This is a genomic window from Planomonospora sp. ID67723 (genome assembly GCF_015711605.1).
Taxonomy (GTDB): Bacteria; Actinomycetota; Actinomycetes; order Streptosporangiales; family Streptosporangiaceae; genus Planomonospora_A.
In genome coordinates this window covers 914,836-1,103,041 of the sequence record NZ_JABTEZ010000003.1, presented here as the reverse complement: position 1 = coordinate 1,103,041, position 188,206 = coordinate 914,836, and the positions used below count along the sequence as shown (strand labels likewise).

At 71.8% G+C, this 188,206-nt stretch carries 162 protein-coding genes, 6 tRNA genes, 3 rRNA genes and 1 pseudogene (1 of these 172 cut by a window edge); 71 read left to right on the top strand and 101 right to left on the bottom strand.

Annotated features, from left to right (window positions below; all coding sequences use genetic code 11):
• Positions 1 to 929: 929 nt before the first annotated feature.
• The 13 genes from rrf to argC form a co-directional block, all read right to left on the bottom strand.
• Positions 930 to 1,046 (bottom strand): 5S ribosomal RNA (rrf, locus tag HS041_RS26515).
• A 151-nt stretch (positions 1,047 to 1,197) separates the two neighbouring features.
• A 23S ribosomal RNA gene (locus HS041_RS26510) occupies positions 1,198 to 4,331 on the bottom strand.
• 423 nt (positions 4,332 to 4,754) lie between these two features.
• Positions 4,755 to 6,275 (bottom strand): 16S ribosomal RNA (locus tag HS041_RS26505).
• The 16S, 23S and 5S rRNA genes sit together here, the layout of an rRNA operon.
• Before the next feature lie 649 nt (positions 6,276 to 6,924).
• The gene (gene tyrS, locus HS041_RS26500) at positions 6,925 to 8,184 is read right to left on the bottom strand and encodes a tyrosine--tRNA ligase (protein WP_196443488.1); all 1,260 of its coding nucleotides are present in this window, start codon (positions 8,182 to 8,184) and stop codon (positions 6,925 to 6,927) included.
• 121 nt (positions 8,185 to 8,305) lie between these two features.
• Complete coding sequence (locus HS041_RS26495) at positions 8,306 to 9,043, bottom strand: DNA-3-methyladenine glycosylase (protein WP_196443487.1); 738 nt, start codon at positions 9,041 to 9,043, stop codon at positions 8,306 to 8,308.
• A complete protein-coding gene (argH, locus tag HS041_RS26490; protein ID WP_196443486.1) occupies positions 9,025 to 10,443 on the bottom strand; it encodes an argininosuccinate lyase in 1,419 nt (472 codons plus the stop codon). Before argH ends, HS041_RS26495 begins: the two co-directional genes overlap by 19 nt.
• Positions 10,444 to 10,539: 96 nt before the next feature.
• Complete coding sequence (locus tag HS041_RS26485; protein ID WP_196443485.1) at positions 10,540 to 11,739, bottom strand: argininosuccinate synthase; 1,200 nt, start codon at positions 11,737 to 11,739, stop codon at positions 10,540 to 10,542.
• 65 nt (positions 11,740 to 11,804) lie between these two features.
• Entirely contained in the window at positions 11,805 to 12,308 is a 504-nt protein-coding gene (locus HS041_RS26480; RefSeq protein ID WP_196443484.1) for an arginine repressor, read from the bottom strand.
• Positions 12,305 to 13,231: an ornithine carbamoyltransferase gene (argF, locus tag HS041_RS26475; protein WP_196443483.1), complete on the bottom strand. Its 927-nt coding sequence runs from the start codon at positions 13,229 to 13,231 to the stop codon at positions 12,305 to 12,307. The genes HS041_RS26480 and argF overlap by 4 nt, the downstream gene beginning before the upstream one ends.
• Positions 13,224 to 14,372, bottom strand: coding sequence for an acetylornithine transaminase (locus HS041_RS26470; RefSeq protein WP_230879803.1), 1,149 nt, complete (start codon positions 14,370 to 14,372; stop codon positions 13,224 to 13,226). Before HS041_RS26470 ends, argF begins: the two co-directional genes overlap by 8 nt.
• A gap of 29 nt (positions 14,373 to 14,401) precedes the next feature.
• On the bottom strand, positions 14,402 to 15,355 hold the full coding sequence (gene argB, locus HS041_RS26465) for an acetylglutamate kinase (protein WP_196443481.1): 954 nt from the start codon (positions 15,353 to 15,355) through the stop codon (positions 14,402 to 14,404).
• A complete protein-coding gene (gene argJ, locus HS041_RS26460) occupies positions 15,352 to 16,506 on the bottom strand; it encodes a bifunctional glutamate N-acetyltransferase/amino-acid acetyltransferase ArgJ (RefSeq protein WP_196443480.1) in 1,155 nt (384 codons plus the stop codon). The genes argB and argJ overlap by 4 nt, the downstream gene beginning before the upstream one ends.
• Complete coding sequence (gene argC, locus HS041_RS26455; protein WP_196443479.1) at positions 16,503 to 17,525, bottom strand: N-acetyl-gamma-glutamyl-phosphate reductase; 1,023 nt, start codon at positions 17,523 to 17,525, stop codon at positions 16,503 to 16,505. Before argC ends, argJ begins: the two co-directional genes overlap by 4 nt.
• Positions 17,526 to 17,792: 267 nt before the next feature.
• Here argC and HS041_RS26450 point away from each other — a divergent pair, with 267 nt between their 5' ends.
• Positions 17,793 to 19,454: a class I adenylate-forming enzyme family protein gene (locus HS041_RS26450; protein ID WP_196443478.1), complete on the top strand. Its 1,662-nt coding sequence runs from the start codon at positions 17,793 to 17,795 to the stop codon at positions 19,452 to 19,454.
• Positions 19,455 to 19,616: 162 nt separating this feature from the next.
• Positions 19,617 to 20,930, top strand: a complete 1,314-nt coding sequence (locus HS041_RS26445) for an MFS transporter (RefSeq protein WP_307845479.1) — start codon at positions 19,617 to 19,619, stop codon at positions 20,928 to 20,930.
• A gap of 18 nt (positions 20,931 to 20,948) precedes the next feature.
• Here the strand turns inward: HS041_RS26445 and HS041_RS26440 are convergent, their stop codons facing one another.
• Positions 20,949 to 21,194, bottom strand: a complete 246-nt coding sequence (locus HS041_RS26440) for a hypothetical protein (RefSeq protein ID WP_196443477.1) — start codon at positions 21,192 to 21,194, stop codon at positions 20,949 to 20,951.
• Between the two features lie 450 nt (positions 21,195 to 21,644).
• Here HS041_RS26440 and HS041_RS26435 point away from each other — a divergent pair, with 450 nt between their 5' ends.
• Entirely contained in the window at positions 21,645 to 22,262 is a 618-nt protein-coding gene (locus tag HS041_RS26435; RefSeq protein WP_196443476.1) for a type 1 glutamine amidotransferase family protein, read from the top strand.
• Positions 22,259 to 22,702 (top strand): MarR family winged helix-turn-helix transcriptional regulator, encoded by a 444-nt coding sequence (locus tag HS041_RS26430; protein WP_196443475.1) that lies wholly within the window; start codon positions 22,259 to 22,261, stop codon positions 22,700 to 22,702. The genes HS041_RS26435 and HS041_RS26430 overlap by 4 nt, the downstream gene beginning before the upstream one ends.
• Before the next feature lie 159 nt (positions 22,703 to 22,861).
• On the opposite strand, the gene pheT is transcribed toward HS041_RS26430, so the two are convergent.
• From pheT to infC, 7 genes are all read right to left on the bottom strand, one after another.
• A complete protein-coding gene (gene pheT / locus HS041_RS26425; protein WP_196443474.1) occupies positions 22,862 to 25,378 on the bottom strand; it encodes a phenylalanine--tRNA ligase subunit beta in 2,517 nt (838 codons plus the stop codon).
• Positions 25,378 to 26,427 carry a phenylalanine--tRNA ligase subunit alpha gene (pheS, locus tag HS041_RS26420; RefSeq protein ID WP_196443573.1) on the bottom strand — a complete coding sequence of 350 codons (1,050 nt, stop codon included), beginning with the start codon at positions 26,425 to 26,427 and terminating at the stop codon, positions 25,378 to 25,380. The genes pheT and pheS overlap by 1 nt, the downstream gene beginning before the upstream one ends.
• Before the next feature lie 227 nt (positions 26,428 to 26,654).
• Positions 26,655 to 27,692 carry a sensor histidine kinase gene (locus tag HS041_RS26415; RefSeq protein WP_196443572.1) on the bottom strand — a complete coding sequence of 346 codons (1,038 nt, stop codon included), beginning with the start codon at positions 27,690 to 27,692 and terminating at the stop codon, positions 26,655 to 26,657.
• A gap of 96 nt (positions 27,693 to 27,788) precedes the next feature.
• A complete protein-coding gene (locus HS041_RS26410) occupies positions 27,789 to 28,619 on the bottom strand; it encodes a TrmH family RNA methyltransferase (protein WP_196443473.1) in 831 nt (276 codons plus the stop codon).
• Positions 28,620 to 28,767: 148 nt separating this feature from the next.
• Entirely contained in the window at positions 28,768 to 29,151 is a 384-nt protein-coding gene (gene rplT, locus HS041_RS26405; protein WP_184946813.1) for a 50S ribosomal protein L20, read from the bottom strand.
• 24 nt (positions 29,152 to 29,175) lie between these two features.
• Positions 29,176 to 29,370: a 50S ribosomal protein L35 gene (gene rpmI, locus HS041_RS26400; protein WP_196443472.1), complete on the bottom strand. Its 195-nt coding sequence runs from the start codon at positions 29,368 to 29,370 to the stop codon at positions 29,176 to 29,178.
• Between the two features lie 130 nt (positions 29,371 to 29,500).
• Positions 29,501 to 30,226 (bottom strand): translation initiation factor IF-3, encoded by a 726-nt coding sequence (gene infC / locus HS041_RS26395; protein WP_307845478.1) that lies wholly within the window; start codon positions 30,224 to 30,226, stop codon positions 29,501 to 29,503.
• Between the two features lie 291 nt (positions 30,227 to 30,517).
• Between infC and HS041_RS26390 the strand changes: the two genes are divergently transcribed.
• Together HS041_RS26390 and HS041_RS26385 are read left to right on the top strand one after the other, a co-directional pair.
• Positions 30,518 to 30,946, top strand: coding sequence for a PadR family transcriptional regulator (locus HS041_RS26390; RefSeq protein WP_230879611.1), 429 nt, complete (start codon positions 30,518 to 30,520; stop codon positions 30,944 to 30,946).
• Positions 30,943 to 31,926 (top strand): hypothetical protein, encoded by a 984-nt coding sequence (locus tag HS041_RS26385; RefSeq protein WP_196443471.1) that lies wholly within the window; start codon positions 30,943 to 30,945, stop codon positions 31,924 to 31,926. The genes HS041_RS26390 and HS041_RS26385 overlap by 4 nt, the downstream gene beginning before the upstream one ends.
• On the opposite strand, the gene HS041_RS26380 is transcribed toward HS041_RS26385, so the two are convergent.
• The 8 genes from HS041_RS26380 to HS041_RS26345 all read right to left on the bottom strand — a co-directional run bounded on the left by HS041_RS26380 (position 31,901) and on the right by HS041_RS26345 (position 40,206).
• Positions 31,901 to 32,731 carry a shikimate dehydrogenase gene (locus HS041_RS26380; protein ID WP_196443470.1) on the bottom strand — a complete coding sequence of 277 codons (831 nt, stop codon included), beginning with the start codon at positions 32,729 to 32,731 and terminating at the stop codon, positions 31,901 to 31,903. The genes HS041_RS26385 and HS041_RS26380 overlap by 26 nt on opposite strands.
• A complete protein-coding gene (mltG, locus tag HS041_RS26375; protein ID WP_196443469.1) occupies positions 32,728 to 33,897 on the bottom strand; it encodes an endolytic transglycosylase MltG in 1,170 nt (389 codons plus the stop codon). Before mltG ends, HS041_RS26380 begins: the two co-directional genes overlap by 4 nt.
• 495 nt (positions 33,898 to 34,392) lie before the next feature.
• Positions 34,393 to 34,878, bottom strand: coding sequence for a Holliday junction resolvase RuvX (ruvX, locus tag HS041_RS26370; RefSeq protein ID WP_196443468.1), 486 nt, complete (start codon positions 34,876 to 34,878; stop codon positions 34,393 to 34,395).
• 90 nt (positions 34,879 to 34,968) lie between these two features.
• A complete protein-coding gene (gene alaS / locus HS041_RS26365; RefSeq protein WP_196443467.1) occupies positions 34,969 to 37,641 on the bottom strand; it encodes an alanine--tRNA ligase in 2,673 nt (890 codons plus the stop codon).
• A 1-nt stretch (position 37,642) separates the two neighbouring features.
• On the bottom strand, positions 37,643 to 37,897 hold the full coding sequence (locus HS041_RS26360) for a hypothetical protein (RefSeq protein ID WP_196443466.1): 255 nt from the start codon (positions 37,895 to 37,897) through the stop codon (positions 37,643 to 37,645).
• On the bottom strand, positions 37,894 to 38,280 hold the full coding sequence (locus tag HS041_RS26355; protein WP_196443465.1) for a DUF948 domain-containing protein: 387 nt from the start codon (positions 38,278 to 38,280) through the stop codon (positions 37,894 to 37,896). Before HS041_RS26355 ends, HS041_RS26360 begins: the two co-directional genes overlap by 4 nt.
• 37 nt (positions 38,281 to 38,317) lie before the next feature.
• Positions 38,318 to 39,652 carry a replication-associated recombination protein A gene (locus HS041_RS26350; RefSeq protein WP_307845477.1) on the bottom strand — a complete coding sequence of 445 codons (1,335 nt, stop codon included), beginning with the start codon at positions 39,650 to 39,652 and terminating at the stop codon, positions 38,318 to 38,320.
• 92 nt (positions 39,653 to 39,744) lie between these two features.
• Positions 39,745 to 40,206 (bottom strand): DUF2231 domain-containing protein, encoded by a 462-nt coding sequence (locus HS041_RS26345; protein WP_196443464.1) that lies wholly within the window; start codon positions 40,204 to 40,206, stop codon positions 39,745 to 39,747.
• A gap of 201 nt (positions 40,207 to 40,407) precedes the next feature.
• Between HS041_RS26345 and HS041_RS26340 the strand changes: the two genes are divergently transcribed.
• Entirely contained in the window at positions 40,408 to 41,298 is an 891-nt protein-coding gene (locus HS041_RS26340) for a peptidylprolyl isomerase (RefSeq protein ID WP_196443463.1), read from the top strand.
• Between the two features lie 133 nt (positions 41,299 to 41,431).
• Positions 41,432 to 42,700, top strand: coding sequence for a cytochrome P450 family protein (locus HS041_RS26335; protein ID WP_196443462.1), 1,269 nt, complete (start codon positions 41,432 to 41,434; stop codon positions 42,698 to 42,700).
• Positions 42,701 to 42,769: 69 nt separating this feature from the next.
• Here the strand turns inward: HS041_RS26335 and aspS are convergent, their stop codons facing one another.
• The 3 genes from aspS to HS041_RS26320 are packed head-to-tail and all read right to left on the bottom strand — an operon-like array spanning position 42,770 to position 46,496.
• A complete protein-coding gene (gene aspS, locus HS041_RS26330; RefSeq protein WP_196443461.1) occupies positions 42,770 to 44,536 on the bottom strand; it encodes an aspartate--tRNA ligase in 1,767 nt (588 codons plus the stop codon).
• The gene (gene hisS / locus HS041_RS26325) at positions 44,533 to 45,795 is read right to left on the bottom strand and encodes a histidine--tRNA ligase (protein ID WP_196443460.1); all 1,263 of its coding nucleotides are present in this window, start codon (positions 45,793 to 45,795) and stop codon (positions 44,533 to 44,535) included. Before hisS ends, aspS begins: the two co-directional genes overlap by 4 nt.
• Before the next feature lie 5 nt (positions 45,796 to 45,800).
• A complete protein-coding gene (locus tag HS041_RS26320; RefSeq protein WP_196443459.1) occupies positions 45,801 to 46,496 on the bottom strand; it encodes an MBL fold metallo-hydrolase in 696 nt (231 codons plus the stop codon).
• Between the two features lie 147 nt (positions 46,497 to 46,643).
• Between HS041_RS26320 and HS041_RS26315 the strand changes: the two genes are divergently transcribed.
• Entirely contained in the window at positions 46,644 to 47,483 is an 840-nt protein-coding gene (locus tag HS041_RS26315; RefSeq protein WP_196443458.1) for a peptidylprolyl isomerase, read from the top strand.
• Between the two features lie 52 nt (positions 47,484 to 47,535).
• Positions 47,536 to 48,786: a DUF349 domain-containing protein gene (locus HS041_RS26310; protein ID WP_196443457.1), complete on the top strand. Its 1,251-nt coding sequence runs from the start codon at positions 47,536 to 47,538 to the stop codon at positions 48,784 to 48,786.
• 96 nt (positions 48,787 to 48,882) lie between these two features.
• Here HS041_RS26310 and HS041_RS26305 read toward each other — a convergent pair whose 3' ends face one another.
• From HS041_RS26305 to pgsA, 17 genes are all read right to left on the bottom strand, one after another.
• Positions 48,883 to 51,078, bottom strand: coding sequence for a RelA/SpoT family protein (locus HS041_RS26305; RefSeq protein WP_196443456.1), 2,196 nt, complete (start codon positions 51,076 to 51,078; stop codon positions 48,883 to 48,885).
• Between the two features lie 237 nt (positions 51,079 to 51,315).
• Entirely contained in the window at positions 51,316 to 51,834 is a 519-nt protein-coding gene (locus tag HS041_RS26300) for an adenine phosphoribosyltransferase (protein ID WP_196443455.1), read from the bottom strand.
• Positions 51,835 to 51,970: 136 nt separating this feature from the next.
• Positions 51,971 to 53,008: a protein translocase subunit SecF gene (gene secF / locus HS041_RS26295; protein ID WP_307845476.1), complete on the bottom strand. Its 1,038-nt coding sequence runs from the start codon at positions 53,006 to 53,008 to the stop codon at positions 51,971 to 51,973.
• Entirely contained in the window at positions 53,005 to 54,738 is a 1,734-nt protein-coding gene (gene secD / locus HS041_RS26290) for a protein translocase subunit SecD (RefSeq protein ID WP_307845475.1), read from the bottom strand. The genes secF and secD overlap by 4 nt, the downstream gene beginning before the upstream one ends.
• A gap of 84 nt (positions 54,739 to 54,822) precedes the next feature.
• On the bottom strand, positions 54,823 to 55,182 hold the full coding sequence (gene yajC / locus HS041_RS26285; protein ID WP_196443454.1) for a preprotein translocase subunit YajC: 360 nt from the start codon (positions 55,180 to 55,182) through the stop codon (positions 54,823 to 54,825).
• Between the two features lie 224 nt (positions 55,183 to 55,406).
• A complete protein-coding gene (ruvB, locus tag HS041_RS26280; RefSeq protein WP_196443453.1) occupies positions 55,407 to 56,465 on the bottom strand; it encodes a Holliday junction branch migration DNA helicase RuvB in 1,059 nt (352 codons plus the stop codon).
• Positions 56,466 to 56,576: 111 nt separating this feature from the next.
• Positions 56,577 to 57,197, bottom strand: coding sequence for a Holliday junction branch migration protein RuvA (gene ruvA, locus HS041_RS26275; protein WP_196443452.1), 621 nt, complete (start codon positions 57,195 to 57,197; stop codon positions 56,577 to 56,579).
• Positions 57,194 to 57,781: a crossover junction endodeoxyribonuclease RuvC gene (gene ruvC, locus HS041_RS26270; RefSeq protein ID WP_230879796.1), complete on the bottom strand. Its 588-nt coding sequence runs from the start codon at positions 57,779 to 57,781 to the stop codon at positions 57,194 to 57,196. Before ruvC ends, ruvA begins: the two co-directional genes overlap by 4 nt.
• A gap of 129 nt (positions 57,782 to 57,910) precedes the next feature.
• Entirely contained in the window at positions 57,911 to 59,188 is a 1,278-nt protein-coding gene (locus HS041_RS26265; protein ID WP_196443451.1) for a cation:proton antiporter, read from the bottom strand.
• 190 nt (positions 59,189 to 59,378) lie between these two features.
• Complete coding sequence (locus HS041_RS26260; protein WP_196443450.1) at positions 59,379 to 60,131, bottom strand: YebC/PmpR family DNA-binding transcriptional regulator; 753 nt, start codon at positions 60,129 to 60,131, stop codon at positions 59,379 to 59,381.
• A 3-nt stretch (positions 60,132 to 60,134) separates the two neighbouring features.
• Positions 60,135 to 60,716 carry a pyridoxal 5'-phosphate synthase glutaminase subunit PdxT gene (pdxT, locus tag HS041_RS26255; protein WP_196443449.1) on the bottom strand — a complete coding sequence of 194 codons (582 nt, stop codon included), beginning with the start codon at positions 60,714 to 60,716 and terminating at the stop codon, positions 60,135 to 60,137.
• A 167-nt stretch (positions 60,717 to 60,883) separates the two neighbouring features.
• Positions 60,884 to 61,798 (bottom strand): pyridoxal 5'-phosphate synthase lyase subunit PdxS, encoded by a 915-nt coding sequence (pdxS, locus tag HS041_RS26250; RefSeq protein ID WP_196443448.1) that lies wholly within the window; start codon positions 61,796 to 61,798, stop codon positions 60,884 to 60,886.
• Between the two features lie 155 nt (positions 61,799 to 61,953).
• Positions 61,954 to 62,964, bottom strand: a complete 1,011-nt coding sequence (locus tag HS041_RS26245) for a DUF3048 domain-containing protein (protein WP_307845474.1) — start codon at positions 62,962 to 62,964, stop codon at positions 61,954 to 61,956.
• Between the two features lie 105 nt (positions 62,965 to 63,069).
• Positions 63,070 to 63,612: a hypothetical protein gene (locus tag HS041_RS26240; protein WP_196443447.1), complete on the bottom strand. Its 543-nt coding sequence runs from the start codon at positions 63,610 to 63,612 to the stop codon at positions 63,070 to 63,072.
• Positions 63,609 to 64,736 (bottom strand): glycosyltransferase family 4 protein, encoded by a 1,128-nt coding sequence (locus tag HS041_RS26235; RefSeq protein WP_196443446.1) that lies wholly within the window; start codon positions 64,734 to 64,736, stop codon positions 63,609 to 63,611. The genes HS041_RS26240 and HS041_RS26235 overlap by 4 nt, the downstream gene beginning before the upstream one ends.
• 40 nt (positions 64,737 to 64,776) lie before the next feature.
• The gene (locus tag HS041_RS26230) at positions 64,777 to 65,691 is read right to left on the bottom strand and encodes a phosphatidylinositol mannoside acyltransferase (protein WP_196443445.1); all 915 of its coding nucleotides are present in this window, start codon (positions 65,689 to 65,691) and stop codon (positions 64,777 to 64,779) included.
• An 11-nt stretch (positions 65,692 to 65,702) separates the two neighbouring features.
• The gene (gene pgsA, locus HS041_RS26225) at positions 65,703 to 66,320 is read right to left on the bottom strand and encodes a phosphatidylinositol phosphate synthase (protein ID WP_196443444.1); all 618 of its coding nucleotides are present in this window, start codon (positions 66,318 to 66,320) and stop codon (positions 65,703 to 65,705) included.
• Positions 66,321 to 66,516: 196 nt separating this feature from the next.
• Between pgsA and HS041_RS26220 the strand changes: the two genes are divergently transcribed.
• The 3 genes from HS041_RS26220 to HS041_RS26210 all read left to right on the top strand — a co-directional run bounded on the left by HS041_RS26220 (position 66,517) and on the right by HS041_RS26210 (position 72,705).
• A complete protein-coding gene (locus HS041_RS26220) occupies positions 66,517 to 68,646 on the top strand; it encodes an elongation factor G-like protein EF-G2 (protein WP_196443443.1) in 2,130 nt (709 codons plus the stop codon).
• 142 nt (positions 68,647 to 68,788) lie between these two features.
• Positions 68,789 to 70,366 carry a glycoside hydrolase family 10-like protein gene (locus HS041_RS26215; protein WP_196443442.1) on the top strand — a complete coding sequence of 526 codons (1,578 nt, stop codon included), beginning with the start codon at positions 68,789 to 68,791 and terminating at the stop codon, positions 70,364 to 70,366.
• Between the two features lie 89 nt (positions 70,367 to 70,455).
• Positions 70,456 to 72,705: a hypothetical protein gene (locus HS041_RS26210; protein ID WP_196443441.1), complete on the top strand. Its 2,250-nt coding sequence runs from the start codon at positions 70,456 to 70,458 to the stop codon at positions 72,703 to 72,705.
• Here HS041_RS26210 and HS041_RS26205 read toward each other — a convergent pair.
• Positions 72,648 to 73,217, bottom strand: coding sequence for an HIT family protein (locus HS041_RS26205; RefSeq protein WP_230879610.1), 570 nt, complete (start codon positions 73,215 to 73,217; stop codon positions 72,648 to 72,650). The genes HS041_RS26210 and HS041_RS26205 overlap by 58 nt on opposite strands.
• Positions 73,218 to 73,360: 143 nt before the next feature.
• On the opposite strand from HS041_RS26205, the gene HS041_RS26200 reads away from it, so the two are divergent.
• Complete coding sequence (locus HS041_RS26200; RefSeq protein WP_196443439.1) at positions 73,361 to 73,915, top strand: Asp23/Gls24 family envelope stress response protein; 555 nt, start codon at positions 73,361 to 73,363, stop codon at positions 73,913 to 73,915.
• Positions 73,916 to 74,033: 118 nt separating this feature from the next.
• Here the strand turns inward: HS041_RS26200 and HS041_RS26195 are convergent, their stop codons facing one another.
• From HS041_RS26195 to thrS, 4 genes are all read right to left on the bottom strand, one after another.
• On the bottom strand, positions 74,034 to 74,942 hold the full coding sequence (locus HS041_RS26195; protein ID WP_196443438.1) for an NAD(P)-dependent oxidoreductase: 909 nt from the start codon (positions 74,940 to 74,942) through the stop codon (positions 74,034 to 74,036).
• Complete coding sequence (locus HS041_RS26190; RefSeq protein ID WP_196443437.1) at positions 74,939 to 75,541, bottom strand: TetR/AcrR family transcriptional regulator; 603 nt, start codon at positions 75,539 to 75,541, stop codon at positions 74,939 to 74,941. Before HS041_RS26190 ends, HS041_RS26195 begins: the two co-directional genes overlap by 4 nt.
• Positions 75,542 to 75,672: 131 nt before the next feature.
• The gene (locus HS041_RS26185; protein WP_196443436.1) at positions 75,673 to 76,509 is read right to left on the bottom strand and encodes a hypothetical protein; all 837 of its coding nucleotides are present in this window, start codon (positions 76,507 to 76,509) and stop codon (positions 75,673 to 75,675) included.
• 344 nt (positions 76,510 to 76,853) lie between these two features.
• Positions 76,854 to 78,821, bottom strand: a complete 1,968-nt coding sequence (gene thrS, locus HS041_RS26180; protein WP_196443435.1) for a threonine--tRNA ligase — start codon at positions 78,819 to 78,821, stop codon at positions 76,854 to 76,856.
• A gap of 192 nt (positions 78,822 to 79,013) precedes the next feature.
• Here thrS and dapD point away from each other — a divergent pair, with 192 nt between their 5' ends.
• Positions 79,014 to 79,991 carry a 2,3,4,5-tetrahydropyridine-2,6-dicarboxylate N-succinyltransferase gene (dapD, locus tag HS041_RS26175; RefSeq protein ID WP_196443434.1) on the top strand — a complete coding sequence of 326 codons (978 nt, stop codon included), beginning with the start codon at positions 79,014 to 79,016 and terminating at the stop codon, positions 79,989 to 79,991.
• A gap of 25 nt (positions 79,992 to 80,016) precedes the next feature.
• Positions 80,017 to 80,613: a phosphatase PAP2 family protein gene (locus HS041_RS26170; protein WP_196443433.1), complete on the top strand. Its 597-nt coding sequence runs from the start codon at positions 80,017 to 80,019 to the stop codon at positions 80,611 to 80,613.
• Between the two features lie 23 nt (positions 80,614 to 80,636).
• Here HS041_RS26170 and HS041_RS26165 read toward each other — a convergent pair whose 3' ends face one another.
• Positions 80,637 to 81,272, bottom strand: coding sequence for a response regulator transcription factor (locus HS041_RS26165; protein WP_196443432.1), 636 nt, complete (start codon positions 81,270 to 81,272; stop codon positions 80,637 to 80,639).
• A 43-nt stretch (positions 81,273 to 81,315) separates the two neighbouring features.
• Positions 81,316 to 82,659, bottom strand: coding sequence for a sensor histidine kinase (locus HS041_RS26160; protein WP_307845473.1), 1,344 nt, complete (start codon positions 82,657 to 82,659; stop codon positions 81,316 to 81,318).
• A 179-nt stretch (positions 82,660 to 82,838) separates the two neighbouring features.
• Here HS041_RS26160 and HS041_RS26155 point away from each other — a divergent pair, with 179 nt between their 5' ends.
• The gene (locus tag HS041_RS26155) at positions 82,839 to 83,675 is read left to right on the top strand and encodes an ABC transporter ATP-binding protein (protein WP_196443431.1); all 837 of its coding nucleotides are present in this window, start codon (positions 82,839 to 82,841) and stop codon (positions 83,673 to 83,675) included.
• Entirely contained in the window at positions 83,669 to 86,089 is a 2,421-nt protein-coding gene (locus tag HS041_RS26150) for an ABC transporter permease (protein ID WP_196443430.1), read from the top strand. Before HS041_RS26155 ends, HS041_RS26150 begins: the two co-directional genes overlap by 7 nt.
• 32 nt (positions 86,090 to 86,121) lie before the next feature.
• Here HS041_RS26150 and HS041_RS26145 read toward each other — a convergent pair whose 3' ends face one another.
• From HS041_RS26145 to HS041_RS26125, 5 genes are all read right to left on the bottom strand, one after another.
• Positions 86,122 to 86,997 carry a bile acid:sodium symporter family protein gene (locus HS041_RS26145; protein ID WP_196443429.1) on the bottom strand — a complete coding sequence of 292 codons (876 nt, stop codon included), beginning with the start codon at positions 86,995 to 86,997 and terminating at the stop codon, positions 86,122 to 86,124.
• A gap of 166 nt (positions 86,998 to 87,163) precedes the next feature.
• The gene (locus tag HS041_RS26140; RefSeq protein ID WP_196443428.1) at positions 87,164 to 90,043 is read right to left on the bottom strand and encodes a PAS domain-containing sensor histidine kinase; all 2,880 of its coding nucleotides are present in this window, start codon (positions 90,041 to 90,043) and stop codon (positions 87,164 to 87,166) included.
• 254 nt (positions 90,044 to 90,297) lie between these two features.
• Positions 90,298 to 90,477, bottom strand: a complete 180-nt coding sequence (locus tag HS041_RS26135) for a YegP family protein (RefSeq protein ID WP_196443427.1) — start codon at positions 90,475 to 90,477, stop codon at positions 90,298 to 90,300.
• A 233-nt stretch (positions 90,478 to 90,710) separates the two neighbouring features.
• A complete protein-coding gene (locus HS041_RS26130) occupies positions 90,711 to 91,490 on the bottom strand; it encodes an ABC transporter permease (protein ID WP_196443426.1) in 780 nt (259 codons plus the stop codon).
• Positions 91,483 to 92,127 carry an ATP-binding cassette domain-containing protein gene (locus HS041_RS26125; protein WP_196443425.1) on the bottom strand — a complete coding sequence of 215 codons (645 nt, stop codon included), beginning with the start codon at positions 92,125 to 92,127 and terminating at the stop codon, positions 91,483 to 91,485. The genes HS041_RS26130 and HS041_RS26125 overlap by 8 nt, the downstream gene beginning before the upstream one ends.
• Here HS041_RS26125 and HS041_RS26120 point away from each other — a divergent pair.
• The gene (locus HS041_RS26120) at positions 92,110 to 92,346 is read left to right on the top strand and encodes a CBS domain-containing protein (RefSeq protein ID WP_196443424.1); all 237 of its coding nucleotides are present in this window, start codon (positions 92,110 to 92,112) and stop codon (positions 92,344 to 92,346) included. The genes HS041_RS26125 and HS041_RS26120 overlap by 18 nt on opposite strands.
• A gap of 102 nt (positions 92,347 to 92,448) precedes the next feature.
• Entirely contained in the window at positions 92,449 to 93,615 is a 1,167-nt protein-coding gene (locus HS041_RS26115) for an ArsB/NhaD family transporter (RefSeq protein ID WP_307845472.1), read from the top strand.
• Positions 93,616 to 93,907: 292 nt separating this feature from the next.
• Here the strand turns inward: HS041_RS26115 and HS041_RS39470 are convergent, their stop codons facing one another.
• From HS041_RS39470 to HS041_RS26105, 3 genes are read right to left on the bottom strand one after another with little or no spacing between them, the layout of a single operon-like run.
• Positions 93,908 to 94,039: a hypothetical protein gene (locus HS041_RS39470; RefSeq protein ID WP_255530056.1), complete on the bottom strand. Its 132-nt coding sequence runs from the start codon at positions 94,037 to 94,039 to the stop codon at positions 93,908 to 93,910.
• Between the two features lie 39 nt (positions 94,040 to 94,078).
• Entirely contained in the window at positions 94,079 to 94,285 is a 207-nt protein-coding gene (locus HS041_RS26110) for a hypothetical protein (protein ID WP_196443423.1), read from the bottom strand.
• 12 nt (positions 94,286 to 94,297) lie between these two features.
• Positions 94,298 to 94,750: an SDR family NAD(P)-dependent oxidoreductase gene (locus HS041_RS26105; protein ID WP_230879784.1), complete on the bottom strand. Its 453-nt coding sequence runs from the start codon at positions 94,748 to 94,750 to the stop codon at positions 94,298 to 94,300.
• Positions 94,751 to 94,874: 124 nt separating this feature from the next.
• Here HS041_RS26105 and HS041_RS26100 point away from each other — a divergent pair, with 124 nt between their 5' ends.
• Complete coding sequence (locus HS041_RS26100) at positions 94,875 to 95,384, top strand: GbsR/MarR family transcriptional regulator (RefSeq protein WP_196443422.1); 510 nt, start codon at positions 94,875 to 94,877, stop codon at positions 95,382 to 95,384.
• A gap of 27 nt (positions 95,385 to 95,411) precedes the next feature.
• Here HS041_RS26100 and HS041_RS26095 read toward each other — a convergent pair whose 3' ends face one another.
• Both HS041_RS26095 and HS041_RS38670 read right to left on the bottom strand, forming a co-directional pair.
• Positions 95,412 to 96,728, bottom strand: coding sequence for an ATP-grasp domain-containing protein (locus HS041_RS26095; protein WP_196443421.1), 1,317 nt, complete (start codon positions 96,726 to 96,728; stop codon positions 95,412 to 95,414).
• A gap of 166 nt (positions 96,729 to 96,894) precedes the next feature.
• Entirely contained in the window at positions 96,895 to 97,047 is a 153-nt protein-coding gene (locus HS041_RS38670; protein ID WP_230879608.1) for a hypothetical protein, read from the bottom strand.
• Here HS041_RS38670 and HS041_RS40485 point away from each other — a divergent pair.
• Both HS041_RS40485 and HS041_RS26085 read left to right on the top strand, forming a co-directional pair.
• On the top strand, positions 96,986 to 97,150 hold the full coding sequence (locus HS041_RS40485; RefSeq protein ID WP_196443563.1) for a cold-shock protein: 165 nt from the start codon (positions 96,986 to 96,988) through the stop codon (positions 97,148 to 97,150). The genes HS041_RS38670 and HS041_RS40485 overlap by 62 nt on opposite strands.
• A gap of 54 nt (positions 97,151 to 97,204) precedes the next feature.
• Positions 97,205 to 97,621, top strand: coding sequence for a DUF4259 domain-containing protein (locus HS041_RS26085; protein ID WP_196443420.1), 417 nt, complete (start codon positions 97,205 to 97,207; stop codon positions 97,619 to 97,621).
• A 162-nt stretch (positions 97,622 to 97,783) separates the two neighbouring features.
• On the opposite strand, the gene HS041_RS26080 is transcribed toward HS041_RS26085, so the two are convergent.
• Entirely contained in the window at positions 97,784 to 98,020 is a 237-nt protein-coding gene (locus HS041_RS26080; RefSeq protein ID WP_196443419.1) for a hypothetical protein, read from the bottom strand.
• Positions 98,021 to 98,130: 110 nt separating this feature from the next.
• On the opposite strand from HS041_RS26080, the gene HS041_RS26075 reads away from it, so the two are divergent.
• Together HS041_RS26075 and HS041_RS26070 are read left to right on the top strand one after the other, a co-directional pair.
• Positions 98,131 to 98,376, top strand: coding sequence for a hypothetical protein (locus tag HS041_RS26075; RefSeq protein ID WP_196443418.1), 246 nt, complete (start codon positions 98,131 to 98,133; stop codon positions 98,374 to 98,376).
• Positions 98,361 to 98,510, top strand: a complete 150-nt coding sequence (locus HS041_RS26070) for a hypothetical protein (RefSeq protein WP_196443417.1) — start codon at positions 98,361 to 98,363, stop codon at positions 98,508 to 98,510. Before HS041_RS26075 ends, HS041_RS26070 begins: the two co-directional genes overlap by 16 nt.
• Here the strand turns inward: HS041_RS26070 and HS041_RS26065 are convergent.
• Positions 98,500 to 100,251, bottom strand: a complete 1,752-nt coding sequence (locus HS041_RS26065) for an acyl-CoA dehydrogenase family protein (protein WP_196443416.1) — start codon at positions 100,249 to 100,251, stop codon at positions 98,500 to 98,502. The genes HS041_RS26070 and HS041_RS26065 overlap by 11 nt on opposite strands.
• Before the next feature lie 113 nt (positions 100,252 to 100,364).
• Here HS041_RS26065 and HS041_RS26060 point away from each other — a divergent pair, with 113 nt between their 5' ends.
• The 8 genes from HS041_RS26060 to HS041_RS26025 all read left to right on the top strand — a co-directional run bounded on the left by HS041_RS26060 (position 100,365) and on the right by HS041_RS26025 (position 114,241).
• Positions 100,365 to 101,159: a PaaX domain-containing protein, C- domain protein gene (locus HS041_RS26060; protein ID WP_196443415.1), complete on the top strand. Its 795-nt coding sequence runs from the start codon at positions 100,365 to 100,367 to the stop codon at positions 101,157 to 101,159.
• A gap of 168 nt (positions 101,160 to 101,327) precedes the next feature.
• Positions 101,328 to 104,639, top strand: a complete 3,312-nt coding sequence (locus tag HS041_RS26055) for an ATP-binding protein (protein WP_196443414.1) — start codon at positions 101,328 to 101,330, stop codon at positions 104,637 to 104,639.
• 183 nt (positions 104,640 to 104,822) lie between these two features.
• Complete coding sequence (locus HS041_RS26050; RefSeq protein WP_196443413.1) at positions 104,823 to 105,065, top strand: hypothetical protein; 243 nt, start codon at positions 104,823 to 104,825, stop codon at positions 105,063 to 105,065.
• A gap of 370 nt (positions 105,066 to 105,435) precedes the next feature.
• On the top strand, positions 105,436 to 108,321 hold the full coding sequence (gene lanL / locus HS041_RS26045) for a class IV lanthionine synthetase LanL (protein ID WP_196443412.1): 2,886 nt from the start codon (positions 105,436 to 105,438) through the stop codon (positions 108,319 to 108,321).
• Positions 108,321 to 110,147, top strand: a complete 1,827-nt coding sequence (locus HS041_RS26040) for a prolyl oligopeptidase family serine peptidase (protein WP_196443411.1) — start codon at positions 108,321 to 108,323, stop codon at positions 110,145 to 110,147. Before lanL ends, HS041_RS26040 begins: the two co-directional genes overlap by 1 nt.
• A 132-nt stretch (positions 110,148 to 110,279) precedes the next feature.
• Entirely contained in the window at positions 110,280 to 110,414 is a 135-nt protein-coding gene (locus HS041_RS26035) for an ALQxL family class IV lanthipeptide (RefSeq protein WP_196443410.1), read from the top strand.
• A gap of 162 nt (positions 110,415 to 110,576) precedes the next feature.
• A complete protein-coding gene (locus HS041_RS26030; RefSeq protein ID WP_196443409.1) occupies positions 110,577 to 112,346 on the top strand; it encodes an ABC transporter ATP-binding protein in 1,770 nt (589 codons plus the stop codon).
• Positions 112,328 to 114,241: an ATP-binding cassette domain-containing protein gene (locus tag HS041_RS26025; protein ID WP_196443408.1), complete on the top strand. Its 1,914-nt coding sequence runs from the start codon at positions 112,328 to 112,330 to the stop codon at positions 114,239 to 114,241. Before HS041_RS26030 ends, HS041_RS26025 begins: the two co-directional genes overlap by 19 nt.
• Here HS041_RS26025 and HS041_RS26020 read toward each other — a convergent pair.
• Positions 114,225 to 115,121, bottom strand: a complete 897-nt coding sequence (locus HS041_RS26020; RefSeq protein WP_196443407.1) for a TIGR03564 family F420-dependent LLM class oxidoreductase — start codon at positions 115,119 to 115,121, stop codon at positions 114,225 to 114,227. The genes HS041_RS26025 and HS041_RS26020 overlap by 17 nt on opposite strands.
• A gap of 323 nt (positions 115,122 to 115,444) precedes the next feature.
• Here HS041_RS26020 and HS041_RS26015 point away from each other — a divergent pair, with 323 nt between their 5' ends.
• From HS041_RS26015 to HS041_RS25995, 5 genes are all read left to right on the top strand, one after another.
• Positions 115,445 to 116,749, top strand: a complete 1,305-nt coding sequence (locus tag HS041_RS26015) for an alpha-amylase family protein (RefSeq protein WP_196443406.1) — start codon at positions 115,445 to 115,447, stop codon at positions 116,747 to 116,749.
• Positions 116,750 to 116,873: 124 nt separating this feature from the next.
• Positions 116,874 to 117,101: a DUF5999 family protein gene (locus HS041_RS26010; protein WP_196443405.1), complete on the top strand. Its 228-nt coding sequence runs from the start codon at positions 116,874 to 116,876 to the stop codon at positions 117,099 to 117,101.
• Between the two features lie 292 nt (positions 117,102 to 117,393).
• Complete coding sequence (locus HS041_RS26005; RefSeq protein WP_196443404.1) at positions 117,394 to 117,813, top strand: hypothetical protein; 420 nt, start codon at positions 117,394 to 117,396, stop codon at positions 117,811 to 117,813.
• Between the two features lie 21 nt (positions 117,814 to 117,834).
• Positions 117,835 to 118,173, top strand: coding sequence for a polyhydroxyalkanoate synthesis regulator DNA-binding domain-containing protein (locus tag HS041_RS26000; RefSeq protein WP_196443403.1), 339 nt, complete (start codon positions 117,835 to 117,837; stop codon positions 118,171 to 118,173).
• Positions 118,170 to 119,690: an ABC1 kinase family protein gene (locus tag HS041_RS25995; protein WP_196443402.1), complete on the top strand. Its 1,521-nt coding sequence runs from the start codon at positions 118,170 to 118,172 to the stop codon at positions 119,688 to 119,690. The genes HS041_RS26000 and HS041_RS25995 overlap by 4 nt, the downstream gene beginning before the upstream one ends.
• A gap of 42 nt (positions 119,691 to 119,732) precedes the next feature.
• Here HS041_RS25995 and HS041_RS25990 read toward each other — a convergent pair whose 3' ends face one another.
• From HS041_RS25990 to HS041_RS25975, 4 genes are all read right to left on the bottom strand, one after another.
• On the bottom strand, positions 119,733 to 120,842 hold the full coding sequence (locus HS041_RS25990; protein WP_196443401.1) for a terpene synthase family protein: 1,110 nt from the start codon (positions 120,840 to 120,842) through the stop codon (positions 119,733 to 119,735).
• Positions 120,843 to 120,967: 125 nt separating this feature from the next.
• Positions 120,968 to 122,074 carry a polyprenyl synthetase family protein gene (locus HS041_RS25985; protein ID WP_196443400.1) on the bottom strand — a complete coding sequence of 369 codons (1,107 nt, stop codon included), beginning with the start codon at positions 122,072 to 122,074 and terminating at the stop codon, positions 120,968 to 120,970.
• Between the two features lie 401 nt (positions 122,075 to 122,475).
• On the bottom strand, positions 122,476 to 124,032 hold the full coding sequence (locus tag HS041_RS25980; RefSeq protein ID WP_196443399.1) for an FG-GAP repeat protein: 1,557 nt from the start codon (positions 124,030 to 124,032) through the stop codon (positions 122,476 to 122,478).
• A 206-nt stretch (positions 124,033 to 124,238) separates the two neighbouring features.
• Positions 124,239 to 124,688, bottom strand: a complete 450-nt coding sequence (locus HS041_RS25975) for a MarR family winged helix-turn-helix transcriptional regulator (protein WP_196443398.1) — start codon at positions 124,686 to 124,688, stop codon at positions 124,239 to 124,241.
• Positions 124,689 to 124,776: 88 nt separating this feature from the next.
• Here HS041_RS25975 and HS041_RS25970 point away from each other — a divergent pair, with 88 nt between their 5' ends.
• Together HS041_RS25970 and HS041_RS25965 are read left to right on the top strand one after the other, a co-directional pair.
• A complete protein-coding gene (locus HS041_RS25970; RefSeq protein ID WP_196443397.1) occupies positions 124,777 to 125,424 on the top strand; it encodes a maleylpyruvate isomerase family mycothiol-dependent enzyme in 648 nt (215 codons plus the stop codon).
• A 210-nt stretch (positions 125,425 to 125,634) separates the two neighbouring features.
• Positions 125,635 to 126,639 carry an NAD(P)-dependent alcohol dehydrogenase gene (locus tag HS041_RS25965; RefSeq protein ID WP_196443396.1) on the top strand — a complete coding sequence of 335 codons (1,005 nt, stop codon included), beginning with the start codon at positions 125,635 to 125,637 and terminating at the stop codon, positions 126,637 to 126,639.
• Between the two features lie 91 nt (positions 126,640 to 126,730).
• Here HS041_RS25965 and HS041_RS25960 read toward each other — a convergent pair whose 3' ends face one another.
• The 3 genes from HS041_RS25960 to HS041_RS25950 all read right to left on the bottom strand — a co-directional run bounded on the left by HS041_RS25960 (position 126,731) and on the right by HS041_RS25950 (position 128,989).
• Positions 126,731 to 128,017: an RNA polymerase sigma factor gene (locus HS041_RS25960; RefSeq protein WP_196443395.1), complete on the bottom strand. Its 1,287-nt coding sequence runs from the start codon at positions 128,015 to 128,017 to the stop codon at positions 126,731 to 126,733.
• A 25-nt stretch (positions 128,018 to 128,042) separates the two neighbouring features.
• On the bottom strand, positions 128,043 to 128,462 hold the full coding sequence (locus HS041_RS25955; RefSeq protein WP_196443394.1) for a YciI family protein: 420 nt from the start codon (positions 128,460 to 128,462) through the stop codon (positions 128,043 to 128,045).
• Positions 128,463 to 128,917: 455 nt separating this feature from the next.
• Positions 128,918 to 128,989: transfer RNA gene (locus tag HS041_RS25950), tRNA-Val, on the bottom strand.
• 471 nt (positions 128,990 to 129,460) lie between these two features.
• Between HS041_RS25950 and HS041_RS25945 the strand changes: the two genes are divergently transcribed.
• A complete protein-coding gene (locus HS041_RS25945; protein ID WP_184948568.1) occupies positions 129,461 to 129,877 on the top strand; it encodes an SsgA family sporulation/cell division regulator in 417 nt (138 codons plus the stop codon).
• Between the two features lie 12 nt (positions 129,878 to 129,889).
• Here HS041_RS25945 and HS041_RS25940 read toward each other — a convergent pair whose 3' ends face one another.
• The gene (locus HS041_RS25940) at positions 129,890 to 130,486 is read right to left on the bottom strand and encodes a DUF305 domain-containing protein (RefSeq protein WP_230879606.1); all 597 of its coding nucleotides are present in this window, start codon (positions 130,484 to 130,486) and stop codon (positions 129,890 to 129,892) included.
• Positions 130,487 to 130,577: 91 nt separating this feature from the next.
• Between HS041_RS25940 and HS041_RS25935 the strand changes: the two genes are divergently transcribed.
• Positions 130,578 to 131,960: an LVIVD repeat-containing protein gene (locus HS041_RS25935; RefSeq protein ID WP_307845471.1), complete on the top strand. Its 1,383-nt coding sequence runs from the start codon at positions 130,578 to 130,580 to the stop codon at positions 131,958 to 131,960.
• A gap of 74 nt (positions 131,961 to 132,034) precedes the next feature.
• Here HS041_RS25935 and HS041_RS25930 read toward each other — a convergent pair whose 3' ends face one another.
• The 3 genes from HS041_RS25930 to HS041_RS25920 are packed head-to-tail and all read right to left on the bottom strand — an operon-like array spanning position 132,035 to position 134,841.
• On the bottom strand, positions 132,035 to 132,865 hold the full coding sequence (locus HS041_RS25930; RefSeq protein ID WP_196443392.1) for an aminotransferase class IV: 831 nt from the start codon (positions 132,863 to 132,865) through the stop codon (positions 132,035 to 132,037).
• Positions 132,866 to 132,886: 21 nt separating this feature from the next.
• Positions 132,887 to 133,882 carry a chorismate-binding protein gene (locus tag HS041_RS25925; protein ID WP_196443391.1) on the bottom strand — a complete coding sequence of 332 codons (996 nt, stop codon included), beginning with the start codon at positions 133,880 to 133,882 and terminating at the stop codon, positions 132,887 to 132,889.
• A 20-nt stretch (positions 133,883 to 133,902) separates the two neighbouring features.
• Positions 133,903 to 134,841 (bottom strand): LysR family transcriptional regulator, encoded by a 939-nt coding sequence (locus HS041_RS25920; RefSeq protein WP_230879605.1) that lies wholly within the window; start codon positions 134,839 to 134,841, stop codon positions 133,903 to 133,905.
• Positions 134,842 to 134,900: 59 nt separating this feature from the next.
• Here HS041_RS25920 and HS041_RS25915 point away from each other — a divergent pair, with 59 nt between their 5' ends.
• Positions 134,901 to 136,133: an NAD(P)-binding domain-containing protein gene (locus HS041_RS25915; protein WP_196443389.1), complete on the top strand. Its 1,233-nt coding sequence runs from the start codon at positions 134,901 to 134,903 to the stop codon at positions 136,131 to 136,133.
• A 46-nt stretch (positions 136,134 to 136,179) separates the two neighbouring features.
• Here HS041_RS25915 and hutH read toward each other — a convergent pair whose 3' ends face one another.
• Positions 136,180 to 137,727, bottom strand: coding sequence for a histidine ammonia-lyase (gene hutH / locus HS041_RS25910; protein WP_196443388.1), 1,548 nt, complete (start codon positions 137,725 to 137,727; stop codon positions 136,180 to 136,182).
• A gap of 154 nt (positions 137,728 to 137,881) precedes the next feature.
• On the opposite strand from hutH, the gene HS041_RS25905 reads away from it, so the two are divergent.
• The 4 genes from HS041_RS25905 to HS041_RS40170 all read left to right on the top strand — a co-directional run bounded on the left by HS041_RS25905 (position 137,882) and on the right by HS041_RS40170 (position 139,740).
• Positions 137,882 to 137,953 (top strand) — tRNA-Gly (locus HS041_RS25905).
• A gap of 25 nt (positions 137,954 to 137,978) precedes the next feature.
• Positions 137,979 to 138,049: transfer RNA gene (locus HS041_RS25900), tRNA-Cys, on the top strand.
• 13 nt (positions 138,050 to 138,062) lie between these two features.
• A tRNA-Val gene (locus tag HS041_RS25895) sits at positions 138,063 to 138,137 on the top strand.
• A gap of 154 nt (positions 138,138 to 138,291) precedes the next feature.
• Positions 138,292 to 139,740 carry a GGDEF domain-containing protein gene (locus tag HS041_RS40170; RefSeq protein WP_196443387.1) on the top strand — a complete coding sequence of 483 codons (1,449 nt, stop codon included), beginning with the start codon at positions 138,292 to 138,294 and terminating at the stop codon, positions 139,738 to 139,740.
• A gap of 186 nt (positions 139,741 to 139,926) precedes the next feature.
• Here the strand turns inward: HS041_RS40170 and HS041_RS25885 are convergent, their stop codons facing one another.
• Positions 139,927 to 140,517, bottom strand: a complete 591-nt coding sequence (locus HS041_RS25885; RefSeq protein ID WP_196443386.1) for a TetR/AcrR family transcriptional regulator — start codon at positions 140,515 to 140,517, stop codon at positions 139,927 to 139,929.
• Positions 140,518 to 140,727: 210 nt separating this feature from the next.
• Here HS041_RS25885 and ureA point away from each other — a divergent pair, with 210 nt between their 5' ends.
• The 4 genes from ureA (at position 140,728) to HS041_RS25865 (ending at position 146,624) form a co-directional block, all read left to right on the top strand.
• Positions 140,728 to 141,585 carry an urease subunit gamma gene (ureA, locus tag HS041_RS25880; protein ID WP_196443385.1) on the top strand — a complete coding sequence of 286 codons (858 nt, stop codon included), beginning with the start codon at positions 140,728 to 140,730 and terminating at the stop codon, positions 141,583 to 141,585.
• A gap of 115 nt (positions 141,586 to 141,700) precedes the next feature.
• Positions 141,701 to 143,350 (top strand): urease subunit alpha, encoded by a 1,650-nt coding sequence (locus tag HS041_RS25875; protein WP_196443384.1) that lies wholly within the window; start codon positions 141,701 to 141,703, stop codon positions 143,348 to 143,350.
• Positions 143,351 to 143,471: 121 nt separating this feature from the next.
• A complete protein-coding gene (locus tag HS041_RS25870) occupies positions 143,472 to 144,458 on the top strand; it encodes an agmatine deiminase family protein (RefSeq protein WP_230879776.1) in 987 nt (328 codons plus the stop codon).
• A gap of 312 nt (positions 144,459 to 144,770) precedes the next feature.
• Positions 144,771 to 146,624 carry a tetratricopeptide repeat protein gene (locus HS041_RS25865; RefSeq protein WP_196443382.1) on the top strand — a complete coding sequence of 618 codons (1,854 nt, stop codon included), beginning with the start codon at positions 144,771 to 144,773 and terminating at the stop codon, positions 146,622 to 146,624.
• Between the two features lie 29 nt (positions 146,625 to 146,653).
• Here the strand turns inward: HS041_RS25865 and HS041_RS25860 are convergent, their stop codons facing one another.
• The 3 genes from HS041_RS25860 to HS041_RS25850 all read right to left on the bottom strand — a co-directional run bounded on the left by HS041_RS25860 (position 146,654) and on the right by HS041_RS25850 (position 149,658).
• On the bottom strand, positions 146,654 to 147,658 hold the full coding sequence (locus tag HS041_RS25860; RefSeq protein ID WP_196443381.1) for a phosphotransferase enzyme family protein: 1,005 nt from the start codon (positions 147,656 to 147,658) through the stop codon (positions 146,654 to 146,656).
• 90 nt (positions 147,659 to 147,748) lie between these two features.
• Positions 147,749 to 148,420, bottom strand: coding sequence for a response regulator (locus HS041_RS25855; protein ID WP_196443380.1), 672 nt, complete (start codon positions 148,418 to 148,420; stop codon positions 147,749 to 147,751).
• Positions 148,411 to 149,658 (bottom strand): sensor histidine kinase, encoded by a 1,248-nt coding sequence (locus HS041_RS25850; protein WP_196443379.1) that lies wholly within the window; start codon positions 149,656 to 149,658, stop codon positions 148,411 to 148,413. The genes HS041_RS25855 and HS041_RS25850 overlap by 10 nt, the downstream gene beginning before the upstream one ends.
• Positions 149,659 to 149,844: 186 nt before the next feature.
• On the opposite strand from HS041_RS25850, the gene HS041_RS25845 reads away from it, so the two are divergent.
• From HS041_RS25845 to HS041_RS25835, 3 genes are all read left to right on the top strand, one after another.
• The gene (locus tag HS041_RS25845) at positions 149,845 to 151,143 is read left to right on the top strand and encodes an acyltransferase family protein (protein WP_196443378.1); all 1,299 of its coding nucleotides are present in this window, start codon (positions 149,845 to 149,847) and stop codon (positions 151,141 to 151,143) included.
• Positions 151,144 to 151,226: 83 nt separating this feature from the next.
• On the top strand, positions 151,227 to 153,731 hold the full coding sequence (locus HS041_RS25840) for a DEAD/DEAH box helicase (RefSeq protein WP_196443377.1): 2,505 nt from the start codon (positions 151,227 to 151,229) through the stop codon (positions 153,729 to 153,731).
• A gap of 87 nt (positions 153,732 to 153,818) precedes the next feature.
• Entirely contained in the window at positions 153,819 to 154,391 is a 573-nt protein-coding gene (locus tag HS041_RS25835; protein ID WP_196443376.1) for a DUF2087 domain-containing protein, read from the top strand.
• A 38-nt stretch (positions 154,392 to 154,429) separates the two neighbouring features.
• On the opposite strand, the gene HS041_RS25830 is transcribed toward HS041_RS25835, so the two are convergent.
• From HS041_RS25830 to dusB, 3 genes are all read right to left on the bottom strand, one after another.
• Positions 154,430 to 155,395 (bottom strand): TAXI family TRAP transporter solute-binding subunit, encoded by a 966-nt coding sequence (locus tag HS041_RS25830; protein ID WP_196443375.1) that lies wholly within the window; start codon positions 155,393 to 155,395, stop codon positions 154,430 to 154,432.
• Complete coding sequence (locus HS041_RS25825; RefSeq protein WP_196443374.1) at positions 155,392 to 157,386, bottom strand: TRAP transporter permease; 1,995 nt, start codon at positions 157,384 to 157,386, stop codon at positions 155,392 to 155,394. Before HS041_RS25825 ends, HS041_RS25830 begins: the two co-directional genes overlap by 4 nt.
• A gap of 128 nt (positions 157,387 to 157,514) precedes the next feature.
• The gene (gene dusB, locus HS041_RS25820; RefSeq protein WP_196443373.1) at positions 157,515 to 158,636 is read right to left on the bottom strand and encodes a tRNA dihydrouridine synthase DusB; all 1,122 of its coding nucleotides are present in this window, start codon (positions 158,634 to 158,636) and stop codon (positions 157,515 to 157,517) included.
• A 146-nt stretch (positions 158,637 to 158,782) separates the two neighbouring features.
• On the opposite strand from dusB, the gene HS041_RS25815 reads away from it, so the two are divergent.
• The 3 genes from HS041_RS25815 (at position 158,783) to HS041_RS25805 (ending at position 159,776) form a co-directional block, all read left to right on the top strand.
• Positions 158,783 to 158,854, top strand: a tRNA-Gly gene (locus HS041_RS25815).
• 14 nt (positions 158,855 to 158,868) lie between these two features.
• Positions 158,869 to 158,943 (top strand) — tRNA-Val (locus HS041_RS25810).
• Between the two features lie 473 nt (positions 158,944 to 159,416).
• The gene (locus HS041_RS25805) at positions 159,417 to 159,776 is read left to right on the top strand and encodes a nuclear transport factor 2 family protein (RefSeq protein WP_196443372.1); all 360 of its coding nucleotides are present in this window, start codon (positions 159,417 to 159,419) and stop codon (positions 159,774 to 159,776) included.
• An 80-nt stretch (positions 159,777 to 159,856) separates the two neighbouring features.
• Here the strand turns inward: HS041_RS25805 and HS041_RS25800 are convergent, their stop codons facing one another.
• A complete protein-coding gene (locus HS041_RS25800) occupies positions 159,857 to 160,507 on the bottom strand; it encodes a hypothetical protein (RefSeq protein ID WP_196443371.1) in 651 nt (216 codons plus the stop codon).
• A gap of 212 nt (positions 160,508 to 160,719) precedes the next feature.
• Between HS041_RS25800 and HS041_RS25795 the strand changes: the two genes are divergently transcribed.
• Positions 160,720 to 161,514 (top strand): SDR family NAD(P)-dependent oxidoreductase, encoded by a 795-nt coding sequence (locus HS041_RS25795; RefSeq protein ID WP_230879604.1) that lies wholly within the window; start codon positions 160,720 to 160,722, stop codon positions 161,512 to 161,514.
• A 17-nt stretch (positions 161,515 to 161,531) separates the two neighbouring features.
• Here the strand turns inward: HS041_RS25795 and HS041_RS25790 are convergent, their stop codons facing one another.
• Positions 161,532 to 162,077, bottom strand: coding sequence for a DUF6886 family protein (locus HS041_RS25790; RefSeq protein WP_196443370.1), 546 nt, complete (start codon positions 162,075 to 162,077; stop codon positions 161,532 to 161,534).
• 71 nt (positions 162,078 to 162,148) lie between these two features.
• Between HS041_RS25790 and HS041_RS25785 the strand changes: the two genes are divergently transcribed.
• Both HS041_RS25785 and HS041_RS25780 read left to right on the top strand, forming a co-directional pair.
• Complete coding sequence (locus HS041_RS25785; protein WP_196443369.1) at positions 162,149 to 163,381, top strand: cytochrome P450; 1,233 nt, start codon at positions 162,149 to 162,151, stop codon at positions 163,379 to 163,381.
• 52 nt (positions 163,382 to 163,433) lie between these two features.
• Complete coding sequence (locus tag HS041_RS25780; protein ID WP_196443368.1) at positions 163,434 to 164,054, top strand: DUF4291 domain-containing protein; 621 nt, start codon at positions 163,434 to 163,436, stop codon at positions 164,052 to 164,054.
• 90 nt (positions 164,055 to 164,144) lie between these two features.
• Here the strand turns inward: HS041_RS25780 and HS041_RS25775 are convergent, their stop codons facing one another.
• Together HS041_RS25775 and HS041_RS25770 are read right to left on the bottom strand one after the other, a co-directional pair.
• Positions 164,145 to 165,167, bottom strand: coding sequence for an alpha/beta fold hydrolase (locus HS041_RS25775; RefSeq protein ID WP_196443367.1), 1,023 nt, complete (start codon positions 165,165 to 165,167; stop codon positions 164,145 to 164,147).
• On the bottom strand, positions 165,164 to 165,637 hold the full coding sequence (locus HS041_RS25770; protein ID WP_196443366.1) for an anthrone oxygenase family protein: 474 nt from the start codon (positions 165,635 to 165,637) through the stop codon (positions 165,164 to 165,166). Before HS041_RS25770 ends, HS041_RS25775 begins: the two co-directional genes overlap by 4 nt.
• A 299-nt stretch (positions 165,638 to 165,936) precedes the next feature.
• Here HS041_RS25770 and HS041_RS25765 point away from each other — a divergent pair, with 299 nt between their 5' ends.
• Positions 165,937 to 166,785 (top strand): hypothetical protein, encoded by an 849-nt coding sequence (locus tag HS041_RS25765; protein ID WP_196443365.1) that lies wholly within the window; start codon positions 165,937 to 165,939, stop codon positions 166,783 to 166,785.
• Between the two features lie 20 nt (positions 166,786 to 166,805).
• Here HS041_RS25765 and HS041_RS25760 read toward each other — a convergent pair whose 3' ends face one another.
• Complete coding sequence (locus HS041_RS25760) at positions 166,806 to 167,255, bottom strand: STAS domain-containing protein (protein WP_196443364.1); 450 nt, start codon at positions 167,253 to 167,255, stop codon at positions 166,806 to 166,808.
• 276 nt (positions 167,256 to 167,531) lie between these two features.
• On the opposite strand from HS041_RS25760, the gene HS041_RS25755 reads away from it, so the two are divergent.
• The 4 genes from HS041_RS25755 to HS041_RS25740 all read left to right on the top strand — a co-directional run bounded on the left by HS041_RS25755 (position 167,532) and on the right by HS041_RS25740 (position 174,207).
• Positions 167,532 to 171,434 carry a Pls/PosA family non-ribosomal peptide synthetase gene (locus HS041_RS25755; protein ID WP_230879603.1) on the top strand — a complete coding sequence of 1,301 codons (3,903 nt, stop codon included), beginning with the start codon at positions 167,532 to 167,534 and terminating at the stop codon, positions 171,432 to 171,434.
• Positions 171,431 to 172,726: a M1 family metallopeptidase gene (locus HS041_RS25750; protein ID WP_307845470.1), complete on the top strand. Its 1,296-nt coding sequence runs from the start codon at positions 171,431 to 171,433 to the stop codon at positions 172,724 to 172,726. Before HS041_RS25755 ends, HS041_RS25750 begins: the two co-directional genes overlap by 4 nt.
• A 198-nt stretch (positions 172,727 to 172,924) precedes the next feature.
• On the top strand, positions 172,925 to 173,389 hold the full coding sequence (locus HS041_RS25745; RefSeq protein ID WP_196443362.1) for a ribosomal maturation YjgA family protein: 465 nt from the start codon (positions 172,925 to 172,927) through the stop codon (positions 173,387 to 173,389).
• 8 nt (positions 173,390 to 173,397) lie between these two features.
• A complete protein-coding gene (locus tag HS041_RS25740; RefSeq protein WP_196443361.1) occupies positions 173,398 to 174,207 on the top strand; it encodes an Fpg/Nei family DNA glycosylase in 810 nt (269 codons plus the stop codon).
• Positions 174,208 to 174,243: 36 nt separating this feature from the next.
• On the opposite strand, the gene HS041_RS25735 is transcribed toward HS041_RS25740, so the two are convergent.
• A complete protein-coding gene (locus tag HS041_RS25735) occupies positions 174,244 to 175,110 on the bottom strand; it encodes a dihydrodipicolinate synthase family protein (protein ID WP_196443360.1) in 867 nt (288 codons plus the stop codon).
• A gap of 71 nt (positions 175,111 to 175,181) precedes the next feature.
• On the opposite strand from HS041_RS25735, the gene HS041_RS25730 reads away from it, so the two are divergent.
• On the top strand, positions 175,182 to 176,132 hold the full coding sequence (locus HS041_RS25730; protein WP_196443359.1) for a LysR family transcriptional regulator: 951 nt from the start codon (positions 175,182 to 175,184) through the stop codon (positions 176,130 to 176,132).
• A 42-nt stretch (positions 176,133 to 176,174) separates the two neighbouring features.
• Here the strand turns inward: HS041_RS25730 and HS041_RS25725 are convergent, their stop codons facing one another.
• Positions 176,175 to 177,548 (bottom strand): FAD-dependent oxidoreductase, encoded by a 1,374-nt coding sequence (locus tag HS041_RS25725; RefSeq protein ID WP_196443358.1) that lies wholly within the window; start codon positions 177,546 to 177,548, stop codon positions 176,175 to 176,177.
• 58 nt (positions 177,549 to 177,606) lie between these two features.
• Positions 177,607 to 178,461 (bottom strand): tryptophan 2,3-dioxygenase, encoded by an 855-nt coding sequence (locus tag HS041_RS25720; protein ID WP_196443357.1) that lies wholly within the window; start codon positions 178,459 to 178,461, stop codon positions 177,607 to 177,609.
• A 147-nt stretch (positions 178,462 to 178,608) separates the two neighbouring features.
• Between HS041_RS25720 and HS041_RS25715 the strand changes: the two genes are divergently transcribed.
• Complete coding sequence (locus HS041_RS25715) at positions 178,609 to 179,043, top strand: Lrp/AsnC family transcriptional regulator (RefSeq protein ID WP_196443356.1); 435 nt, start codon at positions 178,609 to 178,611, stop codon at positions 179,041 to 179,043.
• A 61-nt stretch (positions 179,044 to 179,104) separates the two neighbouring features.
• Here the strand turns inward: HS041_RS25715 and HS041_RS25710 are convergent, their stop codons facing one another.
• Both HS041_RS25710 and HS041_RS25705 read right to left on the bottom strand, forming a co-directional pair.
• Positions 179,105 to 180,304: an alpha/beta hydrolase family protein gene (locus HS041_RS25710; RefSeq protein ID WP_230879602.1), complete on the bottom strand. Its 1,200-nt coding sequence runs from the start codon at positions 180,302 to 180,304 to the stop codon at positions 179,105 to 179,107.
• Positions 180,305 to 180,381: 77 nt separating this feature from the next.
• Complete coding sequence (locus tag HS041_RS25705; protein WP_196443355.1) at positions 180,382 to 181,068, bottom strand: GntR family transcriptional regulator; 687 nt, start codon at positions 181,066 to 181,068, stop codon at positions 180,382 to 180,384.
• A gap of 91 nt (positions 181,069 to 181,159) precedes the next feature.
• On the opposite strand from HS041_RS25705, the gene HS041_RS25700 reads away from it, so the two are divergent.
• The 3 genes from HS041_RS25700 (at position 181,160) to HS041_RS25690 (ending at position 184,317) form a co-directional block, all read left to right on the top strand.
• Complete coding sequence (locus tag HS041_RS25700) at positions 181,160 to 182,470, top strand: MFS transporter (protein WP_196443354.1); 1,311 nt, start codon at positions 181,160 to 181,162, stop codon at positions 182,468 to 182,470.
• 241 nt (positions 182,471 to 182,711) lie between these two features.
• Entirely contained in the window at positions 182,712 to 183,269 is a 558-nt protein-coding gene (locus tag HS041_RS25695; protein ID WP_196443353.1) for a GNAT family N-acetyltransferase, read from the top strand.
• 232 nt (positions 183,270 to 183,501) lie between these two features.
• Positions 183,502 to 184,317, top strand: coding sequence for a sirohydrochlorin chelatase (locus HS041_RS25690; RefSeq protein ID WP_307845469.1), 816 nt, complete (start codon positions 183,502 to 183,504; stop codon positions 184,315 to 184,317).
• A 74-nt stretch (positions 184,318 to 184,391) separates the two neighbouring features.
• On the opposite strand, the gene glgA is transcribed toward HS041_RS25690, so the two are convergent.
• Positions 184,392 to 185,579, bottom strand: coding sequence for a glycogen synthase (gene glgA, locus HS041_RS25685; protein ID WP_196443351.1), 1,188 nt, complete (start codon positions 185,577 to 185,579; stop codon positions 184,392 to 184,394).
• Positions 185,580 to 185,625: 46 nt separating this feature from the next.
• Here glgA and glgC point away from each other — a divergent pair.
• A pseudogene (gene glgC, locus HS041_RS25680) lies at positions 185,626 to 186,855 on the top strand (glucose-1-phosphate adenylyltransferase); the annotation flags it as partial.
• Positions 186,856 to 187,016: 161 nt separating this feature from the next.
• On the opposite strand, the gene HS041_RS25675 reads toward glgC, so the two are convergent.
• The gene (locus HS041_RS25675) at positions 187,017 to 187,415 is read right to left on the bottom strand and encodes a coiled-coil domain-containing protein (protein ID WP_196443349.1); all 399 of its coding nucleotides are present in this window, start codon (positions 187,413 to 187,415) and stop codon (positions 187,017 to 187,019) included.
• Positions 187,416 to 187,675: 260 nt separating this feature from the next.
• Positions 187,676 to 188,206, bottom strand: partial view of an enoyl-CoA hydratase/isomerase family protein gene (locus HS041_RS25670; RefSeq protein WP_307845468.1) — the 3' portion only. The gene runs 225 nt beyond the window's last position; 531 of the gene's 756 nt are visible here — the last part of the coding sequence; its start codon lies off the right edge, out of view; the stop codon is at positions 187,676 to 187,678.

The following is a 188,206-nucleotide window of genomic DNA, read 5'->3' as shown; positions in this document are numbered from 1 at the left end:
TACCCGCCACCAGGACGGTCATCGCGGTTGAACGGACGACGCTCACCACCGCCACGCGGCCCGTACTGACCACGCGCCTGGTCACGATCCCCGTAGGAACGCTGTCCACCCTCACGGTTGAACGGGCGGTCTCCTCGGTTTCCTGAGCCTGATGACCCCTCAGAACGCCCCTCACGGCGCTCGCCGTATCGGGGACCGTCTCCAGGACGTCCCCTGCCGCCACCCGCCCGGTAGCCTCCCTGGCCGCCTGTTCCGCGGTTCTCGCCCTCTTCGCGGCGGCCTGCGCCGTCACGCCCGTTATCACTGTTCACTTCTGGTCCATTTCATATGCTTACTCTGCGAGCGCGTCCCCGTCTTGTCATTGGGACGATTCGCTGCGTGGGCGGTCTTCGGCCGCGGGATGCGCCCCGTTCGCTCTCGCTGGCCCGCCCTGTCGTGGTGTGGCGCGAGGAAGGCCGCCCGTGGTAGGGGGTGGCCCGGCATCTCCAGCGTAGCAAGCTACTCAAAGTCCCCACGCCCTACATCCCGGCAGATCGCAGGAGCCTGCTCCGCCTTTCAGGGATCTGCTGACTCCCCACCACGACGTGGAGTGATCCAAAGCGCAAGATCGGGCCGGTCAGAGAAGAAGCCCTGTCGCCATGGCCCTGATCTGGGTGGAAGGCGCTCTGGGAGGACATGCCCGAAGGGGCCATGTCCGGGAAGTGATCCCCCCGGCGGAGAACCCCGCCGACAGAAGGATTCCCACCCCCGGAAAGAGCCTCAGCCCCTCCCAGAGCCCGCACCCCCGCCCCGGCAAGAACCCCACACCCCGCCGGAGGAGAGGAGAACACCCCCCGGGAGACAACACCCCCCGGGGAAACACACCCGGAAACATCCCCGGGAAAACACGAAGGCCCCCGCCAAAAGGCGAGGGCCCTCAATGAAAGATTGTCCGGCGGCGACCTACTCTCCCACACCCTCCCGAGTGCAGTACCATCGGCGCTGAAGAGCTTAACTTCCGGGTTCGGAATGTAACCGGGTGTTTCCCCTTCGCCATAACCGCCGTAACCCTATGAAACCATCAAACCCGCACACGAACACACGCGCGGTGTTTGCTGTTTCAGAATCGCATAGTGGACGCGGGCAAGAACCCTGGTTCCGCGCTGCTCCGGACCCGGCGAAGGATACAGAGCGCTGCAGAAACCAAGCATAAACTTTGTGGTCAAGTCCTCGGCCTATTAGTACCGGTCAGCTCCACACATTACTGCGCTTCCACTTCCGGCCTATCAACCCGGTCGTCTACCGGGAGCCTTACCCCCTCACAGGGTGGGAGACCTCATCTCAAGGCGAGCTTCCCGCTTAGATGCTTTCAGCGGTTATCCCTTCCGAACGTAGCCAACCAGCCGTGCTCCTGGCGGAACAACTGGCACACCAGAGGTTCGTCCGTCCCGGTCCTCTCGTACTAGGGACAGCCCCTTTCAAGTCTCCTGCGCGCGCAGCGGATAGGGACCGAACTGTCTCGCGACGTTCTAAACCCAGCTCGCGTACCGCTTTAATGGGCGAACAGCCCAACCCTTGGGACCTACTCCAGCCCCAGGATGCGACGAGCCGACATCGAGGTGCCAAACCATCCCGTCGATATGGACTCTTGGGGAAGATCAGCCTGTTATCCCCGGGGTACCTTTTAGCCGTTGAGCGACGGCGCTTCCACATGCCACCGCCGGATCACTAGTCCCAGCTTTCGCTCCTGCTCGACCCGTCGGTCTCACAGTCAAGCTCCCTTGTGCACTTACACTCGACACCTGATTGCCAACCAGGCTGAGGGAACCTTTGGGCGCCTCCGTTACTCTTTAGGAGGCAACCGCCCCAGTTAAACTACCCACCAGACCCGGTCCCTGATCCGGATCACGGACCGAAGTTAGACGTTCAAAACGACCAGAGTGGTATTTCACCAATGACTCCACCCGAACTAGCGTCCGAGCTTCACCGTCTCCCACCTATCCTACACAAGACGCTCCAAACGCCAATGTCAAGCTGTAGTGAAGGTCCCGGGGTCTTTCCGTCCTGCTGCGCGTAACGAGCATCTTTACTCGTAGTGCAATTTCGCCGGGTCTGCGGTTGAGACAGCGGGGAAGTCGTTACGCCATTCGTGCAGGTCGGAACTTACCCGACAAGGAATTTCGCTACCTTAGGATGGTTATAGTTACCACCGCCGTTTACTGGCGCTTAAGTTCTCAGCGTCGCAGGATCCGAAGATCCCGCTAACCGGTCCCCTTAACGTTCCAGCACCGGGCAGGCGTCAGTCCGTATACATCGTCTTACGACTTCGCACGGACCTGTGTTTTTAGTAAACAGTCGCTTCCCCCTGGCCTCTGCGACCCCCACCAGCTCAGAACGCAAAGGTTCGTCACCAGCGAAGGCCCCCCTTCTCCCGAAGTTACGGGGGCAATTTGCCGAGTTCCTTAACCACAGTTCACCCGATCGCCTTGGTATTCTCTACCTGACCACCTGAGTCGGTTTCGGGTACGGGCCGCCATGACACTCACTAGAGGCTTTTCTCGGCAGCATAGGATCACCCACTTCGCCACAATCGGCTCGGCATCACATCTCAGGAACACGAGAGGCGGATTTGCCTACCTCTCTCCCTACATGCTTACCCCAGGACAACCACCGCCTGGGATGGGCTACCTTCCTGCGTCACCCCATCGCTTACCTACTACCAGATCAGGCCGGGCGTTCAGCCTCACCCACACCCCGAAGGGCGTCAGGGGCTTAAGGACCCTTAGTATCACTGGATTCGATATGGGCGCATCACAGCGGGTACGGGAATATCAACCCGTTGTCCATCGACTACGCCTGTCGGCCTCGCCTTAGGTCCCGACTTACCCTGGGCGGATTAGCCTGGCCCAGGAACCCTTGGTCATCCGGCGCAGAAGTTTCTCACTTCTGATTCGCTACTCATGCCTGCATTCTCACTCGCACGGCCTCCACAACTCGATCACTCGGCTGCTTCGCCGGCCGCACGACGCTCCCCTACCCATCCACACACCCAGACAGGAAACCCTGCCAGGCTTAAATGTGTGAATGCCACGACTTCGGCGGTGTACTTGAGCCCCGCTACATTGTCGGCGCGGAATCACTTGACCAGTGAGCTATTACGCACTCTTTCAAGGGTGGCTGCTTCTAAGCCAACCTCCTGGTTGTCACTGCGACTCCACATCCTTTCCCACTTAGCACACGCTTAGGGGCCTTAGTCGGTGGTCTGGGCTGTTTCCCTCTCGACTACGGAGCTTATCCCCCGCAGTCTCACTGCCACGCTCTCACTTACCGGCATTCGGAGTTTGGCTGACGTCAGTAACCTTGTCGGGCCCATCGGCCATCCAGTGCTCTACCTCCGGCAAGAAACACGTGACGCTGCAGCTAAATGCATTTCGGGGAGAACCAGCTATCACGGAGTTGGATTGGCCTTTCACCCCGAAACACAGGTCATCCCCCAGGTTTTCAACCCTGGTGGGTTCGGTCCTCCACGCAGGCTTACCCACGCTTCAACCTGCCCATGCCTAGATCACTCCGCTTCGGGTCTACAGCATGCGACTCAAACGCCCTATTCAGACTCGGTTTCCCTACGGCTCCCCCACACGGGTTAACCTCGCCACACACCATAACTCGCAGGCTCATTCTTCAAAAGGCACGCAGTCACATCACAACCACCCGAAGATGGTTACGCTCCTACGGCTTGTAGGCACACGGTTTCAGGTACTATTTCACGACCCCTCACCGGGGCGCTTTTCACCTTTCCCTCACGGTACTAGTTCACTATCGGTCATCAGGGAGTATTTAGGCTTACCAGGTGGTCCTGGCAGATTCACACAGGATTTCTCGGGCCCCGTGCTACTTGGGATCCCCTCCAACAGTCCAACAGGTTTCGCCTACCCGGCTCTCACGGTCTACGGCAGCCCTTCCCAGAGCTTTCGACTACCCACTGGATTTATCACTGTTCACGGTCTCGGCAGAAACCGTAAGAGGGTCCCGCAACCCCGCACACGCAACGCCTGCCGGCTATCACACGCATACGGTTTAGCCTCATCCGCTTTCGCTCACCACTACTCACGGAATCACATGTTGTTTTCTCTTCCTACGGGTACTGAGATGTTTCACTTCCCCGCGTTACCACCAACCGCCCTATACATTCAGGCGGAGGCAACACCCCATGACGGGTGCTGGGTTTCCCCATTCGGACATCCCCGGATCAACGTCTGGTTGGCGACTCCCCGAGGCTTAACGCAGCCTCCCACGTCCTTCATCGGCTCCTGATGCCAAGGCATCCACCGTGTGCCCTAAAAAACTTGGCCACAAAGATGCTCGCGTCCACTATGCAAATCTCAAACAACAAACAGCAACCAGATCAGACCCGCCACCAGACCCCACCCTCACAGGCAAGCGGTATGACAGAAGACCGGTCCCGTCCAGAGGCCCAACAGACCACGAAGCCCACCACACGCAGCGGTGGACTCCGCATCCGGTCCGTTCCCTCAGGACCCAACAGTGTGTCCAACCAGCCCAGCCCCCGAAACCGGCGTTCCCACTCCCCGACCCTCCCGTGAAGGAGAGACGAGGCGGTACTAGCGGCCCGGATGATCCGGCCTGGTTGAGTAGCCAGTGCTCCACTAATGAGCGCGCCGCGCACCAGACGTTCGCTGGTGACCGCGACATGGACCCGTGACCGCGTCAGAGGCGAACCCCTGACGGAGTGATCGTGGGTCGGTGCTCCTTAGAAAGGAGGTGATCCAGCCGCACCTTCCGGTACGGCTACCTTGTTACGACTTCGTCCCAATCGCCAGCCCCACCTTCGACCGCTCCCCCCCTTGCGGGTTGGGCCACGGGCTTCGGGTGTTGCCGACTTTCGTGACGTGACGGGCGGTGTGTACAAGGCCCGGGAACGTATTCACCGCAGCGTTGCTGATCTGCGATTACTAGCGACTCCGACTTCATGGGGTCGAGTTGCAGACCCCAATCCGAACTGAGACCGGCTTTTAGGGATTCGCTCCACCTCACGGTATCGCAACCCTCTGTACCGGCCATTGTAGCATGTTTGCAGCCCAAGACATAAGGGGCATGATGACTTGACGTCATCCCCACCTTCCTCCGAGTTGACCCCGGCAGTCTCCCATGAGTCCCCAGCCACCCCGAAGGATGCTGCTGGCAACATGGAACAAGGGTTGCGCTCGTTGCGGGACTTAACCCAACATCTCACGACACGAGCTGACGACAGCCATGCACCACCTGTCACCCGGTCCGAAGAGGCACCCATCTCTGGGTGTTTCCGGGCGATGTCAAGCCTTGGTAAGGTTCTTCGCGTTGCGTCGAATTAAGCAACATGCTCCGCCGCTTGTGCGGGCCCCCGTCAATTCCTTTGAGTTTTAGCCTTGCGGCCGTACTCCCCAGGCGGGGCGCTTAATGCGTTAGCTACGGCACGGAAACCGTGGAAGGTCCCCACACCTAGCGCCCAACGTTTACAGCGTGGACTACCAGGGTATCTAATCCTGTTCGCTCCCCACGCTTTCGCTCCTCAGCGTCAGGTAAGGCCCAGCAAGCCGCCTTCGCCACCGGTGTTCCTCCTGATATCTGCGCATTTCACCGCTACACCAGGAATTCCGCTTGCCCCTACCTACCTCTAGCCGGCCCGTATCGAATGCAGACCCGGGGTTAAGCCCCGAGCTTTCACATCCGACGCGACCAGCCACCTACGAGCTCTTTACGCCCAATAATTCCGGACAACGCTTGCGCCCTACGTATTACCGCGGCTGCTGGCACGTAGTTAGCCGGCGCTTCTTCTGCAGGTACACGTCAACTTCGTCCCTGCTGAAAGAGGTTTACAACCCGAAGGCCGTCATCCCCCACGCGGCGTCGCTGCGTCAGGCTTTCGCCCATTGCGCAATATTCCCCACTGCTGCCTCCCGTAGGAGTCTGGGCCGTGTCTCAGTCCCAGTGTGGCCGGTCGCCCTCTCAGGCCGGCTACCCGTCGTCGCCTTGGTGAGCCACTACCTCACCAACAAGCTGATAGGCCGCGAGTCCATCCCTGACCGAAAAACTTTCCACCACCAGGCGATGCCGCCGGTGGTCGTATCCGGTATTAGACCCGGTTTCCCAGGCTTATCCCAGAGTCAGGGGCAGGTTACTCACGTGTTACTCACCCGTTCGCCGCTCGAGTACCCCGAAGGGCCTTTCCGCTCGACTTGCATGTGTTAAGCACGCCGCCAGCGTTCGTCCTGAGCCAGGATCAAACTCTCCAAACAATGTTTTCGAGTTGTTCCCGGCTGAAAGCACACCGCCACCGCAGCCGTCATGGCCGCGCGGCGGGTGTATCAACCAAAGGAATTCCGTCCTCCCACGCGTGGTGGGTGGGACGGGGTTGTGCTTCATGCACTGGCTTTTAACACACTGTTGAGTTCTCAAGAAACGGACGCGTACACCGTCGGCGCGGGACCCGAACTCCTTCGGTCCCGACCTGCGGGGCGTTCCATTCCGTGTCACCATCCTAGCAGATCCGCCCGTTTCGTGTCAAACTGACCCGTTTCGGGCGATCCATCCGGATCGCGACCACTCCGTCTCCGGAGCAACCCTTCTAACTTACCTTGCCATTCGCGCCTTGTCCAATGAGCCGATTTTCCGGCGACATGCACAAAGATCGAACACCGAGGTTCGTTCAGAAGGGGATCTGTCCCGAGGCCCGTCCGCCGTCTCAGGCGTCCGGCTCGCTCCCGGGCACCTGGAAACCATAGGCGGCGCGCGAACCCCCGTCAAATCAGCCACTCTTGACGAACCCGCAGGTCATCCCGGCTCTGGGACGAGCCGGCCGTCCTTCGCCACCAGAACGTTACCGTTTGGTACGGCAAACGCCCCGACCGGAGCCGGGGCGTTTGCCGTACCGAGTGACGGGCCGGGTCAGATGACCTCGACCGCGCCGAACGTCTTGCCGCGGCGCAGGACCAGGTAACGGCCGTGCAGCAGGTCCTCGGGCACCGGCACGTAGGCCTCGTCGGTGACCTTGGCGTTGTTGAGGTAGGCCCCGCCCTCCTTGACGGCTCGGCGGGCCTCGGACTTCGACTTCACCAGGCCGCTCTCGGCGAGCAGGTCGACGAACGGAGCGCCCAGCGCCGACACCTCCGCGCGCGGCACCTCCGCCAGCGCCGCCCCGAGCGTGTGCGCGGGCAGCTCGTCCAGCGCTCCCCTGCCGAACAGCGCCGCCGAGGCCGCGATCACCGCGGCGCACTCGTCCGCGCCGTGCAGCAGAGTGGTGAACTCCTCCGCCAGCGCGCGCTGCGCCTCGCGAGCCGCGGGACGCTCGGTCGCGGCCTTCTCCAACTCCTCGATCTCCTCACGGGACCGGAAGCTGAAGATCTTGAGGAACTTCACCACGTCGCGGTCGTCGGCGTTCAACCAGAACTGGTAGAACGCGTACGCCGAGGTCATCTCGGGGTTGAGCCAGACCGCGCCGCCGGCGGTCTTGCCGAACTTGGTGCCGTCCGCCTTGGTGATCAGCGGCACGGTCAGCGCGTGCACGTGCTCGCCGGTCACCCGGCGGATGAGATCGGTGCCCGCGGTGATGTTGCCCCACTGGTCGCTGCCGCCGATCTGCAGCGAGCACCCGTGCCGCCGGTGCAGCTCGAGGTAGTCGTTGGCCTGCAGGATCTGGTAGCTGAACTCCGTGTAGCTGAGCCCGTCCCCGCCCAGCCGGGCCGAGACCGACTCGCGGGCGAGCATGCGGTTGACCGGGAAGTGCTTGCCCACGTCGCGCAGGAAGGCGATCGCGGACATGCCTTCGGTCCAGTCGAGGTTGCTCACCATGAACCCGCGGGACTCGTCGGAGAGGTCCAGGAACTTCTCCACCTGGACCCGGATGCGCGCGACCCACTCGGCCACGACCTCGGAGGAGTTGAGCGAGCGCTCCGTGCTGCGGCCGCTCGGGTCGCCGATCAGACCCGTCGCGCCACCCACCAGGCCGATGGCGCGGTGACCGGCCTTCTGCAGCCGGGCCAGGGTCAGCAGCGGGACCAGGTTGCCGACGTGCAGGGAGGGCGCGGTCGGGTCGAAACCGCAATAGACCGTGATCGGACCCTCAGCCATCGCCGCCCGCAGGGCGTCGATGTCGGTGGACTGCGCGATCAGGCCGCGCCAGGCGAGGTCATCCAGAATGTCGGTCACGATCCTTGCTTTCCAATGCTCGGAGGGTCTTGTACGGCTTGCCTACAGCCTGCCCGATCGCGCCACCCTTGCGCCACTCGAAACCCTCCCCGCCAGGCGCGCGACCCGCTGCCGGCGGTGTTCAGGACGACCTGCGGCGCGGGACGTGCGGACGGTACGGCGAGACCGTGGGATCGCCGTCGATCCAGAACCGCCAGGGGGTCTCCTTCCCCGACGAGACTCCGGTGCGCGGCCCCGATCTGATCAGGTCCGCGCCGGGCGGCTCTCCCGGGAGTACGGCCAGCGGCTCCGGCAGATCCGTCCCCGCGCCCGCTCCGGCGGACGAGCCCTTCCCGATCGCGTCCGCTCCACCGGGCGGGCAGGCGTCGAGCCCGTTGTGTTCGCGGGTGAAGCCGAGCGCCACGGCCAGCCGTGCCGGTCCGCGTGCCAGCTCCCGCGCCGGTACGGCACGGCTCGTACCCGCGCTCCGCCGCGCCGTGGCGGTCTCGATCCCGGCTGTCACCTCTCCGGCCCGCAGCAGGACGCCCGAGCCGATCCCCTCGGGGAGGCAGACCAGGTTGGCGCAGAAATGCATGCCGTAGGTGAAGTAGACGTACAGGTGCCCCGGTGGTCCGAACATCACCGCGTTGCGCGGCGTCAGTCCCCGGTAGGTGTGGGCCGCGGGGTCCTCCCCCGGCAGGCCGTACGCCTCGACCTCGGTCAGCCTCAGCGCCACCGGACCGTGCACGAGCACCCGTCCCAGCAGGTCCGGGGCGACCTCGTGCGCGGGACGGTCGAAGAAGGCGCGATCCAGCGGCGCGGACCCGGTGAGCCGGTGCTCGCCGGGTCCGCCCGGGGACGTCAGCTTCCGCTCGCCCATGCGGCCTGGGCGTCGACGACCTCGCGCAGGGCCACGAGCTGGTCCCGGACCCGGTCGGGGGCCGTGCCGCCGTGCGCCTTGCGAGCCGCCAGCGCGCCGGGCACCGACAGGACCTCACGCGAGTCGGGCGTGAAGTGCGGCGAGACCTTGGCGAGCTCCTCGTCGGTGAGCTCGCCGAAGTCCTTGTCGTTGACCTGGCACCACACCACCAGGTGGCCGACCGCCTCGTGCGCGTCGCGGAACGCCACCCCCCTGCGGACCAGCAGCTCGGCCAGGTCGGTGGCCAGGGCGAACCCGTCGGGGGCCGAGGCCTCGAGCTTGGCGGTGTTGACCCGCATGGTGGCGACCAGCCCCGCCACAGCCGGGAGGACGAGCAGCAGGGTGTCGACGGAGTCGAACACCGGCTCCTTGTCCTCCTGCAGGTCGCGGTTGTAGGTCAGCGGCAGGCCCTTGAGCGTCGTCAGCAGCGACATGAGGTTGCCGATGAGGCGGCCGCTCTTGCCGCGGGCGAGCTCGGCGACGTCCGGGTTCTTCTTCTGCGGCATGATCGACGAGCCGGTGGAGTAGGCGTCGTCCATCTCGATCCAGCGGAACTCCTGCGAGGCCCACAGGACGATCTCCTCGCCCAGCCGCGACAGGTGCGTGCCGATCATCGCCGCGCAGAACAGGAACTCGGCGGCGAAGTCCCGGTCGGCGACCGCGTCCATCGAGTTGGGGGCCGCGGAGTCGAAGCCGAGCTCGGCGGCGACGGCCTGCGGGTCCAGCGGGAGCGAGGAGCCCGCCAGCGCGCCGGAGCCGAGCGGGGAGACCGCCGCGCGCCGGTCCCAGTCGCGCAGCCGGTCGATGTCGCGGGCGAAGGCGTGGACGTGCGCCAGGAGCTGGTGCCCGAAGGAGACCGGCTGCGCGTGCTGCAGGTGGGTCATGCCGGGGGCGGCCGTCTCCGCGTGCTCCTCGGCCTGGCTCATCAGCGCGGTCTCCAGCTCGACCAGGCGGGACACGATGGTCCTGACGTGGTCGCGCAGGTACAGCCGCAGGTCGGTGGCGATCTGGTCGTTGCGGGACCGGCCGGCGCGGAGCTTGCCGCCGAGTGTGCCCAGACGCTCCAGCAGGCCGCGCTCCAGAGCGGTGTGCACGTCCTCGTCGGCCACGGTCGGCCGGAACTCGCCCGACTTGCAGGCCTGCTCCAGGTCGTCCAGGGCGCCGATCATGCGTCCCAGCTCGTCCTCGGTGAGCAGCCCGGCGCGGTGCAGCACCCGGGCGTGCGCGCGCGAGGCCAGCAGGTCGTACGGCACCAGCCGCCAGTCGAAGTGCACGCTCACCGAGAGCCTGGTCAGCGCGTCGGCCGGTCCTCCCTCGAACCTGCCGCCCCACAACCGCATCGGCTTGCCACCATCAGTCACCGTCTTCTCCCTCCGAGTTCAATCCGCGACCCTAAAGGATGTCCGGCGGGTCCCGCGCCCAGGTTGGACGGGATCCGCCGGACATCCGTCATCCGATCAGCCCAGCCGGGCGTCCCGGGCCGCGGCGATCTTGGAGGGCAGGCTCCACAGCTCGACGAAGCCCTTGGCCAGGGACTGGTCGAAAGTGTCGCCGGTGTCGTAGGTGGCGAGGTTGAAGTCGTACAGCGACGCCTCGGAGCGCCGGCCGGTGACGGTGGCCCGGCCGCCGTGCAGGGTCATCCGGATCTCGCCGGTGACGTGCTCCTGGGCCTCGGCGATGAAGACGTCGAGCGCCTTCTTCAGCGGCGAGAACCACAGGCCGTCGTAGACGAGCTCGCCCCAGCGCTGGTCCACCGAGCGCTTGAACCGGGCCAGGTCGCGCTCGACGGTGACGTTCTCCAGTTCCATGTGCGCGGTGATCAGCGCGATGGCGCCGGGCGCCTCGTAGACCTCGCGGGACTTGATGCCGACGAGCCGGTCCTCGACCATGTCGAGCCGGCCGACGCCCTGGGCGCCGGCGCGCCGGTTCAGCTCGGAGATGATCTCGAACGGGGTCAGGTGCCGCCCGTCCAGCGCCACCGGGACTCCCTTGACGAAGCTGATGATGACCTCGTCGGCCTCCCGCGGCTCGGCCGGGTCGGCGGTGTAGGAGTAGACGTCCTCGACGGGGCCGTTCCAGATGTCCTCCAGGAAGCCGGTCTCGACGGCGCGGCCCCAGATGTTCTGGTCGATCGAGTAGGGGTTCTTCTTGGTGGTCTCGATCGGGAGGTTCTTCTCCTCGGCGTAGGCGATGGCCTTGTCCCGGGTCCACGCGTAGTCGCGGGCCGGGGCGATGACCTTCAGCTCGGGGAAGAGCGCGGCCAGGCCGGCCTCGAACCGGACCTGGTCGTTGCCCTTGCCGGTGCAGCCGTGCGAGACGTGCGTGCCGCCGAACTCCTTGGCCGCGGCGGCCAGGTGCTTGACGATCAGCGGCCGGGAGAGCGCGGAGACCAGCGGGTAGCGGTCCATGTAGAGGGCGTTGGCCTGCAGGGCGGGCACGCAGAAGTCGGTGGCGAACTCCTCCCGGGCGTCGACGACGACGGACTCGACGGCGCCGCAGTCGATGGCCCGCTTCCGGATGACCTCCATGTCCTCGCCGCCCTGGCCGACGTCCACGGCCACGGCGATGACCTCGGCGCCGGTCTTCTCGGCGAGGAACGGGATGGCCACGGAGGTGTCGAGGCCGCCGGAGAAGGCGAGTACGACCCGGTCAGTCATGATGTGTCACTCCAAAGTCTTTTCGTCAGGTCAGGTACGGCTGGGGCGGGCCCGCTGGACGCGGGCTAGGTACGTCGGTCGGCGTGGCGCAGGAGGGCCTCGGCGACCGCCGGCCCGCCTGCCGGGTCGCGGGTGACGACGAGGATCGTGTCGTCTCCGGCCACGGTGCCGAGGATCGACTCCCAGTCCGCGTGGTCGATCGCGGACGACAGGAACTGCGCGGCGCCCGGCGGGGTGCGGACGATCACCAGGTTGGCCGACGCATCGGCGGAGACCAGCAGTTCCTCGGCCAGCCGGCCGAGCCGGGCGGCCGGGGACTCCCCGGTGCCGAGCCTGGCCAGCGGGATGCGCCCGCCGCCCTCGCCCGGCAGGGCGTAGACCAGGGAACCGTCCTCGGCGCGGAGCTTGAGCGCGCCGAGCTCGTCCAGGTCCCGGGAGAGGGTGGCCTGGGTGACCTCGACCCCGCTCTCCAGCAGGAGCTTGGCCAGCTCGGGCTGGGATCTCACGGGCTGGCGCTCCAGCAGTTCGGCGATCCGCGCCTGGCGGGCGGCCTTGGTCATCGGGATCATCGCGAGGCCTCGGTGACCAGCCAGTGCAGCAGCGCCTTCTGGGCGTGCAGGCGGTTCTCGGCCTCATCCCACACGAGGCTGCGCGGGCCGTCGATGACGTCGGCGGTGATCTCCAGTCCGCGGTAGGCGGGCAGGCAGTGCAGCACGACCGCGTCGTCCGCGGCGGCGTCCAGCACGGCGGCGTTCACCTGGTACGGCATGAGCGCGGCGATCCGCTCGTCCTTGCCGTCCTGCCCCATGGAGACCCAGGTGTCGGTGGCGATCACCTGGGCGCCCTCGGCGGCCGCGAGCGGGTCGGTGAGCACGGACACGCTGCCGCCGGTGCGTCCGGCGATCTCGGCGGCCCGCGCCAGGATCGCCGGGTCGGGGTGGTAGTCCTCGGGGGCGCCGATCCGCACGTGCATCCCGGCGGTGGCCCCGCCGACCAGGTAGGAGTGGGCCATGTTGTTGGCGCCGTCGCCGTAGTAGGCCAGTGTCAGCCCGGCGGTCCTGCCGAAGTGCTCGCGGACGGTCTGCAGGTCGGCGAGGATCTGGCAGGGGTGGTAGGAGTCGGTGAGGGCGTTGACCACGGGGACGGCGGAGACGGAGGCCATGGCCTCGATCCTCTCCTGTCCGGCGGTCCGCCACACGATGGCCGCGACCTGGCGCTCCAGCACCCGCGCGGTGTCCTCGATGCTCTCGCCCCGGCCCATCTGCGACGAGCCGGCGTCGAGCACCAGCGGGAGGCCGCCCAGCTCGCCGATGCCGACGGCGAAGGAGACGCGGGTCCGGGTGGAGTTCTTGTCGAACAGGACGGCGACGGTCTGCGGCCCTTCGAAGGGCCGGTAGGCGAACCGGTCCTTCTTCATCGCGTCGGCCAGGTCGAGCACCCGGGACTGCTCGACGGGCGTCAGGTCGTCGTCTTTGAGGAAGTGTCTAGTCACGGGAGGCCTCGTCGAGGATCGCGGGGAGCGCGGCCACGAACGTCGCGGCCTGCTCGGAGGTGATGACCAGCGGCGGCGCGAGCCGTACCGCGTCGGGCTGGAGGGCGTTGACCAGAAACCCGGCCCGCTGCGCGGCGGCCTGGACCGGTGCGGACCGCCGGCCGGTGAGCACGAGCGCGAGCCACAGGCCCCGGCCGCGCACCCCGCCGAGCAGCGGGTGGTCCACCATGGCGATGCCGCCTGCGAGTTCGGCGCCGACCGTGCGGACGTGCTCCAGCAGGCCGTCGCCCTCGATGGTGTCGAGCACGGCGAGCGCGGCGGCCGCCGCGACGGGGTTGCCGCCGAAGGTGGAGCCGTGGTCTCCCTTGGCGAAGATCGTGCCGGCCGAGCCGAAGCCGACGCAGGCGCCGATCGGCAGGCCGCCGCCCAGGCCCTTGGCCAGGGTCAGGATGTCGGGCAGCACGCCTTCGTGCTGGTGGGCGAACCAGTGGCCGGTCCTGCCGATGGCGGACTGGATCTCGTCGGCGACCAGCAGGGCCCCGGCCGCGGTGCAGATCTCCCTGGCGGCCCGGAAGTAGCCGTCGGGCGGGGGAACGACCCCGGCCTCGCCCTGGGTGGGCTCCAGGAAGACGGCGGCGCACTCGTCGGTGACGGCGTTCTTGAGCGCGTCGGCGTCTCCGTACGGGACGAAGCGGACATCGACCGGGAAGGGACCGAACGGGTCGCGGATCGAGGGCTTGCCGGTCAGCGAGAGCGCGCCCATGGTCCGGCCGTGGAAGGCGTTCTCCGCGGCGACGAAGTAGGTCCTTCCGGTGGTCTTGCCGTACTTCAGCGCCATCTTGAAGGCGCACTCGTTGGCCTCGGTGCCGGAGTTGGCGAGGAAGACCCGGCCCTGGCCGCCGAGCAGGCCGATCAGCCGCTCGGCCAGCAGCACCTCGGGCTCGTGCAGGAACAGGTTGCTGGTGTGCGCGATGGCGGCGACCTGGCGGGAGACGGCCTCGACGAGCGCGGGGTGGCCGTGGCCGAGGGAGGTGACCGCGATGCCGCCGATCAGGTCGAGGTACTCGGCGCCGTCGACGTCCCACACCGTGCAGCCCTCGCCGCGGGCCAGCGCCAGCGGGGGCACCCCGTAGTTGGGCATGAAGGCGGCCTCGAACCGGTCACGCAGGCTCACGTGTCGCTCCCGTTCAGCTTGATGGTGGCGGTCAGCCTGCGCTTGACCAGGTTCGGTACGGCGACCGCCGGGGCGGCGTCGGGCAGCACCATCGTCCCGATGCCCTCGTCGGTGAAGATCTCCAGCAGCACGGAGTGGGGCACCCGGCCGTCGAGCACGTGGGCTTGGGGCACGCCGCCCTGGACGGCGGTCAGGCACGCCTCCATCTTGGGCACCATGCCGCTGGACAGACTCGGCAGGAGCTCCTCCAGCTCTCCGGCGGTGAGCTGGCCGATCACCTCGTCGCTCTCCGGCCAGTTGCGGTAGAGGCCCTCGACGTCGGTCAGGACGACCAGCTTGGAGGCCTGGAGCGCCACGGCGAGCGCGGCGGCGGCGGTGTCGGCGTTGACGTTGTAGACGGTGCCCTCCTCGCCGCGGGCGACGGAGGAGACGACCGGGATGCGCCCGTCGTCGAGCAGCGCCTGCACGGCCCCGGCCTCGACCCTGACGATCTCGCCGACCTGCCCGATGTCGACCCGCTCGCCGTCCACGACGGCGTGCTTGCGCTCGGCGGTGAGCAGGTGGGCGTCCTCGCCGGACATGCCGATGGCAAGCGGGCCGTGCCGGTTGATCAGGCCGACCACGTCGCGGTTGACCTGGCCGACCAGGACCATCCTGACGACCTGCATGGCCTCGGGGGTGGTGACCCGCAGGCCGGCGGTGAAGGTGGACTCGATGCCGAGCCGGTCAAGGTGGGCGTTGATCTGCGGGCCGCCGCCGTGCACGATGACCGGCTTGAGGCCGGCGTACCGCAGGAAGACGACGTCGTCGGCGAACTTCTCCCGCAGGTGTTCCTCGGTCATCGCGTTGCCGCCGTACTTGATGACGACGGTCGCGCCCTGGAAGCGGGCCAGCCAGGGCAGCGCCTCGATCAGCGTGGTGGCCTTGGAGAGGGCCCCGTTGATCCTCATGAGGAGTACGCCGAGTTCTCGTGGACGTAGGCCGCGGTGAGGTCGGTGGTGTGGACCGTCGCCGAGTGCGGTCCGGCCGACAGGTCGATGGTGATCGTCACGTCGCGGGGGCGCAGGTCGACCTTGGCGCGGTCGTCCCCGGCGGCGCCGCCCCGGCAGATCCAGACGCCGTTGATGGCGACGTTGAGCCGGTCGGGCTCGAAGACCGCGTCGGTGGTGCCGACCGCCGAGAGCACCCGGCCCCAGTTGGGGTCCTCGCCGTGGATGGCGCACTTGAGGAGGTTCGAGCGGGAGACCGTACGGGCGACGGTCAGCGCGTCCTGCTCCGACGCCGCGCCGACGACCTCGATGGCGATCGCCTTGGTCGCGCCCTCGGCGTCCACGAGGAGCTGGCGGGCCAGGTCGGCGCAGACTTCGGTGATCTTCTTCTCGAACTCCGCGAGGTCGGGGACGACCCCGGAGGCACCGCTGGCGAGCAGGAGCACGGTGTCGTTGGTGGACATGCAGCCGTCGGCGTCGAGCCGGTCGAAGGTGGCCCGCGTCGCCCTGCGGAGCACCACGTCGAGCTGCTCGGTGGTCACGTCGGCATCGGTGGTGATCACGCAGAGCATGGTGGCCAGGGCCGGGGCGAGCATGCCTGCGCCCTTGGCCATGCCGCCGACCATGTAACCGCCCTCGCCCCGCTTGAAGGAGATCTTGGAAACGGTGTCGGTGGTGCGGATGGCGTCCGCGGCGGCCAGGCCGCCGTCCCGGCTGAGCTGGGCGGCCACGACGTCCACCCCGTCGAGCAGGGCGTCGATCGGCAGCCGCTCACCGATCAGGCCGGTGGAGCAGACCGCGATCTCGCCGGCCGAGTCGTCCAGCGTGGCGGCGACCTTCTCCGCGGTGGCGTGGGTGTCCTGGAAGCCGAGCGGGCCGGTGCAGGCGTTGGCGCCGCCGGAGTTGAGGACGACCGCGCGGACCTGTCCCCCGGCCAGCACCTGCTGGGACCAGAGCACGGGGGCGGCCTTCACGCGGTTGGCGGTGAAGACGCCGGCCGCCGCGCGGGACGGGCCGTCGTTGACGACGAGGGCCAGGTCGCGGGCACCACCGGGTTTGATCCCGGCGGCGATGCCCGCGGCCCGGAAGCCGAGGGGTGCGGTCACGCTCATGGGGCGACTCCATTGAGGGGAAGGCCGAGCTCTTCGGGCAGGCCCAGCGCGAGGTTGGCGCTCTGGACCGCGCCTCCCGCCGTGCCCTTGGTCAGGTTGTCGATGGCGATGACGGCGACGACGCGCCCGGCCCGCTCGTCCAGGGCGACCTGGAGGGCGGCGGTGTTGGCGCCGAGGGTCATCGAGGTGGCGGGCCACTGCCCCTCGGGCAGCAGCCGCAGGAACGGCTCGTCCTTGACCGCGTTCTCGTATGCCTCGCGCAGCGCCGCGGCCGTCACGCCGGGCCGGGCCGGGGCGGTGCAGGTGGCCAGGATGCCCCGGCTCATCGGAGCCAGCATCGGGGTGAAGGAGACGGTCACCGGCTCGCCCGCGACGGCCGCCAGGTTCTGCTCCATCTCCGGGGTGTGGCGGTGCACGCCTCCGACGCCGTAGGCGCTGACGGAGCCCATGACCTCGCTGCCCAGCAGGTTCGGCTTGAGGGACTTGCCCGCCCCGCTGGTGCCGGTGGCGGCGACCACGACGACGTCGGGCGCGGCGAGACCGGCGGCGAGGGCAGGGAACACGGCCAGGGTGACGGCGGTGGGGTAGCAGCCGGGGACGGCGATCCTGCGGGCCCCCCGGAGCCGGTCACGCTGGCCGGGCAGCTCGGGCAGGCCGTACGGCCAGGTGCCGGCGTGCGTGCCGCCGTAGAAGTGCGTCCAGGCGGCGGGGTCGGCCAGGCGGAAGTCGGCGCCGCAGTCGACGACCAGTGCGTCGCCGCCGAGCTGCTCGGCGATGGCGGCGGACTGGCCGTGCGGGAGGGCGAGGAAGACGACGTCGTGACCGCCGAGGGTGTCGGCGGTGGTGTCCAGCAGGGTCCGGCCGGCCAGGGGGGCCAGGTGGGGCTGGTGCGCGCCGAGCGCGGTGCCCGCGTTGGACCCTGCGGTCAGCGCGCCGATCTCGATTTCGGGGTGGGAGAGCAGCAGGCGGAGCAGCTCGCCTCCGGCATAGCCACTGGCACCGGCGATCGCCGCTCTCATCCGTCCCCCACTCTCTGCATGTTCATGCATGACCCCTCATAGACTTGCTAGAGAGAGTATGCATCGTATGGGATTTTCATGCAAGGCGCCGCCCACGTGGTGAGACGGCTTCGCCACCGTGGACAGCCGCGGGCCAAGGGGAAGGCGACTGTCACTCGTGCATGGGCATACGGGCTGAATGTTTCGTGATATTTCAGATCTGTTGCCCGTACCTACTGGTCGGTATCGTGACGGTTCCGGTCCCTCCACACCCGGGGAGTACAACGTATGACTGTCACCCATGACCAGGTCCTGGCCCAGCTCACCGGTCCCGGACAGCTCTTCGAGATGGACGACGTCCCCGGCCAGGCCGGCACCGTCAAGACCTGGAAGCACGCCCCCGGCCATTTCAGGACCCTCCTCGAGACGAGCCGGTTCCACGGTGACAAGGTCTTCCTGGCCTACGAAGACGAGCACATCACCTACGAGGAGCACTTCCGGCGCGCGGCCACCCTGGCCCGGCGCTTGGTGGAGGAGTACGGCGTGGCCAAGGGCGACCGGGTCGCCATCGCCATGCGCAACTACCCCGAGTGGGTGGTCTCCTTCTCCGCCGTGCTCGCCGCCGGGGCGATCGCCGTACCGCTCAACGCCTGGTGGACCCAGCCGGAGCTGGAGTTCGGGCTCTCGGACTCCGGGGCCAAGGTGCTCATCGCCGACGGCGAGCGCGCCGCCAAGCTGGCCGGGACCGGCCCGGCGCTGATCGTGACGCGCGGGGAGGTCCCCGAGGGCGCCCGCTCGTTCGAGGACGTGCTGGGCGAGGTCGCGGCGGACGTGACCCTGCCGGAGGTCGAGCTCTCCCCCGACGACCCGGCCACGATCTTCTACACCTCCGGCACCACCGGCGTGCCCAAGGGCGCGCTCGGCAGCCACCGCAACCTCGGCCAGGCCCCCATGACCGTGGCCTACAGCCTGCTGCGCGCCGTGGTCCGGGCCGGCAAGGACCCGGCGGAGTCCGCCGGGCAGCGCCGCGTCACCCTGCTCACCGTGCCGCTGTTCCACGTCACCGGCTGCTTCGCGGTGATGACCACCACGATGTTCACCGGCGGCGGCCTGGTGCTGATGTACAAGTGGGACGCCGGGCGGGCACTGGAGCTGATCGAGCGCGAGAAGGTCACCGTCTTCAGCGGCGTGCCCACCAACGTCTGGCAGCTGCTGTCCCACCCGGACCTGGAGAAGTACGACATCTCCAGCCTCAACTCCCTCGGGTACGGCGGCGCCCCCGCCCCGCCCAAGCTGCTGGAGCGCATCACCGAGCAGCTGCCGAGCCGGGCCCCGTCCAACGGCTACGGCATGACCGAGACCACCGCGCTGGCGATCAACAACAGCGGCCCCGACTACCTGGCCAAGCCCGACAGCATCGGCCTGCCGATGCCCGTGATCGACGTCAAGATCTCCGACCCGCTCGGCGAGGAACTGCCCGTGGGCGAGGTCGGCGAGCTGTGCATGCGGGGCCCCAACGTGATCCTCGGCTACTGGAACCGGCCCGAGGCCACCGCGGAGACCTTCGTCAACGGCTGGCTGCACACCGGCGACCTGGCCAGGATCGACGAGGAGGGCTTCGTCTACATCGTGGACCGGGCCAAGGACATGGTCATCCGCGGCGGCGAGAACGTCTACTGCGCCGAGGTGGAGGCCGCCCTCTTCGAGCACCCGGCGGTCGACGACGCCGCGGTGATCGGCATTCCCCACGACGAGCTGGGCGAGGAGGTCGGCGCGGTGGTCCGGCTGAAGTCCCCGGCCACCCCCGAGGAGCTCCAGGCCTTCCTGCGCGAGCGGATCGCCCCCTTCAAGGTCCCGGTCAGGTTCTGGATCCGCGAGGCCGAGCTGCCCCGCAACCCCGGAGGGAAGATCCTCAAGACCCATCTCCGCAAGGAGGTCCTCGGGTCCTGAGCGGGCACGGCCCCTGCAAGCTCCCGGATGTCCCGGCCCGGGAGCCTCCAGGGGCCGTGCCCGCCGCGGCCCCTGGAAGCTCCCGGGCCGGGGCGGCCACCGCCCGCGTCCGCCCGATGACCATTTGCCCCCGGGGCGGGTCGGCGTCGAAACTAGCTGTTCGTGCCCGAAAATCCTGATCGCTCACTCAGAGGCCTGCTCCGCCGCCTGCGGATGGACCTGAGCCCGCTGCGCGACTCCCGCGACTTCCGGCTGCTGTTCGGCTCCGGAGTGATTGGGATGTTCGGCACGTTCCTCACCCTGGTCGCGGTCCCGCTGCAGATGAAGCAGCTGACCGGCTCCTACCTGGCGGTCGGGCTGGTCAGCGTGGCCGAGTTCGTGCCCATGGTGGTCTGCGGCCTGTGGGGCGGGGCCATCGCGGACGCGATGGCCCGCCGGAAGATCATTCTCCTCACCGAGGTGGGGCTCTGCCTCACGATCACGATCCTGCTGGTCAACGCCCTGCTCCCGGACCCCCAGGTCTGGATCCTCTACGTGGTCGGCGCGCTGGCGGCCGGTTTCGGCAGCCTGCAGCGCCCCAGCCTCGAATCGCTGATGCCGCGCGTGGTCCGCCACGACCAGCTCACCGCCGCCGCGGCGCTCGCCGGCTTCCGATGGAACCTCGGCGCCATCGTCGCCCCCGGGCTCAGCGGTCTGATCGCCGCCTCGTACGGCGTCGCCACCGCCTACGCGATCAACGTGGTCACCTTCCTGGCCTCGCTGGTCCTGCTCTGGCTGGTGAAGGCCCCGCCGCAGGACCGGGACGCTCCCCCGGCCTCCATCAGCTCGCTGGTCGACGGCGTCCGCTACGCCGTGCGCCGCCCCGACCTGATGGGCACCTACCTGGTGGACATCGCCGCGATGGTCTTCGCGTTCGCCACCGCGCTCTTCCCCTTCCTCGCCGACGAGTTCGGCGTCCCCGGCGCGCTGGGACTGTTCTACTCCGCCTCCGCCGTCGGCTCGCTGGTCGCCTCGGTCACCTCCGGCTGGACCGCCCACGTCCACCGCCACGGCATGGGGGTCATCGCCGCCGCGGTCGTGTGGGGCGCCGCGGTGACGCTGGCCGGTGCGATGCCGAGCGTGTGGGGCGTCTTCATCTGCCTGGCCCTGGCCGGGGCCGCCGACATGATCAGCGGTGTCTTCCGCGCCACCATCTGGAACCAGACCATCCCCGACTCCTACCGTGGCCGCCTGGCCGGGATCGAGCTGCTCTCCTACACCAGCGGCCCGATGATGGGCAACGCCCGCGCGAGCCTGATGGCCGACCTCGGCGGCACCCGCTTCTCCCTGAGCGCGGGCGGCCTGCTCTGCGTCGGCGCGGTCGCCGCGATGGCGGCGCTCCTGCCGAAGTTCCGCGACTACGACGCCCGCACCGACGAGCACGCCGTCCGCGAGCGCACCCGCCGCGAGGAACTCGCCAAGGCCGTCGTCTCCTAGCCCCGGCCTCCACCGCTCTCAGCCCGCCTCGCGCCAGCCTTCGTACTGCTCGGCCAGCCCGTCCATCCAGCTCTGCCCCTCCGGCGTCAGGACGTCATCGGGATCCTCGACCACCACGACCCACTGGGCGTCCTCGGCGTCGTCCTCCCCCGCCAGGGTCTCCCGCACCACGGCGGGCGTCTCCAGCGCGGGGAACTCCTCGGCCACCGTCTCCGCGGCCTCCTCGGCCGCGTCGCGGTCGGCGAACACCAGCAGGTGTCTCATCTCTCCCTCTCCGATGTTTCCCTGAAGGGGACGCGCGGCGGCGGGACATCCGTCGCCGGAGCGCTTGGCCGTGGACGTGGTCGCCGGGGCCCGAGGCGATCTTCGTCCACCCTCGCCTCGCGCGCGTCCATGACGCCTTCGACGGGGACCGCGACGACCCGACAGCCTATCTCGACATCGCCGACGAGCCGGGCGCGGACCGCGTGCCCGACGTCGGCTGCGGGACGGGGCATCCGGCCGCCCACGGCTGCCGAGCGCCGGCCGCGCGGGAAGCCCCCGATCATCCGGGCGCGAGTCCGCGTTCGCCCCCGAGCCGCAGGCCTGAGCCGACGCGGAGGCCTTCCTCGCGCCGGCGAGGCCGGAGCGGCCCCGCACGGGAGCCGACGATCCGGGTGGGGCTCTTCCCGCAGCTTCATTGACAACATATTGTCCTAATGACAACATATTGTCATGAACAAGATCTACCACGCGGTATACGAGACCATGGCCGACTGGGAGACCGGACACGCCACCGCCCACATCAGGAACGGCCACCACCACAGGGAGCCCGGCCGCTACGAGCTCGTCACCGTCGGGCTCACGACCGAACCGGTCACCACCATGGGCGGCCTGCGCGTCACCCCCGACGTCCCCATCGGCTCGGTCGAGGACGCGGCGATGCTCATCCTGCCCGGCGCCGCCCTCTGGGACGAAGGCGACGAGCTCGCCCCCTTCGCCCGCAAGGCTCGCGAGCTGCTGGAAGCGGGTGTGCCGGTCGCGGCCATCTGCGGCGCGACGGCCGGGCTGGCCCGCGAGGGGGTCTTCGACACCCGCGGCCACACGAGCGCCGCGCCGGCGTACCTGCAGATGCAGCAGGGGTACGGCGGCGCGGAGCACTACGTCGAAGCGCTCGCCGTGACCGACGGGGACCTCATCACGGGCACGCCCACCGCACCGGTCGACTTCGCCCGCGAGATCTTCGCCAAGCTGGACCTGTACACCCCGGAGGTGCTGGAGGCCTGGTACCAGCTGTTCGCGCACAGCGACGCCTCGGCCTTCGAAACGCTGATGGCATCATCGGACGCATGAGCGACACGGGAGATCTGCTCTCGGAGGCCGCGCTCACCGTCTACCGCCTCAACGGGCAGTTCCTCGGCGTCGGCGACATGCTCGCCAGGCCGGTGGGGATGACCGTCGCGTGGTGGCAGGTGCTGAGCGCGGTCCTCGACGAGCCCATGCCCGTGGCCGGCATCGCCCGGCTACGCGGGCTGACCAGGCAGGCCGTGCAGCGGGTCGCCGACCTGCTGGTAGAGCAGGGCCTGGCCGATTACGAACCGAATCCCGCCCATCGCAGAGCCAAGCTGCTGCGGCCCACCGCCAAGGGCGTGGCTGCGATAGAGCGGATCGGCCCCGACCTGGAGGCACTGGCGAACCGGGTGGTGGACGAGCTCGGCCCGGACGGCCTGAAGCAGGTGATCGACGCGCTCAAGCGGCTCTCCGCCGCCCTCGACCACGTCGCTCATCCGTGAGCGCACAGGCCCCGGCCGATCGTCTCGTGAACCACGCGCGTCTCCGGGTGGCCGGGGAAGCTCTCGTGCGGGCACCGGGACGGCTCGGACGGGGACACCGGCGACAGTGATCGCAGGTGTCCCCGTCGTCACGCCGGGGACCGAGCGGAGAACGCGCGATCAGGCGCCGCGGAGCCGGGCCCCGGTGCGCTCGCCGGCCAGGGCCACCGCCGCGTCGCGGGCCGCGGTGGTCTCCTCGACGGTCAGCGTGCGGTCCGCGGCCCGGAAGCGCAGCGTGTAGGCCAGCGACTTCCTGCCCTCACCGGCCTGCGCGCCGGTGTAGACGTCGAACAGCCGGATCGACTCCAGCAGTCCGCCGGCGCCCTCGCGCAGCGCCGTCTCGACCTCGGCGACCGGGACGGCCGCGTCGACGATCAGTGCGACGTCCTGAGTGGCGACCGGGTAGGCGGAGACCGGAGGGGTCTCCGCCGGGCCGGGCAGCACGGCCTCCAGCCGGGTCAGCTCCAGCTCCATCGCGCAGGTGCGCGGCGGCAGGCCGTACGCCTCGATGACGCGGGGGTGCAGCTCTCCGGCGTGGCCGACGAGCGTCTCCCCGGCGTACAGCGCGGCGCAGCGGCCCGGGTGCCAGGGCTCGTGCCGGTCGGCGCGGACCTGAAGGTCCACCCCCGCCTCGCGCGCCACCGTGCGGGCCGCCTCGACGGCGTCCGCCCAGGTGGCCGCCCGGCCCTTGCCCCACCAGCCGGAGCGCTGCAGCTCCCCGGCCAGCACGACCGCGACCCGCCTGGGCTGGGCGGGCAGGGCGCCCTCGATCGAGGCCAGCTCCTCCTCGGTGGGCCGCCGCTCCACGCCGAGCACCGGCGCCCGCTCGGGCGCGCCCGCGGCAGGCCGGTAGACCAGCCCGGTCTCGAACAGGGCCACGTCGCCGAAGCCGCGGCCCACGTTGCGGACCAGGGTCTTCAGCAGGCCCGGCAGCAGCGTGGTCCGCATGAGCGGCTCGTCCTCGCTGAGCGGGTTGGCCAGCCGTACGGCGCGGCGGCGCGCGTCGTCCTCGGGCAGCTGCAGGTTGTCGAAGTCACGCTCCCCGACGAACGGGTAGGCGAGGATCTCGACGTAGCCGGCGGCGGCCAGCGCCCGGCCGACCCGGCGGCGCAGCCGCTGGCCCTCGGTCAGACCGGCCCCGGCCGGGGCGGCCGGGAGGATCGAGGGCAGGTTCTCGTAGCCCTCGAGCCGGATGACCTCCTCGGCGAGATCGTTGGGGTCGGTCAGGTCGGGCCGCCACGACGGCGGGGTGACCGTCAGCATGTCGTCGCCGGTAACGGCGAGCTTGGCCGCCAGCTCACCGGCCGGGGCGGCGGAGCCCTCCTCGACCGTGCAGCCGACCTGCTCCAGGCGGCGGATCACGGTCCCACGGTCGTAGTGTGTCCCGGCGACCGTGCCGGGGTGGCCGCTCGGCATGGAGACGCGGACCGGCTCGACCTCGATCGCGGCGTGGGTCGCCCCCGGCTGGATCGTGCCGCCGCCCAGCTCGGCGAGGAGCCGGACCGCGCGCCAGGACGCGTACAGCGGCAACTCTCGGTCCACGCCCCGCTCGAAGCGCTTGGACGCCTCGCTGACCAGGTTGTGGCGGCGGGACATGCGCGCGATGCCGCTGGCGGAGAAGTGCGCGGCCTCGATGACGATGTCGGTGGAGTCGTCGGAGATCTCGGTGTGCAGCCCGCCCATGGTCCCGGCCATCGAGATCACGCCGGACCCGTCGGTGATCAGGACGTCCTCGGGATGGAGCGCGCGCACGACGTGGTCGAGCGTCTCCAGCTTCTCCCCCGGCTGGGCCCGGCGCACCACGATCTCACCGGTCAGCCTGGTCGCGTCGAAGGCGTGCAGGGGCTGACCGAGCTCGAGCATCACGTAGTTGGTGACGTCGACGGCCAGTGAGACCGGGCGCATGCCGGCCCGCGTCAACCTGGCACGCAGCCAGAACGGGCTGGGCGCGTGCGGGTCGAAGCCATGGATCTCGCGTAGCACGAAGCGGTCGCACGCGGTCGGGTCAGCGATCGAGGCCGGGTAGGAGGGGCCGGACTCGATCGGCGGGGAGACGTCGGCCGGGTCGCGGAAGGCGACGCCGAAGGCGGTGGCGGCCTCGCGGGCCACGCCCCGGATGGACAGGGCGTAACCGATGTCCGGGGTGATCTCCAGCTCGATGACGTCCTCGCGCAGGCCGAGCAGCTCGACCACGTCGACGCCGATCGGCGTGCCCTCGGGCAGCACCATGATGCCGGAGTGGTCGTCGCCGAGACCCAGCTCGCGCTCGGAGCAGATCATGCCCTCGGACATGCGCCCGTAGGTCTTGCGCGCGCCGACCTCGAACCCGCCGGGCAGCACGCCGCCGGGCAGCACGACCGGCACCCGGTCCCCGGCGGCGAAGTTGGTCGCGCCGCAGACGATCTGCCGCGGAGCGGCCTCGCCGACCTCGACCTGACAGTGCCGGATGGGCTTCTTGAAGCCCTCCAGCTCCTCGACGGAGAGCACCTCGCCGACCACGACGTTCTTCACGTCGTGGCCGTAGGAGGTGACGGCCTCCAGCTTGAGCCCGGCCGCGGTGAGCTTCTCGGCCACCTCGTGGGCGGTGACGGCGGGGAGATCGACATACTCCCGCAACCAGGAAAGCGGGACCTTCATCAGACCTCCATCCCGAACGGGAGCGTGAAGCGCACGTCTCCCTCGACCATGTCGCGCATGTCCTCGGCGTTGTGGCGGAACATCAGCGTGCGCTCGATGCCCATGCCGAAGGCGAACCCGGAGTATCGGGCCGGGTCGACGCCGCAGGCGACGAGCACCCGCGGGTTGACCATGCCGCAGCCCCCCCACTCGATCCAGCCCTCGGACTTGCACGTACGGCACGGCGGGTTGCCGGGCACCGCCGAGGCGCCGCGGCAGACAAAGCACTTGAGGTCCATCTCGGCCGAGGGCTCGGTGAACGGGAAGTAGTTCGGCCGGAACCGGGTGGTGATGCCCTCGCCGAACATGACCTCGGCGAAGCGGTCCAGGGTGCCCTTGAGGTGGGCCATCGTCAGGCCCTCGTCGATCGCCAGTCCCTCGACCTGGTGGAAGACCGGGGTGTGGGTGGCGTCGAGCTCGTCGGTGCGGAACACCTTGCCCGGCGAGATGACGTAGACCGGGAGCTCGCGGCTGAGCAGGGCCCGGATCTGCACCGGCGAGGTCTGGGTGCGCAGCACCTTGCCCGAGTCGACGGACTCCACGAAGAAGGTGTCGTGCTCGGAGCGGGCAGGGTGGTCGGGCGCGATGTTCAGCGCGTCGAAGTTGAACCACTCGCCTTCGAGCTCGGGCCCCTCGGCCACCTCGTATCCCATCGCGACGAACGCGTCGGCGATGCGCTCCTGCAGCGTGGTCAGCGGGTGCCGGGCGCCGCGCGGGGCGTGGTCCCACGGGAGGGTGACGTCGACGGTCTCCTCGACGAGCACCCGCTCGTCCCGCTCGGCCTCCAGCTGGGACTGGCGCTCGGCGAGGGCGTCGGCGACCGCCTTGCGGGCGGCGCCGATGCGCTTGCCCGCCTCGGCGCGGGCCGCCGGAGGCAGCGCGCCGATCTCGCGGTTGGCCAGCGCGATCGGCGAGCGGTCACCGGCGTGCGCGAGCCGCGCCTGCTTGAGTTCGTCGAGGTCACGCGCGGCTTTGATGGCGTCGAGGGCGTCGGCCTGCATGCGCGCCATCTCGTCGGCGTGCAGCGGTGTCACCTCGACCGGGTCGTAGTTAGACAAGAGAGAGCTCCGAATCCAGGGCCTAAGCGGCCATGAGTCTATCGCTGAGCCGTGCCGGGCATGGCGGACCGCGGGCACAGCGGGTGGAAAATGATCATCGCGGCACTGATCGTCGTGACGCCGGTTTCTGTGACATCGGTCGTCGCGACGCTGAAGAGCCCACCGGGCCGGCGTCCGCCTCAGGCGAAGTCGGGGGTGCCGGTGGGCACCATAAATCGGAACTCGGCCCCGCCCTCGGGGCCCGGCTGCACCGAGATGCTGCCGCCGTGGGCCTCGATCAGGCCCTTGACGATGAACAGGCCGAGCCCGGTGCCGCCGCGGCGGCGGGCGTTGCCCCGCCAGAACTGCCGGAACACGCGCGTGACCAGCTCGGGCGGGATGCCCTCTCCCTGGTCGCGGACGGACACGGCCACTCCCCACTCGTTCGGTTCGACGACTATTGTCACCGTACCCCGTCCGTGCCGCACCGCGTTTTCCATCAGGTTGGCCAGAACCTGATCGATCTTGTCCTGGTCGAGCCAGGTCTCGGGCAGCTCGCCGCGCACCTGGAGGCGGAAGCGGTCCTCCGGCTCGCCCGCGGCGATCCGTCCATCGATGATCTTGCGGACCCGGGCCGGGATGTCGACGACCTGACGGTGGATCTCCAGCCGTCCGGACTCGATGCGCGAGACGTCGAGCAGCTCGGTGATCAGCCGGGTCACCCGGTCGGCGTCGGCGTTGACCGTCTCCAGCATGACGAGCTTCTGGTCGTCGGTGAAGCGGGTCCATTTCGCCAGGAGCGTGGCGGTGAACCCCTTGACGCTGGTCAGCGGGGAACGCAGCTCGTGGGCGACGGTGGAGACCAGGTCGGCGCGGCTGCGCTCCAGGCGGGCGCGGACGCGGGCGTCACGCAAGGTGATGACCACGCGGACGACCTCTCCGCCCCGCTCGGGGGTTCGCACCAGCCGGGCCGCGACGAGCATCTCCTGCCCGCTCGGAGTGCGCAGCGGGAGCTCGGGCTGGCGGGTGCGGGAGGGCAGCCCGCCGTAGGGGTCGAGCCATTTCCACCAGTCGCGGCCGTCCTGGTCGCGGAAGGAGAACACATCGCGCACGTGGCGGCCGGCGGCCTCCTCGTGGGTGACCCCGGTCAGGCGGGCGGCGGCCCGGTTGACGGTCAGGACGTGGCCGTCGCGGTCGGTCACCACGAGCCCGTCCGGAAGGTCGTCCACATCGATCATGCGTGCGGAGTCAGCGCTCCGCCCGCCGGTGTGTCCGTCGTGCACGACCCCGCCTCCTCGACGCTACAAGGCCGACAATAGCGGGTTTCCCGTGTTCTACGGCAGCGGCGGAGCGGGGGCGCGGGAACCGGCCCGCTGAGATCGGGCAGATGCGTACAGACACACCGCGGCGGCGGTGGCGAGGTTCAGGCTCTCGGCCCGCCCGTAGATCGGCACCCGGACGACGTCGTCGGCGAGCCCGAGGATCTCCTCCGGCAGCCCCCACGCCTCGTTGCCGAAGATCCACGCGGTCGGCCCGGACAGGTCCACGTCGTCCAGCGTGCGGGTGCCCGCGCCGTCGGCGGCGAGAACGCGCAGCCCGGACTCCTTCAGCTCTCGTACGGCCTGCGCCACCGGGGCTCCGATGGCGATCGGGAGGTGGAACAGGCTGCCGGCGCTGGCGCGCACGCACTTGCCGTTGTACGGGTCCACCGAGGCGTCGGTGAAGAGCACCGCGTCGGCGCCGGCCGCGTCGGCCGCGCGGAGCACCGTCCCGGCGTTGCCCGGGTCGCGGACGTGCGCGAGGACGGCCACCAGGCGGGCGTCGGCGGTGACGGCGCGCTCCAGCGGCACGTGCACGAACCGGCACACAGCCAGCAGGCCCTGCGGGGTGACCGTCTGGGCGAGCTCGGCCATGACCTCGCCGCTGGCCCGGTGAACGGGGACCCCCGCCGACCGCGCCGCGGCGACGATCTCGGGGTGCCGGACCTCGGCCTCGGCCGTGGTGAACAGCTCTGTGACGACGTCGTCCAGGGCCAGCGCCTCGCGGACCGCCTGCGGCCCCTCGGCCAGGAAGGAGCGGTCGCGGTCCCGGAAGGCCCGCTTGGTCAGCCGCCGGGCGGCCTTGACCCGCGGCGACTTGATGTTGGTCAGTTCAGAGCCCGCCATACCTGTCCTTCGAGAAGCCCGAGAATGCGAACGCGGCCCACAGCGTGATCGCTGTGGGCCGCGTGCCGTACGGAACCGGCGTCCGGCGCGACGCGGTCGCGACCGGAGCGTCCGCGGTGGGACGCCGTCCGGTGTGCCCGGTGCGACCTTAGTGCGCGACCGGGGCGTTCACGTTGGCCGGCAGCGCCTTCTTGGCGGCCTCGACCAGCGTCGCGAACGTGGCGGCGTCGTTGACCGCGAGGTCGGCGAGGATCTTGCGGTCGACGTGGATCTCCGCGAGGCGCAGACCCTGGATGAGCCGGTTGTAGGTGATGCCGTTCTGGCGGGCAGCGGCGTTGATGCGCTGGATCCAGAGACGGCGGAAGGTGCCCTTGCGGTCCTTGCGGTCGCGGTAGGCGTAGGTCATCGAGTGGAGCATCTGCTCCTTGGCCTTGCGGTACAGACGCGACCGCTGACCCCGGTAGCCGCTCGCCCGCTCGAGAACGACCCTGCGCTTCTTCTTGGCGTTGATCGCCCGCTTCACGCGTGCCATGTGTATCTATCTCCCCGGGGGTCGTTACTTAGCGAGCAGCTTCTTGATCTTCTTCGAGTCGGCGTCGGAGAGCACGACCTCGGACTTGAGACGGCGCGTCAGGGTGGAGGACTTCCACTCGTTGTAGTGCGCGCGGTTGGCGCGGCGGCGCTTGATCTTGCCGGAGCCGGTGATCCGGAACCGCTTCTTCGCACCACTGTGCGTCTTCATCTTCGGCATCTCAGCCGTCTCTCCCTCGATCGTGCCGATGTCCCGGGCCGGTAACCCGAGTCAAGGGCATGCCTGACTGCGAGACCGGACCCGGTCTCGGATTCCTCTCGCGACTGCCTGAGCGTTCAGGCTATGCGAGTCACTCCTGCGGAGCGGACGCCTCGTCGGGCGCGGGCGCCTCAGCCGGGGCGGGCGTCCCGTCGGCGGACGTCTCGGTCCCCGAGGCTTCCTCGCTTCGCTGCGCCTTGGCCGCCGCCTTCTCGGCCTTGGCCTCAGCCTTCTTCTTGTGCGGGCCGATCACCATGATCATGTTTCGGCCGTCCTGCTTGGGCTGGGACTCCACGAAACCGAGGTCCGTGACATCCTCCGCCAGCCGCTGCAGGAGCCGGAATCCCAGCTCGGGCCGGGACTGCTCCCGCCCGCGGAACATGATCGTGACCTTGACCTTGTCTCCCGCCTTGAGGAACCGCACCACGTGACCCTTCTTGGTCTCGTAGTCGTGCGGGTCGATCTTCGGCCGGAGCTTGATCTCCTTGATGATCGTGTAAGCCTGGTTGCGACGCGCCTCGCGTGCCTTCATGGCGGACTCGTACTTGAACTTGCCGTAGTCCATGAGCTTGCACACGGGCGGGCGAGCCGTGGCCGCGACCTCCACGAGGTCGAGGTCGGACTCCTGAGCCAGCTTCAGAGCATCACCGATGGAGACGATGCCCACCTGTTCCCCGTTCGGGCCGACGAGGCGCACCTCGGGCACACGAATACGGTCGTTGATGCGGGGCTCGGCGCTGATGGGGCCTCCTAGGTTGCGATCCGCTGCCGTCCATGGGGGACGACTGCCACGTGCTCGATCGTGCCGGGAGGTCACGCCGGTCGCGCCTCTCGACCAGGACTGGCCGGGACGCGGAACGCAAAATGCCCCGCACGTCGCGCATGCGGGGCCACATGGGCTCACAAGCCTCGAAGCCGTAAGCCCGCCGGTTTCACCCGGCGTGATCCTTTACCTGCCGACCTCGCGGCCGACCAGGTGGGAGGCGAGCCTCCGCTTGCGCGTCCGGCAGGCATGCCGGACCGATCGAGTACCCACGTTACCACAACCGTGCGTGAGCCCACGAATCACCTCTTGCCCATATGAAGATGATCGATATATAAAGATCGTATGAGCGAACGATCGATGCAGGAGCCGACGTTCCTGATCCTCACCGCCCTCGCCGCGGGTCCCCAGCACGGGTACGGAGTCATCACCGACGTCCGGGAGATCTCCGGCGACCGGGTACGGCTCCGCGCCGGCACCCTCTACGCCGCTCTGGACCGGCTCCAGGCCGAGGGCCTCATCGCGACCGACCGCGAGGAGGTGGTGGACGGCCGCGTCCGCCGCTACTACCGGCTGACCGACGAGGGGGGCGCCCGCCTGGCCGCCGAGGCCGAGCGTCTGCGGCGGCACGCCGAGGCCGCCACCGCCCGCCTGCGCGCCCGCCTCGCCGGAGGCTCCCTGTTCCGCCGCGCTCTCGCGGCAGGCGCCGCGGCGCGGCCCGTCCCGCCGGGAGGCGGCCTGTTCCACCACGGCCTTGCGGGAGGCGCGGCGTGAACACGCTTGAGGCCCTCTACCGCAGGCTGCTGTCCTGGTATCCCGAGGACCACCGGGCCCGCCACGGAGAGGAGATGATCGGGGTGCTTCTCGCCGGGGCCGAACCGGGCCGCAGGCTCCCGGATCCGCGCGATGCCTTCGACCTCGTCCGGGGCGGGATCCTCGTCCGCGCCCAGCGGCTCCTCGGTCCCGAGTCCGCTCCGCGCTGGCGGGATGCGCTGAACGTGGCCGCGATCGTCGCGCCGCTCTACTTCCTCGTCGCCGCCACCGGCAACGTGGTCATCCTGGCCGTCACCGGCCTGGACTCCGCCGGGCAGGTCGTCCCCGCCGGACCGCACCTCGTCCGGCAGGCCGCCCTCGTCTGCCTGGCCCTCCTGCCGAACGCCCTCATCCTCCTGCTGGCGCTGCGGGGACCGCGCCGGGCGGCGGTGGCCTGGGCATGGGCGTGGGGACTGGCCGGCTTCGCGCTCAACCACCTCGCGGCCGCGGCCCTGCTGGGGGAAGGCTCCCTCGCCGAGGACTGGACCAGCCCCTCCGCGGTCCTGTCCCAGTCGCTGCCCGGCGTCCTCGTCGCCCTGCTGCTGACCTTCGCTCCGCGTCCCGCCGAGGGCGCGACCCTGATGGGACGAGGAACCCTGCTCCGCTGGACGGCCGTGTCGGTTCTGGCCCTGGGGGTGACCACCCTCGCCTGGCACGCGTTCATGGTGGACTTCTTCATCGAGCAGCTGGCCGTCCCGGCGCTGACCGCCATGGCCTGCGGCGCCGGCAGCCGCACCCCGGTGGGCCGCCGCGCCGTCCTGCTCGTGCTCCCGATCATCGTGGTGGTCTACGCCCAGCAGGTGCCCCGGCATTTCGAGATGCGGGGTTGGCTCCCGCTCCTGCTGGAGGTGCTCCTCGTCGGCGTGCTGTTCACCACGGCCCGGCGGGGCTTCAGGCCGTACGGCTCCGGGACGGTCAGCTCGCCCGACCCGCTCGCCTGAGGATCTCGGCCTCCCCGGCGGCGCGCATCGCCTCCACCGGGACGTCGGTCCGGCCGGTCATCAGCTCGACCTGCCGGACCGCCTGATGCAGCAGCATCGGGAAGCCACCGATCACGGCCCCGCCCGCCTGCCGTACGGCTTCCGCCAGCGGGGTCGGCCAGGGGGCGTAGACCACGTCGAAGACCGCAGGCACCCGGACGGCCACCTCCCCGGCGAGGCCGTCGGCCGCGCCGGAGGGCAGGGTCGAGACGACGAGGTCCACGTCCAGGGCGGCGTCGAGCTTGTCGAAGGTCCGCACCTCCAGCGCGACCTCCAGCCGCTCGGCCACCTCCGCCGTCTCCCCGGCTCTGGCCGGGTCGCGGACCACCAGCGTCACCCCGCCCAGGCCCAGCTCGCGCAGGGCGGCCAGCGCGGAGGCGGCCGTCGCCCCTCCTCCGAGGACCGTCGCGGAGCGCGGCGCGGCCACCCCGGCCTCGGCCAGGGCCCGCACGATGCCGTACACGTCGGTGTTGTCCCCGTGCCGGCCGTCCTCGCGGAAGACCACGGTGTTGGCCCCGCCCACCTCGACGGCGAGGCCGGAGACCGTGTCGAGCAGCGGCAGCACGGCCCGCTTGAGCGGCATGGTCAGCGAGAGCCCGGCCCACTCGGGGCCGAGCCCGCCGAGCAGGGCGGGCAGCCCCGCCTCGTCGCACTCGATCGCCTCGTAGCTCCAGCCGTCCAGGCCCATCGCGCGGTAGGCGGCCCGGTGCAGGTACGGCGAGAGCGAGTGGGCGATGGGCGAGCCGAGGACCGCGGCCCGCGTCACCCGCCGCCTCTGTTCCGCTCGAACTCGGCCTTGATCTTGATGAACTCGGCCTCGGTCGCGACGAACTTGGTGATGCCCCGCTCCAGGTCGGTGGTCACGAACCAGCGCCACTTCCCCTTGGGGGGGTTGAGCGCGGCCCGGATGGCGTGGTCGCCGGGGTTGGAGATCGGGCCGGGCGGCAGTCCCGTCCTCCGGTAGGTGTTGTAGGGCGACCTGCTCTCGACCTCGGCGTTGTTCAGGGCGACGCCGTACTTCTTCAGCCCGTAGAAGGTCGTGCTGTCCATCTCCAGCATCTGACCCACGTCGAGGCGGTTGTAGATGACCCGGGCGATCTTGCCCATGTCCTCGACGTTACCGGCCTCGGCCTGGACGATGCTGGCGACCGTCATGATCTCGTGCGGGGTGTACCCGAGCGCCTTGGCCTCCGCCTCCAGCCGGTCCTTCTCCGCGGTCTGGTTGAAGCGGTCGACCATCGCGGTGAGGATGTCGGCGGCCGACATCTTGGGGGTGATGTCGTAGGTGGCCGGGAAGGCGTAGCCCTCCAGCCTGCCCTTGGCGTAGTCGGGCAGGCCCAGCGCGGACGTGTCCTTCGCCGCCTGCTCGAACTCCTTCAGCGGCTTGCCGGTCGCCTTGGCCAGCGTGGCCAGCGTGTCGGACAGGCGCAGCCCCTCCTTGAGGGTCACCCGCTCCAGCAGCTGCTTGCTCGGGTCGAGCATCTCCACGGCGGCGGCGGCCGACATCTGCTTGCGCAGGGTGTAGACGCCCGGATGGAGGGAGCCGCTCTTGCCCGCGGCGGCGATGGCGTCGACGAACGCGTCGGCGCTCTTCACCACGTCCTGCTTCTCCAGGGTCCGCGCGACGTCGGAGGCGGTCTGCCCCTGCTGGATCTCCACCGAGACCTCGCCGACGCCCTGTCCGCTGTAGTCCTCGACGACCATCGCGTCACGCAACCAGGTGTAGCCGTAGTAACCGCCCCCGCCGATGCCGCCCAGCAGGACGATCAGCGCGAGCATCGGGGCCAGGAAGCCACCCTTGTTACGACGGCGCTTGCGGCGGCGGCCACGCCCACCACCGGAGTCGCGTCCTGCGGACGCGCGGGACCGGCGCTTCGACCGACCATCGTCGTTCTCGGCGCCGACCAGGAAGTCCAGATCGAGATCATTCATAGAGTCGCTGGCCAATCTCCCGGTGCGGGCGGCCCGACGTCAAGCGAACGTGCCAAACCATGAAGGTTCGCCGAGCCAAACATGCCACTGCCCGGGGCGCCGTCCTCCGGCTCCCGGGTGTCTGCCGCCGCACGCGACGGGACGGGGGGTGTTCCGTCGAACATCACCGCACCCAGGCGGCTCTGTTCGGCTTTTCCCGGTATCTCACGAACTCACTCTCTTTGTCAGCGAATTTCGTGATTCTATGCTCCGGATCGGTCGGCGCAAACCGGAGCAGCCGGTTTCCGCATGGCTCCGGGCCTCCACGACGCCCCGGACGAACCGGAGGGGGCAGGACTCCCTCCCGATCCCGTTCACGCAGGAAGAGCACCCCAAGACCGGCGGAACCCCGCGACCGGTGAGGGCCGCGGGGCGGCGGAGACCGCCGTGCCGCGAAGCCTCGGTGCCGCATCTCCTGTGCCGCCACCGCGCCCGGAGCGTCGGACGCGGGCCCGGTCAGCCGCCGGGCTTCCCACCGGAGCGGTCCCGTGGCGGCTCGACCGGCCGCCCCGGGGGCCTGCCGGTGGCGCGCTCGGCGTCCAGGGCCGCCTGGAGCAGCACCACGGCCGCGGCCTGGTCCACCACGTCGCGCTGGTTCTTCGCCTTCACCCCGCTGGCCCGCAGGCCCTGCTGGGCGGTGACGGTCGTCAGCCGCTCGTCGAACAGCCGTACCGGGACCGGTGCCAGCCGGGCCGCGATCCGGGCCGCGAACTCGCGGGCGAGCCCCGCGGCCTGTCCCTCCCGGCCGGACAGCGAGGTCGGCAGGCCGACCACGACCTCGACGGCCTCGTGCTCGCCCGCGAGCTCGGCCAGCCGGTCCAGGTCGCCCCTACCCCGGCGTACGGTCTCCACCGGTGTGGCCAGCAACCCCGAGGGGTCGCTGCGGGCCACCCCGATGCGGACCGAGCCGACGTCGACCCCGAGGCGTGTGCCGTTCCTCATCCTGCTCTCACCGTCTCGGCCTCGCCCGTGGGCCGGGTCCGGCCCACGGGCGTCCTGCATCGTCTGGCCGTCTCAGGCCGTTCGCCGGCCTCAGGCCAGGGCCTGGGCGATCGCCTGCTCGACGGCGCCGAGCGCGTCGCCGATCGCCCCGGGGTCGGCCCCGCCGCCCTGGGCGACGTCGTCCTTGCCGCCACCGCCGCCGCCGAGGGCCTTGGCGGCGACGCCGACCAGCCGGCCCGCCTTCAGGCCGCGCTCGCGGCCGGCGTCGTTGACCGTCGCGACGACGACCGGCCGGTCCGCGGGGACGCCCGCCACGACCACGACCGCGGCGCGGTCGCCGGAGAACCTGCCGCGCACGTCGAGGGCGAGCTTGCGCAGGTCGTCGGCGGAGGTGCCGTCGGGTGCCCGGTGCGTCACGACGGAGACCCCGCCGGTGTCGCGGGCCTTGCCCGCCAGCTCCCCGGCGACGGCGAGCACCTGGGCCGAGCGGAGCCGCTCCAGCTCCTTCTCGGCGGTGCGCAGCCGGGTGACGATGCCCTCGACGCGCTCGGGCAGCTCCTCGCGGCGTGCCTTGAGCTGCTCGGAGAGCTGGGCGACGAGCACGCTCTCGCGGGCCAGGAAGCGGAAGGCGTCCAGACCGACCAGGGCCTCCACACGGCGCACGCCGGCGCCGATCGAGGACTCGCCCAGCACCTTGACCAGGCCGAGCTGGCCGGAGTTGGAGACGTGGGTGCCGCCGCAGAGCTCGCGGGAGTAGTCGCCGACCTCGACGATGCGGACGGTCTCGCCGTACTTCTCGCCGAACAGGGCCAGCGCGCCCATCGCCCGGGCCTCGGCCTGGGAGGTGTGGAAGGCGTTGACCTGAAGGTCGTTGATGAGGACGGCGTTGACCTCGTCCTCGACGTCGCGCAGCACGCTGGGCGGCACGGCCCCGGCGGCGGTGAAGTCGAAGCGGAAGCGGCCGGGGGAGTTCTCCGAACCGGCCTGCGCCGCCGTCTCGCCCAGCGCGTTGCGGAAGCCGCGGTGCACCAGGTGGGTGGCGGTGTGGCTGCGGGAGATGGCCCGGCGGCGCTCGACGTCGATCTCGGCCTCGGCGGAGTCGCCCACCCGGACCTCTCCGGTGCGGACCTTGCCGCGGTGCACGACGACGCCCGCCACCGGGGACTGCACGTCCGTGATCTCGATCTCGGCCCCGGCGGTGCGGATGACGCCCTGGTCGGCGAGCTGGCCGCCGCCCTCGGCGTAGAAGGGCGTACGGCCCAGCACGACCTCGACCGCGCTGCCCGCGCCCGCGGCGGGGACCGTGGCCCCGTCGACGAGCAGGCCGATGACCTCGGACTCGGCGGTCACCTGGTCGTAGCCGAGGAACTCGACTCTGCCGGCCTTTTCCAGGATCTGGCCGAACACCGAGATGTCGGCGTTGCCGGTCTTCTTGGCGGCGGCGTCGGCCTTGGCCCGGTCGCGCTGCTCCTTCATCAACCGGCGGAAGCCCTCCTCGTCGACCTGCAGGCCCTGCTCGGAGGCCATCTCCAGGGTCAGGTCGATCGGGAAGCCGTAGGTGTCGTGGAGCTGGAAGGCCTGGTCGCCGGCCAAGATGCTCTGCCCCTTGCGCTTGGTCTCCTCCACCGCCACGTCGAAGATCGCGGTGCCGGTGCGGAGAGTACCGAGGAAGGACGCCTCCTCGGCGTCGATGACGCCGTGGATCTGCGGGGCGTCGGCCTTGAGCTCGGGGTAGAGCTCACCCATCACGTCGATGGCGACGGCGGTCAGCTCGTGCATGTAGCGCTCCTCGCCGGAGCCGAGCAGGCGCAGGTTGCGGATCGAGCGGCGCAGGATGCGGCGCAGCACGTAGCCGCGGCCCTCGTTGCCGGGCAGCACGCCGTCGGCGACCAGCATGGTGCCGCTGCGGACGTGGTCGGCGACCACGCGCAGGCTGACGTCGGAGCGGGCGTCACGGCCGTAGCGGGTCCGGGTGAGCTCGGCGGCCCGGTCGAGGATCTTGTAGGTGGTGTCGATCTCGTAGATGTTGTCGACGCCCTGCAGGATGGCGGCCATGCGCTCCAGGCCCATGCCGGTGTCCACGCTCTTGGCGGGCAGCTCGCCGGTGACGTCGAAGTCGATCTTGCTGCGGACCGCGCCGAGCTGGAACTGCATGAAGACGTTGTTCCAGACCTCGAGGTAGCGGTTCTCGTCGGCGACGGGCCCGCCCTCGCGTCCGTACTCGGGACCGCGGTCGTAGTAGATCTCGGTGCACGGCCCGCCCGGGCCCGGCACGCCCATGTGCCAGTAGTTGTCGGCCAGCCCGCGGCGCTGGATGCGCTCCAGCGGCACTCCGGCCTGCTTGTGCCAGATCTCCGCGGCCTCGTCGTCGTCGTGGAAGACGGTGACCCAGAGCCGCTCCTCGGGGAAGCCGAACCCGCCGTCGGCCTCGGACCTGGTCAGCAGCTCCCAGGCGAACGGGATCGCCTGCTCCTTGAAGTAGTCGCCGAAGGAGAAGTTGCCGAGCATCTGGAAGAACGTGGCGTGCCGGGTGGTCTTGCCGACCTCGTCGATGTCGGGGGTGCGCACGCACTTCTGGACGCTGGCGGCACGCTTGTAGGGAGGCGTGCGCTGGCCCAGGAAGTAGGGCTTGAAGGGAACCATGCCCGCGGGGACCAGGAGCAGCGTCGGGTCCTCGGCGATCAGGCTGGCCGAGGGCACGACGGTGTGCCCACGCTCCTCGAAGAAGCGCAGGAAGCGGCGGGCGATCTCTGCCGACTCCATGTCAGCGGCCATCCTTTACGTCGTAGTGATAGGTGTCGTCCACAGTGTCGAGCCCGAGCCGGGCACGCAACTCGGTTTCCCGCCTGGCCGCGCCGTCCAGCGCGTCCTCGGCGAAGAGCCGGGCCTGTTCCAGCACGCCGGAGGCGTTGCGTACGGCGCGCCGGGCCACGTGGTCGGGACGGAGCGCCTGGAGTTTGCGCATGACCCACACGGCGCCGAACGCGCCCAGGGACATGTAGAACAGCCGCCGGATCATCGCCTCCGCCTCTCCAGCGAGCGGGGGGCCGACCGCCCGCGGGCGCTCATGGCCCGCCGGATGCCGTGGCCGAGCGCCGCGACCTTGATGATCGGACCGGTGACCAGCGTCTGGGTGGCGTCGCTGACCTTGGCCACGTGCCCGCTGACCTGTTTGACGTCGCGGATGACGGCCTCGACCTCGACGAGCTGGCGGTTGGCCTCGCCCACGGTGGCCGCGACCTCCTCCAGCAGCGGCACCACCCGGCCGTTCAGCTCGGAGACCGCCTTACTGGTCTCGGCGAGCAGTCTGGCCAGCTTGAGCAGGACCATGACCAGAAAGCAGACCAGGACCACACAGGCCACGGCCGCGATCAGTCCGGCGACCTCTCCTGCGGTAAGCATGCGCCGATCTCCCTACGTCACCCGGAATGGCAAGACCCTATCGCGTCCGGCCCTCTTCCCCCGGCACGCCGCGGAGGAACGCCCGGATCCTGGACCATCGGTCGGCGTAGGCCGCCTCGGCGCCGTGCCGGGTGGGCCGGTAGTAGCGGCGGTCGCGGAGCGACTCGGGGATGTAGTCCTGGCGCACCAGGCCGTGCTCGAAATCGTGGGGGTACTTGTAGCCCCTGCCGTGGCCGAGCTTCTCCGCCCCGGCGTAGTGGGCGTCGCGCAGGTGGCCGGGGACCTGGCCGATGTCGCCGCGCCGCACGTCCTCCGAGGCCGCGCCGATGGCGGTGATCACGGCGTTGGACTTGGGGGCCAGCGCGCAGTGGATGACCGCCTGGGCGAGGTTGAGCCGTCCCTCGGGCAGGCCGATGAACTCCACCGCCTGGGCGGCGGCCACCGCGACCTGCAGGCAGGTGGGGTCGGCCATGCCGACGTCCTCGGAGGCGAAGATCACGATCCGGCGGGCGATGAACCGGGGGTCCTCGCCCGCCTCGATCATCCGGGCCAGGTAGTGCAGGGCGGCGTCGGCGTCGGAGCCGCGCATGCTCTTGATGAACCCGCTGATCACGTCGTAGTGCTGGTCGCCCTGGCGGTCGTAGCGCACGGCCGCCTTGTCCACCGCCCGTTCCACCACCTCGACGGTGATCTCGCCGTCGGCGATCAGCGCGGCGGCCTCCAGGTAGGTGAGCGATCGGCGGGCGTCGCCGCCGGCCAGCCGTACGAGGTGGTCGGCGGCCTCGGGCGCCAGCCGCGCCCTCCCGTCCAGGCCGCGCGGGTCGGCGACGGCGCGCTCCAGCACCGCCCGGACGTCGTCGTCGGACAGGGGCTCCAGGGTCAGCAGCAGGGAGCGCGACAGCAGCGGCGAGATGACGGAGAAGAACGGGTTCTCCGTGGTCGCGCCGATGAAGGTGACCCAGCGGTTCTCCACCGCGGGCAGCAGGGCGTCCTGCTGGGCCTTGTTGAAGCGGTGCACCTCGTCCACGAACAGCACGGTCTGGCGCCCGGACATGCCCAGCTCGCGCCGGGCCTGCTCGATGGCCGCGCGCACCTCCTTGACCCCCGCCGAGACCGCGGAGACCTCCACGAAACGGCGCCGGGTCACGCCCGCCACGACGTAGGCCAGGGTGGTCTTCCCGGTGCCGGGCGGTCCCCACAGGAACAGCGACATCGGCGCCTCGGCCTCCACCAGGCGGCGCAGCGGCGTTCCCGGGCCCAGCAGGTGGCGCTGGCCGATCACCTCGTCCAGGCCGCGCGGGCGCATCCGAACCGCCAAGGGCTCCTGGCCGCGGTGCGCCTCCTCCGCCGCCGAATCGAACAGGCTCTCCACAGCCCCGACAGTACCGCCAACGGCGGGGCCCCGGCCTTCCTCGCCGGCGGGTACGGCCCCGCCCGGCCTGGACCGTACCCGCCGGGCGCCCCTCAGCTCCCCCAGACGGCCGCGGCGCCGCTGTGCCCGGCCCGGACCGCGTAGTAGACCACCGCGGCGGCCAGGAGCACGGTGAGCACCGTGAGGACCAGCGTCACCGGGCGGCTGTGGCGCTCTGCCCGCAAGACCTGGACGAGGGCCAGCGAGACCAGGCCTAGGCCGGCCACGGCCAGCGTCAGCGGCGTCCCGAACGCCTCGTGCTCGGCGATGCGCCCGCCGAGCGTCCCCTCGACGGAGGAGAACCGGCCTTCCTTGAGCGCGATCCCGCTCTGCCTGGCCGCCAGTGTGGCGAGGGGGGCGGTCACGGCGAGTCCGAGGACCGCCCATCGCAGTGCGGCGCGCGTACGCGGGGCAAGCGCGTAGACCGTCGCCAGCACCGCGAGCAGCGGCGTCAGGACCACGGTCGCGTGGATGATCAGGGGATGGGCGGGAAGCCCCAGGATTTCTTCGAACATAGTGGTGCTCCGGTCGTGCGCGGCTCGTCATCGCCAGATGCGCATCTCACCACGCGACCCCTCTGGAGCACGTAAAGAGACCCGGTATTTCCCCTCCAACCTCATCCGCACGATTTCGCCACTTACATCCAGCACACTCCAGGGCCGGTACGCTTTCGCCGAGTTGATAGTCAGAGAACGGCAATCCTGGAGGACATAGCGGTGAGCGGCGAAGACCGCCAGAGCCAGCTGGCGCGGGAGCACAAGGAGCGGCAGGCCCAGCGTGCCGCGGAGGCCAGGAAGGCGAAGCGGAACACCTTCATCGGAGCCGGCGCCGCGGTGGCCGTGGTGGCCGGCGGCGTGGTCGCCGCCACCGTCCTGCTCGGCGGAGACGGCGACAGCACGAACGCCGCCGTGTCCCCGGCGCCTTCGCAGAGCGCCAGCGCCAGCGCCACCCCGAAGCCGACCACCAGCGCCGCGCTGACCGATCCGGCCGCCGTCACCTGCGACTACCGCAAGGACACCAGCGGCAGCCCGACCAAGAAGGTGGGCTACCCCCCGAAGAAACCGGACCTGAAGCCGAAGACCATGACGATCGCCACCAACCACGGTGACATCGTGATCGACCTGGCGACCCAGGCGGCCCCCTGCACCGTCAACTCCCTGGCCTTCCTCGCCAAGAAGAACTTCTACGACAACACCAGGTGCCACCGCCTGGCCACCCCGGAGAACTCGGGGCTGGGCCTGCTGCAGTGCGGCGACCCGCAGGCCAAGGCCGACGGCAAGAACCCCACCGACGGCCAGGGCAGCTCGGGCTACGTCTTCAACGACGAGAACCTGGGCGGCATGTCGTACACCAAGGGCACGGTCGCGCTGGCGCAGGCCGGCGATGCCAGCAACCAGAACGGCAGCCAGTTCTGGATCTCCCTGTCGGACGAGACCGCCCAGCTGGAGGCGGCCTACACGCCCTTCGGCACCGTCTCCAAGGGCATGGATATCCTCGAGAAGATCTACGCCGGCGGATGGATCACCAACCCCGACGACATCACCGGTGACGGCGGCTCCACCGCCCCCAAGATCCCGGTCCTCATCAAGGACCTCACCGTCTCCTGACGCGGCTCGCGCGAACGCCCCGGCGGTGCTCCACCGCCGGGGCGTTCCGGCGTTCCTCCCCCGCCCACGCCGGGACCGCGGCGGCCATGCTGGAGGGGAAAGGACGCGTGATCCATCTCATCGAGGGGCGCCCATGTCCGAACCCACAGCGAGTGCGCGGGACGTCGAAACCACGGGGAATGCGGGGACCACGGGAAATGCCGGGAAACTGCCGTTCGAGTTCCTGTTCGACCCGGAGTTCGTCCGCGATCCGTACGCCGAGTACGGCAGGCTGCGGGAAAAGGGGCCGGTCCACCCGATCGACTTCCCGCCGGGTGTGCCGTCGTTCGTGGTCATCGACCACGAGCACGGCCGCGCGGCGCTGAGCGATCCCCGGCTGGCCAAGAACCTGCGGCACGGGCCCGCCCTCTTCCGGGAGCTGACCGGCGGCAATCCCGCGCTCGCCGAGAACATGCTCTCCAGCGACCCGCCGGACCACACCCGGCTGCGGCGCCTGGTCTCCAAGGCCTTCACCGCGCGCCGGGTCGAATGCCTGCGACCCCGGATCCAGGAGATCACCGACCGGCTGATCGACGCGATGGCCGCCCGAGGGCGGGCCGACCTCCTCGACGACTTCGCCTTCCCCCTGCCGGTCACCGTGATCTGCGAGCTGCTGGGCGTGCCCGCCGAGGACCGCGACGACTTCCGCGTCTGGTCGGCCACCCTGGTCGTCCCCTCGCTCGACGAGGAGGCGACCAGCCGCCGCGACGAGGTGAACGCCGCCATCCGCGACTACTTCTCCGATCTCATCGCCGAGCGCCGGGCCGCCCCCAGAGACGACATGGTCAGCGCGCTGGTCACCGCCCGCGACGAGGACGAGCTGCTGAGCGAGCGGGAGCTGATCTCCATGCTCACGCTGCTGCTCATCGCCGGGCACGAGACCACGGTCAATCTCATCGGCAACGGCATGCTGGCCCTGCTGACCCACCCCGACCAGCTCCGCCTCCTGCAGGACGAACCCGGGCTGATCCCGGGAGCGGTCGAGGAGTTCCTGCGCTACGACGGACCGGTGGAGCGCGCCACCCTCCGCTTCGCCACCGAGGACCTCCGGATCGCGGACGTCCCCATCCCCGCGGGGGGCCTGGTCCACGTCTCGCTCGGGGCGGCCGGGCGCGACCCCGGGGCGTTCGACGACCCCGACACGCTGGACGTCACCCGCAGCGGCAGCCACCATCTCGCATTCGGCCACGGCGTGCACTTCTGCCTGGGCGCCCCGCTGGCCCGGCTCGAGGCTCAGATCGCCTTCGGCACGCTGCTGCGCCGGTTGCCGGGCATCGCGCTCGCCTGCACGCCGGAGCGGCTCGAATGGCGCGGGAACGCCTCGATCATCCGCGGCCTGCAGGCCCTGCCGGTCCGCTTCTGAGGAGAGCGCCTCCGGCAACGGGTACGGCGGGCGCCGCACAGGCGCCCGCCGTACCGGAGGAAGGAGAGGTCAGGCCCCGGCGGCCGCCCCGGCTTCCTTCGGCTTGGCGTCCACGCCCGCCTCCTTGCGCTGCTCGCCCGTGATCGGGGTGGGCGCGCCGGTCAGCGGGTCGAAGCCGGAGGCCGTCTTCGGGAAGGCGATGACGTCGCGGATCGAGTCGCCGCCCGCCAGCAGCATGCAGATCCGGTCCCAGCCGTAGGCGATGCCGCCGTGCGGCGGCGGGCCGTACTTGAACGCCTCCAGCAGGAAGCCGAACTTGCTCTCGGCCTCCTCCTTGGAGATGCCGAGCACGTCGAAGACGCGCTGCTGCATCTCGGCGCGGTGGATCCGGATCGAGCCGCCGCCGATCTCCATGCCGTTGCAGACCATGTCGTAGGCGTAGGCCAGGGCCTCGCCCGGCTGGTCCTGGAAGGTGTCGGCCCACTCGGGCTTGGGACCGGTGAACGGGTGGTGGACCGCGGTCCAGCCGGTCTGGCGGCCGACGTCGTCGAGCACCGGCTCGAACATGGGCGCGTCGACGACCCAGAGGAAGTTCCACGCCGACTCGTCGATCAGGCCGCAGCGGCGGCCGATCTCCAGGCGGGCCGCGCCGAGCAGGTCGCGGGAGGCGGAGGCCGTACCGGCCGCGAAGAAGATCGCGTCACCGGGCTTCGCGCCGGCCTTGGCGGCCAGGCCCGCGGTCTCGGTCTCGGAGAGGTTCTTGGCGACCGGGCCGCCGAGCGTGCCGTCCTCGCCGACCAGCACGTAGGCCAGGCCCCGGGCGCCGCGCGACTTGGCCCACTCCTGCCAGCCGTCCAGCTCCTTGCGGGTCTGGGAGGCACCGCCCGGCATGACCACCGCGCCGACGTAGGGCGCCTGGAAGACGCGGAAGGTCGTGCCGGCGAAGAACTCCGTCATCTCGACGAGCTCCTGGCCGAAGCGCAGGTCCGGTTTGTCGGAACCGTAGCGGGACATGGCCTCGGCGTAGGTCATCCGGGGCAGCGGCGTCGGCAGGTCGTAGCCGATCGTCTCCTTCCAGATGCGGCCGATCAGCGCCTCGCCGAGGGCGATGACGTCGTCCTGGTCGACGAAGGACATCTCCACGTCGATCTGGGTGAACTCCGGCTGCCGGTCGGCGCGCAGGTCCTCGTCGCGGTAGCACTTGGCGAGCTGGTAGTAGCGCTCCAGGCCCGCCACCTGCAGCAGCTGCTTGAACAGCTGCGGCGACTGGGGCAGGGCGTACCAGCTGCCGGGCTGGAGGCGGACCGGGACCAGGAAGTCGCGGGCGCCCTCGGGGGTGGAGCGGGTGAGCGTCGGGGTCTCGACGTAGACGAACCCGTGCTCCTTCATCACCTCGTGGGCCAGGTAGGTGGCCGCCGAGCGGATCCGCATGGCCTGGGCGATCTGCTGGCGGCGGATGTCGAGGTAGCGGTACTTCAGCCGGGCTTCTTCGGAGATGCCCGCAGCGCCTTCGATGGGGAACGGCAGCGGGGCCGACTCGCTCAGCACCTCGACCTCGGAGGCGACGACCTCGATCTCGCCGGTGGGCAGGTCGGGGTTCTCGTTGCCCTCGGGACGGACCCGCACCTCCCCGACGACCTTGACGCAGTACTCGGCGCGCAGGCCGTGCGCGTCGTCCTCCTCGCGGAAGACCACCTGGGCCGAGCCGGAGGCGTCGCGCAGGTCGATGAAGACCACGCCACCGTGGTCGCGGCGGCGCGCCACCCAACCGGCCAGCGTTACCTGCTCACCCGCGTGCTCCTTGCGGAGCGAACCGGCGGTGTGCGTGCGGATCACGAAAACTTCCCCTTCAGAATGTCGGCGACCTCGGCCAGCGGCACCTCGGTCTGCTCTGCGGTGGTCAGGTCCTTCAGCTGTACGGCCTGCGCCGCCAGGTCGCGCTCACCCAGGATCAGCGCGTAGCGGGCCCCGGAGCGGTCGGCCCCCTTCATCGCGCCCTTGACGCCCTTGCCGCCGAAGGACATGTCTGCGCCGAGGCCCGCCCGGCGCAGCTCTGTGACGAGCAGGAACATGCGGCGACGCGCCTCTTCTCCCAGCGGCACACCGTACACCTGGACACGTTCCCCCGCGGAGCCCTCCTCGAACAGGCCCTCGGCCTCCATCGCCAGGACCGTCCGGTCGACGCCGAGCGCCCAGCCGACGCTCGGCAGCGCCGGGCCTCCGATCATCTCGCTCAGTCCGTCGTAGCGGCCGCCGCCGCCGACCGCGGACTGCGAGCCCAGGCCGTCGTGGACGAACTCGAACGTGGTGCGCGTGTAGTAGTCGAGGCCGCGGACCAGCCGGGGGTCGTCGGAGAAGGCGACGCCGGAGGCGGTCAGCAGCGAGCGGACCTCCTCGTGGTAGGCCTTGCACGCCTCGCACAGGTGGTCGACGACCAGGGGCGCGCCGGCGAGCTGGGCCTGGACTTCGGGCCGCTTGTCGTCCAGCACGCGCAACGGGTTGATCTCGATCCGGGCCCGGGTGGGCTCGTCGAGATCGAGCGCGCGCAGGAACTCCTGCAGCGCCGCCCGGTAGCCGGGGCGGCACTCCTTGCAGCCCAGCGTGTTGAGCAGCAGCCGGACCCCGGTGAGCCCCAGCCCGGCGTAGCCGTCGGCGGCCAGCAGGATCAGCTCGGCGTCCAGCGCCGGGTCCTCCGCGCCGAGGGCCTCGGCGCCGACCTGCCAGAAGTGGCGGTAGCGGCCCTTCTGCGCCCGCTCGTAGCGGAACTGGCTCCCGGAGTACCACAGCTTGACGGGGAGCTGGCCGTTGTGCAGGCCGTGCTGGAGGACGGCCCGCACGACCGGCGCGGTGCCCTCGGGGCGGAGGGTGATGGAGCGCCCGCCCTTGTCGGTGAAGGTGTACATCTCCTTGGAGACGACGTCGGTCGACTCCCCGACGCCGCGCACGAACAGCGCGGTGTCCTCGAAGGTCGGCGTCTCGACGTAGCCGTAGCCCGCACGGCGGGCCGGGGCGACGAGCGTCTCACGCACGGCGAGGGCCCGTTCGGAGCGCGGCGGAAGCCAGTCAAAGGTGCCCTTGGGCGCCTGGAAGCTCATGTTTCCTAAAGTCCCCTGGTGGGACCGGCGTAGGGGGCGGCCTCCGCGAGATACGGGTTGGTGGCGCGCTCCCGGCCGATCGTGGTCTGTGGTCCGTGGCCGGGCAGGACCGCCGTGTCGTCCGGCAGCGGCAGGCACTTGGCGGCCAGGCTGCGCAGGATCGTCGGGTAGTCACCGCCCGGGAGGTCTGTGCGGCCGATGGAGCCGGCGAACAGCAGGTCGCCCGAGAACATCACGTCCGGAATCTCCTCCGTCCGGGGCAGCCTGAACGTCACCGACCCCCGGGTATGCCCCGGGGTGTGGTCGACCGTGAGTTCCATGCCCGCCAGCTTGAGCACCTCACCGTCGGCGAGCTCGCGCACGTCGTCCGGCTCGGTGAAGGTCAGCCCGCCGAACAGCTGCTGCCGGGTCGTCAGCGACAGGCCCTTGCCCGGATCGGAGAGCAGCTCGCGGTCCTCGGGGTGGATCCAGGCCGGGACCCCGCGCGCTCCGCAGACCGGGGCGACCGACCACATGTGATCGATGTGACCGTGGGTGACCAGCACGGCGACCGGCTTGAGCCGATGCTCGCGCAGCACGTCGTCCAGGTCTGCGACGGCGTTCTGCCCCGGATCGACGATGACGCACTCCTCGCCCGCGGCGGGAGCGACGACGTAGCAGTTGGTTTGGAACGACCCTGCGGGGAAGCCGGCGATGAGCATCTGCCTCAGCTGATCTCGTCAAGAATGCGGATGGGAATGTAACCGAAGGGTACCGGTGCGGGTCGGCGGGCTGCGAACCATTGCCCTCTGGCCGATACGATTCGCCCACTCAATATGTAATACTCCGGCACTCGGGAGGGCGAAGCGGTGAGCGGCAAGGACCGCCAGAAGCAGCTGGCGCGCGAGCACTACGAGCGGCAGTTGCAGCGACGCGCGGAGCGCGAGGCCAAGGCCAAGCGGACCGCGATCATCGGCAGCAGCGTGGGCACCGTGGTGGTGGTGGCCGGCATCATCACCGCGACGGCCCTGCTCGGGGGGTCCGGCGACCCGGCCTCGACGGAGGCGGCGGCGACCCCCTCGGCGAGCACGGCCGAGCCCACGGCCTTCGACGCCGCCACCGGCACCTGCGGCTACGTGCCCGCCGCCGAGAGCGGCCAGGTCAAGGACGTCGGCATGCCCCCGGCCAAGGTCGACACCTCTCCCAAGAGCATGACGCTGAAGACCAGCCAGGGCGACATCGTCATCGAGGTGAACGCCGGGAAGACCCCCTGCACCGTCGGGTCCTTCGCCTTCCTCGCCTCGAAGGACTACTTCGACGGTTCCAAGTGCCACCGCCTGGGCTCCGAGCAGTTCCCGGTCCTGCAGTGCGGCGACCCGCTGGCCAAGGCCGACGGCACGTCCCAGACCGACGGCCAGGGCGGCCCCGGCTACCGCTTCGTCAACGAGAACCTGACCGGCGCGAAGTACACCCGCGGCGTGGTGGCCATGGCCAACAGCGGCCCCGACACCAACGGCAGCCAGTTCTTCATCGTGTACGGCGATGCCGGGCTGCCCGCGAACTACACCCCGTTCGGTACGGTTACCAAGGGCCTGGAGATCGTCGACAAGGTGAACAAGGCCGGCGTCATCACCCCGGGACCCGACGGAACCGGGGCCCCGAAGAAAACCGTCGAGATCAAAGACGTGACAATGTCCGCCACGAGCTGACGTAATACAACCAGGCATACGGACCCGGGACCGGTCGGTCCCGGAAAGGCTGATGAAAGTGCGGGAGGACACGGTGAGCACCGACCCGTGGGGCCGGGTAGACGACGACGGCACCGTCTACGTGCGTACGGCTGAGGGAGAGCGGGCCGTCGGGTCCTGGCAGGCCGGCGAGCCGGAGGAGGCGCTCGCCTACTTCCGCCGCAAATTCGACGAGCTGGCCGGGCAGGTCACGCTGCTGGAGCAGCGGGTCCGCGGCACCGACCTGCCGCCCGCCCAGGCCGAGGCGACCATTGTCAAGCTCCGCGAAGCGATCACCGACGCGCACGCGGTCGGTGACCTCGACTCGCTGCTGAACCGGCTGAGCGCGCTCACGGAGCTGGTCGCCCAGCGCCGTGAGGAGGTCAAGGCCGCCCGTGACGTGGCCCGCGCGGAGGCCAAGGGCATCAAGGAGCGGATCGTCGCCGAGGCCGAGCGCATCGCCGAGGACACCACCCACTGGAAGACCGGCGGCGAGCGCCTGCGTCAGCTGGTGGAGGAGTGGAAAGCCGCCGAGCGGATCGACCGGGTCACCGAGGCGGCGCTGTGGAAGCGCCTGTCGGCCGCCCGCACGTCCTTCGCCAAGCGGCGCAAGGCCTACTTCGCGGGCCTGGACGAGCAGCGCGAGGGCGTGCGCTCCACCAAGGAGCGGATCGTGGCCGAGGCCGAGGCCCTGTCCACCTCCACCGACTGGGGGAACACCGCCTCCGCCTACCGCGAGCTGATGCGGCAGTGGAAGGCGGCCGGCCGCGCCTCCCGCGACGTCGAGGACGAGCTCTGGGGCCGGTTCAAGGAAGCCCAGGACCAGTTCTTCCAGGCCCGCTCCGCGGTCTTCGCCGAGCGGGACGCCTCGCTGGCGGCCAACGCCGAGGTCAAGGAGCAGCTCCTGACCGAGGCGGAGAAGATCCTGCCGATCTCCGACGCCCGCACCGCCAGGGCCGCCCTGCGCGGCATCCTGGAGCGCTGGGAGGAGGCCGGTCCGGTCCCCCGCGAGCAGCGTGACCGCCTGGAGGGCGGGCTGCGCAAGGTGGACGAGGCCGTCCGCAAGGCGGAGGAGGCGGAGTGGAAGCGCTCCAACCCCGAGGCCCGCGCCCGCGCGCAGAACACGGTGGACCAGCTCCGCCGGTCCATCGAGCAGTTGGAGGCCCGCCTGGCCAAGGCCGGCGCCGCGGGCAAGGAGAAGGAGGCCAAGGAGGCCGAGGAGGCTCTGGCCGCGCGCCGTTCCTGGCTTGAGGAGGCCGAGCGCACGCTCGCCGAGTTCTCCTGACCCGCCGCCGACCCGCTGAGCGAAGGGCGTGGGACCACCGGGTGGTCCCACGCCCTTCGCGTCGCCGTGGTGCGCCGTGGTGTGCCGGGGTGCCGCTCAGCTTCCGGCGCCGCTGACCCGGTAGACGTCGTAGACGCCCTGGATGTTGCGGACGGCCTTCAGGACGTGGCCGAGGTGCTTGGGGTCGCCCATCTCGAAGGTGAACTTGCTGATCGCGACCCGGTCGCGGGAGGTCGTCACCGACGCCGACAGGATGTTCACGTGCTGGTCGGACAGGGTCCGGGTGACGTCCGAGAGCAGCCGGGGCCGGTCCAGGGCCTCCACCTGGATGGCCACCAGGAAGACCGAGTCGCCGCCGGGCGACCAGGAGACCTCCACCAGCCGGTCCGGCTCGGCCCTGAGCTGCTCCACGTTGGGGCAGTTGGTGCGGTGGACCGAGACGCCGTGCCCCCGGGTGACGAAGCCGACGATCTCGTCGCCGGGGACGGGGGTGCAGCAGCGCGAGAGCCGTACCCAGACGTCGGAGTCGCCCGCGACCACCACGCCCGCGCCGCCTCCGCCGCGGGGGCGGCCGCGGAGCTTCGTCGGGACCGCGGCCTCGGCGATGTCCTCCTCGGCGCTCTCCACGCCTCCGATGGACTGCACCAGCTTCTGCACGACCGACTGGGCGGCCACGTGGCCCTCTCCGACGGCCGCGTAGAGCGAGGAGACGTCCGGGTAGCGCAGGTCCCTGGCGAGCGCCAGGAGGGACTCTCCGGACATCAGACGCTGCAGCGGAAGGCCCTGCTTGCGCATGGCCCGGCCGATGGCCTCCTTGCCCGCCTCGATCGCGGTCTCGCGGCGCTCCTTGGAGAACCACTGGCGGATCTTGTTTCGGGCGCGGCCGGACTTGACGAACTTCAGCCAGTCGCGGGACGGGCCCGCGTCCGGCGACTTGGAGGTGAAGATCTCGACGGTGTCGCCGTTGCCCAGCCGGGACTCCAGGGGCACCAGGCGGCCGTTGACCCGGGCGCCGATGCAGCGGTGGCCGACCTCGGTGTGCACGGCGTAGGCGAAGTCGACCGGGGTCGCGCCCTCCGGCAGGGCGATCACCTGGCCCCGGGGGGTGAAGACGTAGACCTCGGAGACCGACAGGTCGAACCTGAGCGACTCCAGGAACTCGCCCGGATCGGCGGTCTCCTTCTGCCAGTCCAGGAGCTGGCGGAGCCACGCCATGTCGCTGGCGGGCTTCAGCTTCCCTCCGGCGGGACCGGAGGTGTTCATGTCCTCTTTGTACTTCCAGTGCGCGGCGACGCCGTACTCGGCCCGGTGGTGCATGGAGTGGGTGCGGATCTGCAGCTCCACCGGCTTGCCCTCGGGGCCGATCACCGTGGTGTGCAGCGACTGGTACATGTTGAACTTGGGCATCGCGATGTAGTCCTTGAACCGGCCGGGCACCGGGTTCCATCGCGCGTGGATCGTTCCGAGGGCGGCGTAGCAGTCGCGGACCGTGTCGACCAGCACCCGGATGCCCACCAGGTCGTAGATGTCGTCGAAGGCGACGTCGCGCGCGATCATCTTCTGGTAGACCGAGTAGTAGTGCTTGGGGCGGCCCTTGACCTCGGCGCGGATCTTGGCCTCGCGCAGGTCGGCGGAGACGTTCTCGATGACCTCCTGCAGGAACAGGTCCCTGCGGGGGGCGCGCTTGGACACCATCCGGGCGATCTCGTCGTATCGCTTGGGGTAGAGCATGGCGAACGCGAGGTCCTCCAGCTCCCACTTGATGGTGTTCATGCCCAGCCGGTGGGCGAGCGGGGCGAAGATCTCCAGCGTCTCGCGGGATTTCTGCTGCCGTTTGTGCTCGGGCAGGTAGCGCATGGTGCGCATGTTGTGCAGCCGGTCGGCGAGCTTGATGATCAGCACCCGGATGTCGCGGGACATCGCGACGACCATCTTGCGCACGGTCTCGGCCTGGGCGGCGTCGCCGAACTTGACCTTGTCGAGCTTGGTGACGCCGTCGACCAGCAGCGCGATGTTGTCGCCGAAGTCGGAGCGCAGCTCGTCCAGGCCGTAGGCGGTGTCCTCGACGGTGTCGTGCAGCAGCGCGGCGCAGAGCGTCTCGTCGTCGGTGCCCAGCTCGGCCAGGATGGTCGCGACCGCCAGAGGGTGGGTGATGTAGGGGTCGCCGCTCTTGCGCTTCTGGTCGCGGTGGTGGTAGGCCGCCACATCGTAGGCGCGCTCGATCAGCCGCAGGTCGGCCTTCGGATGGGTCGCGCGGACCGTCCGGAACAGCGGCTCAAGCACCGGGTTCATGGCGCCACCCCATTGCCCCCCAAAGCGGGCGAGCCTTCGCCGCACCGCCGGTTTCTCCTCGGTGGCTCCGGACATGGCGGAACCGGCATCGCCTGCCGGGACGGCCATATCGGGACCGCCACCGCCGGCGGTCACGTCGGGCACGACCACATCACGGGGCACTCAGACTCCTCACGTTCGAGTCCAGATCCCTCAGTGTATCCAGACCGGGTCGCATGCTTGCCTGCGCGGGGTGGATCAGACGATCACAAGGGGGTGCAGTTCGACTCCGGCGAGCCGCTCTCGCCCCTTGAGGAAGTCCAGTTCCATGAGCACGGCGACGGCGACGACCTCGGCGCCCGCCCTGCGGACCAGCTCCACCGCCGCACGCGCCGTACCTCCGGTGGCGAGCACGTCGTCGACGATCAGAACCCGATCGCCGGGGGCGAAGGCGTCCCGATGGACCTCGATGGTGGCGGACCCGTACTCCAGATCGTAGGACTCATCAAGTGTCTCGGAGGGCAGTTTTCCTTTCTTTCGCATCGGAACGAATCCGGCACGGGCCTTGTAGGCCGCGGGCGCGCCCAGGATGAACCCGCGGGCCTCGATCCCGACGATCTTGTCCACCTCGTGGAGCCCGGCGAACTCGTCCGTCACCGCGGAGAACGCCTCGGGGTCGGCGAGCAGCGGGGTGATGTCCTTGAACAGCACCCCCGGCCTCGGATAGTCGGGCACGTCGCGGATCCGGTCCAGGATCAGCCGGCTCAGGTCGCTCATGGTCACATCCCTGCTGGAGAACGCCGGTGGGTCACGGCGCCGCGGGTACGGCCGCGCATCGGGGCGGAACCCGCCGGACGCCTATGAGAACGCCTCCGCTCCCCTTCCCGGAGAGCGGAGGCGTTCTCATTTCGATCTACTTCTTCTTGCGCTTGTCGTCCGTCGTCGTGGCCTTGGCGGCCCCGGCGGCGACCGGCTGGCGGGCGGCCTTGGCCCCCGACCCGCCGCCCGTGGAGGCGAGCCTGCGGGCGATCGCCTGGTAGCGCGGCTCGCGCTCCTTCAGCGTCACCAGCAGCGGGGTCGCCACGCACAGCGAGGAGTAGGTGCCGACGAGCATTCCCACGAACAGGGCCAGCGAGAGGTCCTTCAGCGTGCCCGCGCCGAACAGCGTGGTGCCGATGAACAGGATCGCCGCCACCGGCAGGATCGCCACCAGGGTGGTGTTCAGCGACCGGATCAGCGTGTGGTTCAGCGCGTCGTTGGCGGCCTGGGTGTAGGTGATCTTGGAGGTCGTGCCGAGCTTGGCCGTGACCTCCTTGATCATGTCGAACACCACGACGGCGTCGTAGAGCGAGTATCCGAGGATCGTCAGGAAGCCCAGCAGGGTCGCCGGGGTGACCTCGAAACCGGACCAGGCGTAGACGCCCGCGGTGATGACCAGGTCGTGGATCAGCGCGACGATGGCGGCCAGCGCCATCTTCCACTCGAAGGCCATCGTCAGGTACAGGATGATCGCCAGCATGAAGACGATCAGGCCGATGACGGCCTTGTCCGCGACCTGACCGCCCCACGAGGCGCCGATCACCTGGAGGGTGACGTCGGTCTGCTTGAGGCCGAACTCACCGGCGACCGCCTTCTGGACCGCGGTCACCTGCTCGGCCGGGAGGCTCTCGGTGGTGACCCGCCAGCCGTTGTTGGTCGTCTGCACGATCGTCTCGTGCACGCCCGCCTCGACGAACGTGTCCCGGACATCCTCGATGGCGGCCGAGGAGGCCTTGAAGGAGAAGACGGACCCGCCCTTGAACTCCACGCCCAGGTTCAGTCCGTTGACGACCAGGCCCGCGATGGAGACCACCAGCAGGAAGGCGGACAGGCCGTACCAGAGCTTCTGGCGTCCGACGAAGTCGACGTTGACCTCGCCCCGGTACAGGCGGCTTACGAGGCCGGCCATCATGCCTCCTGCGAAACGGTCTTGGGGCCGGCGGCCGGCTGGGCGCTCATGCGCTCGGCGTCCAGGCCGGAGAGCGGGTGCCCCTTGGCGAAGAACTTCAGGCGGGCCAGCATCGCGACGAACGGCTTGGTGAACATGAACACCACGACGATGTCGATGAGGGTGGTCAGGCCCATCGCGAACGCGAACCCGGCCACGCCGCCGACCGCCAGGAAGTACAGCACCAGCGCGGCGATGAACATGACCGCGTCCGCGATCAGGATCGTGCGCCGGGCCCGGACCCAGGCGACCTCGACGGCCGTGCGCAGCGAGCGGCGGCCTTCCTTCATCTCGTCGCGGATGCGCTCGAAGTAGACGATGAACGAGTCCGCGGTGATGCCGATCGAGACGATGAGGCCGATGATGTGCGGCAGCGAGAGCCGGAAGCCCGCGAAGTGGCCGAGCAGCACCACCGCCTGGTAGGTCAGGATCGAGGCGACCGCGAGGCTGAGCACCGAGACGACGCCCAGACCCCGGTAGTAGAGCATCGAGTAGACGACCACCAGGGCCAGGCCGATCGCGCCGGCGATCAGACCGCCGCGGAGCTGGTCGGCGCCCAGGGTGGAGGAGACCTCCTCGATGGAGCTCTTCTCGAACTTCAGCGGCAGCGCGCCGTACTTGAGCTGGTTGGCCAGCTCGGTGGCGGTCACCTGGTTGAAGCTGCCGGAGATCTCGGTCCTTCCGCCGGGGATGGGACCGTTGGAGACGGGCGCGGTGATCACGACGCCGTCGAGGACCACGCCGAGCTGGTTGCGGGGCGGAGCGGCGCTGTAGGCCTGGCCGGTGAGCTTGGCCCACTCGGCCGCGCCCGCGCTCTTGAAGTCGAGGTTGACGACCCACTCACCGGTCTCGCGGACCCCGGAGCTCGCACTGCTGATCTCGGATCCCTGCACGGCCGCCTTGTCGAGGACGTACTTGGCCAGCCCGTCCTCGGAGCAGGCGACGATCTGCTTGGCGGGGTCGTCCTGCGCGCCCCGGCCCGGGTCCTTCTTCGAGCAGTCGAGCTTCTGGAACTGCTCGAGCACCGCCGGGTCGATCCCGGTGGGGTCGACTCCCGCCATCGGGTCCTCGACCGGCTGCCCGGACGGGGCGGCGCTCCCGCTGGGGGCGGCCGACGGCGTGGCGCTCCCGCTCGGCGCGGCCGAGGGAGCCGGAGTGGCCGTCGGGGCCGTGCTGGGCGCGGCCGAGGGGTTGGTCAGCGCCGAGGACAGGCCGCGTCCCGCGGGGGTGGCGCTGGGGTCGGGCGCCGCGGTCGCGGGCGGCTTCGGCGTGCGGGTGGTCTTCTTCTGCCCAGTGGCCGTGGGCGAGGCGGACGGCGTCGGCGCCTGGGTGGGCAGCTCGCCCGTGGCCGATCCGTCCGTGACCGCCAGCACCTGGCGGAACCTCAGCTCCGCGGTGGTGCCGACCAGCTTGACGACTTCCTCCTGCCCGACTCCCGGGACGGAGATGACGATGTTCGTGCCTGCTTTGACGACCTCGGCGTCGGAGATGCCGCTGCCGTTCACCCGGTCTCGGATGATGTTCACGGCCAGGTCGATGCTCTCCTCTGAGGGGTCGCTCCCGTCCGGCGTGATGGGCTGCAGCGTCACTGTCGTGCCGCCGGCGAGGTCGAGGCCATATTCGGGGGTGAGCGCCTTGTTGAGGAACATCACCCCGCCCATGGCGAGAATGAGCGCCAGAAGCACCAGGAGCACGCGCCCCGGTCTGCTCTGGCCACTGGTCGGTCGGGCCACTGGTCGTCAGTTCTTTCGGCTATAGGGGATTGGTGGTGAGCCTACTCAGGACTTCTTGGTGGTGGAGTCCTGGTCGCCGCCCTGCTGCTCGGAGGTCTCCACCACGTCGTCGGTGGCCGTGAGGTTCTCCTCGGCGTCCTCGACGGGGGTCAGCACACGCCCGATGGCGGCCTTGACCCAGCGGGTCCGGACGCCGTCCGCGATCTCCAGGATCACGTCGTCGGCGTCGATCTCGACCACGGTGGCGAAAAGACCGGTCGTGGTCATGACGCGGGTCCCCGGCATGAGGGAGTTCTGCATCTGGATCTGCTCCTGCTGCCGCTTGCGCTGCGGGCGGATCAGCAGGAAGTAGAAGACCACGACCATCAGAGCGATCATGATGAGGCTTGAGTAGTTGCCGCCCATGGGGCCGCTCCTTCGCTTAAGAATGACCGGCCTGGCGCCGGACGTCGTATACGGCCACGCCGCTCAGCACGTCAGCCTACACAGCCAGCCAAGCCACGGAGTTTAGGCGAGCTGTTCGGAGCGCGGCAACGAGGGCACGATTCAGCACGCGGAGAAGTTCCCGTTTCGAGACCTTGTCATTGACCCGTGACCGGCCTTTCCGGCTCCCATGCGAAAAGACGACGTCAGGATTGTTCCGGCGGCTGCGTCAGATCGACGGCGACCGCGGCGCCGAAGGCGTCGGGCGGCGGCGTCATCCCCAGGTGGATCCAGGCGGCGGCGGTCGCGACCCGGCCGCGGGGCGTGCGGGCCAGCAGTCCCTGCCGGACCAGGAACGGCTCCGCGACCACCTCCACGGTCTCCGGCTCCTCCCCCACCGCGACGGCCAGCGTGGACAGGCCGACGGGGCCGCCGCCGAACCTGCGCAGCAGCGCCCCCAGCACCGCCCGGTCCAGCCGGTCGAGCCCCTGCGCGTCGACCTCGTAGAGGTTCAGCGCGGCCGAGGCGATGTCCTTGGTGATCACTCCTTCGGCGCGGACCTCTGCGAAGTCGCGGACCCGGCGCAGCAGCCGGTTGGCGATCCGGGGGGTGCCCCGGGAACGCCCGGCGATCTCGTGCGCCGCGTCTCCGGGGAGCTCCAGGCCGAGCAGGCGCGCCGAGCGGTTCAGCACCCGCTCCAGCTCGGCGACCTCGTAGAAGTCCATGTGCGCGACGAACCCGAACCGGTCGCGCAGCGGCGCGGGCAGCAGACCCGCCCGGGTGGTGGCGCCGACCAGCGTGAACGGCGCGATCTCCAGAGGGATCGCGGTCGCGCCGGGTCCCTTGCCCACCACGATGTCGACCCGGAAGTCCTCCATCGCGAGGTAGAGCATCTCCTCCGCCGGACGGGCCATGCGGTGGATCTCGTCGATGAACAGGACCTCGCCCTCCGACAGCGTCGAGAGGATCGCCGCGAGGTCGCCGGCCCGCTCCAGGGCGGGGCCGGAGGTGATGCGGAGCGGCACGCCCAGCTCGGTCGCGATGATCATTGAGAGGGTCGTCTTGCCGAGCCCCGGCGAGCCGCTCATCAGCACGTGATCCGGCGGCCGGTTGCGCCGCAGCGCGCTGTGCAGCACCAGCGAGAGCTGCTCGCGAACCCGCGCCTGGCCGATGAACTCCTCCAGCCGCCTGGGCCGCAGCGCCGCCTCGATCAGCCGCTCGTCGCCCTCGGCCTCCGCCGAGACCAGGTCGCGTTCCGAACTCACATCAGCCTGCCTTCACTCGAACGGGAGTCGTCTCCCCGCCGCGGCCCGCCGCCCGCCGGGCCCTGCCGCCGGAGACCTCCGATCCCTGCCACGACCACGGGGAAGCGCCCCTCACCGGACGCTCAGCGTCCGGAGTGCGGCCTTGAGCAGCGCCGCCACCTGCGGGGTCCGGCCCTCCGCCAGCGCGGCGTCGGCCTGCGGGCTCACCGCGGCGACGGCCTCGTCGGCGTCCTTGGCCGAGTAGCCGAGGCCGACCAGGCCGGAGTGGACCTGGTCCCGCCAGGCGGGTGCGAACACGCGGCCGTCGAGCGCGGCGTTGACGGCCTCCTCGGGGGCTCCGAGCTTGTCCTTGAGATCCACGATGATGCGCTGCGCGCCCTTGGGCCCCACTCCGGGAACCCTGGTCAGCGCCTTGACGTCGGCGCCGGCCACGGCCACCCGGAGACTGTTGGGCGTGTGCACGGCCAGCATCGCCAGCGCCACCTTGGGGCCGACCCCGCTGGCGCCCTGCACCAGCTCGAAGATCCGGCGCTCGTCGTCGTCGGCGAAGCCGTACAGGGTGAGGGACTCCTCGCGGACCACCAGCGAGGTGGCCAGCCGGGCCTCCTCCCCCGCGCGCAGCGTGGCGAGCGTGGCCGGCGTGCAGTGCACCAGCACCCCTATCCCGCCGACCTCGACCACCGCCCCGTCGGGCCCGATCGCGGCCACCCGTCCCCGCACCGAGGCGATCACTGCGCGCTCCCTCTCGAATGTCCGGCGCGGCCCCGGCCGCGGAAGTAGGCCGCCGCGGTGGTGCCCGGGCCCGTCGTGGCCCGGGCCAGCGCCTCGGCCAGCCGGTTCTGCGCCCCGCCCCGCCACACGTGGCAGATGGCGAGCGCCAGGGCGTCGGCGGCGTCGGCGGGCTTGGGCATCGCGTCCAGCCGCAGCAGCCGGGTCACCATGGCGCCCACCTGCCGTTTGTCGGCCGTGCCGCTGCCGGTGATGGCGGCCTTCACCTCCGACGGGGTGTGCAGGGCGACGGGGATCCCCCGGCGCGAGGCGCACAGGATCGCGACGGCCGAGGCCTGCGCGGTGCCCATCACGGTTCTGAGGTTGTGCTGGGCGAAGACCCTCTCGACGGCCACGGCGTCGGGCCTGACCTCGTCGAGCCACTGCTCGATCCCGGTCTCGACGGCCACCAGCCGGGCGCCGATCTCGTCGTCGGCCGAGGTGCGCACGACCCCCACCTTGACCAGGGTCAGGGGCGCACCGGGCCGTCCCTCCACCGCGCCGAGCCCGCATCGGGTCAGTCCCGGATCGACCCCCATCACCCGCAGCTCGGGCACCCGCACCGACACGCCTCCCACCCGCCGAACACCTGTTCGGTGCCCGACTCTACCGCTTGGCGGCGACCCGCGCACGGAGGCCGTGGTGAAGAGAGCCGGCCGTTCCCGGCCGGGCGGGGATCAGGGATGCTGGGTGGCGGGCTCGCCCTCGGTGCGCTCGGCCGCCCTGACGCGCATGCGGTCCAGGCGGGCCATCACCGGCGTCGCCGTGATCCCGTGCAGGACCACCGAGGCCAGTACGGTGAACGCCACCACCGCCCAGAGCTCCTCGGCGGGCACGCCGAAGTCGGCCTGGCCGAGGGCGTAGGCGAGGTAGAAGAGCGAGCCGATGCCCCGGATCCCGAAGAACGCGATCACGCCCTGCTCGCGGGGCCCCGCCCGTCCCCCCAGCCCGGCGAGCCAGCCGGTCAGCGGACGGATCACCAGGAGCAGGAGCAGCACGACCGCCGCTCCCCGCCAGGTGAGCGAGGACAGGCCGCCGCCTGCCACGAACCCGCCGAGCAGCAGGATCAGCCAGGCGGTGAGCAGCCGCTCGACCTGCTCGATGAAGCCGTGGAGCACCCCGTTGTAGCCGTGGGTGCGCTCGGCCGCCCTGATCGTGCACGCCGCCACGAACACCGCGATGAACCCGTACCCGTGGGCCAGCTCGGTGAGGCCGTACGCCAGGAAGGTCGCCGCCAGGGCGACGAAACCGTCCCGGTGCTCGGCCAGCCGCAGGTCCCGCACCTGCGCGCGGAAGAACAGCCGGCCCAGCGCCCGGCCGACCGCCAGCCCGCCCAGCACGCCCGCGCCGCACTTGTAGAGCAGGTCGGTGAGGGTCCACTCCGCGACCCACCCGGAGCCCCCGGCGAGCGCCATCGCGATCGCGGCGTAGACGAGCGGGAAGGCCAGCCCGTCGTTGAGCCCCGCCTCCGAGGTGAGGGTGAAACGCACCTCGTCGTCAGCCTTCTCGGAGTCGACCGGCTCGCCGACCTGGACGTCGGAGGCGAGCACCGGGTCGGTCGGGGCCAGCACGGCGCCCAGCAGCAGCGCCGCTGCGGGCGGCCAGCCCAGCAGCCCCCAGGTGGCGCAGGCGACCGCCGCCACGGTCAGCGGCATCGTCCAGGCCAGCAGCCGCCAGGTGGAGGCCCACCGCCGCCACCCGAAGGGCCGGTTGATCGCCAGCCCCGCGCCCATCAGCGAGATGAGCACGCAGATCTCGGTGACACGCTCGACCGCGACCCGGTGCGCCACGGGATCGAGCCGGGGCAGGTCCAGCGGAAGCAGGTAGAGGAGGATCCCGCCGATCAGGCAGGCCATCGGAAGCGAGAAGGGCCGCCGCCTGAGCAGCCTCGGCAGGACCGCCGCGAGCAGGGCACCGGCGCCGGCCACCGCGAAGAGGAGATCCGTGTTCCCCATGATCTCGCGGAAATACCCCCACGGAGGGGTGCAAACCTCTCAGTCGATCCCGGAATCCCTTAAAAGGGCGCAGAATCCCACGGGAGATGCGAGGCAGCCCCGTGTCCGCCCAGCCCGGCGTCCCCGCGCCGCCGCCGGAAACCCCGCGATGCCGCGGACGCCCCCGCACGGGGGCGTCCGCGACCGGAGGTCAGGCGTCGAGCTTCTCCAGGACCTCGTCCGAGACGTCGGCGTTCGACCAGACGTTCTGCACGTCGTCGCTGTCCTCCAGCGCGTCGATCAGGCGGAACACCTTGCGGGCGCCCTCTTCGTCGAGCTGGATGTTCATGGTCGGCATGAAGCTGGACTCGGCGGAGTCGTAGTCGATCCCGGCCTCCTGCAGGGCCTTGCGGACCGGGACCAGGTCGCCGGCCTCGGAGACGACCTCGTAGCTCTCGCCCAGGTCGTTGACCTCCTCGGCGCCGGCGTCGAGGACGGCCGTCAGCACGTCGTCCTCCGACAGCTCCCCCTTGGGCACGATCACGACGCCCTTGCGGTTGAACATGTAGGAGACCGACCCCGGATCGGCCAGGGAGCCGCCGTTGCGGGTCAGCGCGACGCGGACCTCGGAGGCCGCGCGGTTGCGGTTGTCGGTGAGGCACTCGATCAGCACCGCGACGCCGCCGGGAGCGTAGCCTTCGTACATGATGGTCTGCCAGTCGGCGCCGCCGGCCTCCAGGCCGCCGCCGCGCTTGCGGGCACGCTCGATGTTGTCGATCGGCACCGAGCTCTTGCGCGCCTTGGTGATGGCGTCGTACAGGGTCGGGTTGCCGTCCGGGTCAGGCCCCCCGGTCCGGGCCGCGACCTCGATGTTCTTGATGAGCTTGGCGAACAGCTTGCCGCGCTTGGAGTCGAGCGCGGCCTTCTTGTGCTTGGTCGTCGCCCATTTGGAGTGGCCCGACATCGGCTAAAGCTCCCTAACCATCTCAACGAAGTATGGATGCACGCCCGCGTCTGGGGTGAGTTCCGGGTGGAACGACGTGGCGAGCAGCGGTCCCTGGCGGACCGCGACGATCCTATCCCCCGGTTCGGCCAGTGCCAGCACCTCGACCTCCGGCCCGACCGATTCCACCCATGGGGCCCTGATGAACACCGCCCGCACCGAACCGCGGCCGGCGAAGTCGATGTCGGCCTCGAAGGAGTCGATCTGGCGCCCGAAGGCGTTGCGGCGGACCGTCATGTCGATGCCGCCGACGGTCTGCTGCCCCTCGATGCCGCCCTCGATCCGGTCGGCAAGCATGATCATGCCGGCGCAGGAGCCGTAGGCGGGCATGCCGCTCTTGACCCGCATCCGCAGGGGTTCGAGCAGGTCGAAGGTCTCGGCGAGCTTCCACATCGTGGTGGACTCCCCGCCGGGGATGACCAGTCCGTCGACGGCCTCCAGCTCTGCGGGGCGCCGTACGGGCACCGCCCTGGCGCCCGCCTCCTCCAGCGAGCGCACATGCTCGCGAACGTCCCCCTGCAGGGCGAACACACCGATCGTGGGCACGGGCGTCCTTTCATCTGATCTGCCGTAAGAGGGTAGTCCCTGCCGTTCAACGCGCCGGACGTGCCGGTTCATCCGCGCCCGCCCCGCGGGCCCGTCCCCCTCCGGTCATGGGAAAGGCGGCACCCTGTACGGATGCCGCCCGGTGCGGAATCCTCCGCGGGTGTGCGCTACCAGCCGCGCTCGGCCAGGCGGTGCGGGACGGGGATCTCGTCGACGTTGATGCCGACCATGGCCTCGCCCAGGCCGCGGGAGACCTTGGCGACGACGTCGGGGTCGTCGTGGAAGGTCGTGGCCTTGACGATCGCGGCGGCACGCTGGGCGGGGTTGCCGGACTTGAAGATGCCCGAGCCGACGAACACGCCCTCGGCGCCGAGCTGCATCATCATCGCGGCGTCGGCCGGGGTGGCGATGCCGCCCGCGGTGAACAGCACGACGGGCAGCTTGCCGGCCTTGGCGACCTCGGCCACCAGCTCGTACGGCGCCTGCAGCTCCTTGGCCGCGACGTAGAGCTCGTCCTCGGGCAGCGAGGAGAGCCTCCGCAGCTCCCCGCGGATCGTGCGCATGTGGGTGACGGCGTTGGAGACGTCGCCGGTGCCGGCCTCACCCTTGGAGCGGATCATGGCCGCGCCCTCGGTGATGCGGCGCAGCGCCTCGCCCAGGTTGGTCGCACCGCAGACGAAGGGCACGGTGAACTGCCACTTGTCGATGTGGTTGGCGTAGTCGGCCGGGGTGAGGACCTCGGACTCGTCGATGTAGTCGACGCCCAGCGACTGCAGGACCTGCGCCTCGGCGAAGTGGCCGATGCGGGCCTTGGCCATCACCGGGATGGAGACGGCGTTGATGATGCCGTCGATCATGTCGGGGTCGCTCATCCGCGAGACACCGCCCTGGGCGCGGATGTCGGCGGGAACGCGCTCCAGGGCCATGACGGCGACGGCCCCGGCGTCCTCGGCGATCTTGGCCTGCTCGGGGGTGACGACGTCCATGATGACGCCGCCCTTGAGCATCTCGGCCATACCGCGCTTCACCCGGGCGGTTCCGGTGACGGCGGTCTCGGTGACTTCGGGCGTGCTGCTGGACACGGTCTCTACCTCACGACGGCTGGTTGCTGCGGATCACGGGCGGCCCATCGGGGCGGCCGCCACATCTTCATCGTAGGCGGTGGTACACCCATTCCCTTACACGCCACCTTGTCCCGCTTGTTCGCTTATGTTGGACAGGATGTACGGCTTGCGCCTCAGGGGATGACGGGCTTGGGCGCGGCGAGCACGACCCAGACCTGTCCCGGGGCGAAGTTCATCGGCTCCCCGGCCTCGGTGGTGAAGGCGGTGCCGTCCTTCTCCCCCGCCCGCGACCACCTGGCCTTGAACGCCATGCCGTCGCGGAGCACGACCGCCCGGCCCTTGCCGACGGTGTGCACCAGGGGCGTGTAGCTCTGGTTCTTGTCGTGGAACTCCGAGCGCTCGGTCTTGGTGTACTGCACGACGATCGTGGGGGCTCCGAGCTGGCCGCCCTCGGCCGCCATGTCCTTCTCGCCGTCCTGCCAGATCAGCCACTTGCCCGCCTTCTCCGACCAGCCGAAGGTGAAGCGGGCGGCGGGGTACTTCACGTTGAAGGTCTTCCTGGGCACCCCGCCCTCGGCGGGCGCCTCGCCGAAGGTGAAGCCGATGTCCTTGGCCCTGCTCGCCTTGGGCGCCTTGGCCAGCAACTGCCGGGTGTTGGCGAACAGGTTGTAGGGGGCGTAGCGGCCGGGCTGGCGGAAGTAGGCCCCGGGAGCGCGGCTGTCGGAGACGTCGAACAGCGAGGCGGCCGCGATGTGCGGGAGCATCTTGGTCTGCGCGCCCGAGTAGGCGAAGGCGGGCCTGCCGAACTGGGGGGCGATGTGCAGGTCGGAGATGCGGGCGCTGCGGACCGGGCCGATCTTGGCCGGGATCTTCGAGGAGAAGATCGCCATCAACCGGGTCAGGCCCGCCTCGACCTGCTCGACGTAGACGATGTCCGCGCTCTTGAGGCCGAGCTGGGGCTTGCCCGCCGAGGTGTTCTCGATCTTCGCCGCGAGCACCGGCCTGCGGGCCGCGCCGGGCAGCCCGGTGAAGGGGTGGGTCGGCTCGGGGGTGGGTGTCGGAGGTGCGGTGGTGGCCGCCTGCGGAGCCTTGCCCGGGGCGGGGTCGTCGGACGAGCAGGCCGCGGCCGGCGCCAGGACCGCCGCTCCGGCCAGCGTGACGGCGATCATCCGGGGCAGCCGCACGGTACATCTCCTCAAATCGGACCTCAAATCCCCACGAGCTTACCCGTGCCGAACATGTCGGGCAGTCGGCTTGACGCCTGATGGGAGACCTGCCCGCGGGAACCGCTACTCCGCGGCCAGAGCGTACGGAGGATCGTCGTCGATCTCGAAGAAGTCCGGATACTCCGTGTGTCCGGCCAGCCGCAAGGTGCGGGCCAGCCAGCGGCGCTGGGCCGCGCGCGTGACGCCGACCGCGTTGTTGTAGAAGCGGCGGGCGTAGACCACCTTGGCCACCGCGGCGTCGAGCTCCTCCAGCAGTTCGGGGCCGGCCGGGGTCTCGGCCAGCTTCTCCCGGAAGCGGTCCTGGTCCAGCACCGCCCGGAGCGTGCGCGACAGGTCGCTCTCGGCGCGCTCGCGCTCCTCGGGGCCCGCCGCCGTACGGGCCTCGTGGGCGCCGGCGGCCAGCACCAGGCTGGTCGCCGGATCCAGGATCCGGGAGGCGGCCAGCTCAAGGCAGACGGCGGCCCGCCGTACGAGGGCGGCGTCCAGCGCCTCGCGGGCCAGCTCCAGCCGGATGTGCAGCCGGTCCAGCCGGCCCGCCCGCCAGGAGACGTAGACGGCGGTGAGCACCACGAGCGCACCCACCACCAGGATCAGCGTGGTCGTCACGACCGGTCGTCCTCCTCCACCCCGGACGCACTCGCGACCGTCTCGTAGACGCGGACCACGTCGCGGGCGACGGTGGACCAGTCGTACTTCCACACGGCGGTGCGGGCCTCGTCCGAGAGCTTGGCCCGGCGGGCGGGGTCGTCCAGCAGCGCCGCGGCCTCGCGGGCGAGCGAGGCGGCGTCGCCCGTCTCGAACAGCGCCCCGGCCTGGCCCTCGTCGAGAACCCTGCGGAACGCGGGAATGTCGCTGGCCAGGATCGCGGCCCCGGCGGACATCGCCTCGGTGAGCACGATGCCGAAGCTCTCCCCGCCGAGGTTGGGAGCGCAGAAGACGTCGACCGTGTGGTAGGCCCGGACCTTGTCCTCCTCGCTGACCATGCCCAGCAGGCCCACCCGGTCGCGGAACTCGGCCGGGACCTTCTCCAGCACCTCCGCGGCGTCGCCCGGGCCGGCGATGAGCAGGCGCAGCCCGGGCCGCACGGGCGCCAGCAGCGCGAAGGCCTCCAGCAGCACGGGCAGCCCCTTGCGGGGCTCGTCCATCCGTCCCAGGAAGCCGATCACCTCGCCCTCGTCCCAGCCGGGCAGCGGCTCCGCCTCGGCGTAACGGCTCACCGTCACCCCGTTCGGGATGAGCACGGCGTCGCCGCCCATGTGCTCGACGAGGGTCGTGCGCGCGGCGTCCGACACGGCGATCCTGCCGGTGATCTTCTCCACCGCGGTCTGCAGGACCGGAGCCGAGACCGACAACGCCCGCGATCGCTGGTAGGAGGCGTGGAAGGTGGCCACGATCGGCCCCTTCGCCGCCCAGCAGGCCAGGACGCCCAGGCTCGGCACGAACGGCTCGTGCACGTGCAGCACGTCGAACCGGCCCTCGCGGATCCACCGGCGCACCCGGCCGGCGGACAGGAACCCGAACGCCAGCCTCGCCACCGAACCGTTGTAGGGCACGGGCACGGCGCGCCCGGCGGGCGTCACGTAGGAGGGCAGCGGCGCGTCGTCGGCGGCCGGGGCGATCACTTCGACCTGGTGGCCGTCGGCGATGAGCGCCTCGGCGAGGTCGCGGATGTGCGCCTGGACGCCCCCGGGCACATCCCAGGTGTACGGGCAGACGATGCCTATTCTCACTGCTCCGCTCCGCTCGCCGCGTCGGGCCCGGTCGCGGCTCTCACGGTCTGGGCTCCAGGTCGTCGAGCCAGAGGCGCTGGAGCATGTGCCAGTCCTGGGGGTGCTCGGAGATCCCCTTCTCGAAGGCGACCGCCAGGCGCTGCATGACGGCGGCCGTCTTCTCCTGGCGGGTGCCCTCGGCGGGCACCTCGATCTCCTCGGCGATGTCCAGGCCCCAGTCGCGGCCCCTGAAGTACGGCAGCGCCGGCAGCAGCGCGGCCCCGGTGTGCACGGCCAGCAGCCCGGGGCCCGCGGGCATGCGGGTGGCGGCGCCGAAGAACCGGACCTCGACCCCCTTGGCCGTCAGGTCGCGCTCGGCGGGCAGGGCGACCGCCCGGCCGGCGCGCAGCCGCTGGGCCAGCGTGCCGAAGTTGTGGCCGTCGCCGCCGGTCAGCGGGAGCACCTCCATGCCGAGCCCCTCGCGGAAGGCCGTGTAGCGGCGGAACAGCGACTCGGGCTTGAGCCGTTCGGCCACGGTCGTGAACGGGTGGCCGCAGCCGGTGAGCCAGGCGCCCGCCTGGTCCCAGTTGCCCGTGTGCGGCAGGGCGAGCACCACGCCGCGCCCCTTCTCCAGGTTCTCGAAGATCCGCTCCCCGCCGGTGACGTGGGTGCGGGCGACGACCTCCTGGCGCGGGATGGACGGCAGCCGGAAAACCTCGTGGAAGTAACGGAAATAGGAGCGCATGCCCTCGCGGCTCAGCGCCCGCACGTCCGGGTCGTCGGGCGAGGTGCCCCTGACCCTGGCGAGGTTGGCCTCCAGCCGGAGCACCGCCCTCCCCCGGCGCCGCCACAGCCGGTCGGCGGCGGCGTCGAAGGCCCGGGTGGTCAGACGCTCGGGCAGGAGGGGGACGACCGCCCAGCCCGCGCCGAACCCGGCCGCGACGAGACGATCCTGCAGAGACGGCTTGTCGGTCATGCTTCTCCCGGTCAGCGGAGGGTCTGGGGAGGAACGGAGGCGGCCTGGCGGCGGACGTGGACCAGACGCTGCACGACCGTGACCGCGCTGGCGGCCGCGAGCAGCCAGAGACCGGCGGGCAGGATGTACGGCACGCCGAGACCGGACAGGCCCACCGAGACCAGCCCCACCACCAGGCGCTCCGGGCGCTCGGCCAGGCCGACGTCGCAGGTCATGCCCAGCCCTTCGGCCCTGGCCTTGACATAGGAGACCAGCGCGCCGGCGACGAGGCAGAACAGCGCCACCCCGGCCAGCACCCGCTCGCCGCTGACGACGAACCAGAGCACGAGCCCGGAGAAGATCGCGGCGTCGCCGACCCGGTCGAGGGTCGAGTCGAGGAAGGCTCCCCAGACGCTGCCCGGCCCGGTCATGCGGGCCATGACCCCGTCGAGGAGGTCGGCCAGCACGAAGATCGTGATCACCACCGTGCCCGCGAACAGCTGGCCCCGGGGATAGAAGAAAAGGGCGGCGGCGACGGTGCCGAACGTGCCGATCACGGTGATCGCGTCAGGGCCGATCCCCCGGCTGACGAGCACCCTGCCCAGGGGGGTCAGCACTCGGGTGACGGCAGGTCGCAGAAGTTTCAGCATCGCGCTCTGATCGTAGGCCACCCCGCCCGCGGGCGCGCATCCAACGCTCCGCAAGCGGATCCGGCCAGTCCTCTTGTGATATTCGCCACATGGGTATTTGGTGAACACACCGCGTCCTTGCGGTGTCCGGACGCGGCATGCGGACCCGAGGGCGCGGTTGCGCGCGACCGCCCCTCGCGACGACACGGGAGGCGACATGGCGGAGAAGGCAGCCGGCACAGCGGGAGCCGCGGGCAGGGCACTCATGGCCGACCGGCCGGACATGGTGCGCAACGTGGTGCTGGTCGGCCATTCGGGCTCAGGCAAGACGACCCTGGTCGAGTCGCTGCTGGCGGCGACGAAGACCATCCAGCGGACCGGCCGCATCGAGGACGGGACCACCGTCAGCGACTTCGACGAGGTCGAAGTGCGGCAGCAGCGCTCGGTGAACCTCACCGTGGCCCCGGTGCTCCACAACGACATCAAGATCAACCTGCTGGACACGCCCGGGTACGCCGACTTCGTCGGCGACCTGCGCGCGGGCCTGCGCGCCGCCGACGCCGCGCTGTTCGTCGTCTCGGCGGCCGACGGCGTGGACGGCCTGACCAAGATGCTCTGGGAGGAGTGCGCGGCGGTCGGCATGCCGCGCGCGGTCGTGATCACCAAGATCGACCACCAGCGGGCCGACTTCGAAGAGGTGCTCACCACCTGCCAGGACGCCTTCGGCGACGGCGTGGCCCCGCTGTATCTGCCGGTGGTGACCAACGGCAAGGTGAACGGCCTGATCGGGCTGCTGTCGCAGAAGTTCTTCAACTACGCCACCGGCGTCCGGACCGAGAACGCCCCCGGGCCCGACTACCAGAACCAGATCGAGCAGTACCGCGGCGACCTGATAGAGGGGATCATCCAGGAGAGCGAGGACGAGTCCCTGATGGACCGCTACCTCGCGGGCGAGGAGATCGACACCAAGGTCCTCGTCGACGACCTGGAGAAGGCGGTCGCGCGCGGCGGCTTCTATCCGGTGCTGGCCACGGGGACCGGCGTGGGCGCGGCCGAGGTCCTGGAGCTCATCACCCAGGGGTTCCCCTCTCCCGTGGAACACCCCATGCCGGAGATCACCACGATCGACGGCAAGCCCGTGTCCGGCATCGTCTGCGACCCCGAGGGCCCCCTCGTGGCCGAGGTCGTCAAGACCACCAGCGACCCCTACGTGGGCCGCATCAGCCTGGTCCGGGTGTTCTCCGGGACGCTGCGCCCGGACGCCACCGTGCACGTCTCCGGGCACGGCCTGGCCGACCGCGGGCACGAGGACCACGACCTGGACGAGCGCATCGGCTCGCTCTCCTCCCCCCTCGGCAAGCTCCAGCGGCCCGCGGCCAAGTGCGTGGCCGGCGACATCGTGGCGGTGGCCAAGCTGTCGCGCGCGGAGACCGGCGACACCCTTTCCGACAAGGACAACCCGCTGCTGATGACGGCGTGGACCATGCCGGACCCGCTGCTCCCGGTCGCGATCCAGGCCAAGTCCAAGGCCGACGACGACAAGCTCGGCCAGGCTCTGGGCCGCCTCGTGGCCGAGGACCCGACCCTCCGCCTGGAGAACAACCCCGAGACCAAGCAGCTGGTGCTCTGGTGCATGGGGGAGGCCCACGCCGACGTGCTGCTGGACCGGCTGAGCAAGCGGCACGGCGTCGAGGTGGAGAAGATCGCCCTGCGGGTGCCGCTGCGCGAGACCTTCGGCGGCAGGTGCCAGGTGCTGGGGCGCAACGTCAAGCAGACCGGCGGGCACGGCCAGTACGCCATCTGCCACCTGGAGGTCGAGCCGCTGCCGTCGGGCGGGGGCTTCGAGTTCGTGGACAAGATCGTCGGCGGCGTGGTGCCGCGCCAGTTCATCCCCTCGGTGGAGAAGGGCGTGCGGACCCAGATGGCGCGCGGCGTGGTCGCCGGGTACCCGATGGTGGACGTCCGGGTGACGCTCTACGACGGCAAGGCCCACTCGGTCGACTCCTCCGACATGGCCTTCCAGATCGCCGGGGCGCTCGCGCTCAAGGAGGCCGCGGCCAAGGTTCCGACGCTGCTGCTGGAACCGGTCGACGAGGTGGCGGTGCTGGTCTCCGACGATCACGTCGGCTCGGTGATGTCCGACCTGTCCTCGCGCCGGGGCCGCGTCCTGGGCACCGAACCGGTCGGCGTCGGGCGCACCCTGGTCCGGGCCGAGGTGCCGGAGCTGGAGATCACCCGCTACGCCATCGACCTGCGGTCGATGTCCCACGGGACGGGCACCTTCCAGCGCACCTTCCTGCGCTACGAGCCGCTCCCCTCCCACCTGGTCGAGAAGGTCACCGGCTGACCGGTGCGCGGGAGGCGTGCGGCCGGGCGGCTCTGCGGCCCGGTCCCACGCCTCCCGGGGGCCACTCCCGTCACAGGGGGATCACGGAACCATTTCGTTCTTTCGGCCAAAGCATCACGGGCCCGATGCCACACTGAGGTCCATGCGAACCGGACGTCCCCTGCTTGCCGCAGCCGCCCTCTCCGCTCTCACCCTCGGCGCCGCCCACACCTTCGGTCCCGGCGCCGGCGCCGCCGATCCCTCCGGAGCCGCCGCGCCCGCACCCGGCGCGGTGGTCGCCGCGGCGTCGTGCCCGGTCGACGCGAAATACCCCAAGCGGCAACTGCGCGGGGTCTGGATCGCCACCGTGAACAACATCGACTGGCCGACCCGGACCGGCCTGACGGCCGCCCAGCAGCGGGCCGAGTACGTCAAACTCCTCGACAAGGCCGCCAAGCGCCGGTTCAACGCGGTGTTCGTCCAGGTCCGCCCGGCCTCCGACGCGTTCTACCGCTCCGCGCTGGAGCCGTGGTCGAAGTTCCTGACCGGTACGGCGGGCAAGGACCCCGGCTGGGACCCGCTGCCCTTCCTGACCGCCGAGGCGCACAAGCGCGGCATGGAGTTCCACGCCTGGTTCAACCCCTACCGGGCGGCCTACGACACCAACGTGAGCAGGCTGCCGGCCACCCACCCGGCCCGCGTCCACCCCGACTGGGTCGTCAAGCACGAGGGCCGCCTCTACTACAACCCCGGCCTGCCGGCGGTCCGCGACCACGTCACCGCGGTCATCAAGGACGTGGTCGAGCGCTACGACGTCGACGGCGTGCACTTCGACGACTACTTCTACCCCTATCCCGGCGGCGGCAAGAAGTTCGCCGACGGCGACGCCTTCGCCCGGTACGGCGGCGGCGCGAAGCTGGCCGACTGGCGCCGCGCCAACGTCAACAAGCTCATCGCCCAGGTCGACCGGGTCGTTCACGCGACCAGGAAGCCCGTGAAGTTCGGCATCAGCCCGTTCGGCATCTGGCGCAACAAGTCCAACGACCCGACCGGCTCGGCCACCAGCGGCATGTCGGCCTACGACGCCATCTACGCCGACTCCCGCCACTGGATCCGCAGCGGCACGGTCGACTACGTCATGCCGCAGCTCTACTGGCCGCGCGGCTTCCGGATCGCCGACTACGACGTGCTGACGCCCTGGTGGGCCAAGGAGGTCCGGGGCACCGGCGTGCACCTGTACATCGGCCAGGCCCTCTACCGCGTCGGCGCCACCGACACCCCGGCGTGGCGCAAACCCGGCGAGCTCCCCTCGCACCTCACCCGCAACCGTGCATACCCGGAGGTCCTCGGCGACGTCTACTTCAGCGCCAGGCAGGTCGGCGGCAACCCGCTCGGCGTGATGGACCGGATCGCCCGCGACCACTACTCCCGCCCGGCGCTGATGCCCCTGATCAAGGAACGCGGCGGCCGTGCCCCGGCCGGCCCGGACAACGTCAGGATCCAGGGCGCCACGCTCATGTGGAAGGCCTCGGCAGGCGCGCGGGCCTACGCCGTCTACCGGGTCACCTCCGGCGAGGTGGGTCCGTGCGCCGTCGCCGACGCCCGCAACCTGGTCGCGGTCGTCCCCGCCTCCGCCGGCACCCGCCAGACCTTCGCCCTGCCGGGCGGCGGGACATACCTCGTCTCCGCGCTGGACCGCCTGCACAACGAGAGTCCCGCGAGCCGGGCCGTCCTTCCCTGAAACCGGTTCGCTGGACCCGGACCCCGATCTTCCCCTACGGTGCCAGAGCATCCGATGGGGCGCTGGGCCCACGACCAGGGAGGTCACCGGTGAGGCGGACGCTGATCACGGCCGCGCTGCTGCTGAGCGTGCTGTGGCCGGGAGCCGCGCAGGCCGCTGCGGTCAGGGCCGAGGCCCCCTCCGTTCCCGCGGACGGGCGGGTGGTCCTGATCGGGGTTCCCGGGCTGCTGTGGAGCGATCTGAGCCCGGAGGGCACGCCCAACCTGTGGCAGCTGGCCGGCCAGAGCGCCGCGGGTTCTCTCTCGGTCCGCACGGTGGGCAGGGTGACCTGCCCCTATGACGCCTGGCTGACCGTGTCGGCCGGGATCAGATCCGCCGTCGGGTACGGCTGCGGCCTGCCGCCGGTGCCCGAGCCCGTCAAGGGCGGCGCGGTCATTCCCGACTACGACTACCTGCACCGGGTGGCCGGGCAACGCGGCGCCGGCACGCTCGGCGAGGCCGTACGCGCCGCCGGCGACTGCACGCTCGCGATCGGGCCGGGGGCCGCGCTGGCCCTGGCCGACCGGTCCGGGAAGGTCGACCACTACGCCCCCTCCCCCGCGCAGGTCCGGGCCGAGGCGCTCGCCCGGTGCCGGGTGGTCGCGGTCGACGTGGACGACCTCATCCGGCCCTACCTGGCCGAGGACCGCCTCCCCCGCGTCGAGGACGCGCTCACCGCGCAGCAGCGGTCGACCGCGCTGCTGCGGGCCGACGCCAAGGCCGGGGCGGTGCTCAGCGTGCTTCCCGGGGACGCCACCGTGCTGCTGGCGGGCCTGTCCGACCACGGAGCCCAGCCGCACCTGCGGGTCGCCATGATGCGCGCGGGCGCCGGCGGCCAGGACCGCTTCCTCGGCGCGGCCTCCACCCACCGCGAGGACGTCACGATCCTGCCGGACATCACGGCCACGGTGCTGTCGGTGATCGGCGCCCCGGTTCCGCCCTCGGTGGTCGGGACCGCCTGGCGGGCGGGCGAGAGCCGTACCGGCGGGATCGCGAGCGCGCGGGCCGAGCTGATCGCCGCCGACGTCGCGGGTCAGACGATCAGAGAGATCGGCGGGGCCTTCTTCACCACCGTCGCCGTGCTCCAGGTCCTGTTCTATGTCATCGCGTTCCTGCTGCTGCGCCGCGGACGCGGGTTGGGCCGGGTGCGCGTGGCCGCCGTCGTCCTCGCCTCACTGCCGGTCGCGACCTACCTGGTCAACCTCACCGACTGGCGGCACGCCGGGACGCCCGTGCTCTCCCTCGCCGGGGGGATCGCAGGAGCCGCCCTCCTGCTGGCGGCGGTGGCCCTGGTGGTGCCGTTCCTGTGGTCGGCCGCGTTCCGGTTCCTCGTCAGCCGGGGACGACGCGGTTCGGGCCCCCGGAACCTGCGCTCCCGCGCCCGGAACGTTCCCGGCGCGCTGCGGCGCAGCCGCCCGCTCGGGCCACTGGCGATCGTCACGGCGGTCACCGCGGCGGTCCTCGCCGGCGACCTGCTGACCGGGACGACCCTGCAGCTCAACAGCGTGATGGGCTACACCGCCGTGGTCGGCGCGCGGTACTACGGCCTGGGCAACATCCCCTTCGCCCTGTTCGCCACCTCGGTGCTGCTGCTGGGCACGGCACTCGCCCACCTGCTCGCGCGTCTGGGGCACCGGGGCGCGGGGGTCGCCGTCGTGATGACGCTCGGCTGCTCGGCGATGATCCTCGGCGGCTGGCCGGGGGTGGGCAGCGACTTCGGCGGTGTGATCGCGTTCGTGCCCGGCATCGCGGTCACCGCCCTGCTCCTGTCCGGCCGCCGGATCTCGGTCGTCCGGCTGGGCGCGCTCGTGGCGGCGGGCGGCGTCACCGTGATGGCGATCGCCTACCTCGACTACCTGCGCCCGCCCGGTTCCCAGACCCACCTGGGCCGGTTCGTCGGCCAGGTGTTCACCGGCGAGGCGATGGACGTGATCGGCCGCAAGTTCGGCGCGATGATCGGCACGCTGCTCAGCCCGAACCTGATGCCGATCGTGATCGTCGCGGCCGCGTTCCTCGTCTACACGCTGCTGCGGCCCGCGGCCGCCAGCGCCGGAGTGCTGCCGGCCGCCTTCGAGCACTCTCCCGCGCTGAAGGCCGGGCTGATCGGCACCCTGGTCAGCGGGGTCGTCGGCATGCTGGTCAACGACTCGGGCGCGGCCGTGCTCTCCATGGCCCTGGCGCTGGCCGTACCGCTGGCCCTGTCGGCGGGCGTCGCGGTCCTGCGGGAGCGCGAGCAGACGCCCTACGAGCCGCCGGGCCAGCAGTCCGCCAGCAACGACCTGGTGTCGCGCAACAGCTGAGGCAGCACCTTGGTCTGGCCGACCACCGGCATGAAGTTGGTGTCGCCGCCCCATCGGGGCACCACGTGCTGGTGCAGGTGGGCGGCGATGCCCGCGCCCGCCACGACGCCGAGGTTCATCCCCACGTTGAAGCCCTGAGCCCCGCTGGCCTTGCGCAGCGCGGCCAGCCCGCGCTGGGTGAAGGCGGCCAGCTCGGCGGTCTCGGCGCCGTCCAGGTCCGTGTAGTCCGGCACGTGCCGGTAGGGGCACACGAGCAGGTGACCGGAGTTGTAGGGGTAGAGGTTGAGGACGGCGTAGACCTTCTCTCCCCGCGCGACGACCAGCCCGTCCTCGTCGCTCAGCTTCGGGATGTCGCAGAACGGGCAGCCGTCCCCCGGGCCCGCGCCGGTCGGCTTGTTCTCCCCCTTGATGTAGGCCATCCGGTGGGGAGTCCAGAGCCGGGCGAACGCGTCGGGAGTCCCTGCCCCGTGCTGCGTCCCAGGCTCCGTCCCGTGCTGCGGCTCGTCGCTCATGGCGGTCAGCATATTGCCAGGCAGATCCGCGCGTTCTGGCGGCATCCCAGTCGGGCTGCTTTTCCCCATCAGCAGCGGACATATACGGCATACTTCCGGCAGAATCCCAGCGAGCGAGCCAGATGACAGCCGAGGAGCAAGCCATGACCGACGTCTCCGTCGAGGAACCCCTGGAGCGGCCCACCGGGGAGATCACCGAGGAGGCGGAGGCTCCCGAGGCCTCCGGGTCTCCCGCCGAGGCGAGCGCCACCGTTCGCCCGTTCTCCCTGAGCATGTCCGTCGCCTCGGCCCCCGAGCCGACGTCCTCGGCCGTGGTGAAGGGCCGGATCAAGGTGGCCGACGAAGTGGTCGAGAAGGTCGCCGCCCTCGCCACGCTCGAGGTGGCCGGCGTCGCCGACATGGGCGAGGACCCCGCTCATGCGATCGACCCGGCGCGCGAGCGCGCCGGCGCCAGGCGCGGCCCCCGGGGCGTCGTCGCCCACGTCCAGGACCGTACCGTCGCCGTGGACGTGGCGATCGTGGCCGAGTACGGCCACGCGGTCATGGACGTTGCCAACGAGGTCAAGACCAACGTGGCCCGCACGGTCAGCCGGATGCTGGGCATGCGCGTCGTCGAGGTCAACGTCAACGTCGACGACGTCCGGCTGCCCGGCGAACCCGGTTTCGAGCCCGCCGGGGAGGCCGGGGCCGAACTCTGACGCCTCCGCGGCGACCGGCCGTCGCCGGGGACCGCACCGGCGGCGACGCCCCGCGCGGGCACGGCGCCGGCGTCGCTCCGGCCACCACCCGGATCCGGCCGGTCGGGGTCCGCCTCGGTCAGGCCGGAGCGGCGGCTCCCCGTCCGACGGCCCCGTTGTGCTCCCGGCGCGGGGCGCCGGGGAGGAACCCGGCGAAGTAGCTCGCCACCATGTCGTCGTCTCCGTGCCCCTGTGTCCCGGCCCGCCGCAACCGCGCACCGGCGGCCTCGGCCAGGTCCACCGAGACTCCGGCGGCCTCGGCCGCCTCGGCGATGAGCCGGGTGTCCTTCTCGGCGTTGCGCACGGTGAAGCTGGGCGAGTAGTCCTCGTCCAGCACGGCCTTCATCTTGGCCTGGAGATAGGGGCTGTCCATCGGCCCGCCGGTGATCACCTGGCCGAACAGCGCCGGATCCACATCGAGCCCCTTGGCCAGGGCGAGCGCCTCGGCCAGCACGGAGGTCATCGCGATCCCGAAGCCGACCGTGGCGAGCTTGAGCCGGGTGGCGGCGCCCGCCTCCCCGACCCACAGGGTCTTGCTGCCGACGGCGGCGAAGACGGGCTCGAGCCGCTCGTCGGCGGGTCCCGCCGCGAGGATGACCAGGGTGCCGGCCTCGGCGGGCTGCCGGGTCCCCTGCACGGGCGCGTCCACGAACACCAGTCCGTGCGACCGGGCGAAAGCGCCGAGCCGGTCGATGGCGGCCACGCCCACCGTGCTCATCTGCGCCCACGCCTGCCCGGCCCGCAACCCGGGAACGGCGGCGGACATGACGTCATGGACCGTGTCGCCGTCGTTCAGCATCGTGATCACGACGTCTGCGCCGGCCACGGCCTCAGCCGGACCGGTGGAGACGGCGACGCCCTCGGCCCGCAGCGGCAGGGCCTTCTCCTCGGTCCGGTTCCACACCCTGACCTCGTGGCCCGCCTTCGCCAGGTTGCGTGCCATGGCCGCACCCATGATCCCGGTGCCCAACAGCGCGACGGTGGTCATAGCGAACTCCTATCTTGAATGAACAGTACAGATAGCACCAAGTCAACGACCGTGGCCAGCCGCCGGCGGTCGGCGCCGGCCTTGCCCTGGACGCGCAGCCCCTGGATCGTCGTCACGACGAGGTCGGCCATCGCGGTCACATCGGCGTCGGGCGGCAGTTCGCCGCGCTCACGGGCGCGGCGCAACACGGCGGTGACGGCCACGGCGTTGCGGTCGAACGCCCCGCCGACCACCCGGGCCGCGACCCGGTCGTGCGGCAGCCGCTCGGTCGCGGTGTTGGTGATCAGGCAGCCGCGCCGCTCCGGGTCGGTGACGGTCGTGTCGACGATGTAGAGCAACAGGTCACGGAGCACGTCGCGAGCCGGGGCCGCGCCCTCCAGGCGTGCGGCGACGTCGGAGGTGGACTGCTCGGCGTAGCGTGCGAGCGCGGCTTCGTAGAGCCCGTCCTTGCTGCCGAACGCGGCGTACAGCGAGCCGCGGCCGATCCCGGTGGCCTCGACCAGATCCTGGATCGAGGTCGCGGCATAGCCCTTGCGCCAGAAGACGCCGATCGCGGCATCGACCACCGCGTCGGTGTCGAACTCTCTCGTCCTGGCCATGCGCCTCACGTTACCCTATATCTGTAACGATCAGTCAATATCCAAGACGAAGATCGGCATGTTCCGGAGACCGCCGATCAAGGAGCCCCGCCACGAGACCGGGGCCGCCACCCGCGGGATCCGGCGACGGCTCACCTGTCGGCGTGGTACGCCGCCTCAGCCGGGATGCCGCGGTGCGGAAGGACGGCGCGGCGCGGAACGACCCTGGGGCGCGTCACGGCCGGGATCGAGATGAGCAGGGAGGTCCGCTCTTCACGGAGGGCCTCACCCGTCCCGTCCAGGAGCCGTTCCCACGGGGCGGGCCAGTCGACCGGAAACTCCACTCCACCGACCCGCAACGTCGAGCCGGGGCCCAGTTCCGCCAGCACGAACTCCAGCAGCGCCGCGACCTCTTCCCTGCGCTCGGCCACCACCTCGATCCGGTAGCCGAGGTCGTACGGCACGCCCGCCGACCGGACCACGAAGCCGTTCCGGGTGAAGTCGGTTCTGATCTCCTCCCCGGGGACCCGGGTGAGCGCGTGCTCGATCGAGTGATTGACGAGCAGGAGGTAGGGCTTGGCCTGGTCCCGCGCCACCTGCAGGACCGCCCTGACCGGCGTGCCGCCCAGGCTCAGGCGGTCGTCCAGGCGGGCGAGCAGGGCCGCGTCGACGTCGGCCAGCAGCTGGGGCCGCACGGCCGCGGGAGGCGTGAGCCGTACCGACGCGGGAGCGTCGAGGAAGGTGATCCGGATCGCCGAGCAGGCGGTGCGGACCGAGGCGGGCAGGTCGTCCAGGGAGAACAGCACCCGCTGAGGCGAGCCGGGGTCCGCGACCGGGACGTACCGGTGCCAGCGGTTGGCGGCGGAGGCGATCGGGGCCTCCGCCGAGCCCAGCCGCACCTCGCAGAAGAACGGCCGCTCGGCAGTCCCGTCGGCGAGCCGGTCCCCGCCGGCCCACAGCTCGATGTCGTCGAAGCCCCGCAGATCCACCGGGCCTACGGAGCGCTCCAGGAAGTGACCGGCGGCGGACGCCGAGACCACGGCGGTCCGGCTCGGCGGGAGGACCGGGCCGGGCGCGATGGAGATCTCCGCGGACGGGACGCCACCGGGAGCGAAACCCCGCCATCCGGACAGATCGACAAAGTCATCAAGAATGAGGCAAGACACGCATCCACTGTGCGGGCGGCCATCTCCACTGTCAACGCTCCGCGATCGTGTCACAGCGGTGCGTAATCACCCTTGAGGGTCCGCTGAGCGGCCGATGACCGGCCCGCCGTCGCCGGCCGCGACGGGGCACGGCCGGCGACGGGGTGGTGGTGCGGGGTGGGCGCAGGTCAGACCTGGACGCGGCGCTCGATCGCGTCGACGATCTCGTCGATCGCCTGCTCGACCGGGACGCCGTTCTTCTGCTCACCGTTGCGGAAGCGGAAGGAGACCGCGCCGCCTGCGATGTCCTCGTCACCCGCCAGCAGCATGAACGGCACCTTGGCCTTCTGCGCGTTGCGGATCTTCTTCTGCATGCGGTCGTCGGAGGCGTCCACCTCGATCCGGACGCCCCGCTCGCGGGCCTTCTTGGCCACGTCCTGCAGGTAGGGCGCGTGGGCCTCGGCGATCGGGATGCAGACGGCCTGCACCGGGGCGAGCCAGGGCGGGAACACGCCCGCGTAGTGCTCGACCAGGACGCCGAAGAACCGCTCGATCGAGCCGAACAGCGCCCGGTGGATCATGACGGGCCGCTGCCGCGAGCCGTCGGCCGACTGGTACTCCAGCTCGAAGCGCTGCGGCAGATTGAAGTCGAGCTGGATCGTCGACATCTGCCACGAGCGGCCGATCGCGTCGCGCGCCTGCACCGAGATCTTCGGCCCGTAGAACGCCGCGCCGCCCGGATCGAGGACGAGCTCGAGGTTCTCCGACTCGGCGACCTCGCGCAGCGTCTGGGTGGCCTCCTCCCAGTCCTCGTCGGTGCCGACGAACTTGACCGGGTCCTTGGTGGACAGCTCCAGGTAGAAGTCGCTCAGGCCGTAGTCGCGCAGCAGGTCGAGCACGAAGCGCAGCAGCGAGGCCAGCTCGTCGCGCATCTGCTCGCGGGTGCAGTAGATGTGCGCGTCGTCCTGGGTCAGGCCGCGCACCCGGGTCAGGCCGTGCACCACACCGGACTTCTCGTAGCGGTAGACCGTGCCGAACTCGAACATCCGCAGCGGCAGCTCGCGGTAGGACCGCCCGCGCGCCCGGAAGATCAGGTTGTGCATCGGGCAGTTCATCGGCTTGAGGTAGTACTTGGCCCCCTCCAGCTCCATGGGTGGGAACATGCCGTCGGCGTACCAGTCCAGGTGGCCGGAGACCTTGTAGAGGTTGTCCTTGGTGATGTGCGGGGTGTTGACGAAGGAGTATCCCGCCTCCTCGTGCCGGCGCCGGGAGTAGTCCTCCATGATCTTGCGGATCACGCCGCCCTTGGGGTGGAAGACCGGGAGCCCGGAGCCCAGCTCGTCGGGGAAGGAGAACAGGTCGAGCTCGGCGCCCAGCTTGCGGTGGTCGCGCTTCTCGGCCTCCTCCAGCAGGTGGAGGTATTCGTCCTGCTTCTCGCGCGACTCCCAGGCGGTGCCGTAGATCCGCTGGAGCTGCGGGTTCTTCTCGCTGCCCCGCCAGTAGGCGCCGCCGGAGCGCATCAGCTTGAAGGCCGGGATGGACCGGGTGGTCGGCACGTGCGGGCCGCGGCACAGGTCCTTCCAGCACAGCTCGCCGGTCTTGGGGTCGAGGTTGTCGTAGATGGTCAGCTCGCCGCCGCCCACCTCGACGCTCTCCTCGTCGGCCGCGCCGCCCTTGAGCCCGATGAGCTCCAGCTTGTACGGCTCCGCGGCCAGCTCCTCGCGGGCGGCCTCGTCGGAGACGGGCCTGCGGGAGAAGACCTGCCCCTGCTTGACGATCTCGCGCATGCGCTTCTCGATGCGCTTGAGGTCGTCGGGGGTGAACGGGTTCTTCACGTCGAAGTCGTAGTAGAAGCCGTTCTCGACCGGCGGGCCGATGCCGAGCCTCGCCTCGGGGAAGATCTCCTGGACGGCCTGGGCCATGACGTGCGCGGTGGAGTGGCGGACGATCGCCCGGCCGTCGGCGCTGCCGGCCTCGACCGGCTCGATCACGTCGCCGTCGGCCACGGCCGCGGCGAGGTCCTTCAGCTCGCCGCCCGCCCGGGCGGCGACCACGGAGCGCCCGTCGGCGCCGAGGGCTTCGCCGTACGTCGTGCCCTCCGCCACCACACGCTCGGCTCCGGCGAGGGTGATACGCAGTTGCGGCACGGCAGACACGGTTGCTCCTTCATCGAGTGGTCGGAGAACCGATGCTACCGGTGACCGCAGCGCGAAATCTCAGCCACTCCGGCACGCCGGGCGCGTGATCCGTCCCGATGTTCCCGATCCCCGGGCGGACGGGCTCGCGCGCCCGCCCGGCGGGGGAGCCCGCCCCTGTCCGCCCCCGATGTATCACTACGCTTGGTCCCTGTGAACGCAGCACCTCAGACCTCCGGCGCCCACGGCGCCGGCATCGCGACCATCACTCCCGACGGGACCGTGCTCGACACCTGGTTCCCCTCCCCCCGGCTGGGCGAGCCCCCCTCCACGGGCACCCGGCGGCTGACCGGGCAGGAGGCCGCGGCGGCCCTCGGCCCCTCCGTCGCCGCGCTGCTCGGCCCCGACGCCGACCGCGGCGTGGAGGTGGTCGCCGTGGAGACCGGGATCGCCAAGCTGTCGGAGCCGCCCGCCGACGCGCACGACGCCTACCTCCGGCTCCACCTGCTCTCCGCCCGCCTCGTCCAGCCGCACGGGCAGAACCTCGACGGCCTGTTCGGCCTGCTCAGCAACGTCGTGTGGACCAACCACGGCCCGTGCCCGGTCGAGGGTTTCGAGGAGGTACGGCTGCGCCTGCGCGCCCGCGGCCAGGTGACCGTCTACGGCATCGACAAGTTCCCCCGGATGGTCGACTACGTGGTGCCGGCCGGCGTCCGGATCGCCGAGGCCGACCGCGTCCGCCTCGGCGCGCACCTGGCCTCCGGCACGACGGTGATGCACGAGGGCTTCGTCAACTTCAACGCCGGCACCCTCGGCGCCTCCATGGTCGAGGGCCGCATCTCCGCGGGCGTCGTCGTGGGCGACGGCTCCGACGTCGGCGGCGGCGCCTCGATCATGGGCACCCTGTCGGGCGGCGGCAAGCAGGTCATCTCCATCGGGCGGCGCTGCCTGCTGGGCGCCAACAGCGGTGTCGGCATCTCCCTGGGCGACGACGCGGTCGTGGAGGCCGGCCTCTACGTCACCGCCGGCACCAAGGTGACCCTCCCCGACGGGCGGGTCGTCAAGGCCGCCGAGCTCTCCGGCTCCTCCGGGCTGCTGCTGCGCCGCAACTCCACCACCGGCGCCGTCGAGGCCGTCCCCCGCCAGGGCACCGGCGTGGAGCTCAACAGCGCCCTGCACGCCAACGACTGACGCCGTGACCGGGGGGCAGGGGGCGATGCCGGACTCCAGGGTGGGCACGCGGGTCGCGCGGTGGGTGACCGGGCTGTTCGCCCCGCAGGCGCTGGTCATCGTGCTGCCGCCGCTCATCGGGCTGGTGACCGGCGGCTGGCCGGGCGCGGGGTGGGGGCTGGTGGCCTCGGCGCTGTGCGGCGGGGTCCCGGCCGGAGTGATCATGGCCGGGGTCCGCTCCGGACGGCTCGACTCCCACCATCTGGTCGACCGGGAGAGCCGGACCAGGCCGCTGCTGGTGGCGATGGTCGCGGTGGTCGCCGCGCTCGTGCTCCTCGTCCTGCTGGACGCGCCCCGGCTGCTGGTCGCCACGGTCTCGGCGATGCTGGCGGCGCTGGCCCTGACGGTCCCGATCACGCTCAGGTGGAAGATCTCCTTCCACGCCGCCGTGTCGGCGGGCACCGTGGTGCTATTGGCCCACGTGCTGCCGGCCGTACCGACCGTGGCGGTGGGGGCGATGCTGGTGGCGCTGATCTGCTGGGCGCGGGTGCGGCTCGGCCACCACACCCCGGCCCAGGTCGCGGCCGGGGTGGTCAGCGGCGCGGGCTCGGCGTGGGCGACGCTGGCGGCGTTCGGTATCTGAGGTTCCGGGCCGGAGGCCGCCGGTCAGTCCCTGCCCCTGAGGTAGGCCAGGACGGCCAGGACCCGCCGGTGGTCGTCGCCCGCCGGGGGCAGGTCGAGCTTGGCGAGGATGCCGGCGATGTGCTTGGCGACGGCGGCCTCCGTGACGACGAGGGCGCGGGCGACGGCGGCGTTGGAGCGGCCCTCCGCGACGAGCGCCAGGACCTCGCGTTCCCGCGGGGTGAGGCGCTGCAGCGGGTCGCGGCGCCTGGCGAGGAGCTGCCTGACCACCTCGGGGTCGACGACGGTGCCTCCGGCGGCGACCCGTTCCAGTGCGTCGGCGAACTCCTCGACGTGCCCGATCCGGTCCTTGAGCAGGTAACCGATCCCCGGTCCCATCAGCTCGGCGACATAGGCCTGCTGGACGTACTGGCTGAGGACCAGCACGGGCAGGTCCGGACGGGCCCGGCGCAGGGTCAGCGCGGCGCGCAGTCCCTCGTCGGCGAAGCCGGGGGGCATCCGCACGTCGGTGACCACGATCTCCGGCCCGTGCTCCTCGACGGCGGCCAGCAACGCCGGGGCGTCGCCGACGGCGGCGGCCACGGTGTGGCCGAAGCGCTCCAGCAGGCCGGCCAGCCCTTCCCTGAGCAGGACGGAGTCCTCCGCCAGCACCACACGCACGCGCAACTCCTCCGATCGTCACCACAGCCGCCCGGCGCGTCCCTCATCCGGCCGGGCCGTCCCCGCGCGGGATCTCCACCCTCAGCAGGGTCGGTCCTCCCGCCGGGCTGGACAGCGACATCCTGCCGCCGACGGCGGCTACCCGGTCGGCCAGTCCCGCCAGTCCGGTGCCCGCCGCCGGGTCGGCCCCGCCGGCCCCGTCGTCCGCGATCTCCATGACGAACGTCTCCCCGGCCAGGTGCCCCCTGATCCGGCAGCGGCTCGCCCGGCTGTGCCTGGCGACGTTGGCGAGCGCCTCGGTGATCACGAAGTAGGCCGCGGCCTCGGCCGGGCCGGGCAGGCGCACGGGCAGCACGATGTCGACCTCGGCGGGGACGGGCGAGCGTCCGGCCACGTCGAGGGCGGCGTCGGCCAGGCCGAGATCGGTGAGGACCTTCGGGTGCACGCCCCGGATCAGCTCTCTCAGCTCGGCCAGGGCGAGCAGCGCCTGCTCGTGCGCCTCGGCGACCCGTCCGGCCGCGGGAGAGCCCGGCTCCAGGTCGAGCCGGGCCATTCCCAGTGAGAGCGTGAGCGCGACCAGCCGCTGCTGCGCGCCGTCGTGCAGGTCCCGCTCGATCCGGCGGCGTTCCAGCTCGAAGGCGTCGACCAGGCGGGCCCGGGACCGCACGACCTCGATCAGCTCGGCGTCGCGGGGAACCAGGATCACCCGGGTCAGGAGCGCCCGCGCCCCGGCCCAGGCCGCGACCGGGTAGGCGGTGACCGGCAGGAGCACGGCCCCGACGACGGCCAGCAACAGCCCCAGGGGCAGCGGCGAGCCCGGCTGGAGCGGCGCCGTGAGCAGCATCCCCGGGAGCCCGCCGGCCAGGACGAGCACCCCCAGGTCGATCCATCCCAGGGCCAGCAGGGAGGCCAGCGTGTATCCGAACTCCCGCCAGGTGGACTGCTCCCCCAGGCGGACGCGCAGCCAGGCGCGCAGACCCGGCTCCGGGGATCCGCCGTGCGGGTCCGGGACGGGCGCGGTGTCGACCAGTCGCAACCGCCACCGCTCGAACCGCCCGATCACGAGCCCGCCGCCCGCGATGGTGAGCATGCCGAGCGCCACGGCCGCCGGGATGCCGAAGAGGATCGCGATGTCGATCAGGGTGAACGTGACGATCCCGAACAGCGCGCCGGACAGCAGGTACGCCAGGGACCGCCACGGCCACGAGGAGCGCAGGAAACCCAGCGGCCGCCGGGTGAGCGCCTCCAGCGCGGTCCGCGCGACCGGTGGCGTCCCCTTCGGTCCTCCCGGACCGCCCGCGCTCGCAGGACTCACGGGACTCGCGGTGACCTCGGCGCTCGCGGTGACCTCGGCGCTCGCGGAGCTTCCCGGACGCGCAGGGCTCACGGGATCCCGGCCGGCCACCGTGGGCACCGGCCCGCCGCCCGCTCCGGAACGGGGCTGGAAACAGGGTCCATGCCCCGACCGTAACGGTTCCGCACGGTCTGGGCAGTAGTGCCAGATGTAGTCTTCTTCCTCGTCCTGCCGCCAGTGCGCCGCAACCGCCCGCGGCGTTGGCTTGCGCCATGACGACTGCGACTTCCACGACGCCCTCCACGGCGATCGAGACCGTCCGGCTGCGGTCGGTGAGCAAGGTGTACGGCTCCGCGGCCGGGACGGTCACCGCGCTGGATGCGATGACCGTCTCCTTCCTCGCGGGCACCTTCACCGCCGTGATGGGCCCTTCCGGCTCCGGCAAATCCACCCTGCTGCACTGCGCGGCCGGGCTGGACCGGCCCACCGGAGGCGAGGTGACCATCGACGGGACCGAGCTCGGCCCTCTGGACGAGACCGCGCTGACCCTGCTGCGCAGGGAGCGGATCGGGTTCGTCTTCCAGTCCTTCAACCTGGTCTCCGCGCTGACCGCCGAGCAGAACGTGGCCCTGCCGCTGCGGCTGGCCGGGATCCGGCCCCGGGACGCGGAGGTGCGCGCCGCGCTGGCCGAGGTGGGGCTGGCGCAGCGGGCCGGGCACCGGCCGGGCGAGCTGTCCGGCGGTGAGCGGCAGCGGGTGGCGATCGCCCGCGCGCTGATCACCAGGCCCGCGGTGCTCTTCGCCGACGAGCCCACGGGGGCGCTGGACAGCGCGGCCTCGCGGGAGGTGCTCAGGTTGCTGCGCGACCTCACCGACCACCGGGGCCAGACAGTGATCATGGTGACCCACGACCCGGTTGCCGCCTCCCGCGCCGATCGGGTGCTCCTGCTCGCCGACGGCCGGGTGGTGGACGAGTTCACCGCCGGTGCTCCTGCCGGTGAGGACCGGTCCGGCGGCTCCGGCGGCGGGCCGGGCCCCGCGCCGGCGGAGCGGGGGCTGAGCCCCGAGCTGATCGCGGCGCGGATGGCCGTGCTGGAGGCGTCGTGCTGAGGACGGCCCTGATCATGGTGCGGGGCCGGTGGAGCGGCTTCGCCGGGGCGTTCGTCGCCCTCTGCCTGGGCGTGGCCCTCATCTCGATGACGGCCCTGGTGTACGTGTCGGCCGCGCCCCGCGTCCCGGACCGGTACGAGGGCACCGGCGTGCTGGTCCGCGCCCCCGCCGCCGAGCAGGCGGAGGGCTTCTTCCTGGAGGACCGGCCCTGGTCTCCGGAGGCCGTCACGGTTCTCACCGGCCGGTTGCGCGGCGTCCCCGGGGTGACGGCGGCCGTCGCCGACCGGTCCTTCTACGCCCAGGCGGTCGTCGGCGGCCGTCCGGTTCCCGGGTACTCGCGCGGCCACGGCTGGTCGAGCGTGGCGCTGGCGCCGTACGGGCCGGTGGAGGGCAGGCCGCCCGAGCGGGACGGCGAGGTGGTGCTCGACCGGGCGCTGGGCATCTCCCCCGGCTCCCCGGTGACCCTGCTCACCGCCGCCGGACCGGTGCCCTACACCGTGACCGGCACCCTCGACGCGCCGGGTTTCCATGTGACCGACGCCGCGGCGGCCCGGCTCTCCGGCGGGGTGCGGGTGATCGGGCTGGTGACCGCGGCGGACGCGGATCCGGCCCGTGTCGAGCGCATGGCCCGCGAGATCGTCGGCGGTGAGGGCGAGGTGCTCGCCGGGGACGCGCGGGCGGCGCTGGAACCGCGGTCCGACGCGCGGACGCGATGGATCGGCACGCAGGTCCTGGCGGGCATGGCGGCCGTCTCCGGGTTCGTCTCGGTGTTCGTGGTGGCGTCCACGTTCGCGTTCGGCGTGGTCCAGCGGCGGCGGGAGTTCGGGCTGCTGCGGCTGGTGGGCGCCGCACCCCGGCAGGTGCGGCTGATGGTGTACGGCGAGGCGCTCGCGGTCGGCGCCGTCGCAGCCGCGGCCGGAGCGGTGCTGGGGGCGGTTCTGGCCCCCGCGCTCGGCGGGCTGCTGGTCGAGGCCGGCTTCGAACCGCCGGGCTTCTCGGTGCGGGCCGCGCTCTGGCCGCCGGTCGCCTCGTTCGGGATCGGGCTGGGCGTCGCCCTGCTCGCCGTCTGGTCGGCCTCGCGCAGAGCCGGGCGGGTACGCCCGCTGGAGGCGCTGCGCGAGGCCGAGGTGGACCGGCGCCCGATGACCCCGGCGCGGTGGATCGGCGGGGCGGTTCTGACCGCACTCGGAATCGGGCTCGCCGCGGCCACGGCCGGGGCCGCGGCCGACGCGATCGTGAACTACTGCCTGTACGCCGCGATGGCGCTGATCCTGGGCCTGACCCTGCTCGCCCCGGTGGTCGTCCCGCCGGTCGTCCGGGTGCTCTCCTGGCCGCTCTCCCGGACCCGGGGCGCCGCCGGGATGCTGGTGCGCGAGGAGTTGCTGGCCGCGGTGCGCCGTACCGCGGCCACCGCCGCGCCGATCCTGGTCACCGTGGGGTTCACGGTGCTGGTCACCGGCATGACGCAGACGACGGCGGGAGCCTTCGCGCTGGGCCGGACCGCGGCGGTGCGGGCGGAGGCGGTGGTGGTGCCGGACGGCACACCCGGCCTGTCGGACGCCGCCGTCGCCGCGGCGGGCGGGGTCGCGCTGCTGCCGACCACGGTGTACGGCGAGGGAGGGCCGCCGCTGGAGGCCGCCGGGATCACCCCCGAGGCGCTGGCCCGGTCGGCGGACCGGCTGGAGGTCGTCGAGGGTTCTCCGGGCGCGGTCCGGGGCGGCGACGGCGCCGGCGGCACAGAGCTCGGTGCGGTCGTGGCCCGGTGGCTGGCGGACGAGCGCGGCTGGCGGGCGGGCGGCGCGGTCACCCTGGCCTTCGAGGACGGCCGCACCGAGACCCTGGTCGTGACGGCCGTCGTCGCCGACGCCCCGGTCGCCGTCCTGCTTCCCCGGGACACCGTACGGTCCCATGATCCCTCCGCCCTGACCGGGGAGGTCCTCGTCGACGGCGCGGTCCGGGCCGAGATCCCCGGCGGCCGGGTGCTCGGCGCGGACGCCTACGCGAGGAACGCGGGTGACGAGGAGGATCGACTCGTCTGGATCTTCACCCTGATCCTGGTGGGCATGGCGGTGGGCTACACCGGTCTGGCGGTCGCGAACACCATGGTGATGGCCACCGCGGGGCGCGCCGCCGACTTCCGGGTGCTGCGGATGGCGGGGGCCACGCCCCGTCAGGTGCTCGGGGCGGTCGCCGCCGAGTCGGCCGTCGTGACCGCGCTCGGCACCGCGCTCGGCGTGGCGGTCGCGTTCCCGGCGCTGCTGGGCATGCGGTCGGGGCTCAGCGAGAAGATCGGCGCTCCCGTGCCGCTGATCGTCCCGTGGCCGGTCGTGCTCGGCGTGATCGGCGGCTGCCTGGTGCTGGCCGTGGGCGCGGCGGTGGTCCCGGCGCTGGCGGCCGTGCGCCGGGGCCGCTGACAGCCGCCCCGGCGGGACCCGGCGGGACGCGATCAGACAGGCGCTTCGACCTCCTGTGCCGCGCGCCGCCGCAGGAGCACTCCTGCGGCGGCCGCGGTGAAGAACATCAGCACGCCGTAGACAGCCGCCGGGATGGCGGTCTCGGTGCTGCCCAGCAGGCTGATGGCCACGGTGATCGCCAGGGTGCTGTTGTGGATGCCGATCTCCATGCAGGAGGCGATGGCCTGGCGCGCCCCCACCCCGGCCAGGCGGGGCACCCAGTAGCCGACGGTGAGGCTGAGCACGCTGAACAGCAGAGTGATCAGCCCGACCGAGGCGATGTAGCCGCCGAGGTTCCCCGCCTCCTTGACGATCGCCCCGATGATCACGGCCAGCAGGATCACCGCGGACAGGATCTTGACGGGCTTCTCCATCCGGGTGGCGAAGCCCGCGGACCTGGCCCTGACCGCCATGCCGATCGCGACGGGGATCAGGACGATCAGGAAGACCTGCGCGGTCTTGTCGAACTGCAGGCCCACCTGACCGCCCCCGCCCTGGAAGTGGGCGATGGCCAGGTTGGTGACCAGCGGCAGCGTGAAGACGGCGAGGACGGAGTTGATCGCGGTCAGGGTCACGTTGAGCGCGACGTCGCCGCCGAACAGGTGGCTGTAGAGGTTGGCGCTGGTGCCGCCCGGCGAGGCGGCCAACAGCATCATGCCGACGGCGAGGCCGGGTGCCGGTCCGAAGGCGCGCACGAGCCCGAAGCAGATCAGCGGCAGCACGACGATCTGGCAGAGGAGGGCGAGGAAGGCGGCCTTCGGGTAGACGACCACGCGGCGGAAGTCCGCGACGGTCAGCCCCAGTCCGAGGCCGAACATGATGACGGCGAGGGCGGCGGGCAAGAAGACACTGGTCAGAGCGGAGTCCACGGGCGATCCTTACCGCTGGGAGGTTGGCCGACAGAATCCCCTTCCGGAGTCCGCGCTGTCCATAGCCCGCCGGCGCTCTGTTGCCGATCCGATGCACGAGCAGGCCGGTCTCCCTTCGGTCGCCGGGGCCGCCGCTCCCGTCGGCGCGTTCGCCGGGGACCGCGCGTCACCCGGCGTCTTCCTCCGGCGGGGGATTGACCGGCAGGCACATGGTGAAGATCGTGCCGCCGCCGGGTCGCGGGGCTGCGGTGATGGTGCCGCCGTGCGCGGTGACGATCGCCCGGGTGATCGCCAGGCCCAGACCGGTGCCCTTGATCCCGGACTCGTGGGCGGTGGAGGCGCGGAAGAACCGGGAGAACAACTGCGGGTACTGCTCCGGGGGGATGCCGATTCCGGTGTCGGCGACGGTGAGGGTGACCGTGACGTCCCGGTCCGGGCGCTCGTCGTCGCAGTCGGTGTGGCGGGCGGCGACGGTGACGGCGCCACCGGCCGGGGTGTACTTCACGGCGTTCGACAGCAGGTTGTCCAGCACCTGGCGCAGCCGTACCGGATCGGCGTGCACGCGCAGGTGACGGTCCAGCTCGGAGGTGACGGTGATCTGCTTGGCTTCGGCGGAGGGCCGATGGTCGTCCACGCTCTGGCTCACGAGCCGGGTCAGCGACACCGGACGTGGCTCGATGGCGACGCCCCCGGCGTCGAGCCGCGCCAGATCCAGCAGGTCGTCGACCAGACTCTGCAGGTGGGCGCTCTTGCGGTCGATGACGTCGGTGAACGCGCGGTGCTCGCCGGTCAGCTCGGGATCGTCCAAGAGCATCTCCGCGTAGCCGCGGATGGCTCCGATCGGTGAGCGCAGCTCGTGGCTGACCACGGCGACCAACTCGTCCTTCATCCGGTCGAGTTCCTTCAGCTGGCGCACCTGCCGCTGCTCCTGGGCCAGCAGGCGCTCGCGCTCCTCGGCCAGCCGATGGCGCTCGGTGACGTCGGTGGAGATCCCGTCGACGAACAACCGCTCGCCCTCGCGGCGGGGCATTCCGCGGGTCCAGATCCAGCGGGTGACGCCGTCCACGCCGATGAGGCGGTATTCGAGCTGCGCCGGGCTGCCGGAGGCGAGCTCGGCGCAGAAGCCGGCGAAGACGTCCCGGTCGTCGGGGTGCAGATAACGAGCGATGATCTTGATCATGTCGCCCTCGGTGTCGGTGGACACCCGCCCGCCGAGCACACCGGCGCCCTGGGAGCTGACGTACACCGGGCGCGCCCTGCCGTCAGGCATGACCTCCGCGGTCCACACGTTGTCGTTGAGCTGCGCGATGACCTGGTCGAACTGCCGGCGGGTGGCGGCCAGGGCCAGGGCGAGCTCCTCGGCGCGGCGGCGCTCCATGTAACGGCCCGCGTGGGCGCAGATCCCGTCGAGCAGGTCGAGCAGGTCGTCGTCGGGCGCCTCGGCGGACTCGGAGAAGAAGAGCAGCACGCCCAGTACCTGCCGGCCGCTGGACACGGGAAGGCCGATGGCCGCGTGCAGACCCGCCTGCAGCGCCTCCGGCTTGCGCGGGAAATCACGGGGATCGGTGGGCAGGTCGGAGATCCACAGCGCACGGCGGCCGGCCCGCACCATCCCCGGAAGCCCCTGGTCGGGGAGCAGCGCTCTCTGTTCTCCCGCGAAGGCCGACAGGTCCCGGTCGGGCCTGCTCCAGAAACCGATGCGGGTGATGGCGGCTTCGTCTGCGGTGACCTGCCAGTACTCGCCGCAGCACCAGCCCAGCACGCCGCCGACCGCGGCGACCACGTCGGTGGCCGCCTGCTCGCTGGAGTTCGCCTCGGCCAGCGCCTGGGCGACGGCGTGCTGGGCGGTGCGCAGCACCTCGGCACGGTGGTGGTCGGTGATGTCGTGCATGGCGGCCACCGCGCCCAGGCGGTGCCCGTCGGGAGTGTCGATCGGGCGGCTGTTGACCACGAACCGGCGCGGCGTCCTGCCGGGCGCGCAGACCATGATCTGCTGGCCGTCGACGTGCTCTCCGGCGAACGCCCGCGCCAGCGGCACCTGTTCGGCGGACAGCCTGGTCTCTCCGTCCGGGGCGAACAGATGGTAGTCGCCGGCCCAGGCGTCCACGTCCACCGGCTTTTCGGGCACGCCGTGAATGTCACGCAGCGCCCGGTTGAACAGCGCCAGGCGCCCCTCGCTGTCGCAGGCGACCACCCCGGTGTCCAGACTGTCCAGCAACGCCTGCAGGAACACCTGCTTCTCTTCCAGCTCCCGCCTGTCGGCGTGACGCTCGCTGATGTCGTGCAGGAAGGCGTGCACGACCGGCTCGTCGTGTTCGACGTCGACCTGCAGCGCCGCCTCGACGGGGAACTCCCGGCCGCTCCGGTCCACGACCGTCAGCTCCACCCGGTGCCCGGACGCCGCCGGGGCGCCCCGCTCACGCACCCGGCCCAGCTCCTCCTGGTAGCGGCGCCGCAGCCGCGGTGGGACGATCAGCTCACCCGGGGACCGGCCGACGGCCTCGTTCCGGGTCCAGCCGAACAGCTGCTCGGCCGCGGCGTTCCAGGCGCTCACCATCCCCGCCGCGTCGACGGAGATGAACGCGTCGGGGGCGCGCTCGAGGACCGTCCACAACCGGAGCGCCTCCCGGTGGGCCGGCCACGAGGCGATCTCGTCCTCCGCGAGCCGGGCGAGGTCGCCGACCAGTTCCAGGCGCGCACGATCCCAGTCGTGCGGCTCGGTGTCGATCGCGCACAGAGCCCCGAGCACCTGCCCGTCGGGCCCGTGCAGCGGAAACCCGGCGCAGGCGAGCGCCTCCAGCGTCCCGACGGCCCTGTCGTCTCCCAGCCGCCCGTCGGCATGGGTGTCGCGCACCACGACCGGTCCGCCGGCGACCGCGACGCGCTCGCACAAGGGAGGTGACAGCGGCGCCCGCCTCATCTTCGGTCCGGCCGGCCCGACCGCGCTGACCACGACCTGCCGTTCGGAATCGGCCACGGACACCAGCGCGGCCGGTGCGTCGAGCAGGCGGGCCGTCAGCCCGGCCAGCAGATCCAGTGCCGGCACCGCGGATGCGTCAGAAGGGCCGGTACCCCGCCCCTCCTCCGAAACACGACCACGCTCCGTCGCTTCCACGGCACATCTCCCCCGAGACCGCCCGCGCCTGCTCGGCCAGGACCTCTAACACCACGTTAGGCAATCGGCGACGGCGGCGGCGGCCGACCCCCTGGGCTTTGCCCTCATCCCGGGCGCCGTACCGGCGAGCCGGTACGGCGCCCGGCGGCGGACAGGGCCGGTGAGGCCCCGGTCCGGGTGCGGACTCAGCTGCCGGTCCGGTCGTCGACCGGCGCGTCGGCATTGGTCCTCACGGCCTCGATGCCTTTCAGCGCTCCGGCCTTGGTCGTGTACGACTCACTGGTCGCGATGATCTCGCCGTTGCCGGCCACCAGGTTGAAGCGGAATCCCGCCGAGGTCTTCTTCACCACGTATCGCGCTGCCATGAGAGATCTCCTTGCCGGAAGTTGACCGAATGGTTGCGCATGCCCGTTCCCGGGAGGGCCGCGCCTATGCCTGGGAGGCGACGCGTTCGGTGACGGGACGGACGCGGTCGCGGCATGGGACGCCGGTCACCTGGCGGCCGTGCTCCCGGACTCCTCCGCGGCCGCTCTCCGATTCGCACTTCGCCGCGCAGGCGCCAAGACGTGCTCAGCTGCTGCGGCTGCGGTAGGGGCGGTCAGCGGTTGTGGTCGGCCCGCTGCCACCAGGCCGCCGTGGTGAGCGCTCCGGCGATGCCGACCGCCGCCACCAGCAGGTATCCGAGGAGGCCGGGCGGATTCTGATCGGGTCCGGCGATGTCGGCGTACAGCCCGGGGACGGACCAGGGGAAGTAGGCGCCGTAGCCGAGGGCGGCGATGATCTGGGTGCAGAACACGACGGCGAACATGACGGCGACCGCGGCCAGGTAACCGCGCCCGAGGCTGGCGGCCAGCGCGAACGGGGTGGTGAGCGTGACTGCCATCACCGCGACCAGAAGAATCCGTACGACCCCGGCGGCCAGCGTCTGAGCCAAGGCGCCGGGCAGCTCCAGCAGCGCGCCGATGAGCAGGCCGAGCAGTACGGTCCAGACGGCCAGCAGCACCGCCCAGATTCCCGCGACGGTGAACTTGGCGGCGACGACAGCGGTGCGGGAGGTGGGCAGGGCCAGCAGGTCTTTGGCGGTGTGGTCGCTGAACTCGCGGCCGAACAGCCAGATGGCGATCATCCCGTAGATCAGCAGGCCGCCCACGCCGACCGCCTGGGCCAGCAGGGCCAGGTAGCCGGACCAGTCGGCGTCGGCTCCGCTGAGCTGTGCCTTGTCACCGATCAGGCCGAGGGAGCGGGCGCGGGCCGGGTCGGTCAGGATGAACATGAACAGCCCGCACACAGCAGCGGCGATGGTGAAGGCGAGCATGGTCAGCCAGGGCAGGCGGCTGCGCCGCAGTTTGAGCAGTTCCGCCCAGAGCGCTTCACGCATCGCCGGCTCCCACCACGCGCAGGAAGTAGGTTTCCAGGTCTTCGGTCTCCACCAGCAGCCGGGTGGGCGGATGCCCGGCCCGCACCAGCAGGGTGGCGATCTCGTCGGGGCGTTCGATCGCGAGGGCGGCGGTGAGGGTGATCTGGTCCGCGTCGGCGCTGGTGAATCCGGCCGCGGCCAGGACGGCGCGGGCGCCGACGTCGTCGCGGGTGCTCACATGCAACCGGCGGTGCAGGTGCGCCTCCAGCCTGTCGGCGCCGATCTCCTGACGGAGACGGCCGCGGTGGATGATGCCGATTCGGGTGGCCAGGCGGGCGACCTCGGCCAGCAGGTGGCTGGACAGGAACACGGTGACGCCGTGATCGCAGGCCAGGCCGGCCAGCAGGGTGCGGATCTCCACGACGCCCGCCGGGTCGAGGCCGTTGACCGCCTCGTCCAGCACGAGCAGGTCGGGGGCGTGGATGAGGGCTTTGGCCAGGGCCAGGCGCTGCAGGTTGCCCATGGACAGGGCTCGGGCGCGGCGGTCGGCATAGGGAGTGAGCGCCAGGCGGTCGATGACCTCATCGACGGCCTGGCCGCCTGGGCCGCCTACTGCCAGGATGATCCGGCCCTGGCCCGGGTGGTGGACGAAGCGCACGCCGACGGTTTCCTGCGCGCTCTGAGCGGCCGGACGGTGCGTGACTGCCTGCCGCCCCGGCCGCGTGAGCTGCCAATCACCGACCCGGACGCCACCGTGCTGGAGCTGGCGGCGCTGATGGCCCGCACGCACAGCCCGCTGGTCGCTGTGGTGGAGCGGGGCTGGCTGGCCGGGGCGGTCACGCTGCAGGCGCTGCTGGAGCGAGTGCTTGCCGCATGAGCGTGCTCGCCTGGGTGTCGGTGGCGGTGTTCCTGGGCGCGTACGCGCATCGCCACCGAGAAGATCCACCGGGTCGCCGCCGCCCTCGGCGGCGCCGGCATCATGTTGCTCATCCACGCCACGGATGCGGAGGCGGCGTTCTTCTCCGAGCACGCCGGCATCGGCTGGAACGTCGTCTTCCTGCTGCTGGGCATGATGGTCATCGTCGGGGTGCTCAAGGAGACCGGTCTTTTCGAGTACCTGGCGATCTGGGCCGCCAAGAAGGCCCGGGGGCGGCCGTTTCGGCTGATGGTCCTGCTGGTGCTCATCACCGCGGTCGCGTCGGCGCTGCTGGACAACGTCACCACCGTGCTGCTGATCGCACCGGTGACATTCCTGGTGTGCGAGCGGCTGGCGCTGCCGGCCGCGCCGTTCCTCATCGCCGAGGCGATGGCCTCCAACATCGGCGGGGCCGCCACCCTGGTCGGCGGCCCACCCAACATCATCATCGCCAGCCGGGGCGGGCTGAGCTTCAACGACTTCCTCGTCCACATGGCGCCCTTGGTCGTCGTGCTCATGATCGTGTTCGTCGGGTTGTGCTGGTTCATGTTCGGCCGCTCCTTCCGCTACGACCCCGAGCGGGCGGTGCAGATCATGGCGTTGGACGAGCGCGAGGCGATCGCCGACCGGCGGCTGCTGTGGCAGAGCCTGGCCGTGCTCGCGCTGGTGATGGCCGCCTTCGTGCTGCACCCGGCGCTGCACTACGAGCCGTCGGTGGTGGCGATCCTGGGTGCCGGGATCCTGGTGGCCGCCACGAAGGTGACGACCGAGCAGGCGATCGCCGAGGTGGAGTGGCCCACGCTGGTGTTCTTCGCCGGCCTGTTCGTCATGGTCGGCGCCCTGGTCGAGACCGGCGTCATCGGGCAGCTGTCGCAGGTCGCGGTCGGCGCCACCGCAGGTCAGCTGGAGCTGACGACCATGGGACTGCTGTGGGCTTCGGCCGGTTTGTCGGCCATCGTCGACAACATCCCGTACGTGGCGACCATGAGCCCGATCGTCGAGCAGCTCGTGCAGGCCAACGGCGGCAACGACCACGCCCAGGTGCTGTGGTGGGCGCTGGCCTTCGGCGCCGACCTGGGCGGCAACGCCACCGCGGTCGGCGCCGCGGCCAACGTGGTCGTGCTGGGCATCGCGGCCCGCAACCGCACACCGATCAGCTTCTGGCAGTTCACCAAGTACGGCCTGATCGTCACGGTGGTCACGGTGGCACTGGCTGCGCCGTACCTGTGACTGCGCTACCTGGCCTGAGGCCTGTCCTGTGAATCATGAGAGCCGGCCCGAAGTCGCGACCAGCAGGGACCGGCAGCGGTAGACCACCGCGCGCCTGGCCCGCCCGAGAGGCCAGCGCGCGGTACCGCCTGAGGCGCGCGACCGCGCGATCCGCCCTGCGGATCGGGCCGGCAGCCGCGGCGGCGGCGAGGGGGGAAGACAGCGCCGGACACCGCCGCGGGGTGGGCTCGCCCCACGGCCCCACGCCGCCGACTTCCGGCGGGCAAACGTGTTCCTTGCAGTGCCCGGCACTTCACCAGGCCCAGGACGGTTCACCGGTGGCCTCCTGGGAGACTGCCCACAGCCGTTCCCGTGCCTGTGTGTCGTAGGCGGAGGCGGGGGCGTCGACCGGCCGGAGGTTCTCGTCCAGGTAGACGCCGCGCAACGCGGATCTGCCCGGGGATGCGGGATCGGCGTGCTCCTGCTAGGTGCCGGTACGGATGGCCAGAGCCGCGTAGGTCTCGCCCAGGCGTTCGGCGGGGATCGCGAGCCGGTTCTTGGGCGCGTACAGAGCCCGCAGGATCCACGGCAGGGTGGCAAGGCGGTCGGCGTCGAGCCGTACGGCGGGCACGCGGACACAGGCGACGTCCAGCGCGCCGCGCGCCCGCAGGGCCAGCGAGTAGGTGGCCATGATCTGGGCCAGTTAGGCGTGGTAGTAGGCCTTGGTCGGGCTGTACCAGCCGGGATCGTCGAGGTGGTCGAAGCGGATCGCGATGCGGGGCATGGTGATCAGCCCCTTGCTCGCGACGTTGATCAGCCGAGGGCTGGGCGCGACGGCGAGCAGCGGGCTGAGGCGGGCGGTGAGCTGGAAGGAGCCGAGGTGGTTGGTCGCCCAGAACAGCTCGTGGCCGGATGCGGTGAACGCGGGCGCGCGCATCGTCTGGTCGAACACCGCGGCGTTGTTGATCAGGACGTCGAGATGGCCGACCTCACCGGAGATCCGGCCGGCCGCCGCGTCGATGGACTCGGGGTCCGCCAGGTCGGTTATGACGAGGGTGGCGGGGTGGGCGACACCGGCGTTGATCGTCTCCAGAGCGGTGCGGCCCCGGTGCGGGTCGCGGCACAGGACCAGGATCCGATGGCCGTGCGCGGCCAGCCGCTGCGCGGCTCGCAGGCCGATGCCGGAGTTGGCACCGGTGATGGCGATGGTGAGGGGTTCGGGGCGAGGTATGCGGAAATCCTAAGCGTTCGGAACGTTCCGAACAAACTAAGATGCCTTCATGGCGGACGTTGAGGAATTCGTGGAGAGTGCCGGGCTGCACTTCGAGCGGCTGGGCCTCAGCCGCACCGCCGCCCGGGTGATGGGGTGCCTGCTCGCCGAAACCGGTGAAGCCGCCGACGCCCCCGGGCTGTGCGAGAGGCTCGGGGTGGCCAAGAGCAGCATGAGCGTGGCTCTGCACCAACTGGAGCGAGGCGGGCTCGTCGAGCGCTACCGCCCTCCGCGGGCACGCCGGGATCACTACCGGCTGGCCGAAGACGTCTTCGGGCGTGCGTTCCGGACGAAGATGACCGAATTCACCGCCTTCGCCGCACTGGCCGAGCAAGGGCTCAGCGCGGTGGGCGACCATCCCACCGCCCGTGCCCGGCTCGAGCACATGCGCGACATGTACGCCTTCATGGCACGGGAGTTCCCCAAGCTCCTCGACCGGTGGGATGAGGAAAGGGCCGGCGGGACCGGTGGTCCCGCCCCCGGGTCGGCGGCTTCCGGACCGCTGGACGGCCGCCCGTGACCGGTCGGGCTCCCGGGCCCGCGCGGTTCACGGGCCCCAGGCAGGCTCGTCCTCGACGAACAGGCCCAACCGGTGAATCCGCCCAACGGCCTCACCACACGGTTCGGAAGACGCCACGTGCAGGTAGTAGTCATATCCGGCGTAGACGTGGAACCGGTTACCGTCCTCCAACCTGCACCACGTCCCCTCCCTGAGCATGGCGCGCACGACCTCCAGTGCTTCCTCCAGCGCGAGATTCTTCCCTTCGGGCAGGGCGGCGCCCTCCGGCTGCCGGACGGTCAGCCGCTCCACCCCGGATTCACCGGCCAGCAGCGCCACCGCCTGCAGGTATGCGTCCTCCACCGCCTCGTACCGTTCCCGCGTCAGCACCACCCCGCCGAAGACCTCGCCGACTTCGCTGATCGCCGTCCAGTCGTCGCCGAGGAACACACCCTGCTCGTCACGGAGCGCAGGATCGTATTTACTCACACGGAAGCCGTACCCCTTGGCAACGAGCAGCGCGTCGGCCAGCACCCCGGGGTCGGCCGCAGACGGCCAGTCGCTCACCTGCCCGTCGCCCACCTCGATGACCCGCCAGGCCCCGTCGGCCCGCCGTGCGAGATCGGTTGTGACGAACCGGATGCCGAGGTTTTGAACCGCCTCGCGCACATCGTCCACGATCTCGGGCTGCTCGACGACGTCGTCGGGGCCGTCGGGGTGCGGCCCGGCGAACACCGCCTCCCCGTCCACCCACCACACCCGCACCTGCGCCCCGGTGAAGTGCTCGAACTGTCGGATCACCAGGCCACCGGTCAGGTCCTCGCCCTGCAGCTCGACGAACCGGGCCACCACTCGCTCCAGCGTGTCCAGGTCGGGCGCGTAACACGCTTGCAGCCACTCGTGCTTGCGTGACTTGACGTAGTCCTTGACCACGAAGCCCGTCTCTCCCAGCCCGCCCGCCAGCCGGGCCAGCCGCTGCCCGCGCGGCGCACGTTCGCCCGGCGCCATCGGCACCACGGCCGTTCGCGGCGTCAGCTCCCAGAAGCAGTGCAGCCAGCCGGGCAGCTCGTGGGCACGGCGGTAGCCGCCGGCGCCGGTGAGCAGGCGGCAGCCCTTGGCCCGTAGCGCCTTCTCCAGCGCCGCGTACTGCGCGGAGCGGAGCATCCAGCCGCGATACCAGACCGGGCCGAACCCGTCCGGCACCCGCGCCACCGCCTCCCCGGCCCGGCCGGCCACCAGCGCATCGTGATCGATCAGCGCCAGGCGTCCGCCCCTGTCTCGTACGGCCAGCGCCTCCGGCTCGAAGTGCGGGTCGACCCGTCGGGTCAGGAGCGGATCGGCACAGAACAGGAAGCCCACGGTCATGGTCCATGAGGATATGAGCTCCGTGTACTGATCTCACCTGGGTATCCGCTCACCTGGCACGCCCCGGACACGGGTGCTGGGAGCCGACAGGCCCGGCCACGACGACGACCGGTCCGCGCCCATACCCACGGAGGCCCACCGCGCATGGGCCGGACGAGTCGCAGCCTCACTGCCGCTCGCCCGCGACCCGTCTGGCAATGTGCAGGATGACACTCGGGACCATGAGGTTCTGAAAAGCCGAGCAGGGCTGGAGCACGATCTCCTCCGGCCTGCCCGCAGGGCGGGACGCCTTCGCGCACTTCAGTGAGATCGTCACCACCGGCCGCCACGAACTCCATCCCGGTGACACCGTCGAGTTCGACGTGTGTGAACGCAAGCAGGACGGCTTCGACTTCATCGCGGTCGATGTCCGCACGCTGTGACACTCTCTGCGACGCCCTCCCGGCCTGTCGGTGGGATCCGATAGGACTCCTGTCATGGGTACATGGGATGTGGGACCGTTCGACAACGACACCGCCGCTGACTGGTGCGGTGATCTGCACGACGCACCGACCGAAAAGCGCCCGGCGCGGATCCGGCAGACATTGGCGGCCGTCGCGGGCCAGGCGGGCTACCTGGACAGCGATCTTGCCTGCGAGGCAATCGCGGCGGCGGCGATCGTCGCCACCCAGCGGGGCGGGCCGCCGATCACCTCACCGTACGCGCCGGACTTCCTGCTGGAAGGTGACGGCGTCGAGATCCCCGACGACCTGGTGCCCCTCGCACTCCACGCCCTGGATCGGGTGTGCACGGAGGATTCCGAATGGCGGCAATTGTGGGAGGAGTCGGATGCCTTCCCCGAGGCTATGGCGGCCCTGGCCCCGGTCCGGGACGCGCTCACTCGGCCAAAGTAGACAGGCCGCACGCCCGATCGTCACGCTGTGTATCCCACCGTGGATGACCCGGCACGACCGCTGGGGACACGCTTCCGCTCTGACGGACCAGGAACGGACCAGACTCCTGGCGATCTTGTAGTAAAGCTCACCAGAGGCCGCTACCCTGCGTAAGCACCGATCTCAGCGAAGCCCGGATCCGGGATCGGCCTCGACGGCCCGCAGCTGCGCGGCGATCGCGAGCGTCTCCGCCGACCCGTTCGCGCCCGGATGGCGGATCCACCATCCGGGTCCCCAGCGCAGGACCTTGCCGTAGAGGCTCGGGACGAGACCGCTGTCGAAGTCGTCCGCCGGGAGACGCACCAACCGCACCAGCGGAGCACCGTCAGAGATGGACTCGTAGTTTCCCTTTCCGGGCACGCAGCGCATCGCAGGCTCGTTCCAGCACTCGAAGAACGCCCAGTGCCCCGCCGCGGGGCGCTGTCGCAGATTCGGTGGTGACGGAACGCCCTTGCGTGTCACGGTAAGTCATGCATGATGTCGACGAACTCGTGAGCACGGTGTTTTCGAGGTTGTCGCCGCTGGTCGTGGAGGACGTGATCGATGAGGGCGAGCGGATCCGGGTGCGGGCGCGCATCCCGGACGGGCCGGTGGCCTGTCCGGACTGCGAGGCCCCGACGACGCGCATGCACGGCTGTCACCAGCGCAGCCTGACCGATGTCCCCATCGATGCCCGCCACGTGCTGAATGCGCTCGTCGCTTGGATCTGTCCCTGAACACCGTCAAACGCCACGCCCGCATCCCCGAACCACAGCGTCTCCAGCGTGTCCCGCAATACCGGCCCACCCTGGTCGACCCCTACCGCGAGCACCTGCGCCGCCGCGCCGCCGCGATCGAAACTAGAAGGTGAGGGCACCCGCCAGGAGGTCGTCGAAGCGGGTCAGCTCCTCGGCCGGGCGGTCGATCCCTCGCAGCGGGCCATGGTCGGCGAGGTGGGCGTCGGCGTACAGCCGGGCCACCAGGGCCTTGCGGTCGGCGCCCAGCTCGCGCCGCTCCCAGCCGGCCTGCTCCAGCAGCAGGGCGGCGGCGTAGACGTCGCACATGAACCGGGCCAGTGCGAACAGCCGGGCCTCGGCCGCGACCGGGTCGAGGCCCGACCAGGCGGTGATCGCCTTTCGCAGGTCCTCGATCCGGCTGCGGACCAGCGAGACGGTGGCCTCGTCACCGGGCGGCGCCTGCCGTACGGCCTCCGCCAGCCGGTCCAGGAACGGCTCGTGGGCGGCCTCCTTCAGCATCGCCCGCCGTACGTCCAGGCACAGGATGTTGTCGCCGCCCTCCCAGATCGTGTTGACCTGGGCGTCGCGCAGGATGCGGGCGACCGGCCACTGCTCGATGTAGCCGTTGCCCCCGTGGACCTCGATCGCGTCGCTGGCCGCGGTGACGCCGAGCCGGGCGGCGCGGAGCTTGGCCAGGGCGGGGGCCAGGCGCAGGCCGGGGTTGAGCGTGCCGTCGAAGACCAGCGCCTGGGCGGCCTCGACCTCGACGATCAGCTCGGCGAGCTTGCGGCGCATGAGCGGCTGGTCGATGAGCGCGGCGCCGAAGGCCTCACGGCTCCGGGCGTAGCAGATCGCCTCCACCAGCGCGCGGCGGGCGCAGCCCAGGCCCATCATGGCGATGGCGAGGCGGGCGCCGTTGGTGAGCGTCATCATCCGGGCCAGGCCCTTGCCGTCGCCGGTGCCGCGCGGGTCCGGGGCGAGCAGGAACGCCTCGGCGCCGGCGAACTCGACCTCCGCCGAGGCGACGGAGCGCGTGCCGAGCTTGTCCTTGAGCCGGCGGATCCGGATGCCGTTGTGGCTCCCGTCGCGGCGCTCGCGCAGCACCAGGAAGGGCGAGACGCCGCGCACGCCGTCCGCGGCGCCCTCGGGCTTGGCGAGCACGACGAAGGCCGAGCCGTTGGCGTTGGAGGCGAACCACTTGAAGCCGTCGAGCCGCCAGGCGTCGCCGTCGGGGGTGGCGGTGGACTCCAGCGCGCCGAGGTCGGAGCCTCCGGCCCGCTCGGTGAACATCTGCGCGGCCTCGCCGGAGAACATGCCGTCGGCGAAGATCTCCCGGACCCGCTCCTTGACGTCCTCGGGTGCGAACGCCTCGGCCATCAGCACGACCATGTCACCGCCGGTGCCGAGCGCGCAGCCCATGCCGATGTCGGCCTGGTAGAGCAGGTAGTGCCAGGCCGCGGCCATGGCCGCCGGGTCGGCCCCGGCCTCCTCGGCCTCCCTGGCGAACTCCGGCCGGGTGAAGCTCCGCGCGACCAGCTCGCTGCGGGCCGCCTCGAAGGACGGCGGCATGACGATCCGGCTGACGTCGCGGCCCCAGCGGTCGTAACGCTCCAGGCGGGGCGGGTTGCGGTCGGTCTCCTCGGCGCAGGCCAGGATCGGTCCGGCCATCAGCGCGCCGGCCCGTTCCAGGTGCGGGGCGGCCCACTCCAGACCCCCGGCACCGAGGTGGCGGCGCATCAGGAAGTGCAGCGTGGGGTCGGAGCCGTACCAGTTCAGCCCGGCCGCGCCCGGATAGCGCTCGGTGGCGTAGCGCCGGGACTTGTCCGGGGTGCCGAAGGGCAGCCGGTCGACCGGCTCGACGAGGTAGGAAGCCATGGCTTGATATTACGTTTTTCCGACATGCGATGAAAAGATGTAATGGAAGAGGATCGCACCGACACCCCCTCGCGGGCGCGGTCGCCCCGCCGGCTCTAAGCTCTGGGCTGCCGATGAAGAACGAAGACTCTCCGGGCCTCCGGCCGCTGACCGCGCGCTCGGTCGTCCTCAGCACGCTGCTGGGCACCCACCCGCCCCATCTGAAGGCCCGCCACCTGGTGCGCGCGGGCGAACTGTTCGGCATCTCCGAGGGCACGGTCCGGGTGGCGCTCTCGCGCATGGTGGCGGCGGGCGACCTCGTTCAGGAGGGCGGCGACTACCGGCTCAGCGAGCGCCTGCGGGAACGCCAGGCACGCCAGGACGCCAGCCGCTCACCCGTCACCCGTGACTGGGACGGCTCGTGGGAGGTCGCGATCGTCACCGCCGAGCGGCGGCCGGCCGCCGAACGCGCCGCGTTCCGCGACGCCATGGCGGCGTCGCGCATGGCCGAGATCCGCGAGGGCGTGTGGATGCGTCCCGACAACCTGGTCCGGGACTCTCCGGGCGGAGACGCGCCCGGCCCTGCCGCCGCGGGTTCGGAGCTCGCCGGAGAGGTCGGGCCCGCCCTCGTCACCGGGCAGTGCACGTTCCTGCGGGCCGTACCGGAGGGCGACCCGGCCGCCCTGGCGGCGTCGTTGTGGGACCTTCCCGCATGGGCGGACCGGGCGCGCGCGCTGCGCGATGAGTTCGACGCGGCGATCCCGGTGGCCGACCGGTTCGTCCTGGCCGCCGCGATCCTTCGGCACCTGCTCACCGACCCCCTGCTCCCGCCCGGCCTCCTGCCCGGCGACTGGCCGGGAGCCGGCCTGCGCCACCGCTACGACCTGTTCGAGACCGAGTTCGGCGCCCTCCTGCGCGATCGCCTATAGCGGATCACCGCTCGTCGGAGGCCGCCCCGACCGGTGCCGCCCTCCCGGGATGAGGGATTGTCACAGGTTCCGGACATACTTGATCTCCAAGCGGAAGCGATGTTTGATACGTGAAGTTCGTTCCTGTCGCAGTGGCCGCACCTACTGTGCCGACCATGGGTGGTAGGGATGAAGTTCCGGGTTCTCGGCCCGATCGAGGTCTACGGCGACGGGGTTCCCGTCAGGCTCGGCGGTCCGCGCCAGCGCGCGGTGCTCGCCCGGCTGCTGGTCGCGGGCGGAGCGGTCGTCTCCACCGGCACCCTGATCGAGGATCTGTACGGCGACGCGTCTCCGCCGAGCGCGGTGGCCACGATTCAGGCGTACGTGTCCAACCTGCGCCGGGCCATCGAACCGGGACGTCCGCCACGCGCCCTCCCCCGGCTGCTCGTCGGGCGGCCCCCCGGATACCTGCTCGTCGCGACCGACCTCGACGCGCGCCGGTTCACCGAACTCGTCACCCGGTCGGAGTCGCTGCCGCCCGAGGAGGCGCTCGCCTGTTCGGAGGCGGCGCTGCGGCTCTGGAACGGGCCGCCCTACGGTGAGTTCACCGGCGAGCTGTGGGCCTCCTCTGAGGTCGCCCGCCTGTCCGAGCTGCGTCTTGTCGCGGTCGAGCGGCGTGCCCGGGCGCAACTGGATCTCGGCCGCCCTCAGGCCGTCGTCACCAGCCTGGAGGCCGAGTCGGCCGCGCACCCGCTGCGTGAGCGGCTGTGGCACCTGCTGGCACTGGCCCTCTACCGCACCGGGCGGCAGGCCGACGCGCTGGCCGTACTGCGCCGCGCCGGAAGGCTGCTCGCCGACCAGTTGGGCCTGGACCCCGGTCCCGGGCTGCGGACCCTGGAGGAGGCCATTCTCCGGCAGGCCGACTCACTCATGCTCCCCTCCGCCCCCGCGGAGGCCGTCCCCGCGTCCCCCGCGAGACCGCGTGCCCCGCACGGCAGGGAGCGGCAGCTGGCCGAGTTGGAAACCCTGCCGGAACGGGGGGAGGTGGCGACCGCGGCGGTGAGCGGCGAGCCGGGCATCGGCAAGACGTGGCTGCTCGGAGCGTTCCGCGACCGCTGCGCCACCGCCGGCCGCCCGGTGCTCTGGGGCCGCTGCCCCGAGACCGAGGGCTCCCCGCCCCTGTGGCCGTGGCTGCAGCTCCTGCGCGCGCTCACCCAGGTCTGTCCCCCGCCCGACCGCCGGGCTCTGGCCGGCCTCCTGGACGACGAGACCCCCGCGGGATCCACCGAGGCCGCGCTGCTGCGCCGCCACCAGGCCATCGCGGACTGGCTGAGGGCCGCCGCGCGCTCCCGGCCCCTGGTCGTCATCCTGGACGACCTGCACTGGGCCGATCCCGCTTCGCTCCGGCTGCTCAGCGACCTGGTCACACTGCTGGCCGATTCCGCCGAGCCCGTCCCCGTCACGCTGGTCACCGCCTTCCGCGACGGGCCGGACCGCCTGCACCTGGACGACGTGCTCGGCCGGCTGGCCCGCCACGACCTGCTCCACATCCGCCTCACCGGCCTCGGCCCCGAGACCATAAAGACCATCGCCCACGGCATGGGCGTCGAACTGGACGGGCCGACCGCCCGGCGGCTGACCGAACGCACCGGCGGGAACCCCCTGTTCGCCAGGGAGACGACCCGCATGCTCGCCCAGGGCGGCACGCTGGGCGCCGTACCGGTCGCGGTCGCCGACCTCATCCGGCGGCGGGTGGCCGCGCTGGGTCCGCAGGCCGTCGAGGCCCTCAACGCCTCCGCGGTCATCGGCAGGCAGTTCGATCCCGGTGTCGTCGCCCAGGCCTGCCGGGCGGCGCCGGCAGAGGTGTACGGCGTGCTGGACCAGGCCGCCCAGGCCGGGCTGCTCGTCTCCTGCCCTCCGCACATGGCCTTCGCCCACGACCTGGTCCGCGAGGCCCTCCTGCGCGACCTTCCCGCGCTGCGCAGGGCGGCGGTGCACCGGGAGGTGATGGCCGCCCTGGCCGCCCGTCCCGGCGTGGACGTGGCCGTCATCGCCCACCACGCCGTCGAGGCCGGCCCGGCGGCCTACGGCGAGGCGGCGCGCTGGGCCCGTGCCGCCGCCCGGCAGGCATCTCTGCGGCTGGCCTACGAGGAGGCGGCCCTGTGGTGGGGCCGGGCGGTCGAGGCCCACGGCGCCTCCGCGGGCGACCCCCTCGACCACGTCGACCTCCTGCTTCACCAGGTTCGCGCGCTGCTGGCGGCCGGGGACGCCCTCGGCGCCCGCAGAGCGCGGGCGCAGGCCATCCGCGTCGCCGACCGCAGCGACCGCGCCTCCGGGCGGAACGACCCCATGCTGACGATCCGCGCGTTGACCGCGCTGGACGCCCCTTCGGTGTGGACCCTGCGCAACCCCTACGAAGAGGTGGAACTGCATCTGGTGCGCCGGTTCGAGACGGCGCTGAGCCACCTGCCCCCGGGCGACGGAGCCGATCGCGTGCGGCTGCTGGGCGGGCTGGCGCAGGAGCTCTACGACGGCAGTGACGACCCGCGCTGCGACCTCCTGTCGGCCGAGGCCGTCGAGACGGCCCGCCGGCTCGGTGATCCGCACCTGCTGATGCAGACTCTCAACGCGCGGCAGCTCTCGCTGCCCCAGTCGGTCCGTTCCCGCGAGCTGCTGGAGATCGCCACCGAACTGCTCGGCCTGGCCGCGCGTACCCGCACGCCCGAGGTCGAGCTGCTCGCGCAGATGCTGTTCACCCACCACCGGTTGCAGTTGTTCGACCTGGCCGGCGCGGACGAGGCCGCCGCCCGCTGCGATGCGAGCCTGGAACGGCTGCCGCTTCCCTGGCCTCGCTTCCAGCACACGATGTGGCGCGCCGGCAGGCTGGTCCTGGAGGGATGCTTCGACGACGCCGACGTCCTGTACGGCGAGGCCGAGCAGCAGGCCGGGCGGCTCGGCATGTGGTACGCGGGCGCGGTGGTGGACACCGGGCGCATCATGCTGCACTTCCATCGCGGTTCCATGGCCGACGCCGGAGCGCTGATCGACTCGATCGCCGGCATTCACGCCACCATGGACAATGACGCGCGGATCCTGCATCTGTGCGCGCAGGGCCGTACCGCCCAGGCACGCGGGCTGGTCGAGCACGGCTGGCGCACTCCGCCCCGCGACTGGTCCTGGCTGACCATGACCTGCCTGCAGGCGGCGGCGCAGACGGCCCTCGGCGACGTTTCCGCCTGCCAGGCGAGCTACTCGGCGCTGCTGCCGCACAGCGGCGGCATCTCGGCGGGCTCCGCGATCGCGCTCGCGGGGCCGGTGGACTGGTTCCTGGCCCTGCTCGCCTCCGCCCTGGGCGAGCGGGAGACCGCCGTCCGGCACCTGGTGACGCTGGCGCGGCTGGCGGGCCGCAACGGGCTCGTGCGATGGCGGGACCGGGCGGCGGCGGAGCTCGGGCTCATCGCCTCGGAGGGACGGAGCGCGGCGCCGCGGCGTGCGGGCTGAGTCCAGGTCTCCGAAGCGGATCTGCCGGCGATTCCGCGTCCGCCGGGAGAGCCTCCCGGGTGATCCTCCAAGTGCTTTCCAAGCATGCCGATGCACCCTTTGGCAGGAAATCACGCGCCCCGGGGCGGTTCTCACCGGAATCGCCGTTCACGGGCGCACCTCTTGACGAAGGGCAGGAAGAGAATGAGAACTCGTCGTCTGGCCGCAGCGGCGCTGATAGCCGGGGGCCTGGTCCTTGGAGCCACGGCCGCTCCCGCGACGGCCGCTTCCGCGCAGTTCGCCGGAGGCTGGTGGTTCGCAGGCCACCACACGACCAGCGGTGGCTGCAGCAGCGCCGGCGTCAGAGCCCTCTTCACCACCAATGCCGTGGACTTCCAGTGCAGGCGCGCCGGTTCCTTCTTCGACCTGTACCTCTACCACGAATAGCATGCGCCGCCCTGACCCCGGCCCCGGATCCCGCGGCCGGGGTCAGGCGTGTGCGGACCCGCGGGACCGAGGACGGGGTCAGGCGGGCGATGCGTCCCGCCACGACCTGGTTCTCGGAACTCCACGATCACCGACTCCCGGTCCGAGCCGCGGTTCCCGGTGGCTCCAAGCGGTTCCAAGCGGTTCGCAAGAAGCGCCTCCAAGTCGCCCGCAAACGCGGTCAGAGAGCATTCCCGCAGCGTGGATCCGTTCGGCGGGTTCCCGGTGGAGCGCGAGGACGGGCGGTCTTTCCGCCGTGGGGCGCCGGCCGGTCCGTGCCCGCCCGGACCCGTGCTGATCGTCGGGCGAGGGTGATGGGGGTTCGAGAGGCGTGGCTGTGCGGAGTACGGGTGAGGGCGAGCGTCCGGACGGAGATCGCCATCTGCTGGAGGACATCGCCAGGGCGACCCTGGACCGGGTGGCGGGCCGGGCGGCGGACGCGGTGAACGCCGGCGCGGGACCCGCCCGGGGAAGACCCGTCTCCCCCGGCTGGGAGATCCGCCCCGGTACGCCGTGGACCTATGCGGCTCCGGCGGGTTCGGTGAGGCGCGCCCAGGGCTGGAAGCTCCATGTGTCGGCGACGCCGTTGTCGGCCCCCGTGGTGCTGGCGAGGGTGGCGGAGGTACTGGGCCGCCGTCGCTGCCCGTTCAAGTTCGCCGCCACACTCGGTGAGACGGGCGCCCTCCTCTCACGTGAGCGGGATCGCGGATCGGTCGGCAAGTTCCTCACGGTCTACCCGCCCGACGACGAGACCGCCGTGGCGACCGCCGAGGAGCTGCACCGGGCCACCTTCGGCCTGCCCGGCCCGCCGATCCTGTCCGATCGTGCCTACCGCCCCGGCAGCCTGGTGCACTACCGCTTCGGGGTGTTCTCCGCCCCCGACGAGCTGGACAACGACGGAACCTACGCCTCGCGGCTGACCGCGCCCGACGGCACCAGGGTGACCGACGAGCGCAGGGCGTGGTACTCCCCTCCGGAGTGGGCGCGGTGCCCGTTCGAGTCCGGCCGGGTGCCGGCTCGGGCCGCCGTGCCGGAGGCGGTGTTGCTGGCCGACCGGTTCGTGGTGCGCCAGGCCGTCCGGCACGGCGCCAAGGGAGGGGTCTTCCTGGCCGAGGATCGGATGACCGGCGGCCAGGTGGTGGTCAAGCAGGCCCGCCCGCACCTGGGCGCCGGCCTGCACGGGCGGGACGGCCGCGACCGGCTCCGCCACGAGGCGCGCATGCTCGACCTGTTCGCCCCGCTGGGCGTCACGGCACGCAAAGTGGCGTTGTTCGAGCAGGACGACAACCTCTTCCTCGCGCAGGAGCGCCTCGCCGGGAGCGTGCTCACCGGATGGGCCGGTGAGCGGCGCTTCTCCCCGCCGGATCCGGACCGCCACGCCACGGTGGTGGGCCTGGCCCGGCGGCTGGCCGCTCTGGTCTCCGTGGTGCACGGCCGGGGATACGTGCTGCGGGACCTGACGCCGAACAACGTCGTCGTCACCGGCGACGGCTGCCTGCTGATCGATCTGGAGACGACCGCGGTGCCCGGCACGCCGGTGGTGCGGACGTTCACTCCCGGTTACGCTCCACCCGAACAGGTCCGGGGTGCCGAGTACGGCCCCGCGCCCGGCCCGGAGGCCGACCTGTTCGCACTCGGGGCGACGGTGTTCTTCATGGCCACCGACTGCCAGCCGGTGCTGGCGGAGGACCGGCCCGCCGGGACGCGGTCGTGGGACGCACGGCTGAACACGCTGGTGAGCGTCGCCACCGCGGGCGATCCGGTGGCGACGGCGCTGGTCCCGCTCTTCCTCGGTCTGATGAGGCAGGAACCCGCACGGCGCTGGGATCTGGAGCGGGTACGGGCGTTCCTGGACGGCGTGGCCGCCGTACCGGTCCCGCCGGCGACCCGTGCCGGGACTCCGAACGGCTACCGGCTGGGCACGGCCGAGCAGGATCGCCTGCTCGATGACGGGCTCGCCCACATCCTGCGGACGATCTCCCCGGTCGCGGTCGCCGACCCCGCGGCGCGCGGCGCGCTGTGGCCCGTCAAGGGGGCGAGCGGATACGGAGCGACCACCGATCCGTGCGCCGTGCAGTACGGATCGGCCGGAGTGCTCACCCTGCTCGCCTCGCTGGCGGGGCACGAGCCCGCCGCGGCCTCCGGCCGATCGGCGCAGGCGGGGCCGCCGGGACCGCACGCCGGACTGCCGGTGGGCCTGAGGGACGCGGCGGGCTGGACGGCGCGCCGCGTCGCCGGTGAGCACCGGCCCTCTCCGGGGCTGTACTTCGGTCGCGCCGGGATCGCCTGGGGTCTGTACGAGGCCGGCCGCGCGCTCGGCGACGACGGTCTGCGCGCGGCCGGCGCCGACCTCGCACTGGGCCTGCCGACGAGCTGGCCGAACCCGGACGTGTGCCACGGTCTGGCCGGAACGGGGCTGGCCCTGTTGCACTTCTGGCACGCAACCGGCGACACCCGCTTCCGCGAGCGGGCCGGAGAGTGCGCCGACGCGCTGCTGAAGGCCGCCCGGCGGACCCCCGGGACGGTGATGTGGCCGATTCCCGAGGACTTCGACTCCGGGCTGGCGGGCGTGGTGCACTACGGCTTCGCCCACGGCGTCGCCGGCGTCGGCGCCTGCCTGCTGGCCGCGGGCGCCGCTCTGGGGCGTGGGGACTGCCTGGAGACGGCCGTGGCGGCCGGAGAGACCCTGCTGGCCGCGGCCGACCGCCACGGCGACGCCGTCTGGTGGGCGGGCGCCCCCGGCGGGGAGGACAGGCTTCCGCACTGGTGCAGCGGTTCCTCTGGCGTGGGCACGTTCCTCATCCGCCTGTACGCGACCACCGGTGACCGGCGTTTCCTGGACGCCGCCAGAGGCGCCGCGGTCGCCGTGCACGCGCACCGCCTGAGCTCGGGAACGGCGGCCTGCCACGGACTCGCCGGCGACGGGCAGTTCCTCCTCGACATGGCCGACGTCCTGGGCGAGCCGGTCTACCACGAGCTGGCCGAGGAACTGGCCGGGTGCCTGTGGGCGCGTGCCGTCGTCCGCGACGGGTTGCTGGTGGTTCCGGACGAGAGCACGACCGAGGTGACCGTCGGCTGGAACACCGGCCTGGCCGGGGTGCTGGACTTCCTGCACCGGCTGCGCCGCGGCGGGCCGCGCCCCTGGATGGCCGACCCGCCCGGCGACGGCCCGACGGACCCGGCGGCCACCGGCCCGGCGCGGTGGGCGCGGCCGTGATGAGCAGGATCGTCTCCGCGACCGGGCGAGGGGTCCTCCCGGATGTCCGGCGGATCAACTTCTGCTTCTCCGGGGGCGGGCGGTACGCCGCCTGCCTGGTGCGCCGCGGCCACCGCCTGGCCCCGGAGCTGTGGGACCTCACGGGGAGCGCCCCGCGGGCCCGGATCCTGCACGGCCCCGGCGGAGAAAGCCCGCAGACCACACCGGTCGCCACCGACGACGGCCGCGTGCTGCTGTGCCGCCCGGACGGCGGCGTACACCGCCTCCTGCTGGCCGTCCCCTCCCGGGACGGCGACGCCCCGGCCGAGGAACGCCGGCTGGCCACCGTCGGCGGTCCCGCCCTCAGGCTCCTCGCCGGCCCGGTCCCCGGAACCGCCGCCCTGGCCTTCGAGGCCGACACGAACCGGAGGACCACGGTCTGGCGCCTGTCCGGCCGGGACGAACCACCCGAGCCGATCGCCGAACTCCCGGTCCTGGTCAACGGGGGAGTCTGGCTCGACGGGACCGGCGACCGCCTCGCCCTGGCCTCCGGCCGGGCCGGGGCGGGGGGCACCGTGGTGCTGGACCTCTCACGCGGCGTCCTGGCCCCCCTGGGCGGCCTGGCCGGTGACGAGCACCTGCTGCTGGCAGCCCCCCGCACCGGGGTACTGCTCACCGCCGCGCGCCGCGACGGCGCCTACCGGCTGGGTGTCCGGCGCCACGGCCACGAGGGGCCCACCGCCTTCCCCGACCGGCTGAACGCGATCGAGGGCGGTGTGACACCGCTGGCCCTGGACCCCGCCGGACGGCACCTGGCGCTGGCGGTCACCCGCGGCGTCCGCTCCCATCTGCTCCTGCACGACCTGGTGGAGGACGCCTGCCGGGAGGTCGACCTCCCGGCAGGCGTCCTGTACCGGAGGGCCCACTGGGGTGACACCGGGCTGCACCTGGTCCACAGCACGCCCGACCACCCGCCCGTTCTGATCACCGCGGTCCGGCCGTCCCGGTCACGTGCCGTCCGACGCCTTTCCCGCCCGCGGTGGGCGCAGCCCTCCGTGCGCGGCTACGACGGCCCGGCGGGAGACATCGAGGCCGTCGTGTACGGCGATCCCGGCGCGGCCCGCCGGGCGGTGCTCGCGCTGCACGGCGGCCCCGAGTCCTCCTGGCAGCTCGGTTTCGACCCGCTGTTCCGGCGCCTGGCCGCTGCGGGGATCGCCGTGGTCGCGCCCAACCAGCGGGGCAGCACCGGATACGGCGCGGCGCACCGCGACGCCGTCCGCGGCGCCTGGGGCGGCCCCGACCTGGACGACGTCCTGCATCTGGGCCGCGCCCTGTCCGCCGCGCGCGGGCCGGGCCGCGAACGGCCGATGCTGTACGGCCCCAGCTACGGCGCCTACCTGGCGCTGCTGGCCGCCGCCGCCCGGCCCGGCCTGTGGTCCCGCGCCGCGGTCGTCGCCCCGTTCCTGTCCGGGCGGCACCTGCACGCCGACGGGCCGCCCGAGGTGCGCCACCTGATCGACCGGCTCGGCGGCCGCGAGGAGATCGACGACGACCTCGGCCCCCGCGACCTGCTGCGGCTGGCCGACCGGATGCGGCTGCCCCTGCTCATCGTCCACGGTGAGCAGGACCCGGTCATCCCGGTCGCCCACTCCCGGCGCCTGCGCGACCGGCTGTGCGGAAGCGGGCACCGCGGTGGCGCCGACCTGACCTACCTGGAGGTCCCCGGCGCCGGCCACGATCCGCTGTCCGAGGCCGGCGGGCACCTCGTCCTCGACCGCGTCGTCGGCTTCCTCAGCGAGGGCGCGGGCCGCCGCCCGCTGCCGTGCGATCGGCGCAACCCTCCGTAGACCTCCGGCGGGGCCGGGCGGACACATGCCCGGACCCCGCCGGTGGCCGGCACGTCCCCGCCCGGACGTGCCGGCGGTACCCCGAGCGGGGCGACAGCCCCGGAAGAAACCGGCAAGAAGGAAGGAACCGCGATGGAACTCGACATCAACGCCCTGGAGATGCTCCCCGCGACCGAGGAGACCCAGCTCCGCGACTGCAACTCCACCTGCGAGGTCAACATCCGTACCTGCTTCAACAGCTGCAACGGCTCCGGGTACACGTACTGATCCCGCCGGGTCTCGCCCAGGGACCGCAGGTGGGCGCCGGCTGGTGTTCACCGCGGTGTGACGGGCCAGACCCCCGGTAGGCCTTCCGGCGGGGCGGGTTCCCGCCCCGCCGGAAGCGCGGGCCCGCCGTCCCGGCGGATCCGCCACGCAGAGAGGGAGACGATGCCAGATCCCGTGCCGGACCCGCCGCGAGAGCGGGCGACGCGGAAACACGGTGACCGCCTGCTCGCCTCCCTCGCGCGCGGCGCACGGGCGCCGCTGGCGGTGGTCGCCGCCGCCACCATCGCCTCCTCCGGCGCCGTGCTGGCCCTGCCCGCCGTCCTGGCCTCCGCGGTGGACGAGGCCCTCACGGGCCGCGGAGCGCGGAGCGCCGCGGTGGGACTGGTCCTGGTGCTGGTCCTCACGGCATGCGCCGAGATCGCCGGCATGGTGGCCGGAGCCGCCGCCACCGCCTCCGCCACGGCGTCCGTGCGGGTGCGGCTGACCGCCCACCTGCTCTCGCTCGACATCGCCGAGACCCGCCGGTCACCGACCGGCGAGCTGGTCAACCGGCTGGTGAGCAACACCGCGACCGCCGGAAGCGTGCCGGTGACGCTGGTGGGCATCTCGACCGGGCTGGTCACCTCCGCCGGCGGCGTCGTCGCCCTGTTCGTGATCGACTGGCGGACGGGACTCACCTTCGTGGCCGGTGCGCCCGCCGCGGTCGTCCTCATCCGCCTGTTCGTCGCGCGGGTCTCGGGCCTGTACGACGACTACCAGGGGGCGCAGGGCCGGTTGGCCGCCCGCCTGACCGACGCCCTGGCCGGCATCCGCACGGTGCGGGCCTCGGGCAGCGCCGACCGTGAGATCGCCCGGATCCTCGCCCCGCTGCCGGAGCTCTCCGGCTCCGGGCACGCCCTGTGGCGGGCGCAGGCCCGCAGCGTGTGGAAGATCGCCCTGCTGCTGCCGCTCATCGAGGTGGCGGTGCTCGCGGCGGCCGGGCTGGGCGTCGCCGACGGCCGCCTGGAAGCGGGGCAGCTACTGGCCGTGGCCGGATACGCCGCGCTGGGCCTGTCCTTCGTCGACCAGACCGATGCGCTGATGGCACTGGCCCACTCCCGCTCGGCGGCCCGGCGGATCTGCGAGGTGCTCTGTCTGCCCGTTCCCTCCGCGGGCACCCGCCCGCCGGCCGAGGGTCCCGGCGCGCTCTCGTTCCGCGGTGTCACGGTGGTGCGGGAGGGCACCGCGTCGGTGGACGGGGTGGACCTGGAGGTCCCCGCCGGGTCGCTGACCGCCGTCGTGGGGCGCTCCGGCGCCGGTAAGAGCACGCTGGCCCTGCTGGCCGGGCGGCTGACGGACCCCGACCGCGGCGAGGTGCTGCTCGACGGACGGCCGCTGCGGGAGATCGACCCGGACGCGCTGCGCGGTGCCGTCGCCTACGCCTTCGAACGTCCGATGCTGCTCGGCGGCGATCTGGCCGCGGCCGTCTCCTACGGCCTGCCCGCCGTCGACCGGGAGGCCGTCCGGGAGGCGGCGCGCGCCGCGTACGTCGACGACGTGATCGGCCGTCTCCCGGAGGGGTACGACACCCCGGCCGCTACCGCCCCGCTGTCCGGCGGCGAGCTCCAGCGGCTGGGGCTGGCCCGCGCACTGGTCCGGCGGGCGCGCCTGACCGTTCTCGACGACGCCACCTCCGGCCTCGACACCGCCACGGAGGCCCAGGTGAACCGCACCCTGCTGGAGGGGATGCGCGGGTGCACCCGGCTGGTCGTGGCCCACCGCGCCGCCACCGCCGCCCGCGCCGACCTGGTGGTCTGGATGGAGGACGGGCGGATACGGGCCCGCGGCACTCATCGCGGACTCTGGCGGGACCCGGCCTATCGCGCCCTGTTCGCCTCCGGCGGCGAGGCGTTCCCGCAGGATCAGGAGGAACCGTGCCCGACCTGTTCGTGAGGCGTCCCCGGTCCGGGCGGAGCGCCGCACCCCCGGCCGCCCCGGCGGGCGGCGGCCGGGCGATCGCAAGCGGGTGGCGGCTGCTGCCGGCGTTGCTGCGGCCCCGCCGCCGCCCGCTGGCCGCCGCCGCGGCCTGGTCCCTCGTCGAGGCGGTTCCGGCGTTGCTGTCCGGACTGCTCGTCGCCACGGCCCTCGACCGCGGTTTCCTCGCCGGGCGGCCGGGCGCCGGCCTGGCCTGGCTCGGCCTTCTCGGGTTCACGATGCTCTTCAGAGCCGCGGCCATGCGGATGATGTTCCCCTGCCTGGCCGCGGTGGTCGAGCCGCTCCGTGACGACCTGGTCCGCGCCCTCGTCGCCGCCACCGTGACCCGGGCCGCCGGCGGGGCGGTGCCGGACCCCGCCGCCGTCACCCGCCTCACCGAGCAGGTGGAGACGGTGCGGAACCTGGTCTCCGCGCTGCTGCGAAGCGCCCGCACGCTGGGCACGTCGCTGCTGGCCGCGCTGGGCGGGCTGCTGATCCTGTCCCCCCTGGTCGCCGCCGCCGTCGCCGTGCCCGTCGCCGCGGCACTGGCCGTGTTCGCCAGGCTGCTGCCCGTGCTCCTGGCCCGTCAGCGCGCGCTCATCCTCGCCGACGAGGACCTCACCGCCCGGGCCACCCCGATCCTGGGGGGCCTGCGCGACATCGCCGCCTGCGGAGCGCGGGCGCAGGCGCAGGCCGAGGTGGAGTCCGCCGTCGCCGCCCAGGCGGCGGCCATCCGGGCGCTGGCCTGGGCGGGTACGAGCCGGCGGCTCGTCGTCACGCTCGGCGCGCACCTGCCGCTGATGGGCCTGCTGATCGCCGCCCGGCCGCTGATCCAGACGGGCCGCCTCAGCCCCGGCGAGGTCGTCGGCGCGGCGGCCTACCTGGTCACCGGACTCGACCCGGCGATGCGCATGTTCGTCGGCGTCGCCGGCTCCTGGGGCGTGACCCTCACCGTCATCCTGGACAGGCTCGCCGAGACCGTCACCGTCCCCGCCCGGACCCCGCCCGGCCCGCCCGCCCCCGCCCTCCGGGACGGAGCCGGGTGCGCGGTCCTCCCGGATGCCGCAACGTCCGGCCGCCCGCTGTCCGGTCGCCCGCTGTCCGGCTACCGGCTGGAGGCGGAGGGACTGAGCTTCGCCTACGCCTCCCGGGCCGCGCCCGTGGTTCACGGTCTCGACCTGACCGTCGCCGAGGGGGATCACCTGGCGGTGGTCGGTCCCAGCGGCGTCGGCAAATCCACCCTGTCCATGTTGCTGACCGGGCTTCAGCCGCCCACCGGCGGCCGGATACGGCTCGGCGACCTTCCGCTCGAGGCGATACCCGAGCACCGCCTGCGGACCGTGATGGCGCTGGTGCCGCAGGAGTCCTACGTCTTCGCCGGGACGCTGGGCGAGAACCTCGCCTATCTCTGCCCGTCCGACCCGCGGACCGCGGCCAGGCGGGTGTGGGAGGCGGTGGACGCCGTAGGTGCCCGCGCGCTCGTCGAACGACTCGGCGGGCTCGACGCCGCGATCGAGGAACCCGCCGCGCTCTCGGCTGGGGAGAGGCAGCTCATCACCCTGGCCCGTGCCTACGCGTCCCCGGCACGTGTCGTCGTCCTGGACGAGGCGACCTGTCACCTCGACCCCGCCGCCGAACTGCGCGCCGAGACGGCGTTCGCCGCCCGCGAGGGCACCCTCATCGTGATCGCCCACCGAATCAGCTCCGCCGGCAGGGCCCGCCGCGTCCTGGTGATGGACGGCGCCGCCACGCTCACCGGATCGCACCGCGAGCTGCTGGCCCGATCGCCTGTGTACGCCGAGTTGGTCGGCCACTGGCGGGACGACGGCGCCGCTGACGGGCCGTCGCCCCGTCGGCTCACAGCAGGGACTTGAGGAAGTCCCTCGTGCGCTGGTCGCGGCCGAACTCGGAGGCGACGAAGTCCGTGACCCCCGCCTTGGCGAGCGTCTCGATCTGGGCGGCCACGGTGTCCTCGTCGCCGACGACCGCGACTTCTGCCGGGCCCGCCGCCCCCTCCTTGTCGAGCATCGCCCGGTAGGACGGCAGGTGGCCGTAGACCGCGAAGACCTCGGCCGCCCTGGCGCGGGCGGCCTCGGGGTCGTCGGTGACGCAGACCGGAAGCGCGCAGACGATCCTGGGCGCGGGCCGTCCGGCCGCACGGGCCGCCTCGGTGACGGCGGGGGCCACGTGCTCGGCGACGGTCTTGGGGCCGGTCATCCAGAGCACGGTTCCGTCGGCGACCTCTCCCGCGAGCTTGAGCATGCGCGGGGCGAGCGCGGCGATGAGCACCGGCATGTCACCCGTGCCCGGCGTGCTCAGGCCGAGCTTCGCGGTCAGGGTCTCGCCCTCGAACTCCACCTTCTCCCCGCGCACCAGCGGCACCAGCACCGACAGGTACTCGCGCATGTGCCGGGCGGGCCTCTCGAAGCCGTAGCCGTACATGCCCTCGATGACGATCTGGTGCGAGAGCCCGATGCCCAGCGCCAGCCTCCCGCCGAGGGCGGTGTTGACCGTGAGCGCCTGCTGGGCCAGGACGGCGGGGTGGCGCGGGTAGGTCGGCACGACGGCGGTGCCGAGTTCGATGCCCGGGACCTGGCTGCCCGCCACGGCGAGCGCGGTCAGGGCGTCGAGGCCGAAGATGTTGGAGACCCATGCCGAGGTGAAGCCGTCGTCGGCCCCGCGGGCGATCCGGTCCCGCAGTTTGCCGAGCGCGTCCGAGCCCTTGGGCTCGTCGAGGTACAGTCCGATCCGCATCGCTACCGAACTCCATTCTGGTCGTTCGGGCCAGTCTAGAACTTCCTTCCGCCAGAGTGCGGACTCCCCCGGCGCGAGCCGTACCTCGGTGGACCCGCGCAGCCGGCCACCCTCCCGTCCTTTCCCGTTTCCCGGCGTGCAGGTCGCGGTGGCGCCGGCCCGGTCCCGGAGACCGCGATCTCACGCGCCGGCGCGGTGTGCGGCATGTGATACGAGAAACACCGGATTCCGGTTTCCGGTACGCCATTCTTGGGAGAACCCGATGGACCGGAAACACCGGAAGTCAAGCGTCCCCCTCGGGGACCTTCGGCAAAGGAGCCACCGTGGCGTCATGGGCCGACCACGTGATCTGGTGGCAGGTGTACCCGCTCGGGTTCACCGGCGCCGAGGCCGCCGCGCTCCCGCCCGCCGAGCCGGTACGGCACCGCCTGCGGCACCTGGAGAACTGGCTGGACTACGCCGTCGAGCTGGGCTGCTCGGGCCTGCAGCTGGGACCGATCTTCGACTCCGAGACCCACGGCTACGACACGGTCGACCACTTCCGGATCGACCCCCGGCTGGGTGACGACGCCGACTTCGACCGGCTGGCCGCCGCCGCCCGCGACCGTGGCCTGCACCTGCTCCTGGACGGGGTGTTCAACCACGTCGCCCGGGGCTTCCCGGTGTTCCGGCGGGCGGGCGCCGACCCGCGCGCCGCGGCCTGGTTCCGCCGCAGCGGGCAGGACTACGAGACCTTCGAGGGCCACCACCACCTCGTCGCACTCGACCACGCCGAGCCGGCCGTACTCGACCACGTCGTGCGCGTCATGGACCACTGGCTCGGCCGGGGCGCCTCCGGCTGGCGGCTCGACGCCGCATACGCGGTGCCGCCGGGCTTCTGGATGCGCGCCCTGGAGCAGGTCCGGCCGCGCCATCCCGGCGCCTGGTTCGCCGGGGAGGTGCTGCACGGCGACTACGCCGCCTACGTCGGCGCCAGCGGGCTGGACTCGGTCACCCAATACGAGCTGTGGAAGGCGATCTGGAGCTCGCTCAACGACGGCAACCTCTACGAGCTGGCCTGGGCCCTGGAGCGGCACAACGGGTTCCTGGAGACCTTCACACCGCTGACCTTCACCGGCAACCACGACGTGACCCGGCTGGCCAGCCGCCTGGCCGACGGCCGCCACCTCGGCCACGCCCTGGCCGTGCTGTTCACCGTCGGCGGCGTGCCCAGCGTCTACTACGGCGACGAGCAGGGTTTCCACGGCGTCAAGGAGGACCGGGCGGGCGGAGACGACGCGGTCCGCCCGGCGTTCCCCGCCTCCCCCGCCGGCCTCTCCCCCGCCGGCGGGCCCGCCTACCGGCTGCACCGGAGGCTGATCGCGCTGCGCCGCCGTCACCCGTGGCTGGTCAGGGCGCGCACCGCCGTGCCGTACCTGGACAACCGGGCCGCCGTACTGGCCTCCGCCGACCCGGACCGCCCCGGCCGAGAACTGCTCACGCTGCTCAACCTCGACGACCACCCCCGCCGCCTCCCCGTGGAGGCGGGCGGCCTCTCCGTGCTGGAGTCGTCGCAGGCCGGCCCCTCGGACGCCTCGGACCCCGGCCTGGTCCCCGCGCACGGCTGGGCCGTCCTCGGCCCCCGCTGAACCGGTATTTCCGCACAGAGCGGCGTCACCGGTATTTGTACGGGGACCCGGGCGCGGGAGGAGGCGATGCTGAGGGAGTTCGACGGCGAGCAGCCGTTACCCGAGCCGACCATCGAGGTCCGCCATGTGCCAGCACGAGCCCTCCTGTCCCTCGGCGTACGCATCCGACCGCGAGGCCGCGCGCCCCGTCGCCTTCCGCCCCGAGCAGGGCTGGAGCCTGCTCTGCAACGGCGTCGTGCTGTTCGACGACACCGGCGAGCTCCTGCCCGACGGCCGCGCCGTCGCCCCGCACCGCCCGCCCCTTCCCCGCACCTCCCCCGCCCGCCGTCCCGCGCTCGCCCCGGCGGCCTGACCGGGATCCGGACGGCCGGCAGGCGACGGCCGCCGTTCGTGTCGCCGCCGGGCCGGAGAGCTCATTGACTCGGCCTTGCACTATCACTTACCGTATTCAGTAACTTACTTAAAGTAGTCAAGCGGGATGCGCCTCTTGACTATGCCGGCCGGACGGGGAACGCGCCGTGGGTGAAGTGCCGAGGGTCCTTCCCCGGCCCGGCCGCCGGCCCGCCGACGCACGGCTTCCAGGACGTCACCGGCGACGACCGTTGGCCGACCGGCCGTGAAGCAACGATCAAGGAGGTCAGAGCATGCCCAGGCGACGCCGCAGAGGAACCACGCGACGGATCGGCGACCTGATCGAGGACGTTCTCGACCGCGCCAGCGACGTCGAGCGCGACCTGCGCAGGGCCGCGCGCAAGGCCGTCGAGAACCGTGACGACGACTGGGACGACGATGACCGGGACGACGGCGACTGGGACTGGGAGGACTGCTCCGACGACGAGATCGACGAGATCCTGGACGACCTGGTGGAGCTGTGCCGGAAGATGCGCCGCTGCGACAGCCGCCGTGACCGGCGCGGCTCCCGGGAGCGGCCACGCGACCACGGCGCGGACCGGTCCCGGGAGGACGTGGACGACCTCGCCGACCACATCGCCAAACTCAGCCGCCGGGTCGAAGGGCTGTCCCGGCAGGTCCGGGCCTCCCGTCCCGACAGCGAGGCGAGTTGAAGCGGCGGGGGAAGGCCGGGGATGACCGGCGGACTTCCCCCGGGTGACCGGGGGCGACGGCCCAGACGGTTGCGCCTGAAGGCCGACGGGCGGCTCTACGACCTCGACGAGCACCGTCACATCGGTCTGGACGAGCTGTGTGACGACGTGCGGTCCGGGCGGTCTTTCCGGGCGCACCGGCAGCACACCGGGGCGGAGTGCACCAACGAGGTGCTGGTCGAAGTCCTGCGCAGCACGCTGCCGCGTTGTGCGCAGGCGGCCCCGGACGCCCTGGCCCGCGTGCTGGACCGGCCGCCGCAGACGGCGGCCGACCCGGTCGGCCGCCGTCACACCACCCTCCGAATCCGGGGAGACGCATGAGTTCCAGGCGGTTGCTCACCGTGACCGGAGTGCTCGCCGAACTCGCCGGCGCCGGAGCGGCCAGGGCGCTGTCGGGACGGGGGCGGCGCAAGACCGGTGACCATGACGATCCGGTCGCCGCGCAGGCCGTCCGGCAGGCGCTGGAGCGCCTGGGCCCTTTCTACGTCAAGGCCGGGCAGATGCTGTCGACGCGTCCGGACATCGTCTCTCCGGCCACCATGGCCGAGCTGGCGAAGCTGCACGACCACGTGTCCGTGGCCCCCTTCTCGATCTTCGAGCCGGTGCTGGCCGCCGAGCTGGGACCCGGCTGGGAACGCCGCTTCGACAGGATCGAGCATGCGCGGCCCCTCGGGTCCGCCTCGCTCGCCCAGGCCTACAAGGTGGTCCTGCCCGGGGGCGGCAGCGCGGTTCTCAAGATTCAAAGACCCGACATCCGCTCGATCGTGCTCGACGACATGGCGATGATGCGCAAGGCCGCCCGCCTCGTCGCCAGGTGCTTTCCCGACTTCAACGCCGTCATCGACGTCGAGTCCATGCTCAACGTCATCTTCGACGCCATGGAGGCCGAGCTCGACTTCACCGTCGAGGCCGCCAACATGAACCGGGCCCGGAGACTGGTCGAGGAGTTCGAGTATCTCGACGTGCCGGAGGTGATCTGGGCGACACCCAAGGTGCTGGTGCAAAGCCTGGCACCGGGCCGGTCCATCCGGGAGGTCGACAGGCAGTCGCTCCCCGAGAAGCAGCGGGTCGGCATCGGCCGCGATCTGCTGGCGTTCATGTACCGCGGCTACTTCGTGGACCGGTTCTTCCACGCCGATCCGCACCCCGGCAACATCCTGGTCGCACCGGGCGAGAAGGCCCATCTGATCGACTGGGGCATGGTCGGACGGGTCGACCGGCGCATGAGCATGACGATGATGACGGTCCTGCTGAGCCTGGCGCACAACGACGGCCCCGGCCTCGCCCGCGCCTGGGTGGAGCTGGGCAAGGCCACCCCCTGGGCGGACATCGCCGGCTTCGCCGGTGACATGGCCATCCTGGTTCCCAAGATCGCGACCGCGTCACTGGAGGACCTCGACTTCGGCGTCACCCTGACGTCGGTGCTGAAGTACTCCACCCGCCGCGGCATCCAGACCAGCCCGGTGGTGTCCCTGCTGGGCAAGTCGTTCGCCAACATCGAGGGGTCGGTCCGGTACCTGGCACCGGAGCTGGCTCTCACCGAGGTCTTCGAAGAGGAACTGCGCGACATCCTCATCCGCCTGGCCGCGGAGTCCGTCTCGGAGATCCAGGCCGCTCGCACGGCGATGGACCTGATGATCGGCAACACGCTGGCGCCCGAGCAGTTTCGCGGGCTGATCCGGGACATGGCCAACCGGGACTTCACCGTACGCATCGGCTCCCTGCGCGCCAGGGGCGCACGGCGTGGCGACACCAAGGGACTGCTCGCCGCCGCGATCGCCGTCGGCGGCCTGCTGTGGTGGTCGCGGCGGAAGAACGTTCCGCCGGGCGGCCTCTGACCCGCCTCCGGCACGGCGGACACCACCCGCGACGCGCCGGGGTCACAGCTCGGGGTCCCACCACCAGGCCACGGTGGGCAGGGTCAGCGGCCTGTCGTCCAAGGGGCCTTCGGCCCAGGTGATGGGGGTGTCCCCGGGCTCGTCCGGGGTGAACCCGCGGCTGAGGTACCGGGGGACGCGCAGGCCCCATTCGGCGTTGCCCCGGATGCCGTGGGCGAGCCCGTCGACATAGCAGCCGGCGGCGGTGCTCAGCCGGGGCCGCACGGTCTCCCGCAACCGCAGGAACCGGCACAGGACGCGATCACGCAAGCGCGCGGCCTCGTGCATGGCCTCGGCGAGGGAGCCGGCGTGCCGGTGCAGCAGCACGGTGTAGACGTTCTGGCCGGTCTGCCGGCGGCTCAGCTCCTTGGTCAGCGAGTGACGGTCGTTGTCCAGCGCCGCGGTCAGGATGGCCATCTCGGTCAGCGCGCGCAACGCGGGGCCGTCCATCTCCGCGGCCGGGACCTCCATTCCGTTGGCGATCTCCAGCATCGCGAAGGTCGGCTCCCCGCCTGCCGAGTGCAGACGCATGGTGATGTAGTCCTCCAGGGAGGGCATGGTGCCCGTCGCCTGGTTGGCGATCTGCCAGGTCACGCCCGCCAGCCAGGCACGGTGCGCGGCGACGAACCGGTGGAACTGCACGGGGGTGGCCGTACGGCGGAAGCGCGTCGCGATGTCGTGAAGGGCCCGGGCGTACGCGTCGTCCGCCGCGTCGGGGCAGGGGCGTTCCAGCGCCCGCTGCACGCGTGCGGCCATGGGGACGAACTCGGCGAGATGGTGGCTGAAGTGCCCGCTGTCACAACGGGCGTCGTCGAAGGCGAACCCCCAGTACACCCACAGGACGGCGGCGAGCAGCCCGTCTTCACCGGCGTGCGGGGCGAACCGGGCGTAGAAGTCGGCGCTCTTGGTCGCGATCACCCAGGCCCGCTCACTCGGGTCGGCGCAGAAGCCGGCCTCGTCGACCCAGGCGACGGCGCGCTGCTCGACGCGCTGGGCGGCGGGGTTGACCGCCGGGTCGATCGGGCAGAACAGCGGCGGCGGCTGGAGGTCGGCCATGACACGGGCCGCCTCCGCGGGCGGCAGGGGCGCGGGGGTGCTGGCCTCATAGGGCATAGAGGTCTCCTGGTGGTGAAGCGGTGTGTCGTGCGAGCGTGACGTGCCGGGACGCCGTCGGCGCGGCGGGCTCGAGGCCTCCGCCCGGGCCTGCCGGTGGTCGCAGGCGTCCCCGGACGGTCATGTCAGCGGTCCCGGTGGACGACGAGCCGGGCCAGGGTCCGAAGGTCCGCCGCGGCCTCCGGAGCCGGATCGGCCCGTCCGAGACACTCCAGAGCGGTCTCCATATGGTGGCGGGCCTGCTCCTGTGCCCAGCGCCGGGCGCCGGAGGCGTCGACGAGCTGCGCGGCCCGTGCCAGGGCCTGCGCGTCCAGGGTGCCTTTCTGTTCGTACAGCCGCGCCAGGCGCGCACCGGCCGGTGTCCGTGAGGTCAGCGCGGCCACCACCGGAAGGCTTTTCTTGCGCGCCGCCAGATCGCTGTGCACGGGTTTGCCCGTGATCCCGGGATCTCCCCAGATGCCGAGCAGATCGTCGACCAGCTGGAAGGCCAGGCCCAGATGCTCGCCGAACTCACGCAGCCGGGCCGCGCGAGCCGGATCGGCGCCGCCGGCCAGCGCCCCCAGCTCGCAGGCGCAGCCCATCAGTGCACCGGTCTTGCCCGCCACCATGGTCATGCATTCGGCGATGGTGACATCGCTGCGCCCTTCGAACACCAGGTCGGCGTTCTGCCCGCCGCACAACCTCAGCAGCGCCGTGGTCAGCACCTTCGCGCCGGCCCCGGCGTCGGCCAGCATGTCCAGGGCCAGAGTGACCAGGGTGTCGCCGGTCAGGACGGCGCTGCCGGTCCCGAACACCGCCCAGGCGGCCGGGCGGTGCCTCCGGATCGGGTCACCGTCCATCACGTCGTCGTGCAGGAGTGAGAAGTCGTGTACCAGCTCCACCGCCACCGCCGCCGGAATCGCCGCGCGCACCGCCCCGGCCTCCGGTCCGGCCCGATCGGGCCGGCCGGCGCCATCGGCGATCGCCCGCGCGCACGCCAGGACCAGTGCCGGGCGGACCGTTTTCCCGGTGTCGGCGCAGGGCCGCCCGTCGGCGTCCCACCAGCCGGCGTGGTATCCGGTGATGTGCCGTATCTCATCGGGCAGTCGTTCCACCGCCGCCCGGTGAGCCGGTTCGGTGATCGCCCGGGCCTCGGCCAGGATCTCACCGGCCGACCGGCCGCCGGGCGCCGAGCCGACGCTCACCTGGAGTTCGGTCAGGAACCCGGTCGTGCTGTCGTGGCCGGTCGCCATGCCACCACTCCTCTCGTCGGCGGGAAACGGGTACGGGCCGCAGCCGTCACGGGTCCGGGCGGCGGGGAGGCCGGCGGCCCGTGCGGGGCTGAGCTCGTGACGGGAACGGTTGAGGTGGCGGGTGGTGCGGAGTGCGGCTGCCGGCCTCACCGGAACGGGCCACCTCCGCTCGGCGTCGGCAGGGCAGGAGCGGGGATCCGGCTGTGCCCGAGCCCCGTTGCTTCACTCAAAGTAATTTGATAACTACTGTGAGTCAACAACCCGCAAAGGATCCGGTCACCGCCACGACGCGAAGCTCCGGAGGCCCGGTGAACCGGCTCCGTGCTGCAGAGTGGCGCGTCCCGGATCCGGGACGCGCCACAGGGTGGCCGGGCCTTCTCTCGATGCCCCGGCGCGGGAGCTCAGCGCAGGACGGCACCGAATTGGCCGCCCGCCTGGGGGGTGGCCGGACGCTGGATCGTCAGGCTGGAGTCGGGATCGAGCCCCCCGAAGGAGAAGATCGGGCCCTTGCCGTACACGACGTTGACCTGGCCGTGGTCGGCGCCCGCCGCGCCCGAGACGTTCTCGCCCGGCACCCCGGCCGCCAGGTCGGCCTCGCCGTTGTCGTCGTAGTCGCCCGCGGCCAGGCCCGCGCCGAACCGGTCGCCCTGCTCGGCGTTGGCGCCGATCGATATCTGCACGAAGAACTGCTGGTGGTCGACCCCGAGGGCCGGATCGTCAGGCGAGTTGGGCCCGTCGTTCTCGCCGTACAGGACGTTCACCCCGCCGACGTCGGACCGGTTGTCGACCTCGCGGTCCTCCTCGGGCACGCCGATGGCCAGGTCGTCCTGGTTGTCGCCGTTGAAGTCGCCGGCCGCCAGCACCGCGCCGAAGCGGTCGCCCGGGTCGGAGGTCTCGGAGACACCCGCCGAGCTCTGGCTCCACAGCTGGGTGCGAGCCGTGCCCAGGCCCCCGGCGGTGCCGTACACGACGTGGACCACGCCCGATCCGCCGGTCTCCCCCGGAGCGCCGATGACCAGGTCGTCGGGGCCCCCGTCGAAGTCACCGACCGCCAGCGCGGCGCCGAAGGCGTCCTCGGGCTCCCGCCCGCCGGGCAGCGCGCCCTGGGCCCACAGCTGATCGTCGGCTCCGGTCAGCGGAACGGGACTGGCGCCGTAGAAGACGTTCACCTCGCCGCCGGGGTCGACGCTGTTCTGCTGGTCGGCCGGGACGCCCACGGCCAGGTCGTCGAAACTGTCACCGTCGAAGTTGCCCATCGCGACGGCGGCGCCGAACCGGTCCCCGGCGGCCGCGACGCCCTCGACCAGGCTTTCGTCCTGGTGCAGCCGGCGCGCGCCGGACAGCACGCCGCCCTCGAAGTGGAGCACGTCGACCGCGCCGGCGTCGACCACGGCGAGGTCCTCGCCCGGACCGCCCACGGCCAGATCCGAACCGGACCGGCCGGCCCTCCCGACCGCGAGCGCCGCTCCCCACTGATCCCCCGCCTCGACCTCGGCAAGGCCCAGCTGCGCGCCCACCGGGTCCAGCGTGATCGCGGTGCTGGCGTTGAGCAGGACACCCGTGCCGCCGGTCAGGATATGGATCACGCCGGAGTCGGCCTGGTCTCCGGCGATCTCGTCATCGTCCTCGCCGGGAACGCCGATCACCAGCTCCGACCCGGCTCCGAACAGGAAGTCCCCTACGGCGATGGCGGCGCCGAGACGATCCGCCGGCTCGGCGTTGCCGCCGAGGTTGCCGGAGTTCTGGGTGATCGTCTGGACACCGCCCGAGGCGGGGCCGTCCGGCCCGCCGTAGAAGATCCGTACGACTCCGGCGTCCTGGACGCCGCCCACGTCCTCCAGCGGGGAAGCGACGACGAGATCGTCGAACCCGTCGGCGTTGAAGTCCCCGATGCCCCGGGCGGCGTCGGCGACGGCCGGAGCGTGGACGGTGAGCACTGATACGGCGACGAGCGCCACCCCTGCGAGTGCAGACGTACATCGGACAGAGAACATGTGAGCCTCCGACGGTGGATGGGCCCGGGCCCCCGTCCGATGGGATCAGGGGCTCGCGCCCGCTTCCACGTCCTTGTCCTCATATCCGGTGTGCGGAAATCCCTTGCGCAAGCCGGCCCGCGCAAGGCGCCGGCCCGTCCGTGCGCCTGACGGCCGGGCGGCGCCGGCCGTCACCGGTAAGGATCGGTTATCTCACGCAGGCGGATGAGAGCGCGGCGGAGGTGGGCGGCGTCCCGCTTGCCGAGATGTCGTGTCCACTCGGCCTCGACCTCGGCCTCGACCGCCTTGGCGACCGCGACGGCCGCCTCGCCCCGGGGAGCGATCCGCACCAGCCGGGCCCGTGCGTCGGCCGGGTCCGGCACCCGCTCCACGTAGCCGGCGCGCTCGAGCTGGTCGACGAGGAAGCCGGCCGTCTGCTTGCTGATCCTGGCCTGCTCGGCCAGGTCGGTCACCCGCGTGCCCTCCGGGCCGATCCGCTGGAAGACCCTGCTCTGCGCGAGGGTGACGTCGTCGAAGCCGGCCGCGGCCACGGCCTCCATGACCCGGGCCTCCATCGCCCGATAGGGGAAGAAACAGAGGAGGCCGAGGTTCAGCCGGTCCTGAGGTGAGTCCTCGCTCATCCGAACCCTCTTGACGATGGACAGATTATCGAACTAAATTAGTACTATTATCGTACCAGATTGCGGACGGCTACGGCGGGAGGCCGAGATGGACCGCGATGAGGTGTGGCAAGCGATCGACCACGAGAGGTCCGGCCTCGCGGACCTCTTCGACGATCTGTCCGAGCAGGAGTGGGAGACCGCGTCCCTGTGCGCAGGCTGGCGGGTGCGCGACGTCGCGGCCCACCTGACACTCGCCCAGACACGCGTGCTGACGGGGGCATACTGGCTGCTGAAGGCCAGGGGAGACATAAACCGCATGATCCACGACAGCGCCGTACGGCAGGCCGGGCTGCCCGTGCGGCACTACGGCGCGCTGCTGCGGGGCATGGCGGGATCGCGGAGGAAGGCCCCCGGCGTGACCCACCTCGAACCGCTCATCGACGCCCTCGTGCACGGGCAGGACATCGCGATCCCGCTCGGGCGGGACCGGCCCATGCCGGTGCGGGCGGCGGCCGCCGCCGCGACCCGCGTCTGGACCACGAAGTGGCCCCTCCGGATGTGGCCGCGGCTGGACGGACTCGAACTCGCCGCCACCGACTGCCCCTGGTCCGCGGGGCGGGGCCGACGGGTCGAGGGGCCCATCTCGGCGATCCTGCTCTCACTGACCGGCAGGACGGTCGCCCTGTCGCGACTGACCGGCCCCGGAGCGGCAGAACTGCAGGCCCGGCTCTCCCCTGCCACCGGTCGGGGGTGACGGTCCGCGATGGCCGGACCAGAGGCGCGGGGTACGGCCCCGGCGGTACGGCGCGGCCAGCGGAAAGATCCACCAAATCGATGGTTTCGACCGTTTTTAAGATAAATAACCGGTTTGTGGATATTTATGTATAGGGAACCGGTTCCTGCACCTTCAGAGGGAACCCCTTCCCTCCGTTCGGCGTTGAACCCATGAAGCAGTGGAAGCGGAATGGGGCCGGAACCCTCGCCGGTCGAGCAGGGAGATGCACGGATGAAAGCGGTTTTATTCACTCGGTACGGTTCTCCGGATGTTCTCGGGATCCAGGAGGTGCCGAAGCCCGCTCCCGGAGACAAGGAAGTGCTGATAAAGGTGCATGCGACGTCGGTGACGTCGGCGGAGTGCGCGATGCGGAGGGGGGAGCCGCGATGGGGCAGGATCATCCTCGGTCTCAGGAGGCCCAGAAAGAGGATGAGAACACTCGGGCTCGAGATGGCCGGGGAGATCGAATCGGTGGGAAAAGACGTACGGCGCTTCAAGAAAGGTGACCAGGTTTTCGGGTTCGCCGGTTTCAACGTCGGCGCCTGCGCCGAGTACAAATGCATGCCGGAAAAAGGGTCGCTGGCGTTGAAGCCCGCCAACAGCACCTACGAGGAGGCCGCCGCAGCGGTCGACGGGGCGTCGACGGCGTTGTTCTTCCTCAAGGACAAGGCGAACATCCAGAGCGGGCAGAGAGTCCTCATCAACGGCGCCTCGGGAAGCATAGGCACCTATGCGGTGCAGCTCGCCAAGTACTTCGGGGCGGAGGTCACCGGGGTGTGCAGCACCGGGAACATGGAGCTGGTCAGGTCCCTGGGGGCCGACAAGGTGATCGACTACACCAAGGAGGACTTCACCAAAAACGGCGAGACATACGACATAATTTTCGACACGGTGACCAAGAGCTCGTTCTCGCAGTGCAGGGGGTCTCTGAAGAAGAACGGGTGCTACCTTCCGACGACGGGCCTGAAGAACCACTTCCTGATGTTGTGGACCTCGATGGCGGGCGGCAAGAGGGTGATGGCCGGGATGTCGGTCGACAAGAACGAAGCGCTGCTCTTCCTCAAGGGACTCATCGAAGCGGACGGGTTGAAAATCATCATAGACAGGCGCTATCCGCTGGAGCAGGCCGCCGAGGCCCACCGCTATGTGGAATCAGGACACAAGCGCGGGAATGTGGTGATAACCGTGGAGTGAGACGGTGGAGGTCACGAGCACCTGCCACACGAGAGGGAGGCTCGACGTCTTTTCCGCCGGAGCCGCCCCTGCTGCGATGCTCACCTCACGGTCAGCCGAGATCAGCGAGCTTGCGCTCCAGCACCGCCCGCTCACGCTTGTTGCCGCACAAACGTACGGCGAGCTCCAACTCGGCGCGTGCCTCGCCGGTCCGGCCCAGGCGGGTGAGCAACTCCCCGCGGACGCCCGGCAGCAGGTGCGAGCCCGCCAGCGCCTCGGTGGCCGTCAGCTCGTCCACGATCGACAGCGCCGCAGCCGGCCCCCTGGCCATGGAGAGCGCCACCGCCCGGTTGAGATCGACCACAGGTGAGGGCGCGAGCCGGCCGAGCGCCTCGTAGATGAGCACGACGCGCTCCCAGTCCGTCGCGTCGACCGATGGCGCGACGGCGTGGCACTCGGCGATCGCGGCCTGCAGGCCGTAGGCGCCCAGACCTCGGCCGGCCCGCTCGGCACGGGCCAGGGCGGCCCGTCCCCGGCGGATCGCGGCGCGGTCCCAGCGGCGGCGGTCCTGGTGCTCCAGAAGCACCGGCTCGCCGTCCGGTCCGGTGCGGGCGGGAAAACGCGCCGCGGTCAGCTCCAGCAGGGCCAGCAGGCCGTGCACCTCGGGCTCGTCCGGCACCAGCCGGGCCAGCACCCGCGCCAGGCGCTGCGCCTCGCTCGCCAGGTCGAGCCGGATCAGGTCGTCACCGGAGCTGGCCGAGGACCCCTCGGTGAAGATCAGATAGATCACGCTGAGCACCGCGCCGAGCCGCTCGGCCCGCTCCCGGGCCGGCGGCACCGCGAACGGCACCCGGGCCGCCCCGAGGATCTTCTTTGCCCGGGTGATCCGGGCCTGCACGGTGGCGGTCGGGACGAGGAACGCCCGGGCGATCTCGTCGCTCGTCAGACCGCCGACCACCCGCAGGGTGAGCGCCACCCGCGCCTCCCTCGACAGGACGGGATGGCAGGAGACGAACATCAACGCGAGCATGTCGTCGTCGATCTGGTCCGGATCCCACAGCACGTCCCCGGCGTCCCGGACCGGATCGGCGGGTACGCTCCCCGAGGCGATGCCCCCCTCGCCCAGGTCGCGCGCGAGCACCGTGTACCTGTCATCGAGGGCGGAGCGCCGGCGGAAGGCATCGATCGCCCGGCGCCGGCCGACGGTGAGCAACCAGCCCGCGGGATGGCGGGGCACCCCCTCGCGCGGCCAGGTCACCAGGGCCTCGGCCAGCGCCTCCTGGGCGAGGTCCTCGGCCAGCGCGAAGTCGCCGGTGTAGCGGGCGAGCGCACCGACGATCCGCGCGGACTCGATCCGCCAGACGGCGGCGACGGCCTCACGGCCGGTGGGGTCTGCCATCCTCTGTCAGTTCCTGTCGATCCGCTCAGAGCTGACCGGTGGCCTCGCGCCACGCCCGCTCCTTCTGAACCCACTCGTTGTTCTGCGGGAACTCGTCGATCGTGGTGACCCGGCGGATCTCGGCCTTGAAGCCCGCGCCGGTGATCGGCGAGCGCTTGGCCCACTCGACGGCCTCCTCCTTGGAGGTCACGTTGAGGATGTAGAACCCGCCGAACAGCTCCTTGGTCTCGCCGTACGGGCCGTCGGTGACCACGGGCGGCTCGGAGGAGTAGTCGACGACCACGCCCTCGGCCGCGTCGGCGAGTCCCTCCGCGGCGACCAGGACACCGGCCCGGATCAGCTCGTCGTTGTACTTTCCGACGGTCTCGAGCATCTCGTCGAAGTCGACGCCCGCCATCTTCTCGAAGGCCTCGTCGGTGGCGCGCCAGATCAGCATGTACTTCATGGTTTCCGTCTCCCTGGATCGTCCGGGCCCTTCCAGCCCTTCTCATGCATAGGTCGAACGGGCGGTGCCGCGGATCGACACGACCGCCGAACTTTTTCCGAGGATCTCAGGCAGCGTACGGCGCGCCGTACGCGGATCGGAGACGCCCCCGCCCGTCGCGCGGACCTCGGGCGGAAACGCCTCGGCCGGGCCCCGCGACCGGGGTGCGTCCGCCACGACGGTGAAGGGCGCCCGCCGGTCACCGAGGCCGTGTACCGGCACCAGCTCAAGCCGGGTGATCACGAAAGGTGCCCACACCGTGAACACCGTCTTCGGCGACAGCCGGCGGGCGGAGTCCGAGTGAGACGGCTCCCCGATGGCTTCCGTCGACGTTCAGAGGAATCGACGTCCAGAGGAAACAGAAGAGCCCGCCGGTTGATGTCAACCGACAGGCTCTGACCTGCGTCTCACATGTGTGGGCGATACTGGGATCGAACCAGTGACCTCTTCGGTGTGAACGAAGCGCTCTCCCGCTGAGCTAATCGCCCGCCCTGTCCGGCTCCTTCGCGGTGCCGACGTGGAAAACCATACAGCAATCCGGGACCGCTCGCGAAGCGGAGCCCGCGAAGGCGCGATCATGGGGTGGTGGCGACGCGGTGCGACGCGATCGGGGGCAAAGGGGCAGTGATGTGCCCGATGGGACGCTACGGTGTCATAGCATCATCCTGATACGAAGAAGTACCGTACGACCGTGGCTAGACCTCTATCACCCGAGACGCCCCGGCTGGGGAGTCGACCGTGATGGAAACGATGCGCAAAACCCTCGTAAATACGACCCCGTTGATGACGTTTAGCCAGGTAGGTGCCAAAATGTCGCGCTGTGATGTGCGTTACAGAAGGGCCTGGAGGCGGAATCTCTCCTACAGGTCTCTTCGTTCCGCCTCATAGGGCGGACGAGGTCCGACCAGAGCACTGAAAGCCCCGAAGAGGGGACCGACGACGAAAAGGTTTGGCTGACGATGAACAGCACCACCGTCTCTGCCGAGCTGGGCCTTCGGCTTGTGGTCCCCGACCGTACCACCGTCCCCCTGCTCGCCGGACTCAGCTATACGGCCGATGATCCGTACGCGATCAGGATGGCCTTCCACGTGGGCAACGACGAGCCGGTCGAGTGGATCTTCGCCCGTGAGCTGCTGACCGTCGGCATCGTGCGACGGGTCGGCGACGGAGACGTCCAGGTATGGCCGGCCCGCGCCGACGGCGAACGGACCCTGCACATCAGCCTCACCTCACCGTTCGGGCAGGCCCTGTTCGAGGTGCCGCTCGCCCCGCTCACCGAGTTCCTGCACCGGACCTACGAGCTGGTCCCCGCAGGCCGGGAGACCGACTTCATGGACCTCGACTCCGAGCTGAGCAACATGCTCTGGAGTTCCTGACCCCTCTCCCGGCTAACGTTCGAGGATCTCCCGCATCCGGGAGATCTCGATGTTCTGCCCGGAGACGACGTCGGCGGCCGTGGCGCGCATGGCCCGGTCGGTGCCCTCCCGCAGTTCCTCGGCGGCCATCGTCAGCGCCGCCTCGTGATGGGCGATCATCAGGGTCAGGAAGAGCTCGTCGAAGGCGGCGCCCCGGGCGGTCCTGAGACGGTTCATCTGCTCCTGGCTCACCGTGTGGTCCTCGTGCTCCCCGGGAGCGCGGCCGACCGACTCCAGCCACGAGGTCATGGCGGCGATCTCGGGCCGCTGCGCCGCGGTGATCCGCTCGGCGAGCTTCCGCACCGTCTCCGAGGACGACCGTTCCGGGACCAGCGCCGCCATCTCCAGCGCCTGCCGATGGTGCGGGATCATGCCTTCGGCGAAGCGCACGTCCGCCGCGCTCACCCGCGCCTCCGGCTCGCCGAGCCGCTCGCCGGGTGTGGCCGTACGACCGGGGTCTCCGGGGTCACCGGGGATGACGACCGGCGCGCCGGTGCCCGCCACCAGCGGCGCCCCTTCCTCGGGCCCCGATTCCGAGCACCCCGACAGGACCGCCGCCAGCAAGATCATGACAAGAGTGCCACCCGACCGATACATACCCCGCATAACATCAATAATGATGTAAAACAATCCAAGCGATGGGGGCAATGTGCGATCAACCGTGGCATTCGCGCTGGCGGCGATGCTCGTAGTGGCAGGCTGCGGCGCGGATCCCGAGTCCTCGGATCCCGCGCCCCCGCCGTCCGCGGCGAGTTCCGGCGCGCCTTCCGGCTCGTCGGTGGAACGCTCCGGCGAGGTCCTGCACAGCGCCAACGTCACTCATGTGGCCAACGTGCCGCCGCGGGCCCCGCTCAACGGGCCGCAGGACTGGGGCACCGACCTGGCGTTCCAGGGCGACCACGCGTACGTGGGCAACTTCGGCGGCTTCAGCGTGTTCGACATCTCCGACCCGGCCAAGCCGGCCGTGGTCAGCCAGGTGCTCTGTCCCGGCGAGCAGAACGACGTCTCGGTGACCGGGAACCTGCTGTTCCTCTCCGTGGACCGGCCGCGCGGTGGCCCCGGTTGCGACGACGGCGAGTCGGACGGCGAGGGCGGCTGGGAGGGCATCCGGATCTTCGACATCACCGACAAGGCCCGTCCGAAGTTCGTCTCGGCGGTCAGCACCCCCTGCGGCTCGCACACCCACACCCTCGTGCCGGGCGAGGACCCGCAGACGGTCTATCTCTACGTCTCCGCCCCCGGACCCGAGGGGACGCCGACCTGCCCCGACCCGCACAACATCTTCTCGATCGTCGAGGTGCCCACCGGGAACCCCGCGGCGGCCAAGGTCGCCGCCAACCCGGTGATCTCCGGAGGCCCGGGCGGCACGGTGGACATCGGCGGCCAGAGCATCGGCGGCTGCCACGACATCACGGCCTACCCGGAGAAGAACCTGGCCGCCGCGGCCTGCTTCGGCGACGGCATCCTGCTGGACATCACCGACCGGGTGAACCCCAAAGTGCTCCAGCACGTGAGCGACAGGGAGAACTTCTCCATCTGGCACTCGGCCACCTTCAACAACGACGGCACCAAGGTGGTCTTCGGGGACGAGCTGGGCGGCGGCATGTCCGCCACCTGCGACCGCGGCACCCCGAGGACCAAGGGCGCGAGCGCCGTCTACGACCTCTCCGGCGACCGCACCCTGACGCTCCGCGGCTACTTCAAGATCCCCAGGGAGCAGCAGCAGGGCGAGAACTGCGTCGCCCACAACGGCTCGCTGCTGCCGGTCCCCGGCAAGGACATCATGGTCCAGTCGTGGTACCAGGGCGGGGTGTCGGTCTGGGACTTCACCGACTCCGCCAACCCCCGGGAGGTCGGCTTCTTCGAGCGCGGCCCGGTCGAGGGACTCGCCGGCTCCTGGTCGGCCTACTACTACAACGGCCACATCTATTCCAGTGACATCACCAAGGGCCTGGACGTGCTCCGGATCGACGACCCGCTCACCGACCCGGCCAAGAGCGCCAAGATGACGGAGCTCAACGCCCAGACCCAGACCGCCTACTGAGACCTCCGGCTGGGGCGGCCGCCCCGCGGTCCGGGTTCCCGTACGGCCCGCGCCGTACGGGAACCCGGCGCCGATCACGGGTCGAGGTCGGCGCCGGAACGCTCGGCGAAGACCCGCATCGCCTTGGCGGTGACCGGGCCGGGCGCGACCGGGAGCACGGTCCCGCTGACCGCGCGGATCGGCTGGACGTCGCGCGTGGTCGAGGTCAGGAACGCCTCCTCGGCCTCGTGGAGGGCCTCCAGCGGCACGTCCTCCTCGGTTCCGCCGCACCACTCCAGGACGAGCGCCCGGGTGACCCCGGCCAGGCAGCCGGAGTCGAGGGTGGGGGTGACCAGGCGGCCGTCGCGCACGATGAAGACGTTGCTGCCGGTGCCCTCGCAGAGGTTCCCCGCCGTGTTGCCGAAGATCGCCTCGCCGCCGCCGCGGGCCTTGGCGTAGAAGAGGGCCTTGGCGTTGTCGCCGTAGGAGGTGCTCTTCACCCCCGACAGCGCGCCGCGCTCGTTGCGCGGCCAGGGCACCACGGTGACGTCGGCGGTGGCGGGGAACGGCTTCTGCTCACCGACGATGATCACGGTGGTGGTGCCCTGGTCCCCGCGGTCGGAGCCGAGCGGGCCGGGACCGCTGGTGTAGGTGATGCGGATCCGGCCGAGCGGCCAGGAGGGGGCTCCGGCGAGGCAGGCCCGGACCCCCTCGGCGATGGCGTCGGTGTCGGGCTCGGGCAGCTCCATCCGCCGGGCGGAGAGCCGGAGCCTGTCCAGGTGCCGGGTCAGGGCGAACGAGGCGCCGTTCACGCATTTGATCGTCTCGAAGACGCCGTCGCCGACCATGAGGCCGTGGTCGAACACCGAGACGACGGCCTTCGCCGGATCGATCAGTTCCCCGTTGACCCATACGGGTGTGTTCATCAGATCTCCTTGTCGGGTCTTCTACGGAGTGGAGGCGAGCGCGATGAGCCGGGACGCCTTCAGCTCGGTCTCCCGCCACTCGCGCCGCGGGTCGCTCCCCCAGGTGATGCCCGCGCCCGTGCCGAAGTGGATCTCACCGGCGGAGAGCCAGAAGGTGCGGATCCCCACAGCCAGCGACGCCCGGTCCCGGTCGGCGTCGACCCAGCCCACAGCACCACAGTAGGGCCCCCGGGGCTCGGGCTCGAGCTCATTGATGATGCGTAGAGCGGAATATTTCGGTGCACCGGTCACCGAACCCGGAGGGAATGTCGCGGAGAACAGCTCCTGCCATCCGAACTCCGGCGCGAGCCGGGCCCGGACCGTGGAGACCAGGTGCACCAGGCCGGGGTGCTCCTCGACCTCGCACAGCGCCGGGACGCTCACCGAGCCCACGGCTGCGACCCGGCCCAGGTCGTTGCGGACCAGGTCGACGATCATCACGTTCTCGGCGTAGTCCTTCTCCAGCAGGTCTTCGACGGTGACGGCGGTCCCCTTGATCGGACGGGACTCGATCACGTCGCCCTCCCGGGACAGGTAGAGCTCCGGTGAGGCCGAGACCACGCTCAGGCCGGGCAGGCTCACCGTGGCGGCGTGCGGGGCGGGGTTGCCCTCCGCCAGCCGTACGGCCAGCGCCGCCGGATCCGGGTCCCCGGGCAGCGGCGCGGTGAGCACCCGGCACAGGTTGGCCTGGTAGACGTCGCCGCGCTCGATGTGCTCGCGGATGCGTCGCACCCCGGCCTCGTAGGCGGCCCGGTCCAGCGAACTCCGCCACGCCGACGGGTGCGGGCCGTACCAGGGAGCGCGCGGCGCGGGCAGCGGGGCGGGGCGGACGTCGGCGAACCGGGCGCAGGTGACCTTGCCCTCGTAGTCGACCACGACGGCCCACCACCCCCGGCCGTCCAGCGCGGACAGGTCGGTGGTGACGTCGAGGAGCCGGGTGGCCAGGCGGCCTCCGACATGGGCGAAGGAGTCGTGCACCCTCCTATTGTCCCGCCTGCCTATCGTCCCGGTTGTCCGCCCGCCGCTCCGGCCGGAGCTGCCGGCACCGCCTCCGCCAGGAAGCGCACGAACGCGCGGGCCGCAGGCAGGGGCGCCCGCGGGAGCGCGGCGGAGACCGTACGGCGCGGCGCGAACTCGCCCAGCGAGCGGAGGGCGATGCCGTCCGGCACGGCCCATGCGGCGAGGGCGGGCACCAGCGTGATCCCGAGCCCCGCCGCCACGAAGCCGAACTTCCCGGTCCACTCGGCGATCCTCACGGTCGCGCGAGGGGTGAACCCCGCCCGGGCGCAGGCGTCGCCGAGCATGGTCCGCCGGCCGGGCGGGGCCGCCTCCAGCCAGGTCTCCTCCCGCAGCTCGCGCAGGTCGACGCCGTCGCCCGCCGCCAGCGGGTGGTCGCCGGGCAGCGCCACGAGCAGCTCGTCCCCGGCCAGCTCGATCATCTCGACCTCGTCGTCGTACGGCAGGCCCGACGGGTAGTCGCTGACCACCGCGACGTCCAGGCCGCCCTCCCGCATCCGGCGCAGCAGGCCACCGCTGGGCGCCTCGACCGGGACGGTCTCGACGTCGGGGAACTCCCGGCGGAAGGCGCGCAGGGCGCCGGGCACCAGGGCGACGTTGGCGGTGGCGAACGCGCCCAGGCGGAGCCTGCCCCGGTAGCCGCCGTGGATTCCGGCCAGCTCGTCGGAGGCTTTGGCCAGATGGTTGAGGACGATCCGGGCGTGCCGGTGGAGCAGCTCTCCGGCGGGCGTCAGCCGTACGCCGCGGGCCAGGCGCGCGAACAGCGGGCCGCCCGCCCGGCGCTCCAGGGAGGCGATGCGCCGGGAGACCGCGGACTGGGTGTAGCCGAGTTCGGCGGCGGCCGCGGTGAACGAGCCGGTCCTGGCGACCGCGTCCAGCAGCCGCAGGGCGTCGGTGTCGAACACATTCCTCCTTCGCATGGGTCGCATGAAAGATAGTCGCTGGTGGAATGCCTCGCATATCCCTAACGTCGTGGAACGTGATTGCTTTTCTTGGCCTGGGACGCATGGGCGCCCCGATGGCCCGGCGACTCGTGGAGGCCGGGCACAAGGTGACGGTGTGGAACCGCACGCCGCGCGTGGTCGAGGGGGCCGCGTCCGCGGCCTCCCCCGCCGAGGCGGTGGCCGAGGCGGAGCTGGTCGTCACGATGCTCAGTGATCCGGCGGCGGTGCTGCGGGTGATGGCGGACGCCGTGCCCGGACTGCGCGCCGGAACGATCGTGGCCGAGATGTCCACGATCGGGCCCGGGGCGGTGGCCGGGCTCCGCGACCGGCTCCCGCCGGGGGTCGGGCTGGTGGACGCGCCGGTGCTGGGCAGCGTGGGACCGGCCCGGGACGGCACTCTGACGGTCCTCGCCGGCGGCCTGCCGGAGGATCTGGCCCGCTGCCGGGAGGTGCTCGAGGTCTTCGGCGAGGTGCGGGAGGTCGGCGGGCCGGGCGCGGGGGCGGCGATGAAGCTGGCCGTGATGAGCGTGCTGGTGCCCGCGCAGGTGCTGCTGGCCGAGGCGGTCGCGTACGGCGGGGCCACCGGGGTGGATCCCGGGGCGCTGCTGGACGTGCTGGGCGCCACCCCGCTCGGAGCACTCGCCGGACGGATCCGCCCGGTGGTGGAGCGCGGGGCCTTCGAGCGGCGGTACGGCCTCGGCCTGGCGGCCAAGGATCTGGCGCTGGCCGCGCACCCGGTGCAGACGCTCGCCGCGGCGGCCGGGGAGCGGCTGGCCGCCGCGGTCTCCTCCGGGCTGGGCGGCGAGGATCTGACGGCCGTGTTCGGGCACATCGGGCGCGCCGTGGGGGAGGCCGGTGGGGCGGCTCCCCGGGGCGGGGTGGAGAAGGTCAATCCCGCCTCGGTCCCGGCGACCAACGGGCTCTACTCCCACGCCACCCGGAGCGGGAGCCTGCTGTCCGTCTCCGGGCAGGTGGCGCTGGACGCCGAGGGGAGGGTGCTGGGCGAGGACGACATGACGGCCCAGTCCGAGCACGTCATGGAGTCCCTCGCGCGCATCCTCGCCGACCAGGGCTGCACGTTCGACGACGTGACGCACATCCGGACGTTCCTCACCGACATGTCGCGCCTGCCGGAGTACGGGGCCGTCCGGCGACGCTTCATCACCGGCGAACCTCCGGCCAGCACGACGGTGGAGGTGTCCCGGCTGTTCCGGCCGGGACTGCTGATCGAGGTGGAGGTGACGGCGGTCGTCCCCGGAGGCCGGTGATCGGACCGCCGGCCCGGGAGCGGACCCGCCCCCGGTGCCGCCGGGCTCAGGACAGCGGGCCGGTGACCGACTCCGCCGCGGCGACCACGGAGCCGTCGGCCACGAGGCGGACCACCGAGTCGATCTCCGGCGCGAGGAAGCGGTCCGGGCCGGGGCCGGGCACGTTCTGGCGCAGGAGGCCCACCACGGCCCCGGTCGCGGGCGCGGGCTCGTGCGGCGCGCGCAGGTCGAGCGCGCGGGCCGCGGTGAGGACCTCCACCGCGAGGACCCGGGTCAGCCCTTCCACCGCGCGGCGCAGCTTGCGCGCGGCCGACCAGCCCATGGAGACGTGGTCCTCCTGCATGGCGGAGCTCGGGATGGAGTCCACGCTCGCGGGCGCGGCCAGGCGCTTGAGCTCGGAGACGATCGCGGCCTGGGTGTACTGAGCGATCATGTGGCCGGAGTCCACGCCGGGGTCGTCGGCGAGGAAGGCGGGCAGGCCGTGGTTGCGGGCCACGTCGAGCATGCGGTCGGTGCGGCGCTCGGAGATGCTCGCCAGGTCGGCGACGGCGATGGCCAGGAAGTCCAGCACGTAGCCCACCGGGGCGCCGTGGAAGTTGCCGTTGGACTCCACCCGGCCGTCGGCCAGGACCACCGGATTGTCGATCGCGGAGGCGAGCTCGCGCCCGGCGACGGTGGCGGCGTGCGCGAGGGTGTCGCGCGCGGCGCCGGCGACCTGCGGGGCGCAGCGCAGCGAGTAGGCGTCCTGGACGCGGGTGCAGGTGCCGTCCCGGTGGCTGGCCATGATGCCCGAGTCCGCCAGCAGCGCGCGGAGGTTGGCGGCGCTGGCGGCCTGGCCCGGATGCGGGCGCAACGCCTGCAGGTCCGCGGCGAAGACCCGGTCGGTGCCGAGCAGCGCCTCCACGCTCATGGCGGCGCCGACGTCGGCGGTCTTGAGCAGCCGGGTCAGGTCGTCCATCGCCAGGACCAGCATGCCGAGCATGCCGTCGGTGCCGTTGATGAGCGCCAGGCCCTCCTTCGCGGCCAGCTCGACCGGCTCGATGCCCGCCTGCTTGAGCGCCTCGGCCGCGCCCGTCAGGTTGCCGGCGGCGTCGCGGACGACCCCCTCCCCCATGATCGTGAGAGCCACGTGGGAGAGCGGGGCGAGGTCGCCGGAGCAGCCCAGGCTGCCGTACTCGTGCACGACCGGGGTGATGTGGGCGTTGAGCAGGTCCTGGAGCACCTTGGCGGTCTTCGGCCGCACGCCGGTGTGGCCGGTGGCCAGGGTGTGCAGGCGCAGCAACATCAGCGCGCGGGTCACCTCGGCCTCCACCTCGGGTCCCGACCCGGCGGCGTGCGAGCGGACCAGGGAGCGCTGGAGCTGGGCGCGCAGCGCGGGCGCGATGTGCCGGGTGGCCAGCGCGCCGAATCCGGTGGACACCCCGTAGGCCGGGGTAGGACTCTCGGCGAGCTCGTCGACACGGGTGCGGGCGGCGGCCATGGCGGCCACGGCGTCATCGGTGAGGCGTACGGCGGCGCCGTGCCTGGCCACCGCGACGACCTCGTCGAAGGTCAGCGGATCGGGCCCGATGTTCACGACCACGTTGTCGCGCATGGTGTCACTCTCTCGCACTAGATGTAACCGGTGCTAGCCATGCTAGCCCCTTACATTCCGCGCGCCGGACGACTCCCGCCGCAATTCCGGTTTGGGGAGTCGCCAGGTATTCGCTAGAGTTCTCTGCGTGAGACCGGCCCGACCGGAAACACACGCGGAAGTGGCTCAGTGGTAGAGCATCACCTTGCCAAGGTGAGGGTCGCGGGTTCGAATCCCGTCTTCCGCTCGAAAGAGGCCCTCGGGTCTTGCTCGGTGGAGTGGCCGAGAGGCGAGGCAACGGCCTGCAAAGCCGTGTACACGGGTTCAAATCCCGTCTCCACCTCTGGTCTTCGCACGGACGATTAGCTCAGCGGGAGAGCGCTTCCCTGACACGGAAGAGGTCACAGGTTCAATCCCTGTATCGTCCACCAGTTTCACCTGATGAGAGGCCGGCTCCCGATCGAGGGAGGCCGGCCTCCGCTCGTTCCCCCGGTCCAGCCCGGCCACCCTCCGGCCGTGGAGCCGCCGCCGGATCCGCCCTCCCCGGTTCTCTCAAGAGTCCCTCCGCCCTGCCGATGGGGCGGCGTGGACGGTCTCCGGGCGCGGCATGTCTACCCCCTCGGCGGAGTGATCGCCCTGGGGGTCTTCATGCTGCTCCCGGACGTCATCTGGCGGGACGCGCTGTACGTCCTGATCGGGCTGTCCAGCGTCGTGGCCGCGATCTGGGCGGCCGTCCGCTTCGGCCGCGTGACCGGCGTCGTCTGGGCGTTGATGGGCTTCGGCCAGCTCGCCGCCGTCCTCGGCGACACCTTGTGGCTCCACTACAAGCACATCGCCCTGACCGATCCCTTCCCTTCTCCGGCCGACCTGTTCTATCTGCTGGAGTATCCGCTCGTCACCACCGCCCTCGTCGTGCTCGCCCGGCACCGCCGCTCCCCCGCCGACCGGGAGGCCGTGCTGGACGGCGCCATCTTCGTCGTCGGCCTGGCCCTGCCGTACTGGGTGCTTCTGATCGAGCCGAACATCGGCGGTTACGACTCCGCCTTCGAGCAGACGATCGCGCTGGGCTACCCGCTCGCCGATATGGTGCTGCTGGCCGGACTCGTCCGGGTGCTGACCGTCTCGGGTGCGCGGACACCCGCCTTCCGCCTGCTCACCGCCGCCCTGGTACTGCTCCTCGTCGCCGACGTGATCTTCATCTCGACCGAGGGCGAGGAGATCCTGGGCCTGCCCCTGGGCGATCTGCCCTTCCTGATGTCCTACCTGGTCTGGGGCTCGGCGGCGCTGCACCCGTCGGCGGCCGACCTGCTGCGGACCGCGCCCGAGGCGGTCCCGTCCTTCACCACGCGCCGGCTGCTCACGCTGACGGCGGTGGTCCTGCTCGCCCCCGGCACGCTGGCCGTACAGCTTCTGTTCGGGTTCGAGCTGAGCGCCTGGGCCGTCACGCTCACCTCCGCCCTGCTCTTCATCCTGGTGGTCGCCCGGATGGCCGGGCTGCTGAGGCGGATGCAGGACCAGGCCCACCGCCTCGACGAGATCGCCCGCACCGACATGCTGACCGGCCTGCCCAACCGCCGCACTCTGGACGCCCAGATCGTCCGCGAGTACGAACGCTCCGCGCACACCGGCATGCCGCTCTGCCTCGCGATGATGGACCTCGACCGCTTCAAGCTGTTCAACGACACCTACGGCCACCAGGCCGGCGACCGCCTGCTGATCGGCGCCGCCACCGCCTGGAGCCTGGCGCTCACCGCCGACGACATGCTGGCCCGCTACGGCGGCGAGGAGTTCGTGCTGCTGATGCCCGGCCGCGACCTCGACGCCGCCGAGCACCTGCTCTCCGCCCTGCGCCTGGTCACCCCCCGGCGCCAGACCTTCTCCGCCGGCCTGGCGCTGTGGGACGGCGCGGAGAGCCCGCTGGAACTGCTGCACCGCGCCGACATCGCCCTGTACGAGGCCAAGCAGAACGGCCGGGACCGGGTGGCCCGGGCCGGCCCCTCTCCTTCCAGACCGGCGCCTTCGGCGAGCACGTAGCAATCCGGCCGGCGGCCGTACGGCACCCGCGCGCGGCCGGACGCACGTCCGGGGTCCGGCCCGCGTGGCTCCCGGGACTACCGGTGGGCCGTGCCGGGCCGACGGGTGGGCGGACGGACGGTGCGCGGCTTCCGCCCGGAGACGGGAGACCGCGCCGCCGTCGCGTACGCATCCGAAGGGGCACGATCAGGGCTCGAGCCCGTACATGATCTCCCGTACGGCCTGGTCGCGGGCCCATGCCGCATCGCAGCCGGGCAGGCCGAGCAGCACGTCGCTCGCGAGGCTGTCCATGACGCGGCACATGCGGGCCGCGTGGCGCTCGGCGTCGCCGATCGGCCGGAAGACCCCTGCCCCGGCGCCTCGCGCCACGATCCCGGCCAGCTCCCGCACCCAGGTGCCGGCGAAGCCGGCGATCCGGGCCAAGGTCTCCTCGTCCTCCGGCGGCCGGGCGATGGCCTGGGCCCACAGCCGCCAGCGCACGTCCTTGGCGCCCGAGGGCAGGTACAGCTCCGCGAAACGGGTGACCGCCTCACGCGGATCGGTGACGGCCGCCAGCTCGGCGGTGCGGCGTTCGGCCAGTTCGTCCTCGCTCAGCAGTAGCGTGGAGACCAGGATCCGATCACGCCTGCCGAAGTAGTACATGACATGACCACTGCTCATGCCGGCCCGCTCGGCGATGTCCCGGACCCGCACGCGTTCGGGCCCGACCTCGTCGATCGCCAGCAGCGCCGCCCGCAGCACGTGCGCCCGCATGTCGGGACGCTCCAGCCGGACCATGGGTCCCGCCCCGGACGACCCGGCGCCGGACGGATCCGCCCCCCGCGACGGCGCCCCGGACAGGTCCGTTCCCGACGGCGCCGGCCCCGGTGGCTCCGGTCTCGCAGGCTCGGGCCGGGCGACGGGATCCGGATTGGCAGTCATGAGTGACACCGTACCCGCTTAGAATGCTGCTCTAAGTTTGAAGACGGTTCTAACAGGAGGGTGGCCGTGCGGCTGACACCGACCGAGCGCGACCGGCTGCTGCTGTTCACCGCGGCCGAGCTGGCGCGGGCCAGGAGAGCGCGAGGACTGAGGCTGAACGTGCCGGAGGCCACCGCGCTGATCGCGGACGCGGTCTGCGAGGCGGCCCGCGACGGCGTCCGGCTGGCCGATGCGATCGAGGCGGGGCGGGCGGTGCTCGGCCCGGGCGACGTCCTGCCCGGCGTGGCCGACATCGTGACCGAGGTCATGGTCGAGGCCGTCTTCGACGACGGCACCCGGCTGGCCGTGGTGACCGACCCGATCGGGGGCGGTTCCCTGGGCGCCGAGGCGCCCGGCGCCGTGCTCGAACCGGTCCCCTTCACGAAGGAGGGCGCCGGTGCCCGACCGGGCGCCGGTCACACGAGCACCGGCCGCACCGGCGCCGTCCACACCGGCACCGTTCACACCACCGCCGTCCACATGGGCGCCACGACCCGCGCGGGGACCGCCGTCCACACGGACGTCCCGTACGGCACGGGCCCGGTGGACGGCGCGACCGGGCCGGGCCACGTGACGGAGGTGGAGGTCCTCAACACCGCCGCCGTGCCGATCAGTGTCACCTCGCACTTCCACTTCTTCGAGGTGAACCCCCGCCTCCGGTTCGACCGGGGCGCCGCCTACGGACGCAGGCTGGCGGTCCCGGCGGGCTCCACGGTCCGGTTCGACCCGGGCGAGAGCCGTACCGTCCCGCTGACCCCGATCGGCGGCGCGCGGGTCGCGATCGGGTTCGCCGGGCTGGTGGACGGGGCGCTGGACGCTCCCGGCGCGTTCGAGCGGGCCATGGAGAAGGCGCGGGCCTGCGGGTACCTCGGGAGTGAGGCGTGAGCGGGCGGGCCGGCGGGGGCTCGGGCCCCGGCCGGACACGCGAGCGGGGCGGTGACCCGGCGGCCTCCGGGTGCGTCGCGGGTCCGTCGGCCACCGGCAAGAGGATGGTGCGTCAGTGAGCGTGTACGGCCCCCGCAAGGGCGATCGGGTCAGACTCGGCGACTCGGGCCTCGTGGTCGAGGTCGAGCACGACTCGCAGAAGCCGGGCGAGGAGTTCCTCGCCGGGTTCGGCAAGACGGCCAGGGACGGCCTGCACCTGAAAGCCGCCTCCATCCGGGAGACCTGCGACCTGGTGATCAGCAACGTGCTGATCCTCGACCCGTTCCTCGGCGTGCGGACCGCCTCGATCGGCGTCCGCGAGGGGCGCATCCACGCCGTCGGCCGCGCCGGCAACCCCGACACGCTGGACGGTGTGGACGTGGTGGTCGGCACCGGCACCACGATCGTCTCCGGCGAAGGGCTGATCGCCACCGCGGGCGCGATCGACACCCATGTGCACCTGCTCAGCCCGCGCATCATGGAGGCCTCGCTCGCCTCCGGCGTCACCACGGTCATCGGCCAGGAGTTCGGGCCGGTCTGGGGCGTCGGGGTGAACTCTCCGTGGGCGCTGCGGCACGCGTTCAACGCCTTCGACGCCTGGCCGGTCAACATCGGCTTCCTGGCGCGCGGCTCTTCCTCGCATCCGGCCCCGCTCGTGGAGGCCCTGGTGGAGGGCGGCGCGAGCGGCTTCAAGGTGCACGAGGACATGGGAGCCCACACCCGCGCGCTGGACACCGCGCTGCGGGTGGCCGAGGAGCACGACGTACAGGTGGCGCTGCACACCGACGGCCTCAACGAGTGCCTGTCGGTCGAGGACACCCTCGCCGTACTGGAGGGCCGGACGATCCACGCCTTCCACATCGAGGGCTGCGGCGGCGGCCACGTGCCGAACGTGCTCAAGCTGGCCGGGGTGGCCAACGTCATCGGCTCCTCGACCAACCCGACGCTGCCCTTCGGCCGGGACGCCGTCGCCGAGCACCACGGGATGATCGTGGCGGTGCACGGGCTCAAACCCGAGCTGCCCGGGGACGCGGCCCTGGCCAGGGACCGGATCCGGGCGGGCACGATGGGCGCCGAGGACGTGCTGCACGATCTCGGGGTCATCGGCATCACCTCCTCCGACGCCCAGGGCATGGGCCGGGCGGGCGAGACGGTCCGCAGGACGTTCGCGATGGCCGGGAAGATGAAGACCGAGCTCGGCGGGGCGGACGGCGCCGACAACGAGCGGGTGCTGCGCTACCTGGCCAAACTGACGATCAACCCGGCGATCGCGCACGGCCTCGCCCACGAGGTCGGCTCGCTGGAGCCGGGCAAGCTGGCCGACATCGTGCTCTGGCGGCCGGACCACTTCGGCGCCAAGCCGCAGCTCGTGCTCAAGGCCGGATTCCCCGCCTACGGGGTGACCGGCGACCCGAACGCCTCCACCGATACCTGCGAGCCGCTGGTGCTGGGACCGCAGTTCGGCGCGCACGGCGCGACCGCCGCCGACCTGTCGGTGGCCTTCGTCAGCCGGGCCGCCGCCGGGTCGGGCGGCGACCACATGACGACCCGCCGCAGGCGCGTCGGCGTGCGCGGCACCCGGGGCATCGGCCCCGCCGACATGGTCCGCAACTCCCGGCTCGGCTCCGTCCAGGTGGACGCGCTCGGCCGGGTCACCCTCGACGGCGAGGAACTCCGCTCGGCCCCCGCCGACGCGGTCTCCCTCAGCCGCCTCTACTTCCTCTGACATCCCCGGAAAACCCGGGCCCGCACGCATCCGAACCCCCGGCGCGGCCGAATCACCGGCGTCCCCTCCGCGGCCGGCCCCTCTCCGACAACTCTCCGACAGGAGCCAGCACGTGTTCTCCATGCCGCCCGAGTGGCACCCGCACACCCGTACCTGGATGTCCTGGCCGGTCGCCGGCTACGCCCTGACCGACCCCGAGGCGTCCTACCGGGCCTGGTCCTCCGTGGCCAACACGATCGTGCGCTACGAGCCGGTCACCATGGTCGTCGACCCGAGCGGGCGCGAGTCCGCCGCCCGCTGGTTGTCCCCCGCGGTCGAGGTGATGGAGCAGCCGCTCGACGACTGCTGGATGCGCGACAACGGCCCGACCTTCCTGCTGGACGGCCGGGGCGGGCTGGCGGGCGTCGACTGGACCTTCAACGGCTGGGGCTGGCACGCCCACGCCAAGGACGACCTGGTGGCCGGGGCGATCCTGGAGCGGACCGGCGCGCGGCGTTTCCGCTCCGAGCTCGTCAACGAGGGCGGCGGCATCCATGTGGACGGCGAGGGGACGGTGATCGTCACCGAGACCGTGCAGCTCGGCGAGGCGCGCAACCCCGGCTGGACCAGGGAGCGGGTGGAGGCCGAGCTCCGCGCCCGGCTCGGGGTGGAGAAGGTGATCTGGCTGCCGCGCGGCCTGACCGCCGACTACGGCGCGTACGGCACCAGCGGCCACGTGGACCTGCTGGCCTCCTTCGCCCGGCCCGGCCTGGTGCTCTGCCACGTCCAGCCCGACCCGTCCCACCCCGACCACGAGGTCACCCGGGAGAACCTGGCGATCCTGCGCTCCTCGACCGATGCCAAGGGCCGCCCGCTGGAGGTCGTCGAGCTGATCGCGCCGGAGACCCGTGAGGCCGACGGGGAGCTGGTCGACTATTCCTATATCAACCACTACCTGGCCAACGGTCTGGCCCTGCTCTGCTCGTTCGACGACCCGCGCGATGCCGAGGCCGCCGAAATCTTCACGAAACTGTTTCCCGAACGTACGATCGAGTCGGTGGACGCCCGAGACATCTTCGCCCTGGGCGGCGGCATCCACTGCATCACCCAGCAGCAGCCCCGCCCCTGAAAGGTCGGCTCACAGGGGCATCCCTGCTCGCCCTGTCCAGGGAATGTCCGCATTCGGCCAGCATTGCAAATAGATCTTGTCAATCTCCGCGCAAGCTGCGAATACTGCCTTTTGTTCTTACCTGCGAGGAAGGTACGCAATGAAGCCCGTGATCGTTCACAAGCCCGGCACCGTCGCGCTCACCGGGGCCGCCAGCCCCAAGCACGTCGGCTGAGCCAGGCCACACAGAGCCGGCGTCCAGTGATGGGCGCCGGTCCGCGGTGCCGTACGGGACGTCTGCGGCACCACACGAGACGAGACACGAGGAGTTCGGTGAGCCGGGGACAACTCACCGCGGAGGGACCGGATCTTCCCCCTCTGCTGACGCCCCCCGTGGACGCCGACCGGCGTCTGCGCGGGCCGTACACCGCCGGAGGCGCGATCGCCTCCGCCCTGGCGCCCGTCGCGCGCCCGGAGCTGGTCGCCCGCTACGACATCGAGCTGCGCGCCGTGGCCCCCGACCTCCACGACCTCGTCCCCTCCCGGCGTCAGTCGATCGCCGCCCACCTGCCCCCGGCCGAACGCATCCTGGTCCACGCTCCGCGCCGGACACTGCGCCTCGCCAACGGCCTGGCCGAGTTCGTCCGCGAGCACCTGGCCGATACCGGCCCCCGCACGCTCGTCGTCGAGAACGCCTCCGAGGCCGACCCCACCGACCGCGAGCTGCTGCAGGTGCTGCGCCGCCGGATCGGCCCGGAGCTTCTCACCCTGGTCGTCGACGAACAGACCGTGCCGGAGCCCGAGCTCGACCCCGCCGAGCACGACAAGCGCGCCGACGAGCTGGAGCGGCAGGGCACGGTCGGCGCCCGGCTCGGCGCGATCCCCTACCACCGCGAGCGCGGCACCGACCCGCGCAGGGCCGTGGAGGCGCTGAGGTTCGCGGTCGAGTGGTGCCTGGACACCGGCTGCCACCACGCCGTGGCGGAGCTGGGCCTGCGCGCGCTCCCGCTGGTCGACCCGGAGACCGAACCCGACCTGTGGTGGCGGTTCCTGCACAGCACCGCGACCGCGCTCGGCTCGCTGCGCCGCGAGGACGAGGCGGAGGCCCTGTTCGACCGGGCCAGGCGGGAGAGCGTCTCCCCCGTCACACACGCGGCCGCCGCCTACTCCACCGGAATGCTGAAGGTCCGCCACCACGACCCGGCCCGCCGCGATCCGGACGCGGCGCTGGCCTGGGTGAACCAGGCGATCGCCATCTCCACGCTGCTGCCCGACCGGCGCGAGCGCGCCTTCAAGCTGGGCTTCGACCTCAACGGCCGGGCCCTGATCGAGGTACGCCTCGGCCGCCCCGCCAAGGCTCTGGAGCTCGTCCAGCAGGCGGTGGACCTCGCCGACCGGGAGCTCGCGCCGGACGAGCACCCGATCCACCGGCTGGTCCTGCTGGCCAACCGGGCGCAGCTCGCCATCATGCTGGGCCGGCCCGAGGACGCGCTGGAGGATCTGGACCGGGTGATCGCGGCCGACCCCGGCTACCCCGACTACTACATCGACCGGGGCAACCTGCTGCACCGCCTCGGCAGGCTGGACGCGGCGGTCGCCGACTACGAGAGCGCGATGGAGGCGGGCCCGCCCTTCCCCGAGCCCTACTACAACCGGGCCGAGGTCCGCTTCTCCACCGGAGACCACTCCGGCGCCCTCGCCGACCTCGACCACGCCCTGGAGCTGGATCCGGAGTTCGTCGACGCCCTCGCCAACCGGGCCGGGTTGCTGGCCGCGCTGGGCGAGTACGGCAGGGCGCGGGCGGACGCTGAGGCGGGGCTCGCGCTGGATCCGGACAACCCGTACCTGCTGTGCGCACTGGGCCAGGTGGAGATGGCCGAGGGGCGCCACGCGAAGGCGCGGGCCGCACTCGACCGGGCGCTGGAGCGCGCTCCCTCGCTCACGGCGGCCTGGGCCAGCCGCGGTGCCCTGGCCTTCGAGACCGGCGACCCGGCGGGCGCCGTCGCCGATTTCACCCGCGCCCTGGAGCCGGGGGCGGACCCGGCGCTGCTGTTCAACCGGGCGGTGGCGCTGCGCGCTGCGGGCCGGCCGGGGGAGGCCGCCGCCGACCTGGCCAGGGCGCTCGAACTGGCCCCGGACGACGAGGACATCCGGAGGGAGCTGGCCTCGCTCGACGGCGGGGAGTGAGGGCCCCTGATCGCCGGCGGCGCGGCCCGTCAGGGGACGGAGCGGCCCGTCAGATAGCGTTCGGCCAGCTCGCAACTGCCCAGGGTGTAGCCCGCACCGAGTTCGGCGGCGATGTCCACGCCGGTGTGGGTGCCGATCCAGGCGACCAGGAGCAGGCGGCGGAACATGACGAACGTCCAGATCTCGGCCTCCTCCTCCGCGGGCAGGTCCAGCACGGTCCGGTAACCCCGCAGCCAGCCCTCGACCATCTCGGGGACCCGGGGGTGGTGCTCGATGAAGCTGAGCGCCGCGGCCAGGTCGTAGAGGTACCAGCCGAAACCGCAGTCGTCGAAGTCGATGACGCTGGGCGGCCCGTCGCCGGTCACCAGCAGGTTGGCCAGGCGCAGGTCGGCGTGGATCAGCCCGTAACGGCCGGGCCCCCGGCCGAACCGGTGCAGCCGCTCACGCAGCTCCTTGTCCAGCCGGTCCAGTACGGCCAGCGCCTCGGGCTCCATCCCGAGGCCGTCCTGCCAGCGCCCCCAGCGGGACTCGCCCCCCAGGGCGGCGTCGTAGTCCCAGTGGAAGCGGGTGAACCCGGCGGGGGCGCGCCAGGCCCGCGCGTGCCGGTGCATCCGCGCGGTCACCGCGCCGAGCCGTTCGAATCCGTCGACCAGGCGGTCCTCCGGCGGCTCCGTCCCGGGCAGGAACTCGAACATGACGCAGTCACGGGGCTGCTCGCCGGGAACGGTCAGCACCCTGGAGCCGTCCGGGGCGGGGATGACCCTCGGCGTCCTGACCCCGGCCTCCTCACGGAGCGCCTCCAGCCAGGCCAGCTCGGAGACGATGGCCGGGACGGAGTGGTAGCCGAGCCGGTGCACCCGCAGGATGGCGCGCTCCCCGGTCCGCGGGTCGTCCACCCGGAAGGTGGCGTTCTCCGAGACGTTGATCAGCGTGACCTCGGCGCCGGGCAGGCCGTGCAGGCGCGCCGCCGTACGGGCCGTCTCGTGCACGCGGGCCAGCACGTCGCCGCCGGCCGACAGGTCATGAGCCTGCATGGGGTCTCCTCACTGACGCTCGCGCAAAGGCTCGGATCCTACCTGAGGCCTCGCGGGCGGCCGCGCCTCCGCTGCCGCCGGGCGATCCGCCTAGCGAGGGGCCCCGGGCGGGGCCGAGGAGCGGAGGTAGGCCAGCACCGCCAGGACCCGGCGGTGCTGGTCGCCGTCCTCGGCGTGCAGGCCGAGCTTGGCGAAGACGCTGCGGATGTGCTTCTCCACCGCACCGTCGCTGATCACCAGCTGGCGGCCGATGGCCGGGTTGGACCTGCCCTCCGCCATCAGACCGAGGACCTCGCGCTCGCGCGGGGTGAGGGAGGCGAGCGGGTCGTCGCGGCGGCGCCGTACCATCAGCTGGGCCACCACCTGCGGGTCGAAGACCGTGCCACCGCCCGCGATCGCGCGCAGGGCCCCCATGAAGTCGTCGACGTCCACGACCCGGTCCTTGAGCAGGTAGCCCACCGCGCCGCGCGCGTCGGCGAGCAGGTCGTCGGCATAGGAGACCTCCACGTACTGGGACAGGATCAGCACCGGGGCCCCCGGCACCCGACGCCGCGCCTCCACCGCGGAGCGCAGCCCCTCGTCGGTGAAGCTCGGCGGCATCCGGACGTCCACCACCGACACGTCCGGGCGGTGGGCGGCGACGGCCTCCACGAGACCGTCGCCGTCGCCCACCGCCGCCACCACCTCGCAGCCGAACTCCTCCAGCAGCCTGATCAGGCCCGACCTGATCAGCACAGCGTCGTCAGCCACGACTACCCGCACGGCACCTCCGCCACGATCACCGTCGGCCCGCCCACCGGTGAGTCCACCGACAGCTCGCCGTCCACCGCCCGCAGGCGGTCGGCGAGGCCGGACAGGCCGTGTCCCTTGGCGACGTGCGCGCCGCCGACCCCATCATCCCCGATCGTGAGCATCAGGACGCCGCCGGTCTTGGCCAGCGTCACCGTGCAGACGCTCGCGTGGCTGTGCTTGGCGATGTTGGTCAGGGACTCGGCGACCACGAAGTAGACGGTGTTCTCCACCGCGGCGGCGAAGCGCCCCTCCACCTGGACGTCCAGCTCGACCGGGACGGTGCACCGGCTGGCCAGCGCGGCCAGCGCCGGGGCCAGACCGCGGTCGGTGAGGATCGGCGGGGCGATGCCGCGCGACAGGGCGCGCAGCTCGTCCAGGGTCTCCCGGGTCGAGGTGATGGCCTGGGAGAGCATCTGCTCGACGGCCTGCGGGTCGCGCTTGAGCTGGCGCTGGGCGCGGGACAGGTCCATGGCCAGGGAGACCAGGCGCTGCTGCGGCCCGTCATGGATGTCGCGCTCCAGCTTGCGCAGCGCGTTGGCCTCGGCGGAGACCGCCGCGGCCCGGCCCTCGGCCAGGTCGTCGATGCGCTCGTGCAGCTCGGCGACGCCGGTCAGCATGGCCCGGCTGAGCCCGGCCTGGATCAGCGCCCCGCCGCGGATCACCACCGGCAGCGTGATCGCGAACAGCACGCCGATCACGGTGTTGAGGGTCACCTCCGCCAAGGCGCTGTCCCCGAAGCCGAGCAGTTCGGCCAGTCCGTGGTTGTCCGGGATGCTCGCGATGATCCATCCGTAGATGGGGGCGGTCAGCCCGAGGATCGTCCCGGCCCACCAGGTCACCGTGAAGCAGAACGTCACGACGGCGACCGGGAAGTTCACGATGCCGTAGATCAGGTCCAGCCAGGACTGCCCGCTGGTCAGCGGGTTGACCATGCGGCGGAACCAGCCGGCGCTCTCGGGGGCGCGGCGGTAGCGCGGCCGGGCCACCGGGCGGCCCAGCACCTCGGGGAGCATCCGCCGCTCCAGGTCGGCGAAGCCCCGGGCCAGCAGCAGTGTGAGCGCCAGGATCGGCACCCCGATCCACACGACCACCGTCCCGATTCCGGCGGAGAAGCCGGCAACCATCAGGACGAAGGCCACCACCGCGAGGGGGAAGCCGAGGAGCAGGTAACGGGTGTCGATTCCGACGCGGCGCAGGAGGGATCTCATGGGGGCAACGCTACGAGCCCCCGGCCACCCCGATCGACCCGGCGGGCAGGCATCCCGGGGTAGGGCTGGCCCTACCCTCCCCAGTGGGGTGATCTTGCCTCCAAGAGGCCCGCAGCCGTCACTGCGCCGCCCGGGGGACTCGCGAAAGTCTCGGAACACCACCCCCGTGAGGAATCGAGACGCCCGATGGCCGCCGTTCTGACCCGCCCCGCGCCCGCCCGCCCGCCGCTCGTCCCGCCCCCGGCGCCGCCGCTCGCGCCACCCGGCCGCGACCTTTTCGTCGACGTCCTGCGGCTGTTCGGCATCGCGCTGGTGGTGCTGCAGCACTGGAGCATGCCCGTGCTGTCCTTCGCCGGCGGCGAGATCACCACCGGGAACGCTCTGGCGTCCGGGAACGCCTGGGCCGTCACGTGGATCAGCCAGGTGATGCCGCTGGTGTTCTTCGCCGGCGGCGCCGCCAACGCGATCAGCCACCGCGGCGCGGTCCGTCGCGGCCACGCGGGCCCCGCCTGGCTGGCGATGCGGCTGCGCCGCCTGGTCTGGCCGGTGCTGCCGCTGGCGGCGGTCTGGCTCCCCCTCCCCCACCTGCTGCTCGCGCTGGGCCTGCCCGAGCAGCCGGTGGTCACGGCCTCGCGCCTGGCCGGCCAGTTGCTGTGGTTCCTGGCGATCTACCTCGTGGCGGTGGCGGTGACGCCGCTGATGCTCAGGCTCGACGCGGCGTACGGCCTGCGGGTGCCGGCGGTGCTGGCGGCGGGGGCCGTCGCGGTCGACGCGGCCCGCTTCACCAGCGGCCCGGAAGCCATCGGGTTCGCCAACATCGCCCTGGTCTGGCTCGCGGTGCACCAGCTCGGCTTCCTCTACGCCGACGGCCGCCTGCGCCGCCCGTGGACCATGGCGGCGGCCGGCTACGGCCTGGCCGTGCCGCTGGTGGCGTTCGGGCCCTACCCGGGCAGCATGATCGGCATGCCGGGGGCGGCGGTGTCCAACATGGCGCCTCCCACGGTGGCGCTGCTCGCGGTGGGACTCGGGCAGATCGGGCTGGCGCTGGCGCTGCGCCGGCAGATCACCGGGCTCGCCGCACGACCGGGCGCGGCGCGGATCCTCGGCTGGGCCGGTCCCCGCATGATGACGGTCTACCTCTGGCACATGAGCGCGCTGTTCGCGGTCACCGCGATCGTCGTGGTGGGGCTGGGCCTCTCCACCCCCGAGCCGGGAAGCCCGGCCTGGCTCTCGGGCTGGCCGGGCTGGCTGGCCGCGCTCGCCCTGGTCATGTGGCCGCTGCTGCGGGGCCTCGCCCGGTTCGAGGAGCCGCCGGCCGCCGCGCCGTACCGCGGCGGGACGGCGAGGATCGCGGTGGCGGCGGCGCTCGCCGGGGCGGGGCTGCTCACTCTCACGCTGTCCGGCTTCGCTCCGGGCCCGGCACCCGTGCTCGGCACGGCCGCGCTCCTGGCGAGCCTGCTGCTGACCCACTCGCGCCGCCCGTAGACCCTCTCGCGTGCCCCGCGGGACACGGCCGCGCGAAACGGAGTCACCCCTGCTGGTTCGACAACCGCCGGTTGTTCGGCAGGATGGGAACCGTGAGCCTTGTAGACCGCCTGCCAGAAGAGATCGACGCCGATCCCGACGCCATCTTCGACGCCTTCGTCGAGTGGAACACCGAGCGGGGGCTCACCCTCTACCCGGCGCAGGAGGAGGCCCTCATCGAGGTCGTCTCCGGCAACAACCTGATCCTGGCCACCCCGACGGGGTCGGGCAAGAGCCTGGTCGCGGCGGGCGCGCACTTCACCGCGCTCACCCGGGACGTGCGGACTTTCTACACCGCGCCGATCAAGGCGCTGGTGTCGGAGAAGTTCTTCGACCTGTGCGACGTCTTCGGCACGGAGAACGTCGGCATGATGACCGGCGACGCGAGCGTGAACCCCGGGGCGCCGATCATCTGCTGCACCGCCGAGATCCTCGCCAACGTCGCCCTGCGCGACGGCGCGGCGGCCGACATCGGCCAGGTCGTCATGGATGAGTTCCACTTCTACGCCGAGCCCGACCGGGGCTGGGCCTGGCAGGTGCCGCTGCTGGAGCTGCCGAACGTGCAGTTCGTGCTGATGTCGGCGACGCTCGGCGACGTGACCATGTTCGAGGAGGACCTGACCCGGCGCACCGGCCGGCCGACCTCCGTGGTCAAGCACGCCGAGCGCCCGGTCCCGCTGGTCTACTCCTACCGGATGACCCCGCTCCACGAGACGTTGGAGGAGATGCTCTCCACCAACCAGTACCCGGTCTACGTGGTCCACTTCACCCAGGCCGCCGCCATGGAGCGGGCGCAGGCGCTGATGAGCATCAACATGTGCACGAAGGCCGAGAAGGAGGCCATCGCCGCGCTGATCGGCAACTTCCGGTTCACCACCAACTTCGGCCGGGCGCTGTCCCGGCTGGTACGGCACGGCATCGGCGTGCACCACGCCGGCATGCTGCCGAAGTACCGCCGCCTGGTGGAGCGGCTGGCCCAGGCGGGCCTGCTGAAGGTCATCTGCGGCACCGACACCCTCGGCGTCGGCGTCAACGTGCCGATCCGCACCGTGCTGTTCACCGCGCTGAGCAAGTACGACGGCAACAAGGTCAGGCGGCTGCGCGCCCGCGAGTTCCACCAGATCGCCGGGCGGGCGGGCAGGGCCGGCTTCGACACCATCGGATACGTCGCCTGCCAGGCCCCCGAGCACGTCATCGAGAACGAGAAGGCGCTCGCCAAGATCGGTGACGACCCCAAGCGGCGGCGCGGCTACGCCCGCAAGAAGCCGCCGGAGGGCTTCGTCGGCTGGAGCGAGGAGACCTTCGTCAAACTCCAGGAGGCCGAGCCCGAGCCGCTGAGCTCCCGCTTCAAGGTCAGCAACGCCATGCTCCTGGCGGTCATCAACCGGGGCGGCGACTGCTTCGCCGCGATGAAGCACCTGCTGACCGACAACCACGAGGACCGCAAGTGGCAGCGGCGGCACATCAGCCAGGCCATCGCGATCTACCGCTCGCTGCTGGCGGGCGGCGTGGTGGAGCAACTGCGGGAGCCGGACGAGCAGGGCAGGCGGGCGCGGCTCACCATCGACCTGCAGGAGGACTTCGCGCTCAACCAGGCGCTGTCGACGTTCGCGCTGGCCGCCTTCGAACTGCTCGACCGGGAGTCGCCGGCCTACGCCCTGGACATGGTCTCGATCGTGGAGTCCATCCTCGACGACCCGCGCCAGATCCTGTCCGCCCAGCTGAAGAAGGCCCGGGGCGAGGCGGTGGCGGAGATGAAGGCCGACGGGATCGAATACGAGGAGCGGATGGAGCTCCTGGCCGAGATCACCCATCCGATGCCCCTGGCCGACCTGCTGCTGGGGGCCTACGAGACCTACCGGCGCGGCCACCCGTGGGTGGCCGACTACACGGTGAGTCCCAAGAGCGTCATCCGGGACATGTACGAGCGGGCGATGACCTTCACCGAGTACGTCGCCCACTACGAGCTGACCCGCTCCGAGGGCACCGTGCTGCGCTACCTCGCCGACGCCTACCGCACGCTCTCGCGGACCATCCCCGAGCACCTGAAGACCGAGGACCTGGTCGACCTGATCGAGTGGCTGGGCGAGCTGGTCCGCCAGGTCGACTCCAGCCTCATCGACGAGTGGGAGAAACTGGCCAACCCCTCCCTGGCGGCCGAGGCCGAGCAGGAGATCGAGACCAAGCCCCGGCCGGTCACCGGCAACCCGCGCGCCTTCCGGGTGCTGGTGCGCAACGCGATGTTCCGCCTGGTCGAGCTGGTCGCCCTGGAGAAGGAGGAGGAGCTCGCCGAGCTCGCCCCCGACGTCGACTGGCCCGCCGCGCTGGACGCCTACTACGCCGACCACGACGAGGTCGGCACCGGCCCGGACGCCCGCGGCCCGGCCCTGCTCCGCATCGAGGAGGAGAAGGAGCTGTGGAAGGTCCGGCAGGTCATCGCCGACCCGGCCGGTGACGGCGACTGGGGCATCGACGCCCAGGTCGACCTGGCGGCCTCCGACGAGGAGGGCCGCGCCGTCGTCCACGTCATCGGCCTCAACCGCCTTTGAGACGCCGCCCCGGGATCTCGCGGGCGGCGTCTCCGGCGGCGGATTTCCGATGGCGGGGCGGGAGGGGGAGCAGGAAGGATGGGGACCATGGGCGATGAGGCGATCAGGCAGGTTCTCGGCCTGCTCTACCAGGACGACACGTTGCGGGTGCTGTCGGCGCTGGCGCTGGAGCGCGGGCCCGAGGAGTCCGGGCTGGACCACGACGCGATGCTGCTGGCGCTGAACCGGCTGGAGCGCGGCGGGCTGGCCGTACAGGACGGCGAGGGCGGGTGGCGGGTGCGGCGCGAGCGCTTCCGGGAGCTGCTGCACGCCTCCGCCCCGCCGCCCGAGGCCGTCTCCGCCGAGGAGAAGGTGCTGCGCTCCTTCCTCGTGGACGGGCGGCTGCGGGCCATCCCCACCAAGCGGGACAAGCAGCTCGTCGTGCTGAACTACATCGCGCAGGTCTTCGAGCCGGGCGTGCGCTACCCGGAGAAGGCCGTCAACGTGGCGCTGCGCGCCTTCCACGACGACTACGCGGCACTGCGCCGCTATCTGGTGGACGACGGCATGCTGACCCGGGAGAACAACGTCTACTGGCGCAGCGGCGGCGCCGTCGACGTCGCGGCCGATGACGGGACCTCCGCGGTCTCCCGCGCGGCCCGGGGACCCGCCGAGGGCTGAAGGCGGGCCCGCGCGTCGGGGACGGACCCGCCCCGTGGTCAGCCGTAGTACTTCTTGGCCCCGTCGTGCAGCGGCACCGGGTCGGTCATGGGCGCGTTCTCGCGGGTGATGCTCTTGGCCGCGGGGTGGACCTGCTCCAGCTCCGCCTTCCGGTCGAAGAGCAGCCGGGCCAGGCTCTCCGCGAGCGCCGGGTCCGTCTTCTCGTTCACCACGAGAAGGTTGGGGACCACGATCGTGGGCACGTCGGCCGGGGTGGCGTAGACGTCCTTGCCAATCGTGCCCTGCGCGTAGACCTGGCCGTGCTCGGCCTGCATCGTGGGCAGGGAGGCGTCGAGCGGAACGAGGGCGACCTTCTCCTTGAGGCTGGTGAACAGGTCGGTGATGCCCGGGGTGGGCAGGCCGCCCGACCAGATCAGGGCGTCGACGGTGCCGTCCTTCATGCCCTGCACGCTTTCGGGCAGGCCCAGGGACTGGCGGGTGACGTCCTTGTCGGGATCGAGCCCGGCGGCCTTCAGCAGGCGCAGCGCGATGACCTCGGTGCCGGAGTTCGGCGAGCCCGTGGAGACCCGCTTGCCCTTGAGGTCGGCGATGGACTTCACGTTCGCCTCGGCGCTGGCGACCACCTGGGTGGAGTTGTCGTACAGCCGGGCGATGGCTCGGATCGGCTGCGGCGAGGTGAAGGCGCCCTTGCCCGCGATCGCGTCGGCCGCCGAGTCGGCGAGGGTGAAGGCGATGTCGGAGTCACCCTTGACGACGCGCTGGATGTTCTCCACCGAGGCGCCGGTCGCCTCGGCCGTCGCCTGGTAGCCGGGGATGTTCTTGCTGATCTGGTCGGCCAGGCCGCCGCCCAGGACGTAGTAGACACCGGTGGTGTTGCCGGTGGCGATCGACAGGCGCTTGCCCCCGCCGGTCGTCTGCTCGGCGGTCTGCTCGGCGGATCTGTCGCCGCCGCAGGCGCTGAGCACCAGCATCCCGGCGGCCAGCAGGACGGTGAGACGTCTCATTGGTCGAGCCTCTCGTTCTCACGGGACGGACTTTCACTGGATGCGCGCGCGGAGGGGGTCTCGGGGGAAGGCACGCGACGGGAGAGCTTCCGCAGGACCAGATGGAGCGCGGCGGCGAGGACCAGCACGCCCGCCCCGGCCAGCACGGGCACCGGCGACAGGAACAGCAGCAGGACCGCGGCCGCCCCGCACAGCACCCGGACGGGCAGTCCGGCCGGGCCCTCCGGGCGGCCGCCGGTGGCGACGGCCAGCGCGGCCACGGCGAGCGCCGACACCGCCGCGGCGAGCAGGACCTCCCCCGCCGGGCCCTGCGCGAGCAGGCCGGCCCCTCCGGGCGTCAGCACGAAGGCGAACGGCACCAGGAAGGCCGGGAGGGTGTACTTCCAGGTGGCCAGCATGGTCCGGTAGGCGTTGCCGCCGGTGATGGCCGAGGCGGCGAAGGCCGACAGCGCCGTCGGCGGGCTGACCTCCGACAGCACCGCGTAGTAGAAGATGAACATGTACGCCTCGGCGTCGGCGACGCCGAGATCCTTCAGCGCGGGCGCGATGATGACCGCCGCGATCACGAACGACGCGGTCACCGGCACGGCGAGACCGAGCAGGAGCACCGCCAGCGCGCACATCAGAGCGGTGACCGCCAGGACGCCGCCCGAGACCCCGACGATCAGCGAGCTGGCCTTGAGCCCGAGCCCGGTGAGCGTCACGACGGCGACGATCATCCCGGCGGCGGCGCAGGTGACCGCGACCGGCAGGACGCCCAGGGTCCCCTCGGCGAGGGAACGGGCCGCCCTGCGGGGGGTGAGCCGGTGCTCCGGGTCGAGGAAGGAGAGCGCGAAGGCCAGGATCGTGGCGTACACCACCGCGCGGAACGGCGACTGGCCGAGCGCCATCAGCACCACGATGACGAACAGCGAGCTGAAGTGGTAGCCGGACCGCCGCAGCAGCGGCCAGAGCCGGGGCGCGTCGACCTCGACGGCGTGCGTGCCGTACCGGCGGGCGTCGAGCTCGATCGCCAGGAAGATGCCCAGGTAGTACAGGAGCGTGGGGATCAGCGCGTAGAGCAGCACGGTGAGATAGCTGACCTGCATGTACTCGGCGATGATGAACGCCGCCGCGCCCAGCGTGGGCGGGGACAGGATCGCTCCGATGCCCGCCGCGGCGAGCACCCCGCCGCCCTGCTCGCGCGGGTAACCCGCCCTGCGCAGGATCGGCCAGGCGACGCTGCCGACGCTCACGGTCGTCGCGACGCCGGAGCCGCTGACCGTGCCGAGCAGGAACCCGGCCAGGGTGACCGTACGGCCCGGCGCGGCGCGCGAGCGCCGGAACGCGGCCAGGGAGACGTCCACGAAGAACCGCCCCGCGCCGGAGTGGTCGAGGACGGCCCCGTAGATCGTGAACAGGATGATGTAGGTCGCCGCGACGTCCAGCGGCACGCCGTACACGCCGTCGGTGCCCATGACGAAGGAGACGACGATCCGGTCGATGTCGTAGCCGCGGTGCCCGAGCAGCCAGTCGAAGGGCAGGTATCCGCCGTAGTAGGCGTAGGCGAGGAACGCCAGGCAGACCGCGGGCAGGAGCCAGCCGACGGTCCGCCGGCACGCCTCCAGGACCAGCAGGCAGATGACCGCCCCGGCCACGACGTCGAGGCCGGTCGGGTCGAACGTGCGCCGGATGAAGTCGTCGAAGACCGCCAGCGGGTAGAGGCACGCCGCCAGTGAGAGCGCGGCCAGCGCCCAGTCGGCGGCGCCCGGCCGGTCCCCGCCGCGGCGCCGGGGCTTGTAGCAGAGGAAGACGAGCGGGAGCACGACCGCCAGGAACAGCATCCGGTACGGCAGGACGGATCCCGGGAAGAACGTCCACCACAGCACGTAGAGGGACAGACCGAGCGCGATGACGGTGACGGCCCGCGAGAGCGCGCCGGGCAGGTGCCGGGCGGGCCGCTCGGCGTCGAGCTCCGCGATGAGCGCCTCGGGCGATGGTGTCGTCGTCATCCCCGTCAAACACCGCCCCCGCGTGTGCGCCGCCGGCCGTTGACGGCAACGTACCCAGGGAGCTGACCCCAGGGCGTCAGGAAAAGATCACATTATGATCACTTCGGCCGCCCGGCGGGAGGCCGTGGTCAGCCGCCGGAGGTGTCGAGCTCGGCGTCCGCGCACGGCACGGCGAGGTCGTATGGGTCGTCCAGCCAGCCGGCGGGCAGGTGCACGCGGTCGCGGGCGTGGGTCTTGCCGCGCGGCGCGTCCACGCCGTCCGGCCAGGGCTGCGCGGCGTCCAGTTCGGACAGGCCCGCGCGCAGCTCGCCGAGGGTGCCCGAGGTCGCCAGGCGGCGGCGCAGGTCGGCGCCGACGGTGAAGCCCTTGAGATACCAGCCGACGTGCTTGCGGAAGTCGGCCACGGCGTGCGGCTCGCTGCCGAAGCACTCGGCCAGCAGCGTGGCGTGCCGGTCCATGGTCGCGGCCACCTCGCCCAGCGCGGGCCGGACCCTCTCGGCGCTCCCGTCGCACACGGCGGCCAGGTCGCGAAACAGCCACGGCCGGCCCAGGCAGCCTCTGCCCACCACGACCCCGTCGCACCCGGTCGACTCCATCATCCGCAGCGCGTCGTCGGCGCTCCAGATGTCGCCGTTGCCGAGCACCGGGATCTCGGTGACCGCCTCCTTCAGCCGCGCGATCGCCTCCCAGTCGGCCGTCCCCCCGTAGTGCTGGACCGCGGTACGGCCGTGCAGCGCGACCGCGGCGACGCCCTCCTCCACCGCGATCCGCCCGGCGTCCAGGTAGGTCAGGTGGTCGTCGTCGATGCCCTTGCGCATCTTCATGGTCACCGGGAGCGTCCCCGCGTTGCGGACGGCCTCGCGCAGGATCGCGCGCAGGAGGTTGCGCTTGTACGGCAGCGCCGAGCCTCCCCCTCGCCGGGTCACCTTGGGCACCGGGCAGCCGAAGTTGAGGTCGACGTGGTCGGCCAGGTCCTCCTCGGCGATCATCCGTACGGCCCTGCCGACCGTCACCGGGTCGACCCCGTAGAGCTGGATGCTCCGGGGGCTCTCCTCCGGCGCGAAGCGGATCATCTTGAGCGTCTTGGCGTTCCGCTCCACCAGCGCCCTCGTGGTGATCATCTCGCAGACGAACAGCCCGCCGCCCTGCTCCCGGCAGAGCGTGCGGAACGGCGCGTTGGTGATCCCGGCCATGGGCGCGAGGACGACCGGCGGCCAGACCTCCAGCGAACCCAGCTTCAACGACTCCACCTGGTGTTTCTACCGCACGGGAGCGCGTGGGACGAAACGGCGCCCGGTCGGCGGACCGGGCCTGCCGGGCGCCCGGTTACGCACCCGCCCGGAAAACCCGCTAGAGTTCTCTCGTCGCCGCGGGGCGGAAAGCCCGGCGGAAACACGCGGAAGTGGCTCAGTGGTAGAGCATCACCTTGCCAAGGTGAGGGTCGCGGGTTCGAATCCCGTCTTCCGCTCTGATTTCACCCGAGGACGATTAGCTCAGCGGGAGAGCGCTTCCCTGACACGGAAGAGGTCACAGGTTCAATCCCTGTATCGTCCACCACGCTCCACGCCTGACCAGGTTCGGCCTGGTCAGGCAGAAGACAGAGCCCCAGCTCACGGCCCTGGCCGGGAGTCTGGGGCTTTCTTGTCGTCCCCGATCCTCCGGCCTGCGAGGACAGCTCCCCGAGCCGGTGCGCGCGACCGGAGGAGATCATGACGCCCGGGGCGGAGAGCCCTTTCGAGCGGCCCATACGCAGAAGAGGAGCCATCACCGAGGTCCGCGCGAAGACGGAGCGGGCGGAGACGGTGATCGCCGCACTGGAGCCCGCGGGCTCACGCCGGATTCCGCCCGGCGCACGAGGATCGTCTCCTGCACCGGCTCCGGCCTCCCGACCGCCTGGGCCGTCCGGGCGGTGACGGCCACCGACATGGCCGACGTGCTCCAAGACCGCCGAGGGTCGCTCCGCGATCCCGGAGAGGGCCGCCCGCCGGGTCCTCTTCCTTCCGGGCCCCATTCCGGGGTAGACCGAGAGCATGACCGATCTCAGCCGGGTGAGTGCGTGGATCGACGGATACGTCAGAGCGTGGAACTCCAACGATCCGGCGCACATCGGCGCCCTGTTCGCCGAGGACGCCGACTACTACACCGCCCCGTTCGACCCGCCGTGGCACGGCCGCGGGCAGATCGTCTCCAGGTGGCTGGAGAACAAGGACGAACCCGGCGAAACCACCTTCGAGTGGTCACCGCTGAGCGTCACCGGTGAAGTGGCGATCGTCCAGGGAACCACCGCGTACCCCGACCGCTCCTACAGCAACCTGTGGGTGATCCGGCTCGATGCCGACGGCCGCTGCCGCGAGTTCACCGAATGGTGGATGGAGTGTCCCCCGGCGTAGGCCGGCGCCCTCTCACGCCCCGCCCGGAACCGTTCCGGACGGGCGGGTGCGCCCTCGGACCCGCCCGTCCGGCCGGCGGCTCAGTCTGCGATGTAACCGATCGAGCGGACGTCGTAGCCCTTGGCCTTCGATCCGCGGACGTGCATGAACATGGCGCCGCCCTCGTAGGAGTAGGCGCACGAGTAGCCCTTGGGCTCCGGCGAGCAGCCCTGGAAGAAGTGGGTCACGCCTTTCGGGTCGTACTTCACCCGGAACAGCCTGTCCACGGCGGCCGTGCGGGCGGCTTCCAGGCCGCGGTTGCGGTCGTTCTTCTTCCACGCTGCGAACAGGTGCTTGGCGGCGGCGGACGGAGTGGTGAAGTGGCGAGACCCGTAGACCTTCGTCACCTTCCCCCCGGACACGATCATCAGGATGCCGTCGAGCCCGCCCGGCACGTTCACGCTCGTGTGCACGAACCGGCAGGCGTTGCCCGAGCATCCGGCGAACTCGTCCGGAGCGCGGTAGGCGTAGGAGAACATGGCTTTCACCGCGGACGGCGTCGCCACCCGGGCGGCTTCGCGGCGGTCGCCGCGAACCCACGCGCCGAAGAGCTTCTTGGCCGGGGTCGCCGAAGCGGCGGAGCCCGGGGCCTGCGCCGGGGTGACCGCCTGGGCGGATACCGGAGCGGACGGGAGCATCAGCATGGCGCCCGCCGCGACCGCGGCGCCACCGAGAACAAGTCGTCTGGACACATCCGCACGGTAGAACCGGCGGCTTGCACCCGGGTTACCCCGGGCTTGCAGCGTCCGGTCCGGCTCCACCGCCCGTAGTCGTGCGCCCCGGTCACGGAGACGGCGGGGCCGGGGGCCGGGGGCCGGGGGCCGGGGCGATTTTCCCCACGCGCCGCCGCATGCCCGTAGGTTGGAACGAAAACCGGCGGCGATCACGCGGCTTGGAGGCGGGCATGAGCCGTTCCTACGTGGTGACGGGCGGCGGACGGGGCATCGGCAGGGCGGTGGCCGAGCGGCTGCTCGGCGCCGTCGGCCGTACCGGGCGTGTGGTCGTGATCGAGCTCGACCCCGCCGCGCTGGCCTGGACGGACGGCCACCCGTCGGGGGCCCGCGTCACAGCCGTGATCGGTGACGCCGCCGACGAGGCCGTCGTGGAGCGGGCCGCCGACGCCGCGCAGGAGGCGGGAGCCCTCACCGGCTGGGTCAACAACGCGGCGGTGTTCCGGGACGCCTCCGTCCACTCAGACTCCACGCGCGTGCTGCTCGATCTCGTCACGGCCAACCTCACCCCCGCCGTCACCGGGTGCGCCACGGCGATCCGCCGTTTCCTCGCGGCGGGGACGGGCGGGGCGATCGTCAACGTCTCCTCGCACCAGGCCCGCCGGGCAGTGCCGGGTTGCACGCCATACGTGACGGCCAAAGCGGCGATCGAGGGGCTGACCCGCGCGCTCGCCGTCGAGTACGGCCCGTACGGCGTCCGCGTCAACGCCGTCGCGCCGGGCTCGGTCCGCACCGAACGCTACGACGAGTTCCTCGACCGGCGGAATCCCCATGACGCCGCCCGGATCGAGCGGGAGATGGGCCTGCTGCACCCGCTCGGCCGGGTGGCCCGTTCCGAGGAGGTCGCCGCCGCGATCGTTCACTTGCTCTCCGAGGAGGCGAGCTTCGTCAACGGCGCGACCCTCCCGGTCGACGGCGGCCGATCGATACTCGCCCGCGACCCCGAGTCGCACGACGCAGGCCTCTGAGAGAGACCGTCCCTCGGTCAGGCGCTCCCCCGCCGGGGGGCGGCGTTGCGCAGGCGGATGCCGCTCCAGCCCAGGGTGCTGGCGGTCACCGCATCCCAGAACTCCCACAGGTTGTCCAGGAGCCTGAGCTGGATCCCGGCCTCCCGGTGCAGTTCCAGCAGGCTGCCGACCGGTTCCGGCGGGCCGAGGGGTTCGACGGGTCCGGTGGCGACCATCGCGTTCGGGACCGGCTCCCCGAACGGCGCGAACCTCTCCGCGGGCAGGCGGTAGCCGTACAGGCGGACGGTCAGGAACGCCTCCAGCCAGCCGTACTCGATCGCGTGGACCCGCCGGCCGCAGCCGGGGCCGATGATCCGCTCCCGGTCGGCCTCCGTCGTGTCCGGCACGGTCCAGGCCATGGCGCGCGGGCACTGGCGGGGAAACCAGTAGTCGGGGCAGCGATCGGCGTCCACCGCCCACACGTACGCCTCCGGCTGCTGCGCGGTGGGCGCCATGTGCGGGACGAACCGGGTGATCTGCGGATCCTCGGAGAAGTGCAGCACCTGACCGAGCTCGGGTCGCATGATCCTTCTCTACCACCTCGCCGCATCATCCGGATCTTGACACGGATCCGAACAGGTCTCACGATCACGGCATGCCGACTGATGTGGCACAACCCTTCACCCTCCGGTCCGGCGAGTCGTGGCGTGACCCCTTCCCCATGTACGCCGGTCTGCGTGATCACGATCCGGTGCACCACGTCCCCGAGGGGGACTACTGGGTGATGTCGCGCTTCGCCGACGTATGGGCGGCAGCCCTCGACACCGCGGCCTTCTCCTCGGCCCAGGGCCTGACCCACGTCTACGGCGAGCGGGAGCGGCTCGGCGTGGAGGAGGCGGCACCGATGGTGATGCTGGACCCGCCCGAGCACACCGAGTTCCGCAAGCTCGTCAGCGGAGGCTTCACCCCGCGCCGGGTCGTCGAGATCGAGCCGGCCGTTCGCCGGTTCGTGACCGAACGCCTGGACCGCGTCGCCCGCGTCCTGACCCGCGGTCCGGCCCCCGAGGTCGACATCGTCGCCGAGCTGTTCAAGCCGCTGCCCAGCTTCGTGGTCGCGCACTATCTCGGGGTTCCCGAGCCGGACCGGGCCCGGTTCGACGACTGGACCGAGCAGATCGTAGCCGCTGCCGCGGGCGGCGACCCGCAGGCCGTCGCCAAATCGATGAACGATCTGCTGGAATACTTCGCCCACCTGGCCCAGCGGCGCCGCACCGACCCCGGCGACGACACGATCTCCGCGCTCGTCGCGGCCTACGGCGACGACGACCCGATCGGCCTGCTGCGCATCCTCGGTTTCGCCTTCACCATGGTGGCCGGCGGCAACGACACCACCACCGGGCTGCTCGGCGGCGCCTGCGAGCTGCTGACCGCCCATCCCGAGCAGCGCGCGCTGCTGGCGCGCGAGCCCGCGCTCATCCCGGCGGCGGTCGAGGAACTGCTCCGGCTGACCAGCCCGGTCCAGGGGCTGGCCCGGGTCGCCACCCGCGACGTGCGCATGGGCGGCGCCCTGATTCCCGAAGGCCGCAAGGTCCTGCTGCTGTACGCCGCCGCCAACCGCGACCCCCGCGAATTCGGCCCGGACGCCGAACGGTTCGACATCACCCGGCGTCCCGGCCGGATCCTGACCTTCGGCCACGGCGCCCACCACTGCCTCGGCGCGGCCGTCGCCCGGTTGCAGGGTCGGGTCGCCCTGGAGGAGCTGCTGGTCCGTTTCCCGCACTTCACCGTCGATCCCGGGCGCGGTGTCTTCGCCTCGGGACACTACGTCCGCCGCTACCGGTCGCTGCCCTTCACCGCCGGGCCGGGATGCACTCCCGCCCACCGATGAGGAACGGTAATCCCGTTGCCCGGCGGACACCGGTCTCGCCAGACTGAGTTGCGTGAACGCGCCCTACCGACAGATCCGCGCCGCCTACACCGAGGAGTCGATCACCGTCTACCAGGCCTACGACCCGGCCGTCGCCGGACCGGCCGTCGCGGCGCAGCGCTTCGTCCCGCCGTTCAAGCGGGAGCGGATGACCTGGATCAAACCGTCGTTCCTGTGGATGATGTACCGCTGCGGCTGGGCCACCAAGCCCGGCCAGACCCGGGTCCTGGCCATCGAGATCACCCGCGAGGGCTTCGAATGGGCTCTGGCGCACTCGTGCCCCAGCCACCACGGCCGCGACGCCGGTCCCGCCGATCGCGCCTCCTGGGCGGAGCGGCTGCGGCGGAGCCCGGTGCGCGTCCAGTGGGACCCCGAGCGCAATCTCGGCCTGAACGCCCTGCCGCACCGGTCGATCCAGATCGGCCTGTCCGGCGAGGCCGTGCGCCGCTACGTCGGCGACTGGACCGTCTCGATCACCGACATCACCGATCGCGTCCACGACATCCACGCCGCCGTCCGGAGCGGCGACCGGGCGGCGGCCCTCCTCCCGGAGGAACGTCCGTACCCGCTGCCGCCGGAGCTCGCGGATGCCGTCGGCGCCCGGGCGGCGCGAGAGCGGGCGGCGACGCCGTAGGTCCGGCTCGCACGCCCCGCCCGCTCCGCGGCAGTGGACCGGCGACACCGGTACGGCCTGCCCGGACGCCGGGCCCGACGGGGCAGGCGCTCATTCACCCGGCGCGTGCCGCCGGAGGAACGCTCTCGCCGCGGCCTGCGCCTCGCCCGCCTCCGGGCCGAGCCAGAAGCCCAGGTGGTCGCCGTGCTCCATCCAGTGGTGTGCCGCGCCGGGTATCCGCTCGGCTGCGAACTTCCCGTGGTCGAACGGCACGTCGCCGTCCTGCGTTCCATGGACCAGCAGGGTCGGAGCCGCAACCCGCTCCAGAGGCGGACCACCGCGCCGGGCCTGCGCCGCGTCGTTGTCGGTGCCCGCCCAGCGTTGCTGGTAGGGGAACGTCGTGCTGAACATCGCTTCGAAGAACTCACGCACGTGCGATGTGTTCATGATGTACGAGACGCGTTCGGCGCGCTGCTTCTCGGTGAAGGTGCTGGTCTCGTTCAGGGTTCCCGCGACGATGGTCTCGAACGAGACCTCCGCCGTCAGCAGGGCGAGTTTCTGGCCGACGGTGTTCAGGAACGTTCTGCGCAGCGACGAGCCCGCCTCGGAGGACCGCGGCATGCTCACTCCGCCGATGGAGACCAGACCCCAGACCCGATCCGGATGGCGTGCGGCGAAGGCGTAGCCCACCGGACTCCCGGCTGAGACCGCGAGGACTCCCACCCGGTCGATGCCGAGTTCGTCCAGCAGCGCGGCGAGCAGGTCGGCCTGTTCCTCGCTGGTCCGGCCGCTCTCCAGCGGGGTTCCGAGGTAGCCCGGCCGTGAGGGGCTCAGGATGCGGAACCCGTCCTTCTGCAGCCAGCCGGCGAACAGCCGCCCCTGGTCGGCTCCGCCGAGTCCGGCGTGGACCGACAGCAGCACGGGGCCTTCCGTGCCGTACAGGTCGTACTCGACCGGGCCGTGCCGCGTCACGGCCGTCCGCAGATCGAGCCGGACACCGGGGAGGAGCTCCCTGCGCGGATCGGTGTCGATACCGCCGTCCCACAGGAGAAGCCCAGCGACTCCCGCCGCCGGCAACCCGATCAGGACGGCGAGCACCGCAACGACGACCTTGATGATTCTTCGCTTCTTCATCGGACGGCGGGCCGGCCGGAAACGGCGATGACGATCATCAATGTGAAGGCGGCCAGTGCGGCCAGGGTGCGCACGGTGTGGAAGAGCTCCCACCGCTGCAGGATCTCCGTGTGGCCGGCCGGGACGGTCGTGGCGGCCCATCGCCGGATGTGGGCGTGCAGGGGGACGTTGCCGAACACCGTCACCAGCAGCGAGGTCACCGCCAGGGCGCCCGCCCCGGCCGCCAACCGCCGCGGCAGGCCGCGGGCCACCACGGCCAGCGCGAAGGAGGACAGGATCGCCAGCGCCATCGCGCTCTGCATGACCGGTTCGTTGACCTTCATCATCGCGGTGTGGAAGGTCAGGCGCACGTCCAGCGGGACGGCTCCGAAGGTGGGGACCACGTTGGCGGCGCCGTACCCGAAGGCTCCCGCGAGCAGCCCGGTGGCCAGCAGCGCGGCCCCGTGGATGTATCCGGCTGAGGTTCTCATGGCCGCAATCGTCGCCCGGCCGCCGAGTCCGGGTCGTCCGCCCGGGGAGGACTTCCGCTCCTACGGCACCGGGATGAGGAGGCACCGCTCATACGGCACCGGGAGTAGGCCCGCGATACGGCAGACCCGCGCGAAGAGGTCGGGCTGCCCGCCGAGCCGGTCCGGCTGCCGTGGCAGCACGGGGGATGACGGGTCCGCGCCTCCCGGCCGCGGATCTGCTTCCGCCGGTTAATTCGGTTGCCCGGCCGGAGCCCGGTTGGTCACCCTGATGACATGAACGTGCCCTGTCTGCAGAGCCCGTGACGGTTCCGAACCGGCCGTTCCGCTGGGATCTGGTCCGTCACGACCGGCTCGGCGGCCTCCTGGAGGGCCGTCCCGAGCACGACCCGCCCTACCTGCCCGAACTGATCGAGTGCGCCGCCAAGGTCCTGGCCCGCAGCGCCAACGGGGACCTGCACTTCGTCGGCCGCTCCGCCGACAGCCTCCACGACCTCCTCGCCGGGGCCCTGGCCCGGACCTCGCACCGGGACCGGCTCCACCTGCTCCCGTTCTCCCACCGGTTCGAGGAGCCCCTCCAGCCCGCCGAGATCCGGCAGTTGCGGGTCAACCTCGAAGGGCTGGGCGTCACCCCGTACGGCCTGGCCCGCCGTCGGCGCCCGGTCGTCTTCGCCGACCTGGTGTACGGCGGGGCCACCTTCACCCATCTGTACGGGCTCCTGCGCGACTGGATCGGCGACGAGCGCGAGAGCTGGGAGGTCATCCGCCTCAAGCTGCGCTTCCTCGGCATCACCTCACGTGAGAAGACCGGCCCCCACACCCGGCGCTGGTGGCAGGAGGCCTCCTGGACCGGCGATCTGCCCCGCAGGTCCGTGGTCGGCGTGTCCGTGGAGCCCTGGGTCTGGAGCTACCTCGGCAACGAGCAGCACAAGATCACGCCGTCGTTCCGGCGCGCCCTGTGGTCCGATGAGGCCGTCTCCGTACCCCGCCGCGACGAGAAAGCCCTGCGTGCGCTCGCCCAGGCCGTCACGCTCGTGGATCGCGGCCGCGGCCGGGAGGTGCGGGAGGCGCTCGCCCGCCGGGTCGCGGCGGAGCCCGCCTTCGCGGAGCCCTGGCTGCGTTCCCTGGCCCTGGAGCTGCGCAGGGGTTGAGCTTTCCTGCTGCGGCCGGCTCAGGCCCCGTCCAGCCCGAACACCTCGGCGAGCTCCAGCTGCACGCACGAGCGCACGAGCCGCGGGGCCAGTCCGGTGAGTCTGAGGTGTCCCGAGACGGTGGCCAGCCGCCAGCGGATTCCGAGGAGCAGCGTCCACCCGGCGCCGTCGCAAGAGCCGAGCGCGCTGGCGTCGAGCACGAGGAAACGGTGGCCCTGGTCGACCAGTTCGGTCAGGGCGCGTCCGAGGATGTAGGCGGTCGACATCGTCAGGTCCCCGACGAGGGTGACGACGATGCGGTCCGTTGCGGGGCCGATCAGAAGCTCCAGGCCGGCGGCGGCCGGCGGCAGGGCGGTGACGGTGCCCGGTGCGGGGAGGGCTGCCGGTTGCCCGGGGGGCGGGAAGGCGGGGTCGAGCGTCGGCGGCAGATCGGTGGCGAGCCCGGCATCCGGCAAGATGACACTTCTCATGAATGACCAACTTCCTCGGACGGGCGGCAGGCGCGAACTCCACCGCACTGGTGAGGGGTCGTCAGGCTGGTTACCCCGAAATGATGCTATATCACCCTAAGTAGCATCTCAGTTACCATAAGGTGCATATATAGGGAGATATGTCACGCGCGATGCAGGAATAGCACCAGTCCCGGCAGTCGTTGACATACGGAGCTAAGGAGTGGCATCCCAGGGCGGCCCGGACCGCGCGCGTAGTCTGACGGGAGTCACGGTCACGCGACTGGGAGAGATTCTTTGCGCCCTAACGATCCCGGTATCCGGCATGCGCCGCGTCAGGCGGTCTTCCCCGGAGGGGAGGCTCCCGCCGGGAGGACGCTGATCGACATCCTCGACCGCACCGTCAGGCTCCACCCGCACGAGGCCGCGCTCGATGACGGGCGGACCCGCCTCGACTACCTCGGCCTGCGCGCCGAGGTGGACCGGCTCGCCGGTGAGCTGCGGGAGGCCGGGATCGGCCGCGGCGACCGGGTGGGGGTGCGGGTGCCGTCGGGCACGACCGGCCTGTACGTCGCGATCCTGGCCGTGCTCGCCGTCGGCGCGGCCTATGTCCCGGTGGACGCCGACGACCCCGACGAGCGAGCCGAGCTGGTCTTCTCCGAGGCGGGGGTGTCGGCGGCCGTCGTCGAGGGCGAGAAGGTCATCGTCCTCGACTCCTGGGACCGCCTGCCGGAGGGCACGAGGGGTCCCGGGACCGACGGCCCGGCCGCGACTCCTGCCCTCCCCTCCGCACTGCCGGCGTCCGGGGCCGTACGGCCCGGCCCGGACGACGACGCGTGGATCATCTTCACCTCGGGGTCGACCGGCAAGCCCAAGGGCGTCGCGGTCACCCACCGCAGCGCGGCGGCGTTCGTGGACGCCGAGGCCCGGCTGTTCCTCCAGGACGAGCCGATCGGCCCCGGCGACCGGGTCCTGGCCGGGCTCTCCGTGGCCTTCGACGCCTCCTGCGAGGAGATGTGGCTGGCCTGGCGGCACGGCGCGTGCCTGGTCGCCGCGCCCCGGTCGCTGGTGCGCACCGGCATGGACCTCGGCCCGTGGCTGACCGAGATGGGCATCACGGTCGTCTCCACGGTCCCGACCCTGGCGGCGCTGTGGCCGACGGAGAGCCTCGACGACGTCCGGCTGCTGATCTTCGGTGGCGAGGCCTGCCCGCCCGAGCTGGCCGAGCGGCTGGCCGTGCCCGGGCGGGAGGTGTGGAACACCTACGGCCCGACCGAGGCGACGGTGGTCGCCTGCGCCGCCCCGCTGACCGGGGAGGGACCGGTCCGCATCGGGCTGCCGCTGGACGGCTGGGACCTGGCGGTCGTGGACCCCGCCGGGGAGCCGGTCGCCATGGGCGAGAGCGGTGAGCTGGTCATCGGCGGAGTCGGCCTGGCCCGCTACCTCGACCCGGACAAGGACGCGGAGAAGTACGCCCCGCTTCCGTCCCTCGGCTGGGAGCGGGCCTACCGCAGCGGTGACCTGGTCCGGGCCGAGCCCGAGGGGCTGGTCTTCGGCGGGCGGGCGGACGAGCAGGTCAAGCTCGGCGGGCGCCGGATCGAGCTGGGCGAGGTGGATGCGGCCCTGCAGGCGCTGCCCGGAGTGAGCGGGGCGGCCGCGGCGGTCCGCACGACCGGCGGCGGACACCAGCTCCTCGTCGGCTACGTCGTGCCGGGAGAGGGGTTCGACCAGGAGGAGGCCAGGGACCGGCTGCGGGACGCGCTGCCCGCCGCGCTGGTGCCGCGGCTCGCCGTCGTGGACGACCTGCCGACCCGCACCTCCGGCAAGATCGACCGCGACGCCCTCCCCTGGCCGCTGACCGGCGCCGGGGACGGTCCCGGAGCGGACGCCGGCGTCGATCTCTGGGTGGCGGAGCGCTGGCGGGACGTCCTCGGCGTGACCGAGGGGGACTTCTTCGCCGAGGGCGGCACCAGCCTGGCCGCGGCCCGGCTGGTCTCGGCCCTGAGGGCGCGGTACCCGGCGGTCACCGCCGGAGACCTCTACGAGCACCCGACGCTCGGTGCGCTCGCCGCGCGCCTGTCCGCGCTGGAGGCCCCGCAGATCGTGACCGCCGGCCGGGTCGTCGCGCCCGTGCCGCGCCGCACCGCGATCGCGCAGGTCGTGCTCACCGTGGTCCTGCTCACCGCAGGCGGGATGCGCTGGCTGGTCGGCCTGGCCGCGTTCAACAACCTCGCCGGCCTGCCGTGGGCGCCGGCCGTACCGTGGTGGCAGGTCCTGCTGGGCGGCCTGGTGTTCGTCACCCCCGCCGGGCGGATCGCGCTGGCCGCGGGGAGCGCCCGGCTGCTGCTGCGCGGCCTGGAGCCCGGCACCTACCCCCGGGGCGGCGCCGTCCACCTGCGTCTCTGGTTCGCCGAGCAGCTCGCCGAGCGGCTGGGCGTGGCCGAGGTCTCCAGCGCCCCCTGGCTCACCCACTACGCCCGCGCACTCGGCGCGACGGTCGGCGCCGACGCGGACCTGCACTCCCCTCCGCCGATCACCGGCATGCTGAAGCTCGGCAGGAACGCGGCGGTCGAGCCCGAGACCGACCTGAGCGGGTACTGGATCGACGGCGACCGGGTGCACGTCGGCGAGATCAGGATCGGAGCGGGCGCCGTGGTCGGCGCCCGCTCCACGCTCTTCCCCGGAGCGCGGGTCGGGAAGAACGCCCAGATCCTCCCCGGCTCGGCGGTGGCCGGCCCGGTGCCGGCCGGAGAGCGCTGGGCGGGCGTGCCCGCGGTGCGGACGGGCAAGGCGCGCCGGTCCTCCGCCCCCCGTCCGCCGCGCTCCCGGCTCTGGGCGGCGGTCTACGGGCTCACCGCGCTGACGCTCGGCCTCGTCCCGATCGCCGCCGCCGCCCCCGGACTGCTCCTGCTGACCCGCGGCACCCTCGCCGACGCCCTGTACCGCGTGCCGCTCGCCACCGTGGCCTCGATGGCGGTTTTCGCGCTGACCGTCGTGGTCGTGGTCCGGCTGCTGGCCGTGGGCCTGCGCGCCGGGCTGCACCCGGTGCACAGCCGCCAGGCCTGGCAGGCGTGGACCACGGGCCGGCTGATGGCGATGGCCCGGGTCTGGCTCTTCCCGCTGTACGCGAGCGCGGCCACCCCCGCCTGGCTGCGTGCCCTGGGCATGAAGGTCGGCCGGGACGTGGAGCTCTCCACCGTGCTGGCGCTGCCCTCGATGACCTCGGTCGGGGACGGCGCGTTCCTCGCCGACGACACCATGGTCGCGCCGTACGAGCTGGACGGCGGGCGTTTCCGGGTGGACCGCGTGCGGATCGGCAAGCGCGCCTTCCTCGGCAACTCGGGGATGACCGCGCCCGGCCGGAAGGTGCCCAGGGACGGGCTGGTCGCGGTGTTGTCGGCCGCGCCGAAGAAGGCCAAGGCGGGCTCGTCCTATCTGGGCATGCCCCCGGTCGAGCTGCGCCGCACCGCCGAGGACGGCGACCGCAGCCGCACCTACGACCCGCCGGTGCGGCTGAAGGCGGCCCGCGCCGCCGTCGAACTCTGCCGGCTCGTCCCGGCGATGGCCACGGTCGCGCTCGCCGTACTCGTGGTCGCCGCCCTGGAGTGGCTCCTGCGGGAGTACGGCGTCGCGGTCACGGCGCTGCTGACCGGCGTCGTGGCGGCCGGGGCGGGCGTGCTCGCCGCGGCGGTCGCCACCGCCGCCAAGTGGCTGATCGTCGGCCGGATCTCCGCGGGCGACCGGCCGCTGTGGAGCTCGTTCGTGTGGCGCAACGAGCTGGCCGACAACTTCGTGGAGCTGCTGGCCGCACCGTGGTTCGCCCACGCGTGGCTGGGCACGGCCCCGCTCAACCTCTGGCTGCGCTCGATGGGCGCGCGGATCGGCCGGGGGGTGTGGTGCGAGACCTACTGGCTGCCCGAGATCGACCTGGTCGCCCTGGGCGACGGCGCGACCGTGAACCGGGGGTGCGTCCTGCAGACGCACCTGTTCCACGACCGGGTCATGAGCATCGATACTGTCGTCCTGCGGAACGGCGCGACGCTCGGCCCGCACGGGGTGGTCCTGCCCGCGGCGACGGTGGGGGAGAACACCACGGTCGGGCCGGCGTCCCTGGTGATGCGCGGCGAGTCCGTGCCGCCGGGAACGCGCTGGTTCGGCAACCCGATCGCAGCATGGACGGCGCACCCGCAGAGGACGTGAGCAGAGTTCTGAGCACCACCCACCACCGCCCCTACTTCCCCTCGCACGGCGAGGACGGCTACCGGGTCGGCCACTACGACCTGTCCCTGGACTACCGGATCGGCGCCGACCGGCTCGACGCCGTCGCCCGCCTGTCAGCGCAGGCCGTCCGGCCGCTGGAGCACCTCTGCCTGGACCTCGGCGCCTTCCGGGTCGGCAAGGTGCTGGTCGACGGCCGTACGGCCCGCTTCACCCACCGCGGGGGCAAGCTGCGCGTCGCGCAGGCGCGGCTGCGGCCGGGGCCGTTCACCGTCGAGGTCCGCTACGCGGGCAGCCCCCGGCCGGTCTCCAGCCACTGGGGCGGTCTCGGCTGGGAGCAGCTCGCCGACGGTGTGATCGTGGCCGGCCAGCCGATCGGGGCCCCGTCGTGGTTCCCCTGCAACGACCGGCCGGACGACAAGGCCTCCTACCGGATCGAGGTCACCACGGCCTCGCCGTACACGGTGGTCGCCAACGGGGAGCTGGTGGAGCGGCGGGATGCCGCGGCGGCCACGACCTGGGTGTACGAGCAGGCCGAACCCATGGCGCCGTACCTGGCGAGCGTGCAGATCGGCCGCTACCGGCGGACGGAGCTCGGACCCCGCATGCAGGCGTTCCACCCGCCCGCGCTCGCCCGCCGGGTACGCAACGACTTCGGGCGGCAGGACCGCATGATGACGGCCTTCACCGAGCGGTTCGGGCCGTACCCGTTCGGCTCCTACACCGTGGTGGTGACCGAGGACGAGCTGGAGATCCCGGTCGAGGCGCAGGGGATGTCGATCTTCGGTGCCAACCACGTGGACGGGGCGCGCGGCGAGGAGCGGCTGGTCGCCCACGAGCTGGCGCACCAGTGGTTCGGCAACAGCCTGACGGTGGCCGACTGGCGTGACATCTGGCTGCACGAGGGATTCGCGGCCTACGCGGAGTGGATATGGTCGGAGGTGTCCGGCGGCTCGTCCGCCGCCCAGCACGCGGCCCACTGGCACCGCCGCCTGGCCGCCCTCCCCCAGGACTTCGTGCTGGCCGACCCCGGGGCGCGCAACCTGTTCGACGACCGCGTCTACAAGCGCGGCGCCCTCACCCTGCACGCGCTCCGCACCACTCTCGGAGACCTGGCCTTCTTCGCGCTGCTGCGCGCCTGGACGAGCGAGAACCGGCACGGCTCGGTCACCACGGAGATGTTCCTCGACCTCGCCCGGGAGTACGCCCCGAGGTCGTCCGAGACGTTCTTCACCTCCTGGCTGTACGGTTCCCGCCTGCCTCCCCTGCCCTGATCTCCGGCCGAAGAGCCACAATTGATCGGATGACTGCTATAACGGTCTCCGATCAACGGAGGTACGGCATGCGCGTCGCGTTGCACACCCGGGTCCGGCCGGGCGGGGAGTCGGAGGCGGCGGCAGGGGCCTGCCGGTGGTGTGGCGGCTGCCCTGACCGGCGTGCCGGCCGGGACCGGCGGTCGTTATCGTGGAGCGGTGCCTCCCGCCCTCCGCACCCGCCTGCCCGCCGCCCTGGTCGCCGTCGTCACCGTCGCCGCCGGCCTGACCCTGCGCGCGGTCGCCGACGGCTGGTTCGCCAAGTACGGCGGCGATGCCCTCTACACCGTGCTCGTGTACACGCTGGTGGTGCTCGTGCGGCCCGGCGTCGCCCCGGTCCGGGCCGCGGCCGGGGCGGTGGCGCTCAGCTGGGCGGTGGAGCTGGCCCAGCTCACGCCGGTGCCCGCCGCGTTGTCGGAGGCGAGCGTGCTGGCCAGGCTGGTGCTCGGCAGCACGTTCGGCGCGATGGACCTGGTCGCCTACGCCGCCGGGGCCGCCCTGGCCGCGGCCGCGCACGCACTCGTCCGCCGTGAGCCCGCCGCTCCCCCTGCGGGCGGGCGGGCCGGAGCCGCCGGGCTGCCCGGAGCCGCCCAGAAGACCGCACGAGCCGAGAAGGCCGGATAACCTGCACCATGCCCGAAGGACACACCATCCACCGCCTGGCCGCCGAGCACCGGCGGCTGTTCTGCGGCCACACCGTGCGCGCCGAGAGCCCCCAGGGAAGGTTCGCCGCCGGAGCCCTGCGGATCGACGGGCGGGTGCTCCGGGAGGCCGACGCGCACGGCAAGCACCTGCTGCTCGGCTTCGACGACGACCGGTGGCTCCACGTCCACCTCGGCATCTACGGCAAGTACGCCTTCGCCCAGGTCCCGGTCCTCCCACCCGTCGGCGAGGTGCGGCTGCGCCTGACCGGCGCCCGCCACTACGCCGACCTGCGCGGCCCCAACACCTGCGAGCTGCTGGAGCCCGCCGAGGTCAAGGCCCTGCACGCCCGGCTCGGGCCCGACCCGCTGCGCCCGGACGCCGACCCGGACCTGGCCTGGCGGCGGATCGCCCGCAGCCGCACGTCCGTCGGGGCCCTGCTGATGGACCAGTCGGTGGTCGCGGGGGTGGGCAACATCTACCGGGCCGAGGTGCTCTTCCGCCAGGGCGTCGCCCCGGCCACGCCCGGCCGGGAGCTGACCCGCGAGCGGTGGGAGGCGATCTGGGCCGACCTGGTGCTCCTCATGGCCGACGGCGTGCGGGCGGGCAGGATCGACACGGTACGGCCCGAGCACACGCCCGAGGCGATGGGCCGCCCGCCCCGGATCGACGACCACGGCGGCGAGGTCTACGTCTACCGCCGTTCGGGCATGCCCTGCCTGGTCTGCGAGACCGAGGTCCGCACCGAGGCGCTCGTCGGCCGCAACCTGTTCTGGTGCCCCGGCTGCCAGGCCGTCTGACCCGCCCGGCCCGCCGCGGTCACGGCGGCCGCGCGGTCACAGCAGCCGCAGCGCCGCCTCGACCGACTCCCGCCGGGCGGGGACGAGCGGGAGCCGTACCGAGGCGGTGGGGATCCGGCCCTGGGCGTGCAGCACTCCCTTCAGGACGGTCGGGTTGGGCTCGGTGAACAGGCTCGACGACATGGCCGACAGGCGGTGGCCGAGGGCGCGGGCGCGGGTGACGTCCCCGGCCGCCCAGGCCTCGGCCAGCTCGGCGAACCGGGCGGTGGCGAGGTGCGCCGAGGCGAGGATGCCGCCGGATCCGCCCAGGGCGAGCACGGCGGAGAAGAACGGGTCGTCCCCGGCGAGGACCGCGAAGCCCTCGGGGAGGTCGGCCAGCAGCGCGACGGTGTCGGCGTCGACGCCGCCGACCGCGTGCTTTACCCCCGCCACCATGGGCAGCTCGCCGATCTCGCGCAGCGTGGCGGCGCCGACGGACTGCCCGGTCCGGTAGGGGACGTTGTAGACGATCAGCGGCACCGGGCTCTGCCCGGCCAGCGCGGTGAAGTGGGCGAGCACCCCCGCCTCCGACGGGCGGACGAACGAGGGGACGGTGACCAGGGCGGCGTCCGCGACGTCCTTGAGGGCGTGCAACGCCTCGGCCGAGCCGCGCGTGTCGCTCGACCCGGCCCCGACGATCAGCGTCGCCCCGTGCTCCCGGCAGGCCCGCGCGCAGATCCCGACGACCGCCCGGCGCTCCTCCTCGGCGAGCATGGCGGCCTCGGCGGTGGTGCCGAGGGCGACCAGCCCGGCCGCTCCGCCGTCGAGTACGGCGCGCGCCAGGCCGTCGAGCGCGCCGGCGGCGACCTCGCCGTCCTCGGCGAAGGGGGTGATCAGGGGGACGTACACACCGGAGAGGTTCATGCCCCGAGCCTGACCGCCACTGACCGTGCAGGTCCAGTTCGCGTTTCTTCTCAGACTATTAAGCTGAACTGATGCTCGACGTGCGAAGGCTCCGCCTGCTCCGCGAACTCTCCTACCGCGGCACGATCGCCGCGGTGGCCGAGGCTCTGACGTTCACCCCCTCGGCGGTCTCCCAGCAGCTCGCCGCCCTGGAACGGGAGGCCGGAGTGGCGCTGCTGGAGCGCACCGGCCGCCGGGTCGCGCTCACCCCGGCGGGGATCGCGCTGGTCGGCCACGCCGAGGCCGTACTGGAGCGGCTGGAGCAGGCCGCGGCCGAGCTGGCGGTCGCCCGGACCGGCCTGACCGGGACCGTCCGGATCGGCGCCTTCCCCACGGCGACCCGCGCCCTCCTGCCCGCGGCCCTGGCCGCCCTGGCCAGGGAGCATCCGGCCCTGGAGCCGATGGTCGACGAGATCGACCCCGCCGAGGTCGCTCCCCGCCTGCGCGCCGGCGACCTGGACGTGGCGCTGGTCCACGAGTACGACTTCGTCCCCACCGAACCCGACCTCGCCCTGGACTCCATCCCTCTCCTCGAAGAGCCCATGTACCTGGTGACGTCCCGCGCCGCCGCCTCCGTTCCCCCGGACGGGCCGGAGGCGGCCGCCTCGGCGCGCACCGCGCTCCTGCCGTGGCGCGACGCCGCGTGGATCGCGTCCACCCCGGGCACGCTCTGCCACGCGATGACCGTCCGGGCCTGCCAGGCCGCCGGGTTCGCCCCCCGGATCCGGCACCACATCGACGACTTCGCCACGGTCCTGGCGATGGTCGCGATCGGCCAGGGGGCGGCGCTGGTGCCGGAGCTCGGCGCGGAGGATCCGCCCGAGGGCGTCCGGCTCACCGCGTTGCCCATGCGCCGCCGTACCCGGATCGCCTTCCGGCGCGGCGCCGCCGCCCGTCCCGCGATCACCGCCCTGACCGCCGCCCTGCGCTCCGGCCTGTGTTCGGGCGTCAGCCCCGGCGCGCCCGGCAGGCCGCGGCCTTGACCTTCGGAGCCCTTGACCTTCGGAGCCCTTGGGCCCCTGGAGTCAACGGCCGCCCAGCAGGGAACGTGCTCCCAGCACCGCGCCCGCCGCGGCCGCAGCGCCCAGGACCCCCGCGGTGACGGCCCACCGCCGCTGGCGGGCGACGCGGCGCTCGACCTCGGCGTAGGGGACGGTGCTGAAGGAGACCAGCTCGTAGCGGGAGACGTAGCGGCCGGGCAGGACGCGTTCCAGGGTGTGCTCGACGCGTTTGCGGGCCAGGAAGGCGCGGGAGGCGACCTTGTCGCGCATCTCCACGAAGTTGTCCAGGGCCAGACGGGCGATGGTGTCGGTGTTGGCCTTGCGGCGGGCCTCGTACAGGGCCAGGGCCGCCGCGTAGTCGTCGCCGGTCTCCGACAGGCAGCGGTCCAGCTCGACGCAGTCCTCGAAGCCGCAGTTGGCTCCCTGGCCGTAGAAGGGGACGATCGCGTGCGCGGCGTCGCCGATCAGCCCGACCGAGGCGGCCCGGCCGAGGACCGTCCAGGGAGAGCAGCGGACGGTGACCAGGTGGCCGACCGGGTTGAGGGCGTATCCGGCGGCCAGGTCCGGGATGAGGCCGCGGGTGTCGGGATAGTGCTCGGCGAAGGCCCGCTCCACCTTCGCGGGAGTGTCCAGCTCGGCGAGTTCCCGTTCCGGCCAGAACAGCGTGCAGGTGAAGGAACGGTCCGGGTTGGGCAGGGCGATCATCATGGACCGGCCGCGCGGCCAGATGTGCAGCGCCCCGGGGTCGAGGGCGAAGTCGCCGTCCTTCGCCGGAATGGTGAGCTCCTTGTAGCCGTAGTCCAGATACTCCTGGTGCAGGTCGAACCCCGGCCTGACCTGGAGCCTGGCCCGGACCGCGCTGCCCGCGCCGTCGGCGCCGAGGATCACCGGCGAGACGGCGGCGACCGGTCCGCCGGGGGTGTCGAACTCCATCCGGCCGGTCTCGGGGTCCAGGCCGGTGAGCCGGTGCCGGAAGCGGAGCCGCACTCCGGGGAAGGCGTCCGCGGCCTCCAGCAGTGTGCGGTTCAGCGCGGACCGGCTGATGGAGTTGATCGCCCGGCGGCCGTCGGCGCTGTAGGGCTGGAAGCCGAGCGTGCCGTCGGGGGCGTGCATCATCCGGCCGGACATCGGCAGGGCCGCCTTGAGCACGGTCTCGTCCAGGCCGACCCGGCGCAGGGCGTCGAGGCCGCGTTCGGAGATCGCCAGGTTGATCGAGCGGTTCCGCCCGCCGCCCGCCTCGCGGGGGTCGGGCCGCCGCTCGTAGAGCGTCACCGCATGGCCGCGCCGGGCCAGGAAGCAGGCCAGCAGGCAGCCGACCAGGCCGGCGCCGACGACGGCCACCTCGGGGGGATCGTCGGCGGCGCGTCCGCGAGGGGGGCCGCTGGGGGGATCGTCCACACTGTCACCTCACAGTCGTCTCGCATGAACGTGCTGTGCGGAGCTCGCGGCGGTCACCTCACATGAGCGTGCGGGCCGTCCAGAGCTCGGGGAAGATCTCGCGCCGCATGCTCCGCTCCAGCCAGGTCAGTCCGCTGGACCCGCCGGAGCCCGGCTTGGCGCCCATCGAGCGGCGCACCGCCATCAGGTGCCGGTAACGCCAGTCGGAGAACTGCTCGGCCAGGTCGGTGAGCGCCTCGGCCAGCGGGGCGAGCGGCCCGCCGTACACCTCGGCCCAGACCGCCTCCACCTCGGGGCTGGGCTGGTAGTCGGCCGAGAAGTCCCGCACGACCGCCTCTCGGGGGACCGCGTAACCGGCGCGGGAGAGGAAGGCCAGCACCGAGTCGTAGAGGCTCGGGCGGACCAGTGCCTCCAGCAGCTCCGCGTACGCCTCGGGGTTGCGGCGGTGCGGGCGGATGAGCGCCTCGGACTTGTTGCCGAGCAGGAACTCGACGTGGCGGTAGAGCGCCGACTGGAAGCCCGACGCCTCGCCGAGTGCGTCGCGGAACTGGTTGAACTGCCCCGGGGTGAGCCAGCTGAGCGAGGCCCACGCGGCGTTGAGCGCCTCGAAGTGGCGGACCGTGCGCTTGATCGTCGCGGTCGCGGCGGTGGCGTCGTCGTCGTCCAGTTGACGCTGGGCGAGCTGCCACTCCGAGCGGAGCAGGCCGAAGTAGAGCTCCATCACCTGGGTGGTGACCAGGAACGCGAGCTCCTCGGGGGCGTCGGTGACGGTGTGCTGGAGCCGGTGCAGGGTCGCGGTGCCGACGTAGTCGTCGTACGGCGTGGCGGAGTCGAACCCGAGCGTGGGCAGGCCCTCGTTGGCCCTGGCCCGTTCGGCCCGGTCCTGCTCGGTGCGCTGCTGGATGCCGTTCACTGGGTTTTTCCTCCTCGTACGTTTCTCTCTTCCATGGTGGTCCGAATCAGAGAATCCGGAAATAATGCAGGAAAGGTGATTTTGCGGATGACCTTCGGATCGGAAAGCACCGGGGGTGTCCGGCTTACGGGATGACGGAGTGTGACGATGGACGCGATGGACTGGGCACTCCTGGCTGAGCTGCAGGCCGACGCGCGGTTGTCCTACAGCGAGCTCTCCCGGCGGGTGCACCTGTCGGCCCCGGCGGTGGCCGAGCGGGTGCGGCGGCTGGAGGAGTCGGGGGTGATCATCGGCTACCACGCGCGGGTGGACCCGGCGCTGGCCGGGCGCGGCGTGGCGGCGCTGATCAGGATGTCGTGCTACGGGCCGCGGTGCGTGCTCCGCGACGAGCGGGCGCTGGCCTGGCCGGAGATCCTGGAGGTGCACCGGGTGACCGGGGAGACCTGCTGCCTGCTGCGGGTGGCGACGGCATCGATGACCGCGTTCGAGGAGCTGATCGACAGGCTGGCGCCGTACGGGCACCCGTCGAGCATGATGGTGCTCTCCAGCCCTGTTCCCTGGAGACCGCTCACCTCCGCCTGAGGTCCGGCGGGACGGGGCGGGGACGCGTCCGCTCCCCGCCCGCAGCCCGTACGGCCCCGGGTCAGCGGCCGTGTCCGGCGATCACTGCGGCGATCACTGCGGCGATCTCCGTGGCGGTCGCGCGCCAGATCGGCGAGGCGGGGTCGATGACGTCGAAGTGGTCGCCGGCCATCTCCAGGTACGTCACGTCGTCGCCCGCTTCCCGGGCGGCACGCGCGTAGCGGCGGCCCAGGTCCACCAGGTCCAAGTCGTCGCCGTCGCCCTGCACGACGAGCTGGGGCACCCCGAGGGGGAGGCGCTCCATCGGGCTGGAGCGGGCGTAGACGTCGGGCGCCTCGGCGACCGACCCGCCGAGCGCCGCCGCGACCGCGCCCGAGCTGAGGTGCCTGCGGTCGCCCTCGGCCAGGTCGAGCACCCCGGCGAGGGAGACCGCCAGGGTGACCCGCCGGTCGTCGGCCGCCGCGCGGAGCGCGAGCTGCCCGCCCGCCGAGTGGCCGATCAGCACGACCGGGCCCCGGGCGCCCCTCGCGGCCAGTGCGACCCCCGCCGCCACGTCCCCGGTCGTCGCCGCCCAGCCGTGCAGGTCGGGGCGGCGGTACTCGAGGTTCCACGACGCGAAGCCGCGCGCCGCCAGGTCGGCGCAGAGCGCGTCCATCAGGTCCGCGCCCCAGACCGACCGCCAGTAACCGCCGTGCAGCAGCACCGCCGTCGGAGCCGCCGCGGGATCCGGGCCCGTCTCCGGGCTCGTCTCCGGGTTCGCCGCCGGATCCGCCCGGGGTCCCGGCGGGAGCCGTACCTCCGCCCACTGGTCGGGGTGGGCGCCGTAGGCGACCCTGCGGGCCGGTCGGCGGCGCCGGTGCACGGCGTGCCGGATCGCCCAGGCCAGCCCCCAGACTCCCCGGCCGTGCAGGTGGGTGGAGTGCACGGTCTCCCCGGTCTCCCCGGAGGCCCCCCGGCGCCCGGGGAAGGTCCCGGCCGGGACGGGATCGGCCCTGGTGAGGTCGAGCCAGACGGCGCCGGGATGGGCGGGGATGAGCGCTCTGATCCCGGGGTCCGGGCCGGGCAGGACGACCAGGACGTCGGAGGAGGCCGCGCCGCCCGCCAGGGCGTCCTGCACCGCGGCCGGCCCGGAGGCGGGCGAGAGGGTCCCGCGGACGCCGAGCGCGGCGAACTCCCTGTCGGCGACCTCGGCGAGCAGCCGGGGATCGGCGACCAGGCCGGGGCCGGTGATCACGCGGACGTGCAGGACAGCCGAGGTCATCCGATCATTGTGACCCACCCCGGCCGTGACCACGGGCGGGGCGCGTGCGCCCGCCGCGGCGGGCGTCGGGGGGAGGGCTACGGGTGGGGCGTGTAGGCCCGCACGAGGAGCCTCTCGGCGTCGTCGAGGTAATCCTCCAGCGCACGCTCGGCCTCCGCGACCCGACCGGCCTCCATCAGCTCCAGCAGCTCCAGGTTCCGGGCCACGAACGGCTCGTGGAACGCCCGCGGGTTCTCCATCACGTGGAACACCAGCCGCAGCTCGGCCAGGAGCTGGCGCATGGTCTCGTCCAGCCGGGGGCTGCCGTTGAGGGTGACCAGGGTCTGGTGGAAGCGGATGTTCGCGGTGCCCACGTCCTGCCAGCGGTCCTCCCGGGCGGCTCGGAGCGCGTCGGCGACGGTCTCCCGTATCGCGGCGAACGCCTCGGGCGCGGCGCGCGGGCTGTTGCGTACGGCGGCGCCCTCGATCACCCGCCGGACCCGGTAGACGTCGGCCACGTCCTCGGCCGAGAGCACGCGGACGAACACCCCGCGGTTGAGCCGGTGCTCCAGCAGGCGCTCGTGGCCGAGCAGCCGGAAGGCCTCGCGAAGGGTGTTGCGGGAGACGCCGAGGGCCGCGCCGATGGCCTCCTCCGACAGGCGCTGACCCGGCGCGAAGAGCCCCTCGGCGATCCGGTCCCGCAGGATGTCGGCGACCCGCTCCGCGGTGCTGCTGCGTCCCAGGCGGCCGCGGTCGTGTTCGAGGGCGGCGACGGCGTTGTCCACGGCCCAAGAGAATCATGGAACAAAGTTCTTGTCGAATTGTTGAACAATACTTATGTTGAAGTTCAATCCCCTTCACAAAGGAGCGAATGCGATGGCGAGCTCCCAGGCCAGGCGGGTCATCGTGGCCGGCCTGATCGGCACCTCACTGGAGTGGTACGACTTCTTCCTGTACGGCACGGCCGCCGCTCTGGTCTTCAACAAGCTCTTCTTCCCGACCTTCGAGCCTCTGACCGGAACGCTGCTGGCGCTCCTCACCTACTCCGTGGGGTTCGTCGCCAGGCCCCTGGGCGGCGTCGTGTTCGGCCACTTCGGCGACCGCGTCGGCCGCAAGAACGTGCTGGTGGCGACCCTGCTGCTGATGGGGGCCGCGACCTTCCTCATCGGCCTGCTGCCCGGCTACGCGACGATCGGCGTCGCCGCTCCCCTGCTGCTGACCGCCCTGCGCTTCGTGCAGGGCCTGGGCCTGGGCGGCGAGTGGGGCGGGGCCGTGCTCATGTCCATCGAGCACGGTGACCCGGCACGGCGCGGCTTCAACGCGAGCTGGCCCCAGGTCGGCGTGCCGGCCGGCAACCTGCTGGCGGCGGGCGTGCTCGGCGTGATGTCCGCGGCCCTGCCGGACGAGGCGTTCCTGTCGTGGGGCTGGCGGGTCCCGTTCCTGCTCTCGGGCGTGCTGGTGGTCGTCGGCCTGTGGATCCGGCTGCGGATCGTGGAGTCACCGCTCTTCGCCGAGGTCGAGCAGGCCGGCAGGAAAGCGAGGATGCCGCTGCTGGAGGTGATCCGCACCCACCCCCGGGCGCTGGCATCGGCGTTCCTCGCGCGCATCGGCGTGGACGTCGCCTTCTACACGTTCGTCACCTACAGCCTCTCCTACGTCAGCGACACGCTCGGGCTGGACCGCGGCATCGCGCTCAACGCGGTGCTGATCGGCTCGGCCGTGCAGCTCTTCCTCATCCCGCTGTTCGGCGCGCTCTCGGACCGGGTGGGCAGAAGGCCGGTCTACCTGGCGGGCGTGGTCACGGCGGCGATCTGGGTGTTCGCCTTCTTCCCGCTGCTGGACACGGGGTCCTTCCCGGTGATCGCGCTGGCCTCGATCGTGGCGCTGGCCTGCCACGCCGCGATGTACGGCCCGCAGGCGGCGTTCATCGCCGAGCTGTTCAGCACCCGGCTGCGCTACAGCGGCGCCTCGATGGGCTATCAGGTCGCGGGCATCTTCGGCGGCGCGCTGGCCCCGATCGTCGCCCTGCGGCTGTTCGAGGGCTTCGGCACCACCCTGGCCGTCTCCCTGTACGTGGTGGCGGCGCTGGCCGTCACCGCCGTCGGCCTGCTCCTGGCACCGGAGACCCGTGACGCCGACCTCGGCGACCGGGGAACGTCCGCGGGGGCCGTTCCCCGCACCGCCTGAGTCCTCGTCACGGAAGGAGGCTGTGCGGGTGGCGGGGACGGCCGTCCCCGCCACCCGCACAGCCCGGCCCGCGGGCCTCTCCGGGCCCTCGCCGCCGGCCGCTCCCGGGCCCGCCGCCGCCTCAGAATCGGGCCGATCCAGGTCTTCGGCGGCATCAACATGACATTGTGCTAAATAAGGGAATAGTTGCCAGCCGAAACGATCTCTAGCCGTGGGGCTGCCGAGGCGTTAGCGTCGGCGCATGCGCCCTGTTGAGATCTCCGGCAAGAGACTCGGACTGAGGGAAGTGACGACCGCCGACGTGGACGCGCTGCACGCCGTCTACGGGGATCCCACCGCCACCGAGCACCTGCCGTTCGACCCGCGCACCCGCGAGGAGGTCGAGGAGATAGTCACCGAAGCGCTCGAGGCCGCCGGGGCGGTCCCCAGGCGGCTCTACGTGCTCGCGGTGACCGAAATCGCGAGCGGCGAGGTCATCGGTGTGGCCCGGCTGCACATCGAGGCCGACCACCCGCACAGCGCGGAGATCGGCCTCGGCCTGCGCCCGGACCACTGGGGCCGGGGCATCGGCACCGACCTGATCCGGCTGATGCTGACGTTCGGCTTCAGGCACCTGCGCCTGCACCGCATCTGGGGCGCCCGTTCCCCGGCCAACACCGCCGCCCAGCTCGCGATGCTGGTCGCCGGGATGGTCGAGGAGGGCAGGATCCGGCACCACGTCCGGGCCCGCGGAGCCTGGCGCGACTCCGTCGTGCACTCGGCGCTGGAGGACGAGTGGGAGGGCCACCGGGAAGACTGACCCCCGCCCGGCCGGAGGCCGGTTCCGCCCGTCCTCGGGACCCGGGCGGTCATGGCGACCGCCCGGCCGTGGACGTCCTCCGCGAGTCGTGCCCGTGGCTGCGTCCGCGGGCGTGCTCCGGGGGCCGGAGCCCCTGGTGGGAGGCATGTTCACCGGGGTGTCAGCGGGTTGTGACGGAATTGCTGCCGTTTTCAATGACAAAGTGTCCGAAAGGGGCCTAGAGTTCGCGCGTGTGAGTGAGAGTTCCAGCCTCCCCGTGCGCGGACGCGCCGCCCGGCCCTCCGGCCGGCACCGCCGGCCCGTGCCCTCCCAGCTCCCGCCCGAGGCACCCGCGCTGGTGCTGGCCGTACCCGGTGACGCGTCGGGCGCCGCCGCCGAGCTCGCGGCCATGGTCCGGGTGGACAACCCGCAGATCCAGGTCCGCCTGGCAGGCCTCGGCGAGGACGCCAAGGAGCTGACCTCCGAACTGGAGGCCGCCGCAGGTGAAAGGCCCGCCGACGGCGTGGCCGCCATCGTGGTGCCGCTGCTGACCGGGCCGCTCTCCGGCGCCGACCGGCTCATCGCCAGGGCGGTCGAGGAGAGCGGGGCGAACGTGACCGTCACCGCCTCGCTCGGACCGCACCCGCTGCTCGCCGAGGCGCTGCACATCCGCCTCGCGGAGAAGGGCCTCGCCCGCGCGGACAGGATGCGGCTGCTCAACATCTCCAGCCCGGTGGACGCGGTCATCCTGGCCACCGTCGGCGGCGAGGGCGCGGCGGTGGAGGCGCAGCCGACGGCCGTGCTGCTGGCCTCGCGCCTGACCCTGCCCGTGCTGGTCGCGTCCCTGGACGGCGCGCCCACCGTCGCCGACGCCGCCGAGCGGCTGCGCGGGGTCGGCGCCGAGCGCATCGCGCTGTCCCCCTGCCTGATCGGCCACGAGGCGGGCCCGGACGTGGTGAGCGCCGCGGCGGCGGAGGCCGGCGTCGAGTTCGCCGACCCCCTGGGCGCGCACGGACTCATCGCCGACCTGGCGGCCCGCGCCTACGGGAGCGTGCTGGCCGAGGACTGAGCCCGGCCCGGAGCACGAGGTCACCGCCGCAGGCGGGCAGCCGCCGGCCGGCGATCAGGTTCTGAGCCTCCGCGTCACGGGCGGGCCGGCTGCACGGCCGACCGGTAGAGGTCCATCGTGCGTTCGGCGATCCGGGCCCAGGAGAAGTGCTCCACGGCCCGGGCCCGCCCGGCCCGGCCCAGCCCGGCGGCGAGCGACGGGTCGGCCAGCAGCCTGTTGACCCGCTCGGCGAGATCGGCGGCGAACCGGGCGGGGTCGTCCGGCGTGCCGTCCGCGGCGGACTGGGCGATCGGGACCAGCAGACCGGTCTCCCCGTCGGCCACGACCTCGGGGATGCCGCCGGTGGCCGTGGCCACCACGGCGGTCTCGCAGGCCATCGCCTCCAGGTTCACGATGCCCATCGGCTCGTAGATCGAGGGGCAGACGAACACGGTCGCATGGGTGAGTATCTGGATCACCTCGGGGCGCGGCAGCATCTCCGAGATCCAGATGACGCCGTCCCGCTCCAGGCCGCGGACCAGGCCTTTCACCTCGGCGGCGATCTCGGGTGTGTCGGGCGCGCCCGCGCAGAGCACGAGCTGGGCGTCGGGGTGGAAGTCCCGCGCGGCGTGCAGGAGGTGGACCAGGCCCTTCTGCCGGGTGATCCGGCCGACGAACACGACGTACGGCCTGCGCTCGTCGATGCCGTGCTTCTTCAGGACGTCGGTGCCGCGGTCGGGGGCGTACTCCGTGGTGTCGATGCCGTTGTGGATCACCGAGACCCGCTCCGGGGCGATCTCCGGGTAGCAGGCGAGCACGTCGCGCCGCATGCCCTCGGAGACCGCGATGATCGCGTCCGCGCCCGCCAGCGCGGTCCGCTCGGCCCACGACGACAGCGTGTATCCCCCGCCGAGCTGCTCGGCCTTCCACGGCCGGAGCGGCTCCAGGCTGTGCGTGGTGACCACGTGCGGCGTGCCGTACAGCAGCTTGGCCACGTGACCGGCGAAGTTGGCGTACCACGTGTGGCTGTGCACCAGGTCGGCGCCCTCGCACCCGGCGGCCATCTCCAGGTCCACACCGAGCACCTGCAGCGCGGCGTTGGCCGTCTCCAGCCCGCCCGGCACCCGGTAGGCCTCGACGCCGGGCTCGGAGCGCGGCGCCCCGAAACAGCGGACGCGGGCGTCGGCCAGCCGCCTCAGTTCCGCGGCGAGGTATTCGACGTGCACCCCCGCCCCGCCGTAGACCTCCGGAGGATATTCACGACTCAGCAGATCGACGCGCATGAGCGCAGCCTAGTGTTTCAGGCCTGCCCGGCGGGTTAAGGTCCTTGACATGAGAGTCCTCGCGATCGTGCTCGCCGGCGGTGAAGGCAAGCGGCTGATGCCGCTGACGGCGGATCGGGCCAAACCCGCGGTGCCGTTCGGGGGGATCTACCGGCTGATCGACTTCGTGCTGTCGAACCTCGCCAACGGCCACTATCTGAAGATAGTCGTGCTGACGCAGTACAAGAACCACAGCCTCGACCGGCACATCTCGCGCACCTGGCGGCTCTCGGCGATGCTGGGCAACTACGTCACGCCGGTCCCGGCGCAGCAGCGGCTCGGGCCGCGCTGGTTCTCCGGATCGGCCGACGCCCTGTTCCAGAACCTGAACCTCATCTACGACGAGATGCCCGAGCACGTCATCGTGTTCGGCGCCGACCACATCTACCGGATGGATCCCCGGCAGATGGTCGAGCAGCACATCGACTCCGGCGCCGAGGTGACCGTGGCGGCGATCCGGCAGCCGCTCTCACTGGCCGACCAGTTCGGGGTGATCGAGACCGACCCGGCCGGGCGGCGGATCGTGGCTTTCCGGGAGAAGCCCAAGGACGCCGTCGGCCTGCCGGACGCGCCCGACCAGGTCTACGCGTCCATGGGCAACTACGTCTTCCGGACCCAGGCGATGATCGACGCGCTCCGGGAGGACGCGCTCGACCCCACCAGCAAGCACGACCTCGGCGGGAACATCATCCCGATGATGGTCAAGGCGGGCAGCGCCGAGGTCTACGACTTCGCCGACAACGTGGTGCCCGGCTCCACCGAGCGCGACCGGGGTTACTGGCGCGACGTGGGGACCTTGGACGCCTACTACGAGGCCCACATGGACCTCATCGCGGCGCACCCGGTCTTCAACCTCTACAACGACCGCTGGCCGATCTACACCGGCCACGACCCGCTTCCCCCGGCCAAGTTCGTGCACAACGACGGCGACCGGGTGGGGCGGGCGATCGACTCGCTGGTCTCCCCCGGCGTGATCGTCTCCGGCGGCCTCGCCGAGCGCTCCGTCCTCTCCCCCGGCGTGGTGCTGCACTCCCATTCCACCGTCGAGGACTCGGTGCTGATGGGCTGCGTGAAGGTGGGGCGGGGTGCGATCGTACGGCGGGCCATCATCGACAAGAACGTGATCATCCCCGACGGCGCCCGGATCGGCTTCGACCTCGAAGAGGACCGCAACCGTTTCGCGGTGACCCGGGGCGGCGTCGTGGTCATCGGCAAGAACGAGATCATCGACCGCTAGGGGGAGAGCGAAGCCCACGCCTCCGGCGGCCCACCGCGACGAGACAGCGGCAAGGCCCGGCCTCCCGGTGATCCGGGAGGCCGGGCCTTGATCTCGCCTCATCTCGTCCGCAGGGATGCGGTCCGCGTGCCCGTGCGGAGCCGTGCCCGTTCGTGGAACGGCTACGACAGGGCCTTCGCCGGCAGTCGCTCCAGGATCGCCTGGAACATCGCCGCGTTGGATTCGGCCAGGGCGTCGACCCGCGTACCGAGCTCGTCGATCCGCCCGTCCAGGCGGGCGCCGAGCTCCTCGATCTGGTCGTCCAGACGGTCCATCCGCGCGTCCATCCGGTCCATCCGACCGGTGAAGGCGATCATGTGGTCGCGCAGGAAGCCCACCTCGACCTTGATCTCCCGCACCGACCGCTCGACCCGGGTGAGCCGCCCGTCCAGCTCCTCCAGCTTGGCGAAGACGGGGGTCACCGCCTCGTAGGCGCGATCCGTCGACCGTTTGATGCAGTTTGCACCGAGCTCCACGAAGTCATGCTCCAGACGTGCGACCCGCTCCTTGAGCGTAGGCATGAAAGTGCCCTTTCGAACTTGTCGTTCAGCTTAGCCGAGGCTCGCCGGCGAGGAGGGGGACGTTGGAGGGTCCTCACGGGCAGCATCTTGGAGGAACGACGGCCTCCATCTGCGGGAACCCGAAACACGGAGTCCGCGCGCCCTCGAATCGGTAGAAGGATCCCCCTCCGATTGGAGCAGTTCTCCAGCCGAAGCGGAGAAACCTCATGCGACCGTTTCCCATAAAAGGAAAATATCCCGATGGCTAAAAGCGCGATGGATTACCACTTCCATGGGAAATTCGGCGGGCGGCGCCCCAGGAAGGCTGCGACGCCCTCGGCGAGCTCGTCCGCGGACGCTCTCTGCCACTCCCGGAAACGGTCCTCGCCGGCGCGGCCCTCCACGATCTCCTTGCTGGCGGCCAGGGTGAGCTGGGAGCGCCCGGCCATCGTGCGGGCCAGGCCGTACACCCGCCCGGCCAGTTCCTCCGGCGGCAGGACCTCGTCCACGAGCCCGATGCGCAGAGCCCTCTCGGCGTCGATCTGGTCGGCGGAGTAGAGCAGGAACTTGGCCGCCGACGGACCGACGTGCTCGACCAGACGGCGGGTGGAGGAGAGCGGGTAGACGATGCCCAGCTTGGCCGGGGTGATGGCGAAACGGGCACCGGAGGCGGCCAGGCGCAGGTCGCAGGCGAGGGCGAGCTGGCAGCCGCCGCCCACGCAGAAGCCCTCGATCATCGCGATCACCGGTTTGGGGAAGGCGGCCAGCGCCCGCTCGGCCGCGACGGTCGCCCCGGTGCCGTCACCGCCCTC

Bases quoted from the DNA above. Each gene is read 5' to 3' on its own strand.
- HS041_RS26055 (WP_196443414.1), top strand. From the start codon at position 101,328: ATGAAGTTCCGGGTTCTCGGCCCGATCGAGGTCTACGGCGACGGGGTT.
- HS041_RS26220 (WP_196443443.1), top strand. From the start codon at position 66,517: ATGGCGGAGAAGGCAGCCGGCACAGCGGGAGCCGCGGGCAGGGCACTC.
- HS041_RS26430 (WP_196443475.1), top strand. From the start codon at position 22,259: ATGAGCGACACGGGAGATCTGCTCTCGGAGGCCGCGCTCACCGTCTAC.
- mltG (WP_196443469.1), bottom strand. From the start codon at position 33,897: ATGAATGATCTCGATCTGGACTTCCTGGTCGGCGCCGAGAACGACGAT.
- HS041_RS26300 (WP_196443455.1), bottom strand. From the start codon at position 51,834: ATGAGCGACCTGAGCCGGCTGATCCTGGACCGGATCCGCGACGTGCCC.
- HS041_RS25715 (WP_196443356.1), top strand. From the start codon at position 178,609: ATGGACGCGATGGACTGGGCACTCCTGGCTGAGCTGCAGGCCGACGCG.
- HS041_RS26115 (WP_307845472.1), top strand. From the start codon at position 92,449: ATGTTGCTCATCCACGCCACGGATGCGGAGGCGGCGTTCTTCTCCGAG.
- alaS (WP_196443467.1), bottom strand. From the start codon at position 37,641: ATGGAGTCGGCAGAGATCGCCCGCCGCTTCCTGCGCTTCTTCGAGGAG.
- HS041_RS26480 (WP_196443484.1), bottom strand. From the start codon at position 12,308: ATGATCCCGATGACCAAGGCCGCCCGCCAGGCGCGGATCGCCGAACTG.
- HS041_RS26095 (WP_196443421.1), bottom strand. From the start codon at position 96,728: ATGACCGTGGGCTTCCTGTTCTGTGCCGATCCGCTCCTGACCCGACGG.
- pheT (WP_196443474.1), bottom strand. From the start codon at position 25,378: ATGAAGGTCCCGCTTTCCTGGTTGCGGGAGTATGTCGATCTCCCCGCC.
- rplT (WP_184946813.1), bottom strand. From the start codon at position 29,151: ATGGCACGCGTGAAGCGGGCGATCAACGCCAAGAAGAAGCGCAGGGTC.
- HS041_RS26200 (WP_196443439.1), top strand. From the start codon at position 73,361: ATGACCGACGTCTCCGTCGAGGAACCCCTGGAGCGGCCCACCGGGGAG.
- argC (WP_196443479.1), bottom strand. From the start codon at position 17,525: ATGAGAGCGGCGATCGCCGGTGCCAGTGGCTATGCCGGAGGCGAGCTG.
- HS041_RS25850 (WP_196443379.1), bottom strand. From the start codon at position 149,658: ATGAGATCCCTCCTGCGCCGCGTCGGAATCGACACCCGTTACCTGCTC.
- yajC (WP_196443454.1), bottom strand. From the start codon at position 55,182: ATGGGCGGCAACTACTCAAGCCTCATCATGATCGCTCTGATGGTCGTG.
- HS041_RS26035 (WP_196443410.1), top strand. From the start codon at position 110,280: ATGGAACTCGACATCAACGCCCTGGAGATGCTCCCCGCGACCGAGGAG.
- HS041_RS26265 (WP_196443451.1), bottom strand. From the start codon at position 59,188: ATGGGGAACACGGATCTCCTCTTCGCGGTGGCCGGCGCCGGTGCCCTG.
- HS041_RS25840 (WP_196443377.1), top strand. From the start codon at position 151,227: ATGGGAACCGTGAGCCTTGTAGACCGCCTGCCAGAAGAGATCGACGCC.
- HS041_RS26215 (WP_196443442.1), top strand. From the start codon at position 68,789: ATGCGAACCGGACGTCCCCTGCTTGCCGCAGCCGCCCTCTCCGCTCTC.
- HS041_RS25930 (WP_196443392.1), bottom strand. From the start codon at position 132,865: ATGAACACACCCGTATGGGTCAACGGGGAACTGATCGATCCGGCGAAG.
- HS041_RS26345 (WP_196443464.1), bottom strand. From the start codon at position 40,206: ATGTTCGAAGAAATCCTGGGGCTTCCCGCCCATCCCCTGATCATCCAC.
- HS041_RS25805 (WP_196443372.1), top strand. From the start codon at position 159,417: ATGACCGATCTCAGCCGGGTGAGTGCGTGGATCGACGGATACGTCAGA.
- HS041_RS26260 (WP_196443450.1), bottom strand. From the start codon at position 60,131: ATGTCGGGCCACTCCAAATGGGCGACGACCAAGCACAAGAAGGCCGCG.
- HS041_RS26195 (WP_196443438.1), bottom strand. From the start codon at position 74,942: ATGACCACCGTCGCGCTGTTGGGCACCGGGATCATGGGTGCGGCCATG.
- HS041_RS26005 (WP_196443404.1), top strand. From the start codon at position 117,394: ATGCCCAGGCGACGCCGCAGAGGAACCACGCGACGGATCGGCGACCTG.
- HS041_RS25795 (WP_230879604.1), top strand. From the start codon at position 160,720: ATGAGCCGTTCCTACGTGGTGACGGGCGGCGGACGGGGCATCGGCAGG.
- secF (WP_307845476.1), bottom strand. From the start codon at position 53,008: ATGATGGCCGGCCTCGTAAGCCGCCTGTACCGGGGCGAGGTCAACGTC.
- HS041_RS26040 (WP_196443411.1), top strand. From the start codon at position 108,321: ATGAGCAGGATCGTCTCCGCGACCGGGCGAGGGGTCCTCCCGGATGTC.
- HS041_RS25700 (WP_196443354.1), top strand. From the start codon at position 181,160: ATGGCGAGCTCCCAGGCCAGGCGGGTCATCGTGGCCGGCCTGATCGGC.
- HS041_RS25730 (WP_196443359.1), top strand. From the start codon at position 175,182: ATGCTCGACGTGCGAAGGCTCCGCCTGCTCCGCGAACTCTCCTACCGC.
- HS041_RS25945 (WP_184948568.1), top strand. From the start codon at position 129,461: ATGAACAGCACCACCGTCTCTGCCGAGCTGGGCCTTCGGCTTGTGGTC.
- HS041_RS26170 (WP_196443433.1), top strand. From the start codon at position 80,017: ATGCCGGACTCCAGGGTGGGCACGCGGGTCGCGCGGTGGGTGACCGGG.
- argB (WP_196443481.1), bottom strand. From the start codon at position 15,355: ATGAGGATCAACGGGGCCCTCTCCAAGGCCACCACGCTGATCGAGGCG.
- HS041_RS26440 (WP_196443477.1), bottom strand. From the start codon at position 21,194: ATGAGACACCTGCTGGTGTTCGCCGACCGCGACGCGGCCGAGGAGGCC.
- HS041_RS25760 (WP_196443364.1), bottom strand. From the start codon at position 167,255: ATGAGAAGTGTCATCTTGCCGGATGCCGGGCTCGCCACCGATCTGCCG.
- HS041_RS25675 (WP_196443349.1), bottom strand. From the start codon at position 187,415: ATGCCTACGCTCAAGGAGCGGGTCGCACGTCTGGAGCATGACTTCGTG.
- ruvX (WP_196443468.1), bottom strand. From the start codon at position 34,878: ATGAGGAACGGCACACGCCTCGGGGTCGACGTCGGCTCGGTCCGCATC.
- HS041_RS25735 (WP_196443360.1), bottom strand. From the start codon at position 175,110: ATGAACCTCTCCGGTGTGTACGTCCCCCTGATCACCCCCTTCGCCGAG.
- HS041_RS26415 (WP_196443572.1), bottom strand. From the start codon at position 27,692: ATGATCGATGTGGACGACCTTCCGGACGGGCTCGTGGTGACCGACCGC.
- HS041_RS25960 (WP_196443395.1), bottom strand. From the start codon at position 128,017: ATGGCAGACCCCACCGGCCGTGAGGCCGTCGCCGCCGTCTGGCGGATC.
- HS041_RS25775 (WP_196443367.1), bottom strand. From the start codon at position 165,167: ATGAAGAAGCGAAGAATCATCAAGGTCGTCGTTGCGGTGCTCGCCGTC.
- HS041_RS25965 (WP_196443396.1), top strand. From the start codon at position 125,635: ATGGGGCCGGAACCCTCGCCGGTCGAGCAGGGAGATGCACGGATGAAA.
- HS041_RS26050 (WP_196443413.1), top strand. From the start codon at position 104,823: ATGAGAACTCGTCGTCTGGCCGCAGCGGCGCTGATAGCCGGGGGCCTG.
- HS041_RS26060 (WP_196443415.1), top strand. From the start codon at position 100,365: ATGAAGAACGAAGACTCTCCGGGCCTCCGGCCGCTGACCGCGCGCTCG.
- HS041_RS25940 (WP_230879606.1), bottom strand. From the start codon at position 130,486: ATGATCTTGCTGGCGGCGGTCCTGTCGGGGTGCTCGGAATCGGGGCCC.
- HS041_RS26495 (WP_196443487.1), bottom strand. From the start codon at position 9,043: ATGGGCGAGCGGAAGCTGACGTCCCCGGGCGGACCCGGCGAGCACCGG.
- HS041_RS26360 (WP_196443466.1), bottom strand. From the start codon at position 37,897: ATGATCCGGCGGCTGTTCTACATGTCCCTGGGCGCGTTCGGCGCCGTG.
- HS041_RS26085 (WP_196443420.1), top strand. From the start codon at position 97,205: ATGGGTACATGGGATGTGGGACCGTTCGACAACGACACCGCCGCTGAC.
- hutH (WP_196443388.1), bottom strand. From the start codon at position 137,727: ATGCGCGACAACGTGGTCGTGAACATCGGGCCCGATCCGCTGACCTTC.
- HS041_RS25955 (WP_196443394.1), bottom strand. From the start codon at position 128,462: ATGAAGTACATGCTGATCTGGCGCGCCACCGACGAGGCCTTCGAGAAG.
- pheS (WP_196443573.1), bottom strand. From the start codon at position 26,427: ATGGCGCGCATGCAGGCCGACGCCCTCGACGCCATCAAAGCCGCGCGT.
- HS041_RS25845 (WP_196443378.1), top strand. From the start codon at position 149,845: ATGGCCGCCGTTCTGACCCGCCCCGCGCCCGCCCGCCCGCCGCTCGTC.
- HS041_RS25990 (WP_196443401.1), bottom strand. From the start codon at position 120,842: ATGCCCTATGAGGCCAGCACCCCCGCGCCCCTGCCGCCCGCGGAGGCG.
- HS041_RS26020 (WP_196443407.1), bottom strand. From the start codon at position 115,121: ATGCGGATCGGACTGTACCTCGACGAGCCCAAGGGCTCGGACGCGCTC.
- HS041_RS26305 (WP_196443456.1), bottom strand. From the start codon at position 51,078: ATGAACCCGGTGCTTGAGCCGCTGTTCCGGACGGTCCGCGCGACCCAT.
- HS041_RS25920 (WP_230879605.1), bottom strand. From the start codon at position 134,841: ATGCGAAGGAGGAATGTGTTCGACACCGACGCCCTGCGGCTGCTGGAC.
- hisS (WP_196443460.1), bottom strand. From the start codon at position 45,795: ATGAGCTTCCAGGCGCCCAAGGGCACCTTTGACTGGCTTCCGCCGCGC.
- HS041_RS26410 (WP_196443473.1), bottom strand. From the start codon at position 28,619: ATGGCGGGCTCTGAACTGACCAACATCAAGTCGCCGCGGGTCAAGGCC.
- HS041_RS26320 (WP_196443459.1), bottom strand. From the start codon at position 46,496: ATGCTCATCGCCGGCTTCCCCGCAGGGTCGTTCCAAACCAACTGCTAC.
- HS041_RS26000 (WP_196443403.1), top strand. From the start codon at position 117,835: ATGACCGGCGGACTTCCCCCGGGTGACCGGGGGCGACGGCCCAGACGG.
- HS041_RS25770 (WP_196443366.1), bottom strand. From the start codon at position 165,637: ATGAGAACCTCAGCCGGATACATCCACGGGGCCGCGCTGCTGGCCACC.
- HS041_RS26135 (WP_196443427.1), bottom strand. From the start codon at position 90,477: ATGGCAGCGCGATACGTGGTGAAGAAGACCTCGGCGGGATTCCGCTTC.
- HS041_RS25830 (WP_196443375.1), bottom strand. From the start codon at position 155,395: ATGAGACGTCTCACCGTCCTGCTGGCCGCCGGGATGCTGGTGCTCAGC.
- HS041_RS25860 (WP_196443381.1), bottom strand. From the start codon at position 147,658: ATGCAGGCTCATGACCTGTCGGCCGGCGGCGACGTGCTGGCCCGCGTG.
- HS041_RS25995 (WP_196443402.1), top strand. From the start codon at position 118,170: ATGAGTTCCAGGCGGTTGCTCACCGTGACCGGAGTGCTCGCCGAACTC.
- HS041_RS25835 (WP_196443376.1), top strand. From the start codon at position 153,819: ATGGGCGATGAGGCGATCAGGCAGGTTCTCGGCCTGCTCTACCAGGAC.
- HS041_RS25885 (WP_196443386.1), bottom strand. From the start codon at position 140,517: ATGGTCCGGCTGGAGCGTCCCGACATGCGGGCGCACGTGCTGCGGGCG.
- HS041_RS26450 (WP_196443478.1), top strand. From the start codon at position 17,793: ATGACTGTCACCCATGACCAGGTCCTGGCCCAGCTCACCGGTCCCGGA.
- HS041_RS26205 (WP_230879610.1), bottom strand. From the start codon at position 73,217: ATGAGCGACGAGCCGCAGCACGGGACGGAGCCTGGGACGCAGCACGGG.
- pgsA (WP_196443444.1), bottom strand. From the start codon at position 66,320: ATGCTGAAACTTCTGCGACCTGCCGTCACCCGAGTGCTGACCCCCCTG.
- HS041_RS26335 (WP_196443462.1), top strand. From the start codon at position 41,432: ATGTCCGAACCCACAGCGAGTGCGCGGGACGTCGAAACCACGGGGAAT.
- HS041_RS25870 (WP_230879776.1), top strand. From the start codon at position 143,472: ATGCCGCCCGAGTGGCACCCGCACACCCGTACCTGGATGTCCTGGCCG.
- HS041_RS26075 (WP_196443418.1), top strand. From the start codon at position 98,131: ATGCATGATGTCGACGAACTCGTGAGCACGGTGTTTTCGAGGTTGTCG.
- HS041_RS26130 (WP_196443426.1), bottom strand. From the start codon at position 91,490: ATGCGTGAAGCGCTCTGGGCGGAACTGCTCAAACTGCGGCGCAGCCGC.
- HS041_RS26010 (WP_196443405.1), top strand. From the start codon at position 116,874: ATGTGCCAGCACGAGCCCTCCTGTCCCTCGGCGTACGCATCCGACCGC.
- HS041_RS25975 (WP_196443398.1), bottom strand. From the start codon at position 124,688: ATGAGCGAGGACTCACCTCAGGACCGGCTGAACCTCGGCCTCCTCTGT.
- HS041_RS26155 (WP_196443431.1), top strand. From the start codon at position 82,839: ATGACGACTGCGACTTCCACGACGCCCTCCACGGCGATCGAGACCGTC.
- HS041_RS26390 (WP_230879611.1), top strand. From the start codon at position 30,518: ATGAGCGAACGATCGATGCAGGAGCCGACGTTCCTGATCCTCACCGCC.
- HS041_RS26355 (WP_196443465.1), bottom strand. From the start codon at position 38,280: ATGCTTACCGCAGGAGAGGTCGCCGGACTGATCGCGGCCGTGGCCTGT.
- argJ (WP_196443480.1), bottom strand. From the start codon at position 16,506: ATGAGCGTGACCGCACCCCTCGGCTTCCGGGCCGCGGGCATCGCCGCC.
- HS041_RS26470 (WP_230879803.1), bottom strand. From the start codon at position 14,372: ATGCCCAACTACGGGGTGCCCCCGCTGGCGCTGGCCCGCGGCGAGGGC.
- HS041_RS26110 (WP_196443423.1), bottom strand. From the start codon at position 94,285: ATGGCCACCTACTCGCTGGCCCTGCGGGCGCGCGGCGCGCTGGACGTC.
- HS041_RS25740 (WP_196443361.1), top strand. From the start codon at position 173,398: ATGCCCGAAGGACACACCATCCACCGCCTGGCCGCCGAGCACCGGCGG.
- HS041_RS26190 (WP_196443437.1), bottom strand. From the start codon at position 75,541: ATGGCCAGGACGAGAGAGTTCGACACCGACGCGGTGGTCGATGCCGCG.
- HS041_RS25785 (WP_196443369.1), top strand. From the start codon at position 162,149: ATGCCGACTGATGTGGCACAACCCTTCACCCTCCGGTCCGGCGAGTCG.
- HS041_RS26435 (WP_196443476.1), top strand. From the start codon at position 21,645: ATGAACAAGATCTACCACGCGGTATACGAGACCATGGCCGACTGGGAG.
- HS041_RS25710 (WP_230879602.1), bottom strand. From the start codon at position 180,304: ATGACCTCGGCTGTCCTGCACGTCCGCGTGATCACCGGCCCCGGCCTG.
- rpmI (WP_196443472.1), bottom strand. From the start codon at position 29,370: ATGCCGAAGATGAAGACGCACAGTGGTGCGAAGAAGCGGTTCCGGATC.
- HS041_RS25695 (WP_196443353.1), top strand. From the start codon at position 182,712: ATGCGCCCTGTTGAGATCTCCGGCAAGAGACTCGGACTGAGGGAAGTG.
- HS041_RS25825 (WP_196443374.1), bottom strand. From the start codon at position 157,386: ATGACGACGACACCATCGCCCGAGGCGCTCATCGCGGAGCTCGACGCC.
- HS041_RS26100 (WP_196443422.1), top strand. From the start codon at position 94,875: ATGGCGGACGTTGAGGAATTCGTGGAGAGTGCCGGGCTGCACTTCGAG.
- HS041_RS25790 (WP_196443370.1), bottom strand. From the start codon at position 162,077: ATGCGACCCGAGCTCGGTCAGGTGCTGCACTTCTCCGAGGATCCGCAG.
- HS041_RS25970 (WP_196443397.1), top strand. From the start codon at position 124,777: ATGGACCGCGATGAGGTGTGGCAAGCGATCGACCACGAGAGGTCCGGC.
- HS041_RS26485 (WP_196443485.1), bottom strand. From the start codon at position 11,739: ATGACTGACCGGGTCGTACTCGCCTTCTCCGGCGGCCTCGACACCTCC.
- HS041_RS26230 (WP_196443445.1), bottom strand. From the start codon at position 65,691: ATGACCGACAAGCCGTCTCTGCAGGATCGTCTCGTCGCGGCCGGGTTC.
- HS041_RS25985 (WP_196443400.1), bottom strand. From the start codon at position 122,074: ATGGCGACCGGCCACGACAGCACGACCGGGTTCCTGACCGAACTCCAG.
- glgA (WP_196443351.1), bottom strand. From the start codon at position 185,579: ATGCGCGTCGATCTGCTGAGTCGTGAATATCCTCCGGAGGTCTACGGC.
- HS041_RS26310 (WP_196443457.1), top strand. From the start codon at position 47,536: ATGAAAGTGCGGGAGGACACGGTGAGCACCGACCCGTGGGGCCGGGTA.
- HS041_RS26030 (WP_196443409.1), top strand. From the start codon at position 110,577: ATGCCAGATCCCGTGCCGGACCCGCCGCGAGAGCGGGCGACGCGGAAA.
- HS041_RS26065 (WP_196443416.1), bottom strand. From the start codon at position 100,251: ATGGCTTCCTACCTCGTCGAGCCGGTCGACCGGCTGCCCTTCGGCACC.